We start from the raw sequence: 230686 nt of genomic DNA, 5'->3' as shown, positions 1-230686 counted from the left end.
GTTTCCACCGCACGGCAGCAAAAGGAATGCCTGGCAATTGCGCGTGCACCGGAAGACCTGTCAAAGAAGTTTCGTTACAACCAGCGTCGCGAACTACGCTTGCTGGAAGAGGCAGGCGGACAGGTTCGGCCTGTCAGTGAGTTTACGCCGGCAGAGTTGGCCACTTTTTATGCTGATCTGTTCGAGCGCCGTTGGGCATTCGAAGTACCTGCCAAGTCTCACCTGACCGACGTCTTTTCGCTTTTGCGAGAATTCATGATGGGCTCGGTTATCTTTCTGGAAGATGCGCCAGCCGCTATCCAGGTGCTTTACCGGGTCGAATCACCTCGGTGGATCAGTATCGAGTATGTCAATGGTGGTGTAGCTCCGGAGAGTCGTGATTTCAGTCCTGGGAGCGTGCTGAGCTTTCTTAATACTCAAGCAGCCTGGGAGGAGGCACGTGCACTGGGTAAGGACCTGCGCTTTTCGTTCGGGCGTGCTGACCGTGAATACAAGGATCGCTGGTGCAATCGAGTACCGGTCCATGAGGTGAAGTAATGAGCGCGCGTAAGCAAAGGCTGCTCAAGCAGCACCGGCGTAACAAACGAGTCGCATTAGGTATCGTTGCGCTGTTTCTACTTGCACTGCTTGGCGGGTCGTTTGCACATCTACTGCCGTGGTGGCTGGTGCCGCTAGCAGTTATTGGCGTCTGGGTAATCCATGAGGCCTGGTTTGCCGATCATCTCTTTTATGCACCTCATGATGACTATCGTTACGACTTTCCAGAAGCGTGCATACGTTTACCAGTAGAGATTACAAGTGATGCTTTAAGGCTGAATGGTCATGAGCTTTCAGCCGATATACAAACCTTGATATTGGAGTGTGAGGTCAAGGCAGCCTTTTGGGGCCGCCTGTTTGACCCTTACGTAGTGATCCGTACTGATAGCGGAGAAGATCGTCAGGATTTCGAGCGGGGCGTCAAGGGTCGCCGTTATCTTAACCTGTCAGGTTTTGCCGAGGCTTTGCGTGAGGGAAACCTGCAGGTCCGCGGACGTTTTTGCCGTGTAGTAGGCCCTGCAACACTGTATGGGTTTTCCAATTCAGACTATGCCTCCAAGCGTGTAATGGTTATTGCACCCCATGCAGACGATGCTGAATTGGCTGCATTTGGTCTTTATAGCCGTTGTGCCGAAACATCTATTGTTACCCTGACACAAGGGGAGATCGAGGCCGAGCACTATGAGCGACTGGGCCTCAGTACGGCAGAGGCGGCTCGTCTCAAAGGGCGCTTGCGAATGTGGGATAGCTTGGCTGTACCGCTATGGGGCGGCGTGCCCATGACCCATTGCGTCCAGCTAGGGTATTTTTGTCTGCAACTGCCCGCTATGCATGCTGCGCCAGATCAGGCATTTGGTTCGCGTGATTCAGGCGACATGGATATCCGCCCGGTGCGGCACTTTAATCCGCTGCGCCTTCCTGGCGATATCGATGGGCAACCCTCCTGGAATAACCTGACGGCTGATCTGGTTGCACTGATCGAGCATTTCCAGCCGGACGTGATGGTCTTTCCTCATCCACAGTTGGACCCTCATGCCGACCATGTCCAGGCCGCTGGGGCTGTAGAAGAGGCTATCCGGCAAAGTGCATGGCAGCCACAAACAGCGCTGCTGTACGCGAACCATTTACATGACAATGATCGCTGGCCAATGGGGCCTGCTGGCAGCGGTATTGCTTTGCCCCCAGCTATCGAGCCCCTGCCGGCGTTGCCTGTCTGGAGTCCTGTGCTAAGTACACAAACCCAGATCGATAAGGCTATGGCGCTGGGGATGCAGCATGATTTGTTGATTCCCTTGCCACTCAAGAAGCGCCTGCGTCGTCTGTTACAGTCAGTCCTGACGGGGCGTCGATGGCCCGCGACAGGGGAGGATGAATTCTTCCGCAAGGCGGTTCGCCGCCATGAACTCTTTTTCGTAAAAGATCTGAGGCGTGAGCCGATCAGGGACTGATTTAACCCTGTGCTATCATCGCCGCCGTTTTGACGTTTGGAGTCTTTCCATGAAGCTGACCATGCCCCGTTTTGATCAAGCTCCCGTACTCGTGGTCGGTGATGTCATGCTCGATCGTTATTGGCATGGCGCGACGTCCCGGATCTCGCCTGAGGCACCTGTGCCGGTTGTACGCGTTGACCAGAATGAGGACCGTCCGGGTGGCGCAGCCAACGTGGCGCTCAATATTGCAGCCTTGGGGGCCCCGGCTTACCTTGTGGGCGTAACAGGGCAGGACGAGGCGGCGGATGCGCTGGCTGACAGCCTGAAAGCCGCTAAGGTTGAGGCGCGTTTCCAGCGCATCGCAGGGCAGCCGACTATCGTCAAGCTGCGGATCATGAGCCGTCACCAGCAACTGTTGCGCATCGATTTTGAGGAATCGTTCAAGACCGATACTCAAGCGCTGGCAGCGGATACACGCTCCATGCTGGCGGGTGTAAAGGTACTGGTCCTTTCCGATTATGGTAAAGGTGCGCTCAGAAATCATCAGGACCTGATCCAACTGGCCCGTGCCCGTAATATTCCGGTACTGGCGGACCCCAAAGGTAAGGACTTTTCGATTTACCGAGGCGCAAGCCTGATCACGCCCAACCTTGCCGAATTCGAGGCGATTGTAGGCCCTTGCAGTGACGAAGCGGACTTGGTCGCTAAAGGCTGCAAGTTAATTGCTGACCTGGATCTGGGTGCGCTTCTGGTAACGCGTGGTGAAAATGGAATGACCTTGCTGCGGCCTGATCAGCAGCCATTCCATCTGCCGGCCCGCGCCCGAGAGGTCTTTGACGTGACCGGTGCCGGAGATACCGTTATCTCGACGTTGGCAGCTGCTCTGGCTGCCGGGGAGGAACTGCACAATGCAGTTGCTCTAGCAAACCTTGCCGCGGGTATCGTTGTAGGCAAGTTGGGTACCGCTGCGATCAGTGCCCCAGAGCTTCGGCGGGCAGTACAGCGAGAGGAGGGGTCGGAGCGAGGTGTGTTGGCGCTTGAGCAATTACAGGTCGCCATCGAAGATGCACGGGCTCATGGTGAGAAAATCGTTTTTACCAATGGTTGTTTCGATATTCTCCACGCTGGCCATGTTGCCTACCTTGAGCAGGCGCGAGCGCTAGGGGATCGCTTGATCGTTGCCGTGAACGATGATGCGTCTGTCACTCGCTTGAAAGGACCGGGCCGCCCTATTAATACCGTTGACCGCCGAATGGCTGTATTGGCGGGTTTGGGTGCGGTGGATTGGGTGATCCCTTTTAGCGAGGGTACGCCTGAAGAGTTGCTCAAGCAGGTAAAGCCCGATGTGCTGGTAAAGGGCGGCGACTACAAAAGTGTTGATGAAGTAGTCGGAGCGCCGTTAGTCCAAGCCTATGGTGGCGAGGTCAAGGTGTTGGGCGTCGTGGAAAACAGTTCAACAACAGCGATTGTTGAACGAATTCGCGGAAACTCCTGATAAAAGGGGCGTCCATCAGGACGCCTTTTCCTTGGTTGCGCCCAGGCGATTCAACCAATCCTGCCAGCGTATCCGCTCTTCGTGCACGAGCCAGCCATCCTGTTCAGCAAAGCTTTCTGAGAGCCAAAGTCCCCGCGTGCTTACAGATTGGCGTTGCCCTTCATAAAGAGTAAACAGCTCGCCAGTGGGGCGTCCCTGGTCAACGGCCAGCAGGTAGATGTCCGGGCGGCGTCTATCCAGACGTGCAATCAGCTGTCCATCCTCCACCTTGTCATCTACATGATAAAGGCTAGGCGTCCGAATATCCTTGGGTAGTTCCATCTGCATGTCATAGATCAACTGCAGCGAGGCGGTAGGCGTATGTATGTAGGCGCGTGGCCGCTCGATCAGGGCGAGGCTGCCACAGTGGACGGGACGTGCGGCACCGGTACGAGGGGTCAGCGTAAAATGACCATTTTCCCGGTATTTCAACGCTCCCTCATAGGGTGTAGGCAACCAGGTGTCAGTAAAGCGGCCCTGTAGCCAACCTTCTGAAGTTTCGAACAGGCACTCTTCAGCTACTTCCTGAACGGCCGTGAGAAGTGGAAGATTGAGTTCATGTGCAGGAACATAACCGGATATCAGTTTCAGTACTGTATCACCACGATCGACCCGTTTCTGGCGGACCAGTAGCCAATGGTCATGTCCTTGCCAGTTCAAAGTGATTCTGACCGAAACACCCAGGTTCGCCAGTTCAAGTGAAAAGTGTTGATTATTCTCGACGCTAATAGGGCGGCGGCGCTCCAGCACTTCATTGAAGTTCAGGGGTTGGCCAAGCGCCTGATAGGTCAGCTTTTCCGGGCTGCCTTCGACCAGCAGCGGCAGGGTCTTGAATGCCTTTGGATTCTGACGCGCAATAAGTTGGGGCATGGCAGACTCCTGAAATTATTATCATGGATGCCACGTGTGCTCTAACGCCTGGACTGGATCACGCTAACAGCAACACGGACATTATGCGACAGGTGTAGCGGATTGATGGTTCCGATGATGGCGCTGGCAACCCCGGGGTGACCGAACACCAATTCAAAACTGGCCTGGACGGGATCAACGCCGCTATCCAGACAGACGTGCCCGCTGGCCAGTGCTTTTTTGATCAGGATGGCTTTGCCAAGAGTAGCGGCATGATCGATGACCTGCCGCTCGCTCTGCTCATTCAGGTTGTATGTCACCATGGCACAGTCGCCTTTATCGAGCGCCAGCAGACCACCCTCTACGGTCTTGCCGGAAAGGCCAAAGGCACGAATAGCCCCCTCACGTTTGAGTGCGTCAAGAGTCTCATAGACGCCGGTATCTTTCAGAATCTCGACATCCTGCCCGTCAGAGTGTACTAGCACCAGGTCAATACAGTCTGTGCCTAGCAGCTTCAGGCTGCGCTCGACGGAGAAGCGGGTGTGCTGGGGGCTAAAGTCGTGCCGTGACTGGCCCGACTCAAACTCTTCTCCAACTTTGCTAACGATGATCCAGTTGTCCCGCTGACCTCTAAGCAATTTGCCCAAACGTTCTTCGCTGTGGCCATAGGCGGGAGCAGTATCGATAAGGTTGATTCCAAGCTCCTGTGCCAGTGCCAGCAGATTAGCGGCATCGCGGTCGTCGGGAATCGTAAAGCCGCTCGGGTATTTCACCCCTTGATCACGCCCCAGCTTGACGGTACCAAGCCCGAGGGGTGAAACCATGAGCCCGGTTGCGCCCAGAGGACGGTGGAGATCGTGCAGGGTTTTCATGGTAATAGAGTGTCCCAGACTGGAGTACCCATTAAGGGCTGAGGATGCGGCGGTAGAACGGGATGTATACCGGGACTAACCTTTTCTCGATCAAGGATCGCAAACACCCGATCAGAAAAATCAGGTGCCAAGGCGAGTTTGGTAGGCCAGCCGACTAGAAGATTTCCATGCTCGGCCAGAAAGGCGTTGTCCGGGCGAGCCATGCTGGATTGGGCCGGCTCTGCCCGATCGACCCGTAATGTGGCCCATCGTGCCTGAGAGAGGTCTATCCAGGGCAATAGTTTTTCCAGCTCATGACGAGCCACCGCAATCTGCTCATTCTCTGATCTTGCTACGCCTTCGGCCTCGGCCAATTCTCCTCCCAGGTACCAGACCCACTGACCATCGGCGGAAGGGTGTGTAGTCACGGTGATACGAGGCTTTGGCCCTCCACCCAGGCAGTGCGCGTAGAGCGGCTTGAGCGTCGGCGCCTTGACCAGCACCATATGCAATGGGCGACGCTGCATAGCGGGCTGCTCAAGCCCCAGGTCACGCAATAAGGCCTCGGTGCCTGCGCCTGAACTTAGCACCACGCGCTGGGCGCGGACAGGTTGGCCGTCCACCGCCAAGCCGACCAATTGGCTATTCTCCAGAATGGGTTCCAGGCGCTGACCACTCATTATGCTGTCACCTGCCAGCTCTGCCAGGCGTTTGATAAGGCTTGGCACGTCCAGCACCAGTTCTGCCAGGCGATAGGCCTTGCCTTTGAACGCTCGATCCTGCAAGGCAGGCGGTAGATCCTGGCCTTTGGCAGGCTCAACCCGGCCACGAACGGCCTTGCTTGCGAAAAAGCTGGTGAGGTTGCCAGCCAGGGTCCCAGGAGACCAGAGGTAGTGAGCCTCTGAAAGAATACGAACACCCGTTAGGTCCAGTTCGCCCGTACCTGCCAGGCTATCACGCCAGCGCCGGGGCATTTCTGAGATGGCTTCCGACGCGCCTGTCAGCGAACCGTGCAGCGCATATTTGGCTCCGCCATGAATAATGCCCTGGGATTTCATGCTTTGCCCGCCCCCCAGGGTGCCCGATTCGATCAGGATTGTGGCAAAGCCCGCGCGACGTAGGCGAGCGTTAAGCCACAGGCCGGCAATGCCTCCGCCGACGATCAGAATATCGGTGCTCAGTGCTGGGTTCATGTGCAGGACTCTTTCAGAAACAGGTGTGCAGTATAACGTGAGGCGATTGCAGACGTAGTCCTCAGGTCAATGCCCTGTGCTTTTGGAAAACAGCTGAATGACCACAACGCCCGCGATGATGAGTCCCATACCAAGGATGGCAGCCAGATCAAGCGTCTGTTTGTAAATCACGGCAGCCGCAATGCTGACCAGCACGATGCCCATGCCTGACCAGATGGCATAGGCAATACCGACTGGAATGATCTTGACCACTTGTGAGAGAAGGCCGATGGCGATGGCGTAGCCGACAATAACCAGCACCAGAGGGAGCGGTTTGTTAAATCCATCCAAGGACTTCATTGCTGTTGTAGCAACAATTTCAGCCGCAATGGCGATAACCAGATAGATATAGCCAATCATTCGAAAACATCCTGATTAAAAATGCTTAGTCTAGTGTTTCTTATGATGGGATAAAGTTATTACCTATCTAACAAGGAGATAGGTTGTGCAGTGGAATCTTGATCAGGTCCGTCTGTTTGTGAGTGTGGCCGAGACAGGTTCGTTCTCAGCAGCTGCCCGTCAGCTAGGGCGTGCCCAGTCGGCGGTCAGTAGTGCCATTGCCTTGCTAGAAGCAGACCTTAACGTTTTGTTGTTCGAGCGCAGCAGCGGTCGGCAGCCTCGTTTGACTGATTCGGGCCGTGCATTGCTTGATGAGGCTCGGCAGATATTGCGGCATTGTGAGCGGCTCGAAAGCCGGGCGTTAGGGTTAACCCGAGGCGAAGAGACTCGCTTGCGGCTGGCCCATGACGAAGCGATGCCGTATCAGCCAATCATCGACAGCCTTGAGGCCTTGGCTACGACCTATCCTTTTCTGGATGTGCAGCTTGCCAGTGGCGCCCAGGGAGAGGTTGCGCGAAAGCTGCTAGATCGGCGAGCCGATCTAGGACTCATGTTTCATCACGAGCACATCCCAGATGCCTTGGAGCGCAGGCGGTTAAGCACTGTAGAAATGGTAACCGTCTGCGGTGCCGGTCATTCACTGGTCCACCATGCTCGTATTACACGCCAGCAACTGGCTCAGCACCGTCAAATTCTCATTGCGCCCTATGAAAGTGGTTATCCTGGCGGCGAGCCGATCAGTCCACAAGTCTGGCGTGCTGATAGTTTCTACGTAACAGCCGAACTGGTTATGCGCGATATCGGCTGGGCGTGGTTACCTCGCCATGTGGCTCGTTATCCAACTTACCTGAATCATCTAGTAGAGTTGGTTAGCGATTGGACGCCGCCCCCATTGGTGGTTGAGTTGGTTTGGCGGCGTGCTGAGCCACTGGGGCCGGCAGCGCAGTGGCTGGGTGAGTATTTTGCCGAACAGTTGCAAGCTATTGGTTAGGTACGCTCCAGCGTCGAAGAGGGCGCTTCGCCATCGCCTTTCTAAGCAAAGCGGGCTAAGCTCCGCAGCCATGAACAGAACTCTTTATAGCCTGCTTTTCTATACTGCTCTTCCTTTCATTGCCCTGCGACTGCTGCTGCGCTCGCGTAAGGCGCCGCTCTACCGTCAGCGGATGGCAGAGCGTTTTGCCCTTGGCCTTCCGTCCATGCGGCCTGGCGGTATCTGGATACATGCGGTATCGGTCGGGGAAAGTATCGCTGCGGCGCCGATGGTACGTGCGTTGATTGATCGGCATCCCGGTATGCCAATTACCATGACCTGTATGACGCCTACCGGCTCAGAGCGAATCCGCGCCTTGTTTGGAGATCAGGTCCAGCATTGTTACCTGCCCTATGACACGCCTTACGCGGCCGCCCGGTTTCTTGATCGGGTGCAGCCGAAATTGGCCGTTATCATGGAAACCGAACTCTGGCCCAACTATATCCATCAGTGCTCCCGCCGCGGAATCCCGGTAGCACTGGCCAATGCCCGATTATCCGAGCGCTCGGCAAAAGGATACGGCCGACTGGAAGGCGTGACACGCCCTATGCTGTCGTCCATGGATTGGATAGCCGTTCAGACGGCAGCGGAAGCTGAGCGCTTCATCTCGCTGGGTGCTTGGTCTGATCATGTCACCGTAACAGGGTCCATCAAGTTCGACCTGACTATCGACCCGGCCCTTGTCAGCCGTGCGGAGGCCTTGCGACAGACGTGGGGCACTCGCCCCGTATGGATTGCAGCCAGTACTCATGCCGGCGAGGACGAAATTCTTCTGGCAGCCCATCAGCGGTTGCTGAAACACCTGCCTGATGCGCTGATGATAGTGGTACCGCGCCATCCAGAGCGCTTTGATGACGTATTCAGACATTGCCAGCAGCATCCGTTGATAACTGCGCGCCGCTCAAAAAGCGAACCGGTTAGCCCCGATACGGCCGTTTACCTGGGCGATACGATGGGCGAGCTGCTCTTTTTGTACGCGACTGCAGATGTGGCGTTTGTGGGCGGTAGCCTTATTGAGCGGGGCGGGCATAATCTTCTGGAGCCTGCAGCCTTGGGTAAGCCGGTTATCTCCGGGCCGCATGTATTCAATTTCCTGGATATCGCTGCGCAACTACGGGATGCCCATGCCTTGTTTGATGCGAGTGATGCGGAAGGCATCGCTGAGGCGCTACGGCGCCTACTCACCGATCAGGGTGCCTCCGAGAAGATGCGACAAGGTGGACTGGCTGTGCTCAAAGCCAACCAGGGCGCTTTACAGCGCCTACTGGATGGCTTGGATCGGCTGCTTGAGCAGTCATCAGGGGCGTAGCGACGGCCGCTGCGTCGCGCTGATGGGTTTGGCCAGATCTGGAGGTAGAAAGTCGCGATCCGGATCGTAGTCGGGTTTCAAATAGCGCGACAGCTCAAGCAGGTCGTTCGGGCTCAGAATGCCGGCTGACTGCTTCAGGCGCAGGTTATCCAGGATATAGTCATAGCGAGCATTGTTGTATTCACGAACGGCGTTATAGAGCTGGCGCTGTATATCGAGTACATCGACAATGCTGCGTGTACCCACCTGATAGGCGATCTGGGTAGCCTCCAGGGCGCGTTGACTGGACGCAATGTTTTGCTTGCGTGCAGCAATCTGCTCAACATCAGTGTTAATGGCGCGATGGTAGTTGCGTGTATTTTGTACCGCCTCACGGCGCATACTCTCGCGCTGTTGCTCGCTCTGATCCAGGCGCTGATAGGCCTCGCGTACTTGGGAGCTGGTCAATCCACCGGTATAGATAGGCACATTGATCTGCACACCTATGCTGCGCTGGCTGACGGGGCTGTCAAAAATATCCACGCCCGGATTGGGCAGGTTGAAGGCGTCATTATCGCCGCGCTGGTAGCGTGCCACTGCATCCACCGTTGGCAGGTGTCCGGCCTTGCGCTGGCGCAGGGTTTCCTGAGCGGTGTCTACAGCTGAGTTGGAAGCAAGTAGCTGAAGGTTCTGCGCTACGGCCCGATCGACCCAGGCCTTGGCGTCATTGGGCATGGGCGGCAAAATAGGCAAGTCATGGCGAATGCCTTCAAGCGCGTTGTACTCCCGATTGGTCAGACGGACCAGCCCCTGAAAAGCATCCTGAACATTACGCGAAGCCAGGGAGCTGTTGGCCTTGGCTGTGTCATAACTGGCCTGGGCCTGGAGCACATCCGTCTCATCAGTCAGGCCAACCTTGAAACGTTCGCGGGTCTGGTCAAGCTGGCGGAAGAGGGCTGCTTCCTCAGCCCTGGCTGTTGCCAAGGCATCCTGTGCACGCAAGGCGCTGAAATAGCCTTCTGCCGTTTGTAGAATCAGATTCTGCTGGGCGGCTGAAAACTGATACTCAGCCTGTTCCGTACCGGCCTTGGCCGCCTGGAGCTGAAACCAGCGACCTGCCCGAAAGAGCGGCTGGCTGAGGTTGGCCTGGATCATTTGGCTGCTGCGATCACTCTTATATCGCCCCTCCGCAATCCCTAAGGTGTCGTTCTGTTTCAGCCCAAGACTCATATGGGTGTCATTGACTTGAGCGCCCAGGCTGAGCTGCGGCAACAGGCCTGCGCGGGCCTGCGGAATAGCTTCCCGCTGCGCGGCAAGACCTGCCCGTTCGGCCGCCAGATCGGAGTTGTTGCTAAGGGCTTCCTGATAAACCGCAACCAGACCGTTCTGTGTGGTGACTGGCTCCGCTGGTTGGGCCATGACCAGGCTGCAGGCACAGCTCAGGGTTGAAAAGAGAACGATACGCAGCATGTGATTTCCTGGCATAGCTTTCCATGTCGTACGGCGAGTGTAGCCGTATCGCCCATACGAGAGAAAATATGAGGCGAAGTTTCCTGGCAGGTAACGCATTCTGTGTTTACACTGCAGACGTTCTTGTCGGGGTGCGTCATACGAAGCGCTGAGATCGGGTAGTCCCGGATCCCGTTGAACCTGATCGGGCTAGGCTCGTCGCGTGCGACGTACCAACCCGCGTAGGGAACAAGAGGTCGTGTTCGCTCGAGCAGACCACCTTGCAGGCACCCGCCTGTTCCTGTGTATCAGGTTCTTCCCCGGCACCGTGCCTACCAGGAGAGCCTCGATGAACAAGCAGAACAATGTCACCGATTTTACCCAGGTTGATCGCCAGTCCACCCAGCCATTCCCGAACTCCCGAAAAGTCTACCTGACCGGCTCTCGGCCGGATCTTCGAGTACCCGTTCGTGAGATCAGCCTGGCTGACACACCGACCGCCTTTGGCGGAGAGAAGAATGCGCCGGTATTTGTCTACGACACCTCGGGTCCGTATACGGACCCTGATGTACGCATTGATCTGCGCAAGGGACTGCCGGATGTTCGCTCGCGCTGGATCGATGAGCGTGGTGATACCGAGATTCTACCGGGGCTTTCCTCTGAGTTCGGGCGTGCTCGCCTGGATGACTCTGCGCTCGATACCTTGCGTTTTGCGCATGTCCGAACACCTCGCCGGGCCAAGGCCGGGCATAACGTCAGCCAGATGCATTACGCCAGGAAAGGCATCATCACGCCGGAAATGGAATATATCGCCATTCGCGAGAACATGAAGCTCCAGGAAGCTCGGGAGGCGGGTCTTTTGACGCAGCAACACGGCGGACAAAGCTTTGGTGCTGCTATCCCAAAAGAGATTACTGCAGAGTTCGTCCGGGACGAAGTGGCCCGTGGCCGCGCGATCATTCCAGCGAACATCAACCATATCGAGCTGGAGCCGATGATTATCGGCCGCAACTTCTTGGTGAAGATCAACGGCAACATTGGTAACAGTGCGCTTGGCTCCTCGATCGAGGAGGAAGTGGAAAAATTGACCTGGGGCATCCGCTGGGGCGCCGATACGGTAATGGACCTGTCCACCGGCAAGCATATCCACGAGACGCGCGAGTGGATTCTGCGTAATAGCCCGGTTCCGATCGGGACGGTTCCGATCTATCAGGCGCTGGAAAAGGTTGGCGGCGTAGCCGAGGACCTGACTTGGGAAATCTTCCGCGATACGCTCATCGAGCAGGCCGAGCAGGGCGTGGATTACTTCACCATTCACGCAGGGGTACTGCTGCGCTATGTCCCGCTGACGGCCAAGCGCGTGACTGGTATCGTTTCGCGCGGCGGCTCCATCATGGCCAAGTGGTGCCTGGCGCATCACCAAGAGAATTTCCTGTACACGCATTTCGAAGAAATCTGCGAAATCATGAAGGCCTACGATGTCAGCTTCTCCCTGGGCGATGGCTTGCGCCCAGGCTCTATTGCCGACGCCAACGACGCCGCCCAGTTCGGTGAGCTTGAGACGCTGGGTGAGTTGACCAAGCTGGCCTGGAAGCATGACGTCCAGTGCATGATCGAAGGCCCCGGCCATGTGCCGATGCAATTGATCAAGGAAAATATGGACAAGCAGCTTGAGTGCTGCGACGAGGCGCCCTTCTACACACTCGGGCCATTGACCACCGACATCGCTCCCGGTTACGACCACATCACCTCAGGCATCGGCGCCGCCATGATTGGCTGGTTCGGCTGTGCCATGCTGTGCTACGTCACGCCCAAGGAACACCTGGGCCTGCCCAACAAGGATGATGTCAAAACCGGCATCATCACCTATAAGATCGCTGCCCACGCCGCCGACCTTGCCAAGGGCCATCCCGGCGCGCAGATCCGCGACAATGCCTTGAGCAAGGCGCGCTTTGAATTCCGCTGGGAAGACCAGTTTAACCTGGGCCTGGACCCGGACACGGCGCGTGCTTTCCACGACGAGACTCTGCCCAAGGACTCGGCCAAGGTGGCGCACTTCTGTTCCATGTGCGGACCCAAGTTCTGCTCCATGAAGATCACCCAGGAAGTGCGTGATTACGCCAAGGAGAATGGATTGACCGATGAGCAAAAGGCCATTGAGGCTGGCTTTCAGGAGCAGGCAGCACGGTTCAAGGAAGAGGGCGGTGTGATTTACAAGCAGGTCTAAGGCGACGGTTGTCACTTTAAAGTGTCTGTACTAAAGCCGCGTCCCTGACGCGGCTTCTCCTTATATTTCAGGCGATTGAAAGAAAGCGCCTGTCACCGTTGATTATCCGAGATATCGTTTATCGTGAGTACGACCAGTACCTATTCACCCGACATCGTAGTGCCTGACGCACGCCGTGTATTGGGCGGGCGTGATTTCTTTTCTCTGTGGTTCTCGCTCAGCGTTGGGCTCATGGTGGTCCAGACCGGGGCGCTTCTGGCTCCCGGGCTGGGCCTTGCCCAGGGCTGGCTTACGATTCTATGTGGGTCGGTTGCCGGCTCTCTGCTCCTGGCCATTACCGGGATCATCGGCAGCCGCACCGGCCTTTCAGCCATGTCGGCGCTCAAGCTGAACCTTGGACGTTACGGCGCAGCGCTTCCTGCTGTACTGAACATCTTGCAGCTGGTGGGGTGGGGCAGCTTCGAGCTGGTGGTCATGCGCGATGCAGCCCTTCTGCTAACAGACCGTTACCTGGGGGCGGGTGGCTGGCTGGCCAATCCAGTGTTCTGGACGCTGCTATTCGGTGTGCTGGTAACAATTCTGGCGGTTGCCGGCCCGCTTACCTTCGTTCGTCGCATCCTGCGCCGCTGGGGCATTTGGCTACTCCTGGCAGCCTGCATCTGGCTCACCTGGAATTTCTTCTCCAAGGCAGATCTGGCTGAACTGTGGACTCGTCCTGGTGATGGAACGCTGAATTTTGCAGCTGGATTCGATATCGCTATCGCCATGCCGCTGTCCTGGTTGCCGCTGATTGCCGACTACGCTCGTTTTGGCCGCGGGCAGGCTGGTGTATTTGGCGGTACAGCCATCGGGTATTGCCTGGGTAACTTCTGGCTAATGGGGCTGGGCGTGGCCTACACCTTGGCTTTTGCCGATGCAGGTCAGGCCAATGCACTGTTGTTGGCCTTGGCTGGCGCAGGTATAGGGATACCTTTATTGCTGATCTTGCTGGATGAGTCGGAGAATACATTTGCCGCTATCCACTCGGCGGCTGTGTCTTCCGGCATTCTGGTCCGACTCAAGGTTGAGCATTTGTCGCTGGCGTTCGGTGTCCTGTGTACGCTGATTGCGTGGCAGGTCGCCCTGGCCGAATACGAGCAGTTTCTACTGCTCATTGGTTCGGTATTCGCTCCGCTCTTTGGCGTGGTATTGGTGGATCATTTCGTTCTGCGTACTCAGCATGCCGATCACGTTGCTGTGACAACGCTACGCTGGGATACCTTGATCGCATGGGGCTGCGGTGTGGCGATCTACCATCTGCTAGCTGCATTCTGGCCAGTGTTAGGCGCAACCCTGCCAGCATTGATCATGGCGGGTTTGTTTCAACTGGTGTTAGGAAAGCTGATGTCGCGATAAAGGCTGTTAGCCTGGCGGCCTAAACCGCCAGGCTAACAGAGTTTATTGAGCGCGGCGGCCTGGAAAGTACTCAGGGCGCACAATGCCATTCAGCTGAGGGTAGGGGATCTTGATGAGCGGATGTCCCATGGAATAGGGTGCAATGCTGGTGACATCATATTTTAGCGTGACAGCACCAAAATCCAGCGCGATGTTGGATGTTTTGATGAAGGGCCACTCTTTTTCGAACGCGCTGTCGTCCTTTAGGTTATTGGCAATCAACCAAGCCTGATGGGCTGTCTTGGCCATATCCCAGAAGGCTTTTTCCTGGCCTGGCACCAGAATATCCTGAAGTGTCAGTACTTTCTTCTGCTGACGATCATAGTTAAGAATGCCGCGGCCCGGCTGGCCATGGGCACCACCTGTATCCAGATAGGATGACAGTTCAATGATCACCAGCGCGTCATGCTGCTCGCGCACGTTGGCCTGGAGGTAGCTGCTCCAGCGTGGCTGCGCATTACGCAGGAATTCCTGCTCATAAGCGTTCAGCGAGGATGCTACTGGTGCTCCCGGCTCTGTTTGGGTTTTTTCCAACAGAGCCTGTTCGATGATGGCATTAAGATGTTCATCGCCGAATTTCAACGTGTCGATGTTTACCAACGGACAATCAGCGGCTGAACATCCTGCCGGGCGGTGCTCCCAGGTAATACGCTTGGGCTTGAGCGGCTCGTTCAGGTCAGGTTTGAAAAGGCTTTGGCAGGCGCTCAATAAAATGGCCACGCTGGCGATAACAAGTAGTTTAGGCAGTCGCATGGGGCTCCTTGGTAGGTAGAGGGGCGGTGCTCAGGATGTGCTTCGAGTGTATTCGGTGCAATGAGTTCGGCGTCAAACCGTTTAGTCATCCGCATATCTTCCCGTCTTCCAGGCGGTAGTGCCAAGGGGCTGCATCCTTCAAGCGGGCACGCTAGGATGGCGCGATTGTCCTGACTGAAGTCTAAAGAGGCTTAGATGAGCGAGAACATAAAGCCAGCCCCGGGCGACTTTGAAATTGAGCGTCGCGAAGAGTGTTTCAAAGGGTTTTATCGTGTAGACCGTCTATATTTACGGCATCGGTTATTTTCCGGCGAAATGGGTCGCCAGCTAAACCGTGAGCTGTTTGTGCGACATGATGCAGTCTGCGTACTGCCCTATGATCCCAAGCGGGACAAGGTGGTGCTGGTCGAGCAATTCAGGGTCGGGGCCGTCGATAAAAGTGACAATCCCTGGCTGCTTGAGCCGATAGCCGGGCTGATCGACAAGAGCCATGAGATACCTGAAGAGGTCGCTCATCGCGAAGCGCAAGAAGAGGCCAGTCTGACCTTGCAATCGCTATGGCCCATCTCCACTTACTTCCCCTCCCCTGGTGGTAGTGATGAGCTGGTACATCTCTTTCTGGCCCGTGTGGATAGTGAAGGGGCTGGTGGTGTGCATGGCCTGCCTGAAGAAGGGGAAGACATTCGTGTCCACGTCATGCCTTTCGAGGAGGCGCTGGATGCGGTCAAGAAGGGAAGAATCAATAACGCAGCGGCAATGATTGCCTTGCAATGGCTGGCGCTCAATCGCGCCGAGGTACGTGGTTTATGGGTTTGAAAGGGCGGGATCGCTACCGAGTTGACTTGCCGGGGCTTCAGGCCACGTGCGAGTCCAACTACATGCGACTGATGCAGCTTCTCCCCAAGATGCGCGAGGCATTGATTTCCCGTCGCGTAGCGCTCTCTCAAGGAGAAAAACTGCTGGGGATATTGGCCTTGGAAGTGACTGAGGCATGCCCTTACACAACGACGTTGCAGGTCAGCCAGGAACTGGGCTTTCCTTGGTTACCTGCGCCCAAGCTTGAAGTGCGTGTTTACCATGATGCACGTATGGCGGAGGTCATCAGTGCGGGGCCGACCCGACGATTGCAGGCGATTTATCCCTATCCGAATGAGCTGATGAACCATCCTGATGAGAAAACACAGCTGAATCTGTTTCTAGGCGAATGGTTGAGCCACTGTATGGCATGTGGGCACGAGTCCGAGCCTATTCTGCAACGCTGATTCCCGCTTGTCCTCCGGCGTGCGGGTCTCGCCGCCACAGAAAGACCAGCCACTGGATCGACATGTAAGTGATGGCTTTATGCTAGCCTTTCGTTTGGTGCTGCCTCTGTCGTCTGCCACCGTAAAGCGACCTTTTGTCGCCAGGTGATGTAGTACGTAGTCAATCAGAGGTCTGCATACAGTTCATCGGTTACAAGTGTGAACTGTGCACCATCTGTTAAATGCGCTTACATGCACTCTCTACACTCTGATTTGTTGTAGACGCCGCGATTCAAGGAGATGGCTTTGGCTACGTCGCCAGATTTCCTCGCTGCACCGCTTGTGGTCCAGCTTACCGATAGTCACCTGTTTTCCTCTTCCGAGGGGCGCCTGTTGGGGTTGGACACCCGCTATAGCCTGGACCAGGTCGTAGAGCGCGTACGAGCCGAGCAGCCGACGATAGACCTGATATTAGCCAGCGGAGACCTGGCACAAGAGAGCACACCTGAGGCTTATCAATCCTTCAAGGAGGCTACGGCGTGCCTTGATGCGCCTGCTCGTTGGTTGCCGGGCAACCACGACAAGGTCAGGGTGATGCAGGCCTTCTGTGCCGGAACAGACCTTATGGACCCCGTACTCGATATGGGTGAGTGGCGTCTGATCATGCTGGATTCAACCATCAATGGTGCTGTGCCCGGACGGTTCAATCAGGAACAGCTTGAGCTGCTTGAAAAAGCGTTAAGCGAAGCCCCTGATCGACATGTGCTGGTGTGCTTTCACCATCACCCGGTCCAGGTGGGCTGCCAGTGGATGGAACCGTTAGGTGTTCTTAACCCTGAGGCACTGTTTGAGGTGCTTGACCGGTATTCCCAGGTGCGTGTCATCCTTTGGGGGCATATCCATCAGGAGTTTGACCAGATACGTAATGGTGTACGCCTTCTGGCATCGCCTTCAACGGGGCTGCAGTTCGAGCCGAACAGTATTGATTTCAAGGTAGGCACGCAGGGCCCCGGTTACCGTTGGCTCAGGCTGCTACCCGACGGTACGATTGAGACGGGAATCTCCCGTGTGGACGATGTGGACTTCAATGTGGACTTCCAGGGCAGCGGTTATTAACTGAGAGGTCTTCAAGCGGAGTCCAAAACAGGTTAATATAGCACTGGTTATTTATACAGGTTTAGCCGGTGCCTTCTGTACTGTATATCCATGGATTCAATAGCTCGTCGGCTTCTCTCAAGGCCCGCCAGCTTTCTGCCTGCATGCAGCGGCTTGGCCTGCAGGCGTACATGCGCGTGCCTGATCTGCATCATGACCCTGTCATTGCCATGTCTCAGCTTGAAACATCCCTGGCCGCTTTGGACCAGCCTTTACTGGTCGGCAGTTCATTGGGCGGCTACTATGCCACGGTTCTTGCCGAGCGTTATGGCCTGAAAGCCTTACTGGTCAATCCGGCAGTGCGCCCCTGGCGTCTGATCGACGCTTACCGGGGGCCTCAGAAAAACTACTACAGCGGTGAGGAATGGGTATTGACGGACGCTCATGTTGAAGCGCTAGCGGCGCTTGACGTTGGAGTACCTCAGCATCCTTCCCGCTACCAGGTGTGGCTGCAGACGGCTGACGAGACTCTCGACTATCGCGACGCACAGGCATTTTATCAAGGATGCGCGTTGCGCATCGAGGCGGGTGGAGACCATGGTTTCCAGCATTTCGCCGAAAAGCTGCCTTCGCTGTTGTCCTTTGCCGGTTTCTCGCCCGTCCTGTGGCATGACATCGATTTTTCGACTTTCAAATAGAGATTATGGCCCAGCAAAACGCCTATACCGCAGAAGCTATCGAGGTCCTGTCCGGACTGGATCCGGTGCGCAAGCGCCCGGGCATGTATACCGACACGACTCGTCCCAATCATTTGGCGCAGGAAGTCATCGACAACAGCGTCGACGAAGCGCTAGCTGGCCATGCCCGTAGCGTGCAGGTCATCCTCCATGAGGATAACTCCCTCGAGGTACTTGACGATGGGCGTGGAATGCCTGTTGACATCCACCCGGAAGAGGGCGTGTCAGGCGTCGAGCTGATTCTGACCAAGCTTCACGCTGGCGGTAAATTTTCCAACAAGAATTACCAGTTCTCCGGCGGCTTGCACGGGGTGGGTATTTCGGTAGTGAACGCACTGTCTACCTGTGTTGAAATCAAGGTCAAGCGCGATGGAAACGAATATGCCATGGCATTTGCCGATGGTTTTAAGGCCAGCGAGCTGGCTGTAGTAGGAAGCGTAGGCAAGCGCAATACCGGCACCAGCGTTCACTTTTGGCCGGACCCTAAATACTTCGATTCACCAAAGTTCTCCGTCAGTCGTCTGAAGCATATCCTCAAAGCCAAGGCCGTTCTTTGTCCCGGCCTTGCGGTCAGCTTTGAGGACAAGTCCAGTGGTGAGCGGATCGAGTGGCATTACGAGGATGGCCTTCGCTCCTATTTGATCGATGCGGTGGGCGACACCTTGCGTCTGCCTGAAGCACCATTCTTCGGTAGTCTGGCCTCTGAAAAGGAAGGCGTTGACTGGGCCTTATTGTGGTTGCCAGAGGGTGGAGAGTCGGTTCAGGAGAGCTACGTCAATCTGATTCCTACCGCCCAGGGCGGGACGCACGTCAATGGTTTGCGCCAAGGCCTGCTCGACGCCATCCGTGAATTCTGTGAATTCCGCAACCTGTTGCCCCGAGGCCTTAAGCTTGCGCCCGAAGATATTTGGGATCGTATTGCTTTTGTCCTGTCGATGAAGATGCAGGAGCCTCAGTTTTCTGGTCAGACCAAAGAGCGTCTGTCCTCGCGTGAGGCGTCTGCATTCGTGTCGGGAGTCGTCAAGGATGCCTTTAGCCTTTGGCTCAATGCGAACCCTGAGCTCGGGCTGCAAGTAGCGGAGCTGGCCATCAATAATGCAGGCCGTCGTCTGAAGGCCGGGAAGAAGGTTGAGCGTAAGAAGATTACTCAAGGCCCTGCACTGCCCGGCAAACTTGCTGACTGCGTTGGGCAGGAGCCGCTGCGCTGCGAATTGTTCCTGGTGGAAGGGGACTCGGCAGGCGGCAGCGCCAAGCAGGCGCGTAACAAGGAATTCCAGGCGATCATGCCGTTGCGCGGCAAGATCTTGAATACGTGGGAAGTAGACGGCGGCGAAGTGCTGGGTAGCCAGGAGGTTCACGACATCGCCGTTGCGATTGGCGTTGACCCGGGTGTAGCCGATCTTTCCCAGTTGCGTTACGGAAAAATCTGCATTCTGGCAGATGCCGACTCGGACGGTCTGCACATCGCTACACTGCTTTGCGCCCTGTTTGTTCGTCATTTCCGGCCCTTGGTAGAGGCAGGACATGTCTATGTTGCCATGCCTCCGCTATACCGCGTCGATCTGGGCAAAGAGGTCTACTATGCACTGGATGAGGCTGAGCGAGACGGCATCCTTGATCGTCTTGCTGCAGAGAAAAAACGTGGCAAGCCACAGGTGACTCGATTCAAGGGGTTGGGTGAGATGAACCCGCTACAGCTGCGCGAGACCACGATGGATCCCAATACGCGCCGACTGGTGCAGCTTACCCTGGAGGATGCTCCAGGCACGTTTGAAATGATGGATATGCTGCTGGCGAAAAAGCGTTCCGGTGACCGTAAAAGCTGGCTGGAGAGCAAGGGAAATCTGGCCGAGGTACTTGTTTGAGCAAGCGGTGGCAAGCCTTAGGCCTGCTACTGTTGCTAGGCCTTGGCTTGAGCCAGGTCAAGGCTGCAGAGGAGCTGCGCCTGGAGGCGGAATATCCCGTCGAAGGAATGCGTGGCGGCAATTTATCTGGGCTGGCGCTGTGTAAGGGTGAGTTCTGGACCGTATCGGATCGCGACGATGATCAATATTATCGCCTGGATTCGAGCGACAGCGTTTGGAAAGCCCAGGCTCACCGGATCTCGGCTGGTCCACCGCCTTCTGCAGGCCTGCCTTGGAATCTGCGCCTATTCGTTCGCATTGCAGAATACAAGCGAGGTGGAACGGTCGATTTCGAAGGAATTACCTGTGACGATGCGGGCAACCGTTACCTGGTAAGTGAAGGGTATGCGGCAGTATTGCTCGATCCTGTGCAGGGTTCACAGTCTTGGTTGAAGTTGCCCTGGAATCTGATGGCACAAGCGAACCGTCATGGTTTGCTCACGCAGTTCAATTCCATTTATGAAGGGATTTCCGTAAGCCCCGATGGTCAGCAGATCTGGCTTGCTGCAGAGCGACAGCGTCGTGGAATCCTGACCTTGTTCAAGCAGGGGGATAAATGGGTTTGTCGTAATAACTGTGTCATGTTTGCTGAAGGTGGTACTACGCCGATTCCGCCTGCCCTGGGGAAACGCAGCCCCTTGCCGGTCGACTTTTCCGACATGATCTATTACCACGGAAAACTTTTTACACTGGAGCGTGCCGCACACCAGGTATGCCGTCGCAGTGCACAGTCCGGTATTGCCGAGCGCTGTTGGTCCTTTGCGCAGACGCTGTTGGCGCCTGTCAGGCATTATCGACAGAACTGGGGGTTGGCTGAGGCACTTTGGATAGACGAGCGGGGCGCCTGGATTGGGCTGGATACAGGCGATCTGGCGCGTGAAGATGGCGATAAGCGGCCGTACGTGCTGCATTACGCTACACCTGCTGCTGGATGGGATGCGCCATGAGCAACCAGACGGCAGGCCAGCGCGTCGGGCGCATCATGCTCTTCCTCGCGTGGGGGATAGGGTTATGGCTGCTAGCGCACTGGTTTGGCGACTTCGAAATGCAGCGGCAGAACCCCAATCGGGTTCCTGTTTCCCAACACGGCAATGGTTATATCGAGGTCAGTCTGGCTGGTAACGGTGCAGGTCACTTTGTGGCCAACGGTGCATTAAATAGCAAAGACGTCACTTTCATAGTTGATACAGGTGCAACCGATGTTGCCCTGTCGGCTGAGTTGGCGGCTACGTTAAAGCTGCCCCATGGCGGCCCTGTCTTGTTGAGTACGGCCAATGGTCGTGTCGAAGGCTGGCGTACACGTATTAATGAGCTTCGATTGGGCGATATTGTGCTGCACGACGTACGTGCACTGGTCGCGCCCAATATCGATGGCGATCAGGTGTTGCTCGGTATGAGCGCCCTGCGCCAACTTGAATTCACCCAGCGCGGCGGTACATTGCTGCTGCGCCAGTATATGAAACAAGAGTAATCCGCATGAGCGACTCTCTCGATCTGAGCATGGACGGTGTAGAACGCCGTTCGCTGGCCGACTTTACCGAGCAGGCGTACCTGAACTATTCCATGTACGTCATCATGGACCGAGCACTTCCTCACATCGGTGACGGTTTGAAGCCTGTTCAGCGTCGCATTATCTATGCGATGAGCGAGCTTGGCTTGAGCGCCGATTCCAAGCACAAGAAATCAGCCCGTACGGTGGGTGATGTGCTGGGTAAATATCATCCCCATGGCGACAGTGCCTGTTATGAGGCCATGGTGCTCATGGCGCAGCCGTTCTCCTATCGCTATCCATTGGTCGATGGTCAGGGGAACTGGGGTGCGCCGGACGATCCCAAATCCTTTGCCGCGATGCGTTACACCGAGGCAAGGCTTTCTCGCTACTCCGAAGTCTTATTGACGGAGCTGGGGCAGGGCACTGTGGATTGGGTGCCTAACTTCGATGGTACGTTGGATGAGCCTGCTGTACTGCCGGCGCGCCTGCCTAATCTGTTGCTCAATGGCACAACCGGTATTGCCGTTGGTATGGCTACCGATGTTCCCCCTCATAATCTACGCGAAGTGGCTGCAGCCTGTATTCGCTTGCTGGATGAGCCCCAGGCAACCGTTGTACAGCTAACCGAGCATGTGCCAGGCCCTGATTTTCCGACCGAGGCGGAGATTGTCACCCCGCGGGCTGATCTTCTAAAGCTCTATGAAACAGGGCGCGGCTCCGTGCGTATGCGCGCTGTATACCGTAAAGAAGAGGGCGAGGTGGTCATTACGGCGTTGCCGCATCAGGTATCGGGCGCCAAAGTGTTAGAGCAGATCGCCGCTCAGATGCAGGCTAAAAAGCTGCCTATGGTGGCTGACCTGCGCGATGAGTCTGATCATGAGAACCCGACACGTATTGTCGTTGTGCCACGCTCTAACCGAGTCGACCTCGATGAGCTGATGCAGCACCTGTTTGCCACGACCGACCTTGAATCCAGCTATCGCGTGAACCTCAATGTGATTGGGCTGGATGGCAAGCCTCAGGTTAAAAACCTTCGCCAGGTATTGGGTGAGTGGCTGACGTATCGCATTGGCACCGTACGCCGCCGTCTGCAGTTCCGGCTAGACAAAGTAGAGCGTCGCTTGCATCTGCTTGACGGTTTGATGATTGCTTTCCTGAACCTGGACGAAGTGATTCACATCATTCGTACCGAGGAGCAGCCCAAGGCCGTGCTGATGGCACGCTTCGGGTTAAGCGAGACTCAGGCGGATTACATCCTTGATACCCGGTTGCGTCAGTTGGCGCGTCTGGAAGAGATGAAAATCAAAAGCGAGCAGGATGAACTACTCAAAGAACAGAAGCACCTACAAGGCTTGTTAGGTAACGAGAAAAAGCTGCGCAAGCTCGTGCGTGATGAGCTGATTCAGGATGCTGAGGCTTACGGAGATGATCGCCGATCACCGATTGTCGAGCGTGCCGAAGCTCGTGCGTTATCTGAAACCGAGCTCATGCCAACCGAGCCGGTAACGGTCGTGCTATCTGAAAAAGGTTGGGTACGCAGCGCCAAAGGTCATGACATCGACGCTACCGGACTTTCCTATAAGGCAGGGGATGGCTTCAAGGCGGCTGCACCCGGGCGCTCCAATCAGTTTGCGGTTTTTATCGACTCAACTGGACGTAGCTACTCGCTGGCAGCACATTCGCTGCCCTCTGCACGAGGCCAGGGCGAGCCGTTGACAGGCCGTCTCACTCCGCCGCCTGGCGCAACATTCGAGACAGTGCTCCTGCCGGATGACGGGCAGCTATATGTGATGGCATCCGATGCGGGATATGGGTTTGTCGTTAAGGGTGAAGACCTGCAGGCCAAGAACAAAGCAGGCAAAGCCTTGATTACGTTGCCAGCCGGCGCGCAGGTCATGCTTCCCAAGGTTGTTCGTAATGCGGCGGCGGATCTACTTGCAGCGGTTACGACCGAAGGGCGTCTGCTCGTCTTCAACGTGTCCGACCTGCCGCAGCTGGCCAAGGGCAAGGGCAACAAGATCATCGGTATTGCGGGTGATCGTGTGGCCAGCCGCGAGGAGTACATGGTGGATTTCGCAATCGTACCGCCAGGTGGGCAACTAGTGTTGCAGGCAGGTAAGCGGACGTTGTCACTCAAGGGTGATGATCTGGAACACTACAGGGGCGAGCGCGGTCGTCGTGGTAACAAATTGCCACGAGGTTTCCAGCGCGTTGATGCCTTGGATGTCGAGATTTGATCGGATTGGCTGGAAGACGGCGTAAAATTCTAGGATGATTCGCCGTCTGTTTTCGTCCGACGTAATCGGTAGCAGCCAGGACGTGGCTCGACAGTAGGTATTCGATGAAGCGAATGTGTTTGATGGCATTGCTTGCAGCCTCCATGACCTTGGGTCTGGGGGGGTGCGCTAGCCTATATCCGGCTCATTACTATCAGCTGGACAGCGGGACGGCTTCAGTCCCCAAGACCAAAGCCGGCTCCGCCGTGCAAATTCGCAGCCTGACCATTGCCAATTACCTGCAGCGCAGAACACTGCTGCAGCGGCATTCCGATGGCTCCCTCTCCGAGGGCAAGGCGCGCTGGGCAGGCTCTCTCACCGATGACATGCAGCATGTGCTGCTCCGTCAGATGGCGTGGCGCCTCAACAGTAACAGGGTCGTGATAGGAAGTGCACCTGAGGGGTACAGGCCTGAAGTCATGATTGAGTTGGATATCTCTCGTCTGGACTCCGGCCCACAACAGCCAGCCGTTCTCGATGCGCGCTGGCATTTACTGGATGGCAACGAGAAGCTCCGAGGTAGCCGTATGGTTCACTTGGAGGAAAAACATGACGGAACCGAGGCTGACCAGGTGAGGGCTCAGAGCCTTCTTCTACAGCAACTGGCCAAACAGCTGTCCGGTGCGGTGACCGTTGCTGAACAGGCTGCTAAAAAGTCTGCCAAGTTGTCCTCGAAACAACCCAGGACGCAGGTAGCTCAAGAAATTGACCTGCCAGCAAAGCGTCCCAAAATCATTCCAATCCGTACGGGAGCGGAGGTTTATCGCTTCTGAATATGAAGTTTTTCGGGTCCGCCATTGCACGTGGCGGACTTAAAGGCGTCAATAAGCAATCCTGACGATAGATTGAGACGCCAGTATGAAGCTGCCCCTGTTCCCTTTATCGACCACGCTATTCCCAGGTTGCCCCTTGGATCTACAGCTGTTCGAGCCTCGCTACCTAGATATGATCAGTCGCTGCCTGAAGCAAGATATCGGTTTTGGGGTAGTGACTATTCTTGAGGGCAAGGAGGTGGGCACTGCACCGACGAGCCTTGGAGGGTTCGGTTGCGAAGCTGTTGTCAAGGACTGGCAACAGCAATCCAATGGTTTGCTGGGAGTTAGAGTGGAAGGTATACGGCGGTTCCGCTTGCTGGAGACCGAAGTTCAGAGTGATCAGCTAACCATCGGTACGGTCGAGTGGCTGGACGAGCCGGCCGAACGCCCTTTAACCGATAAACATGATGACTTGGCGGCATTGCTGCAAGCGCTGGCCGAGCACCCTATGGTGGTAGCGCTGGACCTGGATGGGACGGCGGGTGGCCAGCGCGAATTGGGTTATCAGTTAGCCTACTTACTGCCTTTTACACCCGAGCAAAAAAGCGAATTATTGTCTTTTGATGATCCGGGTGAGCGTCTGGATCGCCTCCATGAGTTGTTATCCAGCCTGCAGGAATAAAGCAGGCTGTCATGTGGCAGGCAGATAGCGCTCTATGGCGACGGGTAAGGCCCAGGCTGCTGCAAAGGTAAATACAGCCAGTGCAATCGGGATAAATATCCACCAGAAGCGCAGTGTTAAAGGCTGGAGCCTTGCCTGGCGTTGCACGATGGCCAGGCTCAGCGCGCAGAAACTACCCGCTAGAAGCGCTCCCGCCAGGACATCGGTAGGCCAATGTACGCCCAGGTAAACACGGGTTGTGGCAATGGTTAAGGCGGGTAGGGCGGCAACGACCAGCGTTGTCAGTCTTACCCGAGCAGATTGCCCCCGTGAGGCTAAAATTCCCAGCGTTAAAAAGAAGGCAAACGATGCAGAACTGTGTCCACTAGGCAGGCTATAGGTAGTCAATGGCTCAGCAAGAATGTCTGGGCGCGCCCGTGCAAGCAGATTTTTCAGCGTACCGTTGGCTACTGCCGTTCCTAGCAATGAACCCAAGGCAAAAAACATCCCGCGCCATTGGCGCATCGCTGCCAGCAACACAATCAGGACAACCGCTACGATCAGTTGGGTTCGGAAGTCGCCTAAGCGAGTAATGATGACCGCTACACTGTTCAGGAATGGCTGCCGATGTTCCTGGACAAGCGTCATGATACCTTCGTCCAGCGAGCGTAAGTGTTGCCAGCCCAGCAGCAACGCAAGCAAAAGCGCAAAGGTCAGTGCAGCGCTTATAAACGTTGAGCCACTGCGCCCGCGTAGAGTGGCATGCATGATGAACGCAAGCAAAACGGCCGCTCCACCTGCTACGACGGCGGCCTGCGGCCAGAAGTCGGGCGGCAGGGGAAGGCGAAACGCTGCACCGGTCATCCAGCCTGGTAGCAGGTATACGGCCGACCAACCCGCCGCAGCAATGAGGCTTACAACCGCAAAGCGAATGACTGGCATATCCAGCATTCCGGCAATCATTGGCAGCATAGGCCTTAGCGGACCTATGAAGCGGCCTATCAATAAGCTGGTAATGCCATTGCGTTGAAAAAAACTTTCCGCCGAGGAAATCCACTCTGGATGGGTACGTAATCCAGGAAGGCTGCGGATATTCTGGTGAAACCGCCTTCCAAGATAATAAGACGCAGCATCGCCTAACAGTCCACCCAGATACCCCAGGATAAGCGTTTCGCTAAGGCCCAGCACACCGCTTCCTGCCAATACGCTGATGCCAAACAAGGCAACGGTGCCAGGAACAAGCAAACCTGCCAGCGCCAGGCACTCGAGAAATGCTGTGATGAATAGGACAGTCCCTAGCCAATGGGGATGTGCACCTAGCCAGGCATTCAGGTCGGCAAGAAAAGCGGTCATGAGCGGTATGGTAAGTCCTTGGATATAACGCGTTTTCGACTGGCCAGGCGATGAGCGGTTCAGTACAGCTCGCTCAGAATCAGAGCCGATTTGCCGTCTCGATGATACCTAGGCTCATCTGTCCTGCGTTTCAGGCAGGAGCATTAAAGCTTTTCAATCTATGACGGCTGCATGTGATGACTGTCCGTCTTGGGTTTCCCCCGGTATAATTGTTTAATTTTCAGCCAAACTCATTTTCGCCATGACCGAGTCCGTGCACGACTATATGACCCGTTTAGGCCGTGCGGCCCGTGAAGCCTCACGGCTGTTGGCCAGGGCTTCGACTATGCAGAAGAACAACGCCCTTCTGACGGTTGCAGAGGCGCTGGATCGTGCACGACCGTTACTGATCGAGGCAAATGAAAAAGATTTGGCTGCAGGGCGTGCGTCAGGCCTGGATTCGGCACTGCTGGACCGACTGGCGCTAACCCCAGCCCGTATCGATGGCATGATTACCGGGCTACGTCAGGTTGCTGCACTCCCGGACCCTGTGGGTGCTATCCGCGATATGAGTTACCGTCCTTCAGGTATCCAGATTGGCAAGATGCGTGTCCCGCTGGGTGTTATTGGTATCATTTACGAGTCGCGCCCCAATGTGACTATTGATGCTGCCAGCTTGTGCCTGAAGTCGGGTAACGCCACGATTTTAAGGGGCGGCTCCGAAGCCATTCATTCCAACCGGGCTATTGCGCTGTGTATCCAGGACGGGCTTGCCTCGGCAGGGTTACCGGCAGCAGCAGTTCAGGTGGTCGAAACAACAGATCGTGCTGCAGTTGGCGCCCTGATCACCATGCCTGACTATGTGGATGTGATCGTTCCTCGCGGAGGAAAAGGGCTGATCGAGCGAATCAGCCAGGATGCGCGGGTCCCTGTGATCAAGCATCTGGATGGTATCTGCCACGTTTATGTGGATGATCAAGCTGATCTGGAAAAGGCGCATCGTATTGCGTTTAATGCCAAGTGCTATCGTTATGGTATTTGCGGGGCGATGGAAACGCTTCTGGTACATGCGGGAGTTGCCAGCACCTTTATGCCCGCTATTGCCGCCTCGCTACGCGAAAAAGGCGTGGAGTTAAGAGGGTGCGAACGCACACGTGATATTATCGACGTCACACCTGCTCGCGAAGAAGACTGGAGCACGGAATATCTGGCTCCGATTTTGTCGATCAAGGTAGTCACTGATCTGGATGAGGCCATCGCTCACATCAATCATTATGGCTCGCATCATACGGATGCCATTGTGACAGAGGATTTGGGTCGTTCACGTCAGTTTCTGGCCGAGGTTGATTCGAGCTCTGTGATGGTCAATGCGCCTACCTGTTTTGCTGATGGCTTTGAATACGGGCTTGGCGCTGAAATCGGTATTTCGACTGACAAGTTGCATGCCCGTGGGCCGGTAGGTCTGGAAGGTCTTACCAGTGAAAAATACATCGTCCTTGGCGACGGGCAAGTTCGTTCTTGATGACCACGCGTATCGGGTTATTCGGCGGCACTTTTGATCCGGTTCATATCGGTCATTTGCGCAGTGCGCTAGAAGTGGCCGAGCAACTTGAGCTTGATGAGTTGCGGCTGATTCCTGGCGCGCGTCCACCTCATCGTGGTGCTCCACAGGTCTCTGCTCGGCAGCGCTTGGAGATGGTCAAGCTGGCAGTCGAGAATGTTGAGTATTTGCGTGTTGATGATATCGAGTTTCGACGTGAACGCCCTTCCTATACGATCGAAACGCTTGAAGTGCTGCGGCGGGAGATGGGGCCGCATGTACAGCTTTTACTGATGCTGGGCTGGGATGCCTTTTGTGGATTGCCAGGATGGCATCGATGGAATGAACTCTTGGATCATTGCCACATTCTGGTCCTGCAGCGTCCCGACGCGGACAGCGAGCCTCCCCAAGAGCTGTGCGATCTTATCGCTGCGCGTACGCAGCCTGATCCGCAGGCGCTTTCCGGGCCGGCGGGGCAGATCACTTATATCTGGCAGACGCCTTTGGCGGTATCTGCCACGCAAATAAGAGGTCTGCTTGCAGCAGGAAAGTCGGTGCGCTACCTCGTGCCGGACGCAGTAATGATCTATATCGAAAAGCACGGCCTGTACCGTGCTACGACTTGAATATGAGGTTTATACGTAGTTATGCAAAGTGAACAACTCGTTCAACTGGCGGTTGACGCGCTGGAAGATATGAAGGCCCAGGACATTACCGTTCTGGATGTACGAGACAAGACCAGCGTGACTGATGTCATGGTTATCGCAAGCGGCACCTCAAGCCGTCACGTGAAGTCCCTGGCAGATAACGTGATAGAAAAGGTCAAGAAGAATGGTGTCCGGCCTTTGGGTAGTGAAGGGCTGGAAGCAGGCGAGTGGGCGTTACTGGATCTGGGTGACGTTGTCGTACACGTCATGCTGCCGACTACCCGCGAATTCTATGATCTGGAACGCCTCTGGCGTGGTGCAGAGCAAAGCCGCGCAGCTCATGGTGAGTAAGTAATACCGTGCGTGTGCGATTGATCGCAGTCGGCTCGCGCATGCCGCGTTGGGTTGAAGAAGGTTGGCAAGAGTACGTCAAGCGCCTCCCGCCTGAACTGCCTCTCGAACTGGTGGAGATTCCACTCAATACGCGAGGCAAAAATGCTGATGTGGCCAGGCTTATCCGCCAGGAAGGTGAAGCCATGTTGGCAAAGGTTCAGCCAGGAGAGCGTATAGTAACGCTGGAGGTGGGCGGTCGACCGTGGAGCACGGAGCAACTGGCTGAAACACTTTCCCGCTGGCGACTTGATGCCCGTAACGTCAATCTCATGGTCGGTGGCCCGGAAGGGCTCGCGCCGGAGGTCATGGCGCGTAGTGAGCAGCGTTGGTCATTATCACCCTTGACCTTGCCTCACCCGCTGGTACGTATTCTAGTCGGCGAGCAGATTTATCGAGCCTGGACGCTATTGGCTGGGCACCCTTACCACAAGTAATCTCGTTTCCACTCGTCGATGCCGCAACCGATTCGTCTCAAGGACCACGAAAAAGACGCTCGCCAGGTCCGTTCGCGCGTGTTCATCGGCATGGCCGTGATTGCGTTCTTGTCGTGCCTGCTGGTAGCGCGTATGTACTACCTGCAGGTCATGCAATATGACTATCACTCCACTCTTTCCGAGAACAATCGTGTCCATGTTCAGCCGATTCCGCCAACGCGGGGGCTGATTTATGACCGAAACGGCGTCATTCTCGCAGACAACAGGCCCAGCTTCAGCCTAACCGTTACGCGTGAGCGAGCAGGGGATTGGAAAAAGACACTCGACACGGTTGTCGAAGTTCTTGGATTGCAGCCTGAAGACAAGGAGCTTTTCGAAAAGCGGATGCGACAGGGGCGTCGTCCTTTTGAACCTGTCCCTATTCTATTTGAGCTGACCGAAGACCAGATTGCCCGTATTGCGGTCAATCAGTTTCGGTTGCCTGGCATTGATGTCGCCGCCCAGCTGGTACGGCATTATCCTTTGGGTGAGCACTTTGCGCACTCGGTTGGGTATGTGGGCCGGATTAACGAACAGGAGCTGAAAAAGCTCGACCCGGTCAATTACAGCGGCACTCACCATATTGGTAAAACCGGCATCGAGCGGTTTTACGAGAGCGAGCTTCATGGGCAGGTAGGGTATGAAGAAGTCGAAACCAATGCTCGTGGTCGAGTGTTGCGGGTACTCAATCGTACCGATCCGAAGCCTGGGAAGGATATCGTTCTGACCCTGGATGCGAATCTGCAGGCAGCTGCGGAAAAAGCCTTGGGCGGAAGACGCGGAGCTATCGTAGCCATTCAGCCGCGTACGGGAGAAGTGCTAGCCATGGTCAGCCAGCCTAGTTATAACCCTAATCTGTTCGTTGCGGGTATCAGCTTCAAGGACTACGCAGAGCTTCGCGACTCGATTGACCGGCCACTGTATAACCGTGTCTTGCGCGGCCTATATCCGCCAGGTTCCACAATTAAGCCAGTAGTAGCACTGTCCGGGCTGGATGCTGGCGTGGTGACGCCGAGTACCCGAGTATTCGACCCGGGTTACTACCAACTACCCAATTACGATCACAAGTACCGCAACTGGAATCATAGCGGTGATGGCTGGGTTGATCTGGAAACAGCCATCATGCGTTCCAACGATACTTATTTCTATGATCTTGCCCATAAGATTGGTATCGATCGGTTGCATGACTACCTGAATCGCTTTGGTATCGGGCAACGGGTTTCGCTGGATATGTTCGAAGAGGCCTCGGGTCTGATGCCGTCACGGGAATGGAAGCGGGTCACGCGGCGTCAGGTATGGTTCCCTGGTGAAACGCTGATCCTAGGGATCGGCCAGGGCTATATGCAAACAACGCCTTTGCAGCTGGCCCAGGCTACCAGTCTTATCGCCAGTCATGGCAAATGGATTCGCCCGCATCTGGCTAAAACTATCGAGAATCAGCCTCCGGTGGATTCAAATCCAATGCCCGATATCCTGCTCAAGGATCCCGCAAACTGGGATCGTATTACTCAGGGTATGGAGGCAGTGGTTCATGCACCGCGTGGTACTGCTCATAAGATGGGCGCTACAGCGGCTTACCGGATCGCGGGTAAAAGTGGTACTGCACAGGTAGTCGCGATTCGTCAGAACGAGCGTTACAACTCTGCCGCGCTTAAAGAGCGCCATCGTGACCATGCTTTGTTCGTAGGGTTTGCGCCGGCAGACAACCCACAGATAGCCATCTCCGTTATGGTCGAAAATGGAGAGTCTGGCAGCGGCGTTGCGGCGCCTGTACTCAAGGAAGTCGCTGATGCCTGGCTGTTGGATGAAAATGGCAAGCTCAAGGCTGAATACGCCAAGCCGGTCGTTGCGGAGTCAACCAAGCCATGAATTCTAACTTCGACCGAACGATACCCGAAGGCGACGTCATGCGCCGCCGTTCCACCTTGTTGCAGCGCATGCATATTGACGGCCCTCTACTGTTGATATTGCTCATGCTCGGGGCTGTCGGGTTGTTCGTGTTGTATTCAGCCAGTGGCAAGAGCTGGGATCTGGTAATCAAGCAGGGCACCTCCTTTGGGCTTGGCCTGGTGGCCATGATTGTGATTGCGCAGTTTGAGCCTCGTTTCATGGCTCGTTGGGTACCTTTGGGGTACTTAATCGGCGTTGCGCTGCTGGTGGTCGTTGACGTCATGGGCCATAACGCCATGGGCGCCACACGCTGGATCAATATCCCAGGGGTCATTCGTTTTCAGCCATCCGAGTTCATGAAGCTGCTCATGCCCATGATGGTGGCGTGGTATCTATCCAAGCGCAGTCTTCCGCCCAGCTTCAAGCACATCGTTGTAAGCCTGATTACAATCGGCATACCTTTCGTACTGATTCTTGATCAGCCCGATCTTGGGACGGCCATGCTGATTCTGGCCTCGGGTGGTTTTGTGCTATTCGTCGGAGGAATGCAGTGGCGCTGGCTCATTGGCGCGGTAGCAGCTGCGGCACCGGTTGCCGTCGCAATGTGGTTCTTCGTCATGCACGATTATCAAAAGCGGCGGGTGTTGACCTTTCTTGATCCCGAAATGGACCCCTTGGGGTCTGGATGGAACATCATTCAGTCGAAGGCAGCCATCGGATCCGGTGGTGTATTTGGCAAGGGTTGGCTTTTGGGAACGCAATCTCATCTGGATTTTTTGCCCGAAAGCCATACGGACTTTATCATTGCCGTCCTTGGAGAAGAGTTCGGCATGGTTGGCGTATGTCTGCTGCTGTGCTTGTACCTGCTACTGATAGGGCGAGGGCTTACGATTACCATCCAGGCACAAACATTGTTTGGCAAGCTGTTGGCTGGTAGCGTGACGATGACATTTTTTGTTTATGTCTTCATTAATATTGGCATGGTCAGCGGTTTGCTGCCTGTGGTTGGGGTGCCGTTACCGTTTATCAGCTATGGCGGTACGTCCGTTGTGACGTTGCTGTGCGGTTTTGGAGTTTTGATGGCGATCCATACACACCGGAAGTGGATCGCCCAATCGTGATTTAAGTGAAGGACGCAATGCTGACACCGTTTGGATGGATGGGCCGCTGCCTTCAGTGCTTCGGTCTGCTGGGAGCGATAGGGTTCACAGGCGCCGCAACTGCCGGTGACTATGACGATTCGCCTCAGGTTGCCAGCTTCATCAATGAGATGACGCGTAATTATGGCTTTGCTGGACAGCAGTTAAAGGACCTGTTTGGCGAGGTGGAGCGCAAGCAGAGTATTCTTGATGCTATTTCTCGCCCAGCTGAGCGGGTAAAGCCTTGGAGTGAATATCGGCCTATCTTCGTTACCGACAAGCGTATCGAGCAAGGGGTAGCGTTCTGGAACGAAAATGCCGAAGCCTTGGCGAAAGCCGAGCGTGAGTATGGCGTCCAGCCTCAGTTCATCGTTGCCATCATTGGCGTAGAAACCTTTTATGGCCGAAACAAGGGCAACTATCGGGTGCTGGATGCGCTGTCGACTCTAGCCTTTGATTATCCTCAACGGGCACCGTTCTTTCGGGATCAGCTGCGTGAATTTCTACTCTTGAGTCGTGAGCAGCAGGTTGATCCGCTTAGCTTGACCGGCTCTTATGCAGGCGCCATGGGGCTTCCCCAGTTCATGCCAGGCAGTTTTCGCGCCTATGCCGTGGACTTTGATGGAAGCGGCCATATTGATATCTGGAACGACAAAGCCGATGCGATCGGTAGTGTCGCCAGCTATTTCAAGCGTCACGGCTGGACGGCAGGCGGCACCGTGGCTGTACGTGCTCAAGTGCGTGGCGATAAAGTAGAGCAAGGCGTTGTTCAGGGTATCGAACCCATCAAAAGCGTGGCAGAGTTGCGTGCGCTGGGCTGGAACCCATCCGAGCCCCTGAGGGATGACCTACGTGTAACCTCGTTCCGGTTGGACGGCAATTCAGGCCCGGAGTACTGGATGGGCCTGCCTAATTTTTACGCAATCACGCGCTACAACCGCAGCGTCATGTACGCCATGGCTGTCAACCAGTTGGCGGAGGCTATTGCTGAGCGTCATGCACATGGGGCGTCGCAATGAAACACTTTAATCGTGGACTGACTGTTACTGCCTGCCTCGCCCTGGCAGGGCTGATAGCGAGCTGTTCGAGCCAACCCCCGCAGAAACCTCCCACCTATGGGTCTATAGCAGGGCCTGGCAGTTATTCCCGTCCACACAAGGACGGTGCGCCGTGGTGGGATGTGGATATTTCGCGCATTCCTGATGCTGTTCCAATGCCCAACTACGGGCCGATCAAGAACAACCCTTATACGGTACTGGGCAAGACCTATTTTCCGTTAAACGATGCCACAAGCTATCGTGTAACCGGTACAGCTTCTTGGTACGGTACCAAGTTTCATGGCCAAGCCACAGCGAATGGCGAGACCTATGATCTGTATGGTATGACCGCTGCTCACAAGACATTGCCGTTACCCAGCTACGTTCGTGTAACCAATCTGGATAATGGCAAAAGTGTCATTGTGCGGGTTAATGACCGGGGCCCTTTTTATTCCGATCGTGTGATCGACCTGTCGTTTGCTGCTGCTAAAAAGCTTGGATACGCCGAGACTGGAACGGCTCACGTGCGTGTTGAGGGCATTGATCCGGCGCAGTGGTGGGCCCAGCAGGGCCGTCCCATGCCAATGGTTCTGGCGCAGCCACAGCGTGCGGTTACCGCTCCGGCACCCGTCAAGCCGCAGGCAGTGGCCACCGTTGAAACCTATAATCCGCCTCCGCAACAGCATGCCGCTCCGGTTGTGCCGCTAGAGATTGACTCAAAAAAAAACGCTTCTGCGCAAGCCGGTGGGCTGTATCTCCAGGTGGGCGCCTTCGCCAATCCGGACGCTGCGGAGCTCCTGAAGGACAAGCTCAGCGAGCTGACGGCTGCCCCAGTCTTTATCAGCTCGGTCGTGCGCAACCAGCAGACCCTGCACCGCGTGAGACTGGGACCGATCGGCACGCAGGGTGAAGCCAGCCAGCTGCAAAATACCGTACGTCTTGCCAATTTGGGGCAAGCCTCAGTGGTACGTCCGGATTAGGAGCAAGGACGCTCTGTGTGTATGCCCTCTGGGCTTGTTTAATTAGTCTGCTTAACCATTAGAGAGTCGGATGAACATCACCACCTTAGCTCAACGCGTCTTTTTGCTCGTTCTGCTCATCGCTGCACCGGCCGTCTGGGCGGCCGAGCCGATGATTCCTTCGCCCCCACAGCTTGCTGCCAAGTCCTGGGTCCTGATGGATGCGAGCAGTGGCCAGATCATCACAGAGTATAATTCCGATCAGCGCCTGCCTCCGGCGAGCCTGACCAAGTTGATGACGGCCTATATTGCTACTCTGGAAATTCAGCGTGGCCGTATCAAGGAAGGCGATATGGTCAACGTGAGCGAGCACGCGTGGCGTACTGGCGGCTCCCGGATGTTCATTCAGGTGGGTAATCAGGTTTCGGTTAGCGATTTGCTCCACGGCATCATTATCCAGTCTGGCAATGATGCGAGCGTGGCCATGGCCGAGCATATCGCCGGTAGTGAAGATGCGTTTGCCGACATGATGAACACCACAGCCCAGCGCCTGGGAATGAGCAATACCCACTACATGAACGCTACGGGTCTACCTAACCCGGATCATTACTCGTCTGCTCATGACATTGCCAAGCTGTCTCGTGCGATTATTTACGAAGAGCCGACCCACTATGCCATTTATTCCCAGAAGGAATTCTTCTGGAACAATATCAAGCAGCCAAACCGTAACCTGCTGCTATGGCGTGATAAGACTGTTGACGGCCTGAAGACAGGCCACACTGAGGAAGCAGGCTACTGTCTGGCGGCCTCAGCTGTGCGTGAAGGCATGCGCCTAATTGCAGTAGTCTTCGGCACTAACAGTGAGCAGGCCCGTGCTGCCGAAACCCAGAAGCTTCTGACCTACGGTTTCCGCTTCTTTGAAACTCAGTCTTTCTACAAGAAGGGTGTGGAGCTTGCTCGCGCGCCGGTCTGGAAAGGCACCGAGAAAGAGGTTTCTGCAGGTCTTGCTGACGACCTGACCATGACCTTGCCTCGTGGCCAGTTGAAAAAGCTGAAGGCTGAAATTGTCATGAACCCGCAGATCACTGCACCCATTGCCAAAGGCCAGGCTATTGGCAAGGTTGAAGTAAAACTGGATGACAAGGTCATGCATACTGCTGACCTTGTAGCCCTGCAGCCGGTCGAAGAGGGTGGTTTCTTCCGTAAGTTGTGGGATAGCATTCGTCTATTCTTCTACGGACTGTTCAACTGATCCCAGGACGCCCGCTTTTGCGGGCGTCTTTACCTTCGGGCCCCAGACCCGCGAATGCCATGACTGATACCGACACTCAAGCTCCAAAAATTGAATTTCCTTGCGATAACTACCCGATCAAGGTGATCGGCGATGCCGGAGACGGTTTTGCTGATTTGGTGGTTGAAATCATTCAACGCCATGCGCCGGACCTGGATGTTACGACTCGGGTAACACGTGATAGCCGTAATGGCCGCTTTCTGTCTGTACAGGTGCTGATCCGCGCCACAGGCGTCGAGCAATTACAGTCGATTCACGCCGACCTGCGTAGTACAGGCCGCGTTCACATGGTGCTGTAATGGACAAGACGCTCGGCTTCCGAGAGCTGGGCTTGGCCCCCTATGAGCCGACCTGGCAAGCCATGAAGCGCTTTACCGACAAGCGCAATCCTTCGGCACTGGACGAGGTTTGGCTGTTGCAGCATCCTGCTGTTTTCACTCAGGGGCAAGCAGGCAAGGCCGAGCACCTACTCAATGCGGGTGAAATTCCTGTCATACAGGTCGATAGAGGCGGCCAAGTAACGTACCATGGGCCAGGACAACTGATCGCCTATCTGCTTCTGGATGTCAGGCGATTGGGGTTGGGGGTTCGTGAACTCGTATCCCGGATGGAACAGAGCCTGGTCGGTCTGTTGGCCAGCTACGGAGTTGAGTCCTATGCGAAACCTGACGCCCCTGGTGTTTATGTCAATGGTGCAAAGATCGCATCCCTTGGCCTGCGTATCCGTAACGGACGCTCCTTTCATGGCTTGGCCTTGAATGTCGACATGGATCTGGCGCCGTTCCGTCGAATCAATCCCTGTGGTTATGCCGGCCTGGCCATGACCCAGCTACGCGATCACGCCGGGCCTATCGAATTTGCCGAGGTGACTCAGCGGCTGCGTGAGCAGCTTGTGTCACGGCTTGGCTATGCTGACCAGATCACCCTGGAAAAGAGCTGACATGACAACAGTGCAAGACAGTGTGAACGTTGAGACGCCCATCGCTGAAGCGCCTGTGCGCAAGAAAGTCGAAATGGGCGTCAAATTACGTGGTGCAGAAAAGGTTGCCCGTATTCCGGTCAAGATCATCCCAACCGAAGAGCTGCCGCGTAAACCTGACTGGATTCGTGTGCGAATTCCGGTAACGCCCGAAGTGGAGCGCATCAAGCAGCTGCTTCGCAAGCACAAGCTTCATAGCGTCTGTGAGGAAGCCTCTTGCCCCAACTTGGGTGAGTGCTTCTCGGGCGGCACCGCTACCTTCATGATCATGGGTGACATCTGTACGCGTCGTTGTCCCTTCTGTGATGTGGGGCATGGTCGTCCGAAGCCTTTGGATGTGGACGAGCCAAGAAATCTGGCCGTCGCGATTGCCGATCTTCGTCTGAAATATGTCGTTATTACCTCGGTTGACCGTGATGACTTGCGAGACGGCGGTGCGCAACACTTTGCTGACTGCTTGCGCGAGATCCGCCAGTTGTCCCCAGGTGTTCAACTTGAGACCTTAGTGCCTGATTACCGGGGGCGTATGGATATTGCATTGGATATCACCGCTACCGAACCGCCTGATGTTTTCAATCACAACCTGGAGACGGTCCCGCGCCTGTATAAGTCGTCTCGTCCAGGTTCTGATTTCGAGTGGTCTCTTGATCTTCTGCAGAAGTTCAAGCAGCGCGTACCGCATGTACCTACCAAGTCAGGCCTGATGTTAGGGCTTGGGGAGACGGATGACGAAGTCATCGAGGTCATGAAGCGTATGCGCGAGCATGAGATCGATATGCTGACCTTGGGGCAGTACTTGCAGCCCTCCCGTAATCACCTGCCGGTACAGCGCTTTGTACACCCGGATACCTTCGCTTGGTTTGCTGAGGAAGGTGAAAAGATGGGCTTCAAGAATGTTGCCTCCGGCCCACTGGTTCGTTCGTCCTACCATGCCGATCAGCAAGCTCATGGCAGTAAGATCTCCTGATCGAATGGCAATAAAAAAGGCGCTTTAAGCGCCTTTTTTATTGTTTATTGGGAGCGTAGGCGAGCCAGTAGAGAGGGAGTAGGGTAGCCATCTGCAGGCCAGCCTAGCGTCTGTTGAAATGCTCGTATGGCTTTGCGTGTATTCGCACCTATGATGCCGTCAGCAGTGCCAGGTGTAAAACCCCGGTCCGCCAGGCGCTGCTGAAGTTCGACTCGCTCGCTTCGGCTGAGTGGGACATCCTCAAGCGGCCATGCTGCACTGACTTTTCCCGCGCCTTTGTAGCTGTCTGATAAAAGCCCGACGGCCAATGCATAAGACGAAGAATTATTATAACGAAGAATGGTTCGGAAATTGTTGAAGACTAGGAAGGCTGGGCCTCGATGACCCGCTGGAACGAGCAGAGAGGCTTGTTCCATGGAATACGCGGGAGATAATGGCGCCGCTGCGCCTTGAACACCCATGGCCTGCCAGTCCGATAGAGGCTTGCGGATATCCATGTCTGCCTGGGCGTAATCAAAACCCTGAGGCAGGCGCACTTCAAATCCCCAGGGCTTCCCATCCTGCCAGCCAGAGGCTTTCAAGTAATTGGCTGTTGAGGCCAAGGCATCAGCGTTGGAGCCCCAGATATCCCGGCGACCATCGCCATCGAAGTCGACGGCATGTTCGTTATAGGTCGTCGGAATGAATTGTGTTTGTCCCATGGCGCCGGCCCAAGAGCCAATCATACGCTCAGGCGTAATGTCACCATTTTGAATGATGGTCAGGGCGGCCAGTAGTTGCGCCTGCGCAAAGGCGGGGCGGCGACCTTCATAGGCCAAGGTTGCCAGAGAGCGAACAACGCTTTTGTTACCCATATTGTTGCCGTAATTGCTTTCGATACCCCAAAAAGCTACGAGGCGTTCTGGCTCGATGCCGTAGCGGGCTTCGAGCTGTGCCAGGAGACTGGAGTACTGAACTAGCAATTTCTGGCCGTTTGCGATGCGCTGTTGCGAAACCGCAGAGGACAGATACTCCCAAACGGGCCGGGTAAACTCGGGTTGGCTGCGATCCGCTGCAATCACTGAATCATCAGGGGTTACCCCTGTGAAGGCTCGACTGAATGTTGCTGCGCTAATGCCAGCGGCCTGAGCATCCTGACGAAATCGATCTCGCCACTGCTCGAAGCTTTCCTGAGAAGGCTCGGGCGTCGTATTGACGGAGCGATTCTGCGAGGAAGTATTGGAAGTGTTCGTTGTGATTGGCGCAGCCGTCTCGCTCTGCGTCTGTGTTTGTGCGCAAGCAGCAATGATCCCTGTGATCAAGGTCGCCAGGGTGCCTGCAATAAGACTGCTGTGTTTCAGCCTGCGTTTTTTCCCGTGTTGCATGAATCCCCACCGGGTGCGTCAACAGACTCGTCACCATAACATGCCTGAATCGAGGCGTCTTCGTTTGGAGAAAGAAGTACAGGGAATTATGCCGCTACTAATAAAAAAGCCTTCCCATCGTCAGTTGGGAAGGCTTCGCGGCGGTAGCTGCCTTTGCCTTTTTTAGGCTTTTCCTGTCGACAGCGAAACAGGGGTTGGGCGATGGTTGATTTGGCCTTGTTGGGCCGTCGCTGTTTTTTGGCCATAAGAATGCTCGCTTAGTATGTGTTGTGCATAGGAGGGAGCATCTTACGACTATCGTTGAAAGGTATCCAGAGCAGCAGAGGGCAGTGGAAACCGTTGCCCGGCCAGCATAAGGGTCAGCTGACGTAGGGTTGTCCATACATCACCCTGGGCCTGTCCCTTGATCTGTGCATCCAAATGCTGGGCGTCCAGTAACAGTCGATTCAGTTTAATGACCGAATGCCGTTGTAGGGCACGGCTTACCAATGGCCGTCTTTTCTCCCAGATCGGTGGCTTGGCCTGGGCAAACGCACGATCAAGCGGTATGCCCTGCTCTTGCTGTTGTGCAAGGTTGGCCAGTTGACGTAACTCTCGGGCCAGGGCCCATAAGATCACAGGGGGCTCGACACCTTCCCCGCGAAGACCTTCCAGAATACGTAGCGCATGATTGGCTTCGCCTGCCAGTATTGCATCGATGAGGCCGAACACGTCAAAGCGGGCACTATCGCCAACGCTTGCTTGTACAGTGGCTGCATCAAGCGGGTTTCCGTCGGCCAGGAGCCTGAGCTTTTCGATTTCCTGTGCGGCTGCCAGCAGGTTGCCTTCTACCCGCACGGCAATCAGCTCTACTGCCTCCTGAGAGGCTGCCAAGCCAGCCTGAGAAAGACGCTGGCGGATCCATTGAGGCAGCTGATGGACGTCAATCGGCCAAATTTGGATGAACTGAGCCTCCGGGTGCTCAATGAGCGCCTTGGCCCATTTGGTTTTCTGTGCGCTACCATCAAGCTTGGGTAGAGTAATGAGAAGCAACGTATCTTCAGCGGGGCGTGACAGATAACGTAGTAGCGCCTCTGAACCCTTATCGCCAGGCTTACCGTTCGGAATGCGCAGTTCGATCAGTCGCTTCTGTGCAAACAGTGAAAGGCTTGCGCCTGCTTCGTAAAGCAGACTCCAGTCAAAGTTAGCTTCCACGTTGAACACTTGGCGCTCATCGAATCCCTGGCTTTTCGCTGAGGCTCGAATGGCATCGGCCGCCTCCTGACAAAGCAGGGGCTCGTCACCACTAATGACATAGATTGCGGCCAGTTGCCCTTGTAGGTGCTTGGCGAGTTGAGCTGGATTCAGTTTCATAAGAAGAAAATACGGGGCCGTGAGGCCCCGTAGTCTTTAGCGGGAGGGGATTTCGATCGGAGACTGCTGCGGCGGCATGTTCTGCTGCGCTGCACGTTCTGCTTCAGCTTCGGCGCGTGCACGTGCATCGGCTTCGCTTTGCAGTTTGTCGAGTCGCTGAGGCGTAATGGTCTGCAGGCGGGAGGCCAGTTGGCGGACCAATTCTGCGCGCATCTCTTTTCTCAACTGCTGGGCTTGCTGTTCAGAACCAATAATGTTGTTTTCATCGGTTACGTAGTAGCGCTGCGTTTCCAGCTCGTCATGAAGCAGCACTGCATCGTTGCGACCGTGAATCTCATAGGGCAGCTTGGTAGTCAGCTCAATTTCAGCACTTCGCGCGCCGGCGGTATAGCTCGCTGTGCGTTGTGTCTGCTGCTCACCTGCCAGGTACAGCGTATACGTCGCGCCCGGGTTGACGTTGACATGATTGCTTTCAAGCATGGTTCTTACCTGCTTGACCGTCTCGCCATAGCTGTCACGGGCGGATAGGCTCAGTTCACGCAGCGACAGTTCGGTGTTGCCTGTACCGCGCAGTTGAAAACCACAAGCGCTTAGCAATACGGTCATTCCAATCGCCGCAAGGCAGGGAAGGCTCCGTTTCATCATGATGTTTTTCACTCCGTTCGGCTTCAATTGGCGACGATATTGACCAGCTTGCCTGGAACGACAATGACCTTGCGAATTGTCAGTCCCTCGGTAAAGCGCAGAACATTTTCGTTCGTACGGGCAGCAGCCTCGATGTCTTCACGACTGGCTTGGGCTGCAACCTCTATGTGGCCGCGTAGCTTGCCGTTGACCTGAATGACGATCTGCAGAGTGTCCTGTACCAGAGCGCTTTCATCTACGCTTGGCCAGCGGGCATCGATAACCGCATCGGTATGGCCTAACTCAGCCCACAAGGCATGACAGATATGTGGCGTAATAGGCGCCAGCAGCAATGCTACGGCTTCCAAGCCTTCCTGCATCAAGGCACGATCCTGATCGCTGGCCTGAGGTGCCTTTTCCAGCACGTTCATCAGGGTCATGACCGCTGCGATGGCTGTATTAAACTTGTGATTCTGACCAATGTCCTGGCTGGCCTGTTTGATCGCCAGGTGAATGGCGCGACGGACGTCCTTTTGCTCGTTGGTCAGGGTCGCCACATCCAGTGCAGTGGGAAGCCCCTGGCTGACATGAGCTTGGGCTAGGCGCCATACACGGCGCAGGAAGCGACTGCCGCCCTCTACGCCAGAGTCAGACCATTCAAGGCTCATGTCTGGCGGAGAAGCGAACATCATGAACAGACGGCACGTATCAGCACCGTACTGATCTATCATGGCCTGCGGGTCCACTCCGTTATTCTTGGATTTGGACATCTTCTCAGTGCCACCAATTTCTACCGGCAGGCCGTCCGACTTCAGCCTGGCACCGATAACCTTGGCCTTGGCATCGCGTTCGACTTCTACATCAGCCGGGTTGAACCAGTCCTTACCGCCTTTTTCATTCATGCGGTAATAGGTTTCAGCGATCACCATGCCCTGGGTCAACAGATTCTTGAAGGGCTCATTGGAGGAGAGCAGGCCTTCGTCACGCATCAGCTTGTGGAAAAAGCGTGCATAGAGCAGGTGGAGAATAGCGTGCTCGATACCGCCAATGTACTGATCAGCAGACAGCCAGTAGTTGGCCGCATTTTTGTCGACCATACCACCTTCGAACTGGGGGGAGGCATAGCGAGCAAAGTACCAGGACGACTCGACAAAGGTATCCATGGTGTCGGTTTCGCGCTTGGCTGCGGCGCCGCACTTGGGACAGGTGCACTCGTAGAACTCGGGCATTTTAGCCAGAGGAGAACCTGCGCCGTCCGGGATTACGTCTTCTGGCAGAACGACGGGGAGCTGATCCTCGGGAACAGGAACATCGCCACAACTATCGCAATGGATGATCGGGATTGGGCAGCCCCAGTAGCGCTGGCGGCTGATACCCCAGTCACGCAGGCGGAACTGAGTACGAGCTTCACCCATACCCTTGTTCTTTAAGGTTGCGCCGATGGCCTCAAACGCCGCGCTGAAATCAAGACCGTCATATTCACCGGAGTTGATCAGCGTGCCGTGCTCACCATAAGCGGCTTGCCAAGGCGCAGGCGTTTCGTCACCTGCACTGGTGCGTACGACTGGCTTGATCGGCAAGCTGTATTTGGTTGCGAATTCAAAGTCGCGTTCATCATGTGCTGGTACGGCCATGACTGCGCCTTCGCCATAATGCATCAGGACATAGTTGGCGACCCACACTGGCAGCTTTTCGCCAGTGAGTGGATGCTCGACAAACAGAGGTGTCGGCATGCCTTTCTTTTCCTGAGTGGCAATGTCTGCTTCTGCCACGCCGCCGCGCTTGCATTCGTCAATAAACGCCTGCAATTCGGGATTGTTCTGCGCCGCCTGGGTGGCTAATGGATGCTCGGCCGCAACAGCGACATAGGTAGCACCCATCAGCGTATCAGCGCGAGTCGTGAAAACTTTTAGTGCACCCGCATGACCAATGGAGGCTTGGTCATAGGGGAACTGAACCTCCATGCCGCGGGACTTGCCAATCCAGTTGCGCTGCATGGTCTTGACCTGCTCGGGCCAGCCGGGGAGGTCATCCAGAGAGGCCAGCAGTTCTTCCGCATAGTCGGTAATGCGGAAGTAGTACATCGGGATCTCACGTTTCTCGATCAGCGCGCCGGAGCGCCAACCGCGACCGTCGATGACCTGCTCGTTCGCCAGTACAGTCTGGTCGACCGGGTCCCAGTTTACGGTGCCGTTCTTGCGGTAGATGATGCCCTTTTCGAAGAGACGCGTGAAAAGCCACTGCTCCCAGCGATAATAGTCGGGCTTGCAGGTTGTGACTTCGCGCGACCAGTCAATAGCAAGGCCCAGGCTCTTGAGCTGGTTCTTCATGTATTCGATGTTTTCGTACGTCCACTTGGCAGGAGCGACGTTGTTTTTCATCGCGGCGTTTTCCGCCGGCATACCGAAGGCATCCCACCCCATGGGCTGCAGGACATTTTTACCCTGCATGCGGTGATAGCGGGCAATTACATCACCAATGGTGTAATTGCGGACGTGCCCCATGTGTAGCTTGCCACTCGGGTAGGGAAACATGGACAAGCAATAGTACTTCTCCTTTCCCGGCTGCTCCGTTACAGAGAAGGCATTGTTCTGTTCCCACCAGGATTGGGCGGCGGCTTCTATCTCACGGGGTTGGTAATGTTCGTGCATGGCGTGATCTGCGGCTACGAAAGGCAATTAGATAAGCCGGTAAGCATACATGAACCGTCTCCAAGCAAGGAACCTTTAGCCAGAAAGCCTTTTATTTCATAAAAGTGAAATCCGTCATTTTCTCGGCTCGCGGTTTCACCAATCGCGCACTACGCTTGGGTAACAGCAGGATAGGGCTTTCCGGAGGCTATCTATGAGTTATGACACAGCGCAGCGCCTGGCGAGACATCCGCTGGAGCGTTTGCAACGGCGTCTGGAGCGCGCTCTGGACGAAGCTGCCACGGCGGAGCGGTTGCACCGCAAAACGCAGCAGGAAATAGAAATTTCAGGCCTTCATCTGGAAGATCTGGAAATCATCAGGGCATGGCTGGTCAGAAATGACCAATGGGTTCATGCCTGTCAGGAGCTGATCTATCCGAGACCTTCCTGTCTGGGAAAGCCGTCAGTGGCGGTGCGTTGCCTGCGTTGCGGGCTGCAAGTTAATGATGGTCAGCAGATCGAGCGATGCCCCCTGTGCATGACTCATAAGGTCTGCAGCACGGATACATGTGCCATTTGATCCCACTTTGGATGCCAGTGCATCGGTAATCCGCTTTCTACGCGCTATCATCGCGTCTTGTTTTTCGCTTGACCAGGAATGTGCCTGACGTCATGGATGTCTCGATGTTGATTCGCTACGTTTGCAAGCAGCTACTAATGCCGCCAGGCTTGTTTTTACTGCTTTTACTGGCAGGTCTTGTGTTACGCAAGCGTTGGCCCAAGGCTTCAATGACTTGCCTGGGGTTGGGTGTTGCAGGTTTCTGGCTGATCAGTCTGCCGGTTGCGGTTGAATGGGAGGCCCGCGTGATCGAGCGTGACCCTCCTATTGCCCAAACCGATTGGCCTTCCCTTACACAGCAAGCGGATGCCATTGTTGTATTGGGTGCCTCTCGAGAGCGTAACGATCCAGCGTGGGAAGGCGATGTTTCCAGCGCAATGGGAATCGAGCGTGTTCGCTATGCTGCACGTATTGCCAAGGTCACTCAGCTGCCGATTCTGATTTCAGGAGGCTCACCCTTGTCATCGCCTCCCAGCGAGGCTGAGCTGATGACCGAAGTGATGGAAAAAGACCTTGGGGTATCCGTGAAGTGGCAGGAAAAGAACAGCCGCACCACGTGGGAGAATGCAACGCTTAGCGCGTCCATTCTCAAGCCGGCTGGCGTGAAGCGAATCGTGCTGGTCACCCAGGCTTTTCATATGGCGCGCGCTCGATGGTGCTTCGAGCGTCAGGGATTTGAGGTTATCGCTGCTCCGATGGGCTTTATGGGTACGCCTAGTGGAAAGCCATTAGGTGGGTGGATGCCGGAATCCAAGGCTATTGCCCAAAGCATGATCCTGCTGAATGAAGCGATAGGGCTTGTCGCTTATCCTTTGGCCTATCGTTGAAGAAAGGCAGGCCAGTTATTTCCTGACCCTGCCTCTATGCGATATCAAACAATACGGCGGGAGCGTTCAATGCCCCTTCGGAACAGCGCCCAAAGAGCCAGCAGGCCGCTCAAAATGGCTAGTGGCCAGAGACGCCAGGTCAGGTAGGGCGTAGTGCCCTGCATCGGCACGACCGACCCATGCAGTGTAGCCAGCTCAAATGATGGAATCTGGGTAGTGATGCGGCCGAATGGGTCAATCAGGGCTGTAACTCCGTTGTTCGTCCCTCTGATCATCCAACGACCACTTTCCAGCGCGCGCATGCGGGCCATTTGTAGGTGTTGCTGGGGGCCGAATGACTTACCAAACCACGTATCGTTACTCACAGTTAGCAGCAGGTCGCTGCGGGCGGCCATATCCGCCACAAACTCCGGATAGACCACTTCATAACAAATGAACGGCGCAATCGCATATCCCTTGGCTGTTAGGAGCTGCTGGTCTCTGGGACCCGGCAAGAAGTCGGACATAGGTAAATTGAAAAAGGTGATCAGTCCGCGCAACTGTTCTTGTAGGGGTACATATTCGCCAAACGGAACCAGCTTCTGCTTGAAGTAAGTGTTTGCGCTGTCACCGTTGACCGTTACCGCGTTATAGAAGCGGTCCTGGCCCTTGTCGTCACGCTCGCGTACTGGAATGCCTGTGATAAGCGCCGCGCCTCGCTGACTGGCGATGGCTGTAACCTCCTGGAGGTAGCCATTAGCATATTCCTTAAGCACCGGAATGGCGTTTTCCGGCCAGACGATCAGATCGACCTTGCCTTCCTGGATGGTCATTTGGCGATACAGGGCCAGCGTATTCTGCACATGGCCTGGGTCCCATTTAAGCTCCTGGGCAATATTGCCTTGCATGGCTGCAACCTTTAGGGGCTCACCAGCGGGCTGTGTCCAGACTTGCCCTTTGAAGGCAATGGCGCCAAACCAGGGGGCAATCAGTAAAACAATGCCAGCAACCAGGCTGACTGGTTTACGGATCAGCCAGGGTATGTTGACGAGTAGGGCAGCGATCAGCGCCACGCTGAATGACAGAAGCCAGACACCCCCAACCGGGGCAAGGCTGGCCAGCGGGCCATCCATCTGGCTATAACCTGCAAATAACCAGGGGAATCCGGTCAGGAACCAGCTACGGAATAGCTCCAGGCCAAACCAGAGTGCTGCAAACGCCAACGCGTCCGCCGCCGGAGCATGATTTCGGCGTAGACAAAGCGCCCATAACCACGCAGGTAAAGCAAAAAACAAAGCGATACCGGCGCAAAAGCCAAACGTGAGGCCTGCTGCCAAGGGCATCGATGCCGCACCGTAGTCGTGGATGCTGACGTATACCCAGCTTGTACCGGCCAGGAATGCACCCAGGCCATAGCACCAGCCACGCAGGAATGCCCCGCCAGCGCGCAATTCGCGTAGTGAGAGATAGAAGAGGGCAATCGATACTATTTCTATCGGCCAGAAGTTGAAAGGTGCCAGTGCGAGAGGTGTCAGGGCACCGGCCACTAATGCTAGTAAATTGCCTTTCCAGCCGGGAGTAATCATCCAGCGCATCGGAAATCCTTGGTCTATGCAGCGGTGCGCAAGCTTAATGGATGCCGGGTGCTGCTAGCTACTGAGAGGGTGTAATACAGGACTGTTTAACGGCTTGTCTGGCAGACGACCAGACAAGCCGTTGCGTTTTAACGCTCTGTGACCGGGGTCATGCGGAGCAGATGGATGCGCCGACCGTCAGCGTTGAGAACGCGGAAGCGAAAGTCGTCGATTACCACCTCTTCGTTGCGGCGAGGAAGATGACCGAAGGCACTCATGACAAGACCTCCAACGGTATCGACATCCTGATCGGGGTACTCTGTATCGAAGAAGTCATTGATGGCCTGGACAGGTGTCAGCGCCTTGACGATAAAGTCTCCGCTGGGTAGCGGCTTGATGAAGCTTTCTTCTTCGACATCATGCTCGTCTTCGATATCGCCAACGATTTGCTCAAGCACATCTTCAATAGTGACAAGACCCGCTACGCCGCCATATTCATCGACCACAATAGCCATATGATTGTGTGTGGTCCGAAATTCGCGCAGGAGTACGTTCAGCCGCTTGGATTCTGGAACAAACGTAGCCGGGCGCAGAATGGTCTTGAGGTCGAATGGCTTATCCCCGTTAATGATCAAGGGCAGTAAGTCTTTGGCAAGCAGAACGCCTAGGACATCGTCAGGCGTCTCGCCAATGACCGGATACCGGGAGTGGGCCGCCTCAATGACAGCCGGCAGAAACTCTTGTGGTGTCTGGTTGGCCTTGACGCTGATGATCTGTGAGCGCGGCACCATGATGTCGCGTACTTGCAGATCGGCAACGGAAATAGCGCCCTCGACAATGGATAAAACTTCACTGTCGAGCACCTTGTTTTCGTGAGCTTCACGGAGCAGTTCCAGGAGTTCCTGGCGGCTCTTGGGCTCGTGGGCAAAAGCCTGGACAATCCGTTCCAGCCAGGACCTGTGCCCATTACTCGATCGATCTTCGTTCATGTCAGTTTTGTTCGTCGCCATATGGGTCGGGATGACCTAGTTCTGCCAGCAATTCTCGTTCCAGGCTTTCCATTTCTTCCGCTTCATTGTCCTCGATATGGTCATAGCCCAGCAGATGCAGGCAGCCATGAATAACCATATGAGCCCAATGTGCTTTAAGAAGCTTGCCTTGCTCGGCTGCTTCACGCGCAATAACTGGCGCGCAGATGATGACGTCACCCAGCAGAGGGATGTCCAGCAGCTCATCCGGCACATCGGCCGGAAAGGTAAGCACATTGGTGGCATAGTCCTTATGCCGGTAGGTACGATTGAGTTCACGTCCCTCCGGCTCATCCACCAGGCGGATGGTCAGTTCTGAATCATGAGTACGCTGGCGGAGGGCAACCTCACACCAGCGACGTAACTCAGGTTCCTCAGGTAGATCAGGCGCTTCACTGGCGACTTGCACATCAAGCTCAATCGTCATTCGTGTGTTCCCGCGAGTGACGTTTGTCAGGCTGCTGTTGTTCGAAGCGATCATAAGCTTCAACAATGCGCTGGACCAGAGGATGTCGCACAACATCTTTTGCCAGGAAGTGCGTAAAACCAATGCCGGGCACGTCCTTAAGGACGTTGATGACATGGGCCAGACCCGAGCGGGTGCCGCGCGGCAAGTCTACCTGGGTGATATCACCGGTAATAACGGCCGTAGAGCCAAAGCCAATACGGGTCAGGAACATTTTCATCTGCTCGACAGTGGTGTTCTGACTCTCGTCGAGAATGATGAAGCTATTATTAAGCGTTCGACCCCGCATGTAGGCCAGTGGCGCCACTTCGATAACCTGCCGCTCGATTAGCTTGGCAACTGTTTCAAAGCCAAGCATTTCGTATAGCGCGTCATAGAGCGGACGCAGGTAAGGGTCGATCTTTTGTGCCAGGTCACCCGGTAGGAAGCCGAGCTTTTCGCCTGCTTCTACTGCAGGACGAACCAGTAGGATGCGCCTGATTTGCTCGCGCTCAAGGGCATCGACTGCACAGGCAACCGCCAAGTAGGTCTTGCCTGTACCTGCTGGGCCAATGCCAAAGTTGATGTCGTGGTCGAGAATCGACTTAACATACCGCTGCTGATTGGCACCGCGAGGACGAATCATGCCCTTACGGGTGCGCAGTGAAACATTCAGATCGCTCTGTGGTTCAGAAAGCCCTTCGAGCCCGGACTCTTGCAGAAACAGATGCACCATGTCTGGCGTCAGATCATCTTCGATCTTTGTCTCTCGATACAGGCGTCGCAGCAGATTTTCAGCCGATTGGATACGTTCCGTCGGACCAACCAGTTCGAATTGGTTGCCGCGGTTCCGGATTTCGATCTCGAGCCGTTTTTCGATCTGCCGAAGGTTTTCGTCGAGCTGGCCGCAAAGCTTGGCAAAGCGTTGAGCGTCGAACGGTTCGAGAGTAAAGCGCCGAGGTTCTTGAGAGGTATTCAAGGAAAGAATAATCACCCTGTGGCTAATGATGTTTACTTGAAGCGTAATGGGTTGTGCGCACTTGGCAAAGTGCGCACGTTACCAATAGTCAGACAGTGACTATGGCACCTGAAGTTGCATGAGGTTGTGCAATTTCTTCCAGAAGGGTGCCTCGCAGAGAATGAGGCAGTGCGTCGTCAATATGAACCTGGACGAACTGACCAATCAGCAAGGCATTGCTGGAGCGGAAATTGACAATACGATTGTTTTCCGTACGACCCTGCAGCATGCCAGGATCCTTTTTGGAGAAATCACTGACCAGGATAGTCTGGATCGAGCCAACCATGCGGCGGCTGATCTCGAAACCTTGCTGGTTGATACGGGCCTGCAAGATCTGAAGGCGTTGTTTCTTGACCTCTTCCGGGGTGTCGTCCACTAGGTCGGCGGCAGGTGTGCCGGGGCGCGAGCTGTAAATAAAGGAGTAGGAGAAGTCAAAGCCGACATCTTCAATCAGCTTCATGGTCTGCTCAAAATCCTTCTCGGTTTCACCCGGGAAACCAACGATAAAGTCAGAACTGATGCAGATATCAGGAACTGCCGCCTTGAGCTTGCGAATACGCGACTTGTATTCGATGGCCATGTGGTTGCGCTTCATGGCGGCCAGGATACGATCAGAGCCCGACTGTACCGGCAGGTGCACGAACTTGGCCAGTTCCGGGATCTCGGCGTGTGCCTGGATCAAGGCGTCAGAAAACTCCAGTGGATGCGATGTGGTGTAGCGAATCCGGTCGATGCCATCAACGGCGGCGACTACACGTAGCAACTCGGCAAAGTCGGCGATTCGGCCATCATGGGTCAGGCCGCGGTAACCGTTGACGTTCTGCCCGAGCAGGGTGACTTCGCGAACACCGTTCTCAGCCAGGTGAATCACTTCAGCCAAGACATCATCAAAGGGACGGCTGACCTCTTCACCACGGGTATAAGGTACTACGCAGAATGTGCAGTACTTGCTGCAGCCTTCCATGATCGAAACGAACGCACTGGGTCCATCGACACGGGGGTCGGGCAGGCGGTCGAACTTTTCGATCTCTGGAAAGGAAATGTCGACCTGCGGAGCACGAGTAGTGCGTGCCGCATCAATCATTTCTGGTAGGCGATGCAGTGTCTGGGGGCCAAACACGACATCGACGTAGGGCGCACGATCGCGAATCGCCGCGCCTTCCTGGCTGGCAACGCAGCCGCCCACACCGATAACCAGTTCGGGATTCTGTAGCTTCAGCTCGCGCCAGCGGCCCAGTTGTGAAAAGACCTTTTCCTGGGCTTTTTCACGGATCGAGCAGGTATTGAGTAGGATCACATCAGCTTCTGCCGGATTCGCGGTCAGCTCCAGCGCCTGATGCTCACCGAGGAGGTCGACCATGCGGGACGAGTCGTACTCGTTCATCTGGCAGCCGTGAGTTTCGATGAAAAGCTTCTTGGTCATGCGCGCTTCGTCGGGGAAAAAATTGAGGACCGCACATTATAGGGATGAGTAGCCTTGCTTCCTAGCACTGATCGTCCCCTCACTGCTATTATCCGTCCCCGTTTTCATTCCTGTTACCCATCATCATGAGCAAACCAGCAATCTATAAGGTGATTTTTCATAACCAGGGACAGGTTTACGAGATGTATGCCAAGCAGATCTATCAAAGTGATCTGTGGGGCTTTCTCGAAGTCGAAGAGTTCGTCTTTGGCGAGCGTACCCAAGTCGTCGTAGACCCCAGTGAAGAAAAACTGAAGTCCCAGTTCGAAGGCGTTATCCGCAGCTTTGTTCCGCTGCACTCGGTCATCCGTATCGATGAGGTGGAGCGTCTTGGCCAAGCCAAGATTAGCGAAGCCAAAGGTGGAACCAATGTCATGCCATTCCCGATGCCGATGCCTGAGAAGTGATCCAGCCAGATGCAGCCGTCATGTCTAGCGGCTGCGTCTAGCGTTTTATCATGGAAGCGGCGCGAAGGGATTTCCGGTGCCCGCTGTTTGCAAGTCCTGCAGGTAGTCCCTGAAAATCTGGCCCAGCACTTGGGTTGCAATTTCCAGTTCGTCCCTTCTCATCTGCTCGGCCACCAGATCCGCGCTATCCATGGCATCTTCTGATCCGTTGATGGCTGCCATTTTGAGTACGATATAGGCCTGTACTGTGTTGGCTTGAACACCTTCGCCCCGGAAAAACATGGTGCCCAGTCGGTACTGTGCATCGGCGTGGCCTTTTAGGGACGCCTGCTCGAACCAGATACGAGCCTGATTCAAATCCTTCGGGGTCTGTTTGCCATCGTAGTAAAAGCTACCCATCTCGTATTGCGCCTGCGCATCACCGCCGCGGGCAGTCTGCTGGCACTTGGAAAGGGCTTGCGGAAGTTCTTCCGGCGCGGCGTTCAAGTTGCAACGACTAGTGCTGGGAATAAGCAGGGAATTACCGCCCGCAACGGCGAGCAGTGGGAACAAGAGCAAGCTACTGATGATGAAACGGCCGGCGCGGTGCATGGAACGCCTCCAGGATCGAGGCAGGTTTTTCTGGAAACCCGACCGGCGAAACGCGCCGGCTCGCACATTATGAGTGAAGCCGATACCACCTTACAAAAAATTTACGCAGTTACGATGAACTTTTTTTGCAATTGCCTGATATCGGCCGTTTCAAACTGAGAGGCTTGTAGCAAACGATGGTTCCGCTCCGTTTGCGCGTAAGCGAAACCATCGATAAGCGGTACTCAGCCTTTCAGTGCAGCAAAGGCACGTTCGGCCGCCTTGAACGTGATGTCCAGCTCCGCCTCGCCGTGTGCGATAGAGGTAAAGCCGGCCTCGAAAGCGCTGGGCGCAAGGTAGACGCCGCCTTCCAGCATCAGATGGAAGAAGCGCTTGAAGCGGTCGACATCGCTGGCCATGACGTCATCAAATGTCACAATGTCTTCTGCCGTACTGAAATAAAGACCGAACATACCGCCAGCCTGGGTGGTAACGAAGGGAATACCGGCTGCCTGGGCTCGCTCACGCAGACCATCCAGCAAACGGGTCGTCAATGTGGTCAGCTCATCGTGGAAGCCGGGACGGCTAATAAGCTTCAAGGTTGTCAGGCCTGCTGCCATGGCCAACGGATTGCCGGACAGAGTGCCGGCTTGGTAGACCGGGCCAAGGGGTGCAATCTTTTCCATGATGGCGCGCTTGCCGCCAAAGCAACCGACGGGCATGCCGCCGCCTACAATCTTGCCGAACGTTGTAAGGTCGGGCGTAATGCCGTAATGCGCCTGGGCGCCCCCCAGGGCAACGCGGAAGCCAGTCATGACTTCATCAAAGATCAATACCACGCCGTGTTCATCGCACAGGGTGCGTAACCCTTGGAGGAAACCAGGTGCAGGCGGTACGCAATTCATATTGCCAGCCACAGGCTCGACAATGATGCAGGCGATATCCGCTCCTACTTTCTGCAAGGTTTCCTTGACCGCATTCAGGTCATTGAAGGGCAGCGTCAGGGTGTGCTGAGCAAACGCGGCGGGCACGCCTGGAGAGCTGGGCACACCCAGAGTGAGGGCGCCAGAGCCTGCTTTGACTAGAAGGCTGTCCGAGTGACCATGGTAGCAACCTTCGAACTTGATGATAGTGTCACGGCCGGTATAACCACGCGCCAAGCGAATAGCGCTCATGGTGGCCTCGGTGCCCGAACTGACCATGCGTACCATTTCCATGGAGGGTACAAGCTGACAGATCAGGTTGGCCATCTCGGTTTCCATGGCCGTCGGAGCTCCATAGGAAAGACCATGCTCAAGCTGGCGGCGCACGGCATCCAGGACGTCGGGATGACTATGGCCCAGGATCATTGGCCCCCAGGAGCCAACGTAGTCAACATAACGCTTGTCATCTTCGTCAATAACATAGGCGCCTGCCGCATGCTTGAAGAAAATGGGCGTGCCACCCACGCTTTTGAAGGCGCGAACTGGGGAATTGACGCCACCAGGAATATGCTTCTGGGCGTCAGCAAACAGGGCTTCGGAGCGGGACATGGTGAACTCTCTACAAAATTGGGTTGAACAGTGCACTGAATGCTTGGGCGCGACGCTCTACTTCTTCGGCAGAGGGCGCTGAAAACAGGGCATGAATGACGGCGATCAGGCTCGCGCCACGCTCGATCAGTGAGGCAGCGTTGCCAAGGGTGATACCTCCGATGGCACACACTGGCACAGTAAAGCGGCGCTGAGCCTCGGTCAGCAGCTCAGGCGTGGCAGCCGGTGCGTCGGGTTTGGTGTTTGAATTGAAGAAGCGGCCAAAGGCAATGTAGCTGGCGCCTTCCTGGACTGCGCGCTCCGCCAGCGCCAGTTGGGCATGACAGGTACCCCCTACGATAGCGGCTTGGCCAAGCTGTTTACGCGCTTCGGCTAGAGATCCATCTTCCTGGCCCAGATGCAGGCCTACCCCCAGGCGAACGGCCAGGTCAAGATCATCATTGATGATCAGGTCGGCACCGTGGCGGGTGCATAGCTCAGACAGGGCCTGGGCTTCGTCCCAGCGGCGAGCGCCATCGTGGGACTTGTCCCGATATTGGATCAGACGAGCACCACCCTTCAGTGCAGCGTCTACATAGGGAATAAGTCTGCCTTCTGCCAGCAGAAGGCTATCTGTGATGGCATACAAGCCACGCAGTGAACTCATGAGCAGAAATCCAGGGGAAGACGGCGAGGAATGTATTGGCCACGGCCGGGGCGCTCAGCATCGCGCAGGGTGCGCCAGGTATAGTCCAGGGCTGAACGAACCGCGCTAGGCAGCGCTTCGCCCAAGGCCAGACGGCCAGCCAGCGCGCTTGCCAGCGTACAGCCCGAGCCATGATAGCTTCCGGGGAGACGCTGGCAGATAAAGGTTTCCTGACGTCCGTCACGGCAGTAAAGGCGATTATGCACTTCCTGTTCGTCGCCATGGCCACCGGTAATTAGTAGGTGTTCGCAGTAGGACAGGAGCTTGTCAGCGCATTCGTCTGCGGTCCCTTCCGGTAGCTCGGCCAGAATGCGTGCTTCCGGCAGGTTGGGGGTGGCGATCGTTGCACGAGGTAGTAACCGTTCACGGATGGCATAACCGACTTCATCCTTGCCCAATGCTCCACCACCGCCGGCACGTAGTACCGGGTCGCACACAAGCGGTAATTGCGGATGGTCAGCCAGGATATCCAGCACCGTTTCAACCATTTCAATGGAGCCGAGCATACCCAGCTTAACGGCGGCAACCGGGAGGTCCGTCAGCACAGCATTGGCCTGGGCCATGACCCAGGCGCGATCCAGCACCCGAAAGTCGGACACGTTGATCGTATCCTGAACGGTCAATGCCGTAATAGCAGGCGCTGCATGGCAGCCTTGGGCGATCAGGGCTTCAATGTCTGCCTGCAGGCCAGCGCCGCCGCTGGGGTCATGACCGGAAAGGCAAAGAACGACGGGACGAGCGTTGTGTGTATTCATGGCAAAAAGCTTATCACTAAACAGGCTGAACAAAGGCTCCGGTCGGCAGTGTAGCTGCTGTGCCGGCCTGTGATAGAGTGCTGCACCTAACTCAATGCTTGAAGGGATGCGTCGCACGAGAGGGCAGTTTGTGCATGATGCTGCCTGCGGGCTTTTCTGGCGAAGCCTTTTATATGCGTAACGGGTTCTTTTTCATTCTGCTCGCGTGGCCCTGGTGGGTGCAGGCTGTTGAGTTCGACGAATCGATCGGACGATTGTCCCTTGGGCAATCGCTTGAGGTATTTGAAGATGTGCGTGGCACATCGACTATCGAAGACATTACTTCACCGGCATTGAGTGGCAGCTTTATCCGGCATGGCGAGGATGTGTTCGGTGCAGGTTATTCCCGCTCGGCTTACTGGATCCGCCTGGACCTGACCTATCAGCCTAAAACCGGTATAGGGCCTAAAAGCTGGCTGCTTGAGCTCTCTTATCCGCCACTCGACCGTTACGATATTTACGCACCTGATGCACACGGTGTTTACCGGCTGGCCCAGCGCATGGGCGATACGCTACCGTTCAGTAGTCGTCTTATCCGACACAGCAGTTATCTCTTTCCGTTATCGTTTGCGCCCGGCGAGACGAAACGGCTTTACCTGAGGGTCGAAAGTCAAGGCTCTGTTCAGGCACCGCTGGTGCTTTGGAGTACCAAGGCGTTTATCGAAGCCGAGCCGGCTCGTGTCTACCTGCTGGGGATCATCTATGGCGTCCTGCTGGTGATGATGCTTTATAACCTGCTTATCTTCCTCAGCGTTCGCGACCCAAGTTACCTTTACCATATCTTTTATGTAGGCTCGTTCGGCTGCTATCTGCTGTCCATCAATGGTACGGGCTCCGAGTACCTGTGGCCGGATAGTCCCCGCTGGGCCAATATCGCAACGCCTTTCTTTGTAGGGCTGGCTGGCATCTTTGGCAGCCAGTTTACGCGCTACTTCCTGCAGACCCGCCAATACAGTCGCCGAATCGACCTCTGCATGAAGGGCCTGATTCTGCTGGCCTGCCTGTGCGTCGTGTCGTCACTGACCTGTGATTACGCAATGGCAATGCGATTGGCCACCTTTCTGGCATTGATCTTTATCTTTGTGGTGTTCACCGCTGGCATTCGGGCCTGGCTCGACGGGATGCGGACCGCGCGTTATTTCATCATTGCCTGGTCAATCTTTCTGCTGGGCGGATTGGCCAACATCCTGATGGTGGCCGGTCTGTTGCCCTATAACTTCCTGACGGTCTATGCGAGTCAGATCGGTTCGGCGCTTGAGGTGGCGTTACTCTCATTGGCCCTGGCAGACCGGATTAATGCCATGCGCGAGGAGCGGGCCCGGATTCTTGAGGAGTCTCGCCGCGCGCTGGAGCGACTGAACGAAGAGTTGGCTAACAGTAATCGTCTAAAGGATGAGTTCCTAGCGACTGTGACTCACGAGTTGCGAACGCCCATGAATGGAGTAATCGGCTCGCTGGAGCTGATCCAGACGCAGCCCATGACGGTGGATCTGGAACAGTATCACCAGTCGGCCAGTGAGTCCGCACGGACCATGATGCGCATGGTGGACGATATCCTGACCCTGACCGAGCTGCGGGCGGGCAAGCAGGCTGCCCGACGGGTACCATTCAGTCTGCACGGCTTGTTTGACAGCTTGCGGGCGCGCTACACACCCAGTGCCGAGGTTAAGCGACTGGCATTGCATGTGGAGGTTGACCCTGCGCTGCCCGATACTTTGGAAGGTGATGCGCCAAAGCTGGCCAGAGCGTTAGGTCATCTGATCGAGAATGCCATCAAGTTTACTCATGAAGGATCGGTGACGCTGCGCGTTCAGGCGCATCCAGACGCTCAGGCGGAAGCTAATCGCCAACCGCTGCTGATTGAGGTAGTAGATACCGGTATTGGCTTTACGTCGGAGCAGAGTGATCAGCTGTATCAACGCTTCCATCAGCTTGATGGCTCACTGACACGCCGCTACGGCGGGTTGGGAATCGGCCTTGCCTTAAGCCGTAAATTGATTCATCTGCTGGGCGGGACGCTCAGCCACTCCTCACAAGTAGGCGTTGGAAGCCGTTTTCGCATGGCTATTACCTTGCCGCTGCCGGGGCGGTTGGAGTTGCCGGCACCTGCGCGCCGGTCGTGTGTGCTGAAAACACGGCAACCCGCCAATTGCACGGTGCTGGTTGTGGAGAGCAATGCCCGGGATGAGATGATATTGCGTGGCATGCTGCTCCGGTTGGGTTATCAGGTACGCACCGCAGACACTGGTTCTCTAGCCCTTGAACTTCTGGATCAGGCAACCGTGGATGCCGTCCTGCTGGATTGCCAGATGCCGGTCATGGACGGGTTCGCTATCTGTCGAGCCATTCGGGCTCTTCCTGGTTGTAAGGAGCTTCCTGTCCTGGCGTTGTCATCCCATCCGCACCATGGCGATCGGGAGCGCTGCCTGGCGGCCGGTATGAGCGATTACCTGGCTAAACCGGTCAGACTGGGTGAGTTGCAAATCCTTTTACAGGACTGGCTGCTTTGTCAGGCTCCGGTTGAGACCTCATAGAGGGCTATACTGGGCAGCTACTTATGGTTGGGTATTTCTTTACATGGCGCTTTGGACGTTACTGCGCGATTTTCTTTTTCGCCATCGACTGGCCTACTGCGGGGCGATTACTTGCCTATTAGGCGTAGGCCTGCTGAATCTGACGCTACCCTGGTGGGTAGGCAAGACCATTGATGCACTGCGTGCCGGTGAGCTGGACCAAATGGAGCTGGTAGGGCGTGCCGCCTTACTGGCCCTGGTCGGCTTTGGTCTCTATGTGCTTCGTTATCACTGGCGGGTAAGGTTGTTTGGTACTGCGTACAAGGTTGGCGTAGAGCTGCGCGATGCGTTCTATGCCAAGCTTACGCGCCTTGATCCTGGCTTTTTTCAGGCAAGCCGTACAGGTGATTTGCTGGCACGAGCCACACAGGATATCGATGCCGTGGAAATGGCCGCCGGAGAGGGCGTCCTTTCCAGCTTCGATGGGGCCATGACCCTGTTTCTTGTGTTAGCCGTCATGCTGGTGGGTATTGATACGCCGTTGGCGCTCATGGCCCTGTTGCCGTTTCCCTTCATGGCGTGGGGCTTTTACCACGTGGCGAAGCGCGTCCAGCAGCGCTTCGGACAGACCCTACAGCGATTTTCTGCCCTTAATGACCGAACGCAGGAAGCCCTGAGCGGGCTGCGCATGTTGCGGCAGAATGCCCTGATCGAGGCCGAACTGGATGACTTCGATGAGCGCGCCCGCGCGGCGGCCAAAGCGGATTACGCTGTTCAGCGGACTGAGGCCAAGTACGAGCCGATCATCTTTGTGGCGCTGAGCTGCGCAACCTTGCTGACGTTGGTAGTCGGTACCGGCCGCTACATGCAGGGCGCGATTACGCTGGGTCAGTTGACCAGCTTCAGCCTTTACCTTGCGCAGCTTATCTGGCCGATGTTCGCCATTGGTTGGTGCCTTAATATTCTCCAGCGTGGAGAAGCGGGGGGGCGTCGTCTGCGCGAGTTTTTCGCCTCGACAGAAAATATTCAGGACAGCGGGACCCTTACGCCTGAGCCTGGATCAACCTTGAGCGTTAATATCCCCTCCTTTATCTACCCCCAGGGACAGACACCTGCGCTGCAGGATATTGCCTTCGAGCTTCCGGCGGGCAGTACGTTAGGGATTGTTGGAGCCACCGGCAGCGGCAAAAGTACGTTGCTGCGGCTACTGCTCCGTCAATACCCGATGACGGGTGGAGAGATTCGCCTGGGCGCTCATCCTATCGAGGCGTACTCTCTGGAGGCGTTGCGGGCCCAGTTCGCCTATGTGCCTCAAGACCCCTTTCTATTTGCCCGCAGTCTGGCTGAAAACGTTGCGCTAGGACGACCAGAGGCGACGCCGGAGCAGATTCGAGGCGCGCTGACCGATGCGGCATTTGCGACTGATCTGAATCAGCTTCCCGAGGGGCTTGAAACGCCTGTAGGGGAGCGGGGCGTAACCCTGTCCGGTGGCCAGCGACAGCGAGTGGCCCTGGCTCGTGCGCTGTTGTCAGAAGCGCCTATCCTGCTGCTGGATGATACGCTGTCAGCTGTTGATACCGCGACCGAAACACGTCTGCTCGAGACACTGGGACGCTTGGGTAACCGAACCCGCATCATCGTAAGCCATCGTCTGTCTGCGGTACGGGAGGCTGACCAGCTGATCGTGCTGGAGGAGGGCCGCATCGTCGAGCGAGGCTCACATGCGCAGCTGCTGACGCAGGGTGGCGTCTATTCCCGGCTCTGGCAGTTGCAACAGGCAGGAGGCAAACATGCCTAAGCATCGTGTTATCAAATTGCTGCTGGGCCCCGTGCTGGCCAACCCTCGCCGGTTGATAATCGCCGTGGCTATTCTGATCGGGGCAACGGTCATGGATGTGATGGGTCCCTGGCTGACCAAGCACTACCTGGATACTTATCTGGTGCCCGGGGATCTACGGCCCGAACCACTCATCGTGCTGTTCCTGATTTATGTAGTTACCCAGGCGCTTGCCGCACTCGGCCGTTATCTGCAAAGCCTGCGCTTTGCCGGTATTGCCATGGATACGGTTCTGCTGCTGCGTCGACGACTATTCCGGCATGTTTTGCATCTGCCGCAGAGTTTTCACGACCGTACGGCAACCGGAGAGCTGGTAGCCCGAGTGACCAACGATACGGATGCCTTACGCGAACTCTATGTGGCGTTTCTAGGCACCATCGTTGGCAATGTTGTGTTGCTGATCGGTATCCTGGTTGCCATGGCGCTGATGAATGTTCACCTCATGATGATTGCCATGCTGCTCATCCCGGCAGCAGCCTTTATCGTCTGGCTGTATCAGCGCTTGAGCGGACCGGCTGCCATGCGGGTGAGGGCGCTACGTGCTGAGCAGAGCGCACGTCTCAACGAGGCGATTGGTGGAATGGCCATTATCCAGGCTTTCAACCAGACCGGCCCGTTCCGCAAGCACTTTCATGAGCTTAACCAGCAACAATACGAGGCGCGGATCAGCACTGTGCGGTTCTCGGGGCTGCTGTTGCGCTCGGCGCTCGATCTGGTGAGTGTGGTTGTGCTGGCGGTACTGTTGCTGACCTATGGGCTGAACCATTTGGGCGGCGGTGCTGAGATTGGTGTGATGTATGCCTTTGTAACCTATCTGGGGCGTGTGACCGAGCCGTTGATGGAGATCACCCAGCGGTTCAACCTCTACCAGCAGGCAAGTGTTGCCGGTATGCGATTGCTTAATCTGCTCGATCAGGCCCAGACATTACAAGGTACGGACAGTCGTCCGGTGGATAAGGCCTGTTTTGAGTTCAAGTCGGTTCGCTTCCGTCATGAGGGCGCAGATCATGACACATTGAGCGATATCGATCTGGAGATTGCTCCCGGTACGTTCCTGGCCATCGTCGGACCGACCGGTAGTGGAAAGTCGACCCTGCTCGATCTCCTGGCTGGCTTACAGCCCGTAACAGGTGGGCAGCTATTGCTGGACGGCCGTGAATTGTCGAGCCTGACGCCTGAGGCGTTAGGCGCTGCTATTGCTACCGTGCCGCAGGAGCCTTTCATTCGCTCCAGTACACTGCGCGATAACCTGTTACTGGGAAGTGAGGTCGAGCCGTGGCGTCTCCAGGAGGCGCTAGACAATGCCCACCTTTCCCCGCTGATCGCGCGGTTGCCCGAAGGACTTGAGACGCGCCTGGGCGAACGCGGCTTTACGCTTTCCACCGGTGAGCGGCAGTTGCTGGCCCTGGCGCGGGCCTTGCTGCGTCAACCTAAAGTGCTACTGCTGGATGAGGCTACGGCAAGTATTGATAGCGAGACCGAAACGCTCTTGCAGGAAGCGCTGCATGATCTGCGTGGCAAGGTAACCATGATCGTGGTGGCGCACCGGCTGTCGACGATTCGGGATGCTGATCGCATCATTGTGCTGCGTCAGGGTCGGCTGGTTGAAGAGGGTAATCATGCACAGCTGCTGGCCAATCCAGAAGGGCATTATTATCACCTCTGGAATCAGCGCCAGGATTCTGAGCAATTGTCAGATAACCGTGATCCAACTCAGCTACTCTCTGACTAAATGCTAGCAAGGGGGCTGCCTGGCAGGTTGCTAAGTTGATGCATGAGTCAGGGTGCCCCGTTCATTTTGAGTAAGGAAATCGTGCATGCCTCAGACGTTCGAAGATGGTTTTGTTGCAGCCCATTCGGCTAGCGAGGCGGTAGATCGGCTGGCTGCACTGCATCAGCAGGCAACTCAGGCCTTGAGCGGGGCGCTCAAGCGCTACCTCAAGGATCGCATCGAGCCGACCGAGGCCGAACGACGGCTGTTCCGTTACCCTGAAATCCGGATCTGCTATCGCTCCGCCCAGGCCGTACCGACTACCACGCGGGCCTATGCCAAGGTACAGCTCCCCGGCACTTACCGAGCAACCGTTACGCACCCTGCCGCCTTTCGCAAATATCTGCTCGAACAGCTCGAGCCGCTCATGGCTGAATATGACCTTCTGGTTGAAGTAGGGCCGAGTGAGCAGGACATTCCCTATCCCTATGTAGTGGAACAAGGGGACGAGCTGGCAGGGTCTGGTGTGACAGCAGCCGAGCTGGCGCAGGTGTTTCCCAGTACCGACTTGTCCGCCGCCCACGACGATATTGCCGATGGCCTCTATGACTGGGCGCAGGAGAGTATTCTTCCGCTGTCGCTGTTCGATGCAGCGCGGACCGATTTTTCCCTGCGCCGTATCGTGCACTACACCGGCAGTGACTGGCGCCATGTGCAGCCCTGGATTCTGCTAACCAATTATCACCGCTATGTCGATCAATTCATCCGTCATGGTTTGCAACAGCTACGTGATGATCCGCGATTTGTCCGTATGGTGCTGCCGGGCAATGTCACCATTGAGCGGGGACTGGATGATGGCGAAGCACATGCCATCATTGGCGGTATCGCCTGGCACCGCTTCCAGATGCCTGCCTATCATCTGATCGCTGCAGATGGTCATGGCGTTACCCTCGTGAATATCGGGGTCGGGCCGTCCAACGCCAAGAACATTACGGATCATCTGGCTGTTTTGCGCCCGCATTGCTGGCTGATGATTGGTCACTGTGGCGGACTGCGACAGTCGCAGAATATTGGCGACTATGTACTGGCTCATGCCTACATGCGTCGTGACGGTATTCTTGATCGCGTGTTGCCACCTCATATACCGATCCCGGCGTTGGCAGAGGTGCAGGTGGCTCTGGCTGAGGCGGCTGCCCAAGTCACCGGAGATCGTGGCGAAGCACTCAAGCGTAGGCTGCGTACCGGCACGGTGCTGACCTATGATGACCGTAACTGGGAGCTGCGTTGGGCGCAGGAGCGGCCAGTTATCAATCTGGCCCGAGCCATTGCGGTGGATATGGAAAGCGGTACGATTGCCGCTCAAGGGTATCGTCTACGGGTACCCTACGGCACGTTGCTATGCGTATCGGACAAGCCGCTACACAGTGAAATCAAGCTGCCCGGCTCGGCCAATGCGTTTTACGAGCGAGCGGTAAGCCAGCATTTGGCAATCGGTATCTCCGCGCTGGAGCTACTGCGAGCACAGCTTCATTCGCTGCACTCTCGCAAACTGCGCAGCTTTGACGAGCCGCCTTTCCGCTGATCCCTCAGAAACAAAAAGGCCAGCATCACGCTGGCCTTTTTGTTATCAGCCCAGACTGGCCAGACCGACGTAGGTGGCAGCGCCCCCCAGATAACCCAGAAGCGCCAGCAGGCTGATACGCTTCAGATACCATATGAAGTTGATCTTCTCCATGCCCATCGCGGCTACGCCAGCTGCCGAGCCAATGATCAGGCAACTACCGCCTGTACCGGCGCAATACGCTAGCATTTCCCAGAACCGTCCATCGACCAGAAACTGAGCCAGCCATCCGGCATCAGCTGAGCTTGCAGCCGTCAGTGCTTCAGGGGATACCAACGGGTACATTTTCATGGCGCCTGCCACGAGCGGTACATTATCAACAACCGACGACAGGAGGCCGATAGCGATATTGATGGCGTAGACGTCGCCCAGCCCCTCTTTGAGCCAGGTAGCAACTTGTACCAGGTGGCCTGCTGTAGCCAGGCTGGAAACCGCCAGCAGAATGCCCAGGAAGAACAACACACTTGGCATATCGATCCGGCGCAGCACGCCAATGACCGACAGCGGGTGCTTGTCTTCATCGTTCTTGCCACGGTGGATAATCTCGGTCACGACCCACAAGACGCCAAGGCCCAGTAGCACGCCCATGTAGGGAGGCATATGCGTGACGGTCTTGAAGATGGGTACGAAGAGCAGGGCGCCAATTCCCAGTGCAAAAACAAGGTTGCGCTCGAAAGGCGTTGTTGGGTTTGCATTGACTTCATGCTCATCCACAGCCGGCCGCTCGGTTTCGCCCTTAAGCCTGAAGCTGAGCAGGACCAATGGTACAAGCAGGCAAACCAGACTGGGCAGGAACAGACTCATGACAATACCGCTGGCGGAAATCTGGTTCCCGATCCACAACATGGTGGTTGTTACATCACCAATAGGGGACCAGGCGCCACCTGCATTAGCGGCAATCACTACAATCCCGGCGTAGAACCAACGCTCCTTAACATCGGCAATGAGTTTACGAAGTAGGGAAACCATGACGATGGTGGTCGTCAGGTTATCCAGCGCGGCCGACAAGAAGAAGGTAATCAGGCCGACCAGCCATAGCAGGCTGACGCGCTTGTTGGTGCGAATCCGATCGGTGATGACCGTGAAGCCTTCATGGGCATCGATCAGCTCGACGATGGTCATCGCACCCATCAGGAAGAACAGGATTTCGGATACTTCGCCCAAGTGATGGCGCAGTTCTTCCACCACGATATGAGTATTGTCACTACCCGGTTGCAGGTGCGGCAGGATTTGATCCGCGCCCAGCACAAGCAATGTCCAGCAGATGACTGCCGTTAACAGCGCCGAAGCGGCTTTATCGATTTTGAGAGTGTGCTCACAGGCGATACAGAGGTATCCGAGCACAAAGGTTAAGGCCATGAAGACATACATGAGCGGCTTTCCAGGGCAGGGAGATCAGGTCGAAACCTTTTCCAAACGTTACAAAGAGGGCGCCGAGAATGCCTTATATGTTTCAAAAAATGAAGATAAAGCCGTAAAAAGCAAATTTCCCCTATAAGAAAACCTATCGATACCCCTGGGCCTGCAACTGAAACAGGTGAGCGTACCGGCCACCTTGTGCGACCAGCGTTTCATGGCGGCCTTGCTCAATGATGCGGCCGTGCTCCAACACAACAATCTGCTCAGCGGAGCGAACGGTGGAAAAGCGATGAGAGATTAGAATCGTCATCTTGCCCTTGGCATGCTGGCGAAACTGCTCGAATACTTCAGCCTCAGCACCTGCATCCATGGCCGCAGTCGGCTCGTCGAGTACGAGGATGTCGGCTTGGGTACGCATATAGGAACGCGAGAGCGCAACCTTTTGCCACTGGCCGCCCGATAGCTCCTGTCCACCTTTGAACCACCGGCCCAGTTGGGTCTGGTAACCTTGATCGAGTCGTTCGATGAAATCACTGGCGCGCCCCCGTTCGGCTGCCTCCTGCCAACGCTGTGGGTCATCAAAGGCCTCGACATCACCCACGCCCAGGTTTTCACCTGCGCTGAACTGGTAGCGGATGAAATCCTGAAAAATCACGCCAATGCGTTGCCTTAGGGCATCGGTATTCCACTCTTGAAGATCGCTGCCATCGAGCAGAATGCGGCCCTCGCTGGGCGTATAGAGTCGGGTAAGCAGCTTGATCAATGTGGTCTTGCCTGAGCCGTTCTCGCCCACCAGGGCCAGGCTTTCACTGGGTTGCAAATGTAGATTGATGCCCTCCAACGCTGCGCGCGAGGCACCGGGGTAATGAAAGCCGACCTGTTCGAAGCGGATGCCGTCTCCAGGTGTTTTACCTTGCCTCAAGTCGCCTTGTTCAGCGGCGACAGGCTGTTCAAGGTACTCATAGAGATTGGAAAGATAGAGGTTATCTTCATACATGCCGCTAATGGCGGTAAGGCTGCTACTGACTGCCGTCTGGCCTTGCCTGAAAAGCAGCAGATACATGGTCATTTCACCCAGGCTGATACGCCCGTGTACGGTATCTACCACGATCCAGACATAGGCGGCATAGAAGGCCAGGGTTCCGAGCAGGCCAAGCAGAAAGCCCCAAGTATCGCGCCGAATCGTCAGGGCGCGATCTTCTGCATAAAGCTGGGTGAAGATATCGCGGTAACGTTGGAGCAGGCGTGGTGCAAGGTCAAAAAGCTTGACCTCCTTGATGTGGTCTTCCCGCGCCAGGACTGCCTCAAGATATCCCTGCATGCGGGCTTCTGGGGAGCGGCGGCGAAACAAGCGAAAGGCATCACCGGAAAATTTGGCTTCGGCAAAAAAGACGGGCAGGGCGCCTACTACAAGGATAAGCAGTGCCCAGGGTGAAAAATGAATCAGCAGAATGGCAAAGCTGATCAGCGAAAGGCCATTCTGCATCAGGCTGAACAGCTTGGTGACCAGTGACAGCGGACGAATAGAGGCCTCACGACGAGCGCGGGTGAGCTTGTCGTAGAACTCCGAGTCCTCGAACTGGACCAGTGATAATTGCTGGGCCTTTTCCAAGATCATCACATTGACCTTTTGCCCCAGCAGAACGCGCAAGAGTGACTGTTGGACGGACAGGCCCCGCTGAGCGGCTGCAATCAGGGCCACCACGCCTGCTTCCGTAGCCAGTAGCCAGAGCAATGCTGCCAGCGGTGCGTCGCCCTGTGCCTGATAGAGCTGCATGGAGGCGACGACTGAATCTACGATCTGCTTGCCAATCCAGGCGGCTAACGCTGGCAGCACACCGGCAATGACTGTAGCCAGGGCAAGTCCCAGAGTCAGGGCAGGGGATGTCGACCACACAAGGCCCAGTGCCCGCGCACTATATTGGAAAGGGCTGAGCGCTCGGTGTCGCCAGGGCTGATGGGGCGCAGGGGCTACGGATGTCATGGGGTGTTGGAGTGCATTCCTGACGGGGAAATCCCGTCAGGAATGCTGCCATGATTATGCTTGGATCTGCCAGCCAATCGTAAGAAGCTCATTTAGCCCTGCTTACGAAAATACTCTTTGCAACCAATTAGCTGTCTGTCCTGATGGCAGGTACTATCCAACTCTCGCCAGGCAGCGGTGCTCGAAAGGCCTCTTCCGGCAGGCCTTGCGCCTCGCGTTCCTTAGCAAGGTCCTGAGGAGGCGCAAACTGTGCTTCGTCACTCAGGGGAAAGGTGCCGAAGTGGATGCCCATGCTGGTCTGGGAATGCAGGATCTTATGCGCGGCCACCGCCTCCTGGGGGTTCATATGGCTCGACATCATGAACCAGCGCGGCTCGTAGGCACCGATGGAAAGAGCCGAGAAACGCATGGAGCCAAAGCGGTCGTGAATACGTTGGAAATGCCCGCCCCACGCCGTGTCGCCCGGAAAGTAGACAGGGCCGCTGGCGGATTCAAGTACAAAACCGCCCCATAACGTACGGTTGGTATCGAAGCGGGTGCGGGCTGACCAGTGCTGTGAAGGCACTATATGCAGCGTTACCTCTTGGTTGAGCGGTCGGCTCTGCCACCAGTCCATTTCGGTGACATTGCCAAAACCGGCTTCCTTGCGGATCAACTCGGCGTTACCCAGCAGCGTGACGACTGGCGTAAGCGGATTAATCTCGGCGAGACGGCGAAGCGTCGCCAGGTCCATATGATCGTAGTGGCTATGGCTGACAAAGATCAGGTCAAGAGGTGGAAGCTTTTCCAATGCTACGCCTGGGTCATGGTAGCGCTTGGGACCTATAAAGCTGAACGGGCTGACCCGCTCGGACCAGACCGGATCGGTCAGTATATTCAACCCATGGTATTGAATGAGCAGGGTCGCATGGTTGATGTAGGTAACTCGCAGGTCATCGCCTGTCACGCGTTCGGGCAGTTCCTCCTGACGCGGCGGAAGCGCCTGCCAGACCCACTCAGGGCGCTCGCGGGTCAGCTGCCATTTGATTACGGTCCACAAGCTCTTTTTGGTAAAGGGCTCCTGGTTGTAAAACTGCTGCCCGTCGAAGTGATCAGACGGGGGACCTTTGTATTCAGCGCCGCCACAGCCTGCAAGGGCGAGAAGGTTGACCAGCCAGAGGGAGCGAAAAATTCTCATGAATGACTCACGTTGCCGGTAAGTGGAAATCGAGTGTCTATTTTTCGGTACACTCGCAGGTATTATTTATCGTCGCACAACGTTTTTAACGTGCCCGTGCCTTAAGTGCCAGTTGTTCATCATGCCTCGTTCCTACCGTCCTTCCCAAGCGCAACGTCCTCGTCGTGTTGCCAAGGCCCCGCCAGCCGAACCACGGCTGATCCTCTTGAACAAGCCTTTTGATGTCCTGACCCAGTTTTCTGGTGGGGAAGGGCGCGCGACACTCAAGGACTTTGTCCCCATCCCTGGCATCTATCCGGCAGGACGGCTGGACCGCGACAGCGAAGGGCTACTCCTGCTGACTAATGACGGGCGCTTGCAGTCGCGCATTGCCGACCCCAAGCACAAACTGCCCAAGACCTATTGGGTTCAAGTGGAAGGCACCCCTACAGAAGAACAGATACAAAGGCTGCGAACAGGCGTCGAGCTGAATGACGGACCGACACTTCCCGCAGAGGTGCGCCTGTTGGAGGAGCCGGAACTATGGGAGAGAAACCCTCCCGTGCGCTTTCGCAAGAGTGTTCCAACGGCCTGGCTGGAATTGGTGATTCGTGAGGGCCGTAACCGGCAGGTGCGCCGCATGACGGCAGCCGTCGGCTTACCTACCCTGCGCCTGGTTCGTGTACGGATCGGCTCCTGGACGCTAGAGGGGATGGCACCGGGCGAATGGCGAGAGGTGCCGGCGCGGTTATAGCCGCGCTAGGGATCATCTATATCAGTAATGCGATGTAATGACGGCAATGCCTTCGTTCAGCACTTCCCGCCAGGCTTTAAGCGTATCGTCCGTGCACTGCGGATCATGACTTGAGATAGTCGCAAGCAGAGTATCGACCCAGATCCCGTAGAGCTCAGGACGAATGTCCATCTGATGGCGGCAGTGGGTTTCGCCCAAGGCGCGCAGTTTGGTGTCTGGCATTCCCCGCGCCACCATGACCAGGTTCATGATGCCCTGTCGCAGGAGCTGCTTTTGAGCTTGCATGTTGGTGTTGACGAACTTCTCGCGAATTAGCGGAGAGCTGGCAAGAAAGCGGTTATAAAAGTCATCGAAAAAATCAGCACTGGCGCAGCAGCGGCCGTAGCTCTGCATCACCTGATCGGTGGGTTTCATAGCAAGTCCTTGCAAGTCTTTCGTCCACGTGGTGGGTACAGCGGATGGGGGAAGAAGTGTAAACGGGCGATAAGCCTATCAGGTTAAGACAATAGTCTTAAAGGCCTTTTGATATGGAGGGTTATTAGCCGTGCCCTATCAAAAGACACGGCTAATAAATGCATGTTTACTCGGGATGACGGCGTGTCTCGATCTCTTCGGGGGTCATTTCGCCCCGGGCGTGTCCGAAATGCTCCAGTACGAAATTGGTAACGGCCGCCAACTCCTGATTGGAGTAACCGCGGGCAAAGCCAGGCATGAAGTGATCGCCGTGGGGATTTTCCAGCTTGTCTCCACCCAACAGTACCTGCACCAGGTTGGTAGCCTCTGGATCGTTTACTGTACGCAGGCCGCGAAGCGCAGCAAAGGTGCTCTGGCGGCCTGAGCCATCCCACAGGTGACAGCTGACACAGGCATCGGCAAACACTTTCTGCCCCAACGGGTTATTCCCTTTGGCAGGCGCGTCGGCTGACAGCTCCTTGGGCTCTGGTCGCATCAGCCCATAGGGCTGGCTGGGGACTGACTTCAGGTAAACCACCATGGCCCGGATATCTTCCGGCGTCAGGAAGCGCAGGCTGTGATTGACGGCTTCAGCCATCGGACCCGCCGCAACGCCATACCCTTCAGCATGACCGGTCGACAGGTACGAGGCCAAGGCCTCGTCCGGCCAGGCGCCAATGCCAGTCTTTTGATCACCGCTGATGTTATACGCCTTCCATCCCTGAATCACCGCGCCGCCCAGGTTTCGCGAGCTATCACGCGCCTGGAAGATGTTACGGGGGGTATGGCATTCGCCACAGTGTCCTGCACCTTCCACCAGATACGCGCCGCGGTTCCACTCAGCTGATTTGCTGGGGTCCGGTTCAAACCGCTCGTTCGGATTGAACATCATGTTCCAGAACATCATCCCCCAGCGTTGGTTGAAGGGGAAGCCGATGTCGTTTTCCTTGTTTGGCTGCTTGATGGGCTCCAGGCTGAATAGGTAGGCCTTGATTGCCAGAATGTCGTCCCGCGACATCAACGTATAGGAGGTATAGGGGAAAGCCGGGTAGTAGTGCTTGCCATCCTTGCCGACACCTTCCTGCATGGCGCTGACAAAGTCGTCATCGCTCCAGGTGCCGATCCCGGTTTCCTTGTCCGGTGTGATGTTGGGGGAATACAGCATGCCAAAGGGCAACTTGAAGCCACGGCCGCCGGCGAACGGCCTGCCACCGTTTTCATCAAGGTGGCAGGCCACACAGTCAGCCGCGCGGGCAAGGTATTCGCCGCGCTGAATAGTAGCCTGGTCTGCTGCCTGAGCGGATGATGCCACCAGGGCTAACGCTATAGGGGCCATGCTGCTTAACACCGTACGCGCCACGATGCCCCAGATGGAAGTAAAACGAGTCATAGGAGCTCCTTAAGCCACGTGATAACCGGCGCGAGCCACCGGCAGACGACGAATGCGTTTGCCGGTGGCTGCATACAAGGCGTTGACCAAGGCCGGTGCGATCATGGCCGTACCGGCCTCGCCGATTCCGCCAGGTACTTCGTGGCTTGGAATGATGTGGGTCTCGACCGGAGGAGCATCGCTCATGCGCAGCTGGCGGTAGTCGTGGAAATTGCTTTGCTCTACATGCCCATCTTTGATGGTGATCTCGTTGTAGAGCGCGGCAGACAGGCCAAACATTGTGCCGCCCTCCAGCTGAGAGTGAACAGAGGTCGGGTTGGTCACTTCGCCGCAATCTGCAACACAGATCAGTCGGGTGATGTGAATGCCGTTCTGCGCATCAACCTGCATTTCCACTACGGTAGCGAGGTAGCTGCCAAAGACCTCCTGTACAGCGACTCCGCGACCATGACCCGTTGGCAGTTTCTGGCTCCAATTGGCCTTTTCAGCAGCAAGCTTGAGAACCGCCTGCGCGCGCGGGTGATCGCCGAGCAGCTTCATCCGGTAATCGACCGGGTCCTGCTTGGCCGCGTAGGCCAGTTCATCGATAAAGCTTTCCATCACATAGGCGCCATGCAACGGGCCTACACCACGCCACCAGGAGTTGAGGATGGCCTTGGGTGCTTCAGGCACATAACGGACCTTGAGGTTTGGAAGCTTATAGATAGGCTTGTTGGAAACTTCTACCGCATCGGCATCCAAACCATTGGGCGGAACGGCAGCTGGCGCAAACCGCGCCATGACCGAGGCGCCCACAATGGTATGCGACCAGCCCACCGGCATGCCGTTGGCATCCAGGCCTGCGCTGAAACGGTCGATATAGTGGGGGCGATACAAATCGTGGGCAGTGTCTTCTTCACGCGTCCAGACCAGCTTGATCGGATAGTCGACGTGTTTGGCAATGGCTGCGGCCTGAGCAATGAAGTCTGCCTCAAGACGGCGACCAAAGCCGCCGCCGATAAGCTGGTTGTTTACGATGACTTTTTCGGGCGGCAGGCCAGCAGCCTTCGCTGCTGCCTGCTGTGCCATGACCGGCACCTGGGTGCCCACCCATAGTTCACAGGCATCCTCGCGGACTTGGGCCACGCACGTCATGGGCTCCAAGGTGGCATGGGCAAGGAAAGGCATTTCGTATTCCGCTTCGATCTTGCTGGAGGCACCGGCAATGGCCTTGTTAATGTCGCCAGCCTCCGCGGCAATAGCGCCTTCACGATCAAAGGCTGCATGCAGGGCACGCTCGATCTGGGCGGAGTCGATACCGGCGTTCGGGCCCATATCCCACTGGATTTCCAGTGCTTTCAACCCTTTGAGGGCTGCCCACATGTGATCGCCGATCACAGCGACGGCGTTATCCAGCTTTACTACGTCCCTGACACCCGGTACGGCACGGGCGCGGCTATCATCCACTGAGACGAGCGTGCCACCTACGACCGGGCAGGCGTTGACAGTAGCAATCTTCATACCCGGCAGTTGCAGATCAATAGTGAACTTGGCTGAGCCGTTTACCTTGCCGGGAGTATCAAGACGGCGAAGCGGTTGGCCGATGACTTTGTAGTCTTCTGGCTTTTTAAGCGGGACATTTTCGGGGACCGGCAGCTTGGCCGCAGCGTCTACCAGCGCGCCGTATACCAGTTCACGGTTGCCAGGGCCGATGACCTTGCCGTTTTCGGCCCGGCATTCCTCAGGTGATACACCCCACTGGTTGGCTGCGGCCTGAATCAGCATGAGACGTGCAGCGGCTGCCGCTTCTCGCAGGGGTTGCCAGTTACTACGGGTCGAAGAGGAGCCGCCGGTGGCCTGGAAGCCCAGGAGCTTGTCACCGTACAACTTTTCATCCGGCGGGGCTTCCTGCACCCTGACCTGATCCAGAGTAACGTTCAGCTCTTCGGCCACCATCATGGCAAAACCGGTCTGTACACCCTGGCCCATTTCGATCTTGGGCGAAATAAGCGTGACTTGCCCATCGTGGCCTATACGCAAAAAAGCGCCTAAGGCCGTGGGAGTATCCAGTGGTGCGTCTTCCGGACCTTTATTGACATACTGCTCGGCATAGCTGCGCCGGGAAAAAGGCAGTGCCGTTGCCAGCAGTAGGCCTCCCGCGGCGATACCACTGGCCTGAAGCAGCTTGCGGCGTGACAGGCTCACCGCATGCGCCGATACGTTCTTGGTCATAAAGTGTGCTCCGCTCAGGCCTGGGAAACGCTTTTAATTGCACCGCGGATACGGGTGTAGGTACAGCAGCGGCAGACATTGCCGGACATGCCTGCGTCGATTTCAGCATCGCCTGCATCCGGGTGCTGGGTCAGAAGGGCCACGGCTGACATGATCTGGCCAGACTGGCAGTAGCCGCACTGCACAACTTCATGCTCAAGCCAGGCGTCCTGCACTTTCTTACCCAGGTCGGACTTGCCCACGGCTTCGATGGTTACAATCTTCTGGCCTTGTGCGATGTTGCTAACAGGCAGGACGCAGGCGCGAACCGCCGTACCGTCCAGGTGAACCGTGCAGGCGCCACACTGTGCAATTCCGCAGCCGTACTTGGTACCGGTCATTCCCAGTACGTCACGTAGAACCCAGAGCAGGGGCATGTCGTCGGGCACGTCGACCTGATGGTCGGCCCCGTTGATATTGAGCGTAAGCATTGCAACCTCATCAGCACGGTAGGACAGTCGACTCGTCATCCCTGAGCGCGTCAGGCGAAGTACGCCAACGGGGAGGGCTGCAAGTCGATCTTTGGATGTATTCAGGACAGAATGAGCAATGCTTCATTCCATATGCCTAGAAAAATTTAGATAAATAAATCTGATTTATCCATTTTATGACAAGAAACACCAGCGCGGGCATCAGGTTTGTGCAAACGCAGGATGTCACGCAGGCACCGCAAGGGTGCCTGTCGTTCGGGGCGCTTAGCCGCGCAGGTGCTCAAGCGGTAGTTCGGTGCTCGAAACGACTTGGTTGAGAACGAAACTTGAGCGTACGCTCGAAACGCCTTCTATACGGGTCAGGGTACCCAGCAGCAGCTTTTGGTAGTGGTCCATGTCTGGGACGACCACTTTGAGCTGGTAATCCGCATCCATGCCTGTCACCAGACTGCACTCCAGGACTTCCGGGCACTGTCGAATAATGGATTGGAAGTGCTCGAAGCGCTCTGGAGTGTGGCGGTCCATGCCGATCAATACGAACACCGTCAGGCTAAGACCCAGCTTCTTGCGATCAAGCAGGGCGACCTGACGATTGATATAGCCGTCGTCTTCCAGTTGCTTGACACGTCGGGAACACGGGGAAGGCGAGAGACCGATGCGCTCTGCCAGTTCCTGATTAGAGATGCGGGCATCACGTTGGAGTTCGGCAAGAATGCGCAGGTCGTAGCGGTCTAGTTTGTCCATTTTGAAACCAATCCTTTGGAAAATTGCGTTTAAAGGGTTTTTTTAGTGTTCTGTTGCTTAAACCATAGAAGATATAGCAAAAAACGCAAACTTTAGTCGGCGCAACAGGGCTAAGCTGAACTCATTACTTCGATGGCCCGGACGAACAGTCCAACGGCAAGCTCCAGGAGGGCAAGCCGATAATGCCGCCGACCTATCAGGTCGTGCCGCTCCCGGGCCACTCACCGCCCAAAAGGCTGTGTGATCGCAGCAGTCGCCAAAAGCGGCTCAGAGGACAGAATTCCAGAGGGGGGCGAAAGCCTCCTTTTTTGTGCGCCTAATAAAAGTGTACGCCTGTGCTCCGCCTATCCGTCAATGCTCGCCTCGCGCATACTCCTGGCTTAGATTGAATATTCGACCGCCGCCTCGCCATTTTCAGAGCGCGCTGGCGGAAACCAGGAGATAAGGTCATGAAGCGCCGTAGGCGTTTGAACGGTATCGGTTTGGCTGTCGCATTGAGCGCAGGTCATGTGCTGGCAGGTCCTTTCGAGCCTGGTCAGGCCCAGTTCGGCAGCCCTTCCGGCGATGCGTCCCAACCTCAAATGCAGCAAGGCCGCCCGGGTGGCCACCCGGACTATTCTCCACGTCAGGGGATGGACCCTAATGCAGAGCCTCGTCTGGGAGGTGGTCGTCCTATCGGCCAGGATGGCTCACGCTGGCAGACCGGTAGCGGCCAGGATCTCCCTCACCAGCGTTATGACTTTCCTCGACGGCCGGTCGAACGGGTTGATGAAAATGGAGTGCGGTTCATAACCGCACCTCCGAGGGAAGTTACTGGGCAGGCGAACCACTCCCGTGAAGACGGCTGGAATCGGCCTGATGCCGCTCGGCGGGGTGACGAACGTGCACGCTGGGAGAAGTCCGGGCCTAATGACTTGAATCGGGGTTGGGAGAATCAGCCTCGTGTCATTGATCATCCTGATCATGGCCCTTACGGCAACTGGAATCGGCCCCGCTGGAATAATGATTTCGATCGTCGCGGCTGGGGACCAAATCCTGACTGGCGCCCCGGCTATGTGTTGCGTCGGACGCCCCCGCAGTACACCCGTATCTGGCATCAACGCTATGAGTATTATTACTCCGATGGATACTGGTATCGTCCGCAGGGCTCAAGTTATGTCATCGTGACACCGCCTCGTGGCGTGTACGTCAGCACGTTGCCCAACTATGCGCAAACGCTGGTTATCGGTGGAATGACCTATTACTTTGCGGCAGGTACCTATTATCAGCCACAGCCGGAATACAACCGTTATATCGTCGTGGAACCGCCTGTGCAAAACAGCGGTTATGCCATCGGCAGCAATGCCTACGATGTCGCAGTAGCTCCTGCATATGGTCAGACTCAGGCCCAGATGGAGCAGGATCGCTACGACTGCCAACGCTGGGCGGTAAGCGAGTCAGGGTTCGATCCCTCCCAGGCGACTGCTGCACCACGAACCGAGATGGCTGACCGTTACCGGCGCTCGCTGGGGGCATGCTTAAGTGGCAGGGGCTATAACGTGACCTATTAAGCTTAAGCGGTTTGTCTGACCGCTCTTTGTAGGAGGTCAGAAGACACCGCTTGGGTATTCAGCTCGGCGGCAAGGGGTGCCGATGGGGGACATCGGGCGCGTCCAGTGGGTCGGCATGGACTAGCACTTCGGCCTGCGGGTATTCCGCCATGATGGCCGCCTCCGCCTCATCGCACAGACGATGGGCTTCGGATAGAGTCATTTCCCCAGGCAGCTCCAGGTGCAGCTGCACGAACCAATCGCTTCCCGAAATGCGTGTACGCAGATCATGAGCACCCAGAACCTGGGGCACGCTGCATGCCAGCGTCAACATATGCTCGCTGACCTCATAGGGCAACTCCTGATCCATCAGTACGCTTAGCGAGTCGCGTGCGATTCCAATGGCACTCCAAAGGATATACAGCGCAATACCCAGACCAAAGATGGCATCCAACTGATCCCAGCCGTAGCTGGCAGCAATCAGGGCAATCAGAATGCTGGTGTTGAGCAGGAGATCAGAGCGGTAATGCAGGGAGTCGGCGCGAATCACTGCCGATCCCGTAATTCGAATGACGTGCCGCTGCAGCATCAGCAGGCCGGCAGTCACGATCAATGAAAAGATCATGACTGCAATGCCCAGCAGAGGCGTTCCCAGAGGTTCAGGCTCTTTCAACCGCCCGATAGCCTGTACGCCGATCAGGATGCCGCTGGCCCCAATAAACAGGGCCTGGGTAATGCCCGCCAGCGACTCCGCCTTGCCATGGCCGTAACGGTGGTCGTCGTCGGCGGGCTTTAGGGAATAGCGCACCGCCAGCAGGTTGAACAAGGAGGCCGCGCCATCGAGTACGGAATCGGTCAGCCCGGCCAGCAGACTGACCGACCCGCTGAACCACCAAGCGATGGCCTTCACGGTAATGAGCAGGCCAGCCACCGCGAGTGAGGCGGTGGTGGCCAGGCGCAACAGCCTGGCGTGTTCGGTACGGCTCTTCATCAGGTGTTATGCCGCAGGGCGCAACCCGAAGGCGGCCAGTTGCTCAGGGCTGCCGCTGTGCTGAATCAGTCGGGGATCGGTCAGCGGCAGGGAGCGGCCAGTTTCCTGTTCGATGATGGCCTTGAGGCGCGCCTTGTCCACCTTGCCATCCGCATTGATAGCGTCTTTTAGCTTTTGCGGATCGACCGAGGCGTGCTGGTCGTTGGGTAGGTAGATGGCGCCAGACGTAAAATCCACACCGAACGCAATCAGGCCGGGAATGATATAAAACAACAGACCTACCGCATCAAGGATGGCAATGCCCGGATCAATCTGGCCGGTAATCTGGCCACGACGCTCAGGGTAGAACAACGTACCGCAGGCCGAAATCTGAGTCAGCACTGCTGCGGCTAGGGCGCCGCAGATCAGGCGGGTGCGCATTGGCATAAATACCTCCATAGGTCAGGAAACCGCACTATAACCGGCGCTGCGAGAGGCCGGAAGCGGGCCACTGGAGTCGTTATAATCAGCAGCCACCGTATATGACCACGTGCACAGCAGAATGACGCCATTACCCATCGATACCGTATTGCCTATCCTGCGCGCCGCCTTGGTCGAGCGTGACGAAGCTGTACTGGAGGCACCTCCAGGTGCAGGCAAGACCACACGTGTACCGCTGGCGCTGCTGGATGAGTCCTGGCTGGCGGGTCAGCGAATTCTCATGCTGGAACCACGGCGCCTGGCCGCCCGGGCAGCGGCGGAGCGGCTGGCGGCCGAGTATGGTGAGCCCGTAGGCGAAACGGTAGGCTACCGTATTCGTCTGGAAAGCAAGGTAGGGCCAAAGACGCGTATCGAGGTTGTGACGGAAGGCATCCTTACGCGTCGCCTCCAGGACGATCCTGCCTTGGAAGGAGTAGGCCTGGTCATCTTTGACGAGTTTCACGAGCGTAGCCTGGACGCCGATCTGGCCCTGGCGTTGACCTTGAATGGACGCGAACTCTTGCGCGATACCCCACTCAAGGTGCTGGTTATGTCCGCAACCCTTGAGGGTGAGCGTCTTTCGGCGTTGCTGGGAGGAGCTCCGGTGGTGCGTAGTGAGGGGCGCATGTTCCCTGTGGATATCAAATGGGGGCGACCCTATTCAGCGGATGAACGCCTTGAGCCCAGAGCTGTACAGACCCTCCTTCAGGCGCTGGATGAGCAAAGCGGTAGCTTGCTCGTCTTTTTGCCGGGACAGGCTGAGATACGGCGTGTTCAGGAGCAGTTGGATGATGCAGTCGGCAGCAGGTTAGATATCCGGGTAGCACCGCTTTACGGCGAACTTGATCTGGCTGCTCAGCGAGCTGCCATCGAACCAGCGCCTACCGGTATCCGCAAGATAGTACTGGCAACCAATATTGCTGAAACCAGCCTGACCATCGAAGGGGTTCGGGTGGTGATTGATGCCGGGCTTGCACGAGCGCCTGCGTTCGACCCTGGCAGCGGCATGACGCGGCTGGCTACACGGCGTATCTCCCGCGCATCGGCTACCCAACGAGCAGGGCGGGCGGGGCGCCTGGCGCCCGGTGTGTGCTACCGCCTGTGGTCGGAATCGCAGCACGAACAACTTCCTGCTTATGACTCACCCGAAATCCTGCAGGCTGATCTGGCGGGACTGACTCTCCAGCTGGCACGTTGGGGGGCGACCGCCGATGAGCTGGTCTGGCTGGACATGCCTCCAGCTGCAGCCCAGGCCCAGGCGCAAGATCTGCTGGGGCGTCTGGGCGCTCTCAGCGTAGATCGAGCCGCCTTGACGCCTCACGGGCAAGCCATGAGCACGTTGCCTGCTCATCCGCGTCTGGCCCATCTCCTGTTGCGTGGGCATGCTCTGGGCCTTGCGCCGCTGGCATGCGACCTGGCGGCCATTCTGTCCGAGCGGGATATTGTGCGTGGTGAGGGAGCGGACATACATACCCGGTTGGCGCTGCTCGCAGGCGAGGGCAGAGGGCCGCGTGGTGGTGTAGCTCGTATCCGTCAGCTGGCAAGGCAGTTCAAGGGTCTGCTGCGTGGTGTCGCCGAGGCACCCGTGAGCGATCCCGATCATCCTCGCTGGGTAGGGTGTCTGCTGGCGTTCGCTTACCCGGAGCGGGTTGCACAACAGCGGCGATCAGGCAGCGCCGAATATCGACTGGCTAACGGCCGTGCAGCATTGTTTGCCGAGGTCGATTCACTGATGAAATCGTCCTGGTTGGTGATTGCTGATCTGGGTAGTCGGCAGGGGCAACGTGAGGAGCGTATCTATCTGGCTGCTGAACTGGATCCGCTCCTGTTTGATGGCCCACTGGCCGAACAGGTATCGATTCATGAAGAGGTGGACTGGGACGAGCGAGAGGGTGTATTGCGTGCCGAGCGGCAACAGCGAATCGGCGAGCTGATCCTCTCTCGTGAGCCTTTGACCAATCTGGATGAGATAACCCGCAGCCGAGCACTGCTAGGTCTCGTCAGGCGTAAAGGGTTGGAGCTCCTGCCCTGGACGCCAGAGCTGCGTCAGTGGCAATCACGGATCATGCTCTTGCGGCGGCTGGACCTGAATCAGGGCAGCACCAGCGAATGGCCTGACGTGACCGACACGGCGCTGTTGGCCACACTGGAGGATTGGCTGCTGCCTTATCTGGGACGAGTCACACGCTTGTCACACTTCGCCCAACTTGATTTGGGTGCCATTCTGCAAGGCTTGTTACCCTGGCCGCTGCCCGCGCGTCTGGATGAGCTGGCACCGCGTGCTGTAGAGGTGCCCTCAGGCTCTCGCATTCGATTGGACTACACAGAAGAGCCGCCCGTCCTGGCCGTCAGGTTGCAGGAAATGTTCGGCCTTGCCGATACGCCCCGCATTGCAGGCGGCCGGCTTGCGGTAAAGCTGCATCTGTTATCGCCCGCGCAGCGGCCGGTGCAGGTGACCCAGGATCTGGCCAACTTCTGGCGCAGCACCTATGCGGAGGTAAAAAAGGATTTGAAAGGGCGTTACCCCAAACATTACTGGCCGGATGATCCTCTCGTTGCCGAAGCGACCGCTCGGGCCAAGCCTCGGCGTTAATGCCTGGGCTGTACAGATCAGGCTCGTGCGACTCGTGCGATTTGTTTGGCCAGGAAAGGCCCGGACGCAATTACACCGATCAAGCGCAGGGCCTGCATTGCCAGGACAAGGCCAACGTCTGCATGGCTGTCCACAGCAATAATTGCCATCGAATCCAGGCCGCCGGGGCTGGTCGCCAGGTAGGCGGACAGAAAGTCCTTGTTCATCAGATGTGCCAGGAACAGAGCTGACAGGGCACACATGGCGATCAGCATCAGCGAAGCCATGATCATCTTGGGTAGGGCGCGGGTAACATAGCGTACGGTGGCTTTATCGAACCGCAGGCCCACATAGCACCCCATCGAGCCAAACGCGACGGCCAGCAGCCAGTGGGGGAGGGTAATGGTTACCCAGCCGTTGAGTTGCAGGATAGTACCCAACGCAATAGGCACCATCAGTGCACCGGCTGGTATGCGTTTGCCCAACCATACACCTACCACCACTACGGCCAGTGTCATACCAAAGGAATGCAGGGCGCTCCAGTCGAAGCTGATCGCCGCTGAATGAGATGCGGCCCCGCTGCCCTCTGCTCCCAAGAAGCGGCCCACCAAGGCGCTGATCACGACAACGCACACAACACGCACATACTGCATGGTCGCTACGATGCGGGAGTCAGCCCCATACTCTTCGGCCATGGCTACCATGGCTGAAGCAGCGCCGGGTGTAGTCCCCCAGGCAGCAGTAGACCCTGGTAAACCACCAAAGCGAACCAGTATGACCCCCACCAGAACGCTGAGCAGAACGGTAATGGCCGTGGCCAGAAGCATGACCGGCCAATGGGTGGCCACCATGAGCAGAACGGCCGCGGTCATGGAATGGGCAATTAGACAGCCCACCACGCCCTGGCTTAACTGGAACAGCGGTTTAGGTAGACGAATCGTGGCACCTTTGACGCCAAAGCCGATGGCAACCAGCATTGGCCCTAGAAACAAGGCCGCCGGGATACCGGCACGGTCAAGACAAAAGGAGGCCAGGCTGGAGATAACGATCAAAGCGACCCATTGCAGGGCGGGATGTCGTGATAATGGTGGTTCAGACAAAGCAGGTGCGTGAGGCAATGACGTCATCCTCAAGGGGTGGCAGCCACAGACGGCGTAGCTACGCTAGGAGTCAATTATACGCGCGCTTGCACTAAAAACTGATAGCAAGATAACTAACAGTATGATTGCCTAAGGCAATAAGCAGTCCGAGGACTTGGAGGCTTATTAGGGTATTGGCTCCAGGCCGCCGAATGACGACCTGGAGGAACGCTATCAACGGACCAGATGCAGGAACTGCAAGTGGCGTTCGTACTGGTCGAGCATATCGTTGATGATCTGCTCCTTGGTGTAACCTACCAAGTCATAGTCCTGGCTACCTTCGGCCAGATAGACCTCTGCACGGTAGTAGCGACGATTCTTCAGGTGCAGCCCGCCCATGCCCGCACGGGCAAAGCTGGGCGTAAAATACCCCTGCATGATGACCCGATAGATAAAGGGATGCTGCTCGCCATGACCGACCTCAAGGCTCAGGTTGGCATTGGTGGGATCAAGCTCGGTCTGTACGGCCAATCCTTTTTCCCGGAAGACCTCGGCCACTTCCTCAATCGCCGGGCGAACAATCGTATCCATCACGCGATAGACCTCATCACGCGAAGGGAAGTGAACGGCCTTGGCAAGGCGCTGGCGCCAGCCGCCGCTGCGGCGTGGGTTGGCCTGGGACACCGGGGCCAGGGAATGTGATCGTGCCCGTTGCCGCTGCGATTCAGTGTAGAACGCCTTGTGCAAGCCCCACATCATCAATAGCGTTACCAGCGAGAAGGGAAGGGAGGTCAGCACCACCGCTGATTTCAGCGCATCCATGCTGCCAGCAACCAGTAAGCCACCTGTCACCAGGGCAGTCATTGTTCCCCAGAAAACACGCAGCCACTTGGGACCATCTTCATCCGCTTCGCCTCCCGTCGAGGAGAGGGTCGATAGCACCACTGTGCCCGAATCCGCCGACGTCACAAAGAACACAAAGCTTACGAAAACAGCTACCGCAATGACCACACGGCTAGCGGGGTAGGTCTCCAGCAAACGATAGAGTGCCATAGAGGGCTCGCGAATAGCCGTGTCCGCCAGGCTGGTCAGGTTGTGGTTGAGTACCTGATCGAGTGCGCTGTTACCAAAGATGGACAACCACGCCAGGGTAAAGCCCAGCGGAATGAACAGGACGCCAAAGACAAATTCGCGAATGGTGCGGCCACGGGAAATTCGGGCGATGAACAGCCCTACAAAGGGTGCCCATGCAATCCACCAGGCCCAATAGAACACTGTCCAGCCGCCCAGCCAGTCGGAGGGTTTGTCGTAGGCGTAGAGGTCAAAGCTCTTGGTCGGAACGGCGCCCAAATAGTCACCGATATTCTGGATTAACGTATTGAGCAAGTGTTGAGTCGGACCGGCAAACAGGACAAACAATAACAGCCCGACTGCCAATAGCATGTTGAGGTCGGACATGATGCGTACGCCTTTATCCACACCTGATACGGCGACCAAAATGGCAGCTCCCATCATCACGACAATCAGCAAGGCCTGTACCCACTGGGTGTGAGGTACTCCAAACAGATAATCGAGGCCTGAGTTGAGCTGGAGAACGCCAAAACCCATGTCGGCGCCCAGGCCGAATACCGTCGCGATAATGCCAAAGCAGTCCACAGCATGGCCAATAGGGCCATTGATGCGCTTGCCGATCAGGGGGTAAAGCGCTGAGCGCAAGGCCAGCGGCAGATTATGGCGATAGGCAAAATAGGCCAGTGCCATGGCCACAAGTGCAAAAATGCCCCAGCCATGCAGGCCCCAATGCAGGAAAAGCAGCTGCATGGCTTGCCGGGCAGCTGCTTGCGTGCCGCCTTCGCCTTGAGGTGGGTGCATGAAATGCGTCAGAGGCTCTGAGACGCAGAAAAAGAATAGGGTAATACTGATACCAGCTGCGAATAGCATGCCGGCCCATGAAAGGTAACTGAACTCAGGTTGATCGTGATCGGCGCCAAGCTTGATCTTGCCGTACCCTGAAAGGGCTGTGACGATGACAAAGACTAGATAAAGCGTCATGGCCAGCAGGTAGTACCAACCTACTGTCTGGGAGGCCCATGTCTGGGCTTCCAGCAGCCAGGCACCGGCGCGCTCGGGAAAGGCGATTACCACAAGGGCAAAGAGCAGGATCGCGGTGGCCGCGCTGTAAAAGGCCGGCGGATTGAGTCGTACATTACCGGATGGGGTCGTGCTGCTCATGGAGCATGTTCTCCTATAGGGCAGTTGCCAAAGAATCCGGACAGCTCAGTTCGCGGGTTTCCGGTAACACGCGAAGCCAGTCGGACTCGTAGCTTACGTTCATTCGAAAAGGGGCATTCATTGCCCCATTGCGTGTAGTGTTTTTATTGATTGATCGTTCAATATAAAAAGATAACACAGAAAGGCGTCCAAGCAGAGCTTGAATCGCCTTCATATGTCGTTTTGCTATGATTGGCTTAAGGCAGGAAGGGCAGAAGAGCCCAAGTTGGAGCGAGAAATGCCATCATGGCTGCCATTGAGTATCACTGCCCGACAGTTTTCGATTCAGAAAGTAGGCAGCGCTGATCAGCGCAAGGTGTGTTAGAGCCTGCGGCGTGTTACCCAGGTGACGTCCTCGGGCATCTAGCTCTTCGGCAAAAAGCCCCAGAGGACTTGCGTACTTCATGAGCTTTTCAAATTCCATATGCGCTTCGTCTGTCCGGCCTGCACGTGCCAGGCATTCCACATACCAGAATGAGCAAGCCGCAAACGAGCCTTCTTCACCTGAGAGTCCATCGTTGGTTTCGGACAGGTCATAACGCTTGACCATACCATCACAGACCAGACGTTCCTTGATGGCATCAAGGGTTGCCAGCCATGCGGGGTCCGTGGCGCTGACAAAGCGCAGCAATGGCATCAGGAGCAAAGAGGCATCCAGCGTGTCCTTACCCAGGATAGCGGTGAAATGGCCTTTTTCCTTGTTCCAGAAATTGGTCCAGATATCTTCCTGGATATCTCCCCTGGCCTTGAGCCAGCGTTCATAGGGCATGGCAAGGGAGCGCTTTTGAGCCAGACGGATGGCACGATCGATAGCTACCCAACACATCAGGCGAGAGTGCAGGAAGTGTTTGGGTGAGTCGCGGATTTCCCAGATCCCGGCATCCTTGGACTGCCAGTGGTTGCAGACATAATCGATAATGCCGACAACATGCGTCCAGCCGCGATGCGATATGGCCTGGCCATACTTGTTGGACAGGTAGACAGCATCCATCAGCTCGCCATAGATATCCAGCTGAACCTGCCCGAATGCGTCGTTGCCGATACGTACAGGTTTTGCGCCACCATGGCCGCTCAGGTGGTCAAGTTCCTGTTCGGGTAATTCCCGACCTCCATCGAGGCGGTACATGATTTGAAGCTTTTGCGGCAAGTCACTGCTGCGCTCGATGCAGTCACCTACCCAACTTACGAAATGATTGGCTTCATGGGTGTACCCCAGGCGCATGAAGGCATAAACAGTAAACGAGGCGTCCCTGATCCAAGTAGCACGGTAGTCCCAGTTACGTTCGCCGCCGGGTGTTTCCGGCAGGCTAAAGGTGGCTGCGGCAGCAATGGAGCCGTGTTTTTGCGAAACCAGTAGCTTGAGGACCAGCGCTGAGCGCGAGACCATTTCACGCCAACGCCCGGTATAATTGCTTTGGCGGGCCCAGCGCTGCCAGAAGGTAAGGGTGCGCTTGAGGCAGAGATCAAGGTCTTCTTCCATGACCTGCCGGTCTTCGGCGCAGCCAAAAACAAATGTTGCGCTTTCACCTTCCTTGAGCGTGAACTCTGCTACGGCGGTAGCCCCCTCAAGTGTAAGTGTCTTGGAACCTGTCAGACGCATACTGCGTTGGCCGTCGGCCTGAAACACAATGCTGTTACGTTCCTCCTTGGCTGTTGTTTCGGCACGGGCGTAGTCAAGCCGTGGTGAGCAACTCAGGCAAATACGGGAGTCACCCTTGACGGCGTAAACCCTCCGTACAAGGCGAGGCGCGGTGTTCTCTTCCGTCAGGATCGGCATCCAGTCGGTCAATTCAACGGCACCATCTTCATCCAACCAGCGGGTTTGCAGGACATTACTGTCAGGAAGGTAGATTTGCTGTCGCCGGGCATTGGGTCGCTCAGGCGCAATAGTGAATAGACCGGCTTCGTCCCCATCGAGCAGTGCGGTAAAAACCGAGGGACTGTCGAGGTCAGGCCAGCAAAAATAGTCAATGCTGCCATCATCGGCGACCAGCGCGCAGGTGCGCATATCGCCGATAACACCATGGGCATCGATAGGCCGGATTCCGGCGTTTTGATCAGCCATTGCCTTGGAATCCTGGGTATAGACACATGCCACCGTCAACGAACAGCGTCGTACCTACAACATAGTCAGATAAATCCGATGCCAGCCATACGACGGCATTACCAATATCTTCTACCTCCCCGACACGCTTGTAGGGGATTAGCTTGAGCAGCTCACGGCGGCCCTCTTCATTGCCGGTTACGTCTTCATTAATAGCAGTGGCAATGGCGCCCGGTGCAATGCTGTTGATACGGATACGTTTTTCAGACATTTCCTGGGCTAGGGTTTTCATCATCAGACTGACCCCGCCTTTGGATGCCGCATAATTGACATGGCCTGCCCATGGGATCACTTCGTGTACCGAGCTCATATGGATGATTTTGCCCGCGGCACGGGACAGCTCCGTATTCACGCCTTGCTTTAAAAACTGCTGGATGGCAGCACGTGCACAGAGAAACTGGCCGGTCAGGTTGGTCTGGATGACCATGTTCCAATCCTTGAGGCTCATCTGATCGGATGGCGCATCACGCTGCAGCCCCGAATTGGCAACTAAGATGTCCAGGCGGCCAAAGGCTTCTATTGCTTTGGCGAACAGCTGCTCAACAGCCTGCTCATCACCCACATCAGCTTTTACGGCAATCGCTTGGCCACCCGCCGCTTTGATCTCGTCGACGAGCTTCTCAGCAGGCTCAGCATTGTTATGGTAGTTGATGACAACGGCTGCCCCCACTTGAGCCAACGCCTTGGCTGATGCAGCGCCAATTCCTGAGCTGCCGCCGGTGACCAGGGCAACCTGGCCATCAAGTGAAATTTTCATGGCAAACCCTCGAGTAATTTGGTGAAAAGTCCTTGATACCTGACCGCTGGTGGCTTGGGAGAGTTCAGCTGTGGGGAGGCTGCCCGCCGAGGCGGCAGGCAGGTATGAAAAGACAGGTCAGCGGGGTTTGGCTGTATGTAAATGATCGCGTTGGGCTAGGGTAGGGAAGAGCTTTATCCACAGGCCGGTGACGACTAACGTGCCGACTCCACCAAGGACTACTGCCTGCACAGTGCCTAACCAGGCGGCTGTTACACCGGATTCGAACTCACCTAACTGATTCGAGGCGCCGATGAACAGTCCATTGACGGCACTGACGCGGCCACGCATTTCATCAGGTGTTTCCAGCTGAACGAAGGCACCGCGAATAACCATGCTGATCATGTCGGCTGCGCCCAGTACCGCCAATACCGCCAGGCTAAACCAGAACGAGGTGGATAGGCCAAAAGCAATGGTCGCCACGCCAAAAACGCCTACCGATATAAACATGATGCGTCCAACGTTACGCTCGATAGGAAAGCGCGCCAGCCAGAACGACATGAGCAGGGCGCCAACCGCAGGAGCCGAGCGCAACAGGCCCAGACCCCACGGACCGGTTATCAGGATATCGCGGGCAAAAACGGGGAGCAGTGCCGTGGCCCCACCCAGCAGAACGGCAAAAAGATCCAGTGAGATAGCGCCGAAAACATCGTGGCGGCTCCGAATGAAGCGAATACCGGCCAATAGCGAGTCAAGGCTTGCCTTTTCCTTGCGGGGTTGCTGCTCGCGTGCCGGCAGGCTCAGGACAAGTAATATCGCCACGCCGTACAGGGCTGTAGCCGGTGCATAGACCCAAAAGGCCCCCAGGGCATACAGAAAGCCCCCCAAGGCTGGCGCAATAATGGTTGCGCCCTGCATGGCAGAAGCCGATGCAGCAACCGCCCGGGGAAATAGCGAGGCAGGAACGATATTGGGCAAAAGCGCCTGGGTTGCAGGCATTTCGAATGCTCGGCAGGTACCCAGCATGAATGCCAGAATGAAAATAAGCTCACGGGTAACGTTGTCAGTCAGGCTGCCATAGACCAGAACCAGCGCGGTAAGGGCTTGGCCTGTCTGACAGAGCGCGGCGACCTTGCGGCGGTCGTAGCGATCCGCCACATGCCCTGTATAGAGCATGAAAAGCAGTCGAGGCAGAAACTCCACCAGGCCAACCAGGCCGAGATCGAGTACATCGTGGGTCAATGAGTAGATATGCCAGCCAATGGCAACGGTGAGCATCTGAAAACTGCTGGCGGTGCAGACGCGGGCAAACCAGAACGCCAGAAAAGGTCGGTGATGACGCAAATACAAGGGGGCTGAGGTCATGATGGGGCTCTTCAGGAGGTCTCTCATCATAGCCTTGACGATCATTTTTGCGCATTGACCGAGATATATTCTGAAACAATCCACTGGTAACAAGTTATGTGTGCCACCTTGACGCGCGGCATCTGACCACGGGCCTGGGTGCGTTTTACAGGTCTAGAATGAGTTCAGACGTTGATCTACGTCAGCGCCTTGCGGCTTAAAATGCGATAACCGGACTAACTTTCAAGCGTTCTGTTAGAACGAATTGAGCACGCAGGCGCTCGAAACATTGCCTTGTGATTTGCTTAACGTTATTGACCGCCTGCGTGACACACGCACCGGCTGCCTGAAGAGGACCGCCTATGTTCGGCTTGGAGGCTCTGGATCTTGCGAGAATCCAGTTTGCATTCACCGTCTCGTTCCACATTATCTTCCCTGCCTTGTCTATTGGGATGGCGAGTTTTCTTGCCGTTCTCGAAGGACTGTGGCTCAAAACCAACGACTCTACCTATAAGGACCTTTATCACTTTTGGTTGAAGATCTTTGCGGTCTTCTTCGGAATGGGCGTGGTATCCGGTCTGGTTATGGCGTACGAGTTTGGTACCAACTGGAGCGGCTTTGTCGACTTTGCCGGTGCCGTGACTGGTCCGCTGTTGACCTATGAGGTATTGACCGCCTTCTTTATCGAGGCCGGTTTCCTTGGCGTCATGCTGTTTGGCTGGAACCGGGTAGGGCGCGGGTTGCACTTCCTGTCCACCATCATGGTGGCGATCGGGACCCTGATGTCCACGTTCTGGATTCTCTCCTCAAACAGCTGGATGCACACGCCGGCCGGTTACGAGCTCATTGATGGCCGTGTGGTACCCATACACTGGCTGGAAGTGATCTTTAATCCCTCGTTTCCCTTCCGTTGGGCGCATATGACCATTGCGGCCTACCTGTCGGTGGCCTTCCTGGTGGGTGCATCAGCCGCCTGGCATCTGCTGCGTGGGAACGACAATCCGGCCATTCGCAAGATGTTCTCCATGGCCATGTGGATGGCCCTGTTCGTGGCGCCGATCCAGGCGTTCGTAGGTGATGCCCACGGCTTGAACACGCTTGAGCACCAGCCGGCCAAGATCGCGGCGATCGAAGGCCACTGGGAGAATCCGCCCGGTGAGGCAACACCGCTGATTCTGTTCGGTCTGCCGGATATGGAGCGTGAGGAAACCCGCTTCAAGGTCGAGATTCCGGTGCTGGGCAGCTTGATCCTCACGCACAGCTTTACCGAGCAGATTCCCGCACTCAAGGACTTTCCGAAAGAGGATCGTCCGCCAGCGTATGTGGTGTTCTGGTCATTCCGCATCATGGTGGCCCTGGGTCTACTCATGATTGCTGCCGGTGTGTGGAGCCTTTTCCTGCGCTGGAGACACAAGCTGTATGAAACCAAGGCTTTCCTGCGCCTGATCATGTGCATGGGACCTACCGGCCTGATTGCAATACTGGCAGGCTGGTTTACTACCGAAGTGGGGCGTCAGCCCTGGATCGTGTATGGCCTCTTGCGTACGAAGGATGGCGTCGCCAACCACAGCGTGACGCAGTTAAGCATTACATTGGTCAGCTTTGTAGTCGTGTATTTCGCGGTTTTCGGTATCGGTACAGTCTATGCCCTGCGCATGATTGGCAAAGGGCCGCATACCGGTGAGGGTGACCTGACCACCCAGGGCGGACCGGGACATGATCGTCATCCGAAGCGCCCCCTTTCGGCCTCCGATGAAGGAACCGAAAAGGCTCATTCCCATGATCAACTGACGGGACACTGAACATGGCTTCTGGAATTGTAGGTATTGACCTCTCGCTGATCTGGGCGGTGGTCATCATATTCAGCCTGATGATGTACGTGGTCATGGACGGCTTCGACTTAGGCATCGGCATTCTCTTCCCCTTTGTAAAAGGCAAGGAAGAGCGCGATGTCATGATGAATACCGTAGCCCCCATCTGGGACGGTAACGAAACCTGGCTAGTGTTGGGTGGTGCCGGCTTATACGGTGCCTTCCCGCTGGCATACGGTGTCATTCTGCCGGCGCTTTACCTGCCACTGATCTTTATGTTGATCGGCCTGATCTTTCGTGGCGTGGCCTTTGAGTTCCGCTTCAAGGTACAGGAAGGCAAGGAAGGGATGTGGGACAAGTCCTTTATCTTCGGCTCGCTCCTGGCAACATTCTGCCAGGGTGTAGCACTAGGCGCCTTCATCGACGGGTTTCATGTCGAGAACCGTCAGTATGCGGGCGGCTCGCTAGACTGGCTGACACCGTTCTCAATCTTCTGTGGTTTTGGCCTGATCGCGGCCTATGCCCTGCTGGGCAGTACCTGGTTGATCATGAAGACTGAAGGTCCACTACAGGCGCTCATGCGCCGTATGACCAAGCCGCTGGTGCTGTTGCTGCTGCTGTTTATTGTCGCCGTCAGCCTGTGGACGCCGTTGTCCCATGATGCGATTTCTCAGCGCTGGTTCACCATGCCGAACCTGTTCTGGTTCCTGCCCGTGCCGATTCTCGTGCTGGTAACAGTCGTGTTCCTGCTACGCGCGATCCTGAAGGAGGATGCCCATGTATCCCCCTTCGTCTTGACGCTGATTCTGATCTTCCTGGGCTATAGCGGTCTGGGTATTAGCCTGTGGCCAAATATCATTCCACCGGCGATCTCGATCTGGGAAGCTTCGTCGCCACCGCAGAGCCAGTTGTTCCTGCTCATCGGTACGCTGTTCATCATCCCGATCACACTGATGTATACGGCGTGGGGCTACTACGTATTCCGCGGTAAGGTTCGTACAGGCGAGGGGTATCATTGATCATGGTCGGCAAAGAGCGTGACCGGAAGGCCGGCCCCCCTAATCCCGCTGACAGCCAACCGCTGATCAAGCGTCTTGGCTGGATGGTCCTGATCTGGACCTGCAGTATCGTGGCCCTGGGCATTGTGTCCTACGGGCTGCGGCTGGTCATGACTGCCGCCGGCCTGAAATCCTGATCCACCTAAGACCCCGGCATCTGTGCCGGGGTCTTCTTTTGTCCGCTTCTCTGGGCAAATTGTCCTCTTTCTCAGCCCGCTTTCACCTACGCTATCTGTCTCACCCTCTTGGAGACATACCATGTCGATGGAAAGCAGACCTCCGTTGCCACCTTTCACCCAGGACACTGCCCGGCAAAAGGTCCGCGCGGCGGAGGATGGCTGGAGCGGCCGTGACCCTCATAAGGTTGCGCTGGCCTATAGTGAAGACAGCGTTTGGCGTAATCGATCCGACTTTATCCGTGGGCGCGAGGCCATCGTGGGCTTTCTGACGCGTAAGTGGCAACGTGAACTTGAATACCGGTTGATCAAGGAGCTATGGGCCTATGAAGGCAACCGTATTGCAGTACGCTTCGCCTATGAGTGGCACGATGACTCCGGCAACTGGTTTCGTTCCTATGGCAATGAGAACTGGGCATTCAACGAACTAGGCCTCATGGTCGAGCGGCACGCCAGTATCAACGACTTGCCGATCACTGAGGCCGACCGGTTATTTCACTGGCCCCAGGGGCGGCGGCCGGATGATCACCCAGGACTGAGTGATTTGGGACTTTAACGACAGATCACTAGGCGTTGCGGCCGTCCTTTCTTACACTGGCGGCCCTTTGTAGACAGCGAAGCCGCCCATGCCTGAGACATGCTCACCTGAAGTCCTCCAAGCCTTGCTTGATCGTGTTGCCTATGACGCACAGCAAGACATGGGCGAAGGAAAAGTTGCTGATTACATCCCGGCACTGGCCCAGGTAGAACCCGATCAATTCGGAGTCGCCTTATGCGATGTGGAAGGCCGGGTTTTTCAGGCGGGGGCAGGAGATACTCCGTTTTCCATTCAGTCCATTTCCAAAGTGCTCAACCTGGTCATTGCCATGCAGCGGCTACCGGAAGAGGATATCTGGACACGTGTTGGCCGGGAGCCCTCCGGGCAAGCGTTCAACTCCATCGTGCAATTGGAGGTGGAGCGAGGCGTACCGCGTAATCCCTTCATTAATGCCGGTGCGCTGCTGATCACGGATATTCTGGTTTCGCGGATCATGTCTATCCAGTACCTGTTGCGCGAGCAGACGCGCCGGTTAAGTGCCAATGCAACAGTCAACTTTGACACACGGGTAGCTCGCTCTGAGATGGAGCACAAGGCGCGTAACGCAGCCCTGGCCTATTTGATGAAGGCCTATGGGAACCTGCACAGTGAGGTGGATGAGGTACTGGAAACCTATTTTCACGGTTGTGCCCTGTCCATGAGCTGCGTAGATGTCGCACGTGCATTCGCTTTTCTGGCTCACCGGGGGATCAACCCTCATGACGGCAGCGAGGTGTTATCACCCCAGCAGACGCGTCAACTCAATGCGTTGCTGTTGACCTGCGGCCTGTATGACGCCGCAGGGGATTTCGCCTGGCGTGTCGGGTTGCCAGGCAAGAGTGGAGTAGGCGGTGGAATTGTGGCCATCGTGCCTGGCCGGATGAGTGTTTGTGTCTGGTCGCCCCGGCTGGACAGCTACGGAAACTCCGTAGCTGGCCTGCGTGCCCTGGAGCGACTGGTGGATGGTCTGGGTGTAGCGCCGCTGGGTTAAAGCACCGGCGAGAAAAGCCTTGCTACCCGCATGGCAACCTTGTGCAGGCGGCGGACATTGGCATTATCCTTGGGGGTGAGTTCGACTGACTTGGAGAAGTCGACCTCCAGCATCGAGCGGACCTCCCAGGCAAAGTCTGTATCCACGGTCATAACCATGATTTCAAAGTTCAGCCGGAACGAGCGGTTATCCAGATTGGCGCTGCCAATGGCGGATACTTCTTCATCAATCAGCACGACCTTCTGATGCAAAAAGCCAGGTTGATAGCTGAAGATCCGAATGCCAACGTCTACTGCTCTGAAGGCATACAAGTAAGACGCGGCATACACAACCTTATGATCCGGGCGTGATGGCAGGAGGATACGCACATCGACGCCGCGCAGGGCTGCCAGATGCAAGGCGGCTGAAACGGCCTCGTCCGGGATGAAATAGGGTGTGGTAATCCAGATTCGTCGCTGCGCTGAGTGAATGGCCTCGACAAAAAACAGCGAGCAGGTTTCCTGATCATCTGCCGGACCACTGGCGACCACTTGGCAGAGCATGCCGCCGTCCTCGTAACTTTCGGGCAACACCAGGGTTGGAAGCTTTTTAGTCACCCAGAACCAATCCTGGGCAAAGGTCTCTTGCAGGGTTGCCAAGGCCGGGCCACGAATCTCGATATGGGTATCGCGCCAGGGAGCCAGGGGCGGTTTATGCCCGAGGTACTCTTCGCCCACATTATGGCCGCCCACAAATCCCACCTTACCGTCTACCACGACGATCTTGCGATGATTGCGAAAGTTGACCTGAAAGCGGTTGATCAGCCCCCGGCGATTACTAAACGCCTTCACCTGCACCCCGGCCTTGCGAAGCGTTGCTACATAGCTGCGCGGCAACGCATGGCTGCCGATGGCGTCGTAGAGCAAAAATACCTCAACGCCCGCTTTGGCTCGCTCAATCAGTGTGTTCTGCAACGCCCGGCCAAGTGCGTCGTCATGGATGATGAAGAACTGCACCAATACAACCTGCTGAGCTTCCCGAATGGCACCCAGGATGGCACTGAAGGTTTCCGATCCGTTTATAAGCAGGCGCACCTTGTTACTGGCTACGCAGGGAGTGCGGGTTAGAGCAGTCATGGCTCTGAGCTTGCGGTTCGCTGCGCTGCATTGCTGGGCAGCCAGGGCCTCGGCGATCCACGGACGCCAGTTCAGCTCGGCCGCAACGCGGGCCATTTCTTCATCGGCCTGTCGGCGCGCCTTTACGTAACCATCGAAGCGGCGCCGACCAAACACTAAATAAGGTAGGAGGCTGAGGATCGGCATGAATACCAGCGCAATGGCCCAGGCCATGGCACCCTGCGCTGTACGAACGGTAATGACGGCATGAATAGCCGCCAGAATGCCGCATATTTCTATCAGGATGGCAAAGATATGAAAGTCGAAAGGTAACTCTGGCACGTAAGATCCCGTCCGGTGCGTATATCCGTCCTATCAGTAGGCGAGAGGCAGGCCTTGGGTCTATTTTAAAGCCTCACAAGGCAAGTCCTAGATAAGCAAGCCTACAGGCTATATGTCTTCTTGCCATGCAACCCCAAGCCTGCTCTTTCAGTAAGCCCAGGCTCAGGGCCCAGCATCAAGCTCCGTTAGCTTCGACCGCACGCAGCACCACGAATTTCGGTGTGGCAGCAACCTGCTCTACACGTTTGAACAGCCGCTTGAGTTTGACGTGGTAGCCAAGGTGTCGATTACCCACAATCCAGAGTTCGCCATGAGGATCAAGAGCAGCACGCGCTTGTTGAAACATTCGCCAGGCGAGAAAGTCACCTACGACCTGCTGCTGGTGAAACGGTGGATTGCACAACACCACATCCAGTGAGCGAGCCGGCTGGCTGGCCAACCCATCGTCTGCACGCAAGGTAACAGGACGATCACCCAGGGCGGTGCGCCAATTCTCGCAGGCTGACTGGATGGCCATATGGGACTCGTCTACCAATGTGTACTGCGCCTGGGTATTAATCAAGGCACTGCTGATGGCCAGTACGCCATTGCCGCAACCCAGATCAGCTACGCGTGCATTGCCCAGGTCATTCGGTAGATGTGGAAGAAATGCGCGCGTTCCGATATCGAGCCCTTCACGGCAAAATACGTTGGCATGGTTGATCAGCGTCAGCGCTGGGGTGTCAAGACGGTAACGGGTCGGGTAGGGTGAGGCTATCCGTTCCCTGGGCTCAGGTGTGACAAATAGCAGGCGAGCCTTCTTGACCGCCAGTGAGGCCTGGACGCTGCCGATATGGCGCTCCAGCAGGTCTCCTGCCGCCCGAGGCAGATGCTTGATCATGGCTGCTGCAATAACCTGTGCCCCCGGTGCGAGCTGCCCATGCAGACGGATCAGCTGTTCCTCCAGCAAGGCCAGCGTCTTCGGGATGCGAATCAGCACCCGATCGAAAGCGCCCTCAACCGGTTCGCTAGCAGGCACGAATGTCACACGTCCTTCCCGTCCGTTGCGTTGCAGGTTGGTTTGAAGTGCGAGGGCAGCAAGGTGCGAGTCCCCGCTGGAAACGACTTGAGCGTGATCGGCCAGGCTTGTCGCCAAGGCGCCAAAGCTATCGTTTAGCACAAGGATTCGAGCTTTGTCAGGCAGACCTTGCTCGGCCAGGTAATTGAGCAGGTATTCATCTGCCGCATCGAAGGCTTGTAACGGGTCGTCCTTGCGAGGCGGCTGGCGGCTCAGGTCAAGTTGGGCAAAAGGTGTGGACAGTAGAACCATGTCAGGACAATCGGAGCTGGCAACAAAGGCGTCAGTGTAGGGGAGCAGCGACTCTTATGCTGCTCTTTTCTCTGGATACAGGCTGAACGTGTCCGGTATCTGGCAGGTCGAACAGGCGCTTTGCCGGACCACTGCAGGTCTGGTTGCGCATCAGTATGTTTTATTACGCTTCAGGAGGCATCATGGTGGCTAATCCATTCGATTTGTCAGGCAAGGTCGCAATCATCACCGGCTGTGATGCTGGATTGGGGAAGGGCATGTCTGTAGCGCTTGCCAGCGCTGGTTGCGATATTGTCGGGATTAGCCGGCGCGAGCCACAGGATACCCAGGGTGAGGTAGAAGCCGAAGGCCGCCGATTCGTCAGTATTCGAGCTGATCTGAGCGCTACGGATGCAATTCCCTTTATCGTGGATGAGACGCTACAGGCGTTTGGCCGTATCGATATCCTTGTTAATAATGCTGGCACGATACGCCGCGAAGAAGCGCTTAATTTCACTGAAAAAGACTGGGATGACGTCATGGGCGTCAATCTCAAGACAGTGTTCTTTCTCTCTCAGGCTGTGGCGCGTCAATTCATAGCGCAGCAGAGCGGCGGCAAGATCATTAACATCGCTTCGATGTTGTCGTTCCAGGGCGGCATTCGTGTTCCATCCTATACCTCATCCAAGAGTGGACTGATGGGGCTGACCAAGGCTTTGGCCAACGAGTGGGCCAAGCATGGGATCAATGTCAACGGCATTGCGCCTGGCTATATGGCGACGAACAACACGGCAGCCTTGCGTGCCGATGAGCAGCGCAACGCAGAAATTCTGGGCCGCATCCCGGCAGGTCGCTGGGGCGAGCCAATCGATCTGGCGGGGCCTGTGGTATTTCTGGCATCGTCGGCATCAGATTATGTCCATGGCCATACGCTTGCCGTGGATGGTGGCTGGCTGGCGCGATAGCCTAAGCCTTTACACCTACAGATTGTCCGTTGAAAACCAGTGCCGGGCTTGTTTTCATGAGGGCTGATACCGGCCCGGAAAACGAGGTAGCCCCGCATGACCGCCAGCGACGATAAATACACCCGCCAGACCATTACCGAGGTATGGCCCTGGGCCGATAACCTGTTCAGCCTGCGTACCACCCGTGATCCACGTTTTCGCTTCAGTGCTGGCCAGTTTGCTCGCCTGGGCGTGGAGAAGGCCGATGGTGAAATCGTCTGGCGCGCCTATTCCATGGTCTCGGCGCCCCATGATGAGCACCTGGAATTCTTTTCCATCGTCGTGCCGGGCGGAGCCTTTACCAGTGAATTGAGCCGTTTGAAGCCGGGCGATACGCTCCTGGTGGAAAAGCAGCCCTTTGGCTACCTCACCCTGGAGCGCTTTAGCAGTGGACGAGATCTCTGGCTGCTGGCAACCGGGACTGGCTTGGCTCCGTTCCTGTCAATGCTTCAGGAGCCGGATGTCTGGCAGCGCTACGAGCGTATCGTATTGGTATATAGCGTGCGTGAGGCGAAGGACCTGGCCTATCAGGACATGATCAAAGGGCTTGCAGAACTGGAATACCTTGAGGGCGTAGCGGAAAAGCTGGTTTACCTACCCGTAGTGACACGCGAGCCTTATCCCGGTGCGCTTAATGGTCGCATCACGACGCTGATCGAAAGCGGGGAATTGGAAAAGGCTGCAGGGTTGGCACTTTCACTTGAGCATTCCCGTATTCTGATCTGCGGCAATCCAGAAATGGTCGACGATACCCGCGCGGTACTCAAGGCGCGTGACTTTCAGTTGGCGCTCAGTCGCCGTCCTGGGCAGATTGCAGTGGAAAACTATTGGTAACGGGCCATTAAGCGGGCCTGAAAAAGGCCCGATGTGCTTTAGTGCTTCAGGGAGTCGTTGGCGGATCATTCTTGACTACAGCGGAGTCCGGCTTCTCGCTCTGCTGCTTTAGCAGGTCACGAATTTCAGACAGCAATTGCTGATCTTTTGTAGGGCCTGCAGGGGCTGCCTTCTTTTCTTCATGCAGGCGCAGACGATTGAGTACCTTGATCGCGCTAAAAATGGCAAAGGCGATAATGAGGAAGTCAAAAATCGACTGGAGGAACTTGCCATAGGAGAGCAGAACGGCAGGGTTATCGCCATGCGCAGCTTGCAAGGTAATGGCAAGGCTCGAAAAGTCTACTCCGCCCAGGATAAGCCCAAGGGGCGGGGTAATAACGTCGGCAACAAATGATGAGACGATCTTGCCAAAAGCACCGCCAATGATGATCCCAACGGCTAGATCGACGACGTTACCTCTCATGGCAAATGATTTGAATTCGTTTAGAAAGCTCATAAGCACTCCTTCTGCAATGGAATGGTAGTGACGCCATCGCTAACGTCTTGGGCACTTTGAACCGTAAAACCGCTTCGTTGTTTCGAGAGGTTTCAAGAAAAGTGTACTGCTGCATTAAGGTGCACTTTGCCGGAGCGCTGCGGTCCACCTTATGGATGGGTTGAACGGCCCAGATTATTCAACTTGCCTGAGGAGCTTACCTATGGTTGCCGAGCACAACTTGCACAAGGATTTTCCAAACAAGGTTCAGCAGTTCGAAGAATTGCGTGAAAAGAATCCTGAGTTTGCCAAGCTGGTCGAGCAATACGACGCACTGGACAAGGAAATCCTTGAAATCGAAGGGTTGGTCGAAAACAGTGGCGACGAAGAGCTAAACCGCTGTCGGCGTGAACGGGTTGTAATCAAGGACAAGATTGCACGCGAACTTCAGGGTTAGTGAACGGCTCTAGGTCGCTGCTCTCTTGCAGCGGCCATAACTTAAAATCAGACGCTTTTAATATTGATTCTGCCAATGGTGCAATAACAGGTATTCAATTTAGCGAAGCGACTCGGGTTCCTTACTCTTTGGTGTGCTGAAAGAGCACTTCATTAAAAAAGAGAGGAATCCTTCATGTCCATTCGGACTTTTTCAGGCCATGCTTTGAGTCTGATTGCTGCCAGTGTTTTGGCTTTTTCCGTTGCTCATGCCGATACCCTCACGCGCGATAATGGCGCACCGGTGGGCGATAACCAGAACTCTCAAACCGCAGGCGCAACGGGTCCTGTCATACTGCAGGATGTTCAGCTTATTCAAAAGCTACAACGCTTTGACCGTGAGCGCATTCCGGAGCGCGTTGTGCATGCCCGCGGTACCGGGGCTCATGGTGAGTTCGTTGCACTGACCGATATCTCGGATCTGACCAAGGCCAAAGTTTTCCAGAAAGGTGAAAAAACGCCGGTTTTTGTACGTTTCTCTGCGGTAGTACACGGTAATCATTCGCCAGAAACCCTGCGTGATCCTCGCGGTTTCGCCACTAAGTTCTACACAGCCGACGGCAACTGGGACCTGGTAGGCAACAACTTCCCAACCTTCTTTATCCGTGATGCCATCAAATTCCCGGACATGGTTCACGCCTTTAAGCCGGACCCACGCACTAACCTGGATGACGACTCCCGTCGCTTCGACTTCTTCTCTCATGTACCTGAAGCAACCCGTACGCTGACCGAGCTGTACTCCAATGAGGGCACGCCTGTTGGCTACCGCTTCATGGACGGCAATAGCGTTCACGCTTACAAGTTCGTAAATGCCAAGGGCGACGTTCACTATGTGAAGTTCCACTGGAAGTCGTTGCAGGGCATCAAGAACCTTGATCCTAAGCAGGTCGCTGAAGTGCAGGGCAAAGACTACGCCCACATGACGACTGATCTGGTCGGCGCGATCAAGAAGGGCGACTATCCGAAGTGGGATCTTTACGTTCAGGTGCTCAATCCTGAAGATTTGGCCAAGTTCGACTTCGATCCACTGGACGCTACCAAGATCTGGCCGGACGTGCCAGAGCGTAAGATCGGTCAGATGGTCCTGAATAAGAACGTGGATAACTTCTTCCAGGAAACCGAGCAGGTTGCCATGGCGCCCGCCAATCTTGTGCCCGGTATCGAACCTTCTGAAGACCGTCTGCTTCAAGGCCGTGTGTTTGCCTACTCCGACACCCAGATCTATCGCCTGGGTGCTAACGGTATGACGCTGCCAGTTAACCGCCCCCATGTAGCCGTTAATAATGGTAATCAGGATGGAGCAGCTAACACAGGTCATACCGTGACCGGTGTGAATTATGAGCCAAGCCGCCTGAATCCTCGTCAGGAGAACACGTCGGCTCGTTACAGTCAGTTGCCTTTGAGCGGTACGACTCAGCAGGCGAAAATCCAGCGCGAGCAGAACTTCAAGCAGGCAGGTGATCTGTATCGCTCCTATACCAAAAAAGAGCAGCAGGACCTGATCCAGAGCTTTGGTGAGTCCTTGGCGAATACCGATACAGAAAGCAAAAACATCATGCTGTCTTATCTGTACAAGGCTGACCCTGAGTACGGTACCGGTGTAAGCAAGGTGGCAGGTGGTGACTTGGCTAAGGTCAAGCAGCTGGCCGCCCAGTTGAAAGACTGATCCGCTCTACAAAGTACCTCCAGTGCGGCACTGCCGTGCTGGGGGCACTCTTTCTCAAGAGATGCCGTCATGCGTAGCCTGTTGTTAAGTACCGTGCTCTTGTTCAGCACGGCATGTTGGGCAGGCGAGTCCAGCCCAACCGCTCCATCCAGTGACTCGGCAGCCATTCAGGCCCAGCTGCGCGACTATTTTTTCACTGCGGCCCGTGAGGGGCGCTCTGATATGTTGGCTGAATTTATCAATACCCATTACGACCTTAATGTCCAGGATGAAAAGGGTTACACCGCTCTTATTCTGGCGGCTTATCACGGCCATAAGGAGTTGGTCGAGCAGTTGCTTAAGGCAGGTGCTGACCCGTGTGTACAGGATAAGCGCGGTAACACAGCCCTCATGGGCGCTATTTTCAAGGGTGAAATAGCAATTGCTCACCGGCTGGTTATGGCCGAATGCAGCCCTGATCAGCGCAACAGTTCCGGGCAAACCGCAGCCATGTATGCCGCCTTGTTTCAGCGCAAGGAGGTACTCGATGCGTTAGCGGCCCAGGGTGCAGACCTTAACGCTAAGGATGCTATGGGAAATACGGTGGAAAAACTCGAGCGCGGTGAGTTCAGCCAGGCGCCTGCTCAATGACTGTAAGACTCATCATATTTCACACGATTGCATTGATGTGTACCTGTAAATCCATACAGTGATATATAATCGGGCTTTACCTTTCACAGGAGCCCGGAATGGCCAAGGCCAAGCGTATGTATGGCTGCACCGAATGCGGCGCGACGTTTCCCAAGTGGGCAGGGCAGTGTAGTGAATGTGGTGCCTGGAATACACTCGTCGAGACAGTAGTCGAGTCCGCTCCGGGGCCGGCCGGCCGGGGAAGTTGGACCGGCCAGCAAGCGGTACTCAAGACCCTGGCTGAGGTCAGCGTTGAAGAAACGCCACGCTTTACTACGGACTCTACAGAGCTGGACCGAGTGCTGGGCGGTGGCTTGGTAGACGGCTCGGTTGTGCTGATTGGGGGTGACCCAGGCATTGGCAAGTCCACCATTCTTCTGCAAACCCTCTGCCGTATTGCCGAGCGTATGCCGGCGCTTTATGTCACCGGTGAAGAGTCTCAGCAACAGGTCGCCATGCGAGCCCGTCGTCTGGGTTTACCAGAAGACAAGCTCAAGGTCATGACCGAGACCAGCATTGAGAGCATTATTGCCACGGCGCGGCAGGAAAAGCCGCGTGTCATGGTAGTGGACTCCATCCAGACAATCTTTACCGAGCATCTCCAATCTGCACCGGGCGGCGTTGCGCAGGTACGCGAGAGTGCGGCTTTGCTGGTACGTTTTGCCAAGCAGACCGGCACAGCCATATTTTTGGTCGGACATGTGACAAAAGAAGGTGCGCTGGCGGGGCCGCGGGTGCTGGAGCACATGGTAGATACCGTGCTTTATTTTGAAGGCGAATCGGATGGTAGGCTGCGTCTGCTACGGGCAGTCAAGAATCGCTTCGGCGCAGTAAACGAGCTGGGCGTCTTTGGCATGACGGATAAAGGTCTGAAGGAAGTATCCAACCCTTCAGCCATCTTTCTGACACGTGCGCAGGAAGCCGTGGCAGGTAGTGTGGTCATGGCTACGTGGGAAGGCTCCCGGCCGATGTTGGTTGAGGTGCAGGCGCTGGTTGATACCAGTCATTTGGGTAATCCTCGCCGGGTAACGGTCGGTCTGGATCAAAACCGCCTGGCCATGCTTCTGGCTGTTCTGCATCGACATGGCGGTATTCCTACCTATGACCAGGACGTTTTTATTAACGTAGTGGGCGGTGTAAAGGTGCTGGAAACCGCCGTCGATCTTGCTCTGATGGCCGCAGTCATTTCCAGTCTGCGTGATAGGCCGCTAGCTCATGACCTGCTGGTCTTTGGCGAAATTGGTCTGTCTGGCGAAATTCGCCCTGTGCCCAGCGGCCAGGAGCGCTTGAAAGAAGCTGCCAAACACGGCTTCAAGCGCGCCATTGTTCCAAAAGGCAATGCGCCCAAGGAATCACCGCCTGGCCTGGAGGTGATTGGCGTTACCCGGCTTGATCAGGCGTTGGACGCCTTATTTGAGTGATGCTGGTCAGTCCTTGCCGAGCGCGGATAATTCCCGTTCCAACAAGGACTGATCCCCGAGGTTGAGCTCGATTAGACGACGCAAATGGCTAATCGAGTCGAGATCAATCTTGTGGCAGGCAAAACCCAACTGATCGGCCTCGACGCGTACCAGATCGGCATCCATTTCCACTTTGGTTTCTGCATCCAATGAGATGACGATATGAAAGGGTCCGTCTTGCTGACCTGTCCACTCAGCAGGTTTCTTGGTTAACAGTCCTTTCAGCGAAATGTCGTTGACCTGTTCTGTCCAGGACTGATCGCCCTGCTGAATCCGAGCCGAAGCATCAAATGCAAACCGCTTGAAGCGCCGGCGTTCGGTTGAATCAGTCATTGTCGCTACTCCTGAATGCGATAGAGGTGACTTCACCTCATTCTATCGGCCCAAGGCGCGGCATATAACTGATTGCCGCTTAGCGTTACAGCTTAGTCAATGAACGGCAGGTTGCTCGATAAAAGGCCGAGGCTTCATCATCTAAGGCATCGAGTAACGTCTCGAGACACCCATTGCCAATCATTCACATACTGAATACTCAAAGTGCCATCACAAACCAAACGCTCTAGACCAAGGTCTTATAGCGGAATTGCCAGCTTGGGCTAAGCTTGAGCGGCAGCTTCTTTGTCCGTTTGTCATGGAGCGTTTATGAATAATAACAATAGTGTGTTCCGCCATGTGCCCTGGGCTGTGGTGGCGGCTGTGGGGGCTTGCGCCTTAGGAGTGGTGGCCTTACGCCGGGGAGAAACGATCAATGCGTTATGGATCGTTGTGGCGGCGGTTGCCCTGTATTTAGTTGCCTATCGTTATTACAGTCTCTTCATTGCCACAAAAGTCATGCAGCTGGACCCTACACGGGCTACACCCGCTGTTCTTAACAACGATGGTCTGGATTACGTTCCAACCAACAAGCACATTCTGTTCGGTCACCACTTCGCCGCTATTGCAGGTGCAGGCCCATTAGTTGGCCCGGTGCTGGCTGCGCAAATGGGTTACCTGCCGGGTACGCTCTGGCTGATTGCCGGTGTGGTGCTGGCGGGTGCTGTGCAGGATTTCATGGTCTTATTCATCTCCACTCGCCGCAACGGCCGCTCCCTGGGGGAGATGGTGCGAGAGGAAATGGGGCAGATCCCCGGAACGATTGCCTTGTTTGGCTGCTTCCTGATCATGATCATCATCCTCGCGGTGCTGGCCCTGATTGTCGTGAAGGCCCTGGCACATAGCCCGTGGGGCATGTTCACAGTATTGGCTACGTTGCCCATTGCCGTCTTCATGGGCGTTTATATGCGCTTCATTCGGCCTGGTCGGATCGGTGAGATTTCGGTTGTCGGCCTGGTGCTTCTGCTGGTATCTATCTGGTATGGCGGTGTCATTGCTGCCGATCCTGTCTGGGGTCCGCGCTTTACCTTTACCGGCGAGCAGATCACCTGGATGCTGATCGGTTATGGTTTCGTTGCCTCGGTTTTGCCCGTATGGCTACTGTTGGCACCTCGTGATTACCTGTCAACGTTCCTAAAGATCGGAACCATCGTGGCGCTGGCCATTGGTATCCTGTTCTTGGCACCTGAGCTGAAAATGCCTGCCTTGACGCAGTTCGTTGACGGCACCGGTCCCGTCTGGAAGGGCACGCTGTTCCCGTTCCTCTTTATCACCATCGCTTGTGGGGCCGTGTCTGGCTTTCACTCGCTGATTGCATCAGGCACTACGCCTAAGCTGCTTAGCCGTGAGACCGATGCCCGTTATATCGGCTATGGCGCTATGCTGATGGAGTCTTTTGTGGCCATCATGGCACTTGTGGCGGCTTCCATCATTGAGCCTGGTGTGTACTTTGCCATGAATAGCCCGGCGGCCATTATCGGTGCCGATGTTACCAGTGCAGCCGCGACCATCAGCTCCTGGGGCTTTGCCGTAACACCGGAAATCCTGACCCAGACAGCTCAGGATATTGGTGAAACGACTATTCTTGGCCGCGCGGGCGGCGCACCTACACTGGCAGTCGGGATTGCTCAGATTCTCCATCAGGTGCTGCCCGGTCAGAACACCATGGCGTTCTGGTACCACTTCGCGATTCTGTTCGAGGCTTTGTTTATTCTGACAGCAGTAGATGCCGGTACTCGTGCTGGTCGCTTTATGTTGCAGGATTTGCTGGGTAACTTTGTACCGGCCTTGAAGCGTACCGACTCCTGGATTGCCAACATGATTGGCACTGGCGGGTGTGTCGCACTCTGGGGTTATCTGCTGTATCAAGGTGTTGTCGATCCGTTGGGAGGCATCAATACGCTCTGGCCATTGTTCGGTATCTCTAACCAGATGCTGGCAGGTGTGGCGTTGATGCTGGGAACCGTGGTACTCATCAAGATGAAGCGCGAGCGTTACGTCTGGGTCACTGCTTTGCCAGCCACTTGGCTGTTGGTCTGCACCACCTATGCAAGCCTGATCAAGCTGTTTGATGCTAACCCGGCAGTCGGTTTTCTTGCCCAGGCACATAAGTATCGTGATGCGCTGGCGGCTAATCAGATAATTGCTCCGGCCAAGACGGCTGAGCAAATGCAGCAGATCATGATCAACAGCTATACCAATGCAACCCTGACTGTACTGTTCCTGATCGTAGTAGCCAGTGTGTTGTTCTACACCGTAAAAGTAGGGTATGCCGCCTGGTCCAAGCCGCAGCGGACGGACAAGGAAACTCCATTCCAACCACAGCCAAATGTTTGATGGGAGCCGCGCATGTTTAATGACCTTGCCAACCTTGGAAAATACCTGGGTCAGGCGGCTCGCCTGATGGTGGGTATGCCAGACTACGATACGTACGTCGAACACATGCGCGGTAAACATCCCGACTTGCCTGTCATGACTTATGAAGAGTTCTTTCGGGAACGGCAGGAAGCGCGGTATGGTGGTGGCAAGGGCAAGACCTTCCGCTGCTGTTAAGCACCACGCAGTGTGATTCATCCACGGGCCAGGCTTTTTAGTCTGGCCCGTTTCATTTAGGGCTGCTTATGTCTACAACACCTATTCCTGTAACGGTTCTGACCGGCTTTCTCGGCGCTGGCAAGACAACACTGCTGCGTTATCTGCTGGAGGGCGACCATGGGCTCAAGATTGCTGTTATCGAAAACGAATTCAGCGAGGCCGACATTGACGGGGCCTTGCTGGGTGATAAGGCCGTTCGTATCGTAAAAGTAGCTAATGGCTGCGTCTGCTGCACAGGCAGCAAAGACCTGTCTTATGCACTGACGGTACTGCTTGAGCAACTCGATCAGGGGGAGATCGAGTTTGATCGGCTGGTGATCGAGTGCACGGGATTGGCTGACCCTGGTCCGGTTGCCCAAACCTTTTTCATGGACGAGGACCTGCGTGAGCATTACCTGTTGGACGGTATCATTACCCTCGTGGATGCTGTCCATGCCCAAGAGCAGTTATCCAGGTCAATCGCACAGGCTCAGGTCGGCTTTGCGGATCGGCTGCTGGTCAGTAAGCGTGATCTGGTAGAGGAGGCGGACTTCCTGGCCTTGTGCGAGCGTCTGCAGCGTATCAACCGAAGGGCACCGGTTCACGTAGCTGATCATGGCCGCATCGATTTGAGCGTCCTGTTGGATATTCGCGGCTTTAACCTGAACGATCAATTGGACAGAAAGATGCTTTTCCGTCCGCTAATGGCCGGGCGCACAGAAAAACCAGACAACATTACCTCGCTGGCGCTCAAGGCTGAACGCCCACTTGATATAGACCGTATCAGCCGCTTCATGGAGGGTGTACTTGAGCGACATGGCAGCAATCTGCTGCGTTATAAGGGCATTCTTAATATTGTCGATGAACCCAGGAAGCTCTTGTTTCAGGGTGTTCAGCGCTTGTATGGAGCGGACTGGGATAGAGAGTGGGAAGACAACGAAGTCAGAGAGAGCGTCATTGTCTTTATTGGCATGGACCTGCCAGAGGCAGAACTGCGCGAAGGTTTTGAGTCGGCTCAAGTCTGATACGCATAAAAAAGCCCGGCAAGAGCCGGGCTTTTCGTAAGGCTTAAGCTTACTGACCGTAAACCGGTAGCTTGGCGCAAATAGCCTGGACTTTCTCGCGTACGTTATCGATTACGGACTCGTCGCCCATGTTATCGAGAATGTCGCAGATCCAGCCTGCCAGTTCACGGCACTCGGCTTCTTTGAAGCCACGGGTGGTAACGGCTGGAGTACCGATACGCAGGCCCGATGTTACAAACGGGGAGCGTGGATCATTCGGAACAGAGTTCTTGTTTACGGTGATAAACGCGCGACCCAGAGCAGCGTCGGCATCTTTACCCGTAATGTCCTGCTTGATCAGGGACAACAGGAACAGGTGGTTCTGAGTGCCGCCGGAGACCACATCAAAGCCACGCTGGATGAACACTTCAGCCATGGCTTGGGCGTTCTTGATCACTTGCTCCTGGTAGGTCTTGAACTCCGGGGCCAAGGCTTCCTTGAAGCAGACAGCCTTGCCGGCAATCACATGCATCAGCGGGCCGCCCTGAGCGCCTGGGAAGACGGCGGAATTGAGCTTTTTCTCGATTTCTTCGTTGGCTTTGGCCAGGATCAGACCGCCACGTGGTCCGCGTAGGGTCTTGTGCGTAGTGGTAGTAACCACATCGGCAAACGGAACCGGATTCGGATAGATACCTGCAGCGACCAAGCCGGCAAAGTGAGCCATATCAACAAACAGATAAGCGCCCACTTTGTCTGCAATTTCGCGGAAACGGGCGAAATCCAACACCTGAGAATAGGCGGAGTAACCAGCCACGATCATTTTCGGCTTGTGCTCAACTGCCAGACGCTCGACTTCATCGTAGTCGATCAGGCCATTTTCATTGATGCCATACTGAACTGCGTTATAAATCTTGCCGGAAGAGCTGACGCTGGCACCGTGAGTCAGGTGGCCGCCATGGGCCAGGCTCATACCAAGGATTGTGTCGCCGGGCTGCAGTAGCGCCAGGTAGACAGCAGAGTTAGCCTGGGAGCCGGCATGGGGCTGAACGTTGGCGTAGTCAGCGCCAAACAGCTGCTTGGCACGATCAATGGCCAGCTGCTCGACCTTATCGACGAACTCGCAACCGCCGTAGTAGCGCTTGTTCGGATAGCCTTCGGCGTACTTGTTCGTCAGGACAGAGCCTTGGGCCTCCATGACAGCCGGGCTGGTGTAGTTTTCCGAAGCGATCAGTTCGATGTGATCTTCCTGACGCTGGGCTTCCTGCTCCATAGCGGCATACAGATCGGCGTCGAAGCGGGCGAGGGTTAAGTCACGGCTGAACATGGGGTTCCCCTGAAAAGCGACTGGGCTAAAAGAGGACATATTCTATCCCAATCCTTGGGAGCCTGGGTATGAGCACCTGTCATGCGGCTGCCAAGCTGTGCTCATGCAGACAGCCGCATGTGCTATATGAGGCGTAATCGTGTCTCGATCATTTCAGGCGACAGCGGTTTGTCAAAGAGATACCCCTGAACCTCATCGCACTCGTGGTCACGCAGGAATTTGAGCTGCTCTTCATTTTCTACCCCTTCGGCAATAACCGACAGGTTCAAACTGTGCGCCATGGCGATGATTGCGCGCGCGATCTGGGCATCCTGCTCACCGTAAGGAAGGCCATCAACAAAGCTGCGATCAATCTTGAGAATATCGATAGGTAATTGCTTCAGGTAATTGAGCGAGGAGTAACCGGTTCCAAAGTCATCTACTGAAATGCATACGCCTAACTCTTTCAGGCTCCTGAGCGTATTCAGCGCATCATCCACATTTTGCATGAGGATACTTTCCGTCAGCTCAAGCTCAAGGCAGGCGGGTGGTAAACCTACTTCCTGCAAGATCTTGGCGATATGCTCGCCCAGGTGGTTATCCGCAAACTGACGGGCCGAAAGGTTGACAGAAACCTTCGGAATGCGAACTTTATTATCATGCCAGACGCGAAGCTGGCGACAGGCTTCCTTGATGACCCAATCCCCAACCTGGATGATCAGGCCAGTCTCTTCAAGCACCGGAATAAAGTCCACAGGCGATACGTTGCCTCGGCGTGGATGATTCCAGCGGAGTAGGGCCTCAAGGCCCGTCAATTGGCTATTGGAGCATCGATACTGTGGCTGATAATGCAGGGTAAATTCATTCTGCAATAAGGCATGGCGCAGATCGGCTTCAAGCTCAATGCGTTCCAGTGCCCGAGCGTTCATTTCCGCTTGGTAGAACTGGAAATTGTTCTTGCCCATTTCCTTGGCGTGATACATGGCCGTGTCTGCATTTTTCATCAGCTGGCTAAGTTCGCTACCGTCTTGGGGCGACAGGGCAATCCCGATGCTGGCACTGACGAAAAACTCGCGACTCTCCAGAATGAATGCTTCAGACAGGCTTTCCAGAATGTTCTCGGCTACACGAATAGCACAGGCCATAGCGTCTTCCCGAGTTCCCAGGTTGGCCAGCAGCAGGGTGAACTCGTCACCTCCCATACGGGCCACACTGTCTTCGGTTCCTACGCAAGCTGTCAGGCGTACGGCTACTTCCTTGAGCATCCGATCGCCTGCTGCGTGTCCCAGTGAGTCGTTGATCGGCTTGAAACGGTCCAGGTCGAGAAACATCAACACGACCCAGCTGGCATGATGAGCTGCTTGCTCCAGTGCACTGTGGAGGCGGTCCTGGAACAGCGTACGGTTCGGCAGGAGCGTCAAGGCATCGTAATAGGCCAGACGGTGAATATGCCGCTCGCTGGCCTTACGCTCGCTGATGTCCACAAAGAAACACACGAAGCTGACCAGATCGCCTTCATCGTCGCGCACGCCCGTGATGCCGATCCAGGAGGGGTAGGGCTCACCGTCCTTGCGCTTCTGCCACAGCTCACCTTCCCAGCTGCCCTGTACTGCCATGTGGTTCATGATATGGGAGAGCTGATTGGCTTCCTGCAAGTCCGCACATAGCATGCGAGGCTGCTGATCGATGACTTCCTCTGACTCATAGCCGGTCATGCGAGTGAACATCTGGTTGACGCGTACAATATAGCCGGCCGGGTCGGTCACTAGAATGGCGGCGGCTGAGTGATCGAATACGGTAGCGGCCATGCGCATGTCTTTTTCTGCGCGTCGTTGGGCTGTGATGTTTCGGCAGATGCCGAGCAGGCCTTCGAAGCGGCCATGCTTGTCCCAAAGCGTTTCCAGGCGCATTTCCAGGCTCAACTTGTGCCCATCGGCGTGCAAGCAGTCCAGAATGATGACCTGACTGGCCTCCTGGCGTACCTCTGCCATTCGATGGGAAGAGCCCAGTGAGCGGCGTAGCTTTTTAAGCCAGTGCCTTAATTTCTTAAGTTGCTGGGAATGAGTGGTCAGGTCATAGGGATTGAGCGCGTAAAGCGTTTCGAGCTTATAACCCAGAAGGTTTTCAGCCGACGGGCTTATGTAATTGATAGCCAGCCGCTGATCGGTGCTGAAAATGACGTCGCTGATACTTTCTGCCAGCAGGCGATAACGGCGTTCCTGATCACGTAGCAGGTCATTAGCCTCTACCATCTCGGTTACGTCCAGTGCCAGGCCGATGATCTGACGCATCTGGCCTTCGCTGTCGCGCTGGAACGCCTGCTCACGCAGATCAAACCAGCACCAGTGACCGTTCTTGTGACGCCAACGAATCAGACAGTCGTTTACTTGGCCTTCCTGGATGACTTGGCGCATGGTGCGCAGACGCTCGAATAGCTCAGTGTCATCCGGATGAAGGAGTGTGGTGAGAGCGTCTGCTCCCAGTCTCTCCAGTTCGGCCTCACTGTAGCCAAGCTTAAGCCCCAGCGGATGATTCTGGTAATCAATCGTATGAGTCTTTAGGTCGTACGTATAAAGCGTGTCCGGTGCTGCCTTAACCAGATCGGACCAGAATCGCTCTCGCTCTATCAACGAAAGCTCGGTGCGCTTGCGTTGGGAAACATCCGTAATGCTTAACGGTACCGCTTCGTATCCCGTCTCGGCAGGCGGGAGATGGACCGAGAACCAGAGATAGCGCTCGCCTTGCGCTGTGACTAACCGGCCTTCTACATCAAGAGTCTGTTGCCCTTCGGCCAGCGCGGCGATCATTTTAACGCGCTTACCATTGATGTTGGGCTCATTACGCCCGATTAGGTTAGCCTGTGCCTGATCAATGCTCGTGATGCCCAGTAGGGTTAGCGCCATCTGGTTCATTTCGGTAATACGAATCAGATTTAGTAGCTCATGCCCTTTCGAAGGGTTTACCTTGATCCAATGATAAAACGCACGGGCATTGGAAATATTTTGCTCAAGCAAGGCCTGATGCAAGCGGGAAAAATCCAGCACACAGATTCCGGTATTGATTCCTTCGAAAATACCCTGGTAGCGCTGGCGTGTACTTTCTATCGTCCTGAGAGCCTGTTGCTGTTCGGTAACATCCCGCAGTATCCAGGCATACCCTGTAAAGCCCCCCCGGCTTTCTCCAGTCCCGGTCGAACCTACACCGTAGCGGCTGATGGCAAACAATCGGTTCTGGCCATCATGCTGGCGTAGCTCGACGATATGTTCCTTTTCCGACTCTTGAGGTGTGGGGAGATCTGCTGCGGGAACCAGATCCCTCAAGGTGTGCTGCTCAGCGTCTGACTGCTCGATACCCAGAAGAAGGGATGCTTTTCGGTTGAGGTAAAGCAGGCGGCCCTCTTCATAGGTGACCAGAACGCATTCATCTACAGCATTCAGGGCCTGCATCATCAGGCGCAAACTCTGTCGTGACGAACGCGAGGCCAGATGAAAGCCGGATCTTTCTCTCTGCAGGCAATACACCAGAAGCGAAACGCATAGGGTCAGCAGCACAAATGTAATGATGCGCCACAGGAACAGCGTTTGCCATGAAAGGACTGAGGGACTTAAATGGCTACCGAGTAGCCAATCAGTGCCATCCAGCGTGAGTGTAAAGGTCTGCTTATCTGAGGCAGAAAGTTCTGTAGACGTGTCTTTGGCTAACGTTGCACCGCTTGCCTTGTCTGTAATCGTCCAGATTAACTCATGAGAGTGGCTCTTCACTCTGCTTAGACCCAGGCCAGCCTCTCCCGAAATCAGCCACCAGCCATTGGCCTCTTGCCTAAGCAGAACATAGCCGTCTTCTTCAGGGGCGTAGCCATAATAGAACGGCCGGGTTTCCGTGCGGCGTAGTAGGCTGTCCAGAGATTTCGCATCAAGTCCTGACGGAAAGGTCGAGGGCTCTATAAGCGCTTCAGCTGGAATCCAGTGAAGGTGTCTGGCCTCAGGGTAAATGGCACGTAGATTCGCCGGTAATGCATCGGCGCCTTGCTCTGGCTTGACTGTATGAAGCTCGGTAATCGCCTGATGAGCGAGAAAAGCGAGGGTTTGCTCAATGTGTTCGGCTTTTTGCAGGCTTTGCTCCTGCGCAAAACTGCCAAGCATGGCGTTTCGCTGGTTCAGCTCTTTGTGAAGCTGCCAGGACAGTGCGCCAAGCAATAGCAGAATCAATCCCGCCAACACCCACTTCAGCACACTAAATGCAGGAGAGCGTGTCAGCAGGGTTTGTAATGGCAGGCAAGCAGAAGGTTTCACGTCGGGTTTTCCAAAAGAGTGCGATTACAAAAGAAAACCGCACACGCTATAGACTGTCCTGTCACTGGGTGAGGCGCTCATGGAAGGTATAGTCATCATCCTGTCTGCCAGTACAAAGAGATTTCTGGACATCCCTAGCGTTATCGCCTGCATTGTGCAGATTCTTAAGTGATTATTTGACTATCGCTTGAGTCGAGACCTGCAATCCATCAAATAGTGTATGAGGGACTTCGACAGCTTGGCTCAGTCCCGCCATACTATTCGCCTACTTTTGTATCAGTACCAAGGTTCATCCATGGCTCAATACGTTTACTCCATGCATCGGGTCAGCAAGATCGTGCCCCCGAAGCGAGAGATTTTAAAAGACATTTCCCTGTCCTTCTTTCCTGGCGCCAAGATTGGCGTACTGGGTCTGAATGGTGCGGGTAAGTCTACCCTGTTGCGTATCATGGCTGGGGTCGATACGGAGATCGACGGCGAAGCTCGTCCGATGCCCGGTATCAACGTTGGCTATCTGCCGCAGGAGCCGCAGCTCGATCCGAGCAAGACGGTTCGTGACATCGTCGAAGAGGCCGTTGGTGCGATCAAGGAAGCCCAGGAGCGCCTGAACGAAGTATACGCCGCCTATGCCGAACCCGATGCCGACTTTGATGCGTTGGCTGCCGAGCAGGCGCGCCTGGAAGCCATTATCCAGGCCTCTGATGGTCATAATCTTGAGCGCCAGCTGGAAGTAGCCGCCGATGCTCTGCGCTTGCCCCCGTGGGATGCGAAGATTGAGCATCTTTCCGGTGGTGAAAAACGTCGAGTGGCGCTATGTCGCCTGCTACTGTCTGCCCCTGACATGCTGTTGCTGGACGAGCCGACCAACCACCTGGACGCCGATTCTGTCGCCTGGCTTGAGCATTTCCTGCATGATTTCGCCGGTACCGTCGTAGCGATCACGCACGACCGTTACTTCCTGGATAACGTAGCAGGCTGGATTCTTGAGCTTGACCGTGGGCATGGTATTCCTTTCGAAGGCAATTACTCCGGCTGGCTAGAGTCCAAGGCTAACCGTCTGGCGCAGGAAGCCAAGCAGGAAGCCGCCCATCAAAAGGCCATGAAGGCTGAGCTGGAATGGGTGCGCTCCGGTGCCAAGGCCCGACAGTCCAAGTCCAAGGCTCGTTTGCAGCGGTTCGAGGAGCTTCAATCCCAGGAATTCCAGAAGCGCAGCGAAACCAACGAGATCTATATTCCAGCAGGCCCGCGTCTGGGTGACAAGGTTATCGAGTTTCATAACGTCACCAAGGGTTATGGCGATCGCGTCCTGATCGACAACCTGAGCTTTAGCGTGCCCAAGGGCGCAATTGTCGGTGTAATCGGCGGTAATGGCGCTGGTAAGTCTACGTTGTTCCGTATGATCACAGGCAAAGAGCAACCAGATTCTGGCACCATCGAAATCGGCGAAACCGTTCAGATCGCTAGCGTCGACCAGAGCCGTGACAGCCTGGAAGGTAACAAGACTGTATGGGAGCAGGTCTCTGATGGTCTGGACATGATCCGTGTAGGCAACTATGAAGTGCCTTCCCGTGGTTATGTAGGTCGCTTCAACTTCAAGGGTGCTGATCAACAGAAGTTCGTCAAGGACCTGTCTGGCGGTGAGCGTGGCCGTCTGCACATGGCATTGACGTTGAAGCAGGGCGGCAACGTGCTGCTGCTGGACGAACCGTCCAACGACCTCGACATCGAAACCCTGCGGGCATTGGAAGAAGCGTTGCTGGACTTCCCTGGTACTGCCATCGTGATTTCCCACGATCGCTGGTTCCTTGACCGTATCGCTACTCATATCCTTTCCTACGAAGACAACTCCCAAGTGATGTTCTTCGAAGGTAACTACACTGAGTACGAGGCGGATCGTAAGAAGCGCCTCGGCGACGCTGCTACACAACCCAAGCGTGTGAAGTACAAAAAGCTGAACTGATCAGCTCTTGTGTACTAAAAGGCCGCCGCATTATTGCGGCGGCTTTTTATTGCCTGCGCTCACTGGCCTGAAGGATGACGTCAATAATCTCATCTGGAGACTGACGAACATCAATGAGCAGAGCCTCCTGCTCGCTAGGAGGCTCAAGCGTGTCAATTTGGCTCTGCAGCAGGCGCGGGTCGAAAAAATGGCCGCGACGGTTGAGTATCCGCTCACTGAGCACCTCGGCAGGTCCATTCAAAAAGACGAGAACAATGCCTTCGGTGGCAGTTTGTAAGCGTTCTCGATACTGTTTTTTCAACGCCGAGCAGGCAAATACATGAGTTTGCCGGTTGTGATGAGCCTCCTGCATCGCAGCACGAATGGCATCCAGCCATGGCCAGCGATCATCATCATTAAGAGGAGTGCCCTCGGCCATTTTTTTCCGATTGGCCTCGCTGTGGAATTGGTCGGCATCGGAGAATTGGCAGCCCAGACGCTTAGCCAGACGTTCTCCTATAGTGGTTTTGCCACTGCCTGATACGCCCATGATCAGATAAATCATTCATCCTCCAGGATTGGGGTTCGATGCTTTAAGGGTAGCCCTTTCAGCAGCAAGCGCCTCCTTAGAGTCAGAGTGAGGTGCATCAGAAGATTTCCTGATGGTGAGCGTCGTCCCGATCGAGGCAACTACAATACAGGCCAACGCTATCCATTGACCCAGGGTTAACCTCTCGCCAAGAAAGATAAAGCCTGACAGGGCGCCCAAGGCAGGAGACACGCTCATCAACGTGCCAAATGTCTGTGTAGGCAGTTTTGTCAGTGCCATCATTTCCAGCACATAAGGCAGGGCAGAAGACATGATCGCAATTGCCAGAATAATCGGCAGCGTTTCGACCGCAAACAGGCTGGGTCCTGCTTCATAAAGTCCCAATGGTAAGACTCCCAGCGCCGCAATGCTCGAACCCAGTGCAACGGTGCTGGCACCATAGGCCGCTCCGGCTTTCTTGCCGAACACGATGTAGAGGGCCCAGCAGGCACCTGCCAGCAAGGCGAAAAACGCGCCTAATAGATCTATACCGTCGGCAGCATGCCCGACCGGCAAAAGCAATACCAGCCCTAAAATAGCCAGGATGATCCACACAAAATCGATCAGCCGACGAGAGGCAATTATGGCGACGGCCAGGGGGCCTGTGAATTCAAGGGCGACTGCGATTCCAATGGGAATCCGCTCCATGGCCAGATAAATCGAAACATTCATGATGCCCAAGGCAATGCCATACACGACCAGGGATTTCCATAGCCTCCCTTTGCCAAGGACTTTCCACGGTCGAAGAACAGCTACAAGTAGCAGGGCGGAAAAGAGAAGGCGCAGCGTGGTCACGCCGATCGGACCCAGGACAGGGAAAAGACTTTTGGCCAAGCTGGCGCTGCTTTGAAGAGAGATCATTGCCACCAGTAACAGGCAGACCGGTATGAGAATAGCCAAGGGCCGAGCATTTAGTTGAGACATTCTGCTAGTGCTTATCCGTTTTGATTGAGCAATAGCAGAATGAGGAAAGCAAAGCGAGTAACACTTGGTGGCGTCCCTGAGTCAGCAGCATTTTCTAGAAAGGAGTTTAATTGCTGTCCTTTTGTTCTTTACTATCCCCACGTAAAGCACGAGCCATGCCGCGTCGCTTGCTGCGCTCCCAGTCCTCCTCGTGTTCGCTCCAGCGTTCGTCATAATAACGACGAGTCTGCTCGTTTTGAGCGGTACTGGCACACTGACGGTGGCCATCCTCCCAGCCTTGCGCGTAATAACGTTCCTGGTCATACCGCGGCACATTTTTATGAAGCGCGCCAATGCCATTGACTGCCTGCTTACCGGTTAGGCACCCATCGTGATAACCGTCGGCATAGGGGGGTGGATACCCCTTTGCAACCAGCTGATCACGGTAACTTTCACAGCCGCTTAGGCCTATGACCAGGGTTGTAGCTAATAACGTTCTAATCAACATGATGGTACTCCTGCGCAAACCTCACAGCCGCTGATGCAGCAACAGAAAGCTCTTAGGTCGACTGCGCATAACCCGTTTCTTTTTTTACCCTCTTTTCTTAAGCGTAGCCCCAGACTGGCGAGTCGGTGTTATTTCTGAGGCTAGGCACTTCCATGTCACAAATTCGTCAAAACGGTGTAACCGCTTCGTGTGCCATGATGACCGGGGAGGCATTGCCATGCCTTGCTCTTATCCGGCTTGCAACGCCAGAATGCGGACAGACATGTCCGAACGACACAAGGATTTCCGATGCATGATCCTGTAGCTGCCGGCCTACGCCTGGCGCCTGACGAATTGACCAGTCCCTTTGACCCTGCCCAGCTGTCCTTTAGCACCACTGATGAATTAGAGCCATTTCGAGGCATTCTAGGTCAGGAGCGTGCTGTAGAGGCCTTGCAGTTTGGCGTAGCAATGCCTAGGCCTGGCTATAACGTGTATGTAATGGGTGAGCCCGGAACAGGACGTTTCTCCTTCGTACAGCGCTTTTTGAAAGCGGAAGGCAAGCGCCTGCCTACCCCTTCGGATTGGGCGTATCTGAATAATTTCGATGAGTTGCGTGAGCCTCGTGCCGTCGAGCTGACGCCAGGCAGTGGCGATGACTTTGTCGCAGATATCGAGCAGCTGATCGATAATCTGCTGGCAACTTTTCCTGCTGTTTTTGAGCATCCCGCTTACCAGCAGAAAAAGAGCGCCATCGATCGGGCGTTCAATCAGCGCTACGATCAGGCATTGGATACTGTAGAGCGTGCCGCGCTGGAAAAAAGCGTGGCACTCTATCGCGATAGCACCAATATTGCCTTTACGCCCATGAAGGAGGGCAAGGCGCTGGATGAAGCCGACTTTGCCCAGCTGCCTGAGGAAGAGCGCGAGCGTTTCCATGCCGATATTTCTTCACTAGAGGAGCGACTCAATGAGGAACTGGCCAGCCTCCCTCAATGGCGTCGCGAGTCCAGCAATGAACTGCGTCGGCTGAATGAAGAAACCATTACACTGGCTCTACAGCCGCTGCTGGCTCCCCTGGTTGAGAAGTACAACGATAATTCAGGCGTTTGTGCGTACTTGCAGGCCATGCAGGTAGACCTGCTCAAGACTGTCGTCGACCTGCTAATCGATGATGCGAAAACAGATACACAACGCCGTAAGGATTTAAAAGAGCAGTATCTGCCCAACTTGGTGATCGGCCATCATGCGACCGGTGGCGCACCGGTAATCTTCGAGCCTCATCCCACCTACGACAATCTTTTCGGCCGGATCGAATACAGCTCCGACCAAGGCGCGCTGTACACCAGCTATCGCCAATTAAGGCCGGGTGCATTGCATAAAGCCAATGGCGGCTTTCTGATCGTCGAGGCGGAAAAGCTTCTTACCGAGCCCTTTGTCTGGGAGGCTCTAAAACGTGCTTTGCATTCCCGGCAGCTCAAGATGGAATCGCCGCTGGCAGACCTTGGTCGCTTTGCGACCGTTAGCCTCACGCCGCAGGTGCTCCCGCTACACATCAAAGTCATCATCATTGGTTCACGGCAGATCTATTACACGCTTCAGGAGCTTGATTCAGAGTTCCAGGAAATGTTTCGAGTGCTGGTGGATTTCGATGAGGAGATTCCACTGCGCGATGACAGCCTTGAGCAATTCGCACAGCTTCTCAAAACACGTACCTCTGAAGAGCGGATGGCACCCTTGACCGCAACGGCGGTTGCTCGTCTTGCAACCTATAGTGCCCGCTTGGCGGAACATCAGGGGCGACTGTCAGCTCGGATCGGTGATTTGTTCCAATTAGTCAGCGAGGCTGACTTCATCCGTCAGCTTGCAGGCGATGAGGTAACGGACCGCGGTCATGTAGAGCGTGCCTTGAAGGCCAAGGAAACCCGCACAGGGCGAGTTTCAGCTCGCGTGCTGGATGACATCATGGCGGGCCAGATCCTGATCGATACCGAAGGGGCTGCAGTAGGTAAATGTAATGGCCTGACAGTTCTTGAGGTTGCGGATTCGGCTTTTGGTATGCCTGCCCGTATCTCCGCTACTGTTTATCCTGGCGCCAGTGGCATCCTCGATATCGAACGAGAAGTCAGCCTGGGTCAGCCGATTCACTCCAAGGGTGTAATGATCCTGACGGGTTATCTAGGCAGTCGGTATGCTCAAGAGTTTCCCCTCGCTATCTCTGCCAGTATTGCCCTTGAGCAGTCCTACGGTTATGTAGATGGCGACAGTGCCTCTCTAGGCGAGGCGTGCACGCTCATCTCCGCACTTTCACGCACACCTCTCAAGCAGTGCTTTGCCATAACCGGTTCAATTAACCAGTTTGGCGAAGTGCAACCTGTGGGTGGGGTAAACGAAAAAATCGAAGGCTTCTTCCGCTTATGTGCAGCCCGTGGCTTGACTGGTGAACAAGGGGTCATTATCCCAAGAGCCAATGTCATCAATCTTATGCTTGATGAGCGCGTGGTAGAGGCGGTGCGAGAAGGACGCTTCCATATTTATGCCGTTCGTCAGGCAGACGAAGCCCTGAGTCTCTTGGTAGGTGAACCCGCAGGTGCGCCGGATGCACAGGGCAATTTTCCTGAGGGCAGCGTAAATGCTCGGGTGGTGGAGCGGCTTAAAGACATTGCTGAACTTGAGTTAGAAGATGAACTAGCCGACAAATTGAAAGATAAAAGCAAAAAGGATACGCAGGACGAGAACTGAGTATGTGCGGCTAGGTCGGAAGAGTGAGAGATGCGCTATGGCCGATAGGTCATGGCGCTCCGCAGCTGGCTTGCGCTGCTGATGTTCGTTATCGCTCCTCGATAACTCCTCGGGCACGACAGGCTTATTAGAAAAATAGATCGAGGAAGATGCCATGCCCCGCAGCATCACTCTAGTCCGTCCTTGCCTGGGTCTTGTTACCCGCATTGAGTGCGAAGTTAAACCACTGGCTCATCGGCCGGGTATGTGGACATTGCTCTGCGCTGCTGGCCTGTCAGGTCAACACCCTACAGCTATCAAGGCGCAAGGGCCTTTTCATGGTCCGGTTGTCGCTGAGGCAGTAATGGCGGCGATTGCTGACAATCTGAAAGAGCAGGGTTACGTTCCATCATCCGACCCCCAAATCTGGCGCTTGCATATCCAGGGTGAACTTCGCCGAATGAATGGAGAACGTGCACAACCTGTGATGAATTACCAAGCTCATCCGGAGCGCTAAGTATTTTTCTTAGAAAGAGCCGCTCTTCATGATTTGCCACGAATTGTACCGTTCCGGGCGTTTGTAGGGGCGGTACTCGCCGGTATACTCGCGTGATCATCTGTCATGAGCGAGTTACATGGAACGCTTTTTCGAAAATGCTATGTATGCCGCCCGCTGGTTACTAGCGCCTATCTATTTTGGCCTCTCGCTAGCCTTGGTTATGCTGGCCATTAAGTTCTTTCAAGAAATCTTTCACCTTCTCCCGCATATACTCGAGCAGACCGAAGCTGACCTCATCCTGTTGGTTTTGTCATTGATCGACATGGCTTTAGTGGGCGGTTTGCTGGTTATGGTTATGCTGTCAGGTTACGAGAACTTTGTTTCTCAACTTGAGCTGGGGGATGACAAGGAAAAGCTCAGTTGGCTCGGGAAAATGGACTCCAGCTCACTAAAAAACAAGGTGGCTGCATCCATTGTTGCTATTTCATCCATTCATTTACTGCGAATCTTCATGGATGCAAGAAATATCGACACTACCTATCTGAAGTGGTACGTGATTATTCACCTGACCTTCGTAGTTTCGGCATTTGCCATGGGATATCTGGATAAACTGACCAAGCACGATCATTAAGTATTCGCGGTATCAAGGCAGTTATTGGACGGACTGATAAATGCTCTCTTGGAGGCACTATGAGACTCGATGAACTCAGGGCGTTAGCCCAGGCAGGTCGCATTCAGGAGCTCAACCTTCTCTCGTTAGAGGGAGGTTTCTACATACTCGATATACTGGGTGTAGACGTACGAAGCCGTCTTCAGGAGAGTGATGGTAAAACCATGCATCTACGCTCTCCAGGCCATGCACAGCATGTGCTTAGAGACCTGCCAGAGCTGCCATTTTATCTCGTTCAGTATTCTCCGTATGACGAAATGGTAGGTGCTGCGCCACGTAGCGAGGCACCTTTGAAGACGCGACTTAGTTTCAAGGGTAATGGTGAGGCAAGCGTCTGAGCCTTAGCTGATAGTGTTTTGGGTGATGGCATCGTCTGTATTACCTACCGCTTACAAGCCAAGCCTAACTACCGTCTGTGTTAGGCTGGCTGTTTTTCAATCGAGGTGAGTAATGAGCGAACTCAATCTGGACACCCATGAGACTCGTGTGAGCTACGGCATTGGCCGTCAGTTGGGCGATCAGCTTCGTCAGAATCCAGTGCCAGGTATGTCTCTCGAGGCTGTCTTGGCAGGCCTGTCGGATGCCTATGCCGAACAGGAAAGTCGTCTATCAGTTGATGATTTGAACGAAAGCTTCAAGTACATCCGTGAGCGTATGCAGGCCGAAGCGCAAGCAAAGGCTGCAGCTGCGGCAGAAACGGGTGCTGCTTACCTACTGGAAAACGCCAAACGCGAAGGTGTTGTTCTTCTGCCCTCCGGACTTCAGTATGAAGTACTGGTTGAAGGGCAGGGCGACAAGCCAAGTCGCCAGAGTCATGTGCGTACCCATTATCATGGCACTCTGATTGATGGCAGCGTATTTGATAGCTCTTATGAGCGCGGTCAGCCTGCTGAGTTTCCTGTCGGTGGTGTTATTGCAGGCTGGACCGAAGCGCTGCAGCTAATGGGCGTAGGCAGCAAGTGGCGCCTTACTGTGCCGAGCGAGCTGGCTTATGGCGCTCAAGGCGTTGGCAGTATCCCGCCTCACAGCGTATTGGTTTTTGACGTAGAGCTGCTCGAAATTCTTTAAGTCTGCAAGCAGGCTGGCCGCAGGGTCAGCTTAGCTAAAACTCTGCTGGCTGCCATCTTCCGGCCGCAAGGCACGTGCATAGCAGAATAGAAAGAGTTGGCGAACCTGTTCCTTCTGACGAGCGGGTTCGCTGCTGCTTAAGCTCTGCACATCGAGCTCTCCCATCTCCCGTAATTCGTCTAATGCCTCTTCGTCCAGCACAACGCAGACTTGCCCTGTCTCGCGGTTGAGTATGCGCAGATAAGGGTGTGGACGATCCAGCCAGGCATCAATCAAATAAGTCATAACGAATCTCTCCATAACGGATATATGGATGAGAATAATTCTTATTATTGGTTAATCAAGCTTTGATTGAAGTTTTTTTGTCCAAGGCGACCATTCGCACAAAAGGAACATAAAAAAACGCCACGTGCCTAGCGGCAGATGGCGCTCTTTTATGAGTCGCGTATCAGTGGGTACGTGCTACCGCAAACTGGCTCAGCTCAATGAGTGCATCGCGATGGACGCTGTCAGGCAGGCTTTCCAGGCAGGCAATCGCTTGCTCGGCATAGTCGCGTGCCAGGTTAGCCGTGTAGTCCAGAGCACCTGCGGCCTCGACTGCATTGCGAATACCTTCCAGGTCTTTGCTGCCGCCTTGCTGAATAGCCTTGCGGACCAGGGCAGCCTGCTCTTCGGTGCCTTCGCGCATGGTGACGATCAAGGGAAGGGTAGGCTTGCCTTCTGCCAAGTCATCACCCACGTTCTTGCCAAGCGTGGTGGCATCGCCACGGTAGTCAAGCAGATCATCGACCAATTGGAAGGCAATGCCAAGATAGTCGCCAAACTGGCGTAGTGACTCTGACTGTTCGCTAGAGGCTCCACACAAGGCCGCTGCGCTATGCGTTGATGCTTCGAATAACATGGCGGTTTTGCCGCGAATAACCTCCATGTAAATTTCTTCAGTCGTACTGGCATCACGCACCTTGGAAAGCTGCAGCACCTCACCTTCGGCAATAACCCGCGTTGCCTGAGAGATAATGCGCATAACCTCCATCGAGCCTAGTTCGACCATCATCTCGAAGGAGCGCGCATAGAGGAAGTCACCAACGAGTACGCTAGGCGCGTTACCCCACAGGGCGTTAGCCGTAGAACGTCCTCGGCGTAAGCCTGAAGCATCGACAACATCGTCGTGCAGCAAGGTTGATGTATGCAGAAACTCGATGGTAGCTGCAAGTAGCCGAGTCGGGTAGTCGCTATGGCCCAGTGCATTTCCAGTCAGCAGGACCAAAAGGGGACGTAGGCGTTTCCCGCCAGCCGAGACGATGTAATCTCCGATTTTTTCGACCAGGGGCACGCGGGAGGTGAGTTGTCGGCGAATGATGCCATCGACTGCGGCGAAATCATCAGCCACCACGCGATAAAAGGCCTGGGGTTGCGTCATGTAGGGCGTATCCAAGTGCGGTGCGTTGTTACAGCACGGTGCTCGCCGGGGCGGAGCGCTGGGCGCATAACCTGCCGGGGCTCCAATAGGGTTGCGCGGCATGCTAGGGGGGAGGGGTGGCACTGTCAAGGCAGAGTAGTGCAGCCCTTGCCACATAAACCCTTCTTGCGTAGAATTGTTGGCCCTGAAATCCCAAGGGTTAACCCCCTGTCTTACGCAATTGCCTGGGCGTCTATCCACCCCATGCAGCCATGCCGGTCAATCACTCTTTTTATAAAGCGCCGGGTGAGCAGGTTAAACGGAGAAATTCCATGTACGCAGTAATCGTTACCGGTGGCAAGCAACACAAAGTCATCGAAGGTGAATTCCTGAAGGTCGAGAAGCTCGACATCGCAACTGGCGAAACCGTGACATTTGATCGCGTTCTGCTGGTTGGCAATGGCGATGACGTCAAGATCGGTCTGCCGGTAGTTGATGGCGCTAAAGTAACTGCGGAAGTAGTTGCTCAAGGCCGTCACGACAAGGTAAGCATCATCAAATTCCGTCGTCGCAAGCATCACATGAAGCGTCAGGGCCACCGTCAGTGGTTCACTGAAATCAAAATCACCGGCATTCAGGCCTGATTGCCTTTTCGGAGAATTGACTCATGGCACACAAAAAAGCTGGCGGTTCCACCCGCAACGGTCGCGATTCAGAATCTAAACGCCTTGGCGTGAAGCTGTTCGGCGGCCAGGTTGTTAAAGCAGGTAACATCATCGTGCGTCAGCGCGGTACTCAGTTCCACCCCGGTTACGGCGTTGGTCTGGGCAAGGATCACACTCTGTTCGCTAAAGTCGACGGCGTGATCAAGTTTGAAGTGAAGGGTGTCTTCGGTCGTCGCTATGTAAGCGTCGTTGCTGCCTAAGCGCTGATTCACCGAAAAAGCCCTGTCTTAACGACGGGGCTTTTTTGTTTCTGTATTCTATTCTTTTCCAGTTATTTTCAGTCGGCCCGCTCCGGCGGGAGGTTTTAATGAAATTTGTCGACGAAGTTTCCATTCACGTGCAAGCCGGCGATGGCGGTAATGGCATGATGAGTTTCCGCCGGGAAAAGTTCATCGAGAAAGGTGGGCCGAACGGTGGCGACGGTGGTGACGGCGGCTCTGTGTGGCTAGAGGCCAATGTCAACCTCAATACCTTGGTGGATTATCGCTATACCCGCCGTTTCCAGGCGCAGCGTGGTGAGAATGGCGGCAGTACTGATTGCACTGGTGCCAAGGGTGAAGACCTGGTTCTTCAAGTACCTGTGGGTACGACCGTAATCGATGCGGGTACTCAAGAAGTAATTGGTGACCTGACTCAGCCAGGACAGCGTTTGCGTGTCGCTCAGGGTGGCTGGCATGGGTTGGGTAACACACGCTTCAAGTCCAGTACCAATCGTGCTCCACGGCAGACTACCAAGGGTAAGCCAGGTGAGGCGCGTGATCTCAAGCTTGAATTGAAAGTATTGGCAGACGTAGGTTTGCTGGGGCTGCCCAATGCAGGCAAGAGCACCTTTATTCGAGCTGTGTCGGCGGCCAAACCCAAGGTTGCGGATTACCCTTTCACCACATTAGTCCCTAACCTGGGTGTGGTGAGTGTGGGTCGTCTCAAGAGCTTTGTCGTGGCCGACATTCCTGGCCTGATCGAAGGGGCTTCCGAGGGTGCAGGTCTGGGGATTCGCTTCCTCAAGCACTTGGCGCGTACGCGTCTCTTACTGCATCTGGTCGATATGGCTCCGTTGGACGAAAGTGATCCGGCAGATGCTGCCGAGGTTATTCTCAATGAATTGGGCAAGTTCAGCCCTGCATTGATGGAGCGTGACCGCTGGTTGGTTCTGAACAAGGCTGACCAGATCTTGGATGAGGAAGAGCGTGATGCTCGGGTCAAGGCTGTCGTCGAGCGCCTGGATTGGCAGGGGCCTGTCTTTGTGATCTCGGCTCTCGAGCGCAATGGTACTGAGGCGTTGTGTCAGGCCATCATGCGTTATCTGGATGAGCGTGCCGAGCGTATTGCTGAGGACCCGGCGTTTGCCGAGGCGGTGCAGGAGTTGGATCAGCAGATTGAAGACGAAGCGCGGGCTCGTCTGCAGGCATTAGACGATGCGCGTGCGCTGCGTCGTGCCGGCATAAAGAGCGTCGATGATGCAGATCTCGACGATGACTTCGATGATGATGACGAAGACGATGGCGAAGGACCAGAGATCATCTATGTCAGATAAAGAGCTTTCGATGCGCGATCGGGTGACGGGCTCCGAGCGTTGGGTGGTAAAGATTGGCAGTGCCTTGCTAACCGACGACGGACGGTGCCTGGATAGTCGTTCCATGTCGGGATGGGTTGAGCAGATGGTTGCTCTGCATCGTGCGGGTGTTGAGCTTGTCCTTGTGTCTTCTGGCGCAGTGGCAGCAGGCATGAGTCGATTGGGCTGGGCTTCTCGGCCCAGCGCCATCCACGAGTTGCAGGCTGCTGCGGCTGTTGGTCAGATGGGACTGGTCCGGGCGTGGGAGTCCAGTTTTGCTGATCATGATTTGCAAACAGCGCAGGTCTTGCTCACGCATGATGATTTGTCCGACCGAAAGCGTTATCTGAATGCTCGAAGCACCCTTCGAACACTGGTTGAGTTGGGAGTGGTGCCTGTCATCAATGAAAACGACACGGTCGTTACGGATGAAATTCGTTTTGGTGACAACGATACGCTGGCGGCTCTGGTGGCTAACCTGGTTGAGGCGGATCTGTTGGTTATCCTGACGGATCGTGACGGCATGTTTGATGCGGACCCTCGGCATAACCCTGACGCAGCCCTGATCAGCGAGGCTCGTGCAGACGATCCTGTATTGGATACGGTGGCTGGTGGCTCTGCTGGGGCGTTAGGGCGTGGCGGTATGCAGACGAAGCTACGGGCGGCGCGTTTGGCGGCACGCTCTGGCGCTTGCACTGTAATCGTCGGTGGGCGTATTGAGCGCGTATTAAGCCGATTGCGTGGGGGAGAGCGGCTGGGCACGTTGCTCTCGCCTGAGCGTGGTTTGGTCGCGGCTCGCAAGCAATGGCTGGCGGGGCATCTGCAGATGCGTGGCACGCTGGTGCTGGATCATGGCGCTGTGAAAGCGCTTACCGAGGATCATAAGAGCCTTCTGCCTGTTGGTGTCAAGACGATAGAAGGCAGCTTCCGGCGTGGTGAGATGGTAGCTTGTGTTGGGCCTGACGGAAGTGAAGTTGCGCGTGGGTTGGTGAACTATAGCGCTGCTGAGGCGCAGAAGATCATAGGCCAGTCATCAGAGTCTATTGGTCAGGCGTTGGGTTATGTTTATGAGCCCGAGCTTGTTCATCGAGATAACCTGGTGCTTGTGTAATCTGTTGAGGAGCGGCGTCGATTGGCGCCGCTTTTTGCTCTTCAGAAACGCAGGCAATAAAAAACCGGCTTTCGCCGGTTTTTTATTGCAAGCTAAGCCTTAAGCGGCAGCAGCTTGGCTCATAGCCTTGATGTGGGCATTCAGGCGGCCTTTGTGACGAGCTGCCTTATTCTTATGAATGATGCCCTTGTCAGCCATGCGATCAATCACTGGCACGGCAGCGGTGTAGGCGGCTTGTGCTTTTTCCAGATCTTTAGCGTCGATCGCTTTGACTACGTTCTTGATATAAGTACGGACCATAGAACGCAGGCTGGCATTGTGGCTGCGACGCTTCTCAGCCTGTTTGGCGCGTTTTTTGGCGGAAGGTGTGTTTGCCACCGTCGAGCTCCTCGAAAAACTGGGGGGGTACTACGCAAATAAGGCCGCGAATCATGCCCATGTGTTTGTGAGTTGTCAAGGTCATCAGGACAGCTGGACAAGTGGTTAGTCACAAGAACATCTCCACGTGCTTTATCTGTCTTATCGTCCTACACTCGCGGGCTTGCCCGGTGGGCATAGTCTTCAAGGACTGACTGAAACTCAGCCCTACTCATCAGCATGTAAAGAATTCAAACGCATGAACCTTCTTAAGTCGCTAGCTGCGGTTAGCTCAATGACGCTTGTTTCCCGGGTGTTGGGCTTTATTCGTGATACGATCGTAGCACGTATCTTTGGCGCTGGGATCGCCACCGATGCGTTCTTTGTGGCGTTCAAGCTGCCAAATTTATTACGGCGCATTTTTGCTGAAGGGGCGTTTTCCCAGGCATTTGTTCCAATTTTGGCGGAATATAAGAGCCAGCGGGGGGAGGAGGCGACCAAAACCTTCATAGCCTATGTATCCGGCCTGTTAACGCTTGTTCTAGCGGTCGTGACGGTATTGGGTATGCTGGCTGCCCCTTGGGTTATCTGGGTCACTGCACCAGGCTTTAGCGATACACCTGAAAAATTTGCGCTGACCACTTCGCTTCTTCGGGTAACCTTCCCCTATATCCTGCTAATTTCGTTGTCCTCCCTTGCAGGTGCAGTGCTCAATACATGGAATCGTTTTTCCGTGCCGGCATTTGTGCCTACGCTACTAAACGTCAGCATGATCTTCTTTGCTGTGTTCCTGACGCCGTATTTCGATCCACCGGTCATGGTGCTTGGATGGGCAGTGCTGGCGGGTGGCTTCTTGCAGCTGATCTATCAGCTACCTCACCTAAAGAAGATCGGCATGCTGGTAATGCCTCGTATCAATTTGCGGGACAGTGGTGTCTGGCGGGTTCTAAGGCAGATGATTCCGGCCATCATAGGTGTTTCGGTTAGTCAGATTTCTCTAATCATCAACACGATATTCGCCTCTTTCCTGGCGGCAGGCTCTGTCTCGTGGATGTATTACGCCGATCGCTTGATGGAGCTGCCTTCCGGTGTTCTAGGTGTTGCGCTAGGGACGATTCTTCTGCCTGCCCTGGCCAAGACTTATGCCAAGGATGATCGGCACGAGTACTCGCGTCTCCTGGACTGGGGGTTGCGGCTTTGCTTTCTCCTCGTGTTGCCGTGCTCGCTGGCATTAGCCATTCTGTCTGAACCGCTGACGATTTCGCTGTTCCAGTACGGCCGCTTCACTGCGCATGATGCACAGATGACCCAGCATGCCTTGATTGCCTACTCGGTTGGTCTGGTCGGCATCATTCTGGTTAAGGTTTTGGCGCCAGGCTTTTACGCACGGCAGAACATCAAGACGCCTGTTCGGATCGCTATCTTTACGTTAGTAATAACCCAGCTCATGAATCTGGTCTTTATTGGTCCACTTCAGCACGTCGGCCTGGCTCTGGCGATTGGACTGGCTGCTTGCATCAACGCAGGCCTTCTCTATTGGCAGTTAAGAAAGCACAAACTTTTTGAGCCGCAGCCTGGCTGGCCGCTATTCTTGGTCAAATTGGTGATTGCAGTGTTGGTCATGTCCGCCGTGCTTGTAGGGCTGCTATATGTCATGCCTGCTTGGGAGCAAGGCAATATGCTGGCACGCTTCACGCGGCTGGGGCTGGTCGTTATTGCAGGGGTAATCGCTTATTTTGGCGTGCTAGCCGCGTTCGGATTTCGGATCAAGGATTTCACAAAAAAAGCGCTGGCATGACCAATGGTCTGATCTTCATGGGCAAGCTTGTCAGAGACTGCCTGTTGTCAACGGGCAAGCGTGCGTATAATCGTAGAATTTGCAAATAGAACGCGTGCTATGCAGCTGGTTCGAGGCCTTCATAATCTCAGTCCCCTGCCGCAGGGCTGTGTTGCCACCATAGGCAATTTCGACGGAGTACACCTGGGACATCAGGCGATCCTGGCTCGTCTGCATGAACGGGCTATTGAGCTCAAGGTGCCCAGCTGTGTGGTTATATTCGAGCCGCAGCCGCGGGAGTACTTTACGCCTGAACAGGCGCCTGTACGGTTGACGCGGCTTCGCGAAAAGCTGGAGCTGCTCGCCAAGGCCGGTGTGGACCGGGTCGTATGTTTAGCCTTTAACCGGCGATTACGCGAACTCTCAGCCCAGGCCTTTATCGATCAGGTTCTTATCCAGGGCTTGGGTATCAAGCATCTCGAAGTAGGAGATGACTTCCGCTTTGGCTGCGATCGGGCGGGCGACTTTGATTTCCTGGTTGATGCAGGGCGGATCAACGGTTTTACGGTTGAAGCAGCCAAAACGGTTGAGCTGGATGGTATGAGGATCAGCAGTACGCGTATCCGCGAAGCGTTGGCCTCTGGCGATCTGGCCTTGGCAAACCGAATGCTGGGGTGCCCCTATGCCTTATCGGGGCGCGTGCTTCATGGACAGAAGCTTGCTCGCCAACTGGGCTGGCCTACTGCTAATGTTCAGCTCAAGCGACACCTGCCGCCCATGAAAGGCGTTTATCTGGTTAAAGTGGATATCCACGGCCAGACCCTGGGAGGCGTTGCAAATATTGGTCTTCGCCCCACTGTAAAAGGTGATGGCCGCCCCCATCTTGAAGTACATCTTCTCGAATATGCTGGCGATCTGTATGGTCAGCATCTGACTGTTGTTTTTCACCGCAAGCTGCGAGACGAGCAGCGTTTCGCCTCTCTGGAGGCATTGAAGGCGGCGATTGATGCCGATGTCGCCGCCGCCCGAGCTTATTGGCTGGGCCAACCGCTTGATGAGATCTGAAGAGCCCGAAATGACCGATTACAAAGCCACGCTTAACCTTCCAGCTACCGATTTCCCTATGAAAGCCGGCTTGCCACAACGCGAGCCTGAAACCCTCAAGTACTGGAATGATATTGGTCTTTACCAAAAACTGCGTGAGATTGGCAAAGGGCGTCCTACCTTCATTCTTCATGATGGCCCGCCCTATGCAAATGGCAACATTCACATTGGTCATGCCGTCAACAAGATCATCAAGGACATCATTGTTCGTTCCAAAACATTGTCAGGCTATGACGCTCCTTACGTGCCTGGCTGGGATTGCCATGGCCTGCCTATCGAGCACAAGGTTGAAATTACCCACGGTAAAAACCTACCAGCAGACAAGACCCGGGAGCTATGCCGTGCCTATGCCGCTGAGCAGGTAGAAGGGCAGAAAGCCGACTTTATCCGCCTGGGCGTCTTGGGTGAGTGGGATAATCCTTACAAAACCATGGACTATGCCAACGAAGCGGGTGAAATCCGCGCGCTGGCTGAAATGGTTCGCAAGGGCTTCGTCTTCAAGGGGCTGAAGCCGGTCAACTGGTGCTTCGATTGTGGTTCCGCCTTGGCCGAGGCGGAGGTGGAGTATGCTGACAAGCAATCCATGACCATTGACGTCGCGTTCCCCAGCGCTGAGGACGACAAGCTTGCTGCAGCCTTCGGTTTGCAAGCGTTGCCTAAAAAGGCTTATGTCGTCATCTGGACGACCACGCCCTGGACCATTCCGGCCAACCAGGCGCTGAACGTCCACCCCGAGTTTGATTACGCGTTGGTGGATGTGGGAGACAAATTGCTTCTGCTGGCTGAGGAGTTAGTCGAAAGCTGCCTGAAGCGTTATTCGCTGGAAGGACAAGTGATCGCGACTGCCAAGGGTGAGGCGCTGGAGCTGATCGCTTTCAACCACCCGTTTTACGACCGCCGCTCGCCCATCTACTTGGCTGATTACGTTGAGCTGGGTGCCGGTACGGGTATCGTGCACAGTGCGCCTGCTTATGGTGAGGACGACTTCCGCTCGTGCAAGCGTTATGGCATGAGTAATGATGACATCCTGAGCCCTGTGCAAAGTAACGGTGTTTATGTTGAGTCGCTGCCATTCTTTGGTGGCCAGTTCATCTGGAAGGCCAACCCAGCTATTGTCGAGAAGCTGCGTGAAGTTGGCTGCCTGATGGCTGATGAAAACATTACCCACAGCTATATGCATTGTTGGCGCCATAAGACACCGCTGATCTATCGTGCTACGGCTCAGTGGTTCGTCGGCATGGACAAGCAACCCGTTGAGGGCGGTACTCTTCGTGAGCGTGCTCTGGCAGGGATCGAACAGACTCAGTTTGTGCCTGCATGGGGGCAGGCGCGCTTGCACGGCATGATCGCTGGGCGGCCTGACTGGTGTATTTCTCGGCAGCGAACCTGGGGTGTTCCAATCCCGTTCTTCCTGCACAAGGAAACCGGCGAGCTACATCCTCGTACAGTAGAGTTGATGGAAGAGGTCGCTCAGCGTGTAGAGCAGGCAGGTATCGAAGCCTGGTTCAAGCTGGATGCTGCTGAGCTACTGGGCAAGGAGGCCGCCCAGTATGAAAAGATTGCCGATACACTGGACGTCTGGTTCGATTCGGGTACTACGCACTGGCACGTACTGCGCGGTTCGCATCAGCTAAGCCATGCTCAGGGGCCGGCTGCTGATTTGTATCTGGAAGGCTCTGACCAGCATCGCGGTTGGTTCCATTCTTCGCTACTGACCGGTTGTGCCATCGACGATCATCCGCCCTATAAGGCATTGCTCACTCACGGTTTTACCGTAGACGAGAGCGGCCGCAAGATGTCCAAGTCTCTAGGCAATGTTATCGCCCCGCAAAAGGTTACCGACACGCTGGGTGCGGACATCCTGCGTCTATGGGTCTCGGCAACTGACTACTCGGGTGAAATGGCGGTTTCGCAGCAAATTTTGCAGCGTGCAGCTGACTCGTATCGCCGTATCCGTAATACCGCACGCTTCCTGCTCTCCAACCTGAACGGCTTTGATCCCGAACAGCATCTGCTGGCAGCGGACGAGATGATTGCTATTGACCGTTGGGCTATGGATCGCGCCTTATTGCTGCAGCGTGAGCTTGAAGAGGCCTATAGCGAGTATCGTTTCTGGAACGTGTACCAGAAAGTCCATAACTTCTGTGTGCATGAGCTGGGCGGTTTCTATCTCGACATCATCAAGGATCGCCAATACACCACTGGCGCAAATAGTCGCGCTCGCCGCTCCTGCCAGACAGCCATGTTCCATATCGCTGAAGCACTGGTTCGTTGGATTGCTCCTATCCTGGCCTTTACTGCTGAGGAGATCTGGCAGTATTTGCCAGGCAAGCGCAACGAGTCTGTCATGCTGAACACTTGGTATGACCAGCTGACAGAGCTGCCGGCTGATAGCGAACTTGATCGTGCGTTCTGGGAGCAGGTAATGGCAGTCAAGGCTGCTGTTAACAAAGAACTGGAAAATCAGCGTACCGCCAAGACCATTGGTGGCAACCTGCAGGCTGAGATCACCTTGTTCGTGGATGGCGAGCTGAGCACCGTCCTTAAAAAGCTCGGTGAAGACCTGCGCTTTATTCTCATCACTTCGCGTGTGGAGGTGGCAGCACTTGGCGAAGCGCCTGCTGAGGCCGTAGACAGTGAAGTGGCAGGTCTTAAGCTTCTGGTTCGTAAGTCAGCCAGTACTAAATGCTCTCGCTGCTGGCACCACCGTGATGATGTAGGGATCGATCCTAACCATCCTGAAATCTGCGGTCGTTGTGTAAGTAACGTATTCGGCAATGGCGAGGTGCGCCGCTATGCCTGAGTCAGGCCGCTTTGGCCGTCTGGCCTGGTTATGGTTGAGCGTACTGGTCGTTGTGCTGGATCAGCTCAGCAAGGCTTATTTTGAAGGCCAGCTCAGCTTGTATGAGCGAATTGAAGTAATCCCAGACCTGTTCAGCTGGACGCTCGCCTACAATACCGGCGCAGCGTTCAGTTTCCTGGCGGATCACTCTGGTTGGCAGCGTTGGCTTTTTGCTGCGATTGCCACTGCAGTCAGCATTACCTTGGTGGTCTGGCTCAAGCGGCTGGGGCGCGACGATACCTGGATTGCTATTGCTCTGGCACTGATCCTGGGCGGAGCGATTGGTAATCTGTACGACCGTATCGTTTTAGGGCACGTCATCGACTTTGTCCTTGTGCACTGGAAAGAGCATCTGTTTCCCGCTTTCAATCTGGCAGACAGCGCCATCACTGTAGGCGCCGTCATGCTTGCCCTGGATATGTTCCGTACCAAAAAGACGGGAGAAGCCCATGTCTGAGATAACAGTTGGTCCGGATACGCGTGTAACGCTCAATTTTGCGATCAAGCTTGAGAACGGCGACATTGTCGATACGACCTTCGACAAGGCGCCCGCAACGTTTAGGGTAGGGGACGGTAATCTTCTGCCTGGCTTCGAGCAGGCGTTGTTTGGCCTGCCTGAGGGGGCTCGTAGCAGCCTGACGATTCTGCCGGAGCAAGGGTTTGGTCAGCCAAACCCTCAAAACCTGCAGCAGATGTCTCGGGGCGAGTTCGAGAGCATGGATCTGTCCGAAGGACTGCTGATTATTTTTACCGATGCTGCGGGAGGTGAAATGCCCGGCATCGTCAAATCCTTCGATGACCACGTTGTGATTATCGACTTCAATCACCCGCTCGCTGGACGCACATTAACGTTTGAAGTTGAAATCATTGCCATCGAGCCGGTTGTTGCCCACTGAGGCTGTTCAGACACATGCTCTGAGCAAAAGGAATTCAACATGCAAATCAAACTTGCCAACCCCCGCGGATTTTGTGCGGGGGTAGATCGCGCCATTGATATCGTCAACCGCGCGCTTGATGTATTCGGCCCGCCCATTTATGTGCGGCACGAAGTTGTACATAACAAGTTCGTAGTGGAAAACCTGCGTAACCGAGGCGCCGTTTTTGTAGAAGAGCTGGATCAGGTGCCCGATGACGTTATCGTGATCTTTAGCGCACATGGTGTCTCTCAGGCTGTTCGTAAGGAAGCTGAAAATCGAGGGCTTAAAGTCTTCGACGCTACTTGCCCGCTTGTGACCAAGGTGCATATGGAAGTGGCTAAATATAGCCGCGACGGCCGGGAATGCATTCTGATTGGCCATGAAGGCCATCCAGAAGTAGAAGGCACCATGGGGCAGTACGATACACGTAATGGCGGATCGATCTACCTTGTAGAAGACGAGGAAGACGTTGCAGCGCTTCAGGTTCGTAATCCTGACTCGCTAGCCTTTGTTACTCAGACCACCTTGTCCATGGATGACACCAGCAAAGTCATTGATGCTTTGCGCGGTAAGTTTCCAAACATTGGCGGTCCACGTAAAGACGACATTTGCTATGCCACTCAGAACCGCCAGGACGCGGTCAAGACGCTGGCCAGCGAGTCGGATATTGTCTTGGTGGTTGGTAGCCCCAACAGCTCCAACTCTAATCGCTTACGCGAGCTGTCTGAGCGCATGGGCACGCCTGCCTACCTTATTGATGGCGCTGAAGACCTTAACCGGGAATGGTTCAATGGGGTAGGGCGGATCGGTATCACCGCAGGCGCCTCGGCTCCCGAGGTACTGGTGAAAGGTGTTATTGATCAGCTAAAAGCCTGGGGAGCAAGCGAGGGGCTGGAGCTTGAAGGCCAGCCGGAGAACATTACGTTCTCGCTGCCGAAGGAGTTGAGGGTAAAGGCAATATAATAAGGTTGTGTGCCGCCCTTGACTCATGAAGGGCGGTTTCAGTTTCCAGTCTTCTGCTTTTATCGCCGCCAGCACTCAGTTGATGAGGCTGTGGCAGCCTGCCCTCTAACCCCTGTGTTCGTAATTGTTAGCGTTCCACAGCGGTCATTAGCCATAGCTTTTCCAGCGATTGGTACTGCTTGTAGTGTAAAGCCACTCTTGGATACCGCGCTTAGTCCAAGAGTATAAACAGCATTTCCATCGCTAGGAGACGCTGTAAATGGCAGGCTCGGCGCTGTTCCATTTGAATTAGTGTAGGTCCCAGTAGAGGTATAGTGTCGTTCCATAAACTGCACAAGCTCCATTAAGGAAGCTTGTGCAGTTGTTCTGTTTGCTTTGCGAATATGCTCGGTATAAGACGGATAAGCTATTGCCGCAAGTATCCCAATGATGGCAACTACTACCATTACCTCAATTAAAGTAAAACCATATTGAATAGTGCGGCGAGGGACAGCTTTGTCGAATCGCATCTTGCTCATATCCTTTATCACCTGATTTCTCGCCATGAAACTCTGTCAGATGTTCTTGATCCTGGAGGCGCAGGACTGCAGACAGGCTGATCTGCGTTCGCGGACCCCGCAAAACAGATGAGATCAGTACTACCTTCATTAGTAGCATTGCCATTGAAATAGCTAGGTGTATCTATAGCACCTAAATCAGGATTGGAGATTCCAGAAAAAGGAATCTTATTTCCATTAGAGTCGGTGAAATAGTCCTTATCATTGATAAGCCCATCGCCGTTGAAATCAAAATAATTGTACGCCAACCGAGCACCAGTAAACACGTCTAGAGACATTACCCAGCTAGTGGCCCCGCCTGAACAGGGGTCATCAGAGGGTGTTAATGTGCTGAATGTGATGGTGCCATTTCTTAAAACACCTGCCGAGACGACTCGCTCACCTGTAAGGGTATCCGAGCCTCCTTCAGAAGCCTTCCATAATAGATCAAGTACCCAGCCGGATGTGTTTTTCATATCATCCTTGGAGGGCTTACTTAAAACACGGCCTTTCAAGCCATTTACACTGACCTCTTGAGAAATTTTACGCTCTGTTAAGTCCGCTCGGTTTACTGGGTTCCCACGATCAATAATTCCGTAATAAGACTCAATGCGCTGATTCTGCAAGAGATCAGTATCGACGGTTTGGTAGAAACTACCTGTGCCAAATAGAATAATGGGTTTGCCGTCAGTATTAAGAGCGGCTGTAAGAGGTCCTGTAATAGGTTGGACTCTACCTGAGCTGTCTCGTGCTGAGAAAATGGGAGCGATGTTTTGGCTATTATTCTTAAAGCCATCCCACTTGCTTACATCATCTCCTGTTATATCGAATCGCCAAAGGTTGCCTTGGGTATCGCCTACGTAAATACGATCCGCTACTCGGTCATTATTAATATCGATTGCTAAGGGTTGTGCCATTCCTCCAGTAGTGTTAACCGTGAATTTTTTTAGTACATTTCCATCGGCTGCATCAAGAATCCAAACATGACCTTTAGTAACGGATGAGTTTGTAAATCCACTACTAACGATAACGCCGAATTTTCCGTTTGCTAATGCAACTACTGAGGGCTTCTGGACTGGATAAGACATGTCAGGTGCGGTGAATTCCCACATTACACTCCTGGCAGACATAGTGTCCGGATTGGTAGCGTCTAAAGCGAAAACGCTTTTGCCTCCAGCGCCGGTTGTGCCTACAACAATAGTTTTCCAGCTACCGTTTATCCATGCGTCAGAGCTCGTCGGCGAGCCATCTACATAATACTGGTGGGAGTAATTTGGGTCGGTAAGCTTATATAAGTCACCTGTTATGCTTCGAGGTATATAGGCAAAAAGCTCACTACCTCCAGTTGACGAGACGGTCGCGTCAAATCCGTGCAGCATTCCATCATTTGTACCTACCACCACCATGGGCTTACGATTGACATAGTCAGTGCTACGACGAAAGTTCAAATAGCTGCTGCCTGCACCGCCCCAGACTGAAGCAGTCAGCAAGTTGTAGCCATAATCTTGATTAGAAACATATTGGGGATCTGAGTTGATAATATCGCCCAATCGGCTGCCCCTTGAGCGGAATGGGTTAGAAGGAGTCGTTTTGGTTTTTTCTAGGTTTCGCTCGCCACGTAAGTAGTTTAAGCGATTCTGGCCGGTATCACCTTCTACCGTAACGCCATTCGCTCTAGGTGTCTGAAGAGCGGTTTTGGCGTCATTGTCCAGATTATTATTCCAGAAAAAGTCTATACCTCCGATGGAAGTAGAGTAGATCCCTTGCTCTCTGCTGGTAAATCTGTTTGATAGGAATATTTTTCGTGTACTGAGATTAGTTAACGCATCTAATTTGGATGCAGCGCTCCAGGTTGGCGTTGCCGCAACTGAGCCAGAACCGCTGACAGTTTTTGCGAGAAGGTCTCCGCTCCAGTTGGAGCTATTATAGAGAGTCTGAAAAACAGCGCTTTCTGTATTAAGCTGAGTTGAGTTGGTAGCAAGAGATGTAGATGTGCTTCTGACTTCTTGAACAATCTGAGAGAAAGCTGTTTTTAAGCTAGCCGTCATGTTGGCTGCATCGCTTGCTACGAAAAAGTTGTCAGGCCGCTTATCTCCAGTGGACAGTTTTTCACCATTTGTCCACCAAAGATCATCTGTAATGGTGGCGCTGGTGGTCTCATTTGAATAAGGAGAAAAGTTAGAAGGTACTTTAAAACCGCCATATTTAGCGGCAAGCCAGTATTGGTTCGATGCACGCCCTGCCAAACTCTGGTTTTCTCTTACGTCTACCCAATATGTAGAAAGAGTTTGCTTGCCACTCATGTTGGGCCTAAGGTCAACAGTATGAGAGTCATATGCTAAACCTGCTATGTAAGCCGAGTTGGATCTGCCTGTATAGCTACTTGATGTCTCTCTAAGATTAACGCCTTCAAGGCTCCCAACTTTTGCTGTGGCAGTAACTACGTTAACTGTTGTATCTGCTACAACTTCTGGCGGCTTAGGACTAACTTCATCTACTGAGCTGGTGGGGCCAGGGAGATTTTTATCTCTATGAGTGTTTGTGTCACCAATGCCTAGGATGACATTTTTCTGGCAAGAGTAATTAATTGGATCTTGCCAGTTAGTAATAACGGGAAAGCCATCCGCTTGAGCATAGCGATCAGCTTGAGTGCTGCCGGTAAGGTTGCTATATGCAGGAACATTACCCTGGTTTTTAAAATATCTTATAGCTGCGTAATAGAGTTCGCTAACAGGATCCAAACTCTTGATGGTCTTATAGGCAACAGGGTTTGTTTGATAAGGCATGGAAGCGAATTTATTTAAATAATTTATTACGCCACTATCAGCAACACCGTTGCCTGTACTAGCTGCATCGGCAGGGTTAGGGTTTTTTACCAAAATACCAGTGGTAGCATTCCATTCTGCATATGGGTTCGTTGATCCGTCAGTATCTTTCGGGCCTATGCTCTTTTGGTTTGCCCGTAAAACGCCTCCATCGCGTCCTTCGCTGGAGTCGTTAAGGTAGCCAAATACGCTGTAGCGTAGCGTATCCGCATATTGCTGAAGCAGGCCTTCTGGTTTGTAATTAGTTGATGAATAACGCTTACAGTTACTTTCCAGACCGCCTGCCGCAGAGCTTGGATCGCATACTTTTACCTGAACTCTTAAGCGATAAACACTTTTAACTTGTGATCCTCCGTTCTCATTGACGCGATACGAAGGTATGAGCCTGCTATTGTTAAACTGTGCACTATTGTTTGGGTCATAATCGATCCATTCACTCCTTGATGTTGGGTCATCTCCGAGCTTGTCCGACCAATTTGAAAATACCATATCGGTATTTAGGCCCCTTAGACGGATATGCATGTTATTCCAGCCAGAGGAGACTGGGGTGGCGCCCGAGAACTCGGCGGATGGAATCATTCCTTGACTTGAGGTGATTCTATCGCCTGTACTATTTTGGCCACTGTGACGCGCCTTTTGCAAAATAGTAAGGTTTTCTTGGTCAACAGCTCTTAAGCCTCCCGTTAGCGCGCTGCGGAAAGGATCAATAGTCGGCGTTGCGGCCCAATTTAAGAAGTTTCCGCTCCACTTGCCATTACATTTATGATTAGTGGCTAAGCCATTTGGATAGAACCAGCCATCATTGCTAGTCTTGTTATATAGATAGCACTTATCAGAATCGAAGTAACCAGAGTACTCATTGGCTGAATTATAATTGCCTAGGTTTGCAACGGACAAAACAGTAGGCCATTCCACGGAAGGTACCAATGCCAAGCTTCCAGGTACGTTTCCACTGCCTAATAACAACGGTGTCTGGGAAACCTCTGCATGAACGCTTGGTGCTGTAAAGGAAGCAAAAGTTACTAAGGCAAGGCTTTTAAAGATTGAGTAACTATTTTTTAAGGGAGTCATTATGGCGATAATTTCCTTATGCGTTAGCATCTTTAGCGCCTGATAAAAGTTGATTGGAGTAATACGTTTGAGCTTGCAGTAGATTCGTTAGTATCGACCGCAGCGCCGTAGCCTTCTGCTTCTACTCTTACTAGAGCAACCTCAATTGCCTTGCCTGCTTCAAGGCTATCGCCAGGCTTTATAATAGTGACACCAGGGATGGGTGTGATTCGGAATCGTGGCTTGCTTACGCCGACAAGATTCTCGACGCTTTGCCAGCTTCTTTCTGTAGAGGTGTTCTGCCAAAAGTTGACTTCTTTACTCAGAACGAACGCTTCAGCCTGGCGCATGGCCGTTTCGGCGCCTTGAAATGCCAGATTTTGATCGCGCATGTTGCCTGCCATTCGTTCTTGTAACGATGTGCCGCGCATACTGCTTATGCCAATAATGGTCATCAGCAGGAGCACGATAAGAGCGACAAGAAGAACAGCACCCTTTTCTCTATTAGGAAAACTTTCTGTTCTCATGGTAGGCGATTCCGTATTCCTACAGTAGTAGAGAAAACCTGGCCTATACGGCCATCTTCAATGGCCTTAAAAGCGCTGTTAAGTTGTGGTTCTTGGCCGGGGGGTACAATATTTTTTTCATGACTAATAGAAACTAAATTAACCCTTACAGCAACTACTCTGGACCAGTCTAAATCATCTTTTGCATCTACATAATCTTCAGTAATTTTTCCAGTGTCATCACCTAGGGCATATTTTATCTGCATGTCCTGCACGCCCTGTACTAATTCTTCAGGTTCAAATGATGATGCATCAGGGTTGCTGTAATCTATTCGCCAGAGTGACGGAATACCATTATTGCTATTGCTGATGTAATATAAGGAGCTATTATATTTAAGTACTTCAGATTTTAGACTGTAATTATAGCGAAATGACTCCGATGTGCTTAAGGATGCTGTCGCAGGTGCACTGTTGTTTTGAAATATGTCACATCCAACTGGCTCGGATATTAATAGAAGTTCCCCAGTGAGAATGTTTGTTGCTGCAGATGTTTTAATTGTTTTTATTTCGGGTGTAGGAGGATGTGTTATTTTGATCTCTGTTGGTCTAGCTGCATGTTTAAGTAATATAATGTCTGTGCCAGGTAGCCTTTTTTGGGTAAACCAATCAGGTAATTCGTTATCTTTTTTTGTGCTATCCCATCCTTTAAGCCCTGGCGCTAGCTGATACCTATCGTCTTCATTGAGCTTAATTTTCTTCTTAAGAGATGTATCAGGTAACTCGTTTAAGCTCCCAACACACTCACCTCTATACGACGCATTACGTATATCAAATGTTAAGAACTCCATCGCAAACCTACCGGCCTCTTGAACTTCGGAGAGCGCTAGATTGGTCTTGTAAGTCTTGTTGCTGGATAAGAATATTTGTAGCACGCCACCAATAAGCAGTAAGCCCAACACTATGGCAACCATTAACTCTACTAGCGACAAGCCGCGTTGTCTTGATGGATGCAAAATTTTCATAGCTGGGTCCGATACGTAAATATTAATTCTTGATCTGTATTTTCATTAGAAGAGCTTCTAATCTGCGCACGGCTATCATTCCACTTTATGGAAATTGTAAATATCTTGTTGTTATATTCTATTTTTCCAGTGCCATTAGGTAGCAAGTTTGCGAGAGAGTTTAACCACTCGGCTTTGTCCTTTTCAGCGCGGACCGTACTGGCTGTGCTGTTAGCTATAGAGGAGGAAGGGAAAGATGCTATGTTGTAATTCCCCGCTAAGGCGGCTGTACGATTGGCTCGCATGCGATCTGCTATATCTGCAGCTAAAAGTGTTGCTTGTGACCGATAGTAAGCGCCTTGATTAGTTTTAATGCTGGTTGACTGCAAACCAGCAAGGCCTAAAAGGCCTACTGCAAGAATGAAGACTGTAACTAGCACTTCTATCAGTGTAGCGCCCCTTTGATGTTTTTTTTCTGTAATCATGTTTTAGACTTTGGGCATATGATTATTGAGCCCATCTTTGAGACTTTAAGAGAAGAGGTACTTTCGGCGTCACAGTTGTCTGGCGTTACACTTATAGTGCTTTCAGCAGTACTAGCACCGTTAGGCAAAAACATAATACCCTCTCCAGGGCCTTTAATATTGTCATTAGTTTGCTTCTCCCAAATGCGAATTATGTCGCCGCTTACCTGACGAACCAACCAGCCGCTGGACCAGTCTGCTCCACTATCACAATCAGTACCTGTGTCATTACGAGGACAGACAATCACATTTTTACGCCGCTTTAACGCCTCCGATCGAGCTATCTGAAGCGCGCCATTGAGCTCGCTAACCAAGGCTCTCGCGCGAGAGCTTTGAATTAAGTTGTTGAATGATGGCACTGCAATAGTAAGAACAATCGCAAGGACTGCTACAGTCACCATAAGCTCGATTAGCGTAAAGCCGCGTGCGGAACGCATCCTTGATTCCTTGCAGAGAAATAATCGGCATGATGCCTTTGCAGATCAGGTTGCTCAAAAACACAGGTGACGTCTGGTCAATTGTTTTATCTGTGTGGTCGCCAATCCATTTTCACTAGCACCGGCTACTGGTTGGAGCAGGCTGTATCCGTACTCTCCCTGCTTTATTAATCACTACCTGTTTTAAGGCCTCGTTATTTCGACAGAGAGTAAAGGTGCCATTCTGATAATCAGTAGCGCCGTTAGGCTTGAAGGTCAGGAAGGGGCGTGCGCGAAAACCGGACCAGTGCCAACTGTAGCCAGTTGGTATGTTTTCGCTTGATACAATACTGAGTATCTCATCAGTCTGCTCGCCTTGGTTTGCAGTCTGAAAAACTAGCATCGCTCCTTGCCATATGAAAGAGCCACTGCAACTGCCCTGGCTTTCGTGACAGACCGTTGTGCTTCGATTTTGCGTTATAGCCTGAAAGCGGGCGCGGTAAAGCGTCTGAGCTAATCGGTTAGTCGCTTCGTACTGTGTTATTCGGTCTGTAAGCGCGCTAAAGGAAGGTATGGCGATGCCAATGGTGATGCTAAGAACAACGATAGTTGTGAGTAGTTCGATAAGGCTAAAGCCTTGTTGGTATAGTTTCATTAACAGCATCCATGCATCGTTATCTAAAAATTAGCCATCCTGGCGTAGTGGCTTTTTGCCTTCGTGCGATTTTGTTGTCAATTAAGTAGTTATTGAGGTGTGACGTGGTTTTTGACGTGGCGATAATCGGCGGAGGCGTTATTGGTCTGCTTTCGACTCTGCAGCTTGCATTGGCAGGACAAAGGGTTTTGCTTCTGGATAAAGCTGAGCTTGGTCAGGAAGCCTCTTGGGCGGGTGGCGGTATCGTTTCCCCGCTTTATCCGTGGCGTTATAGTCCTGCTGTTACTGCCTTGGCACACTGGTCGCAAGACTTCTATCCCATGCTTGGTAGCCAGCTTTTAGAGAAAACCGGCCTTGATCCTGAAGTCCATGTAACAGGGTTGTATTGGCTGGACCTTGAGGATGAAGCGGAAGCTCTTTCTTGGGCTGAAAGCAGGCAGCGCCCTCTGGCCTCAGTGCCTATAGGTGAGGTCTACTCACATATTCCGGTATTGGGGGCAGAGTTCAAAAAAGCTATCTACATGCCGGATGTAGCCAACGTAAGAAATCCGCGTTTGGTTAAGTCCCTTCAGGCAGCTTTGGCTGCTATGCCTAACGTAACCTTAAAAACTGGAAGTGAGGTACAGGCGTTTCTTCAGGAAGGAGACGCCATCACCGGCGTTTACGTTGATGGCATTGCTATCCAGGCTGAGCGCGTTGTGGTCTCAGCTGGGGCATGGAGCGGCTCGCTGTTAGCCAGCGTCGGAATCCATTTGCCTGTTGAGCCGGTAAAAGGGCAGATGATGCTTTTCAAGTGTGCCGACGACTTTCTTTCCAGCATGGTGCTGGCGAAAGGGCGTTATGCCATCCCTCGGCGAGATGGTCATATTCTTGTTGGCAGCACATTGGAGCATGTGGGATTTGATAAAAAACCTACAAAGGCTGCCCATGAAAGCCTTTTGAGTTCAGCTGTTGAGCTATTGCCCGCGCTGGAAAATAGTCAAGTGGTGGCTCAATGGGCAGGGCTCAGACCAGGATCACCCGAAGGTATTCCTTATATTGGACCCGTATCGGCCAAACCCGGTTTATGGCTTAACTGCGGGCATTATCGCAACGGCTTGGTGTTAGCACCTGCCTCCTGTCGATTGCTTGCTGATTTAATGACAGGGGAGGTGCCTATTATTAATCCGGCGCCGTACTTGCCGGATTCACGCCTGGAAATCGGTTACCTATAGATCAATCGATACCCAGCTTCTTTAGGCGATAGCGCATCGAACGGAAGGAGAGGCCGAGCCGTTCAGCGGCCGCTGTGCGGTTCCAGCGAGTCTCTTCAAGCGCCTGCATAATCAGCTTTCGCTCGATTTCTTCCAGGTAATCTTCAAGATTGCTGATATTGGCCAGGCTGGTTTCGCCAGTGCTGGATGACTGGGGCGTATCTGCAAGGCGAAGATCGCTGGGTTTGATCAGGTTGTCCTCGCAAAGCGTATAGGCTCGCTCAAGCATGTTTTCCAGTTCACGAACATTGCCTGGGAAGCGGTAGCTCTTGAGTTTGGCTAGAGCATCATCGGTTAACTGAGCAAGATCGTGTTGTGACTCCTTTGCGAGGCGCTTCAGGATGGTCGCGCACAGTTCCGCGATATCTTCGCGCCGCTCCCGTAAGGGGGGAACGCGAAGCTCGATAACGTTGAGACGATAGAACAAGTCCTGCCGGAAGCGATCAGAGGCCACTTCAGCGGCCAAATCTTTATGTGTAGCACTCAGTATTCGTACATCCAGGGCTATTTCCTGCTGCCCCCCTACCGGCCGCACGGCCTTTTCCTGAATGGCTCGAAGAAGTTTTACCTGCATGGCTAGCGGTAAATCGGCGACTTCGTCCAGAAATAATGTACCGCCTTGTGCGGCCTGAAATAAGCCCTGCTTATCCTCAATGGCGCCTGTAAAGCTACCTTTTTTATGGCCAAAAAATTCACTTTCCATCAGTTCGGAAGGAATGGCGCCACAGTTGACGGGAATGAAAGGACTGTCTGCACGAGGGCCTTGCTCGTGAATCAGTCGGGCAACCAGCTCCTTACCGCTGCCCGACTCACCGCTGATATAGACCGGGGCCTGGCTGCGAGCGAGCTTGCCAATTTGAGCTCTTAGTGTCCGCATAGGGGGCGAGTCACCTAAGAGCCTGTGATCAGCCACCTTGATAGGAGCGGGAGCTGATGTGCTTAGGCGTAAGGCGGTGCTGACAAGCTCGCGAAGCCGAGGAAGGTCGACAGGCTTGGTGAGGTAGTCGAACGCACCGGCTTTAAGTGCCTGGATAGCGGTATCCAGACTTCCGAATGCCGTAATCATGGCGACTGGAACGTTTGGATGTCTCTGTTGGATATGCTGGACCAGTTCCATGCCGGAGCCGTCTGGCAGGCGCATGTCGGTCAAACAAAGGTCGAAAGATTCTCGGGCCAGTAGATCCTTTGCATCTTTCACATTCTTTGCGCTAAAGGTGTCGAGCTTCATGCGACCCAATGTGATCTCTAAAAGCTCTCGGATATCGGGTTCGTCATCAACGATCAGGACTTTCTGTCGATTCATGTTCAGCTCAACTTGCGCGGATGGGCAAAGGTAACGCGGAAGCAACCGCCTTGTTCCTGCTGGCGGTAGTCGAGGCGGGCCTGGTTACTCTCGCATAACTCACGAGAAATATAGAGGCCGAGCCCCGTTCCTTTGCTCTCAGTGGTAAAGAAGGGTTCAAAAAGATTAGTGATCTGGTCTTCAGGTACGCCTGGCCCATCATCGATGACATCCAGTATGGGAAGGTCTGAATCGGGATCACGAAAAAGATCCAGCCATACTTGTCCTTTACCATGTACCTTGCTGCTATGACGCAAGCCATTTTGCACAAGGTTGGTCAGGACCTGAGTCAGCTGGCTGGGATCCATTCGGGTTTGTATCGTACCTGATGTAGTTTGCACATAGACAAACTGTTGCTCTCGCAGGGTTGTTCTGAACTCACCGGCAAAACGGTGTACCCAATACTTGAGGTCCAGAAGTTGGGGCTCAGCCTGGCGGCGTCTGGAGAGTTGCAGCACGTTTTCGATGATGATGTTCATACGCCGCGAGTGATCCTGAATGATCTGGGCCAGGCGTAGATCATTCTGATCGAGCGCTTCCGATTCCTGTAAGAGCTGCGCTGCATGGCTTATGGCTCCTAGCGGGTTGCGGATTTCGTGGGCGATGCCAGCTGTAAGGCGTCCTAGTGATGCAAGCTTCAACTGCTGTGCTTGCTGAGCAATGCGAGAAATGTTTTCCAGGAAAATCAAAGTATGCTGTTTGCCGCTTCGCTGTATAGGCACGAAGCTGGGCTGGATCAGTGGGCCTTCGCTAAAGGCCTGTATAGGCGCAGGGCGAAGCGTCCGATTCCTTTCCCATTGGTTTAGTCGCTCCATCAAGTCAGGGCACTGGTCATTTAAATTCCCTGTGTCTAACTCCGGATGGCCGAGCAATTCTCGGGCAGCAGGGTTGGCCAGAATAGGCGCTAGCCTTGCGTCCAAAACCAGAATGCCTGTCCGCATACGGTCGAGGATCAGAGCATTCAGGTTTTCCAGGTCTGCTACAACATGTGCCCTTTCTTCAGCCAACGTCTGGCTTTTAGAGAGGCGGCTGACTAGGCTCTGTACTAGAAATGCCGCTGCAAAGCATAGGGCGCCCAGCCCCCCCGCCTGAACGTACTGGTTGGCTTCCGTAGGAAGGCTAAGGCTTCTGTAGGCAGTTGCATAAATGAGCGCGAGAGTAGCCAGGGCAGCCAGCAGAATTCCAATGCGACCAACAAGAAGAATATTGGCGATCGATACAGTAATGATGATCAGATTGCCAATACCGCTCGGCGTGCCGCCTGCGCTATACATGAGGTATGTAAGCAGCCCGATATCGATCAGCGCTAGTGTGAATATCTGCTTTTGCTTATTTAATGGCGGTAGAAAAATCGCCAGGATATTACTGGCTAAGTAAATCCAGCTGCTGATAACAAAATTTTTGCCTTCAGTTACTTTCAGGAGGTTGTCATCCAGATTGGTAGAAATCAGAAGGATGAAAACCAGCCCAACAATAACCCGGTAATAGTGGTACAGCCTCAGGATGCGATTGTCCTGCAAATTATGGTGAAGAAAATCAGCGCTCACTGTTCAGGCTTTTTTGTAAATGGTCTTGGCAACAGAACCAGCGCTCACCATGGGGTAAGGCTTTCTCTTGGGGAATGTGTACGCCACAGTGGACGCAGCGAACCATTGGTTGTGGTTTTGTCAGGTGTTTTTTCTGTCGCTTCTTTGGCTTTGCCTGCAATAGACGGCGGCACAACCATACAACGGCAATGATCAGGGCTAACCAGAAAAGCAGGCGAAACAAACCCATAATATTCTCTAGGTAATGGCGCTACCGTATTAATACCTGTTTTTAGGTGTTACAGCGCATTAGACGACTTGAAAAAGAAACTATACCGCAGCTTTTGATGACGATTGGAGCCTTATACATCATCACGGTTTTCTTATGAATGCGGCCGTGTTCTGGTAGTGCATGGCTGTCAAATAAAAAAGGAGGCTTAAAGCCTCCTTTTCGCTCAGTCTTAATCAATCGAAAAGACCAAATGTCAGGCGACTGAACCACGAGCGATGTGGCGTCTGTGAGTCTTCAGACGCTCCACCAGCAGGCTGATTCTCTGGGAGCAGCTCTGGCGGAATTTCACGCTTGGCATCTTCGTACTGGCGCTGTACATCCTGAGCTGCGCGTGTCTCGCCCGGAGGAAGAGGCTCGCTGGGGCGATCAACCAGCCCCAGCGTTGCACGAGCAAGCCAGGAGCGCTCATCTTCGTCACGCTGCTTTAGCTTGAACTCGCCGTTATCCAGGCTTGGATTGTCCGGGTAGTTCATTTTCAATGTTTCAAGGCTTGTTGCCGCCAGCTCATTGAGGCCAAGGTGCTGATACGCCTCTGTCATGACAGCCAGACCATCACCTACCGATGGTGTGCCCTGGAAGTTCTCGACAACGTAACGGCCACGGTTTGCTGCAGCGACATAGGCCTTACGACGCAAGTAATATTCGGCAACGTGGACTTCATAGGCCGCCAAAAGATTGCGTAGGTAGGTCATGCGCGCCTTGGCGTCAGGTGCGTACCGGCTGTTTGGAAAACGGCTGGTGAACTGAGCAAAGTCATTGAACGAGTCGCGCGCAGCGCCCGGATCGCGCTTGGTCATATCCAGTGGAAGGAAGCGAGCCAACAGACTGCGATCCTGCTCAAAGGATGCTACACCTTTCATGTAATAGGCATAGTCGACGTTAGGATGCTGCGGGTGCAGACGAATGAAGCGGTCTGCCGACGTACGGGCAGCTTCAGGCTCTCCGTTCTTGTAATTTGCATAGATAAGCTCAAGTTGAGACTGATCTGCATAACGGCCAAACGGATAGCGGGACTCAAGAGCCTTGAGTTTGCTGGCAGCCTGGTTGTAGTTGTTGTTATTCAAATCTTCCTGAGCTTGCTTATAGAGCTCGGTTTCGCTCAGGTTTTCTGCCACTTCAGGTGCTTTGGAGGAACAGGCAGCGGTGAGGGCGAGGCTGGCGATCAGCAGCAGGTGCTTCAATTGCATGGCGGCTTTGCGTTCCCTGAAACGGTCGGCTGACGGAGCCGGAACCGTCCTGTTATGATGAACAACCCGGCATGAATATCACGCCAGGGCAAAAAGTTTTCGTATTTAACCACAGCGTGTGGCTGAAACCAAAAGCTACACGCCTTTGTTGGCAGCTATGTCCGATATTATCCAACTCAACGCCGAAGTGCCTACAGAACTCGGCGGTCAGCGCCTCGACCAGGTAGCGGCTCAGCTGTTCTCTGAATATTCCCGTTCTCGCCTGTCATCCTGGATCAAAGATGGCAGTCTAACTGTTGACGGCGCGGTCCTGCGCCCACGTGACATGGTGCATGGCGGCGCCTTACTGGCTTTACGCGCAGAGCGAGAAGCACAGGGTGACTGGGTAGCGCAGGACATCGAGCTCAATATCGTCTATGAAGATGACCATTTGCTTGTGCTGGACAAGCCCGCCGGGCTAGTCGTTCACCCGGCGGCAGGTCATGCGGACGGTACATTGCTCAACGCGTTACTTCACCACGTACCATCATTAGCAAATGTCCCTCGTGCCGGCATCGTCCATCGCCTGGATAAAGATACAACCGGCCTGATGGTTGTTGCCAAGACCTTGGAGGCGCAGACCAATCTGGTGGCCCAGCTTCAAGCGCGCTCGGTCAGTCGCATTTATGAAGCGGTTGTAGCCGGTGTGGTGGTCTCTGGCGGTACTGTGGATGCACCGATAGGGCGTCATTCCCAGCGGCGCCAGCAAATGGCTGTTGTCACCGGAGGAAAGCCAGCTGTAAGCCACTACCGCGTTCTGGATCGATTTCGTGCCTATACGCATGTGCGCGTCAAGCTGGAGACAGGCCGGACCCACCAGATACGGGTTCATATGACCCATATAGGTTTTCCTCTGGTAGGTGATCCGGTTTATAGCGGGCGCTTTCGTATTCCGCCTGCTACCAACCCGACACTGATAAAAACGCTCCGAGAGTTTCCTCGGCAGGCGTTGCATGCTCGCTTTCTGGAGCTTGATCATCCCATTACCGGGGAGCGTCTGAGCTGGGAGTCTCCCTTGCCTGAAGACCTGGTTTGGCTGCTTAGCCTCTTGCGTCAGGATCGAGAGGCCTTTACCGGATGACTGATTGGCTGATTCCCGACTGGCCTGCGCCTGCCAACGTTAGAGGCTGCGTTACTACTCGGTCAGGGGGTATCAGCTCTGGTCCTTACGAGAGCCTCAATCTGGGCGATCATGTACAAGATGATCCGGCCGCGGTAGCCGAAAATCGGCAGCGGCTGATCGACTCGCTAGGGTGTCGACCCGCTTGGCTGAAACAAGTACATGGGGTTTGCGTCGTTGAGGCGGACCCTGAACAAGTACTTGAGGCTGATGCCTCCTGGACATCAACGCCGGGTATTGCTGCAACGATCATGACGGCCGATTGCTTGCCCGTCCTTTTTTGTAATCGACAAGGTGCGCGCGTAGCTGCTGCTCATGCAGGGTGGCGAGGCTTGGCGAACGGCGTGCTTGAGGCGGCAGCTGCATCGCTTGAGGCCAGTCCTCAGGATGTATTGGTCTGGTTTGGGCCCGCAATTGGCCCCAATGCCTTTGAGGTTGGAGCTGAGGTGCGCGAAGCATTCCTTTCACAGCAGTCACATGCACAGATAGCCTTCAAACCTAGCCACAACGCCGGGCGATTTATGGCTGATATCTATCAGCTGGCGCGGTTGCGGCTGGAAGCTATAGGCATTGACGCTGTATATGGTGGCGGCCTGTGTACTTACACGGATACGGAGCGGTTCTACTCCTATCGGCGCTCTTCCCAGACAGGGCGTCTGGCCAGCCTGGTCTGGCTGATCTAACCCTTAAATCAGGCGTGACTTAGCTGATCTGCATCAAATGGCCAGCGCTTGAATCGAGCAGAATTGTCCTTATGTAAGAGGCATCTCGGCGGGTAATCGTTGTGACGCTTTTTATGGTGCGTCCCTGACCCGCGCTCATATAAAGGACATAGTCATGCGAATTGACCGTTTAACCAGTAAATTGCAACTTGCGTTGGCCGATGCCCAATCCTTGGCGGTTGGGCATGACCATCCGGCGATCGAGCCGGTGCATCTCTTTTCGGCCCTGCTGGATCAGCAGGGGGGCTCAATTCTTCCGCTGCTTCGTCAGGTTGGCTTTGATATTCAATCGCTTCGCCAGGCCTTGACCAAGGAGCTGGATAGTCTGCCCAAGATTCAGAACCCTACCGGGGATGTCAGTCTGTCCCAGGATCTGGCGCGTCTGCTAAACCAGGCTGATCGTTTGGCCCAGCAGAAGGGGGACCAGTTCATTTCAAGTGAATTGGTGCTTCTGTCTGCCATGGACGAGAACACCAAACTAGGCAAGATGTTAGTAGGTCAGGGTGTTTCCCGTAAGGCTCTGGAGAATGCTGTCAATAATCTGCGTGGCGGTGACGCGGTTAATGATCCTAATATTGAAGAGTCCCGTCAGGCATTGGATAAGTTTACGGTTGACCTTACCAAGCGTGCAGAAGAGGGCAAGCTTGATCCTGTGATTGGTCGAGACGATGAAATTCGTCGGACTATCCAGGTCCTGCAGCGCCGTACCAAAAATAACCCGGTACTGATTGGTGAGCCGGGTGTGGGTAAGACCGCCATCGTTGAAGGGCTGGCTCAGCGGATCGTCAACGGGGAAGTGCCCGATGGCCTGAAAGATAAGCGTTTGCTTGCCTTGGATATGGGCTCGCTAATTGCGGGCGCCAAGTTTCGAGGTGAGTTTGAAGAGCGTCTCAAGGGTGTGTTAAACGAGCTTTCCAAACAGGAAGGGCGCGTAATACTTTTTGTTGATGAACTCCATACCATGGTTGGCGCCGGTAAGGCAGAAGGTGCCATGGATGCGGGCAACATGCTCAAGCCCGCATTGGCACGGGGTGAGCTGCATTGTGTGGGCGCCACGACTTTGGACGAGTACCGTCAGTACATCGAAAAGGACGCCGCGCTGGAGCGTCGCTTTCAGAAAGTCCTGGTTGATGAGCCGAGCGAGGAAGACACCATTGCTATCCTGCGCGGCCTGAAGGAGCGGTATGAAGTACACCATAAGGTGGCCATTACTGATGGGGCCATCATTGCAGCAGCCAAGCTCTCGCATCGCTACATTACGGATCGGCAACTGCCTGACAAGGCTATCGATCTGATCGACGAAGCCGCCAGCCGTATTCGGATGGAAATCGACTCCAAGCCCGAGGCGCTTGATCGTCTTGAGCGTCGTTTGATCCAGCTAAAGGTTGAGCGGGAAGCGCTCAAGAAGGAAAGCGACGAGGGCGCTTTGAAGCGTCTCGGTAAACTCCGGGAAGACATTGCTCGGCTTGAGCAGGAATACGCCGATCTGGAAGAGGTCTGGAAGGCCGAGAAAGCCGAAGTTCAAGGCTCAGCGCAGCTGCAGCAAAGGATTGAACAGGCCAAGCAGGAGCTTGAGCTGGCGCGCCGTAAAGGCGACCTTAACCGTATGGCGGAACTGCAATACGGCGTTATTCCAGACCTTGAGCGTAGCCTGCAGATGGTTGACCAGCACGAAAAGCCGGCCAATCAGCTCTTGCGTAATAAAGTGACCGAGGACGAGATTGCTGAGGTTGTTTCCAAGTGGACAGGTATCCCGGTCAGCAAGATGCTTGAAGGCGAGCGTGACAAGCTGTTGCGTATGGAAGATGCGCTTCATCAGCGTGTTATTGGCCAGCATGAGGCTGTAACGGCGGTAGCCAATGCTGTCAGACGTTCTCGTGCAGGGCTGGCTGATCCAAACCGACCCAGCGGGTCATTCTTGTTCCTGGGCCCAACAGGTGTTGGTAAGACCGAACTCTGCAAGTCATTGGCTGAGTTCTTGTTTGATACGGAAGACGCCATGGTCCGTATCGATATGTCCGAGTTTATGGAGAAGCACTCTGTCGCCCGCCTGATTGGTGCGCCACCAGGGTATGTCGGTTATGAAGAGGGTGGCTATCTCACCGAGGCGGTGCGTCGTAAGCCGTACTCCGTTGTTCTGCTGGATGAGGTAGAAAAGGCGCATCCGGATGTATTCAATATCCTGTTGCAAGTACTGGATGATGGACGTCTGACAGATAGCCAGGGACGTACCGTTGACTTCCGTAATGCCGTCATCGTCATGACTTCGAATTTGGGATCGGCGCAGATTCAGGAGCTGGTAGGTGACTCAGAGGCACAAAGGGCTGCCGTCATGGATGCGGTCTCGGCTCACTTCCGGCCGGAGTTTATTAACCGAATCGATGAGGTTGTTGTTTTCGAGCCTCTTGGCCGCGATCAGATTGCAGGCATTGCTGATATTCAGCTGAACCGCTTGCGCCAGCGTCTGGCTGAGCGAGAGTTGGATCTGACGCTTTCGGCTGAGGCGATGAGTAAGCTGGTAGCAATAGGGTATGATCCCGTCTATGGGGCGCGTCCCTTGAAGCGTGCGATCCAGCGTTGGATCGAAAACCCACTGGCGCAGCAGATCCTTTCTGGACAGTTTGTTCCAGGCAGCAAAATAGAGGCGCGAGTAGAGGGCGACCAAATCGTATTTGCTTAACCTGGTAAAAGGCGCCTAAAGGCGCCTTTTACGTTTTCAGGAGGGGGCTATCTTAAGTACATGAATTTTTTGCAATAAAATTTGCTAAAGGGTGTTGACACAGAATCCAATACCCGTAAAATGGCGCACCTCAGCTGATGCAGCGCAGCTTAACGCTGAAGAGCAAAGGTTGAGATTGGAGGGTTTGAAGTTCCGCGATAGCTCAGTCGGTAGAGCAAATGACTGTTAATCATTGGGTCCCTGGTTCGAGTCCAGGTCGCGGAGCCAATTAACTTCCTAGTCGGGGTATAGCGCAGCCCGGTAGCGCGCCTGCTTTGGGAGCAGGATGTCGGGAGTTCGAATCCCCCTACCCCGACCATTAAGTGGGTCGTTAGCTCAGTCGGTAGAGCAGTTGGCTTTTAACCAATTGGTCGTAGGTTCGAATCCTACACGACCCACCACTTTCTTCTCTAAGCTTAAATTCTTAAGCTTATCTGTAAAGCACAGCGGTGTTATTCTCGCTGTATTTTTCTTTCTAAATTTTCTTTATTTTGGATTCTTAATCCAAGCTACTGCTTTGCGTGTTTGGCTCGCTTGTATTGGTACGCCCTGCCTGCGTACTGCAAGCAGGGCGTTTGTCGATTAATGCAGCTTTAGTCTTGGCTTTAACGTATGGCCTAGATGATCACTGATGATTAGCAGCAGTGTCCTAAAGTTGCCATAGAGTGCTCGCTGGTGCAGCCGATAAAGCGACACGTAAAACATGCGCGCCAACCAGCCTTCCAGCATAACGTTCCCTGTTAAGTTACCCATGAGGTTACCTACGGCTGAATAACGCGAAAGCGAGATCAGGGAGCCGTAATCCTTGTAATGGTATTCAGGTAATGCTTCACCCTTCAAACGAGCCATGACAGATTTCACCAGCAATGATGCCTGTTGGTGTGCGGCCTGCGCCCGAGGTGGAACATTTCGGCTGTCTTCTCCCGACATAGGGCAAGCCGCGCAATCACCAAATGCAAAGATATTGTCATCCAGCGTGGTCTGAAGGGTAGGGCGTACAACCAATTGGTTGATGCGGTTGCTTTCCAGCCCGTCTAGGTTGGCAAGAAACTCCGGTGCCCGGATGCCTGCGGCCCATACTTTCAGTTTGGCGGGGATGAACTCCCCGTTCTTGGTTGTCAGCCCTTCTTCTGTAATAGAGCTTACGGCTGCGCCTGTCATAAGGCGGACTCCCAGCTTTTGCAGTTGTTGGGCAACAGGTTCCCCAATGCGCTCGGGTAGCACAGGGAGGACGCGGTTGCTAGCCTCGATGATTGTAATGCGAAGATCTTCTGGTCGAATGCGATTCAGACCATAGGAGACCAATTGCTGAGCTGTATTGCAAAGCTCTGCTGCCAGCTCCACCCCGGTTGCGCCAGCGCCAACGATAGCAATATCAATCGGTGCGGCCGTTTCGCTGCTTGCTTGAGCATACAGGTATTGGTTAAGCAGTTGCTGATGAAAACGTTCTGCTTGGGCGCGGGTATCAAGAAACAGGCAATGCTCTGCCGCGCCTGGCGTACCAAAGTCGTTTGTCTTGCTGCCGATGGAAATGACCAGCGTGTCATAAGGCATGGTCCGCTCGGCAAGAATCTCTTTACCGTGCTCATCGGTAATAGCCGCCAGACGGATATGCTTATTTTCCCGATCCAAACCAACCAGACGGCCAAGTTGAAACTCGAAGTGATTCCATTTGGCTTGAGCGACATAGTTGAGCTCATCGGCCGAGGAGTTCAGGGAGCCGGCTGCAATCTCATGCATGAGCGGCTTCCAGATATGGGTCAGGTTAGCGTCTACCAGGGTAACGTGAGCTTGCTTGCGCTTTCCGAGCTTCCTACCCAGGCGGGTAGCCAGCTCCAGACCTCCTGCGCCGCCGCCGACGATTACAATTCGATGTGTCATGGTGTTTCATACTCATAGTGTTGAAATTCGGTAGCGCGCAGGCAGCTAAGGTGCCCGCGTCGATACGAGCTGCTGATACTCCGGCTCGTACAAGAAATTCGTTGGGTTAATCATCGATGACGCTTACGGTGTCGCCGACCCTGATGATGCCACCGCTCAGGATGCGGGCAGTAATACCGCCGTGGCCTCGCATCGCTTGAAAAGTGCCGGGTCCAAGGCGATCTTCCAGGCGGGCACATGGTTGGCACCAGCCGGTTGTTTCAAAGATGGCTTGGCCTATTTGAAAGCGGCGGTTTTTAAGGCTGAACAGGTTGATTCCGCTGACTGCTATATTGCGGCGCAGATCCTTGGGTTCAAGCGACTTTCCGATAAGCGCACTGACGACCGCCAAATGTTCCCACTGAATCAGCGTCACCTGGCGTGCATTGCGTGGGCTGGGTCGGGTATGGTCACCCGTAAGGCCTGCCTCGCGGCGAGCTTCAACCGTGTCAACAATGATCATCTCTGTTCGAGCCGCTGGGCGGACGCCAATCCAGTGCACCTTTCCTTCTTGAGGGACGGCTGCCAAAAGCTCTTTTAGCGGTATCATCAATTAGCGCCCATTGCGGAAGTAGGGTGGAGGCGTATAAGAACTATTGCCTAAGGGAGGCTTGTGGACCTCTCGACAAGGTGCCCCGCCTGTACGAGACGAAAGGGCTATCTTGAATATTTTTACAGTGATGACGGTGAAATACCAGTCACTACAGGTCCGCCCACTGATACGATTTCCATTATTTGAACCCTGTATTTGGAGGCTCCATGCGCGTCTTGCGCTCTGCACTACTGCTGATGGCTTTACTGCCTGGATTGACGTGGGCGTTAGAGCCCGGAGAGCGTCTTGCACCCTGGACGCTACTGGATCAAAACGACCAGCCTTATACCTTAAGCGATGATCTACAGGTTCTGCTGGTGGCGCGTAGCATGACTGGCGCGAATCTCGTCAAGGCCGCTCTAAAAGAACAGCCCAAGGGCTATTTAGAGGCTAATAAAGTGGCCTTCTTGGCTGACATCAGCCAGATGCCCAAGGTGATATCAACACTATTCGCTATTCCAGCCATGCGTGACTATAACTACCGTGTGTTGTTGGACTATGAGGGGCGAGTAGCCCCTCGTTACCCAGGCGATAAGGATAAAGTGCTTTGGCTTATGCTGGATCATGGCCGTTTTGTAGGGCAGCGAGCATTTGAGTCTGCTGAAGCGCTGAAGGATGCATTAAAGGCTAAAGCCAAATAAGGATGGTGCTGGCTGAAACGTTAGATAGCGTTTCAGCTTGAGGCGAGAGGGTGGCGAAAAGCGTCAGTATGGGACGCCAAGGAGCAGCGGCTTAATGGTCTCGGCGCGGCGGCATGTCTTCTGAGAACAAGTCATCTTCCAGCTCATTGCCAGGAATGGCATGGTCTTCTGCTGCCCAGGCACCAAGATCGATCAGCTTGCAACGGTCTGAGCAAAAAGGGCGGTTGGGGCTGTTCTCGCTCCACTCTACGGGTGCGCTACACGTAGGGCATTCTACAGTTAAAGGTGGCTTAGGCATGCTTGCCTCCTTGTAAGGTCAGATAAAAATGATGCAGACGCTCGACGTGCTCGTGTAACTGCGTGAGTGTCCCGTCATTAATGAGGACATCATCCGCCTGTTTCAAGCGTTCGTCTCGCTTGATTTGCGCCTGAAGAATGGCTTTTATTTGTGTCTCGTCCGCATGATCACGCCGCATTGCTCGTTCGAGCTGCAGGGTTTCCGGTACGTCTATCACAAGTACCCGCTGAGTAAGCTTCGTCTGGCCTGACTCAATAAGCAAGGGAGATACAAGGATGGCATAGGGCGATGTTGCTTCGCTTAAGGCTCGGATGATCTCTTGACGAATCAAGGGGTGCAGTAATGATTCAAGCCAGCGCCTTTCCTCAGGGGCAGTGAATATACGGTTGCGTAGGCTAGGGCGGTTCAGGCTTCCATCAGGGAGCAAGATATCGCCCCCAAAATGAGTGGCAATCTGCTCTAGAGCCGGTTGGCCGGGCTCTACTACCCAGCGGGCCGCATGGTCGGCATCTACCGTGTGAACGCCCAGCGAGCCGAAATGTTCAGCAGCGGCGCTTTTACCGCTGCCAATCCCGCCCGTAAGGCCGAGAATCCAAGGGTTGCTCATCAAAAACCGGCAAAGTGAAGGTACATGCCTGTTATTTGATCACCCCAAAGCAAAGCAATCCACCCCGCAATCGCCAAATAAGGCCCAAACGGTATCGGTGTACTGTTTTCGGCATTTTTGAGGCGAAGCAGAATGATGCCAAGGATTGCGCCTACCAAAGAGGACAGCAGTATCGTAAGCGGCAATATTTGCCAGCCGCCCCAGGCGCCAAGCATGGCCAGTAGCTTGAAGTCACCAAAGCCCATACCTTCCTTGCCGGTGATCAGCCTGAAGAGTTGAAAAACCAGCCACAAACTCATGTAGCCTGCTGCTGCGCCCCAAACGGCATCAGAAAGGCTGGAAAACAGCTCAAACTGATTAACCAGTAAGCCAACCCATAGCAGTGGAAGAACAATGGCATCCGGCAGGATCTGATGGTCGGCGTCAATCAGGCTTGCAGCAAGCAGGCTCCAGGTCAGCAGCAGTGCGCTACCTGCCTGCCAGGTAAAGCCAAAATGCCAGACAACAAACAGGGAAAGCAGGCCGCACGCCATTTCAACCAGCGGATAACGAATAGTGATAGGCGCTTTACAGCTGGAACACTTACCGCGAAGCATTACATAGCTGATAACAGGGATGTTTCCCCACGCGCGAATGCGATGTTGGCAGTGAGGGCAATGGGAGTGAGGCTTGGCAAGGTTATACGTCTCTGCCTCGCCTTCAGTGGGCAGCTCCAGCATTTGGCGTGACTGGGCAATCCAGTCACGCTCAAGCATTTTAGGTAGCCGGTGTACGACTACATTAAGAAAGCTGCCAACCAATAAACCTAATACCAGCGCACAGCTCAGGTACGCGGCGGGGTAGGTCGCTAAAAGCTGAATAACCTCCATTAAACAACCGAGCCCAGCTGGAAGATCGGAAGGTACATGGCAATAATCAAACCGCCTACCAGTACACCCAGAACCGCCATGATCATGGGCTCCATCAAAGCGGTAAGGCTGTCGACCATGTTGTCCACTTCTTCTTCATAAAAAGTGGCAACTTTATCCAGCATCTCATCCAGCGCGCCCGATTCTTCACCAATCGCCGTCATTTGCACGGCCATGGACGTGAACACTGCGGTTGTACGCATGGAGAAGTTCAGCTGCATACCGGTTGAAACGTCTTGCTTGATCTTATCGACTGCATTACGGAAAACAACATTACCCGTGGCTCCAGAAACCGAATCCAGTGCATCTACCAGTGGTACGCCTGCGGCAAAAGTTGTGGATAGCGTACGCGCATAACGTGCTATTGCTGATTTATAGAGAATGGAGCCAACAACAGGTACTTTAAGTAATAGCCGATCAATTGAGTCACGAAACTTTTCAGATCGCTTGTGAGCCATTTGAAAAGCAAGACCTAAACCGAAAAGTATAAGTAAAACGATAAACCACCACTCTTGCAAAACTTCTGAGATGCCAATAACCATTAAGGTAAAAGCTGGCAGTTCCGCACCAAATCCTTGAAATACTGATTGAAATTGCGGAACAACTTTAACCAGCAGAATGACCGATACAATAATTGCGACTACAACCACGGCCGCGGGATAGGTCATTGCTTTTTTGATTTTTTTCTTTAACTGTTCTGTTTTTTCTTTATAGGTTGCTACACGATCCAGCAGAGTTTCCAGAGCACCAGACTGTTCACCAGCATCAACGAGGTTGCAGTAGAGGTCATCGAAATACTGAGGTTTTTTACGCAACGAACTGGAAAGGCTATTACCTGCCGCGACATCTTGTTTTACATCATCAACTAGCTTGCGCATGTTCGGGTTGTCAAAGCCTTCGCTGATAATGTCGAACGATTGAAGCAGGGGAACGCCAGCGCCCAGCATGGTAGCGAGCTGGCGGGTAAATAGGGCAATGTCCAGCGGCTTGATCTTTTTACCGCGGCTGAAAATCGAGACAGACTTTTTACGAACGCGTGTGGGGTTAATCCCCTGCTTACGCAGTTGGGCCTTGACCAGGGCGGGGTTTAGTCCCGTCATTTCGCCTTTGATCTTGACGCCTTTACGGTCCGTTCCCTCCCAGGTAAAAGCGCTCATTTTTAATGCTTTGTCGGCCATGCAATCCGCTCTTCAGGTGCTGGAGTGCGTCTTGTCAATGTGCAGCCTTGCTGTTTGACGACGTCCACTCTTGTTCATGTGACTGACCAGCCCTTCATGGGCATTGAGTGGACACGCAAAGTTCGCGCCAATCAGTCTTTAGTGACGCGGTTTATTTCTTCCAGGCTGGTTACGCCTTGCATCGCTTTGGCTAGGCCAGAAGTTCTTAAATCATTAAAGCCTTCCTCGCGCGCTTTGCGAGCAATCTCAATGGAATTGCCTTCTTCCATGATCAGGTTTTGCAGCGCAGCGGTAATCTTGACCACTTCATAAATACCCAGGCGGCCACGATACCCATTGTTGCACTCTTCACAGCCAACGGGCGCGTATAGCGTAAATTTGCCGATTTGGCTCTCAGGGAAGCCTTCGCTCAGTAAAGTCTCTCTTGGAACGTCGTACTGCTTTTTACATTTGGGGCACAGCTTGCGTGCCAGCCGCTGAGCAATAATCAAGTTGACTGAGGTGGCGATGTTGAAGGCAGGCACGCCCATGTTCCGCAGGCGCGTCAATGTTTCTGCAGCGCTATTGGTATGGAGGGTGGACATCACCATGTGGCCTGTTTGAGCCGCCTTGATTGCAATCTCTGCCGTTTCCAGGTCACGAATTTCCCCTACCATGATGACGTCAGGATCTTGACGGAGGAAAGCCCGGAGTGCCTGAGCAAAGTCCATTCCTTGACGCGGGTTGACGTTAACCTGGTTAATACCCTCAAGGTTTATCTCAACTGGGTCTTCTGCCGTCGAGATATTAATGTCAACCGTATTAAGAATATTTAAGCCTGTATAGAGCGATACGGTTTTACCGGAGCCCGTGGGGCCAGTAACCAAAATCATACCTTGTGGTTGGCTAAGCGCCTCCATATACAACTCTTTCTGGCGCTCCTCATAGCCCAAGGCATCAATGCCCATCTGCGCGCTGGAAGGGTCAAGAATACGCATTACAATCTTCTCGCCCCATAGGGTAGGCAGCGTATTCACACGAAAGTCGATGGACTTGTTCTTGGAGACCTTAAGCTTTACCCGGCCATCCTGAGGCTTGCGGCGCTCAGAGATATCCATGCTGGCCATGACCTTCAAGCGGGCCGAAATGCGAGGGGCTAGCTGGATAGGTGGGCGCGCCATTTCGTGCATAACGCCATCGGTACGAAAGCGTACGCGATACATCTTTTCATAAGGCTCAAAGTGAAGGTCAGACGAGCCGCGTTTGATAGCGTCCAGCAGCATTTTGTTGACGAAGCGAACCACCGGCGCATCGTCAGCATCTGTCGCCTCTGGCTTCTTGTCATCATCGGTACTGATCTCGATATCAAGGTCAATATCGCCAAGGTCCAGGCCGCCTGCACCATTGTCCAAGTATTGATCAATCGCACTGTGGAGTTTGTCATCCTCAACCAGAATAGGCTCAGCCGTAAGGCCGGTACTGAACTGAATGTCGTTGATGGCTTGCTGGTTGGTCGGGTCGGATATGCCGATAAAAAGCTTGTTACCCCGCTTGGCGAGCGGCAGAAAGTGATGCTGCTGCATCAGCTTGTCGCTCACAACTTCCTTAGGTAAGGACTCTTTATCAACCGCGCTAAGGTCTAAAAACGCCAAGCCGAACTGTTCGGCTGACAGCTCCGCAATCGCACGGCTTTTAACAAGGCGGTTTTGGACTAAGTGGGTTACTAATGGGATTTTACTGACCTTGCTCTGCGCAACCGCGTTTTGAGCTGTTTTTTCATCCAGTAGCTCCGCCAAAACAAGCTGACGAGCAAGACCTGAGAGAGGCGCTAAATCATTCATAAGGCTGGCCGATAAGGATAAGCAATGCCTGCCTTATAGCAGCCGTAGGCAGTCCTATCAAATACGCTTTTTGGCGTGACAATTATTGTCAGTACTTGCCATGCAGGCGAAGCGGTAAGGAGTCTATTTCACACAAATAATGTGACCTAAGTGGTTGGCACGCGGAATGCTTAAGAAGAGTCAGGCATGTTGAGCCTACTTCTTCTAATGGAGACAAGCATGAAAGCTCAAAAAGGTTTTACGTTGATTGAATTGATGATCGTGGTTGCGATCATTGGTATTTTGGCTGCAATTGCTATTCCGGCATACAGTAACTATCAAGCAAGAGCAAAACTTTCTGCCGCTTTAGCAGAAGTTTCTGCTGGGAAGACTGCTTTTGAAACTAAGGTTAATGATGGCGAAGCAATAAATGCACAGACCGATATAGGTCTGCAAGCGACTACGGCAAACTGTGCTATTACTGCTAGTGCTACTGCGGGAGCAGGTAGTATTTCGTGTGCTGTAAGAAATGCACCTTCTCAAGTTAGCGCTGCTACTGTAGCTTGGACGCGCACTGCTGCAGGCGAGTGGACTTGTGCTACAACTGGTGCAGCTGATGCAACTCTAGCTCCAAAATCTTGCCCTCAAGCTGCTGGAAATGAGGGCGACTAAATAGTTTTTAATGCTCCGTAAATAGCATTTTGCGTTATAAAAAGGTAAAGGAGCCGGCGTAGCTCAGTTGGTAGAGCAGCGCATTCGTAATGCGAAGGTCGTAGGTTCGACTCCTATCTCCGGCACCATAAAAAAGCCCAGCTAACTAGCTGGGCTTTTTGTTTTTAAATAGAAAATATGAAGATCTAGTAGTCGTAAGGAATATTTAAATCTAATGAGTTTAGGGTTAATCAGGAAATTTTTTAGTTAATTAGGTGCTCTTGAAGGGATTTACTTATTCAGAACAGGCTTTGCAGTAGTTATATTTGCTTAGGTAGCCAAAAGATTATTTAAGGAGGCAGTAAAGTTTGGTTTCCCCACTCTGAATGCTGTCAAGTTATCCCTCAAAAAAGTCAGGCCGAAGGACTTTTTAGCAATATTCTAGCCAGCTTTGCCTAAGCTAGGCGCAGCGCTAGTGGCAAGCCTTTTCTTAATGCGTTTCTGTGAAGTCTCCAGACCAATCAGCGTTTGGCTAGCGATTAGTCGAAATCTTGATGGTTAGCTCCCGCTTCTCAGGGTACGATTGGCGGGTGAAGGCAACTTTATGGATGGACGCTGTTCAGATTTCCACATCTGAGGTAGGAGTCGCCGTAACTCAGCCATAAACATGATCAAGGTCATACTTATGCGATGGTCTCGGTTGGCTATTAGGGCTACTGTATAATGATCAGCGCAACGTTCACTTATCAACGCTATGGGATCAACGTTGTTCAAGGCTCGTAACGTGGTATGCAGGCAGGCTGGTCATAACGGTACGCTGCAGGAGGCGGGCAATGCAGAACGACGCTAACGTGGTTCATTTCAAAACGCTCAGTGATGCGGCGTTGCGGATTCCTGCTGCCCTCGTTCTGGTACGCGACAAAGCCGCCCAGCGGCTAAATGCAGCGCTCCAGCAATTGTTCGATAACGCGGATGATGCGCTGTTCGAAATGGCTGACCGCGCGACCAGCAATAACGAGCAGAATCTCTTCTTTGAAGCGATGCGCGACTTGCGCCTGAAGCGCAAGACGATCGAGCGCAATTTCTTGCAGCGCTACTTTGAGCGTTTTGCCGGTTTGAATCACACAGATACGGCAAAAAATACTGCGCAGCTTGATGCTATTTCGTTCGAGGATCTGAGTCTGGTCCAGAATGACCAGCTCGAAGAGTCTGTCGCGCTCGATACAATGGTGACCAAAGCTGTCACTCGCAATGCCTTGGCCCTGGGCCATTTAAGTATTCGTTTCAATACTCAACTAAGCCGTACGCTGGATGAGAATTCCAATCCGTTAGCGCCTCGCCCTTTGTGTGAAGCCTTTCTGGATGCATGCCGTGGCTTGGGTGTTGAGATCAAGGTCAAACTGATCATCCTCAAGCTGTTCGAGCGTTTTGTGCTGAACGGTTTGGACCGTGTGTATGCCGAGGCGAATCAGCAGCTGATCGATGCCGGGATTCTCCCGCATCTCAAGGTGGCGCCACCGCGCAATACGGGCCGCAGTGCATCGGGGTATACCGGTCGCACGGCGTCCACGACCCCAGACAGTGAGCAGGATCAGGAAGTGTTCAGCGCGCTACAGGGGCTGCTTGCACAAGTGCGCCGAAGTGGCTCCGGCTCAATGGGCGTGTCCGGTGGTGAGCCTGCGGGTGCGACTGACCTTCATCCTATTACCAGCTATGACCTGATGCGGCTGCTGTCGCATCTGCAGCAGCATGTGCCTTCGCAGGTTGAGAATGGTCATGACCTGCGTGGCATGCTGGACGATGCGCTGGGACGTATCAGTGCGCGTAGCGGTCGAAAGCGCGTAGTGGGGCAAGTTGATGATGATGTTATCAATCTGGTGTCCATGCTGTTTGAGTTCATCCTTGATGACCTGACGCTACCTGATTCCTTAAAAGCCCTGATTGCCCGCCTGCAGATTCCTATGCTCAAGGTAGCGGTGCTGGATAAGGCGTTTTTCAGCCGGCCTAATCATCCTGCCCGTAAGCTCCTGAATGAGATTGCAGCGGCCTCGCTAGGCTGGGAAGAGCAGAACGAGCTGCAGCGTGATGGGCTTTACCTGAAGATCGAGCAGATCGTTCAGCGGCTACTCAATGATTTTGTAGATGACCCGGATATCTTCAATGAGCTATTGAATGACTTCCTGGCGTACATGAGTGATGAGCGTCGCCGCAGTGAGTTGCTTGAACAGCGCACGCGGGATGCGGAAGAAGGGCGTGCACGCGCCGAGCAGGCGCGTCAGCAGGTAGAAGCTGCACTGAACGAGCGTTTGGTTGGGCGCACACTACCTGAGGTTGTGGTTCGGGTTATTCGCGAGGCATGGAGCCAGGTGCTCCTGTTGACTTGCCTCAAGCAGGGCCACGGTTCTGCCGAATGGCTCGCAGCGCTTCAGACGATGGATGATCTGATCTGGAGTGTTGAGCCGCACGAAGATGCCGGCGCGCGGCAAAAGCTGTTGGGTATGGTGCCAGGGCTGCTTAAGGCGTTGCGCGAGGGGCTTGCCAGCGCCGCCTTTGATCCGTTCTCTACAAGTGAGTTTTTTACTCAGCTTGAGGCCTTGCATGTACAGACGTTCCAACAGACCAAGCGTGCCGAGCAGGGCGCTGCTACGGTAGCCAGTGAGCCGTTGGCACAGATGGTTGAGGTGGCTGATGAAATCGTGCTTCAGCCGCAGGTAAAGCCGCTTGAGGCTGAGCTCCAGCCGGATGAGGAGTCGCTCAGGACAATTGACGCCATCCATGTCGGTAGCTGGATTGAGCTGACCGAGGCCGATGATCACAAGGTTCGTTGTAAACTGGCAGCGGTGATCAAATCTGCTGGGCGTTATATCTTTGTGAACCGTGCGGGTATGAAGGTGATGGAAAAGTCACGTGAAAGCCTGGCGGTCGACTTGAGTCATGGAAAGCTGCGTATTCTGGACGATGCCTTGCTGTTTGACAGGGCGCTAGAGTCTGTAATTGGTAACCTCCGCACGCTCAAACGCACCTGATCACCTTCCTTTGCGTGCATAACACCGATCACGGGTTTGGTTTGGGTCGGTGTTCTTGGCCCTTCTGCCGCTCTGTTTTACATTAAGTGCTCACAGGAGTTCTTATGTACCCAGATTTTCAAGCAGGGTGGTGGGCTCATGCTCAGCGTTGCCTTTCCCCCAATTATAACGAGCGCCTTTTAGGCGAGCAGATCTCACTATTGGTTATCCACAATATCAGCCTGCCGCCCGGGCAGTTTGGCACGGGCAAGGTACAGCCTTTTTTCCAGAATACGCTGGATTGTAGTGAGCACCCTTTCTTTCAGGAAATCGCCTCGTTAAGGGTTTCGGCCCACTTTCTGATTGAGCGTACGGGAGCGGTGACGCAGTTTGTGTCTTGTGATGATCGCGCCTGGCATGCAGGTGTGTCCTGCTTTGCTGGAAGGGAAGGCTGTAACGACTTCTCGATCGGTATTGAGTTAGAGGGCACCGATACCGAACCTTACACAGACACACAGTACCGTGTGCTAGAGAAACTCACCCGCGATTTGTTTCGGCATTATCCGGCCATAACACCTGACCGCATCTGTGGGCACAGCGATATTGCTCCAGGTCGCAAGACTGATCCCGGTCCGGCCTTTGACTGGCAGCGGTATCGATCATCTTTGACAGGAGGAGGTAAATGACCTTTCTGAGCCTATTGCTCCTATTAGGCATCATATGGACTACCCACTGGCGGTTGCGTCTGCAGCCCGATGGTTGGTGGCATGCGTTTTTGGCTGAGGTGGAGTTGCATCTCGGCCGTCAGACCTCCCTTGCGCTGATAGTGGCTGTCGGCGTGCCTTTGCTCATATTGGCGCTGGTGTTGGCGGTGCTCAAGCCGGTCGCCTATGGCTGGCTGTTGTTACCTGTTCATGTGCTGATGCTGCTCTATAGCCTGGGGCGACATGACCCTAGACAGGCGCTGGCAGGTTTCAGGGATGCCTGGCGACGGGAGGATCTGGAGGTGGCCGCCTTACGCGCAGAGCAGGATCTGGGTATTCGCGCGGAAACGCCTGAGGCGTTGCTGATGCGCGTGCAGGAGCAGCTCCTATGGCGAGGTCATGAGGGCTTTTTTGCCGTCATTTTCTGGTATGTCTTGCTAGGGCCATTGATGGCTCTGGCTTATCGGCTGGTTGCGTTGACGGCCTCTCATGCGCGCAGTCCTGCCTTGCGTGCTCATGCCGAGCAGCTGTGCCATGCACTTGATTGGCTTCCCGCGCGCTTGCTTACTGCCAGCTTTGCGTTAGTGGGCGATTTTCTGTGTGCCAGCCGCGCAACGCTGTCGGAGTGGCTGAATTGGGATATTGCAACATCGAAGCTCCTGGCTGATGCCGGACGCGCTGCGGCTGATCTGCCGGTAGGCTTGAGTGCTGAGGCAGGTGTCCAAGGCCTTGATACATTATGGCAGCTGCTCGTCAGGGCGGCGGTGCTCTGGTATGTATTGCTGGCCCTGTGGACGTTGGTGGGACGCTAGCTTTCTAGAGTGCCTGGATATCCCAGCCAAATAAGTCGCATGCATTGGCTGTACTGGCTTGGGCAAGCTCTTGCGAGGTGATGTTGAGTAGCTCGGCCAGTGCGGCGCAGATATCGGGCAAATGGACAGGGCTGTTTCGAATACCTGGGTACATGGCGGGCGCTATGTCAGGTGCATCGGTCTCTAATACGATTCCGTCCAGAGGCAACCGGGGTACAACCTTTCTCAGCCTATTGGCTTGTGGCCATGTGGGCGCGCCGCCTAACCCCAGCTTGAATCCTAGCTTTAAATATTCCCGCGCTTCTTCATAGCTGCCTGCAAAAGCATGAACAATGCCGCCTTTTGGAGGCTTGTAGCGCTTTAGTGTGGCGATGACGTCGGCATGTGCTTTTCGAACATGTAATAAACTTGGCAGCTCGTACTCGATAGCAAGCTCAAGGTGCGACTCAAAAAGGGCCTGCTGACGTGGTTTGTCAGGCTGATCGATGTAATAGTCCAGTCCAAACTCGCCCAGTGCGCACAGTTTGGGATGACCAGCCCATTGATCCAGCCATGCCCTAAGTTTCTCGATATCGTCTTCTCGGTGTACATCCAGATAACAAGGGTGCAGGGCCAGGGCCGCATAGAGTGGCTCATGGGCCAGAGCAGTAGACCACAACCGTGACCATAAGGACTCCTCGACACCAATCAATACCTGGCGCTGTACGCCAAGTGACTGGCAATGTTGCAGCAGGGCTTCCCGATCATCATCGAAACTGGGAAAGTCCAGATGGTTGTGGGTATCGATCAACATGGTGAGGGCGAGTTATTCCTTGTGGCGCGTCTTGAGTTGTCGAGGAATGGCATGGACACCGGGCGTGTAATGCTGGGATTCAATAGCATCCAGCATAAGGCTCAGAGCCTGTTCTGCAATCAGTTCATGTTGCTGATAGAGACCGTTTACCTTGATGGGCACGAAATCGAGCAATTGGGCGTCACCAAAGGTGGCAAGACGCAGGTGGGAAGGCCATCCTTCGGGCTGCTCTTGAAATACATCGAAAACGCCCTCCAGAAGCACATATGCCGTCGTGATAATCGCATCCGGCATATGACCTAGCTCACTCATCAGCTCTAGCATCAGGTCTCGTCCGCAGGTACGGCTGAACTGCTCGCCATAGAGGATCAATTTTTTGCCTTCAAAGTCTTTCAGGGCTGCTTCGAAGCCAGCCGCGCGCTCACGACTGATAACAAGATCGGGGCGAGCTGCGATCAGTGCGATTTCTCGTGGCGGCGTACCAAGTAATGTCTTTGTCAGAAGCGTGCTGGCGGTGCGGTCATCACTGACGACAGAGCAGAACTGACTTGGGTCGAGCTGACGGTCCACGGCTACGACAGGTAACCCTTCAGCTTGCAGGCGGCGATAGGGCGTGTCGTCATCGGCCAGGCAGCTGGCGGTAATGAGTCCATCACAGCGGCGTGCGCGAAATAGCGAAAGCAGTTGTCGCTCAGTGTCTGGTTCGTCATCGGTACAGGCGATCAGCAGTTGGTAGCCGCGTAGCCGGGCCCTGATTTCCAATTGCTTGGCCAGCCGTGCATAGCTGGGGTTTTCCAGATCGGGCAGGATGAACCCAAGGGTCAGGGTTTGCCCGCGGCGTAGGCCCGCAGCGCGCTGATCCGGTTGGTAGCCATATTGTTCAACCACTTGTTGCACGCGCGTTACGGTGGCTGGACTAATACGCCGCTGGTCGGCTTTTCCGTTGATAACGTAGCTGGCCGTAGTGACGGAGACGCCTGCCAGTCGGGCTATATCACTAAGTTTCAAAACGATTCCTCTTGTGGCCATGCGGTCTGGCATGCCTGTTTTACATCTATGACCGCAATACCTTGCCTTTTATTGATGTCAATCCATGTTTGAAAACTGATAGTCCGTTATCAAAAGCAATGGGTTGGCCTTTATTGTGTGCGGTGCTTCAAGGATCAACGATTATCGAGTAACGTGCCACTCTGTTTTGGTGAAACGTTTCAGCACACTATTGTCTCATCGCTGTTATGTCTGTATCGCCCAGTGTCGATGTTCAACATGCGATTAGGCTAAAACAATCATTACAAGAAAGGCACAGTGCTCTTCGGTTGCTCGTAGTGCCATGGAGGATTTCAATGTTCGAACTCGATGCGCAGCATATTCGTATGGGGCAGCATGCCGCCGACAAGGATAGCGCGCTCGCCCTGTTGGGTGAGGCCCTTGTAGCGGACGGGCTTGTTGCTCCTGGTTATATCAATGGATTGCGTGCTCGTGAAGCCCAGGGCTCCACTTACCTTGGACAGGGTATTGCCATTCCCCATGGTACACCTCAGACCCGTGATCAGGTATTTACAACGGGCGTACGAATCATGCAATTCCCCAATGGTGTAAGTTGGGGAGAAGGGCAGACCGCCTATCTGGCCATTGCAATTGCGGCCAAGTCAGATGAGCACCTCCGTATTCTTCAGCTTCTGACACGGGCTTTAGGTGAAAACTCGCTAGATGAGGCTATTCGCCGTGCCGAGAGTGCTGAGGCGATCGTTCAATTGTTGCATGGTGCCCCTCAAGAACTGGAGCTGGATGATCAACTGGTACGTTTGCAGGTAGAAGCAGACGACTTGGAGGAGCTGGCTTGGGAAGGGGCTCGTCTTCTAAAGAAAACACAATGCGTTGAGCCTGGATTTGCAGGTGTACTCCAGACGGAGGTTCCTCTGCCTTTAGGCGAAGGGCTCTGGTGGTTGCATAGCGATCATGCTGTAAGCCGGCCCGGCCTTGCTTTTGTTACGCCAGCGCAGCCATTAGTGCTGGACGGGCAACCGGTAAAAGGACTGTTTTGTTTGGCCAGCCTTGGCGAGGCCCATCGTGATTTGCTGGAGCGCTTGTGCGATCTGTTGATTGCGGGTCGTGCCCGGGAGCTTAGTCAGGCAACATCCAGCCGGGCTGTGCTTGAAGCTCTCGGGGGTGAAGTTGCACCAGACTGGCCCAGCGCCAGTGTGGTATTGGCCAATGCTCATGGCTTGCACGCGCGTCCAGCCAAGGAGCTGGCGCGCGTGGCGAAGGCTTCAGCAGGTGATATTCGCGTTCGGGTTGATGGCGGCGCGGCTGTTTCGGCCAAAAGTCTGTCCCGTCTGCTGGCACTGGGCGCGCGTCGTGGCCAAGTGCTGGAGTTTCTGGCTGAGCCGGGGACCGATGCCGAAGCGTCACTCACAGACCTTGTCGCTGCGGTTAAGGCTGGGTTGGGTGAAGAGGTTGAGCCTATCAATACGTCTACCCGGCAGGCACGTACGACGGCGCCAGTGGAAACCAACATTCTGGCCCGAGCGGAAGATACCTCCCCACTAAAGCCGGGCGATACCTTACAGGCGATTGCTGCGGCTCCAGGGCTGGCTGTCGGTCCGGCTTATGTTGTTGCTCAGCAGCACTTTGATTTTCCCGCCGAGGGCGAAGGGATTGCGGCTGAAACTGAACGGCTTGAGGCCGCGCTGGCGGCGGTTAGAGCGGAAATCGATGCATTGATTGCACGCAGTGAAGCCGGGGCTATCCGAGACATCTTCCTGACCCACCTGGAGATGCTTGATGATCCTGATCTACGTGAGGGCGTACAGATACGTCTAAAGCGTAATGCCAGTGCTGCCGCTGCGTGGAATGCTCAGATCGAGGAGGCTGCCGCTCAACAAGAGGCGCTAAAGGATGCGCTTCTGGCGGAGCGTGCCGCTGACTTGCGCGATGTGGGACGGCGTGTCCTGGGGCATCTATGCGGTGTTGGCTTGGCCAGTGAGCCGAGCGAGCCTTATGTTTTGGTCATGGATGAGGTTGGCCCAGGTGATGTGGCTCGTCTGGACCGTGCCCGTGTGGCCGGTATCCTGACGGCACGCGGTGGTGCCAGTTCACACAGCGCTATTGTCTCGCGGGCATTGGGCATTCCTGCAGTGGTAGGTGCTGGCGCACGGGTGCTGGCGCTCGCGCCGCAAGCTGTTCTGCTGCTTGATGGTGATCATGGTTTGGTTGAAGTAGAGCCGGATTCCGCGCGCATTGAACAGGTGCGTATAGAGCGCGAGGCGCGCGAACGTCGCCGACAGGAGGCGGAGACCAAGCGCTTTGAGCCTGCTGTTACCCGAGACGGACACCGTATCGAGGTGGCTGCCAACCTGGGCAATACGGCGGATGCGGCCGCTGTTGTAGAACAGGGCGCAGAGGCAGTGGGCCTGCTACGTACTGAACTTGTTTTCATGAGTCATGATTCGGCGCCTGATGAGGCGACTCAGGAAAAGGACTACCGGCGCGTATTGGATGCGTTGGATGGGCGTCCGCTGGTGGTGCGCACACTGGATGTAGGCGGCGATAAGCCTTTGCCATATATGCCGATCCCTGCCGAAGAGAATCCCTTCCTGGGTATCCGCGGCATACGCCTGACCTTGAGGTGCCCAGAGGTTCTGGAAACCCAGCTAAGGGCATTGCTCCGCGCCGCCGAAGGACGTCCGCTCAGAATCATGTTTCCTATGGTAGGGCGGGTCGAGGAGTGGCGTCAGGCGCGGGATATTCTCAATCGTCTGCGGCTGGAGATCCCTGCGGTCAACCTGCAGGTGGGCATCATGATCGAGGTGCCTTCTGCCGCGTTGCTGGCACCTGTGCTGGCGCAGGAAGTGGACTTCTTTAGCGTAGGAACGAATGACCTGACTCAATATGCATTGGCGATCGACCGTGGCCATCCCTTGCTGTCAGGCGAGGCTGATGGTTTACATCCCAGTGTGCTCCGCCTGATCGATATGACGGTCCAGGCCGCCCATGCTCATGGCAAGTGGGTAGGCGTGTGCGGAGAGTTGGCTGCTGACCCACTGGCGGTTCCGCTTCTCTTGGGGTTGGGTGTGGATGAGTTAAGCGTTTCGGCACGTAGCATTCCACTGGTTAAAGCGCGTGTGCGTGAGCTGGATTTTGTGGCTGCACAGGCGTGCGCACAGCGAGCCTTGCAGTTGGCTACGGCAGATGAAGTACGCACGAGCGTGGAGGCCATGCAATGAGCCGGGTTCTGACCATTACCTTGAATCCCGCATTGGACCTAACCGTACAACTGCCCGAGTTGCATCTGGGAGAGGTAAACCGTAGCGAAGCGGTGGTCATGCATGCAGCGGGAAAGGGATTGAACGTTGCCCAGGTGCTGGCTGATCTCGGTCATTCGCTGACCGTGACGGGCTTTTTAGGCGCTGATAATGCCAAGCCTTTCGAGGAATTGTTTGCCACGCGTGGTTTTAAAGACGCCTTTGTTCGGGTGGACGGTGAGACGCGCAGCAATATCAAGCTGGCCGAAACGACAGGGCGAATCACAGACATCAACGGACCAGGCCCACGGGTCACCGAGGCTGCGCAAGCTCAGCTGCTGCGTACGTTGGACGAGGTGGCACCAGGTCATGATCTGGCCGTAGTTGCCGGTAGTCTGCCGCGTGGCATTACCGCTGACTGGCTCGCTGAATTGATTCAGCGGCTGAAAGGGTTGGGCCTGCGGGTGGCGTTGGATACCAGTGGCGCTGCGCTGCGGGCTGGTCTCAAGGCTGGCCCCTGGCTGGTCAAACCCAATACCGAGGAGTTGTCCGACGCTTGCGCGGCACCTGCCGATTCGGCCGAGGAGCAATCTGCGTTGGCGGCTCAGCTGGCCAGTCAGGGCGTTGAGCATGTAGTGATCTCCCAGGGGAGCGAAGGCGTTCGGTGGTTTACGCCGGGTAGCGCCTTGCAGGCTATCCCGCCCAAGGTGAAGGTAGCCAGTACCGTAGGCGCAGGTGACTCGCTCCTGGCCGGTATGGCGCACGGGTTGCTCACCGGACTTCAGCCGCAGGACGCCTTACGCAACGCCACCGCTATTGCAGCCATGGCCGTCACCCAGATCGGCTTTGGCATCAATGATCCTGCCCGTTTGGCAGAGCTGGCGAACGGCGTCAGCATTCACGTCATGACAAAACAATAAGCAGGGATATCTCATGAATATCGCAATTGTTACAACCTGCCCAACGGGTATGGTTACCAGCGTGCTTAGTGCACGACTCTTGGATGCTGCCGCGCAGCGCCGAGGCTGGAAAACCAGTGTTGAAATCCACGACGGCCCTGAGGCAACCCTGCTAACGGACGATCAGATTGCTCGGGCCGAGCTGGTTGTCGTTGTGCATACCGGTGCAGTAGACCTGCGCCGTTTCGTGGGTAAGCGTGTATACCGGGCAACCCCGGCCGAAGCCTTGCGGGACGTAGACGCTTTCTTGCAGCGTGCCGAGCGTGAGGCCAAGGTGTACGAAGCCAGTGCCGAGCCTGAACGTACCAATGCAGCGACCATACCGGCCAAGCAGCCCAGGCTGGTGGCAATCACAGCGTGCCCAACCGGCGTTGCACATACCTTTATGGCGGCTGAAGCATTGATTCAGACGGCCAAGAAGTTGGGCTATAAACTGGATTTGGAAACACAAGGGTCTGTAGGCGCACGTAACCCACTCAGCGCCGAAGCGATTGCGGAGGCCGATGCGGTTCTTCTGGCAACGGATATTGAAGTCAACACAGATCGTTTTGTAGGCAAGAAAGTATTTCGTTGCGGCACGGGTGTTGCTCTCAAACAACCTGAAGCCACGCTCAAGCGTGCGCTGGCAGAGGGTGAGGTTCTAGGCGGCGCTGCCGCAGCTTCGTCTTCCGGACAGGCGAAGGCAGGCGCAAAGAAAGAGAAGACTGGCGTCTACAAGCATTTGCTGACCGGTGTGTCTTACATGCTACCCATGGTGGTGGCGGGTGGACTGCTGATTGCCCTGTCGTTCGTCTTTGGTATCGAAGCGTTCAAAGAGCAGGGCACGTTGGCGGCCGCCTTGATGCAGATTGGTGGCGAGGCTGCGTTCAAACTCATGGTGCCAGTATTGGCCGGTTACATTGCCTATTCCATTGCCGACCGCCCGGGTCTTGCACCGGGGATGATTGGCGGGTTGTTGGCCAGTAACCTGGGGGCGGGTTTTATTGGCGGTATCGTGGCGGGCTTTTTAGCTGGCTATGTTGCGAAAGCCATTGCCCGTTGGGTGAATCTGCCGGCCAGTGTAGAGGCGCTCAAGCCTATTTTGATCATTCCGCTGCTGGCAAGTCTGATCACTGGCCTTGTGATGATTTATGTCGTAGGTACGCCAGTCGCTCAGGCACTGACTGCCTTGACGGGCTTTTTGGAAAACATGGGTACGTCCAATGCAGTCCTGCTAGGTATCATTCTGGGTGCCATGATGTGCGTGGATTTGGGTGGGCCGATCAACAAGGCGGCCTATGCATTTACGGTGGGCCTGTTGGCGTCCAAGACCTATGGCCCGATGGCCGCTACGATGGCAGCCGGTATGGTGCCAGCCATAGGCATGGGGCTGGCGACTGTCTTGGCTCGGCGCAAATTTGCCCAAAGCGAACGCGAGGCTGGCAAGGCAGCTTTTGTACTGGGGCTGTGCTTTATTTCAGAAGGGGCGATTCCCTTCGCGGCTAAAGATCCGCTACGGGTGATTCCTGCCTGTATTGCAGGCGGTGCGCTGACCGGTGCGCTCGTCATGCTGTTCAGTTGCAAGTTGATGGCACCCCATGGCGGTCTTTTCGTACTGCTGATCCCCAATGCCATTAATCATGCCTGGTTATATCTGGCGGCCATTGCAGCCGGTAGTGCGTTGACCGGTATAGTCTATGCCATGCTCAAGCGCCATGAGGCGGAGGAGGAGTTGGTCCCTGCCGCGTGATGCAAGGAAGGGCTCCTGGGAGCCCTTCCTTTTGCCCTGTAATGGGGCGTTACTGATCAGGTCAGGATACCTGGACGACGTACTTGCGTGTTCTTGCAGCAGACTTCAAGTCATTCAGGGCCCGGGGCAGTTGATCGAACGGAACCACCTCAAGAGTGGGCATGGCCAGTTGATTGTTCTTGATCTGGTCCATCAGCTTAGCGCCTGCGGTGGTCAGCTCCATCCAGTCCAGGACGGTGCCATGCTGATGGATCGATGCCAGGGCCTCCTCGTGATAGGAGATGGCTGTGGTAAAGGCAGGCAGAGGGGGTTGCTCAACCCGGTCCTGGATACAGACAAGATGACCATTAAGGCCCAGGAGGCCTGCCAGCGAGGCGGCATGTGTGCCGGAAACCGTGTCGAACGCGGCATAGAATTTACGGCCTTGCAGCTTCTCCAGCAGTAGGTCCCGCCAGCCCTCTTGATGGTAATCCACCACCTCAGTAACACCACGTGAGAGCAGTTTTTCACGATGCTGCTCACCTGCCGTTACCCAAACACGCCAACCTCTTTGCAGCGCCAGTTGAGCCACGAGCGAGCCAACCGAGCCACCGGCGCCGGTTACCAGGACGTCTTTATTGACTGCATCTGGCACTTTCATGATCGATTGCCAGGCGGTCAGGGTCGGGCAGGGAAAGGCGGCTGCAAATGTGTCGCTGAGCCCCTCCGGCACGGGCATTACCATGTGGGCGGCGATCTTGATGTGCGTGGCATAGCTGCCGGCGTGATACAGGTTCTGGTGATAGGCTACCCGCGTTCCAGCACGCAAGTGCACGTCACGACCGGTAGCGATGACAACACCCATGCCATCCACCCCTGGAACATGACCGGGCTGCCACACCTTTTCAGCCTGGGCAATGAATTTCCAATCGACCGGGTTGATGCCGATGACCTTGTTGGCGATCAGGATTTCATTAGGCGCTAGCTCCTCGCTCACGGCATGGGTTTCCAATACCAGATCCGTAGGCTCGTTACCGTGGCGCCAGGTCCAGGCGTGTGTATCCAGCATGAGTATCTCCTGTTCAAGGTGTGATGTTTCTTGCTTTATGGGGGTAGAGGACGGCTTGTAAAAGCCTGGTGGAGAAGAAACATGAGCAGAAGACGGTATTAATCGAAGGAAGACGCGGGTGAGGTGAGGTATGGGCCGGTCGCTGTATTCACTGGCGACCAGCCCCTATTCAGGATAGCGTTAAAACGTCTTCATGAACGCTCTGAGGCGTTCCTGGCGATCGCCTTTGCGTTGACCTTCCCATATCAGGTGCCAATGCTCTTCATCTACTTTGATCGGATGGCGGCGTTGATCGAGCAGCATCTGTATCCGGCAGGTAGCCTGCTCTGGCGTGGCTACCATGACGGGCTTGATACCGGTGTAGTAATGCAGCATTGAGCGTTCGGACTCACCCATGTTGACTGTGTTCAGGCAATCGAATTGTGCCGGAAGCGATTGCTCGAACGCCTTGAGCGGTTCGGCATAGCTACGCCCCAGATCTACCCAGGGAAGCCATAGCGTGTTGGCGAGCCCCCAGAACAGGGTGATACCGGCAAACCATACATGTGCCGCCTCAAGTCGCTTGCGCCAGGTGATAGTGATCACCCATAGAGCGGTCAGTATTAGCGCTGCAATAAACCAGGCCGGGCTGGGCGATAGCTCGATCTCTACAGGGACCAGGCGACGAAGGCCGGATACGATCAAGCCTGTATGGCCGCTCCGGATTGCCCACCAGCCAAACCACAGGTATGCCCCCACTACGCTGAACAGGATAATGGCAAACAGGCGGCCGGCACGGTTGAGTCGGTCCGGGATTTTCAGGCCTGCGACCAATATTGCCAGTGCTGGAAACAGGGGAAGCACATAGACGCTACGGAAGACGGCCGAGGTCATGATGACGACTAGAAATACTGCGACGTAAAGCCAAACCATGAAGTGGCCCGGCGCTTCACGCAGTGCAATCCAGTCAGCTTTGAGGCGCTGTTGGCGTAGACTACGCCAGCATCCGGCCACGAAGGCGCCTAGCAAAATCCAACCGACAGGAAAGGACAAGGCCAGCAATTCCTTGAGGTTGCTGCCTGCTCCAGCGCTGATACTGTTCCGTTGGGAAAGACCAAAGAAACGGCCAAAGTTGTTTACCCAAAACCAGTCCAGAAACAGCGTTTTGTCTGCCATCCATAGCAGGGCAGGCCAAACGATCAACCAGGGCGACGCCGCCAACAATGCCCAACCAAGCCAGGCAAAGCCGGGGCGTGTCAGATAGCGGCGCGGTTGAAGCAGAACGGCAGCGCAAACGGTAAGGCCAAGTACGCCAGGTATCAGCAAACCCTTGCTCATCAGGGCAATACCGAAACCTGTCCCGAAGAGGAGTCCTTCGCGGCGGCGATGTGCAGGGTCCACCGAGAAGCCCACAAGGCCTGCCAATGCCAGCATGGCCCCGGTTAGTTGGGGGATATCAGCAATGAGCAGATGGGCATGCTGTACCATGCCCATGGTTCCCAGCATCAGCAGGCAGGCAACCAGTCCTCTACCCGGGGTGAGGCGTTCTGTCAGGCGATACAGCGTCCAAAGCGTGAGCAGCATCCAACCCAGAACGGCCATACGGGAACCGTCTGGAGGCGAGAGCCAGGGGAGGAAAAGGTAGGCAGTGATCGCCCCTGTCCAATACATCAGGGGCGGTTTTTCCATGAAGGGGTCTGCGCCTACCCGAGGCACAATCCAGTCGTTACTTGTCAGGAAGTTCCAGGTCATGCCGAACGAGTAAGGCTCGTCAGCCTTCCAGAGTCCACGACCGATCAGACCTGTTACCAGGTAAAAGGCCAACAGCAGTCCGCACCAGATGAAAAACTTCGCTTTAGGCGAGAGCGTGCGGGAAGCTCCCTGGCTCATGAAGCCTCCCGCTGATCAGTATTGTGTATGTATGTAGACGTTAAGCTCGCGCGGCGAACAGATTGCCCACGACCGATGGCGTAGTATTGGATGCCCCGACGCTCCAGACGCGCAGGATCGTACAGGTTACGGCCGTCGAAAATTAACGGTTCCTTGAGCTTGTCCTGGATGAGGTCAAAGTCCGGCGCCTTGAACATTTGCCATTCGGTGCAAATGACCAGCGCGTCTGCGCCGTTGAGTGCGGCCTCTGGCGTACCCATCAGCAGCAGACGCTCGTCATGCCCATACAGTTTTTGCGCCTCCTGCATGGCTTCAGGGTCAAACGCGCGCACCTGAGCGCCATGTGCCCATAGGGCTTCCAGCAGTATCCGGCTGGGTGCATCGCGCATGTCGTCGGTGTTGGGTTTGAATGCAAGACCCCACACGGCAAAGGTCTTGCCCTGCAAGTCGCCCTTAAAGTGCTGGTGGATCAGGTTGAAGAGCTTGCTTTTCTGCTGCTCGTTCACTTCTTCAACTGCTCGTAGCAGGCTGGTCTGGCAGTTTTCCTGCTCAGCGGTGTGGATCAGGGCTTTCAAGTCCTTGGGAAAGCACGAGCCGCCGTAGCCGCAACCCGGGTAGATGAAGTGATAACCGATACGGGGATCTGCCCCGATACCTTTGCGAACCGATTCGATGTCTGCACCCAGGTGCTCGGCTAGCTCGGCAATCTGGTTGATAAAGCTGATTTTGGTCGCCAGCATGCCATTGGCGGCATATTTGGTCAGTTCGGAGCTGCGTCGATCCATGAACAGGATTCGATCATGGTTACGGTTGAATGGCGCATAGAGTTCACGCATGACCTCGCGACTTTCTTCCCGCTCGGTGCCGATGACGATGCGGTCAGGACGGCGGCAGTCTGTGACAGCCGCGCCTTCCTTTAGAAACTCAGGATTGGACACTACGTCAAAGTCCAGCGTTTTGCCCATCTCATCCAGCGTGTCCTGGATTCGCGCGGTAAGGCGATCGCCTGTACCTACGGGCACTGTGGATTTTTCCACGATCACGACTGGTTGCGTGCGTTGACGTGCAATGGTTTCTGCAACGGCAAAGACGCCTGAAAGATCAGCCGAGCCATCTTCCAGCGGTGGCGTGCCGACGGCAATGAACTGTACGCGGCCATGCTGTACTGCCAGCGCGGCCTCATGGGTAAAACGCAGGCGGCCCGCTTCCATATTTTCACGAACGAGCCCTTCGAGTCCTGGCTCGTACAGGCTGACAACGCCTTGTTGAAGCAGCTCGATCTTGTGTCGATCAATATCCATGCACAAAACATCATGACCGACCTCAGCCAGCACGGCTGCCTGAACCAAGCCTACGTAGCCAATACCGAACACACTGATTTTCACTTACAACTCCTCTTGCGCCAGCGGACGCGAAGCATCCGGACGTCTTGAATGAATGGTGAATACGCCCAGCATGACGAGGGCGATACCGACCGATTTGAGCAAGGTGATGGATTCGCCAAAGACCATGACGGCAGCGAGGTAAACGAGGGGGTAGCTGAGGCTGAGCAGGGCATAGGCACGCCCTAAGGGCAGTACCGATAGCGCAACGATCCAGCACAGCATGGAAAGGCCATAGCAGGCGATGCCAACAAACAGCCCGACCAGTGCTCCGGTGTGCTGCCTGAGCAGACTGGAAAAGGCGAAAGCCTCTGCCAGTGAAGGAAGCCCTGCCATGCCCCAGCGCATCGAGAGCTGAGCAATGCTCACCAGGCATACACTGGCAATTGCGAGCAGAAGTCCACGGTGCTGGCTCATCGTTGCGTACTCAGCAGCACAATGCCCGTCATGATGAGGGCTACTCCGACCCAGTGACGGCCGTCGACATGTTCACGGAACAGTCGATGGGCTGCCAATGTGATCCATACAAAATTCAGGCTAAGCATGGGGTACGCGATACCGACTTCAAGCTGCTGCAGTACCAACAGCCAGAGGAGCAGGCCAGCGCCCAGACTGGCAAGCCCAAGCATTAGCCAGGGTGAGGTCAACTTGCGCCAGAGATTGACGGGGTGCCCCCGCCAGCGCTCCACGGCAACCTTCTGGGCCACCTGCCCGAGGCCGCTCAGCAGGCTGACCACCAATACCAGGACGAATGTCATGCCTGCACGCCCAGCCAGCCTTCGCGGCCCACCAGATCGCCCCGCGTGACCTTGCCAAGGGGAAGGCTGGAAGGATCAGAGGGCAGGCACTCCCCGAGCGGCTTGAAGTGAACATCCAGCCGCTTTGCCAGCGCGAGCAGCCGTTGGAACTGGTCAGCCAGTGCGATCCCCTCTACCTCTGCGTGAGCGGTATAGATATTCAGGTCGGTTGGCACGATGTGCTGCATCAGATAGCTGTTGAAGCCTGCGGCTGACAGGTCAGGACCAATCGCTTCGTCATAGGTGGGCAGGGTGACTGGAATCTGCGGTGTGCCAGCATCGCCATTGGCCAGCGCAGGACGAAACAGCGAACGCCCCCGGCAATCGCTGTTATAGCGAAAACCAAAGGCTTCCTTGGCTTCAATGACGCGCTCATCCGCCCGCCATCCGGCAGCGGCGGAGCAGGTCACTGGTTGCCCCAGAATGTCGCTGAGCGTATCCACGCCGTAGCGAATCTGCTGCGTCAGCTGGTCCATGCCCCAGCGCCCGGCATTCGCCTGCCAGCCATGATGGTCCCAGGCATGCAGGCCTACTTCATGGCCTGCTGCCTGGGTCTGCCGCATCAGATGGCCCAGTTGCTGCCCGATAGGCTTGCCAGGCCACGCCGTGCCGGCCAGGAGAATGTCCCAGCCGTACAGGCTGGCTGCATTGGAGCGCAGCATCTTCCACAGGAACTGCGGCCGAATGAGACGCCAGAGATGGCGTCCCATGTTGTCCGGTCCGACTGAGAAGAAGAATGTTGCCTTGACCTGCGCCTCATCCAACAGCTCAAGCAGGCGCGGAATACCCTCGCGTGTGCCGCGAAACGTATCCACGTCGATCCGCAATCCCACGTCGATCATTACGCCTCTTCCGCCTGGCTGGTCAGTGCTTCGCGCAGGAAGAAGTCCAGGGTCTTGCCAATGGTTTCGCTCATCTCGATGGTGGGCTGCCAATCCAGGAGCTTGCGGGCATTGGCGATGCTGGGCTTGCGATGGGAGACGTCCTGATAGCCTTCGCCATAAAACGACCGGCTCTCAACTTCGCGGAAGCCTGCAAACGGCGGGAAATTGTGCCGTAGCGGGTGTGCCTCAAACTGGGCCAGAAGGGTTTCGGCCAGCTCGCGGATGCTCGCTTCGTTGTCTGGATTGCCAATATTGATGATCTGCTGGTCGCTGCTACCGCCCCGGTTTTCGATGATACGGAACAGCGCCTCGATACCATCGTCCACATCGGTAAAGCAGCGCTTCTGGGCACCGCCGTCCACCAGCTTGATGGGTGTACCTTCAACCAGATTCAGGATCAGTTGGGTGATGGCGCGGGAGCTGCCAATGCGGGCAGAGTCCAGGCGATCCAGGCGTGGGCCCATCCAGTTGAAAGGGCGGAACAGCGTAAACTTGAGACCGTCCTGTTTGCCATGCGCCCAGATCACGCGGTCCAGCAATTGCTTGGAGACGGAGTAGATCCACCGCTGCTTGTTGATCGGCCCAACAATGAGTCGAGACGTATCTTCGTCGAACTCTGGGTCGTCACACATGCCGTAAACTTCCGACGTGGACGGAAAAATCACCCGCTTGTTGTACTTCACGCAGTAGCGGACGATCTTGAGGTTTTCCTCGAAGTCCAGCTCGAATACACGCAGCGGGTTACGGGTGTATTCGATCGGCGTAGCGATGGCCACGAGTGGCAGGATCACGTCGCACTTCTTGATGTGGTACTCGATCCATTCGGTATGGATGCTGATGTCGCCCTCCACAAAGTGGAAGTTAGGATCGCCCTTCAAACGGTCGATGGCGTCGGAGCCAATGTCCAGGCCGTAGACTTCATAGTTGCCGTCACGCAGCAGGCGTTCAGACAGGTGATTACCAATGAAGCCATTCACGCCAAGGATCAGTACACGTGTGCGACGCTTGGCCTTGAAGGCATCGCTGCGGCGCAGACGAAGCCCTTCGACCAGTCCCATCTCCCGCGCTAGTTGCGGCCCGGACAGATAAAGCCCGGCGTCACCTTGCTGGCCCGCTTTAATCTCCAGTACGCTGTCACCGCAGGCGATACGCAGCGGGTCAAGGCTCACTACGGCTCCAGGCTTTTGGTCGTGGCTGACCTGTACGGCCTGAGCTTGCCAGACGATAAGCTTTCGGTCGCCTACAAAGCTGAAGGCGCCAGGGTAGGGCTGGGTCACAGCACGGACGAGGTTGTAAAGCTCGCTGGCTGGGCGTGTCCAGTCCAGCTCGCCATCGGCAGGTGTACGGCGACCAAAGTAGGAGGCCTTGCTATCGTCTTGCGCAACTTCCTGCACATCACCGTGAGCCAGACGCGGGAGGATTTCGTCCAGGAGCTGGCTTGATGCTTCGCGCAGCTTGGCATGCAGGGTGTGCGCCGTATCATCCGGCGCGATCGCTACCCGAGATTGACTGACAATCGGACCTGCATCGGGGCGACGTTCCATGCGATGCAGGGTAACGCCGGTTTCAGTTTCGCCATTGACCAATACCCAGTTAGCTGGCGCTCGGCCTCTATAGCGAGGCAGCAGAGAGCCGTGCAGGTTGTAGGCACCGTTCTTGGCTGTGGCGAGAATGTCCTCGCTCAGCAGGTGGCGGTAGTAGAACGAGAAGATGAAATCTGGCTCAAGCTGGCGGATACGCTCGATCCAGAGCGGGTGATTAACATCTTCTGGCGCATGTACAGGAATACCGTGGCGGGCGCATAGCTGGGCTACAGATGCAAAGAAGCGGTTTTCTTTCGGATCGTCAGCGTGGGTAAAGACCGCGGCGATTTCATACTGGGCCGCGATCAGTGCCTCGATTCCGGCACATCCAATATCGTGATAAGCGAATACAACAGTCTTGGTCATGAGTAAGTCAGTTTGCAGAAGGAATGGAATCGAGCGAGGTGGGCGCGGGTGAACAGGACTCTTCACCACGAACAATGTGCTCAATGAAATAGCGGGGGCGGGCGCGGACGTCGTGGTACATGCGGCCCAGGTATTCACCCAACAGCCCCATGCCAACGAACTGAGCACCGGTAAATATGAATAGAATGGCGAAGAGAACAAACACGCCGTCAGCCGCCCAATCGGCACCCATGAGCAGGCGTAGTATCAGAAGCAGCATTCCGAAGCAGATACCAGCCATTGCCATAACGCCGCCGATAATGCTCAGTAGCCTTAGCGGCGTTGTGGTCATGCAGGTCACCAGATCGAACATCAGGTTGATCAGGCGCATGGGGGTGTACTTCGATTCCCCATGTTCCCGCTCGGCGTGTCCCACATTGATCTCGGTGGTATGGCGGGCGAAGCTATTGGCCAGGATCGGAATAAACGTACTGCGCTCATGGCAGGCCAGCATGGCCTCGATGATGGTGTGGCGATACGCCCGCAGCATGCAGCCATAATCGCTCATGGCTACGCCCGTAGAGCGTTGCACGGCAAGGTTGATCAGCCTGGACGGCAGGCGGCGGAAGGCAGAGTCCTGACGATTTTCGCGTACGGTACCGACCACATCGAAACCTAGGGCAGCCTGCTCGACGAGGCGCGGAATTTCCTCCGGCGGGTTTTGCAGGTCCGCATCAAGCGTGATGACCAGATCGCCAATGCACTGTTCGAATCCCGCCATGATGGCAGCATGCTGACCGTAGTTGCGATTCAGAATAACCGCGACCACATGGCTGCCTTCGGCCTCGGCAGCAGCCTGGATAATGCTGGCTGAGCTGTCCCGGCTGCCGTCGTCGATGAGGACGATTTCATAGTCGCATCCTAACTTCTGGCAGGCGGTATCGGTTCTCAGCAGAAGTTCAGGCAGGCTGGCTTCTTCATTGAAAACCGGGATAACTACCGATACGCGATTGATTGGATAAGGCTTCATGATGCGGTCTCCAACGTGGAGCGGATCGCCTTTACGACACGCTCCAGATCTTCCGTGGTCATGTCAGGAAACAGCGGTATCGAGCACAGCCGTGCTGAGTTCCATTCGGTATTTGGCAGGCTTACCTCTGGAAAGCGGTCCCGGTAATAACGCTGCACGTGCGTTGCAATGAAATGGATGCCGGTGCCGATATGCTGGGCCTGCAATGCTTGCATGAACGCATCGCGGTCCAGGCCGCACTGCGTGGGATCGATGCGCAGGATAAAGAGATGCCAGGCATGATCCTGAGGATAAGACGGCAGACCCAGCGGCTGGACTGGCAGGTCGCTCAGGCGCGTACGGTACGCTTCGGCCAATTGCTTGCGCTTGGCGTTGATTTCCTCGATGCGATCCAGCTGGGTTAGCGCAATGGCCGCATTGATATCGGTCAGGTTGTATTTAAAGCCCGGTTCGATGACCTGCGCCTGAGGCTTTCGGCCGTGGGTCATACGGTCATAGGCATCGACGCCCAAGCCGTGAAACTTCAATGTGCGGATGCGGTTAGCCAATGCTTCGTCATCCGTTACAAAAAGTCCGCCTTCTGCACATGTCAGATTCTTGATGGCATGAAAGGAGAAGATGGCGGTGTTCCGAGCGCCAATCAGGCGGCCCCGGTAGCGTGTGCCTATTGCATGGGCAGCATCTTCAATGACGGGGATGCCGTAGCGCTCAGCCACTGCATAGAGCGGGTCCAGATCGAAGGCTGCTCCGGCGTAATGCACGGGAATGATTGCTTTCGTTCGTGGGGTGATGGCGGCTTCAATGTGCTCAGCATCGGTCATCAAGGTATCGCGGTCGATATCCACAAACACAGGGGTTGCGCCCAGCAGGCAGATCAGGTTTGCGGTGGATACCCAGGTTTGTGATGGGGTAATGACTTCATCGCCCGGGCCAATACCCAATGCCATCAAGGCCAAATGCATGCCGGCCGTTGCTGAGGACAGCGCGACAGCATGACGGCAACCCAGGTACTCACAGAAGCGCTGCTCCAATTCCTGGTTTCGGGGGCCTGTGGTGATCCAGCCGGAGCGGAGCACGGCATTGACGGCCGCAATTTCCTCATCGCCTATGCTTGGGCGTGAGAAAGGAAGAAAGGCAGTTGACATGTCTGTATCCCGTAACGGTCATGACACTACCTGCGCAAGACATAGGCCTTGCGAGCAGGTAGAAACCGCTAAATTTTGGGATGGCAAGCTTGCGTGGCTTTGCAGGTTATATGGAGAAATGATGGAGACTATGGATGACCCGGCTTCTGGAATGCTTAAACCCACCGGTCTTTAGGCGGTCGCACTACCCATTTTATTCTTTAATACTTTGTTACAATTGCTGAATCAACCTATTTCATTTGCCTATGAGCGACTTAAGCGATCCTGCTACCCCTGGCCGCAGGGAACCGTCTACACGCCGCACCGCGGCGCCTCAAGCACCTCAACAGCGCCATCAACGGTTTCGCTCCATTCGGCAACGTCTGGCGTTCTGGGTGGGTGCACTGCTGGTGGGTTTACTGGCGCTGGCCTTCGCCTGGCTGGCTGATCATGCCTTCCATCTCTTTCAGCGCCTGTTGAATCACAGCTACTTATGGCCGTGGTTGGTGACACCAGCAGGATTTGCCCTGTTGGTCTGGCTGACGCAGGGATGGCTACGTAATGCCAGGGGAAGCGGCATTCCACAAGTGATTGCAGCGCTGGAAAAGCCCTCTGGTCAGTTCAGGGCGGCGGTGTTGGCCTGGCCGATCGCACTCGCAAAGATGATGCTGACATTGTTCGCCCTGCTAGTAGGGGCGTCGGTTGGCCGCGAGGGGCCGACCGTGCATTTGGGCGCCTCGGTACTGTATGGTTTTGGTCGGCGGCTGGGCCTGTATGAGCGAAAGACGGTTTCTGGCCTGATTCTCGCTGGCGGTGCCGCAGGCATTGCTGCGGCGTTCAACACGCCGCTGGCGGGCGTGGTGTTTGCCATTGAAGAGTTGAGCCACACCTTTGAACAGCGCTTCAGCGGTCTGGTACTGACGGCTGTGGTGATTGGCGGCATGGTCACGCTGGGCCTGGTCGGGCCGTATACCTATTTTGGCGTCATCAGCGCCAGTCTGCCCTGGGGCGATGCCTGGGTGGCGGTGGTCATATGTGGGTTGGCAGGCGGGCTATTGGGGGGCGGCTATGCACGGCTGGTCATTCCAACGTCCCGCGGCTGGCTTGGAAGGCTGGGCGCTATCCGCTCACGCTTCCCGGTTCGGTTTGCCGCTGTTTGTGGATTACTGGTTGCTTGTTTAGGGGCACTGTCCGGACAGCATGTCTTTGGTACCGGCTACGAGGAAACACGTGCCATTCTGGAGGGGCAGCCCATAACCGATCAGGGCTTTCTCATCTGGAAGTTTCTGGCCAACGTGGTTTCGTATCTGGCGGGCATTCCCGGCGGGCTCTTTTCGCCTTCGCTCACAGTAGGCGCCAGCTTTGCGCCCTGGCTGGTCGATTGGCTCCCTGATGTCACCTTGCAGACCGGTGCGCTTCTGGGAATGGCGGCCTACCTGACGGGTGTTACCCGGACACCACTTACCTCAACCGTCATTACCCTGGAGCTGGCCCACAGCCCCGACATGGCGATCCCCGTGCTGGCGACATGCCTGCTGGCAAATGGTGTGTCTGGCTGGCTTTCTCCCACCTCGCTTTATCATGCGTTGGCCCAGCAGATCCTGCATGCGGTGGAGCCTGAAGCGCCTAAGCCTACCAAGTGTGATTGAGATCACGCTGCGACAGCTGTTCTCCAGACTGTCATAGGGCTGTCAGGCGTTTTCGTTAAACCCATTCGCTCCAATAGCCGTGGGAGCGCATGATGAGCACATTCGATAATGGAAGACGCCGCCTGATCCAGGGCCTGGGCGTTGGATTGCTGTTGCCGGGAGTAGCGCCTGCCGTTATCGCAGGTGCCAGGCAACGACCGTTGATGCTTGAGGGTGTCCAGTCAGGTGATGTGCAGGGCAACCGGGCGATTGTCTGGAGCCGTTGCGACCGGCCGGCACGCATGATCGTTGAGTGGGATACCAAAGAGAGTTTCCGCCATCTGCGCCGAATGGTTTCGCCTGTGGTAACGGCTGAAACGGACTACACCATGCGCATGGACCTGCGCGGCCTCCCGGCGGATCAATCCATCTTTTATCGGGTTCGCTTTGAAGACATCTACTCTGGTGCACAGAGTGAGCCAGCGTTTGGACACCTGCGCAGCACACCTGGGCATCGTACCGATATCCGCTTTGTCTGGAGCGGCGATACAGTAGGCCAGGGATTTGGTATCAATCCTGACATTGGCGGCATGCGCATCTATGAGGCCATGCGGCGCCGGCAGCCGGACTTCTTTCTGCACAGTGGCGACACTATCTATGCTGATGGCCCGCTGGAAGCGAAGACCACTACTGTCGAAGGAAAAGTCTGGCGCAACATTACGACCGAAGCGAAAAGCAAGGTTGCCGAGACAGTTGATGAGTACCGTGGCAACTACCGCTACAACCTGATGGATGAAAACGTCCGTCGATTCAACGCTGAAGTCCCTCAGATCTGGCAGTGGGACGATCACGAGACCACCAACAACTGGTCTTCTACCAAGGTGCTGGATGATCGCTATACCGTAAAAGACATCGACGTGCTGGCCAAGCGTTCGCGTCAGGCCTATCTCGAATATGCCCCCATGCGGCTGCAACAGCGGGATGATGCCGGACGCATCTATCGCAAGATTAGCTATGGCCCGCGTCTGGATATCTTTGTTCTGGACATGCGAACCTATCGCGGCGGGAACAGTGCAAACCTGCAACCCGAGGCAGGCCCTGATACGGCCTTCATGGGGCGTGCCCAGCTTGAATGGCTCAAGCAGGGACTCACCGAGTCTACGGCTACCTGGAAGGTCATTGCGGCAGACATGCCTATTGGGCTGGAAGTGCCTGACGGAACCGATGCGTCAGGAACGCCTCGTTGGGAGGCCATTGCCAATGGCGATGATGGCGCACCTCTGGGGCGCGAGCTGGAAATTGCAGAACTTCTGCGTTACATCCGTCGGTGGAATATCCACAACACGGTCTGGCTGACCGCAGACGTGCATTACTGCGCGGCTCACCACTATCACCCTAATCGGGCGGCTTTTCAGGATTTCGAACCCTTCTGGGAGTTCGTGGCAGGCCCGCTCAACGCCGGTGCGTTCGGACCAAACAAGCTGGATAACACCTTTGGTCCGGAGGCTGTGTTCGTGAAGGCGCCACCGGTAGCCAACAGCTCACCGCTGTCGGGCTTTCAGTTCTTTGGTGAGGTCAATATTGAGGGGCACAGCGGTGATCTGACGGTGACCCTGCGAGACTTGAATGGAAAGGCTGTATTCGAGAAGACGCTACAAGCGGTTTGATCAGGCTGTAAAAACAAAGGGCTGAATGGTCAGCCCTTTGTTTTATGCTTAGTGATGTTCCCGCGTCGCGCGGAATTTTATATCAGGCCAGCGCTCTTCCATCAGGCTCAGGTTGACGCGAGTCGGGGCAAGATAGGTCAAGTGGCCACCGCCATCCACAGACAGGTTCTCCATGGCTTTGTTCTTGAATTCTTCAAGTTTCTTCTTGTCACCGCACTCGATCCAGCGGGCAGACCAGACATTGATCGGCTCGTAGACGCATTCCACCTTGTATTCTTCTTTCAGGCGGCTGGCAACAACATCGAACTGCAGCACACCAACAGCGCCGAGAATGATGTCGTTGTTACGCTCAGGGAAGAACACCTGGGTCGCGCCTTCTTCTGCCAGCTCCTGCAGGCCCTGGCGTAGCTGCTTGGACTTGAGTGGGTCCTTCAGGCGTACGCGGCGGAACAGCTCAGGGGCAAAGTGGGGAATACCGGTGAAACCCAGGCTTTCGCCTTCAGTGAAGGTATCACCGATCTGGATGGTCCCGTGGTTATGCAGGCCGATAATGTCACCGGCAAAAGCCTCTTCCAGTTGCTCACGTTCGGAGGAGAAGAACGTCAGGGCATCGGCAATCTTGATGTCCTTGCCAATTCGTACATGACGTAGCTTCATGCCTTTCTCGTATTTGCCAGAGCAGATACGCATGAAAGCAATACGGTCACGGTGCTTGGGATCCATGTTTGCCTGGATCTTGAACACAAAACCGCTGAATTTTTCTTCGACGGGCTGTACATCGCGCTCGTTGCTGGCACGGGAAAGCGGCTGTGGGGCCCAGTCCACTACGGCATTCAGTACGTGGTCAACACCAAAGTTGCCCAAGGCTGTACCAAAGAAGACCGGGGTCATCTGGCCTTTCAGAAACTCATCCGCATTGAATTCATGGCACGCGCCCTGAACCAGTTCAAGCTGCTCGACGAAATCATCGTACAGGTCACCCAGGTGTGCACGGGCCTCGTCAGAGTCCAGGCTCTCGATAATGCGTGTTTCGGTACGCTCATGGCCATGGCCAGGGGTATAGACGAAAATCTTGTCTTCAGAGAGGTGGTACACCCCCTTGAAGTCGCGGTAGGAGCCAATCGGCCAGGTAATCGGAGCCGCTTTGATCTTCAGGACGGCTTCGATCTCGTCAAGCAACTCGATCGGATCGCGAATGTCACGGTCCAGCTTGTTCACAAAGCTGACGATGGGCGTGTCGCGCAGGCGGCAAACGTCCATCAGGGCAATCGTGCGGGGCTCAACGCCTTTACCGCCGTCGAGCACCATCAGAGCCGAGTCTACCGCTGTAAGTGTGCGGTAGGTGTCTTCCGAGAAGTCTTCGTGACCCGGGGTATCGAGCAGGTTGATCATGTGTTCACGGTAGGGGAACTGCATGACCGACGTGGTAATGGAGATACCACGCTGCTTTTCCATCTCCATCCAGTCGGAGGTGGCATGGCGATCGGATTTACGTGATTTGACGGTCCCGGCCACGGCAATGGCTTGCCCCATCAGGAGGAGCTTCTCGGTGATGGTGGTCTTACCGGCGTCCGGGTGGGAAATGATGGCGAAAGTGCGCCGTTTGGCGACTTCGGCGGCCTGCTTGGTCATGGAGGCTGATGTCCGGTGGATACTTAAACCGGCGATTATAGCAAGCCGCGAGGTCTGTAGGTTCAGGCCTTTTGGCTTTTCAGACGAGTCTTGTTCAGCAGGGCGACCCTGATGTAGTGGGCCACCCTGGCATCGGCTTATTTAGGCCCTATTTCCGAGCAGCCCGAGTGTTTCACATACTTCTTGAGAATTGCCCACTGCGGACGCTCCTTGTTATCCCGGGGTTCGATGGAAAGGGAATAGTCGCCCCAGCCCGGACCTGCTGCCCAGTAGGTAGCCGGGATACACTCCTTCTGAAGATGCGAGAGCATGTTATCCATGACCTTCATCCAGCGGGGATCATCCCCTGGTGCACCAAACTCACCAATGTGGCCTTTCTTGTTATTGGCCTTGAGCCAGTCAATAAACGGTTGAACACGTTTGACGCCAATCATGGGGTCAAGCTGACTCGTGTCCTTGGATTCGTAACGACCACCGGCATCAGCGTCGAAATACACATGAGCCGAGAAAATCAGGTTGTCCGCCGGATCCTTGAGGTTTAGCAGGCCTTTGTTTACATCAGGCCAGCGCGCACTGCTTGACCAGAAGTTGCCCTCGATCACGATCGGACGGCTCTTGTCGACGGAGCGAATACCGTCAATACCGTACTGGGCAGCAGTGTCCCAGTGATCTTCCACATCATGCGGCTCGTTCATGATGTCATAACCAAGCAGGGCAGGGTGTTTGCTCCAGGTCTTGGCAATACGTTGCATTACATCCTGGTAAGCCTCGTAGGGCACACTTTCCGAACCAATGATCTGGTCGCGGTAACGCCCATAGTTATGCAGGTCCAGAATGATTTGCATCTTGTAGCGCTTGGCGGAGTCCAGCGTCTGACTGATCAGCTCGGCATACTGGGCATCCAGCTCACCGTTGAGCTTGGGCTGCAGACGCTCCCAGGTAATGGGGAAACGTACGACACGAATGCCTCGGTAGCCCCAGCGTCTGAAGTACGAGTCATCGGGGAAAAAGTAGTTGGTGCCGTTCACGCCCGGAAGCACCTGGGCAGCAAAACCGGCACCTGAAAAGTTCAGGCCGATCATCTCGGCTGGGTAGTCGGCCGCCGAAGCGGTATGGCTCATTAGCAGGGGAGCGAATGCTAGAAAGGCATATCGCTTGAGGTTGCGCGTGATTAACCCGGTTCTGTTCATCGAAATAAGTGCCATAAGCGTAAGGGGGCAGGCCAAAACAATGCCTGCGGGGGATTAACGTGGACAGGCTTGATAGCAAAACCCATCAAACGTGCTCTTTGAGCAGGGCGATTGGCAAGAGGTGCTGGTGCGGTTTGAGGTGAAAATGTGATTGCCTATGGCTTTATCGAAAAGACGTACAGCGATAGGAGCTAGAAATGAATTCAATCAGCGGAGCAAACAATTGAAGCTGAAAGCCTGAGCCGGACGATGGCACAGGCTTTCAAGCCTAGCACTTAGCAGGCATCCAGACGGAAGCAGACTCCTGTCCAGCGCTCAGCCTCTTCACGCGCATCCCGCTCGTTATCAAACTCGGCAATGATTCCGCCATGGGCGTAGATCACTGCCCAGGTTTCCTTCAAGGCTACCTGCAACGAGTTGATGAATGATAGAGGCTCTACCGAGCCGTCGACTTCGATGCCAATCATTTTGATTTCCCTATGAAATGAAGCAAAACATATTGTTGGAATAAGGCCATATCCTTCCGTGACGTAAGGCACTGCATGGCGACACACCAAGACCAGTGCGCCTTAATAAAGTTTACGCCTTGCAATATTTCTTTCATCTTTTTGGTGAGCGGCAGTCTCCAAATCTGGTTAGTACTCTCTCGCAAAATTCGATCTTTGCCAGAAACATCCGTCTGGCCAGACCAAGATCTTCCATTCAGGGGGAATCCTGACGGATTTTGGAACATCGGTTCGCCTTGCCGGTCGGTTTTACGAGGAGGGTTCGTACCGGATCTAGGCAAACCAGACAGCCGCATGGGATTTTTGGTTGATCTTGAGGGCTTCTAGTCCTAAAGTTCGCGCCCGAACGTCCATGCTGGAAACGATCCATCCGGCTCAAGTACTGACGACGAGACAGCAAGGTCAACGCCCTGGGCATGTTGACCTTTTTGCTTTCGGCGACATGCCTTGGGAAGTAGGCGAACCAAAGTGGGGAAACGGATTAGGCGTTCAGCAATACCCCTACGAATCCATTTGTTCTGCCATCGGGAGTCCGACGCATGTCTATCAAGGTCGAAGATTACTACTCGCGCGAGACCTTCCAGCGAATGAAGTCCTTCGCTGACCAGCATGAAACGCCTTTTGTCGTGATTGATAAAGCTACCATTTCCAGAGCGTATGACGATCTGGTGGGTAACTTTCCGTTTGCCAAAATCTATTACGCAGTCAAGGCAAATCCGGCGATAGAGATCACTGAACTCCTACGTGACAAGGGTTCGAATTTCGACATCGCGTCCATCTATGAGCTGGACAAGGTGCTAAGCACGGGCGTAAGTCCTGATCGCATCAGCTATGGCAACACGATCAAGAAAGCCAAGGACATTCGCTACTTCTATGAGAAGGGCGTGCGGATGTTTGCTACCGACTCTGAAGCGGATTTGCGTAACATCGCCAAAGCTGCGCCGGGATCGAAGATTTATGTACGCATTCTGACCGAAGGCTCCAATACAGCGGATTGGCCCCTTTCACGCAAGTTCGGCTGCCAGACTGACCTTGCACTGGATCTCCTGATCCTGGCTCGCCAGCTGGGTCTTGTGCCCTATGGCGTTTCCTTCCACGTGGGCTCGCAGCAGCGTGATATCGACGTGTGGGACGCTGCCATTGCCAAGGTCAAGGTCATATTCGAACGCTTACGCGAAGAGGACGGCATTGTCCTGAAAATGATCAACATGGGGGGTGGTTTTCCGGCAAATTACATTGCCAAGACCAATAACCTTGAAACCTATGCTGACGAGATCATCCGCTTCCTGAAAGAGGACTTTGGTGACGAGCTTCCGGAAATCATTTTGGAGCCCGGTCGTTCACTGATTGCCAATGCCGGTATTCTGGTTAGCGAAGTCGTACTGGTATCGCGCAAGTCGCGCACAGCCGTCGAGCGTTGGGTGTATACCGATGTAGGCAAATTCTCCGGTCTGATTGAAACCATGGACGAGTCCATCAAATTCCCGATCTGGGTCGAGAAGAAAGGGGAGATGGAGGAAGTCGTGATCGCCGGGCCTACCTGCGACAGTGCCGACATTATGTATGAGCATTACAAATACGGCCTGCCCCTGAACCTTGCCAGCGGTGACCGCCTGTACTGGTTATCCACAGGAGCCTATACCACCAGCTACAGTGCTGTGGAATTCAATGGCTTCCCGCCGCTAAAGGCCTATTACGTTTAAATAGCGCCAATAAAAAACCCGCTTCGGCGGGTTTTTTAGTATTCATGCGAGGAGCGGCTGATGATTAAGCGTTCTCTGGGCACTGATATAAGCTTTATGATCAATTTCATCACCCATTTCAGCCGCTCGTTCGAAATAGGCTAATCCGATCATACGCAGGGTTTCATGCTCGGACTCCAGCAGTCCCTGCCGACTGGCTCTGAAAAAATTGAGGTTTCCTGTCTTGAGTGCTTCCTTCAGCCAGTGCTGGGCTTCTTCAAGCCGGCCGCCTGTTGCGAGGACAGCGGCATAACTGTATTGACCGCGAAAGTCGCCTGCTTCGGCTGAGCGTTTGTACCAGTCCAGCGCCACAAGGGTATCCCGGGTGACCACAATTCCTTCTTCGTAGAAACGTCCGACCAGGTTCATGGACTTGGCATGACCCAGTTCAGCTGCACGTCGGTAGAGTAAGAAGGCGTTGTACTCATCTCGAGTAACGCCACGGCCTGTGGCAAGCAGATTGGCGTAGTTGTACATGCCCCAGTCCAGGCCCTGTTCGGCAGCCTGACGATAGGCCTCGGCTGCTGCATGGGCATCCTGCTCGCAGCCCCAGCCATGTTCGCGGCAACGTCCTACCATGTTGAGCGCCATCGTGTGGCCTTGGTCGGCAGCGATAGTGAACCAGGTCAATGCGAGCCTGGCGTCCTGTGCAATGCCGCGGCCCTCCAGCAGGATCTGGCCCAACATGGCCTGGGCGTCTGGTGAGCCCGCCTTGGCAGCGGTCAGGATTACACGCGCAGCCTCTCTGGGGTTGTCAGACGCCAGTGCCTGTCCCAAGGCCTGACTTTCGAGAACTTCCTGTCGCTTAAGGACGTATGCCATGGTTATACGTCTACCCAGCGGCGTAACAGGTTGTGATAGGTTCCGGTCAGTTGAACCAGTGAGGGATGGTCGGGAACGTCACGGGTCAGATTTTGAATGGCCGTATCCATTTCAAACAGCAGGGCTCGCTGGCTGTCCTCGCGTACAAGGCTCTGGGTCCAGAAAAACGCGGCATAACGAGCACCTCGTGTAACGGGCTCGACCTTGTGCAAACTGGTCGCCGGGTAAAGGACAGCATCGCCAGCGTTCAGCTTTACGCGCTGCGTACCGTAGGTATCCTGAATCACCAGCTCTCCGCCGTCATAGCTGTCTGGGTCGCTAAAAAACACGGTTGTCGAGATGTCGGTTCTGACGCGCTCGGCACTGTTTTTCACATTGCGCACGGCATTATCAATATGGAAATCGAATGAGCCGCCGCCTGTGTAGCAATTGATCAAGGGTGGAAAGATTTTGTGGGGCAACGCAGCTGACATGAACAGAGGGTGTTGCCAAAGGCGATGAACAATGGCCTCACCAATCTCACGCGTTAGCGGATGGTCTTCGGGAAGCTGAAGGTTGCGCTTGGCCTTGGCAGACTGATGCCCTGCCGTGATCCTGCCGTCACTCCACTGGGTGTGCTTAAGCGCCTCACGGATACGTGTTGTTTCTTCAGCAGTAAAGACCTGGGGTATGGCTAGCAGCATGACATGCTCCGATGAGCATAAAAAAGCGATTAATGATAGTTATTCTCACGATTTATGCAAAATGTGCTCTGCAAGAATGCCATCTGGTTTTGAGAATAAATAATACTTTAAAATACTATTGATACTAATTCGTATTTGCGTATATTTTCCGCGGCTTCGTTCGTGGGGAATAATTAGAAATGACGCGTCAAACCGAATCCGGCGTTGCGCCTAAGCTTTTAGTTTCAGCAGTAGGTATGGCCATAACGGCTTTTTCCGGCAGTGCGCTTGCTCAGCAGACCCCTGAAAAGGAAGGTAATACTAAAAGTTCTAATGTTTTAGATCTGAACAGTACAACTGTCCTGGGGGATGAAGAGGGCAGTTATAACGTTCAGGAATCGGCATCCTCCAAGTACACAGCTCCGCTTCGGGATACGCCTAAGTCTGTGACAGTAGTGCCAACCCAGGTAATCCGCGATACGGGTGCGCTTTCATTGACCGATGCGCTACGTACTGTGCCTGGTATTACCTTCGGTGCTGGCGAGGGGGGGAACCCTCAAGGCGATCGACCGTTCATTCGCGGTTTCAGTGCTGAAAGCGACACCTTTGTCGATGGCATGCGTGATGTAGCATCTCAGACGCGCGAGATCTTCAACCTGGAGCAGATTGAAGTCAGCAAAGGCCCCGGTTCGGCCTATACCGGTGCGGGTTCTACAGGCGGTAGCCTGAACCTGATTACCAAAACGCCCAAACTGCAAAACTTCGTCAACGGTGGCTTTACCTACGGCTCCGACCAGACGCGTCGTACCACACTCGACGTAAACCAGATGATTACAGACAACGCCGCTTTCCGTCTGAATCTGATGAAGCATGACGCCAACGTCGCAGGGCGTGATGGCCCAGATGTCAGCCGCTGGGGTGTAGCGCCTTCAATCAGTTTTGGCCTGGGTACGCCAACGCGTGCGACCTTTTCTTACTATCACCTGGACACAGACGATACGCCTGATTACGGCATACCCCTGACCAACGTTGATCGCAGCAAAGCGAATCCGAGCCGCCCGGCTCATGTGGACAAAGACAACTGGTACGGCTCCAGCCGTGATTATCGCAAGAGCACTACGGACAGTGGTACGTTCCGCATAGAGCATGACCTGAACGATAACCTGACGCTCTCCAACAACTTCCGCATGGTCCGCACCACGTTGGACTATGTTGCGTCCAACCCGGACGACAGTCGGGGTAACGTAGTCAATGGTTATGTCTACCGTTCACCCAAGAGCCGTAACTCCGTATCCGAGGGTTGGGTCAATCAGACCGAGCTCAAATCCCTGTTTAATACGGCAGGCGTTGAGCACACGCTGGTGACCGGTATGGAGTTCAGTTATGAGGACGTGCACAACCGTCCTTACACCTTTACTTCCAGCGTATCGGGATCGACTTGTAACGCTGCATTATTGGCGAGTGGCGACTGTACCAGTCTGTATAGCCCTACGCCGAAAGACGGGTGGGCAGGTACTTATGCCGAAGGTGCGTCTTACACCGATACCGATACCAAAACAGCAGCCGGTTATGTGTTTGACACACTCAAGCTCAATGAGCAGTGGTCAGTCAATTTAGGCTTGCGTTACGACGATTTTGAAACACGCTCCAGTGGCTATACAACCGGCGGACGCGGAGCGGTCGCAGGTGATTTCAAGCGCGAGAACAAGTCACATTTCTGGAATTATCAGGCTGGCGTCGTCTATAAACCAGCGCCTAATGGCAGCATTTATGTAGCTTGGTCCACCTCCAGCAACCCTTCCGGTGAAACATCGGGGGAAGGGCTTTCGGAGCTGAGTAGTTCCAACACAAGTCTTGAGCCGGAACGCAACCGTAATTATGAGATTGGCACAAAGTGGGACTTCTTCAACGAAGCGCTCTCGCTTAATGCTGCTTTGTTCCGTACGGACAAGACCAACGCCCGAGTGGCTAGTCCCGAGAGTACCAGTCTCCAGGTGCTTGATGGCGAACAACGCGTTCAAGGTGTTGAGTTGGGCTTCAGTGGCAAGCTGACCCCTCAGTGGAAGGTCTTTGGTGGCTATACCTACCTGGACAGCGAGATTCGTAAGTCAACGACGGCTTCTGATGAGGGTAACAAGATGCCTCAGACGCCAGAGAACAACTTTACCCTGTGGACAACCTATGATGTTACCCAGGACTTCACGATCGGTGGTGGCGCTACCTATGTAGATCGTCAGTTCGGCAACACTGCCAACTCAACCTACATTCCGTCTTACACTCGGTATGATGCTATGGCAGCTTACCGTGTGACGAAGAACCTGGACCTGCAGTTGAACGTGCAGAATCTGACGGACAAGCGTTACTTCGATCAGGTGTATTCAACCCACATGGCGCACGTGGCGGCAGGGCGTACAGCGCTCTTGAGTGCCAACTTCCATTTCTAATGGAATGAGTGCATGGCCCGGCTCCTATGAGTCGGGCTTTTTGTATGAATGCTTCTTTTTCGCCAGGCGCAGATGGCTCAGGCGCATTGGCTTTTGAACGACTCGTGGATCGAGTGACTAAATGAAAAGACTTCTCTTCCAGCTGCATTGGTTTATGGGCATTACGGCAGGGCTGGTGCTGGTCATCATTGGCGTGACTGGCGCTGCCTATTCGTTCGAGTCCGAGATATCGAGCCTGCTCAATCGCTCTGCGGTGGTAGAGGAGCGAATGCCTGGAAGCGCGCTGGCGCCTGCCGAGCTTATCAAGCGTGCCGAAGCGTATGAAGGCAAAAAGGTCACTGGCCTGTGGGCCGACCTAGTGCTCAACAGCAACGTCCGTGTGTTTTTTGAGCCTCCGCCCGGAGAGCGACGTGGGCCTATGCGTTTTGTCGATGCGTATACCGGCGAAGTATTGAGTGAACCTGTTGGGGCTGGTTTCTTCGAACTTATGCTGCGTTTGCATCGCTTTCTTGCCGTGGGTGAAACCGGCAAGGCGATTGTTGGTGCCTGCACGCTAATGCTCGTATTTTTCTGCCTGTCGGGTTTGTATCTTCGCTGGCCCAAGCAGATTGCCAGCTGGCGAGCCTGGTTGGCCCTGGATTGGACCCGCAAAGGACGTAGTTTCAATTGGGATCTGCATGCAGTCGCAGGCACCTGGTGTCTTGCGCTTTATCTGCTGGCCGCGCTGACAGGGCTCTTCTGGTCCTACGAGTGGTATCGCAACGGGTTGATTCGGTTGCTGGATGATGCACCTGCCGAGCAGCGGAGTGAGCGTAAAGGCGGCAGACCAGAGCGTCCTCAACCCAATGCAGTACCGCCCGTCATTAATCATGAAGCCCTGTGGGCAAGCGTGCAGCAGGCTGCGGGCCCAACGCTGGAAGGCTATACCCTGCGCTTGCCTTCAGCAGCCGGTCAGCCGGCAACCATATTTTATCGTCTTCAGGACGCCGACCATCTCAGAGCGCTTAATAAGCTGGAGCTGGATCCGCAAACCGGCGTGGTTCGCAGTCATGAGCGTTATGCTGAGAAAAGCTTAAGGGGCCAGCTGTTAAGCAGCATCTATGCGCTGCATACAGGCGAATATTTTGGGCTTGCAGGGCGGCTGTTGATGTTTCTGGCCAGCCTTGCCATGCCATTATTCTTTATCACGGGCTGGCTGCTCTATCTGGATCGCCGACGTAAGAAGAAAGGTATTCGCCAAGCCCGTCGTGAGGTGGCAGGTACTGCAACAGGAGGAGATCCCTGGTTAATCGGATTTGCCAGCCAAAGTGGCTTGGCAGAGCAAATGGCTTGGCAAACGGCTGGCCAACTACAGGCTGCAGGCCAGCCAGCCACTGTAAAACCGCTCGCCCAGCTCAATTCCGAGGCGTTGGCAGCGGCTCACAAGGCGCTGTTTATCGTCAGCACATTTGGTGATGGCGAGGCCCCAGACAATGCCCGCAAGTTTGAGCGAGCCGTGTTACGGCAGGCAGTGTCTTTGAAGCAGCTTTCCTATGGTGTGCTGGCATTGGGGGATCGCCAATATCCGGATTTCTGTGCATTCGGCAGGCGACTGCAAAATTGGTTGGCCGGGCAGGGCGCCCATAGCTTGTTCGACCCGGTTGAAGTAAACCGGGATGATCAGGTCGCGCTAGGCATATGGCAGTCGCGTTTGAGTGAGCTGGGTGCAGTAGCCAGTAGCCAGCCTGTAACCGCTCCTTTTCAGGATTATCACTTGACTGCCCGACAATGCCTGAATCCCGGAAGCCAAGGCTGGCCGGTTTTCAAGGTTGATCTTGAAGTGCCGGTAGGTTGTTACTGGGACGCAGGTGACCTTATCGAGATTCTGCCACGCTATCCCATGTCCTTTGTGCATGAATGGTTGAGTCCATTAGGGCTTACGCCAGACTGCCCTGTGCTATTGGAAGAAATCGAGTTGCCATTGGATCAGGCATTAGCAACCCGCTTTCTGCCTGAGGACGTTCACCATCTTGTGGGAATGCGCGCACAGGGTCTGGTAGAGGCTTTGCTGCCTTTGGCTGTCAGGCAGTATTCGATTGCTTCTCTGCCGGATGAGGGTGTGATGACGCTGATCATTCGTCAGGAACGCAAGCGAAGCGGTCAGTTGGGAATAGCGTCTGGCTGGTTGACTGCCCATGCGCCAGAGGGTGGGCATCTTATGGCACGCTTACGGCCAAACCCTGCCTTCCATACATCTCATGATGGTCGTCCTGCTATTTTCATCGGCAATGGCACAGGGATCGCGGGACTGCGATCCCTCCTCAAGGCCCGTATCGATGCGGGGCATAGCCAGAACTGGCTGCTCTTTGGTGAGCGGAATCAAGCTCATGATTTCTTCTACCGGAATGAGCTGGAGCATTGGCTGGCGCACCGTCAGCTTGCCCGTCTTGACCTTGCTTTTTCCCGCGACCAAGAGCGTAAGGTCTATGTGCAGGGCCGGCTGACCGAGGCGGCGGCAGACGTTCGTGAGTGGGTCGAACAGGGCGCGACCCTCTATGTCTGCGGCAGTTTGCAAGGCATGGCGCAGGGCGTAGATGCCGCTCTGATCGAAATCCTGGGTGAGCCATGCTTAGAACGGTTACAGGAAGACGGACGTTACAAGCGAGACGTTTATTGACGTTATCCATTGGCCGTTTCCCTTTGTGTGAAAGGGAAGCGGCTAGTTGCGCTTTGTCGATAACTCGATAAGCTCTCCAGCCACTCTTGGAAGGCGCTGCATGAGACCGCTCTTGTGCTGGGCGTCGTTAAAAAAATAGCCTCCCACGCTGTCTGCCAGGGGCCGTCCCATGGCACTCGCTTAAAAGGAATGTGTATGCCGGATGTGCGCCACGGGTCCTCCCAGCTTCATACCTTTGATGAGGCGGGTACTTACCGCATTGTCATCTGGCGGCTCATTCCTTTTCTCTGTTTCTGTTATCTGGCGGCCTACCTGGACCGTATCAACATCGGCTTTGCAAAATTGCAAATGCTTGACCAACTGCACCTCTCCGAGACCGCCTATGGTTTGGGGGCAGGGCTGTTCTTTGTGGGTTATATCCTCTTCGAGGTACCCAGCAATCTGGTGCTGGAACGTGTCGGAGCTCGAATCTGGATTGCCCGGATCATGATCACCTGGGGGTTGCTGTCAGGTGCCACAATGCTTGTGACCGAGGCGTGGCAGTTCTATGTTCTGCGTTTTTTCCTGGGCGCTGCCGAGGCGGGCTTTCTGCCGGGTGTCCTGTTTTATCTCACCCAATGGTTTCCTACGTACCGTCGAAGTCGGGTCATTGCGCTGTTCATGATTGGCTTGCCGCTGTCGAGCGTGATTGGTGCACCAGTATCGGGCTGGATCATGAGTCACTTCCATCAGGTCAATGGCTTGCAGGGCTGGCAATGGCTGTTTCTGCTAGAGGCCGTGCCTACAGTTGTTTTGGGTATTCTGACCTTCTGGATGCTGCCTAATAATATTGGCGAGGCGGCATGGCTAAGCACTGAGCAGAAGCATGGACTTGTGCAGAAGCTGGCAGAGGACGAGGCCGATCGGCCGAATACGCCTTACCGTTTTCGTGACGGCTTCTGGGATATCAAGGTATGGATGCTGGGCGGGATCGACTTTTCGATACTGCTCTGCGCCTACGCCATGGGGTTCTGGCTGCCAACTTTCATCAAAGGGGCCGGCGTTACCGATACAGTACAGATTGGATTGCTCACTGCCATTCCAAGCCTCATGGGGCTGGTCGGGATGTTGGTCATCGGTGCGAGTTCGGACCGCTTTCGGGAGCGCCGTTGGCACATTATCGTGCCCTTTGTCATAGGGGCTGCTGCACTCTTCATGAGCACTTTTTTCGCCAAGGATGTGACCATGCTGGTGCTGCTGTTCGGGGTCGCTTCGGCCGCTATCATTGGGGCTGTTCCGGTGTTTTTCAGTCTGCCGGCAACCTTTCTCAAAGGCACCGCTGCGGCGACCGGGTTTGCACTGGCTTGCTCCTTGGCCAATATTGCGGGGTTGGTCAGTAATTCCCTGATGGGAATTGTACTGGACCTGACCCATAGCAGTGCCGTAGCGCTCTGGTGCTTTGCCGGCTCGCTGCTGCTGAGCTGCCTGCTGGTGCTGGCGCTGCCTGCCAAGGTCGTGAACCGCTGAGAGCAGTTGCCTGCTAGGCTGAAAAGAATTCTTCTGGTGGAGGCACCCATGTTCAGTCACATCCAAATCGGCATCCATGACCTGCCCCGCATGACGGCTTTTTATAATGCCGTATTGAGTGAGCTAGGCATGATTCGTATGGCAGACGAAGAGGATGGTGGCCCTGAAGGGGCTGGTTGGCAGTATCCCGGACAGCGATGGCCGCAATTCTGGGTCCAGTTCCCTTTTAACGGACAGCCCGCTTCGGCAGGTAATGGGACGCAGGTAAGTTTTGCGGCGCCGTCACAGGCAGCCGTGGATGCTGCATGGCGCCAGGCATTGCTCCAGGGTGGCTCCGATGAAGGCGCTCCCGGGTTGCGGGCACAGTACGCACCGGACTATTACGGCGCGTACTGCCGTGACCCTGAGGGCAACAAGCTGTGCTTTGTATGCGCTGAGGGACTGCCTTTAGCGCACCACCAGTAACGCGCCCCCGGCAGTCCGCAACATATTGCCAGTGTTGCTACCCATGAAGAAGTGCCGTAACCGAGAGTGTCCGTAAGCACCCATGACGGTCAGGCCAATCTCCTGCTGCTTACGGTATTTTTCCAATGCAAGCTCTACGTCGCCCTCGACGATAGCGGTCACGACATTCAAGCCAATGGAGCGCAGGATAGTAGCTGCATCTTCCTGTGGCTGACGGTTTTCGGCGTTATCCTTTCCAACGGTTACGATGTGGCATTCCAGATCTTGGAAGAGCGGGCTTTCTGCCATCATTTCCAGAGCCTTTCGCGCGCTGTTGCTGTTATCAAAGGCCAGCATTGCACGCTGAGGGATTTCGAATGCTACCGGTGTGACAAGGATCGGGCGTGTCAGGGCGCGAAGGGCGCTTTCCAGGTGGCTACCGATAAGTCGCTCCGGCGGTGTTTCCTCGCCCAGTCGGCCCATGACAAGAAGTGCGCTTTGCGCCTGCATGTCCTGAAGTGTGTCCAGGAAGTCGCCATGCCTTTGCAGCGTATCGGTCTTTTGGGCGCCTAGCTTGGTGACATGTTCCTGAGCCGCCTCAAGCAGGAGCTGCCCCTGCTTAAGTCCCAACCCTCTGCGCTTCTCATCCAGCTTGGCCAGCTCGTCCAGCAGGTGTTCCCGACTGCCCAGCCCGATAGTGCCGCTCAGGTCCGAATCGGCAGGGTAGTGTTTGCGGTCCAGCACATGCAGCAGGCTGATAGGGGTATCCAGTTTCAGGCTGGCCCAGGCAGCATAATCACAAACACCTCGTGTAGCAGGAGAGCCATCGATGCAGGCGATGATCCTGTTCATTACCGTTCCTCGATCAGTAGCATTCAGATGCATGATGCCTAGTGGCCCGTCAGTTTGTCAGCTGCGTCCGGTTTGTCATGAACGCCAAAACGGTCAACCAGCGTAGCGCTGGCCTGATTCAGGCCAATCACATCCACATGCGCACCTTCCCGGCGGAATTTGAGAACTACGGCATCCAGTGCCGAGACGGCTGTGATATCCCAGAAGTGAGCATGGGTTAAATCAATCAAGACATGAGAAACTGCTTCTTTCAGATCGAATGCTGCATTGAAGCGGGTAGTCGATGCGAAGAAAACCTGTCCTTTTACGTTGTAGATTCGTTTTTGCCCTTTCTCCAAGCGACTCTCTACCTGCAGATAAAACGCCACCTTATTGGCAAAAAACAGAGAAGCCAGCAGCACGCCGGTGAGTACACCAAAGGCAAGGTTGTGTGTGAAAACCACCACAGCCACGGTGACCAGCATCACTATGTTGGTAGAGAGCGGGTATTTTTTCAGATTACGGATCGAGTCCCAGCTAAAGGTGCCGATAGAGACCATGATCATGACGGCAACCAGTGCAGCCATGGGAATACGAGAGACCCAGTCTCCAAGGAAAACCACCAGGATAAGCAGGAATACACCCGCTACCAGAGTAGACAGCCGCGAACGGCCACCGGATTTCACATTGATGACGGACTGACCGATCATTGCGCAGCCAGCCATGCCTCCAAGCAAGCCTGAAACGATATTGGCCAGCCCTTGGCCCTTGCACTCACGGTTCTTGTCGCTGGAGGTGTCAGTCAGATCATCCACAATGGTTGCGGTCATCATGGATTCCAACAGTCCTACCACTGCAATGGCGGCAGAGTAGGGAAGGATGATCATCAAGGTATCCAGATTAAGCGGTACATCTGGTAGCAGGAAAACCGGAAGGCTGTTCGGCAGTTCGCCCATGTCACCTACGGTCCTTACTTCCAGGCCCAAGTACATCGAGAGGGCCGTCAGCAGCAGGATGCAGACAAGTGGAGAAGGAATAATCCTGCCTATCTTGGGTACGTAGGGAAACAGATAAATGATGCCAAGGCCTGCAATTGTCAGGGCGTATACGTGCCAGGTGACATGGGTCAGCTCAGGTAACTGCGCCATGAAAATCAGAATGGCCAGCGCATTCACGAACCCGGTCACTACGGAGCGTGAGACAAAGCGCATCAGCGAGCCTAGCTTCAAATAGCCAACAACGATTTGGATAACGCCCGTAAGGAGCGTAGCCGCTAGCAGATATTGCAACCCGTGGTCGCGTACCAGCGTTGTCATCAGCAGGGCAGTAGCACCGGTTGCAGCAGAAATCATGCCGGGGCGGCCGCCTGCAAACGCAATGGTCACGGCGATACAGAAAGACGCATACAGGCCGATCTTGGGGTCGACGCCTGCGATGATGGAAAAAGCGATGGCTTCCGGAATGAGTGCCAGAGCAACGACCAAGCCGGCAAGAATGTCGCCTCGCAGGTTGTAGAGCCAGTGATTCTTGAGGGTATGCAACATTGCAGTTACCAAAGCAAATAGCCATAACCTGCCTGCCGAGCAAACGGCAAAGGTTATTGACACGTTGAACAGGAAAAGTGAGGGGCCTGAAAGGCGCGCAACAAATACCGTACTGACGGGGGCTTCCAGCGTCAGTGGCACAGGCGGAGGGGGAGAACGCTATGGCGGCGTGGGCAGCCAATGATGAGGGTTAAGCAGTGTCATTAGACCTGTCTTCAGCCTTCGAAATAAACGAGGGGGAAACCTTAACACAAAATGTAAAAAGGTGCAGACAGCATTAAAGACATGCTGTATTAGGCCGATAACAAAATCAGAGGTTTCGGAGCGCGCCTAGGACAGAGGTGTACTGCGAAAGTTCCCAAAAGAGCAAAATAACTGGATAAATGGCTAGTTGCCATCGCTTCGATTGGTTATATTTTGCTCAGGGGTGCGGCGAAGAATCGCACTTCACTTCTGATGAGGAGTCAAGACGTGGATATGAACCGTCGGCAATTCTTCAAGGTCGCGGGTATCGGCCTTGCAGGATCTAGCCTGGCGGCACTAGGCATGGCACCAACGCCAGCTTTTGCCGAACAGGTGCGCCATTTCAAACTGGCGCGCACCATCGAAACGCGTAACACCTGCCCTTATTGCTCTGTAGGTTGTGGCTTGGTTATGTACAGCCATGGCGATAAGGCCAAAAACGTTGCGCAAAACATCATTCATATCGAAGGCGATGCGGATCATCCGGTGAACCGCGGTACGCTGTGTCCGAAAGGCGCCGGTCTGCTGGACTTCATCCACAGTCCGAATCGACTGAAATACCCTGAAGTGCGTGAAGCAGGCTCCAATGAGTGGAAGCGCATTTCCTGGGAAGAGGCGATGGAGCGCATCGTCAAACTGGTCAAGGAAGAGCGTGACGCCAACTTTATCTCCAAGAATGACCAGGGCCAAACGGTTAACCGTTGGACGTCCGTTGGCTTCCTGGCGGCGTCTGCTGCTTCTAACGAAGCCGGTTATCTGACTCAGAAAGTCGTTCGTAACCTTGGTCTAGTCGGTTTCGATAACCAAGCTCGCGTTTGACACGGCCCGACGGTGGCAAGTCTTGCCCCGACATATGGCCGTGGCGCCATGACGAATACCTGGACAGATATTCGTAATGCCAACCTGATTCTGGTGATGGGCGGAAACGCCGCTGAAGCGCACCCGTGCGGTTTCAAGTGGGTGACCGAAGCGAAGGCCCATAACAAGGCACGCCTGATCGTAGTCGATCCGCGTTATACCCGTACGGCTTCCGTATCGGATTACTACGCGCCGATTCGTACCGGCTCGGACATTGCGTTCCTGGGCGGTTTGATCAATTACCTGATCACAAACGACAAGATTCAGCACGAATACGTTCGTAACTACACTGACGTCTCCTTTATCGTGAACGAAGGTTTCACGTTCGAAGACGGCCTGTTCAGTGGTTACAACGCTGAGAAGCGCACCTATAGCGACAAGTCCACCTGGAGCTATGAAAAGGGCGCGGACGGTTTTGCCAAGGTCGATCCGACTCTAGAGCACCCGCGTTGCGTCTTCCAGCTGATGAAGAAGCACTACAGCCGTTACACACCGGACGTTGCCAGCAATATCTGCGGTATGCCGCAGGACCGTATGCTAAAGATCTGGGCGGAAATCGCTGAGACCTCGCAGCCTGGCAAGACCATGACCATTCTGTACGCCCTGGGTTGGACGCAGCACTCTGTGGGTGCGCAGATCATCCGTACGGCGGCGATGGTCCAGCTGCTGCTGGGTAACGTTGGGCTGCCGGGTGGCGGCGTGAACGCACTGCGCGGTCACTCCAATATTCAGGGCCTGACCGATCTGGGTCTGCTGTCGAACCTTCTGCCGGGTTACATGACCCTTGGCAATGATGGTGAGCAGGACTTCAATGCCTATATCACCAAGCGTGCCCTAAAGCCGCTTCGTCCTGGCCAGATGTCCTATTGGCAGAACTACGGCAAGTTCCATGTCAGCCTGATGAAGGCTTGGTATGGCGATGCGGCGACGGCTGAAAACAACTGGTGCTACGACTATCTGCCCAAGCTGGATGTACCGGGCGCCGGTTATGACGTGATGAAGATGTTCGACATGATGTCTCGTGGCGAAGTCCGTGGCTATTTCTGCCAAGGCTTCAACCCGATCGCATCGTTGCCAGACAAGAATCGCGTAGTAGCTGCGCTTGCCAAGTTGAAGTGGCTGGTCATCATGGATCCGCTGGCAACCGAAACCTCCGAGTTCTGGCGTAATGCCGGCGAGTACAACAACGTTGATACTGCCAGCATCAAGACCGCGGTGTTCCGTCTGCCAACGACGTGCTTCGCTGAAGAAGATGGCTCCCTGGTCAACAGTAGCCGTTGGTTGCAGTGGCACTGGAAAGGCGCTGAAGCACCCGGTGAGGCGCGTACTGACGTGACCATCATGTCGGAAATCTTCCTCAAGCTGCGCGAGATGTATCGCTCGGAAGGTGGTGCCTACCCGGATCCGATCCTGAACCTGAACTGGCCGTACAAGATTCCACATGAGCCGTCTCCTGAGGAGCTGGCCAAGGAGTTCAACGGGTATGCCGTCAAGGACGTGACCGATGCCACTGGCGCTGTGGTTGCCAAGGCTGGTCAGCAGCTGTCTGGCTTTGCACAGCTCAAGGATGATGGTACGACCGCGTCGGGCTGCTGGATCTTCTGTGGTAGCTGGACCGAGCAAGGCAACCAGATGGCACGCCGTGACAACAGCGATCCCTATGGTGTCGGACAGAGTCTGGGTTGGGCGTGGGCCTGGCCGATGAACCGCCGGATTCTGTACAACCGTGCCTCGGCTGACCCAAGTGGCAAGCCATGGGGACCGGACAAGAAGCTGGTCTGGTGGAACGGTAAAAACTGGGGTGGTGCAGACGTTCCGGACTTCAAGCCGGACAGCGCACCGGAAGCCGGTATGAATCCGTTCATCATGAACCCGGAAGGTGTAGCGCGCTTCTTCGCTGTCGACAAGATGGCCGAAGGTCCGTTCCCTGAGCACTATGAACCCTTCGAGACGCCGATCGGGGTTAACCCGATGCATCCGAAGAACAACAAGGTGATCAGTAACCCGGCCGCCCGTGTGCTGCCTTCCGTATGGGAATCGTTCGGCAAGGCCGACAAGTTCCCATATGCGGCGACCACGTACCGTTTGACGGAGCACTTCCACTTCTGGACCAAGCATTGCCGTTTGAATGCGATCGCCCAGCCTGAGCAGTTCGTCGAGATCGGCGAAGTTTTGGCGAAGGAGAAGGGTATTGCGGCAGGCGACAAGGTTCGGGTGAGCTCCAAGCGTGGCTACATCGTAGCCGTTGCGGTGGTGACCAAGCGGATCAAACCTTTGGAAGTGAACGGCCAGACCGTGCACCAGATTGGTATTCCGCTGCACTGGGGCTTCTCGGGTCTGACGCGCCATGGCTACCTGACCAACACACTGGTTCCGTTCGTCGGCGATGGCAACTCGCAAACGCCCGAATCGAAATCGTTCCTCGTCAACGTGGAGAAGGCATAAATGGCACTTCAACAAATCATTGCCCAATCCGCGACGACGACTACGCCTTCCTCTATCCGCCAGGTAGATGAGGTCGCCAAGCTGATCGACGTTTCCAAGTGCATTGGCTGCAAGGCCTGCCAGGTGGCGTGTTCAGAGTGGAACGAGCTGCGTGACGAAGTGGGGCATAACCATGGTACGTACGACAACCCGGCCGATCTGACCTCCGATACCTGGACGCTCATGCGCTTTACCGAGCATGAGAACCAGGTAGGTGATCTGGAGTGGCTGATTCGTAAGGACGGCTGTATGCATTGCGCCGAGCCGGGCTGCCTCAAGGCGTGCCCGAGCCCGGGAGCGATCGTCCAGCATGCCAACGGTATCGTTGACTTCAACCAGGACCATTGCATTGGCTGCGGCTACTGCATTACCGGTTGTCCGTTCAACATTCCACGGATCTCGCAGAAGGATCACAAGGCGTACAAGTGCACCCTGTGTTCCGACCGTGTATCGGTAGGGCTTGAGCCGGCCTGTGTGAAGACCTGTCCGACGGGTGCCATTACGTTCGGCACCAAGGAAGACATGAAGCACCATGCCGAGGAGCGCATCGTCGATCTGAAGAGCCGTGGTTACGAGAACGCTGGTCTGTACGACCCGGCGGGTGTAGGCGGTACGCACGTCATGTACGTGTTGCACCACGCCGACCAGCCTGCGTTGTACAACAACCTGCCTAACGATCCGGCCATCAGTCCGATGGTAAGCCTGTGGAAAGGCATCACCAAGCCCTTGTCGCTGCTTGCCATGGGCGCTGCGGTGGTGGCGGGCTTCTTCCACTACGTACGCATCGGACCAAACCGTGCGGACGAAGAGGATGAGGCTCATCACGATGCTGCCGCCGAGCAGGTGGAGAAAAAGTCCCAGGACACGTCGGTGAAGACGTTCGATCCGACCAAACGCTGAGATAACGTCTCCCTCGCAGGCGGGGGAGACGCTCCAGGAGCCTTCAAATGAAAAAAGAGATCGTTCGTTATGGTGCCAGTGAGCGCACCAATCACTGGGCGGTGGCTATACTGTTCTTCATGGCAGGCCTGTCGGGGCTGGCGCTGTTCCATCCAGCGCTGTTCTGGCTGACCAACCTGTTCGGCGGCGGGCCGTGGACACGGATTCTTCACCCCTTTATGGGCGTGGCGATGTTTCTGTTCTTCATGGGACTCGTGATCCGCTTCTGGCACCACAATATCCTGGAAAAGCGGGATATGCAGTGGGTCAAGCAGATCGGTGACGTGCTGAACAACCGTGAGGACAAATTGCCTGAGATCGGTAAGTACAATCCGGGACAGAAGGTGTTGTTCTGGGTACTGCTAACTTCCATGCTGGTACTGATGCTTAGCGGGATCGTGATCTGGCGTGAGTACTTCAGCCATTTCTTCCCGATTGGCGGCATCCGTCTGGCGGCACTGGCCCATGCGGCCGCAGCGTTCCTGCTGATCCTGTCGATCATCGTGCATATCTATGCCGGTATCTGGATCAAGGGTTCGATTGGTGCCATGCTGCACGGTAAGGTCAGCCTCCTGTGGGCCAAGAAGCATCACTCGCTCTGGTACAAGGACATCACGCGAGACAAGAAGTAAAAGCCCTTTCATGGCCTGCCTCGACAGGCCATGAACAGGCGTCAAACGTGTAGCCATGCCCTGGCATGGTTGTCGCCGCCATGGACCTGGAGGTCTGTGGCGGCTCTCATCACAGAAGAGGTTTCCTGCGTGTCAGGTCAGATTCTCGAACCGGGGCAGATCGAAGCCTCAGCCGTAACGCCTCCCTTTATTAACCTGCCACCGAAAAATGCTTTCAGCTACCGTGCCGAGCGTTTGGAAAAGCTGGCGGACGGTAACCCGCTACGTGATTACCTGCTGCTTGTCAGTGGTATCTGCCGTGCTCAGCAGCAGGTTTTCGACAACTTGGAAAATCTTCCGCTGGAGGCTAAGCGCATTGAGCAAAGCCAGCATCACGGCCTGCCTCCGCTGAGCTGCGATACGCTGGTCCGCGAAGAGGCTTGGCTAGCTGTTCTGGACGCCCTACTGAAGGCGTATCAGGTGCCTGAAGGCAATACTGCCGTACAAGAAGCGCTTGAGCAGATTCGCACAGCGGACGCCGGACAGCGTAAGGTATGGGCCATTGCACTGGTTAGCGGGCAGTACGACCAGGTTCCAGCGGCACTGGTGCCTTTCCTGGGTGCAGCGCTACAGGTTGCCTGGACAAATTGGCTGTTTCAGATCGAGACGGACAAGTTTCGTGAATCCAAAAGCCAGACTCATTGTCCAGCCTGTGGCTCGCTTCCGGTAGCCGGTGTGATTCGCCACCGCGGCAAGCTCAATGGTCTTCGCTACCTGAGCTGCTCGCTGTGCTCCTGTGAGTGGCACTACGTACGGGTAAAATGTACTCAGTGCGAAAACAGCAAGGAGCTGGGTTATTTCTCGTTAGAGAACGATGCGGTTCTTGCCGATAAGGCGCCACTACGGGCGGAAGCCTGTCCCAGCTGCGAAACCTACCTCAAGCTCCTGTATCTGGAGCACGACACAGAGGCAGAAGCGGTGTCGACCGACCTGGCCAGCCTGGCGCTGGATATGCGGCTTGATCAGGAAGGCTACCACCGTCAGGCCCCTAATCTGCTGCTGGCTCCCGGCGGCTGATACCTGATAAACAGAGCCTGTTTCGCTTACAGCGGCGGGCTCTGCCAGCCTTTCTTTTATAGGGCCGAAGTGCTGGTCTTGTTACGTACGCATGCGCGATGCTGCATCCGGTTGTAAACTCCAGGCTCATGTTTTTGTTATGAGGCCTGCATGACCGCCGTCCGTCTGCCTTCTGTTGATCGTCTGTTACGTCATCCTGCTGCTGTACCGCTTATTGATCGCTATGGCCGTGAAGCATTGCTCAAGGCTTTTCGCGAGTTGCTCGATGAGCTGCGTGAGTCTTTTCGACAGGGACAAATCAGTGAGGCAGAAATCGAGGAGGCCATTCTGGCTGGACGAGCCGGAGAGCGTCTGGCTGCGAGAAACCAGCGCCAGGTCCGGCGTGTGTTCAACCTGACCGGAACTGTGTTGCATACCAACCTGGGGCGTGCGTTGCTGCCCGAAGAGGCAATCGAGGCAATGGCGCTTGCTGCACGCTATCCCCTCAATCTCGAATTTGATCTTGCCACGGGCAAGCGGGGTGACCGCGATGATCTGATTGCTGGTCTGATCCGTGAGTTGACTGGCGCTGAAGCGGTTACGGTAGTCAATAACAATGCAGCCGCCGTATTGCTTGCGCTCAACAGCCTGGGCGCTCGCAAGGAGGGAATCATCTCACGTGGCGAGCTGATCGAGATTGGCGGAGCCTTTCGTATTCCTGACATCATGGCACGTGCCAACGTCAAGCTGGTCGAGGTAGGCACAACCAACCGCACTCATGCCAAGGATTATGAGGCTGCTATTACCGAGCGTACCGGTCTGCTCATGCGCGTACATACCAGCAATTATACGGTTCAAGGGTTTACCAGCAGTGTGGCGACTCCCGAGCTATCTACCATCGCCCGTGCTCATGACGTGCCCTTGCTGGAAGACTTGGGTAGCGGCTCGCTTGTAGACCTGACGCGCTGGGGATTGCCCAAGGAACCAACGGTTCAGGAAGCGCTGCGCGACGGGGCTGATATCGTGACCTTTAGCGGAGACAAGCTGCTCGGTGGCCCACAATGCGGAATCATTGTCGGACATAAAGACTTGATTGCCCGTATCAAAAAGAACCCGCTCAAACGAGCTTTACGTGTCGATAAAATTACATTGGCTGCGCTTGAGGCCGTCCTGGCGCTTTATCGAGACCCGAATCGTCTCGGTGAACGGTTGACCAGTCTCAGACTGCTCTCCCGTGCTCAAGCAGATATCCAGGCTCAGGTGCAGCGCGTTATGGGCGCTCTGTCCCGTACGCTGGGCGAGCGTTGGCAGGTATCGAATGAGTCTACGCTAGGCATGATCGGCAGTGGTACGCAGCCTGTTGCCCGTTTACCCAGCGCAGCGTTATGCATGCGGCCGAACAGCTCCAAGCGTTTGCGAGGTCGTGCATTGCGCCTTTTGGAAGAAGCCCTGCGACAGCTACCTGTCCCGGTGATAGGCCGCATCGATGACGATGCGCTCTGGTTAGATCTGCGTCAGCTTGATGATGAGGCTGGCTTTCTGGAGCAGTTAGGAGTGCTTTCAGTAGAAGGGTGGGACGTATGATCGTCGGAACGGCAGGCCATATCGATCATGGCAAGACTTCCCTGATCCGCGCTCTGACAGGTGTAGAGGGTGATCGCCGCCGTGAAGAAAAGGAACGAGGCATTACCATTGACCTTGGGTATGTGTATGCCGACCTGGGCAATGGCGAGCTGACCGGCTTTATTGATGTCCCGGGGCACGAGCGGTTTGTCCACAACATGCTGGCCGGTGCCAGTGGGATCGATCTTGTGCTGTTGGTAGTAGCAGCTGATGACGGGGTGATGCCGCAGACGCGTGAGCATCTGGCCATTGTCGAGTTGCTGGGCATAAAGCGCGCCTTGGTCGCCATGACCAAGACGGATCGCGTTGATGCCGAGCGTATCGAGCTGGTACAGGAGGAAATCGATGCGTTGCTAGCGGGTGGACCACTTGCAGGCGCTCCGGTGTTTCCTGTCTCAAGCCAGACGGGAATGGGCATTGAGGCGCTACGTGCTGCGTTGCTGAATCAGGCTGAGCAGGCTCTGACCCGCAGTGATCAGGGGTATTTCAGACTGGCAGTTGACCGTGTCTTTAGTGTTTCAGGCGCGGGCGTGGTAGTGACAGGAACCGCCTTTGATGGCCGTGTGGCGGTTGGGGACGAGTTGCTGTTGGGCGCGCTGGGGCGCCGCGTACGCGTGCGAGGATTGCATGCCCAGAATCAGGAGGCCCAGGCTGCCCATGCCGGGCAGCGTGTGGCCGTAAACCTGGCGGGTGACCGGCTCAATGTCGAGCAGATCCGGCGAGGCGACTGGCTGCTTGATGAAGCGCTTCACGCACCCTCTACACGCGTCGATATCGATCTGCACCTGCTTGGTAGCGAGGCTAAGGCGCTGGCGCATTGGACTCCCGTACATGTGCATCTGGGTGCCCAGAATCTGACCGGGCGGATAGCGCTTTTGGAAGATGAGGGCGTCTTGGCACCCGGCGGCCGTACCTTGGCGCAGCTGGTACTCAACTCACCGTTACAGGCTGCCCATGGGGATCATTTGGTTCTGCGGGACCAGTCTGCGCAGCGCACCATTGGCGGTGGGCGTGTATTGGACCCGTTCGGGCCTGCCCGTAATCGACGTACCCCGGCGCGCCTGGCGCAACTTGAGGCGTTACGTCAGGGTACGTTCGAGGAGGCCTTGCCGGAATTGCTCAAACGGGCCGACAACGGTGTAATGCCTGCGGTGCTGGAGCGTCAGTTCAATCGGCCAAGGGCGCGTTGGCAGCTGCCGGTGCAGGTCATGGAGGTTTCCACCCGGCAAGGTATTCGTCTATTCGATACGGCTCGCTGGCAGCAGTTGCAAGCGGTTTTGCTTGAGCGGCTTGAAGCCTTCCATGCCGAACAGCCTGATGAGTTGGGGCCGGATCGTGATCGGCTGCGGCGCTTTGCCTTGCCGCAACTGGAGCGACCTGTGTTTATCGCGCTGCTGGAAAGCCTTATGGCGTCCAGTCAGATTGAATCCAGTGGACCGTGGCTGCACCTTCCAGGCCATCGGGTTCGCTTGACCGAGGCGGAAGAGGCCCTTAAAGGAAAGCTCTGGCCCCTCCTTGAGACAGGCCGTTTTGATCCTCCCTGGGTGCGCGATCTGGCGCGTGAAGCCGGAGAGGATGAAGCCTCGGTACGTCACTTGTTACGTAAGCTGGCCCGGCTGGGTCAGCTGCAGCAAATCGTCAAAGATTTGTTTTATCCTGAGGTTACGATAAACCATTTGGTACAATTGACGTTGCGTCTTGAGCGCGAAGAGGGGATCATTCGCGCAGCAGCGTTTAGGGATGGTCTCGGGATCGGACGTAAACGCACAATCCAGATACTCGAATTCTTCGATCGGATCGGCCTGACTCGCCGAATTGGCGATGAACGCAAGATCCGTCCAGACAGTGCGCTGGTCACTGAGGTCGAGCATTCGAGTTAATTGATGGAAGGCAATCGTGCCCGGTGGCGCGGCCGGGCTTCAAACCCGGTTGGGGACGGCAGCCGTTCCCGGGTGAGTTCGACTCTCACTGCCTTCCGCCATTTCTTTCAGCCTGAACGTACGTACAGGCGGCTTTCCTTTTCTGAATCTTATCTATACTGAGTATTACAAGGCAGCGCGTGACGCCCTTTGTTCTGCTGGCGCCAAGTTGCCCGTATGTGCAGTGGAGGTGACGTATGAAGATGAGAGCCAGCTCGGCCTTTCTTTTTCTGATCTTGTTAGCGGTCTTGGGTGGGCTTGGCCTATACCTGCCTTCAGCCCCGCCTGTTGAGGCCGTGACGTCTGTTTCAACAGACTGCGCCTATGGATACGAGCCCTACGGATGCACGGCACCTATGCAGGTGGGTGGCGATTTCGCTGTGCTTGCTCGCATGTAATGAGCGCTTATGGCTTCAGAGGCGTTTGCGTAGATGTATCAATACTGTCCGTTGCCCGAATGGATTGCAGCGCTCCTCTATGGAAACTGGCAGATACCCTAGGCGCGTATAGAGCAGCAAGCCAGGTGTGTTGGTACTGAAACAGGCCGCATGCTCGGCTTGCAACGGAAGAAGTTTGCATAGGCAGCCAGTCGATTCTCCAGCAATACAACCGTGCTGCCTTTACGGCTGGCATACGCCTCGGCTAATTGCTCGGCAGTTAGCGGCCATGAAGCGCTCGGATAACTATAAAACAGCTCCTCGGGACTTTGCAGAAATTGGCAAATCTCCTGCAAATCATCATACGTGGCCGGGCGGTGCGTCAGTGCCGTACTCATTAGCGGGGCGGATACTGCGCCAGAATCTTGCTAATTGCCGTATTAATAGCCGTCGTACGTTGTGCAGGTGTATCAGCGGTTTGATCAGAGGAAAGCTCGGTGCTGCCACGCCATACCAGTTTTCCGTCACGCCTATCGAGCAGGTCGATTTGCAGGGTAGTCACCTGGTAGGTAAACGTTTGGGTTTGGGTATAGCCACCGCTGCCCCAGGGACCCCAGTAGCCCCAGGGACTGCCCCAGTAAGGGTCGGTACGCATCGTTTGGCCATGGCGCTCGTCAGTGATCAGATAAGCGCGAACCTGCAGATCCGCCGGTCCGTTAACTGTGGCAGGACGTAGGCCGCGCTGGTCCAACTGGCCGCTCACGGCATCCTTGATACGCTGGTCGGTCAGGTCGCTTTTCAGACGAGGGTCTTCAGGTTTATAGGAGACGGCGGGCTGAGCCCACGTCCAGTTCCGATAGGCGGCATAATCGCGGCCAGGATCGTAGTCTCGGTTAACGGTATTGGTTTCGCACGCCGTCAGGGCAAGCGTAAACGCGATAACAAGCAAACGACGGATCATGGTCACTCTCCGACTAAACGATAATGACTATAAGACCGGACCCTGCACGCTTTATCTTCAGTGTGGAGGATACTGCTCAAGTGCGCGACGAGCGGCTTCGCGGATCGATTGGGCACGGGCGCTTTGGCTATTGCCACCCCGTTCCTCGGCGCTGCCGCTCCATATTCGCTTACGGCTTTGCGCGTCGACCAATTCAATGCCCAGCACCTCAACTAGATAATACCGAGGGCGGGTCTGGCTGTAGCCGGTCCCGCCGTATGTGCCCCAGCGGTCATAGCCGTAAGGATGGCCACCGTAACCGACACCGCCCCCGTAATAATCGGTGTCGTAGACGACGCGCTGCTCTTGCCGAATGGTTGCGCTTACGTAGACATCAGGCCGGGTGCCGGCAGGCGCTGGACGCAGGCCGCGCTGGTCAAGCTGCGCGCTGATAGCGTCCTGAAGGGTACTGCTATCCATCGGCTGGGATGAGTTGCCAGCTATGCGGACGCCCTCGGTTGCCCATGCCCAACTACGATAGCGACTGTAGTCGAGCGGCGCCGCCGGATAGCTGCTTGGGTCTATGCGGTCTGGAGCAGCAAGCGTCGGTGCAGCCAGTTCAGGCAGCGCGCTGGCGGTATAGGGATTCTGGCTCTGACAGGCAGTCAGCCCCAAGGTGATAACGACGCAAGCAAACAGGCGACGCATAGGTCACTCCTCTAGAACGCGAGGTTGGCAAATCCAGTGCAGATAACGGCCAAGCCCTGCAAAGGTAGGATGCCGTCGATGGGCTAACTCCATTTCGATCAGATCGGCTTCGTTGACCTTACCCTGAAAATCAACTGGCATGTAGTCATGGAAAACACGAACACCACTGCGGCTCATGATCTGCCAGCTGCTGCTCATTGCACTTTCCAGCTCACGGGGATCAAGTGGTTGTTGAGGTGTCAGACCTTTGCCTTCACCGGCATAGTCCTGTCGTTTGAGCTTTTTGAAATGGCCTTTTAGAAGGTTTCGGTAAATGAGCGCATCCCGGTTGTAGAAAGCCAGCGAGAGGTAGCCATCCGGGGCCGTAAGACGTAAGAGCGCTGGCAGAATAGTATGCGGCTGGGCCAGCCACTCCAACACAGCATGACAGAGCACCAAGTCAAAGCGGCTATCGACAAGCCCGGGTAATTCCTGCCAGGGTGCCTCGATAAACGTGGCCTCAAGGCCTGATTCATCGAAGCGATGGCGAGCACCTTGCAGCATGGGCGGTGAGGGCTCAGCCAGCGTAATGGTGTGGCCCTGCTCCGCCAGCCAGAGTGCCATGTGCCCCAGCCCCGCGCCGATATCCAGTACCCGCAAGGGGCGATCAGGCAAGGTCTCTTTTAAATCGGCCTGGAGCACGGCCAGCCGGATGGCGCCCTTGGCATTGCCGTAGATTTTCTCTGCAAAGCGGATGGCGCGGTCATCGAAAAAAGTATCGGTCATGGGAGGAAGCGCCGTTCATTATCGGCCAGTTTGGCGCGGACAACTGTTTCCATATCGAGCCCGAGTTCTGTACAAAGTTGAAGGAGATAAAGCATAACGTCTGCGATTTCCTGGCCAGCATGTTCGAGTTGCTCGGCCGGTAGATGATGAGATTCTTCCTCAGTCTTCCACTGAAAGATTTCAGTCAGTTCTGCCATTTCAACGCTGGCGGCCATGACCAGATTCTTGGGGCTGTGATAGCGGCGCCACTGATTAGCATCGCGAATGGCATGCAGGCGGGCGGTCAGTTCGGAAAGGTCCATGCAAGGCTCCATATGGCCGCATGGCTTGAACAGAAAGCAATGCGGCGCTCGATAAGCGCCGCATTTTTCCATGGACTGACACGAAAGCGTAGCGGCTTAACGTGTCATCAGCAGCCAGGGCGTGCCAATACCCAACCATGTAGCCAGGAACAGGAAGCCAAAGATTGCACCCAGACGCCACCACATGGGGCCCGGCAGGTAACCACTGCCGTAATAAACCGGGCTAGGGCCGGTTCCATAAGGTGTAATGATGCCCATAATCCCGATGGTGGGTAAAAGCAGCAGTACGAAGGTATGCATATCGATACCTGGAATGCTCGCCGCCGCCGCTACCATGACAGGCAGCAATGCGGTGGTATGGGCTGTGGCGCTGGCAAAGAAGTAGTGCAGCAGGTAGAAGACTACTGTGAGCAGGACCATCGCTACGGTGGGGTCGAAATGGCCAAGATAGTTGGCCATCAACATACCGAACCATTTTACGAAGCCGACCATGTTCAAGCCGTCTGCCAGGGCAACCAGCGTGGCGAACCAGGCAAAGGTGTTCCAGGCAGCTTTATTACTGAGGATATCGTTCCAGGTCACGATGCCGATAATCAGCATGAGACTGATCACGAGCATGCCAACCAGTGCGGGTGAAATGACGGCAGTCCCAAAGATCCACATGGCCAGGGCCAAGACAACCAGGACCAGCAGGATGACTTCATTGCGCGTCAGGCTACCCATCTTGGACAGCTCTTCTGCTGCCCATTTTGGTACGACATCGCCGGACTTCAACTCCGGTGGACATAGCCAATAGCTCAGAAGCGGCAACAAGGCGAGCAGCAAAATGCCAACTGGCGCGGTGGCCATGAACCACTCACCCCAGGTGATGCGAATGCCTGTAGAGCTTTCTACCAACGCGACAGCGAGCAGGTTTGGCGCAATGCCTGTTAGAAACAGCGTACTCGTCACGCAGGCCGATGCGATCGCTACCCACATCAGGTAGGTGCCTATACGGTGCATGCTTGGGTCGTTTGGGTGCGAGTCATACAACGGCGGCAGGTTACGCAGGATAGGGTAGAGCGTACCGGCGCTGCGTGCCGTATTGGAGGGCGTGAAAGGCGCCAGTACGGTGTCGGCCAGCATGATGGCGTAACCCAGTGTCAGGGTTCGCTTGCCCATGGTTTTCACCAGCCACAAGGCTATCCGGCGGCCCAGTCCGGTCTTGTCATAGCCTAGGGCAAACATGAAGGCACCAAAGATCAGCCATACCGTTGAATTGGTAAAGCCGGAAACCGCCCAGGTAAAGGCTTTGTCGGCTACCTTGAAGTCGGGCTGCGCCAGTTGTTCGGGCGAGAACAGGGCCCAGGGTGCCAGCACCGCAGCCACCACCACACCAATCAGGCCTATGACAGCGCCCGGTAAGGGTTCAAAGATCAGACCGATCACACAGCCCAAGAAAATTGCGAAGAAATGCCATGCGTGCGGTGCCAGTCCCTCGGGAACGGGCAAGGCTGCAATGACGATCGCCACAATCAGTGGCGCCATCAGCTTGGCCAGCGATTTCATTTTAACTCCCATGCTTTAAAGAGTTTGCGATCTTAACGCCAAAGTGAGACGGCTCAATCGTTTAGTTCAACCAAGGGCTAATTGACTTGATTGTTTTTATTGATTAGCAGTTCAGTAAGACCAAGACAAACGGCGGCCATCCGACAACAGGGTGGCCATTAGCGATGGGAGTTAGTAAACGCCAGACTGAAAAGTCTGGCGCTGTCCTGGATCAAAGAAAGTTTTCAGCGTAGTGGCAGGCAACCTGACGGTTGTCTACGTCACGGAGGACGGGAACCTCCGTCTTGCAGCGCTCGGTTGCATACGGGCAGCGGCGATGGAACACACAGCCAGGTGGCGGATCCAGCGGGTTAGGCAGCTCGCCCTGAACCTTGATGCGTGGCTTGCTGGTATCGGGTTGAAGGCTCGGTGTTGCCGAGAGCAGCATCTGCGTATAGGGATGCAGAGGCTTTTCAAACAGCGCGTCACGCGGGCCTTTTTCTGCGGTACAGCCTAGATACATCACCATTACATCATCGGCGATATGACGCACCACCGACAGGTTGTGGGAGATGAAGACGTATGCCGTCTGAAATTCCTGCTGCAGGTCCATGAACAGGTTGAGTACCTGTGCCTGGATGGAAACGTCCAAGGCTGACGTTGGCTCGTCCGCTACCAGTACCTTGGGATTGAGCATCATCGCACGGGCCACGGCAATCCGCTGGCGTTGGCCACCAGAGAACATGTGCGGATAGCGCTGGTAGTGCTCTGGACGCAGGCCTACCTGTTGCATCATGGCCTGAACCCTGTCGCGACGCTCACTGCGGGACAGATTGGTATTGATAACCAGCGGTTCTGCCAGTTGGTCACCAATCTTTTGCCGTGGGTTGAGTGAGGCATAAGGGTTCTGGAACACCATCTGCACGTCACGGCGCAATTGTTTGCGTACCGCTGCACTGGCGCCACTGACCTCATGGCCACCAATGCTGAGCGAGCCGGAAGACGGTTCTTCAATCAGTGTCAGGGCTCGTGCCAGTGTGGACTTGCCACAGCCGGATTCGCCTACGACAGCCAGTGTTTTGCCAGGCACAAGATCGAACGAAACACCATTCAAGGCGCGTACAGTCGCCTGGCCCTTAAACATGCCGCGTGATACATGGTAGTGACGTGTCAGCGCACGGGCGGTGAGTACGCTGTCCGCAGGTTTGGCGGCGTTGGTATTCAAATCAGGCGCGGCCATGGGCTTCTCCAGGTAGATGACTAGGACGCTGGGACTCCGGCAACACTTCCGGCCACTGCTCAGGGTTCAGGTTGCGAGGGAAGAAGCAGCGGACCGAGCCGCTGATACCATTATGGGTATAGGGCTCAAGGGCGGGGCGCTCCAGGCAGCGTGGCTGCGCGTAAGGGCAGCGTGGTGAAAGCAGGCAGCCCTTGGGGCGGTCGTACCGGCCAGGCACGATGCCCGGCAGCGTGGAGAGTCGCTCTCCGAGGCTATGCTCGGGAATAGCGGCCAGTAACGCTTCCGTATAAGGGTGCTTGGGCGCCTGGAAGATATCCGGCACGACGCCGGTTTCCACTGCTTGCCCGGCATACATCACGCAGACCCGTTGGGCTGTTTCAGCTACGACTGCAAGGTCGTGGGTAATCAGGATCAATGCCATGCCTTCGTCACGCTGAAGGTTGAGCAAAAGATCCATGATCTGCGCCTGGATAGTAACGTCCAGCGCCGTCGTTGGTTCATCGGCAATCAGCAGCTTGGGTTCTGCCGCAATGGCCATGGCAATGGCTACACGCTGGCTCATGCCGCCAGAGAGCTGATGGGGATAGGCAGAAAGGCGGCTGGCGGCACCTGGGATTTCCACCCGTTCAAGCAACTGGAGTGCTCGTTGCCGGGCTTCGCGGCCTCTCAGGCCAAGGTGCTGGTGAATCACTTCCTCAATCTGGTAGCCCACGGTGTAACTAGGGTTCAGGGCGGTCATCGGGTCTTGAAAGACCATCGACAAGTCCTTGCCGATCAGCTGGCGCCGGGCACGACCTTTGAGCTTTAGCAGGTCCTGACCAGCAAAGTTCAGGCGATTAGCCGTAACCTCACCAGGGGCCTCGATTAAGCCCATTACGGACATCATGGTCACGGACTTGCCGGAGCCGGACTCGCCGACAATGGCCAGGACTTCGCCCTGGTCAATTGTCAGGTCAAGGCCTTCCACGACCGGGATGGCATCTTTACCGCCGAAGCGGACATTCAGATTCTGGATTTCCAGGAGGCTCATGGCTGCTCCTTGATCAATAAATAGGCGTCGAGGGGCAGTGTGCGGCTCGCTCGAAACAAACGGACAACAGTTGGCAAGCGGATCATGACTGCACCTTCAAGCGCGGATCGAGAGCGTCACGCAGACCATCACCCATCAGGTTGATAGCCAGTACGCTCAGCAGAATGGTCAGGCCGGGCAGGGTAACTACCCACCAGGCTCGCTCGATATAGTCACGGGCCGACGCCAGCATGGTGCCCCATTCAGGGGTTGGCGGCTGTACGCCGAGTCCAAGGAAGCCCAGGGCCGCCGCGTCCAGGATGGCCGAGGAGAAGCTCAAGGTGGCTTGAACGATCAGGGGCGCCATGCAGTTGGGCAGAACGGTCACGAACATCAGGCGCAGGGGGCCGGCGCCTGCCAATCGAGCAGCGGTCACGTAGTCCCGATTCACTTCACCCATGACGGCTGCGCGGGTTAGTCGTACATAGGACGGCAGTGAAACAATGGCAATCGCGATGACAGTATTGGACAGGCCTGGGCCAAGAATCGCTACGATGGCTACAGCCAGCAGCAGCGATGGCAGGGCCAGCATGATATCCATCAGGCGCATGATAAAAGGGCCGGCCCGCGTAGGTGAAAAGCCTGCAATCAAGCCCAGCAGAATGCCGGGAATCAGCGAGCAGATCACCGAGGCCAGACCGATCATCAGCGACAGGCGCGCGCCATGAATCAAGCGGGACAGCAGGTCACGGCCCAGCTCGTCGGTCCCCAGCAGGAACTGCGTTGTGCCGCCCTCCAGCCAGGAAGGTGGCGTCAGCAGGAAATCGCGAAACTGCTCGCTGGGATCATGTGGCGCAACCCAAGGCGCGAACAGGGCACAGACCACGATAATGGTCATGAATAGCAAGCCGCCCACGGCACCCTTGTTATGAGAAAACGCTTTCCAGAACTCCTTGTAGGGAGACGGATACAAGATGACCTGGTCTTCGACCTGAGCGCCTTGTGGCAAAGTACGTTCCATGAGGCCTCCTTAGCGCTGATGGCGGATGCGGGGATTGGCGAAGCCGTAGAGGATGTCCACGACAAAATTCACCACAATGACAAGGGTGGCGATCAACAGGATGCCGTTCTGCACGACGGGATAGTCGCGCCGGGAAATGGCATCGATCAGCCATTTGCCTACGCCAGGCCAGGAGAAGATCGTTTCGGTCAGTACGGCACCGGCAAGCAGGCTGCCGACTTGCAGACCTAACACGGTCAAAACCGGAATCAGCGCGTTACGCAGAGCATGGATGAAGACGACACGGGCCGGTGACAGGCCTTTAGCCTTAGCAGTACGCACATAGTCTTCACGCAGCACTTCCAGCATGGCTGAGCGTGTCATCCGGGCGATCACCGCCAGCGGAATCGTACCTAGCACAATAGAGGGCAGGATCAGGTGATGCAGAGCATCCATGAATGCGCCTTCTTCATCAGACAACAGGCTGTCGATCAGCATGAAGCCCGTTTTAGGCTCAATGTCATAAAGCAGGTCGATCCGACCCGATACAGGGGTCCAGCCGAGCTGTACCGAAAAGAACATGATGAGGATCAGGCCCCACCAGAAGATCGGCATGGAAAAGCCCGTCAGGGATATGCCCATTACGCCATGGTCAAACAGCGAACCGCGGCGAAGCGCTGCAATTACACCGGCGAGAAGGCCCAGTACAGTGGCAAAGATCATGGCGCAGAGGGCCAGTTCCAGGGTGGCCGGGAACAGAGTGGTGAACTCGTGCCAGACGTTGTCACGGGTAATCAGAGACTCTCCCAGGTTGCCGTGGGCAAGGTTGCTGAGATAGTCGAAATATTGCTGGTAAAGCGGCTTATCGAGCCCAAGGCGATGCAGCGCTTCGGCGTGCATTTGTGGGTCGACACGGCGCTCACCCATCATGACCTCTACCGGATCGCCAGGAATCATGCGAATCAGGGAAAAAGTCAGTAGCGTGACACCGAAAAACGTCGGTATCAGCAAGCCCAGGCGGCGGGCAATAAAACTGAACATGGGGTTGAATACTCCTCATCGGAGGCAAGGGAAGGATATCCCTTGCCTGCTTCCGTCTTCTTATTTTGCGTGCGTTGTTGCGAAGTTGTTATTGGTCAGTGGACTCAGGTGGAAGCCTTCGACATTGCTGCGCATGACATTGAACAGCTTGGGGTAGGCTAATGGAATCCAGGGTGCATCGTTATGGAAAATCACCTGAGCCTGCTTGTAGAGCTCAGCTCGCTCGCTTTCATCCTGACTAGCACGTGCCTTATCCAACAAGGCGTTAAAGTCCTTGTTGCACCAGCGTGCGCTATTTTCGCCAGACTTTGCAGCATCGCATGACAGGTTGGGTGTCAGGAAGTTATCCGGATCACCGTTGTCACCCGCCCAGCCAAAAAAGAGCAGGTCGTGCTCACCCTGCTTGGCGCGGCGAATCAGCTCGCCCCACTCCAGATTACGGATCTCCAATTGCACGCCGACTTTTGCAAGGTCAGCCTGGAGCATCTGGGCACCCAGCGCAGGGTTCGGGTTGGTAGGGCCACCACCTGAGCGCGTAAACACAGTCAGCTTGAGGCCTTTCTCCATGCCAGCCTCTTTCAGGAGCGCCCGTGCCTTTTCAGGATCGTAGGGCCAGTCCTGAATATCACGGTTATACCCTAGTAGGGTAGAGGGGTAAGGATTGACGGCAGGTACAGCGTTGCCCTCACCAAACAGGGTTTTGATATAGGCGTTTTTGTCGAAGGCCAGGTTGAGCGCTTGCCGGATACGAACGTCGTTCAGCGGTTTGTGCTCGGTATTCATGGCAACATAGGCGATTAGCAGTGCTTCGCCTTCAGCAAGCTTAAGGTTCGGGTCCTTGCGGATGGCTGGAATATCGTCCGGTTTGGGATATAGGGCGACCTGGCATTCACCAGCTCTAACCCGCTGCAGGCGTACATTGCTGTCGAGGGTGATGGCAAGGACTAGGCCATCAGCGGGCGGCTTGCCTCCAAAGTACTCAGGGTTGGCCTTGAAGCGTACCTGGGCATCCTTGGTGTAGCGCGAGAAGATGAACGGGCCGGTGCCAACCGGCTTGAAGTTGAGCTGTTCGAACTGGCCGGCTTTTTCCAGTTGGGCTGCATATTCAGCTGAGTAAATAGAGGCAAAGCCCATCGCCATGTCACGCAGGAAAGGCGCCTCTGGTCGATTGAGTACAAAACGGACTGTATGGTCGTCGACCTTGTCGATCGATTTGATCAGGTTTTGCAGCCCCATGGCTTCGAAATAGGGAAAGCCATGCTGTGCCTTGTCATGCCATACATGCTTGGCATCGTATTGCCGCATAAAGCTCCACATCACGTCGTCAGCATTGAACTCGCGTGTAGGCTTGAAGTAATCGGTCGTCTGAAATTTCACCCCTTTGCGCAGGTGGAAGGTGTACGTCATGCCGTCTTCGCTGACCTCCCAACGCTCCGCCAGGCCAGGCTCGATGTCAGTAGTGCCAGGCTTGAAGTCTACCAGCCGATCAAACAGTGTCTCTGACGAGGCATCGGCTGTAGTAGCTGCAGTGTACTGGGCAATGTCGAAGCCCTCGGGGCTGGCTTCTGTACATACCACCAGAGGTTTGGCTTGAGTCATGGCGGCGGCGCCAAGCAGACTCACGGCAAGCGCGATTCGTGTTAATGCATGCATAGGGATGCTCCTAGGTCTGTAACCGGTCTACGGCATAGAGCAAGCCTCGATCAGCCTGATCGGGCTCGTCTTCTTTTGGGAAAAGCGCTTAATCCAGGCGCACAGTTGAAAAATCGTTTTTACCCAGAGGGCTCATGACAAAGCCGCTGACGTTGCTGCGTGTCACAACGTTCCTCACGGGTTGTGAGGTGGGAATCCAGGGAATTTCGTTGTGAAAGATCTCCTGGGCCTTGCGGTAGAGCTCAGCGCGCTTGTCCAAATCGCTGGTGCGGCGAGCCTGTTCTACCAGCGAATCGAATTCAGCATTGCACCAGCGTGCACGGTTCTCGCCGTTTTTGGCCGCAGAGCAGGTGAGGTTGGGCGACAGGAAGTTATCTGGATCAGCATTATCGCTGACCCAGCTCATACTGAGGATATCGTGCTCACCCTGCTTGCCACGGCGTACGAATTCGCCCCATTCATATTGGCGAATATTGACCTTGATACCAATCTTGGCCATGTCCCCCTGAAATAGCTGAGCGACCCGAAGGGTGTTTCCCGAAGGGCCAGAGCCAGTAGAACTCATGTAGGTCAGTTCTAGGCCGTTGGGGTAGCCCGCTTCGGTCAGCAGCTGCTTGGCCTTTTCCAGATCATAAGGCCAGAGTTTGATAGCAGAGTTATAGCCCAACATGGCAGGAGGGTAGGGTCCCCAGACTGCCTTGGCAGCGCCTTCGCCATAAAGGGCCTTGATAGTACCCTCCTGATCGGTCGCCATGGCAATGGCCTGGCGTACACGTAAGTCATTGAGTGGCTTGTGCGTTACGTTCAGCGCATTGAAGCCTATGGTAAGCTCCTCGACGCTAAGCACCTTCAGGTTGGGGTCTTTTTTTAGCGCCGGAACGTCTGACGGTTTGGGTGTCAGTGAAATCTGGCATTCGCCTCGTTTCAGGCGTTGCAGACGCACGCTGGAGTCCAGTGTGATGGCTTGTACCAGATCGATGGCTGGCGCACCCTTCCAATAGTCAGGGTTGGCCTTGTAGCGCACCTGTGAGTCACGGCTGTAGCGCTCGAAAATGAAAGGCCCTGTACCGACGGGCTTGAATCCCAGGTCATCGGTTTTCCCGCTCTTGAGCAGCTGGTCTGCGTATTCGGCAGAGAGAATCGACGTGAATCCCATGGCCAGATCAGCCAGGAAGGGGGACTCTTCATGCTGAAGCACAAAACGCACCGTATGGTCGTCGACCTTTTCAATATGGTCGATGATGTTGCGCATCTCCATCGAGTCGGAGAAGGGGAAGCCCTTGCTGGCCAGCTCATGCCAGGGGTGCTTGGGATCGATCTGGCGTTCAAAACTCCAGATCACATCATCAGCCGTCAGCTCGCGGGTGGGCTTGAAAGAGCTGGTGCTATGAAATTTCACGCCCTTGCGCAGATAGAATGTGTACTGGAGCCCGTCTGGGCTGATCTCCCATCGCTCGGCAAGCGACGGCTGAAGCTCCGTCGTACCGGGTTTGAATTCCACCAACCGGTTGTAAAGAGGCTCGTCTGCCGCATCGGCTGTATAGCGCGAGGAATGGACCGCCGGGTCAAACGTCTCCGGACTTGCCTCGGTACATGCCACTAACGTTTTGGCTTGCGCCTGTACAGCCGTTGTCAATGCAACAGCCAACAGGCAGGTATTCAGCCCGAATGCAGCTTTCATCTTTCGTTAGGCTCCCTGGTGAGGCGGTAACAGTCGGGTTGCGACCGCTGCCGCGTGGAATCCCGTCGATGGGTATCGGCGGAAAGTATCCCTGCCAGGTCTCGCGGGCATCGCTCGGGTGGAGCGTTGCGCCAGGGGAGACCAGGCTAGCCGGCTGCTTGCGTGCTGATCGAGCACGCCACCGGCGGCAATACAGAACAGCCTGCTCATCATTGAGCAAGGCTGACGCCATAGAACGCGCTAAGCCCGAACGGGCTGATCTTGAAGTCCTGAACTTCTTTGCGCATCGGCTGATAAACGATCGAATGGGCGATCGGCGTGATCGGTACGGCGTCTTTCAAAACATGCTGCGCCTGCTTGTACAAACGAGTACGTTCTTCACGATCATTACTGATCTTGGCCTGTTTGATGAGCTTGTCATAGGCCGGGCTGCACCATTTGGAATAGTTGCTGCCGTTGATCGCATCGCAGCTATAGAGCACGCCCAGCCAGTTGTCTGGATCACCATTATCGCCGGTCCAGCCATAGATCATCACATCATGCTCACCTTGGCGGGCACGCTTGATGTACTCACCCCATTCGTAGCTAACAATATTGGCCTTGATGCCGACCTTGGCCCAGTCCGCCTGCACCATCTGTGCAGACAGGCGCGCATTAGGGTTGGAGGCGCGGACGACCGGCATTGCCCACAGGTTGAGCTGAGTGCCTTCCTTGATGCCCGCTTGTTTAAGTAGCGCCTTGGCTTTTTCCGGATCGTAGGGTGCATCCTTGATCGTGTCGTCATAGGACCACTGCGCTGGCGGCATGGGGTTGGTGGCGAGCTTTCCATTGCCCTGGTAGACGGCTTCGATAATGGCTTTTTTGTTGATTGCCATGTCCAGCGCCTGACGAACTTCCAGTTTGTCCAGTGGCGGATGCTGCACGTTATAAGCGAAATAGCCCAGGTTGAAACCAGGTTGTTGAAGCACTTTCAGCGCAGCGTCTTTCCTGACGTCAGCAATGTCTGCCGGGCGTGGATAACCGCTGACCTGACACTCACCCGCCTTGAGCTTTTGAAGGCGGGTCGCGGCATCTGGCGTAATGGCAAAGATCAGGTTATCGAGCTTGACGTCCTCAGGCTTCCAGTAGTCTTTGTTACCCTTGTAACGAATGACAGCATCTTTCTGGTAACGACTAAATACAAAAGGTCCGGTACCAATCGGGTACTGGTTGATGTCGGCCGTCTTGCCCTGCTTTAGCAGTTGATTGGCATATTCAGCTGACTGGATAGAGGCAAAACTCATTGCCAGGTCCGAGGCAAAGGCGGCATCGGTCTGATTCAGCATAAAGACAACGGTGTAATCGTCTCGCTTTTCGATACTAGCGATGTTCTTGTCCAGGCCCATGTCGCTGAAATAGGGGAATTCACTAGGGTAGGCCTTACGGAACGGGTGCTCTTTATCGAGCATACGCTGAAACGTGAATACGACATCGTCGGCATTGAACTCACGTGTCGGCTTGAAATAGTCAGTCGTGTGAAATTTCACGCCTTTGCGCAGATGGAAGGTATAAACCTTTCCGTCTGGAGAAACCTCCCAGCTCTCAGCCAATCCAGGGATCAGAGTGGTACCGCCACGCTCAAATTGAACCAGTCGATTGAATACCGTCTCGGCAGACGCATCGAATTCGGTCCCAGACGTGTATTGGGCGGGGTCGAAACCAGCCGGGCTGGCTTCGGAGCAATACACCAGATTACTCGCCGCTTGGGCGAGTGGCGTGGCTGCAAGCAGACTTGCAGTAAGTAAGGAGAGGGCGAAGGACGTACGCATGGATGAGTTCCCGTCAGTCAAGTAAGGCGGAGCGCCCGAGGTTTTACCCTACGAACGCTCCGCCGCCAATCACTTGCTGACGCTGACACCATAGAACTCGTTCAATCCAAAGGGACTGATCTTGAAGCCCTGGACCTCCTTGCGCATGGGTTGATATACCGTCGAGTGAGCGATCGGTGATATCGGTACCTGCTGTTTCAGGATCTGCTGTGCCTGCATATACAGCTTGGTACGCTCGTCCAGATCGGTGGTGCGTTTGGCTGCCTTGATCAGCTTGTCGTAGTCCGGCTGGCACCAGCGAGAGTAGTTGTTACCCCCGATGGCATCGCAGCCATAAAGTGTTCCCAACCAGTTATCCGGGTCACCATTGTCACCGGACCAGCCAATCAGCAGGGTGTCATGCTCGCCTGCCTTGGCGCGCTTGTTGTACTCGCCCCACTCATAGCTGACGATCTTGGCCTTGATACCCACCTTGGCCCAGTCCTGCTGGATCATCTCAGCCATCTGGCGTGCATTCGGGTTATAGGGACGCTGCACCGGCATCGCCCAGAGGGTGATTTCCGTTCCTTCCTTTATGCCTGCCTGCTTAAGTAACGCCTTGGCTTTTTCCGGGTCATAAGAAGCATCTTTGAGGCTGTTATCGTAGGACCACTGTGTCGGCGGCATACCATTGACGGCCCGCTGGCCAGCACCTTGGTAAATGGCATCAATGATGGACTGTTTGTTAATGGCCATGTCCAATGCCTGGCGAACTTCCAGCTTTTCCAGGGGTGGATGCTGAGTGTTGTAAGCTAAGTAGCCAACATTGAAGCCGGGTTGCGAAGGCACCTCCAGGTTGGGATCGTTCTTGAGCCCTTCCAGGTCGGCTGGGCGCGGATACACCGTAATCTGGCATTCACCTGCCTTGAGCTTTTGCATCCGGACCGAGGCATCGGAGCTGATCGAGAAGATCAGGTTATCCACCTTGGCACCTTCTTCCGGATCCCAATAGTCCTTGTTGGCCTTAAAGCGAATCACAGCGTCTTTCTGATAGCGACTGAAGATGAAAGGGCCAGTGCCTACCGGCTTTTGATTGATATCGCTTGGTTTTCCCGACTTGAGCAACTGATTGGCATATTCAGAGGACTGAATACCGGCAAAGGGCATAGCCAGGTTTTGAATGAAAGCAGCATCGACTTCCTTCAGTGTCATGCGCACTATGTGGTCATCTACTTTTTCAATCTTGGTGATATTTTCATCGAGGCCCATATCGGTGAAGTAGGGAAACTCGGTGGGGTAGGCCTTACGGAACGCATTGTTTTTGTCCAGCATGCGCTCAAAGGTAAACAGCACATCATCCGCGTTGAATTCGCGAGTCGGCTTGAAATAATCCGTTGTATGGAATTTCACACCCTGGCGCAGATGAAACGTGTAGGTCTTGCCGTCTTCACTGACATCCCAGCTGGTCGCGAGACCAGGCTGTACCTTGGTGCCGCCCCGCTCGAACTCGCTCAAACCGTTAAACATGGTTTCGGCAGAGGCATCGAAGTCTGTACCAGTGGTGTATTGCGCAGGATCAAAGCCCGCCGGGCTGCCCTCAGAGCAGAAAACCAGGTTGCTGGCTGCCTGAGCCAATGGAGTTCCGGCCAATAAACCAGCCGCAATGAGAGATGAAAGTAATTTCTTATGCATGCAGACCTCGGATGGCTGATGTCGACTCAGGCGATCGGTGCGCTTGGGTCATACAGAAACAGTTGAGACTTTTTGGGTCATTGGGCGGACCCTATGCAGAAGATATGCCTGTAATAGGATGACTGATGAGTCAGGTCCACTTGATGGATTAACGCTGAAACTTTGTGTCGCAAAAATATAAAAACGAGCGTGCTAGAGCGGAATAACTGAAAAGTCCTTGCGGTAACAGCACCAAATTGTGTTACCGCAAGTATAAGGTGCACCAAGGCGGGGCAATGTTAGGTAAGTGTCTGCACCTTTTTAGGGCGTCTGTACTTCTATAACTCCGTCGGCTGTTATAGAAACAGCGCTAGTACCTGCCTCGATCTCCTGACTGGGAGCGCTTTCGGCGTAGGCCATGGCTTTCATTCGCATCATGGGCATGGGGCCCGAGACGTTATTGGTAATCAGGTTAAGGTTTACCAATTTGTAGCCAGAACCGCCCAGTGCCTCGGTTGCCAGCTGAGCACGTGCTTTAAAGGCATTAACGGCTTCTTTAAGCAACGTGTCTTCACTTTTCTTACGTGTTTCATCCGAGACGGTAAATGTCATGCCGCCCATTTTCAGCGTGCCTAACAGGTCGGCGGTAAGGCGCGAAAGGCTTGCAAAATCACTGCTCTGTAAATGAAGTTCACCCCGTTCGCGCCATGCTGTAATGCTCTGGCGCTTGTCATCATATAGCGGGAAGCTGTTACGTCCGCCCTGGCTGATTTCGACACCGCTGACCTTGCGCGCAGCCTCTACGCCTTCGTTGAGCGCCTTGGTGATTTCTGCCGCCAATTTGGCAGGGTCAGTGCCTTGTTGTTCGGTATACAGCGTTACCTGCATGCGGTCGCGCTGAACGTCCTGGCTGACTTCGGCACGCAGGCTGATCTGGTTGTACCGAGGCTCTTCGGCTTGCGCCAGTTGGGAAACGCTCAGCAGAGCACCGGCTGCCATGATCGATGTCACGCCTTTGGCCAAGTGTTTTGCCAGGGCGTGTGACGTGGCGAGACGGGAAAAGACAGGCATTATGGAACTCCTTTCGTTCATTAACGGTGACTTCCGTTCTATCCTAGGGGTTTGTGCGGCGCTATGTCGCGCCTTGCGGACAGAAATGGGCCAGAGCCACCGTTATACTCGTCGCCCCTGGATAAATACATGTTTGAATCTCCCGTGCAGTGGTTATCCGCTAGTCGTCAAAACCTGGGTCGTCTCGTTCTCATTCGTGTACTGGTACTGGCGGCACAGGCCGGCTCGGTAGGTGCTGCCTGGCTCTCTAATATTGTTGAGCTGCCATGGCTCGCCATCAGTGCTACGCTGGGGTTGTCCGCATTGCTCTGTGGTATCACGGCGCTACGGCTGCGTCGGGACTGGCCTGTAACCGAGCAGGAATATGCAGCGCATCTTGCCTTCGATCTGCTTATTCACAGTGTGCTGCTCTATTACGCGGGTGGGGCGACCAACCCCTTCGTGTCTTATTATCTGGTGCCGTTGACCATTGCGGCAGCAACGCTGCCCTGGCTGTATACGCTACTGCTGGCAGGCCTTGCGCTGGTTAGCTTTACGCTAATGCTGATCTGGTTTCGGCCGCTGCAACTTTTGGTCAATCCGGGTGGCGAGATACTCAGTTACGGCATGTGGTTGAGCTTTGCGCTCTCGGCATCACTGATCACCTTTTTCGTAGCCAAGATGGCTGAAGCGCTCCGCCACCAGGAACTCTTGCAGGCTCAGCGCCGTGAACAAGGCATGCGTGATCAGCAATTGCTGGCAGTTGCTACGCAGGCGGCAGGCGCTGCCCATGAGCTGGGAACGCCACTGTCGACCATGAGCGTACTGCTCAAGGAGCTGCGTCAGGAGTATACCGACAAGCCGGAATTGCAAGAGGACCTGACGCTTCTGCAGGATCAGGTACAACTGTGCAAGGAAACCTTGCAGCAGCTTGTGCGGGCTGCGGAGGCGGATCGTCGCCAGACCATTCATGAGCAGACCGCACTCGAATGGCTGGAGGCCGTCCTGAGTCGCTGGCACCTGATGCGTCCTGAGGTCAGTTATCGTTTTGAATGCCCCAGTGTGGGGGCGGCGCCTCGCTTGATCCCGCCTACGGATCTGACCCAGGCCTTACTGAATCTCCTGAACAATGCTGCCGATGCTTGCCCGGATAACCTGCTGATAACCCTGTCGTGGAATGCCATGGAAATTTGCCTGTCCATCAGAGACCGTGGGCCGGGCGTACCTCTGGCCATTGCCGAGCAGATCGGAAAACCATTCTTTACGACCAAGGGCAAGGGCTTTGGTCTAGGGTTATTCTTGAGTCAGGCAAGTGTGACCCGTGTCGGTGGTACAGTGAAGCTGTACAACCATGAAGAAGGCGGCACGCTGACCGAGCTGCGTTTACCACGCCAGTATCCATTGGTCTGAACTGCTGTCGCGAGGATTGCAATGAGCGAAAATATTCAACATGACGACGAGCAGCCCCATCTGCTGCTGGTTGATGACGATGCCACCTTTACCCGCGTTCTGGCGCGCGCCATGGACCGTCGCGGCTTGCGCGTATCGGTAGCTGGCTCTGCGGAAGAAGGGTATGAGCTGGCCAGGCAGGACCTGCCGGATTACGCCGTGCTGGATCTGAAAATGGAAGGCGATTCCGGTCTTGTCCTGCTGCCCAAGCTGCTTGAGCTGCATCCCGACATGCGTGTCGTGATTCTGACCGGTTATTCGAGCATTGCCACTGCCGTCGAGGCGATCAAGCGCGGGGCTACAAATTACCTGTGCAAGCCCGCTGATGCAGATGATGTCTTGACCGCGCTTCTTTCTCAGCATGCCGACGTGGACAGTCTCGTGCCGGAAAACCCGATGTCGGTAGATCGGTTGCAGTGGGAGCATATTCAGCGTGTATTAAACGAGCACGATGGCAATATTTCAGCAACGGCACGTGCACTTGGCATGCATCGCCGTACGCTGCAGCGCAAATTGCAAAAGCGTCCGGTTCGTCGCTGATCGACTGATCTCTTTCTGCCTAGAAAGGGATCAGTAAAATTTTCAGCTGAAATCTTTTGTTACGTTTGTTGTGACAGAAACCATTCAGCTCGGCTGCCCTATGATTACGTTTTGTTACGTTGTTACATGCTTGCCGAGCTGGGATGATGACTGAGAACGATACCGCTGTACCGCCTGTATATGCCTCGACTGAAGGCCCTTTACTGTCTCGCGTATGGGCGCTGACGGTCCCTTACTGGCGCAGTGAAGACAAAAAGAAAGCGTGGTTGCTGCTGATTGCCGTAATCATCCTGTCTCTGGCAGGCGTTGGCCTTTCAGTGATATTCAATACCTGGAACCGGTATTTCTATGATGCCTTGCAGACTCATGATCTGCAGGCGTTCACGCGGCTTATCTTGTATTTCTGCGGCTTGGCAGGCTTGTTTATTCTGCTGGCCGTATACCGGCTTTACCTGACGCAGATGCTGACCATTCGCTGGCGCCGCTGGCTAACCGAGCAGCATTTCTCGTTGTGGCTTCGGCACCGCAATTACTACCACCTAGAACAGAAGGGTGGGGCAGATAATCCGGATCAACGTATTGCCGAGGACTTGAACAGCTTTACAGGGATGACGTTGTCCCTGGGCCTGGGGCTCATGCGTACGGTTGTCAGTCTGGTTTCCTTTTCCGTTATCTTGATCAGCATGTCGGGCAGTATCGAGCTGTTTGGCATTACCATTCCCTATTACATGTTTTGGGCTGCCGTGCTGTATGCCCTGATTGGTACGGTTCTGACTCACTATATTGGTCGGCGGTTGATTGGCTTGAGCAATCAACAGCAGCGCTATGAGGCGGACCTACGCTTTGGGCTGATCCGCATTCGGGAAAATGCTGAAAGCATTGCGCTTTATGGCGGAGAGCAAAGCGAGCAGCAACGGTTGCAGGAGCGATTCAGGCACGTCTGGAGCAACTTCTGGATGCTGATGCGTTATCAGAAACGCTTGACCTTCTTCACTTCGGGCTACTCACAAATTGCAGTCATCATTGGCTCTGTACTTTCGGCGCCTCGGTATTTCAGCGGCAAGATTCAGCTCGGCGATATGATGCAGATCAGCGACTCGTTCAGTAATGTTCAGGGAAGCCTGAGCTGGTTCATTGAGGCTTACATGCAGCTGGCGAATTGGCGTGCAGTGACAGATCGTATTCTGAGCTTTCGCGAAGCCATGCACGAGCATGAAGCTCAGTCCGCTTCTATCGCGCGGGTGCGTGATAGCGATGCGTTGGTGTTCGATCATCTGCAGGTTTCGCTGGCCAATCAGGAGCGCTCACTTATTGACCCTGTCAGTGGTCGCATTGAGGCAGGTGAAAATGTCCTTATTAGCGGTCCGTCTGGCGGAGGTAAAAGCACGTTGCTAAGGGTCATGGCAGGACTATGGACTTATGGCAGCGGGTCAATAAGTCTTCCGGCAGGTCGATGTCTGTTTCTGCCGCAACGGCCCTATCTGCCCATTGGCACATTGAGGGCTGCATTGAGTTATCCAAATGGAGAGTGGCATGCGAAGGAGCGTGTCGAGGCGGTACTCAGGCATTGCCGTCTGGCCCACTTGATCGCTGGCCTGGACGATGCCCATCACTGGGAGCGGCGTCTTTCTCCAGGAGAGCAGCAGCGCCTGGCTATTGCGAGAGCCATTCTTTATCAGCCGGACTGGCTGTTTCTGGATGAAGCGACGTCTGCTCTGGATGACCGAGATCAAGCCACCTTGTACAACTTGTTACGAGAGTATTTGCCTCATACGACCTTGGTAAGTGTGGGGCATCGGAGCAGCCTGCAACGCTTCCATCAACGTATCCTGCGCCTGGAAGACGGCACGCTCAAGGACGTTACCATCTATGAAGGTGCCTAACTTTAGATTAATAAGGTCATCCTACAACGCTGTTACGCTATTATGGAGCATATTTCCAAGACACCCTGAATGAACCCTTATGCAAAACAGTAACGTGACGCCTCGCCCACGTAAAAAGTCTCGCAGTCTGGCCGAAAACGTTGTTGAGGTCATGAAGACTCGTATTCTTGATGGCGATTTGAAGCCTGGCGACAAATTGCCTACTGAGTCGGCCATCATGCAGGAGCAGGGCGTCAGCCGAACGGTGGTTCGCGAAGCGATTTCGCGCTTGCAGGCTGCCGGTCATGTAGAAACCCGCCATGGTATCGGCACGTTTGTGCTGGAGCGTCCGGCTGAAGGCCCCTTGTTCATTGATCCGGCTACTATCACGACCTTGCGTGACGTATTGGCTATGCTTGAGTTGCGCATCAGTCTGGAAGTCGAGGCCGCCGGCCTGGCTGCACAGCGTCGCAGCGACGAGCAGCTACAGGAAATGCGCCGCCTGCTGGATCAGATGAAGGCCCGTACCGAGCAGCCTGCTGAAGCAGTCAGTTTCGACCTGCAGTTTCACCTGCAAATTGCCCTGTCCACAGGCAACCGTTATTTCAACGATATCATGACGTACCTCAGTAGCGTTCTGATCCCGCGTACTCGCTTAAACTCGGCTTATCTGGCCCATGACGACCAAGAGCGCTATCAGCTTCGTCTGGATGGTGAGCATGAGGACATCTATAACGCTATCGCTCGGCAAGACACTGATGCTGCACGTGCGGCAATGCGTCTTCACCTGACCAACAGTCGTGAACGGCTACGCCGGGCTAATGAAGAAGTCGGTGCTGGCCAACCCTCACGCTGATTAAAAAATCTGTGTGAGGGGAGTTGTACCCTGGAATGTATAGTTGTACGATGACTGACAACGGGTAGTATCCCGTCTCATTAACTTCTGTACGCCGTCAGGCCAGGGTGCAACAAAAATGAATCCACAAGAACTTAAGCACACCCTTTCATCCGGATTGCTGTCCTTTCCAGTGACCGATTTTGATGTACAAGGCGAATTCCGCCGCGATACTTACATCAAGCGCCTGGAATGGCTGGCTCCTTATGGCGCCAGCGCCCTGTTTGCTGCGGGCGGCACCGGTGAGTTCTTCTCGCTGGACCAGAAGGAATACTCCGACATCATCAAAACGGCGGTGGATACCTGCAAAGGCATGGTTCCGATCCTCGCCGGTGCCGGTGGCCCGACTCGCGTCGCTATCCAGCAAGCTCAGGAAGCCGAGCGCCTGGGCGCCCAGGGTATTCTGCTACTGCCGCACTACCTGACTGAAGCCAGCCCCGAAGGCGTAGCGGCTCACGTAGAAGCCGTGTGCAAGTCCGTCAACTTTGGCGTGGTGGTC

The 230686-nt window shown here is 55.1% G+C and carries 199 protein-coding genes, 5 tRNA genes and 1 riboswitch (1 of these 205 running past the window's edge); of the genes, 105 read left to right on the top strand and 99 right to left on the bottom strand.

All coding sequences use genetic code 11. The features are described from left to right. The 3 genes in view from IEX86_RS02870 to hldE are tightly spaced (at most 49 nt apart) and all read left to right on the top strand, a layout consistent with a single transcriptional unit that may run on beyond the window. Window positions 1-537: the 3' portion of a GNAT family N-acetyltransferase gene (locus IEX86_RS02870; RefSeq protein ID WP_188864542.1), read on the top strand. 363 nt of this gene lie to the left of the window's left edge; the window shows 537 of its 900 coding nt (coding positions 364-900); its start codon lies beyond the left edge, outside the window; its stop codon occupies window positions 535-537. Then, on the top strand, window positions 537-1985 hold the full coding sequence (locus IEX86_RS02865; protein WP_188864541.1) for a PIG-L deacetylase family protein: 1449 nt from the start codon (window positions 537-539) through the stop codon (window positions 1983-1985). Before IEX86_RS02870 ends, IEX86_RS02865 begins: the two co-directional genes overlap by 1 nt. A 49-nt stretch (window positions 1986-2034) precedes the next feature. Continuing rightward, window positions 2035-3462, top strand: coding sequence for a bifunctional D-glycero-beta-D-manno-heptose-7-phosphate kinase/D-glycero-beta-D-manno-heptose 1-phosphate adenylyltransferase HldE (gene hldE, locus IEX86_RS02860; RefSeq protein ID WP_188864540.1), 1428 nt, complete (start codon window positions 2035-2037; stop codon window positions 3460-3462). Between the two features lie 15 nt (window positions 3463-3477). Here hldE and IEX86_RS02855 read toward each other — a convergent pair whose 3' ends face one another. The 4 genes from IEX86_RS02855 to IEX86_RS02840 form a co-directional block, all read right to left on the bottom strand. Beyond that, a complete protein-coding gene (locus IEX86_RS02855; RefSeq protein WP_188864539.1) occupies window positions 3478-4371 on the bottom strand; it encodes a metal ABC transporter ATPase in 894 nt (297 codons plus the stop codon). 41 nt (window positions 4372-4412) lie between these two features. Beyond that, window positions 4413-5228 (bottom strand): aldo/keto reductase, encoded by an 816-nt coding sequence (locus IEX86_RS02850; RefSeq protein ID WP_188864777.1) that lies wholly within the window; start codon window positions 5226-5228, stop codon window positions 4413-4415. Then, window positions 5219-6394 carry an NAD(P)/FAD-dependent oxidoreductase gene (locus IEX86_RS02845; RefSeq protein WP_188864538.1) on the bottom strand — a complete coding sequence of 392 codons (1176 nt, stop codon included), beginning with the start codon at window positions 6392-6394 and terminating at the stop codon, window positions 5219-5221. Before IEX86_RS02845 ends, IEX86_RS02850 begins: the two co-directional genes overlap by 10 nt. Window positions 6395-6460: 66 nt before the next feature. Continuing rightward, the gene (locus IEX86_RS02840; RefSeq protein ID WP_188864537.1) at window positions 6461-6793 is read right to left on the bottom strand and encodes a DMT family transporter; all 333 of its coding nucleotides are present in this window, start codon (window positions 6791-6793) and stop codon (window positions 6461-6463) included. 85 nt (window positions 6794-6878) lie between these two features. Between IEX86_RS02840 and IEX86_RS02835 the strand changes: the two genes are divergently transcribed. After that, window positions 6879-7763 (top strand): LysR family transcriptional regulator, encoded by an 885-nt coding sequence (locus IEX86_RS02835; RefSeq protein ID WP_188864536.1) that lies wholly within the window; start codon window positions 6879-6881, stop codon window positions 7761-7763. A 70-nt stretch (window positions 7764-7833) separates the two neighbouring features. Beyond that, on the top strand, window positions 7834-9111 hold the full coding sequence (waaA, locus tag IEX86_RS02830; RefSeq protein WP_188864535.1) for a lipid IV(A) 3-deoxy-D-manno-octulosonic acid transferase: 1278 nt from the start codon (window positions 7834-7836) through the stop codon (window positions 9109-9111). Here waaA and IEX86_RS02825 read toward each other — a convergent pair. Continuing rightward, the gene (locus IEX86_RS02825; RefSeq protein WP_188864534.1) at window positions 9100-10560 is read right to left on the bottom strand and encodes a TolC family outer membrane protein; all 1461 of its coding nucleotides are present in this window, start codon (window positions 10558-10560) and stop codon (window positions 9100-9102) included. The two genes, waaA and IEX86_RS02825, sit on opposite strands and share 12 nt — an antisense overlap. A gap of 117 nt (window positions 10561-10677) precedes the next feature. Next, a riboswitch (TPP riboswitch) is annotated at window positions 10678-10805 on the top strand. 83 nt (window positions 10806-10888) lie between these two features. Between IEX86_RS02825 and thiC the strand changes: the two genes are divergently transcribed. Beyond that, window positions 10889-12766, top strand: a complete 1878-nt coding sequence (gene thiC, locus IEX86_RS02820) for a phosphomethylpyrimidine synthase ThiC (protein WP_188864533.1) — start codon at window positions 10889-10891, stop codon at window positions 12764-12766. 123 nt (window positions 12767-12889) lie between these two features. Next, window positions 12890-14161 carry a putative hydroxymethylpyrimidine transporter CytX gene (gene cytX / locus IEX86_RS02815; protein WP_188864532.1) on the top strand — a complete coding sequence of 424 codons (1272 nt, stop codon included), beginning with the start codon at window positions 12890-12892 and terminating at the stop codon, window positions 14159-14161. A 42-nt stretch (window positions 14162-14203) separates the two neighbouring features. Here the strand turns inward: cytX and IEX86_RS02810 are convergent, their stop codons facing one another. Next, a complete protein-coding gene (locus IEX86_RS02810) occupies window positions 14204-14953 on the bottom strand; it encodes an RsiV family protein (RefSeq protein ID WP_188864531.1) in 750 nt (249 codons plus the stop codon). A gap of 195 nt (window positions 14954-15148) precedes the next feature. On the opposite strand from IEX86_RS02810, the gene IEX86_RS02805 reads away from it, so the two are divergent. The 10 genes from IEX86_RS02805 to IEX86_RS02760 all read left to right on the top strand — a co-directional run bounded on the left by IEX86_RS02805 (window position 15149) and on the right by IEX86_RS02760 (window position 25135). Beyond that, a complete protein-coding gene (locus IEX86_RS02805) occupies window positions 15149-15769 on the top strand; it encodes an NUDIX domain-containing protein (RefSeq protein ID WP_188864530.1) in 621 nt (206 codons plus the stop codon). Then, complete coding sequence (locus tag IEX86_RS02800; protein ID WP_188864529.1) at window positions 15760-16215, top strand: DUF1249 domain-containing protein; 456 nt, start codon at window positions 15760-15762, stop codon at window positions 16213-16215. The genes IEX86_RS02805 and IEX86_RS02800 overlap by 10 nt, the downstream gene beginning before the upstream one ends. Before the next feature lie 279 nt (window positions 16216-16494). Continuing rightward, window positions 16495-17310 (top strand): 3',5'-cyclic-AMP phosphodiesterase, encoded by an 816-nt coding sequence (gene cpdA / locus IEX86_RS02795; protein ID WP_188864528.1) that lies wholly within the window; start codon window positions 16495-16497, stop codon window positions 17308-17310. Between the two features lie 68 nt (window positions 17311-17378). After that, window positions 17379-17987, top strand: coding sequence for a YqiA/YcfP family alpha/beta fold hydrolase (locus IEX86_RS02790; protein ID WP_188864527.1), 609 nt, complete (start codon window positions 17379-17381; stop codon window positions 17985-17987). A gap of 5 nt (window positions 17988-17992) precedes the next feature. Continuing rightward, window positions 17993-19891 (top strand): DNA topoisomerase IV subunit B, encoded by a 1899-nt coding sequence (parE, locus tag IEX86_RS02785; RefSeq protein WP_188864526.1) that lies wholly within the window; start codon window positions 17993-17995, stop codon window positions 19889-19891. Beyond that, window positions 19888-20877, top strand: a complete 990-nt coding sequence (locus tag IEX86_RS02780) for an esterase-like activity of phytase family protein (protein ID WP_188864525.1) — start codon at window positions 19888-19890, stop codon at window positions 20875-20877. Before parE ends, IEX86_RS02780 begins: the two co-directional genes overlap by 4 nt. Next, complete coding sequence (locus IEX86_RS02775; protein WP_188864524.1) at window positions 20874-21401, top strand: retropepsin-like aspartic protease family protein; 528 nt, start codon at window positions 20874-20876, stop codon at window positions 21399-21401. The genes IEX86_RS02780 and IEX86_RS02775 overlap by 4 nt, the downstream gene beginning before the upstream one ends. Window positions 21402-21406: 5 nt before the next feature. Beyond that, window positions 21407-23659 (top strand): DNA topoisomerase IV subunit A, encoded by a 2253-nt coding sequence (gene parC, locus IEX86_RS02770; protein WP_188864523.1) that lies wholly within the window; start codon window positions 21407-21409, stop codon window positions 23657-23659. Between the two features lie 104 nt (window positions 23660-23763). Further along, window positions 23764-24471 (top strand): PqiC family protein, encoded by a 708-nt coding sequence (locus IEX86_RS02765; RefSeq protein WP_188864522.1) that lies wholly within the window; start codon window positions 23764-23766, stop codon window positions 24469-24471. A gap of 85 nt (window positions 24472-24556) precedes the next feature. Further along, a complete protein-coding gene (locus tag IEX86_RS02760) occupies window positions 24557-25135 on the top strand; it encodes an LON peptidase substrate-binding domain-containing protein (RefSeq protein WP_188864521.1) in 579 nt (192 codons plus the stop codon). Between the two features lie 9 nt (window positions 25136-25144). On the opposite strand, the gene IEX86_RS02755 is transcribed toward IEX86_RS02760, so the two are convergent. Further along, the gene (locus IEX86_RS02755) at window positions 25145-26467 is read right to left on the bottom strand and encodes a bifunctional DedA family/phosphatase PAP2 family protein (RefSeq protein ID WP_188864520.1); all 1323 of its coding nucleotides are present in this window, start codon (window positions 26465-26467) and stop codon (window positions 25145-25147) included. Window positions 26468-26708: 241 nt separating this feature from the next. On the opposite strand from IEX86_RS02755, the gene IEX86_RS02750 reads away from it, so the two are divergent. The 12 genes from IEX86_RS02750 to lipA all read left to right on the top strand — a co-directional run bounded on the left by IEX86_RS02750 (window position 26709) and on the right by lipA (window position 37761). Beyond that, entirely contained in the window at window positions 26709-27968 is a 1260-nt protein-coding gene (locus IEX86_RS02750; protein ID WP_188864519.1) for a glutamate-5-semialdehyde dehydrogenase, read from the top strand. Beyond that, window positions 27968-28612, top strand: coding sequence for a nicotinate-nucleotide adenylyltransferase (nadD, locus tag IEX86_RS02745; RefSeq protein WP_188864518.1), 645 nt, complete (start codon window positions 27968-27970; stop codon window positions 28610-28612). The genes IEX86_RS02750 and nadD overlap by 1 nt, the downstream gene beginning before the upstream one ends. A gap of 21 nt (window positions 28613-28633) precedes the next feature. Beyond that, on the top strand, window positions 28634-28984 hold the full coding sequence (gene rsfS, locus IEX86_RS02740) for a ribosome silencing factor (RefSeq protein WP_188864517.1): 351 nt from the start codon (window positions 28634-28636) through the stop codon (window positions 28982-28984). A gap of 8 nt (window positions 28985-28992) precedes the next feature. Beyond that, on the top strand, window positions 28993-29460 hold the full coding sequence (gene rlmH / locus IEX86_RS02735; RefSeq protein ID WP_010797094.1) for a 23S rRNA (pseudouridine(1915)-N(3))-methyltransferase RlmH: 468 nt from the start codon (window positions 28993-28995) through the stop codon (window positions 29458-29460). Window positions 29461-29478: 18 nt separating this feature from the next. Continuing rightward, window positions 29479-31368, top strand: coding sequence for a penicillin-binding protein 2 (mrdA, locus tag IEX86_RS02730; protein WP_188864516.1), 1890 nt, complete (start codon window positions 29479-29481; stop codon window positions 31366-31368). Between the two features lie 38 nt (window positions 31369-31406). Continuing rightward, window positions 31407-32510, top strand: coding sequence for a rod shape-determining protein RodA (gene rodA, locus IEX86_RS02725; protein WP_162493721.1), 1104 nt, complete (start codon window positions 31407-31409; stop codon window positions 32508-32510). 17 nt (window positions 32511-32527) lie between these two features. Further along, entirely contained in the window at window positions 32528-33547 is a 1020-nt protein-coding gene (mltB, locus tag IEX86_RS02720) for a lytic murein transglycosylase B (protein ID WP_373290380.1), read from the top strand. Continuing rightward, window positions 33544-34545 carry a septal ring lytic transglycosylase RlpA family protein gene (locus tag IEX86_RS02715; RefSeq protein WP_188864515.1) on the top strand — a complete coding sequence of 334 codons (1002 nt, stop codon included), beginning with the start codon at window positions 33544-33546 and terminating at the stop codon, window positions 34543-34545. Before mltB ends, IEX86_RS02715 begins: the two co-directional genes overlap by 4 nt. Before the next feature lie 70 nt (window positions 34546-34615). Next, entirely contained in the window at window positions 34616-35776 is a 1161-nt protein-coding gene (locus IEX86_RS02710; RefSeq protein ID WP_188864514.1) for a D-alanyl-D-alanine carboxypeptidase family protein, read from the top strand. A 59-nt stretch (window positions 35777-35835) separates the two neighbouring features. Next, window positions 35836-36114: a DUF493 domain-containing protein gene (locus tag IEX86_RS02705; protein ID WP_188864513.1), complete on the top strand. Its 279-nt coding sequence runs from the start codon at window positions 35836-35838 to the stop codon at window positions 36112-36114. After that, entirely contained in the window at window positions 36114-36755 is a 642-nt protein-coding gene (lipB, locus tag IEX86_RS02700; protein WP_188864512.1) for a lipoyl(octanoyl) transferase LipB, read from the top strand. Before IEX86_RS02705 ends, lipB begins: the two co-directional genes overlap by 1 nt. A gap of 73 nt (window positions 36756-36828) precedes the next feature. Then, on the top strand, window positions 36829-37761 hold the full coding sequence (lipA, locus tag IEX86_RS02695) for a lipoyl synthase (RefSeq protein ID WP_188864775.1): 933 nt from the start codon (window positions 36829-36831) through the stop codon (window positions 37759-37761). Between the two features lie 44 nt (window positions 37762-37805). Here the strand turns inward: lipA and IEX86_RS02690 are convergent, their stop codons facing one another. The 5 genes from IEX86_RS02690 to leuS all read right to left on the bottom strand — a co-directional run bounded on the left by IEX86_RS02690 (window position 37806) and on the right by leuS (window position 43753). Beyond that, complete coding sequence (locus IEX86_RS02690; protein ID WP_188864511.1) at window positions 37806-39125, bottom strand: lytic murein transglycosylase; 1320 nt, start codon at window positions 39123-39125, stop codon at window positions 37806-37808. An 86-nt stretch (window positions 39126-39211) separates the two neighbouring features. Next, the gene (gene arfA / locus IEX86_RS02685; RefSeq protein WP_188864510.1) at window positions 39212-39370 is read right to left on the bottom strand and encodes an alternative ribosome rescue factor ArfA; all 159 of its coding nucleotides are present in this window, start codon (window positions 39368-39370) and stop codon (window positions 39212-39214) included. Window positions 39371-39419: 49 nt separating this feature from the next. Beyond that, window positions 39420-40478 (bottom strand): DNA polymerase III subunit delta, encoded by a 1059-nt coding sequence (gene holA / locus IEX86_RS02680; protein ID WP_188864509.1) that lies wholly within the window; start codon window positions 40476-40478, stop codon window positions 39420-39422. Window positions 40479-40514: 36 nt separating this feature from the next. Next, window positions 40515-41123, bottom strand: coding sequence for an LPS-assembly lipoprotein LptE (locus tag IEX86_RS02675; protein WP_188864508.1), 609 nt, complete (start codon window positions 41121-41123; stop codon window positions 40515-40517). 23 nt (window positions 41124-41146) lie between these two features. Next, entirely contained in the window at window positions 41147-43753 is a 2607-nt protein-coding gene (leuS, locus tag IEX86_RS02670) for a leucine--tRNA ligase (protein ID WP_188864507.1), read from the bottom strand. Between the two features lie 193 nt (window positions 43754-43946). Here leuS and IEX86_RS02665 point away from each other — a divergent pair, with 193 nt between their 5' ends. Both IEX86_RS02665 and IEX86_RS02660 read left to right on the top strand, forming a co-directional pair. Beyond that, on the top strand, window positions 43947-44312 hold the full coding sequence (locus IEX86_RS02665; RefSeq protein WP_188864506.1) for a hypothetical protein: 366 nt from the start codon (window positions 43947-43949) through the stop codon (window positions 44310-44312). Window positions 44313-44416: 104 nt separating this feature from the next. After that, entirely contained in the window at window positions 44417-45178 is a 762-nt protein-coding gene (locus IEX86_RS02660) for a YdcF family protein (protein WP_188864505.1), read from the top strand. Between the two features lie 44 nt (window positions 45179-45222). On the opposite strand, the gene lnt is transcribed toward IEX86_RS02660, so the two are convergent. The 5 genes from lnt to miaB all read right to left on the bottom strand — a co-directional run bounded on the left by lnt (window position 45223) and on the right by miaB (window position 50645). Continuing rightward, window positions 45223-46752, bottom strand: a complete 1530-nt coding sequence (gene lnt / locus IEX86_RS02655; RefSeq protein WP_188864504.1) for an apolipoprotein N-acyltransferase — start codon at window positions 46750-46752, stop codon at window positions 45223-45225. 128 nt (window positions 46753-46880) lie between these two features. Beyond that, window positions 46881-47720, bottom strand: a complete 840-nt coding sequence (locus tag IEX86_RS02650) for a CorC family transporter (protein ID WP_188864503.1) — start codon at window positions 47718-47720, stop codon at window positions 46881-46883. Window position 47721: 1 nt separating this feature from the next. Then, entirely contained in the window at window positions 47722-48186 is a 465-nt protein-coding gene (gene ybeY, locus IEX86_RS02645; protein ID WP_188864502.1) for an rRNA maturation RNase YbeY, read from the bottom strand. After that, the gene (locus tag IEX86_RS02640) at window positions 48176-49183 is read right to left on the bottom strand and encodes a PhoH family protein (protein WP_188864501.1); all 1008 of its coding nucleotides are present in this window, start codon (window positions 49181-49183) and stop codon (window positions 48176-48178) included. The genes ybeY and IEX86_RS02640 overlap by 11 nt, the downstream gene beginning before the upstream one ends. Before the next feature lie 88 nt (window positions 49184-49271). Continuing rightward, window positions 49272-50645, bottom strand: a complete 1374-nt coding sequence (gene miaB, locus IEX86_RS02635; protein ID WP_188864500.1) for a tRNA (N6-isopentenyl adenosine(37)-C2)-methylthiotransferase MiaB — start codon at window positions 50643-50645, stop codon at window positions 49272-49274. Window positions 50646-50770: 125 nt separating this feature from the next. Between miaB and IEX86_RS02630 the strand changes: the two genes are divergently transcribed. Further along, on the top strand, window positions 50771-51091 hold the full coding sequence (locus IEX86_RS02630; RefSeq protein WP_188864499.1) for a DUF1820 family protein: 321 nt from the start codon (window positions 50771-50773) through the stop codon (window positions 51089-51091). 48 nt (window positions 51092-51139) lie between these two features. Here the strand turns inward: IEX86_RS02630 and IEX86_RS02625 are convergent, their stop codons facing one another. The 4 genes from IEX86_RS02625 to IEX86_RS02610 form a co-directional block, all read right to left on the bottom strand. Further along, window positions 51140-51682 (bottom strand): tetratricopeptide repeat protein, encoded by a 543-nt coding sequence (locus IEX86_RS02625; RefSeq protein ID WP_188864498.1) that lies wholly within the window; start codon window positions 51680-51682, stop codon window positions 51140-51142. Between the two features lie 224 nt (window positions 51683-51906). Further along, window positions 51907-53193 carry a glutamate-1-semialdehyde 2,1-aminomutase gene (hemL, locus tag IEX86_RS02620; protein ID WP_188864497.1) on the bottom strand — a complete coding sequence of 429 codons (1287 nt, stop codon included), beginning with the start codon at window positions 53191-53193 and terminating at the stop codon, window positions 51907-51909. Between the two features lie 10 nt (window positions 53194-53203). Then, the gene (gene thiE / locus IEX86_RS02615; RefSeq protein WP_188864496.1) at window positions 53204-53839 is read right to left on the bottom strand and encodes a thiamine phosphate synthase; all 636 of its coding nucleotides are present in this window, start codon (window positions 53837-53839) and stop codon (window positions 53204-53206) included. After that, window positions 53836-54633 carry a hydroxymethylpyrimidine/phosphomethylpyrimidine kinase gene (locus tag IEX86_RS02610; RefSeq protein ID WP_188864495.1) on the bottom strand — a complete coding sequence of 266 codons (798 nt, stop codon included), beginning with the start codon at window positions 54631-54633 and terminating at the stop codon, window positions 53836-53838. Before IEX86_RS02610 ends, thiE begins: the two co-directional genes overlap by 4 nt. A 173-nt stretch (window positions 54634-54806) precedes the next feature. Here IEX86_RS02610 and IEX86_RS02605 point away from each other — a divergent pair, with 173 nt between their 5' ends. The 4 genes from IEX86_RS02605 (at window position 54807) to amn (ending at window position 62315) form a co-directional block, all read left to right on the top strand. Further along, the gene (locus tag IEX86_RS02605) at window positions 54807-57206 is read left to right on the top strand and encodes a hybrid sensor histidine kinase/response regulator (RefSeq protein WP_188864774.1); all 2400 of its coding nucleotides are present in this window, start codon (window positions 54807-54809) and stop codon (window positions 57204-57206) included. A gap of 43 nt (window positions 57207-57249) precedes the next feature. Further along, window positions 57250-58983 (top strand): ABC transporter ATP-binding protein, encoded by a 1734-nt coding sequence (locus IEX86_RS02600; RefSeq protein WP_188864494.1) that lies wholly within the window; start codon window positions 57250-57252, stop codon window positions 58981-58983. Continuing rightward, a complete protein-coding gene (locus IEX86_RS02595) occupies window positions 58976-60754 on the top strand; it encodes an ABC transporter ATP-binding protein (RefSeq protein WP_188864493.1) in 1779 nt (592 codons plus the stop codon). Before IEX86_RS02600 ends, IEX86_RS02595 begins: the two co-directional genes overlap by 8 nt. An 85-nt stretch (window positions 60755-60839) precedes the next feature. Continuing rightward, complete coding sequence (gene amn, locus IEX86_RS02590) at window positions 60840-62315, top strand: AMP nucleosidase (protein ID WP_188864492.1); 1476 nt, start codon at window positions 60840-60842, stop codon at window positions 62313-62315. 45 nt (window positions 62316-62360) lie between these two features. On the opposite strand, the gene nhaD is transcribed toward amn, so the two are convergent. The 3 genes from nhaD to IEX86_RS02575 form a co-directional block, all read right to left on the bottom strand. Continuing rightward, on the bottom strand, window positions 62361-63725 hold the full coding sequence (nhaD, locus tag IEX86_RS02585) for a sodium:proton antiporter NhaD (RefSeq protein WP_188864491.1): 1365 nt from the start codon (window positions 63723-63725) through the stop codon (window positions 62361-62363). 133 nt (window positions 63726-63858) lie between these two features. After that, window positions 63859-65697, bottom strand: coding sequence for an ABC transporter ATP-binding protein (locus IEX86_RS02580; protein ID WP_229685233.1), 1839 nt, complete (start codon window positions 65695-65697; stop codon window positions 63859-63861). 127 nt (window positions 65698-65824) lie between these two features. Next, window positions 65825-66874 carry an MBL fold metallo-hydrolase gene (locus tag IEX86_RS02575; RefSeq protein WP_188864490.1) on the bottom strand — a complete coding sequence of 350 codons (1050 nt, stop codon included), beginning with the start codon at window positions 66872-66874 and terminating at the stop codon, window positions 65825-65827. A gap of 121 nt (window positions 66875-66995) precedes the next feature. Here IEX86_RS02575 and IEX86_RS02570 point away from each other — a divergent pair, with 121 nt between their 5' ends. Next, window positions 66996-67607 (top strand): pseudouridine synthase, encoded by a 612-nt coding sequence (locus IEX86_RS02570; protein WP_188864489.1) that lies wholly within the window; start codon window positions 66996-66998, stop codon window positions 67605-67607. Between the two features lie 21 nt (window positions 67608-67628). Here the strand turns inward: IEX86_RS02570 and IEX86_RS02565 are convergent, their stop codons facing one another. The 5 genes from IEX86_RS02565 to IEX86_RS02545 all read right to left on the bottom strand — a co-directional run bounded on the left by IEX86_RS02565 (window position 67629) and on the right by IEX86_RS02545 (window position 72875). Further along, window positions 67629-68021 carry a globin gene (locus IEX86_RS02565; protein WP_188864488.1) on the bottom strand — a complete coding sequence of 131 codons (393 nt, stop codon included), beginning with the start codon at window positions 68019-68021 and terminating at the stop codon, window positions 67629-67631. A gap of 166 nt (window positions 68022-68187) precedes the next feature. After that, window positions 68188-69450 (bottom strand): cytochrome c, encoded by a 1263-nt coding sequence (locus tag IEX86_RS02560; protein ID WP_373290379.1) that lies wholly within the window; start codon window positions 69448-69450, stop codon window positions 68188-68190. A 9-nt stretch (window positions 69451-69459) separates the two neighbouring features. Further along, entirely contained in the window at window positions 69460-71661 is a 2202-nt protein-coding gene (locus tag IEX86_RS02555) for a xanthine dehydrogenase family protein molybdopterin-binding subunit (protein WP_188864487.1), read from the bottom strand. A gap of 14 nt (window positions 71662-71675) precedes the next feature. Continuing rightward, entirely contained in the window at window positions 71676-72131 is a 456-nt protein-coding gene (locus IEX86_RS02550; protein ID WP_188864771.1) for a (2Fe-2S)-binding protein, read from the bottom strand. A 264-nt stretch (window positions 72132-72395) separates the two neighbouring features. Next, complete coding sequence (locus IEX86_RS02545) at window positions 72396-72875, bottom strand: Lrp/AsnC family transcriptional regulator (protein WP_188864486.1); 480 nt, start codon at window positions 72873-72875, stop codon at window positions 72396-72398. A 449-nt stretch (window positions 72876-73324) separates the two neighbouring features. Here IEX86_RS02545 and IEX86_RS02540 point away from each other — a divergent pair, with 449 nt between their 5' ends. Beyond that, window positions 73325-74425, top strand: a complete 1101-nt coding sequence (locus tag IEX86_RS02540; RefSeq protein WP_188864485.1) for a DUF6515 family protein — start codon at window positions 73325-73327, stop codon at window positions 74423-74425. Between the two features lie 58 nt (window positions 74426-74483). Here the strand turns inward: IEX86_RS02540 and IEX86_RS02535 are convergent, their stop codons facing one another. Continuing rightward, entirely contained in the window at window positions 74484-75395 is a 912-nt protein-coding gene (locus tag IEX86_RS02535; protein ID WP_188864484.1) for a cation diffusion facilitator family transporter, read from the bottom strand. A gap of 6 nt (window positions 75396-75401) precedes the next feature. Continuing rightward, on the bottom strand, window positions 75402-75821 hold the full coding sequence (gene pmcY, locus IEX86_RS02530; RefSeq protein WP_188864483.1) for a periplasmic Zn2+ metallochaperone PmcY: 420 nt from the start codon (window positions 75819-75821) through the stop codon (window positions 75402-75404). Between the two features lie 115 nt (window positions 75822-75936). Here pmcY and hrpB point away from each other — a divergent pair, with 115 nt between their 5' ends. Then, a complete protein-coding gene (gene hrpB, locus IEX86_RS02525; protein WP_188864482.1) occupies window positions 75937-78447 on the top strand; it encodes an ATP-dependent helicase HrpB in 2511 nt (836 codons plus the stop codon). Window positions 78448-78464: 17 nt separating this feature from the next. Here hrpB and IEX86_RS02520 read toward each other — a convergent pair whose 3' ends face one another. The 5 genes from IEX86_RS02520 to IEX86_RS02500 all read right to left on the bottom strand — a co-directional run bounded on the left by IEX86_RS02520 (window position 78465) and on the right by IEX86_RS02500 (window position 85981). Next, complete coding sequence (locus tag IEX86_RS02520) at window positions 78465-79544, bottom strand: AbrB family transcriptional regulator (protein ID WP_373290378.1); 1080 nt, start codon at window positions 79542-79544, stop codon at window positions 78465-78467. A gap of 195 nt (window positions 79545-79739) precedes the next feature. Further along, complete coding sequence (gene betT / locus IEX86_RS02515; protein ID WP_188864480.1) at window positions 79740-81737, bottom strand: choline BCCT transporter BetT; 1998 nt, start codon at window positions 81735-81737, stop codon at window positions 79740-79742. 283 nt (window positions 81738-82020) lie between these two features. Further along, a complete protein-coding gene (locus tag IEX86_RS02510; protein WP_188864479.1) occupies window positions 82021-83841 on the bottom strand; it encodes a glycoside hydrolase family 15 protein in 1821 nt (606 codons plus the stop codon). Further along, window positions 83834-84637 carry an SDR family oxidoreductase gene (locus tag IEX86_RS02505; RefSeq protein WP_188864478.1) on the bottom strand — a complete coding sequence of 268 codons (804 nt, stop codon included), beginning with the start codon at window positions 84635-84637 and terminating at the stop codon, window positions 83834-83836. Before IEX86_RS02505 ends, IEX86_RS02510 begins: the two co-directional genes overlap by 8 nt. A 117-nt stretch (window positions 84638-84754) precedes the next feature. After that, entirely contained in the window at window positions 84755-85981 is a 1227-nt protein-coding gene (locus IEX86_RS02500; RefSeq protein WP_188864477.1) for an MFS transporter, read from the bottom strand. 341 nt (window positions 85982-86322) lie between these two features. Between IEX86_RS02500 and IEX86_RS02495 the strand changes: the two genes are divergently transcribed. The 5 genes from IEX86_RS02495 to glsB all read left to right on the top strand — a co-directional run bounded on the left by IEX86_RS02495 (window position 86323) and on the right by glsB (window position 90573). Next, window positions 86323-87762 carry a cytochrome ubiquinol oxidase subunit I gene (locus IEX86_RS02495; RefSeq protein WP_188864476.1) on the top strand — a complete coding sequence of 480 codons (1440 nt, stop codon included), beginning with the start codon at window positions 86323-86325 and terminating at the stop codon, window positions 87760-87762. 2 nt (window positions 87763-87764) lie between these two features. Beyond that, entirely contained in the window at window positions 87765-88790 is a 1026-nt protein-coding gene (gene cydB, locus IEX86_RS02490) for a cytochrome d ubiquinol oxidase subunit II (protein WP_188864475.1), read from the top strand. Window positions 88791-88792: 2 nt separating this feature from the next. After that, the gene (locus IEX86_RS02485; RefSeq protein WP_188864770.1) at window positions 88793-88966 is read left to right on the top strand and encodes a DUF2474 domain-containing protein; all 174 of its coding nucleotides are present in this window, start codon (window positions 88793-88795) and stop codon (window positions 88964-88966) included. 127 nt (window positions 88967-89093) lie between these two features. Continuing rightward, window positions 89094-89561, top strand: a complete 468-nt coding sequence (locus tag IEX86_RS02480) for a nuclear transport factor 2 family protein (RefSeq protein WP_188864769.1) — start codon at window positions 89094-89096, stop codon at window positions 89559-89561. A gap of 70 nt (window positions 89562-89631) precedes the next feature. Further along, window positions 89632-90573, top strand: a complete 942-nt coding sequence (glsB, locus tag IEX86_RS02475; protein ID WP_188864474.1) for a glutaminase B — start codon at window positions 89632-89634, stop codon at window positions 90571-90573. On the opposite strand, the gene cls is transcribed toward glsB, so the two are convergent. Then, window positions 90570-92009: a cardiolipin synthase gene (cls, locus tag IEX86_RS02470; protein WP_188864473.1), complete on the bottom strand. Its 1440-nt coding sequence runs from the start codon at window positions 92007-92009 to the stop codon at window positions 90570-90572. The genes glsB and cls overlap by 4 nt on opposite strands. Before the next feature lie 175 nt (window positions 92010-92184). After that, a complete protein-coding gene (locus IEX86_RS02465; RefSeq protein WP_188864472.1) occupies window positions 92185-93318 on the bottom strand; it encodes a methyltransferase in 1134 nt (377 codons plus the stop codon). A gap of 182 nt (window positions 93319-93500) precedes the next feature. Between IEX86_RS02465 and kduD the strand changes: the two genes are divergently transcribed. Together kduD and IEX86_RS02455 are read left to right on the top strand one after the other, a co-directional pair. Then, window positions 93501-94262 carry a 2-dehydro-3-deoxy-D-gluconate 5-dehydrogenase KduD gene (kduD, locus tag IEX86_RS02460; protein WP_188864471.1) on the top strand — a complete coding sequence of 254 codons (762 nt, stop codon included), beginning with the start codon at window positions 93501-93503 and terminating at the stop codon, window positions 94260-94262. 96 nt (window positions 94263-94358) lie between these two features. Further along, window positions 94359-95135 (top strand): ferredoxin--NADP reductase, encoded by a 777-nt coding sequence (locus tag IEX86_RS02455; protein WP_188864470.1) that lies wholly within the window; start codon window positions 94359-94361, stop codon window positions 95133-95135. Window positions 95136-95181: 46 nt separating this feature from the next. Here IEX86_RS02455 and mscL read toward each other — a convergent pair whose 3' ends face one another. Continuing rightward, entirely contained in the window at window positions 95182-95631 is a 450-nt protein-coding gene (gene mscL, locus IEX86_RS02450; protein WP_188864469.1) for a large-conductance mechanosensitive channel protein MscL, read from the bottom strand. 202 nt (window positions 95632-95833) lie between these two features. On the opposite strand from mscL, the gene IEX86_RS02445 reads away from it, so the two are divergent. The 4 genes from IEX86_RS02445 (at window position 95834) to radA (ending at window position 99861) form a co-directional block, all read left to right on the top strand. Further along, window positions 95834-96067, top strand: coding sequence for an HP1242/YdcH family protein (locus IEX86_RS02445; RefSeq protein ID WP_188864468.1), 234 nt, complete (start codon window positions 95834-95836; stop codon window positions 96065-96067). A 174-nt stretch (window positions 96068-96241) separates the two neighbouring features. Next, on the top strand, window positions 96242-97771 hold the full coding sequence (gene katB / locus IEX86_RS02440) for a catalase KatB (protein ID WP_188864467.1): 1530 nt from the start codon (window positions 96242-96244) through the stop codon (window positions 97769-97771). A gap of 69 nt (window positions 97772-97840) precedes the next feature. Beyond that, complete coding sequence (locus tag IEX86_RS02435; RefSeq protein ID WP_188864466.1) at window positions 97841-98401, top strand: ankyrin repeat domain-containing protein; 561 nt, start codon at window positions 97841-97843, stop codon at window positions 98399-98401. Between the two features lie 98 nt (window positions 98402-98499). After that, a complete protein-coding gene (gene radA, locus IEX86_RS02430) occupies window positions 98500-99861 on the top strand; it encodes a DNA repair protein RadA (protein WP_188864465.1) in 1362 nt (453 codons plus the stop codon). Window positions 99862-99867: 6 nt separating this feature from the next. Here radA and IEX86_RS02425 read toward each other — a convergent pair whose 3' ends face one another. Further along, entirely contained in the window at window positions 99868-100233 is a 366-nt protein-coding gene (locus IEX86_RS02425) for a PilZ domain-containing protein (RefSeq protein WP_188864464.1), read from the bottom strand. A gap of 309 nt (window positions 100234-100542) precedes the next feature. Between IEX86_RS02425 and IEX86_RS02420 the strand changes: the two genes are divergently transcribed. From IEX86_RS02420 to yjiA, 3 genes are all read left to right on the top strand, one after another. After that, a complete protein-coding gene (locus IEX86_RS02420) occupies window positions 100543-102609 on the top strand; it encodes a carbon starvation CstA family protein (protein WP_188864463.1) in 2067 nt (688 codons plus the stop codon). A gap of 12 nt (window positions 102610-102621) precedes the next feature. Then, window positions 102622-102825, top strand: coding sequence for a YbdD/YjiX family protein (locus tag IEX86_RS02415; protein WP_010797159.1), 204 nt, complete (start codon window positions 102622-102624; stop codon window positions 102823-102825). 68 nt (window positions 102826-102893) lie between these two features. Beyond that, entirely contained in the window at window positions 102894-103871 is a 978-nt protein-coding gene (gene yjiA, locus IEX86_RS02410) for a GTPase (RefSeq protein WP_188864462.1), read from the top strand. A 49-nt stretch (window positions 103872-103920) separates the two neighbouring features. Here yjiA and glyA read toward each other — a convergent pair whose 3' ends face one another. Together glyA and IEX86_RS02400 are read right to left on the bottom strand one after the other, a co-directional pair. Further along, on the bottom strand, window positions 103921-105174 hold the full coding sequence (gene glyA / locus IEX86_RS02405) for a serine hydroxymethyltransferase (protein ID WP_188864461.1): 1254 nt from the start codon (window positions 105172-105174) through the stop codon (window positions 103921-103923). A 122-nt stretch (window positions 105175-105296) separates the two neighbouring features. Continuing rightward, window positions 105297-109445 (bottom strand): sensor domain-containing protein, encoded by a 4149-nt coding sequence (locus IEX86_RS02400; protein ID WP_188864460.1) that lies wholly within the window; start codon window positions 109443-109445, stop codon window positions 105297-105299. Window positions 109446-109740: 295 nt separating this feature from the next. On the opposite strand from IEX86_RS02400, the gene ettA reads away from it, so the two are divergent. Next, entirely contained in the window at window positions 109741-111405 is a 1665-nt protein-coding gene (gene ettA, locus IEX86_RS02395; RefSeq protein ID WP_188864459.1) for an energy-dependent translational throttle protein EttA, read from the top strand. A 46-nt stretch (window positions 111406-111451) separates the two neighbouring features. On the opposite strand, the gene IEX86_RS02390 is transcribed toward ettA, so the two are convergent. The 3 genes from IEX86_RS02390 to IEX86_RS02380 all read right to left on the bottom strand — a co-directional run bounded on the left by IEX86_RS02390 (window position 111452) and on the right by IEX86_RS02380 (window position 113384). Beyond that, window positions 111452-111949: a gluconokinase gene (locus tag IEX86_RS02390; protein ID WP_188864458.1), complete on the bottom strand. Its 498-nt coding sequence runs from the start codon at window positions 111947-111949 to the stop codon at window positions 111452-111454. Then, the gene (rhtA, locus tag IEX86_RS02385) at window positions 111950-112897 is read right to left on the bottom strand and encodes a threonine/homoserine exporter RhtA (RefSeq protein ID WP_229685232.1); all 948 of its coding nucleotides are present in this window, start codon (window positions 112895-112897) and stop codon (window positions 111950-111952) included. It abuts the gene before it with no gap. A 106-nt stretch (window positions 112898-113003) separates the two neighbouring features. Beyond that, window positions 113004-113384, bottom strand: coding sequence for a hypothetical protein (locus IEX86_RS02380; RefSeq protein WP_188864457.1), 381 nt, complete (start codon window positions 113382-113384; stop codon window positions 113004-113006). A 288-nt stretch (window positions 113385-113672) separates the two neighbouring features. On the opposite strand from IEX86_RS02380, the gene IEX86_RS02375 reads away from it, so the two are divergent. The 5 genes from IEX86_RS02375 (at window position 113673) to bamJ (ending at window position 118321) form a co-directional block, all read left to right on the top strand. Further along, window positions 113673-116105 (top strand): Lon protease family protein, encoded by a 2433-nt coding sequence (locus IEX86_RS02375; RefSeq protein ID WP_188864456.1) that lies wholly within the window; start codon window positions 113673-113675, stop codon window positions 116103-116105. Window positions 116106-116259: 154 nt separating this feature from the next. Further along, on the top strand, window positions 116260-116601 hold the full coding sequence (locus IEX86_RS02370; RefSeq protein ID WP_188864455.1) for a PA4575 family protein: 342 nt from the start codon (window positions 116260-116262) through the stop codon (window positions 116599-116601). A gap of 118 nt (window positions 116602-116719) precedes the next feature. Then, a complete protein-coding gene (locus IEX86_RS02365; RefSeq protein ID WP_188864454.1) occupies window positions 116720-117214 on the top strand; it encodes a TIGR00645 family protein in 495 nt (164 codons plus the stop codon). Between the two features lie 59 nt (window positions 117215-117273). Further along, a complete protein-coding gene (locus IEX86_RS02360) occupies window positions 117274-117591 on the top strand; it encodes a DUF6482 family protein (protein WP_188864453.1) in 318 nt (105 codons plus the stop codon). Window positions 117592-117703: 112 nt separating this feature from the next. Then, on the top strand, window positions 117704-118321 hold the full coding sequence (gene bamJ, locus IEX86_RS02355) for a BamJ family beta-barrel-assembly machinery protein (RefSeq protein WP_188864452.1): 618 nt from the start codon (window positions 117704-117706) through the stop codon (window positions 118319-118321). 30 nt (window positions 118322-118351) lie between these two features. Here bamJ and IEX86_RS02350 read toward each other — a convergent pair whose 3' ends face one another. Further along, complete coding sequence (locus IEX86_RS02350; protein WP_188864451.1) at window positions 118352-118606, bottom strand: PA4570 family protein; 255 nt, start codon at window positions 118604-118606, stop codon at window positions 118352-118354. Window positions 118607-118769: 163 nt separating this feature from the next. Beyond that, window positions 118770-119741, bottom strand: a complete 972-nt coding sequence (locus IEX86_RS02345) for a polyprenyl synthetase family protein (protein ID WP_188864450.1) — start codon at window positions 119739-119741, stop codon at window positions 118770-118772. 311 nt (window positions 119742-120052) lie between these two features. Between IEX86_RS02345 and rplU the strand changes: the two genes are divergently transcribed. From rplU to proB, 4 genes are all read left to right on the top strand, one after another. Further along, a complete protein-coding gene (rplU, locus tag IEX86_RS02340; RefSeq protein ID WP_188864449.1) occupies window positions 120053-120364 on the top strand; it encodes a 50S ribosomal protein L21 in 312 nt (103 codons plus the stop codon). 23 nt (window positions 120365-120387) lie between these two features. Further along, entirely contained in the window at window positions 120388-120645 is a 258-nt protein-coding gene (rpmA, locus tag IEX86_RS02335; RefSeq protein ID WP_188864448.1) for a 50S ribosomal protein L27, read from the top strand. Window positions 120646-120752: 107 nt separating this feature from the next. Continuing rightward, window positions 120753-121979: an Obg family GTPase CgtA gene (gene cgtA, locus IEX86_RS02330; RefSeq protein WP_188864447.1), complete on the top strand. Its 1227-nt coding sequence runs from the start codon at window positions 120753-120755 to the stop codon at window positions 121977-121979. Between the two features lie 10 nt (window positions 121980-121989). Continuing rightward, window positions 121990-123108: a glutamate 5-kinase gene (gene proB, locus IEX86_RS02325; protein WP_188864446.1), complete on the top strand. Its 1119-nt coding sequence runs from the start codon at window positions 121990-121992 to the stop codon at window positions 123106-123108. Window positions 123109-123207: 99 nt separating this feature from the next. Here proB and rpsT read toward each other — a convergent pair whose 3' ends face one another. Then, entirely contained in the window at window positions 123208-123486 is a 279-nt protein-coding gene (gene rpsT / locus IEX86_RS02320) for a 30S ribosomal protein S20 (RefSeq protein WP_145141737.1), read from the bottom strand. A 238-nt stretch (window positions 123487-123724) separates the two neighbouring features. Here rpsT and murJ point away from each other — a divergent pair, with 238 nt between their 5' ends. From murJ to ispH, 6 genes are all read left to right on the top strand, one after another. After that, on the top strand, window positions 123725-125263 hold the full coding sequence (gene murJ / locus IEX86_RS02315) for a murein biosynthesis integral membrane protein MurJ (protein WP_188864445.1): 1539 nt from the start codon (window positions 123725-123727) through the stop codon (window positions 125261-125263). A 99-nt stretch (window positions 125264-125362) separates the two neighbouring features. Beyond that, window positions 125363-126307 (top strand): bifunctional riboflavin kinase/FAD synthetase, encoded by a 945-nt coding sequence (ribF, locus tag IEX86_RS02310; protein ID WP_188864444.1) that lies wholly within the window; start codon window positions 125363-125365, stop codon window positions 126305-126307. Window positions 126308-126317: 10 nt separating this feature from the next. Next, the gene (gene ileS / locus IEX86_RS02305; RefSeq protein WP_188864443.1) at window positions 126318-129149 is read left to right on the top strand and encodes an isoleucine--tRNA ligase; all 2832 of its coding nucleotides are present in this window, start codon (window positions 126318-126320) and stop codon (window positions 129147-129149) included. Continuing rightward, window positions 129142-129645, top strand: a complete 504-nt coding sequence (gene lspA / locus IEX86_RS02300; protein WP_188864442.1) for a signal peptidase II — start codon at window positions 129142-129144, stop codon at window positions 129643-129645. Before ileS ends, lspA begins: the two co-directional genes overlap by 8 nt. Next, a complete protein-coding gene (locus IEX86_RS02295; protein WP_188864441.1) occupies window positions 129638-130084 on the top strand; it encodes an FKBP-type peptidyl-prolyl cis-trans isomerase in 447 nt (148 codons plus the stop codon). The genes lspA and IEX86_RS02295 overlap by 8 nt, the downstream gene beginning before the upstream one ends. Before the next feature lie 39 nt (window positions 130085-130123). Next, window positions 130124-131068 (top strand): 4-hydroxy-3-methylbut-2-enyl diphosphate reductase, encoded by a 945-nt coding sequence (gene ispH / locus IEX86_RS02290; protein ID WP_188864440.1) that lies wholly within the window; start codon window positions 130124-130126, stop codon window positions 131066-131068. A 59-nt stretch (window positions 131069-131127) separates the two neighbouring features. Here the strand turns inward: ispH and IEX86_RS02285 are convergent, their stop codons facing one another. The 7 genes from IEX86_RS02285 to IEX86_RS25555 all read right to left on the bottom strand — a co-directional run bounded on the left by IEX86_RS02285 (window position 131128) and on the right by IEX86_RS25555 (window position 138581). Then, on the bottom strand, window positions 131128-131586 hold the full coding sequence (locus tag IEX86_RS02285) for a type IV pilin protein (RefSeq protein WP_308423874.1): 459 nt from the start codon (window positions 131584-131586) through the stop codon (window positions 131128-131130). An 8-nt stretch (window positions 131587-131594) separates the two neighbouring features. Then, a complete protein-coding gene (locus tag IEX86_RS02280) occupies window positions 131595-135530 on the bottom strand; it encodes a pilus assembly protein (RefSeq protein ID WP_188864439.1) in 3936 nt (1311 codons plus the stop codon). Window positions 135531-135532: 2 nt separating this feature from the next. Continuing rightward, complete coding sequence (locus IEX86_RS02275; protein WP_188864438.1) at window positions 135533-136006, bottom strand: pilus assembly PilX family protein; 474 nt, start codon at window positions 136004-136006, stop codon at window positions 135533-135535. Continuing rightward, a complete protein-coding gene (locus tag IEX86_RS02270) occupies window positions 136003-137007 on the bottom strand; it encodes a PilW family protein (protein ID WP_188864437.1) in 1005 nt (334 codons plus the stop codon). The genes IEX86_RS02275 and IEX86_RS02270 overlap by 4 nt, the downstream gene beginning before the upstream one ends. Beyond that, on the bottom strand, window positions 137004-137471 hold the full coding sequence (pilV, locus tag IEX86_RS02265) for a type IV pilus modification protein PilV (protein WP_188864436.1): 468 nt from the start codon (window positions 137469-137471) through the stop codon (window positions 137004-137006). Before pilV ends, IEX86_RS02270 begins: the two co-directional genes overlap by 4 nt. After that, on the bottom strand, window positions 137468-137947 hold the full coding sequence (locus IEX86_RS02260; RefSeq protein ID WP_188864435.1) for a GspH/FimT family pseudopilin: 480 nt from the start codon (window positions 137945-137947) through the stop codon (window positions 137468-137470). The genes pilV and IEX86_RS02260 overlap by 4 nt, the downstream gene beginning before the upstream one ends. Window positions 137948-138062: 115 nt before the next feature. Further along, on the bottom strand, window positions 138063-138581 hold the full coding sequence (locus IEX86_RS25555) for a GspH/FimT family pseudopilin (protein WP_188864434.1): 519 nt from the start codon (window positions 138579-138581) through the stop codon (window positions 138063-138065). A gap of 104 nt (window positions 138582-138685) precedes the next feature. Between IEX86_RS25555 and thiO the strand changes: the two genes are divergently transcribed. After that, complete coding sequence (thiO, locus tag IEX86_RS02250; RefSeq protein ID WP_188864433.1) at window positions 138686-139795, top strand: glycine oxidase ThiO; 1110 nt, start codon at window positions 138686-138688, stop codon at window positions 139793-139795. Window position 139796: 1 nt separating this feature from the next. Here thiO and IEX86_RS02245 read toward each other — a convergent pair whose 3' ends face one another. From IEX86_RS02245 to IEX86_RS02235, 4 genes are all read right to left on the bottom strand, one after another. Then, entirely contained in the window at window positions 139797-141137 is a 1341-nt protein-coding gene (locus tag IEX86_RS02245; protein ID WP_188864432.1) for a sigma-54-dependent transcriptional regulator, read from the bottom strand. Window positions 141138-141139: 2 nt separating this feature from the next. Beyond that, complete coding sequence (locus IEX86_RS02240; protein ID WP_188864431.1) at window positions 141140-142723, bottom strand: sensor histidine kinase; 1584 nt, start codon at window positions 142721-142723, stop codon at window positions 141140-141142. After that, window positions 142713-142952: a PP0621 family protein gene (locus IEX86_RS24930; protein ID WP_229685231.1), complete on the bottom strand. Its 240-nt coding sequence runs from the start codon at window positions 142950-142952 to the stop codon at window positions 142713-142715. Before IEX86_RS24930 ends, IEX86_RS02240 begins: the two co-directional genes overlap by 11 nt. Before the next feature lie 215 nt (window positions 142953-143167). Next, entirely contained in the window at window positions 143168-144181 is a 1014-nt protein-coding gene (locus IEX86_RS02235) for an outer membrane protein assembly factor BamD (protein ID WP_188864430.1), read from the bottom strand. Window positions 144182-144338: 157 nt separating this feature from the next. On the opposite strand from IEX86_RS02235, the gene rluD reads away from it, so the two are divergent. The 6 genes from rluD to IEX86_RS02205 all read left to right on the top strand — a co-directional run bounded on the left by rluD (window position 144339) and on the right by IEX86_RS02205 (window position 149182). Beyond that, the gene (gene rluD, locus IEX86_RS02230) at window positions 144339-145301 is read left to right on the top strand and encodes a 23S rRNA pseudouridine(1911/1915/1917) synthase RluD (RefSeq protein ID WP_188864429.1); all 963 of its coding nucleotides are present in this window, start codon (window positions 144339-144341) and stop codon (window positions 145299-145301) included. Further along, window positions 145298-146023 carry a peptidoglycan editing factor PgeF gene (gene pgeF / locus IEX86_RS02225; protein ID WP_188864428.1) on the top strand — a complete coding sequence of 242 codons (726 nt, stop codon included), beginning with the start codon at window positions 145298-145300 and terminating at the stop codon, window positions 146021-146023. The genes rluD and pgeF overlap by 4 nt, the downstream gene beginning before the upstream one ends. Window positions 146024-146177: 154 nt before the next feature. Beyond that, complete coding sequence (gene clpB, locus IEX86_RS02220; RefSeq protein WP_188864427.1) at window positions 146178-148742, top strand: ATP-dependent chaperone ClpB; 2565 nt, start codon at window positions 146178-146180, stop codon at window positions 148740-148742. Window positions 148743-148933: 191 nt separating this feature from the next. After that, window positions 148934-149009 (top strand) — tRNA-Asn (locus IEX86_RS02215). 14 nt (window positions 149010-149023) lie between these two features. After that, window positions 149024-149100 (top strand) — tRNA-Pro (locus IEX86_RS02210). A 6-nt stretch (window positions 149101-149106) separates the two neighbouring features. Beyond that, window positions 149107-149182 (top strand) — tRNA-Lys (locus IEX86_RS02205). Window positions 149183-149363: 181 nt separating this feature from the next. Here IEX86_RS02205 and IEX86_RS02200 read toward each other — a convergent pair. Further along, entirely contained in the window at window positions 149364-150662 is a 1299-nt protein-coding gene (locus tag IEX86_RS02200; protein WP_188864426.1) for an NAD(P)/FAD-dependent oxidoreductase, read from the bottom strand. A gap of 106 nt (window positions 150663-150768) precedes the next feature. Next, complete coding sequence (locus IEX86_RS02195; RefSeq protein WP_188864425.1) at window positions 150769-151251, bottom strand: MOSC domain-containing protein; 483 nt, start codon at window positions 151249-151251, stop codon at window positions 150769-150771. A gap of 209 nt (window positions 151252-151460) precedes the next feature. Between IEX86_RS02195 and IEX86_RS02190 the strand changes: the two genes are divergently transcribed. Further along, complete coding sequence (locus IEX86_RS02190; protein WP_188864424.1) at window positions 151461-151934, top strand: FAD/FMN-containing dehydrogenase; 474 nt, start codon at window positions 151461-151463, stop codon at window positions 151932-151934. A gap of 91 nt (window positions 151935-152025) precedes the next feature. On the opposite strand, the gene yacG is transcribed toward IEX86_RS02190, so the two are convergent. The 5 genes from yacG to pilB all read right to left on the bottom strand — a co-directional run bounded on the left by yacG (window position 152026) and on the right by pilB (window position 156745). Further along, a complete protein-coding gene (gene yacG, locus IEX86_RS02185; protein WP_188864423.1) occupies window positions 152026-152232 on the bottom strand; it encodes a DNA gyrase inhibitor YacG in 207 nt (68 codons plus the stop codon). After that, window positions 152225-152839 (bottom strand): dephospho-CoA kinase, encoded by a 615-nt coding sequence (coaE, locus tag IEX86_RS02180; RefSeq protein ID WP_188864422.1) that lies wholly within the window; start codon window positions 152837-152839, stop codon window positions 152225-152227. The genes yacG and coaE overlap by 8 nt, the downstream gene beginning before the upstream one ends. After that, the gene (locus IEX86_RS02175) at window positions 152839-153708 is read right to left on the bottom strand and encodes a prepilin peptidase (protein WP_188864421.1); all 870 of its coding nucleotides are present in this window, start codon (window positions 153706-153708) and stop codon (window positions 152839-152841) included. The genes coaE and IEX86_RS02175 overlap by 1 nt, the downstream gene beginning before the upstream one ends. Further along, on the bottom strand, window positions 153708-154925 hold the full coding sequence (locus IEX86_RS02170; RefSeq protein WP_188864420.1) for a type II secretion system F family protein: 1218 nt from the start codon (window positions 154923-154925) through the stop codon (window positions 153708-153710). Before IEX86_RS02170 ends, IEX86_RS02175 begins: the two co-directional genes overlap by 1 nt. Before the next feature lie 131 nt (window positions 154926-155056). Continuing rightward, window positions 155057-156745, bottom strand: coding sequence for a type IV-A pilus assembly ATPase PilB (gene pilB, locus IEX86_RS02165; protein ID WP_188864419.1), 1689 nt, complete (start codon window positions 156743-156745; stop codon window positions 155057-155059). Between the two features lie 219 nt (window positions 156746-156964). Here pilB and IEX86_RS02160 point away from each other — a divergent pair, with 219 nt between their 5' ends. The 5 genes from IEX86_RS02160 (at window position 156965) to ampE (ending at window position 161896) form a co-directional block, all read left to right on the top strand. Further along, entirely contained in the window at window positions 156965-157396 is a 432-nt protein-coding gene (locus IEX86_RS02160; protein WP_188864418.1) for a pilin, read from the top strand. Between the two features lie 52 nt (window positions 157397-157448). After that, window positions 157449-157524 (top strand) — tRNA-Thr (locus IEX86_RS02155). A 684-nt stretch (window positions 157525-158208) separates the two neighbouring features. Continuing rightward, complete coding sequence (locus IEX86_RS02150; protein WP_188864417.1) at window positions 158209-160401, top strand: DUF1631 domain-containing protein; 2193 nt, start codon at window positions 158209-158211, stop codon at window positions 160399-160401. A 104-nt stretch (window positions 160402-160505) separates the two neighbouring features. Beyond that, entirely contained in the window at window positions 160506-161066 is a 561-nt protein-coding gene (gene ampD, locus IEX86_RS02145) for a 1,6-anhydro-N-acetylmuramyl-L-alanine amidase AmpD (RefSeq protein WP_188864416.1), read from the top strand. Further along, a complete protein-coding gene (ampE, locus tag IEX86_RS02140; RefSeq protein WP_188864415.1) occupies window positions 161063-161896 on the top strand; it encodes a regulatory signaling modulator protein AmpE in 834 nt (277 codons plus the stop codon). Before ampD ends, ampE begins: the two co-directional genes overlap by 4 nt. Window positions 161897-161900: 4 nt before the next feature. Here ampE and IEX86_RS02135 read toward each other — a convergent pair whose 3' ends face one another. Together IEX86_RS02135 and cra are read right to left on the bottom strand one after the other, a co-directional pair. After that, entirely contained in the window at window positions 161901-162689 is a 789-nt protein-coding gene (locus tag IEX86_RS02135; RefSeq protein ID WP_188864414.1) for a TatD family hydrolase, read from the bottom strand. A gap of 12 nt (window positions 162690-162701) precedes the next feature. Then, on the bottom strand, window positions 162702-163697 hold the full coding sequence (cra, locus tag IEX86_RS02130; protein ID WP_188864413.1) for a catabolite repressor/activator: 996 nt from the start codon (window positions 163695-163697) through the stop codon (window positions 162702-162704). Window positions 163698-164032: 335 nt separating this feature from the next. On the opposite strand from cra, the gene ptsP reads away from it, so the two are divergent. Genes ptsP through IEX86_RS02115 form a run of 3 tightly spaced genes read left to right on the top strand, consistent with a single transcriptional unit; the run spans window position 164033 to window position 169621 of the window. Then, on the top strand, window positions 164033-166915 hold the full coding sequence (gene ptsP, locus IEX86_RS02125; protein WP_188864412.1) for a phosphoenolpyruvate--protein phosphotransferase: 2883 nt from the start codon (window positions 164033-164035) through the stop codon (window positions 166913-166915). Further along, window positions 166912-167853 (top strand): 1-phosphofructokinase, encoded by a 942-nt coding sequence (pfkB, locus tag IEX86_RS02120; RefSeq protein ID WP_188864411.1) that lies wholly within the window; start codon window positions 166912-166914, stop codon window positions 167851-167853. The genes ptsP and pfkB overlap by 4 nt, the downstream gene beginning before the upstream one ends. Window positions 167854-167866: 13 nt before the next feature. Continuing rightward, window positions 167867-169621, top strand: coding sequence for a PTS fructose-like transporter subunit IIB (locus IEX86_RS02115; RefSeq protein ID WP_188864410.1), 1755 nt, complete (start codon window positions 167867-167869; stop codon window positions 169619-169621). A 61-nt stretch (window positions 169622-169682) separates the two neighbouring features. On the opposite strand, the gene IEX86_RS02110 is transcribed toward IEX86_RS02115, so the two are convergent. From IEX86_RS02110 to arnB, 9 genes are all read right to left on the bottom strand, one after another. Then, a complete protein-coding gene (locus tag IEX86_RS02110; RefSeq protein WP_188864409.1) occupies window positions 169683-170669 on the bottom strand; it encodes a zinc-binding dehydrogenase in 987 nt (328 codons plus the stop codon). A 180-nt stretch (window positions 170670-170849) separates the two neighbouring features. Then, window positions 170850-172538: an ArnT family glycosyltransferase gene (locus IEX86_RS02105; RefSeq protein WP_188864408.1), complete on the bottom strand. Its 1689-nt coding sequence runs from the start codon at window positions 172536-172538 to the stop codon at window positions 170850-170852. After that, window positions 172535-173923, bottom strand: a complete 1389-nt coding sequence (locus IEX86_RS02100; protein ID WP_188864407.1) for a UDP-glucose dehydrogenase family protein — start codon at window positions 173921-173923, stop codon at window positions 172535-172537. The genes IEX86_RS02105 and IEX86_RS02100 overlap by 4 nt, the downstream gene beginning before the upstream one ends. Beyond that, window positions 173924-174337, bottom strand: coding sequence for a 4-amino-4-deoxy-L-arabinose-phosphoundecaprenol flippase subunit ArnF (gene arnF / locus IEX86_RS02095; RefSeq protein WP_188864406.1), 414 nt, complete (start codon window positions 174335-174337; stop codon window positions 173924-173926). After that, a complete protein-coding gene (gene arnE, locus IEX86_RS02090; RefSeq protein WP_188864405.1) occupies window positions 174334-174678 on the bottom strand; it encodes a 4-amino-4-deoxy-L-arabinose-phosphoundecaprenol flippase subunit ArnE in 345 nt (114 codons plus the stop codon). The genes arnF and arnE overlap by 4 nt, the downstream gene beginning before the upstream one ends. Continuing rightward, window positions 174675-175556 (bottom strand): 4-deoxy-4-formamido-L-arabinose-phosphoundecaprenol deformylase, encoded by an 882-nt coding sequence (gene arnD, locus IEX86_RS02085; RefSeq protein WP_188864766.1) that lies wholly within the window; start codon window positions 175554-175556, stop codon window positions 174675-174677. Before arnD ends, arnE begins: the two co-directional genes overlap by 4 nt. A gap of 2 nt (window positions 175557-175558) precedes the next feature. Then, the gene (gene arnA / locus IEX86_RS02080) at window positions 175559-177550 is read right to left on the bottom strand and encodes a bifunctional UDP-4-amino-4-deoxy-L-arabinose formyltransferase/UDP-glucuronic acid oxidase ArnA (protein WP_188864404.1); all 1992 of its coding nucleotides are present in this window, start codon (window positions 177548-177550) and stop codon (window positions 175559-175561) included. 7 nt (window positions 177551-177557) lie between these two features. Continuing rightward, window positions 177558-178559, bottom strand: coding sequence for an undecaprenyl-phosphate 4-deoxy-4-formamido-L-arabinose transferase (gene arnC, locus IEX86_RS02075; RefSeq protein ID WP_188864403.1), 1002 nt, complete (start codon window positions 178557-178559; stop codon window positions 177558-177560). Further along, complete coding sequence (arnB, locus tag IEX86_RS02070; RefSeq protein ID WP_188864402.1) at window positions 178556-179704, bottom strand: UDP-4-amino-4-deoxy-L-arabinose aminotransferase; 1149 nt, start codon at window positions 179702-179704, stop codon at window positions 178556-178558. The genes arnC and arnB overlap by 4 nt, the downstream gene beginning before the upstream one ends. A 245-nt stretch (window positions 179705-179949) precedes the next feature. Here arnB and IEX86_RS02065 point away from each other — a divergent pair, with 245 nt between their 5' ends. Both IEX86_RS02065 and IEX86_RS02060 read left to right on the top strand, forming a co-directional pair. Further along, window positions 179950-181332 (top strand): chloride channel protein, encoded by a 1383-nt coding sequence (locus tag IEX86_RS02065; RefSeq protein WP_188864401.1) that lies wholly within the window; start codon window positions 179950-179952, stop codon window positions 181330-181332. A 92-nt stretch (window positions 181333-181424) separates the two neighbouring features. Further along, the gene (locus IEX86_RS02060; protein ID WP_188864400.1) at window positions 181425-182978 is read left to right on the top strand and encodes an alkaline phosphatase D family protein; all 1554 of its coding nucleotides are present in this window, start codon (window positions 181425-181427) and stop codon (window positions 182976-182978) included. A 48-nt stretch (window positions 182979-183026) separates the two neighbouring features. Here the strand turns inward: IEX86_RS02060 and IEX86_RS02055 are convergent, their stop codons facing one another. The 3 genes from IEX86_RS02055 to IEX86_RS02045 form a co-directional block, all read right to left on the bottom strand. After that, a complete protein-coding gene (locus IEX86_RS02055) occupies window positions 183027-184610 on the bottom strand; it encodes a peptide chain release factor 3 (protein ID WP_188864399.1) in 1584 nt (527 codons plus the stop codon). Window positions 184611-184747: 137 nt separating this feature from the next. After that, on the bottom strand, window positions 184748-185800 hold the full coding sequence (locus IEX86_RS02050) for a glycoside hydrolase family 5 protein (protein ID WP_188864398.1): 1053 nt from the start codon (window positions 185798-185800) through the stop codon (window positions 184748-184750). A 275-nt stretch (window positions 185801-186075) separates the two neighbouring features. Then, window positions 186076-186267: a hypothetical protein gene (locus IEX86_RS02045; protein WP_188864397.1), complete on the bottom strand. Its 192-nt coding sequence runs from the start codon at window positions 186265-186267 to the stop codon at window positions 186076-186078. 578 nt (window positions 186268-186845) lie between these two features. Between IEX86_RS02045 and IEX86_RS02040 the strand changes: the two genes are divergently transcribed. Then, window positions 186846-188009: a type III PLP-dependent enzyme gene (locus IEX86_RS02040; protein ID WP_188864396.1), complete on the top strand. Its 1164-nt coding sequence runs from the start codon at window positions 186846-186848 to the stop codon at window positions 188007-188009. Between the two features lie 42 nt (window positions 188010-188051). Here IEX86_RS02040 and IEX86_RS02035 read toward each other — a convergent pair whose 3' ends face one another. Both IEX86_RS02035 and IEX86_RS02030 read right to left on the bottom strand, forming a co-directional pair. After that, a complete protein-coding gene (locus IEX86_RS02035) occupies window positions 188052-188870 on the bottom strand; it encodes a tetratricopeptide repeat protein (RefSeq protein WP_188864395.1) in 819 nt (272 codons plus the stop codon). 2 nt (window positions 188871-188872) lie between these two features. Continuing rightward, window positions 188873-189553: a Fe2+-dependent dioxygenase gene (locus tag IEX86_RS02030; RefSeq protein ID WP_188864394.1), complete on the bottom strand. Its 681-nt coding sequence runs from the start codon at window positions 189551-189553 to the stop codon at window positions 188873-188875. Between the two features lie 179 nt (window positions 189554-189732). Here IEX86_RS02030 and IEX86_RS02025 point away from each other — a divergent pair, with 179 nt between their 5' ends. From IEX86_RS02025 to IEX86_RS02010, 4 genes are all read left to right on the top strand, one after another. Continuing rightward, entirely contained in the window at window positions 189733-191976 is a 2244-nt protein-coding gene (locus tag IEX86_RS02025) for a TonB-dependent receptor (RefSeq protein WP_188864393.1), read from the top strand. Between the two features lie 121 nt (window positions 191977-192097). After that, window positions 192098-194632: a PepSY domain-containing protein gene (locus IEX86_RS02020; RefSeq protein ID WP_188864392.1), complete on the top strand. Its 2535-nt coding sequence runs from the start codon at window positions 192098-192100 to the stop codon at window positions 194630-194632. 195 nt (window positions 194633-194827) lie between these two features. Beyond that, window positions 194828-196138 (top strand): MFS transporter, encoded by a 1311-nt coding sequence (locus IEX86_RS02015; RefSeq protein ID WP_188864391.1) that lies wholly within the window; start codon window positions 194828-194830, stop codon window positions 196136-196138. Between the two features lie 48 nt (window positions 196139-196186). Continuing rightward, window positions 196187-196603, top strand: a complete 417-nt coding sequence (locus IEX86_RS02010; RefSeq protein WP_188864390.1) for a VOC family protein — start codon at window positions 196187-196189, stop codon at window positions 196601-196603. Here IEX86_RS02010 and IEX86_RS02005 read toward each other — a convergent pair. Together IEX86_RS02005 and IEX86_RS02000 are read right to left on the bottom strand one after the other, a co-directional pair. After that, the gene (locus IEX86_RS02005; protein ID WP_188864389.1) at window positions 196586-197434 is read right to left on the bottom strand and encodes a universal stress protein; all 849 of its coding nucleotides are present in this window, start codon (window positions 197432-197434) and stop codon (window positions 196586-196588) included. The two genes, IEX86_RS02010 and IEX86_RS02005, sit on opposite strands and share 18 nt — an antisense overlap. 38 nt (window positions 197435-197472) lie before the next feature. After that, a complete protein-coding gene (locus IEX86_RS02000) occupies window positions 197473-198957 on the bottom strand; it encodes a SulP family inorganic anion transporter (protein ID WP_188864388.1) in 1485 nt (494 codons plus the stop codon). A 471-nt stretch (window positions 198958-199428) separates the two neighbouring features. Between IEX86_RS02000 and fdnG the strand changes: the two genes are divergently transcribed. The 8 genes from fdnG to IEX86_RS01960 all read left to right on the top strand — a co-directional run bounded on the left by fdnG (window position 199429) and on the right by IEX86_RS01960 (window position 209088). Beyond that, the gene (gene fdnG / locus IEX86_RS01995; protein WP_188864387.1) at window positions 199429-202503 is read left to right on the top strand and encodes a formate dehydrogenase-N subunit alpha; all 3075 of its coding nucleotides are present in this window, start codon (window positions 199429-199431) and stop codon (window positions 202501-202503) included. Next, window positions 202504-203442, top strand: a complete 939-nt coding sequence (fdxH, locus tag IEX86_RS01990; RefSeq protein ID WP_188864386.1) for a formate dehydrogenase subunit beta — start codon at window positions 202504-202506, stop codon at window positions 203440-203442. 47 nt (window positions 203443-203489) lie between these two features. Then, entirely contained in the window at window positions 203490-204113 is a 624-nt protein-coding gene (locus IEX86_RS01985) for a formate dehydrogenase subunit gamma (protein ID WP_188864385.1), read from the top strand. Between the two features lie 129 nt (window positions 204114-204242). Next, entirely contained in the window at window positions 204243-205169 is a 927-nt protein-coding gene (fdhE, locus tag IEX86_RS01980; RefSeq protein ID WP_188864765.1) for a formate dehydrogenase accessory protein FdhE, read from the top strand. A gap of 150 nt (window positions 205170-205319) precedes the next feature. Further along, window positions 205320-206732: an L-seryl-tRNA(Sec) selenium transferase gene (gene selA, locus IEX86_RS01975; RefSeq protein ID WP_188864384.1), complete on the top strand. Its 1413-nt coding sequence runs from the start codon at window positions 205320-205322 to the stop codon at window positions 206730-206732. After that, window positions 206729-208651 carry a selenocysteine-specific translation elongation factor gene (gene selB / locus IEX86_RS01970; protein WP_188864383.1) on the top strand — a complete coding sequence of 641 codons (1923 nt, stop codon included), beginning with the start codon at window positions 206729-206731 and terminating at the stop codon, window positions 208649-208651. The genes selA and selB overlap by 4 nt, the downstream gene beginning before the upstream one ends. 5 nt (window positions 208652-208656) lie before the next feature. Further along, a tRNA-Sec gene (locus IEX86_RS01965) sits at window positions 208657-208752 on the top strand. Window positions 208753-208887: 135 nt separating this feature from the next. Next, window positions 208888-209088, top strand: a complete 201-nt coding sequence (locus tag IEX86_RS01960; RefSeq protein ID WP_188864382.1) for a hypothetical protein — start codon at window positions 208888-208890, stop codon at window positions 209086-209088. 98 nt (window positions 209089-209186) lie between these two features. Here the strand turns inward: IEX86_RS01960 and IEX86_RS24925 are convergent, their stop codons facing one another. The 15 genes from IEX86_RS24925 to IEX86_RS01885 form a co-directional block, all read right to left on the bottom strand. Then, window positions 209187-209465 carry a GNAT family protein gene (locus tag IEX86_RS24925; protein WP_373290377.1) on the bottom strand — a complete coding sequence of 93 codons (279 nt, stop codon included), beginning with the start codon at window positions 209463-209465 and terminating at the stop codon, window positions 209187-209189. Continuing rightward, window positions 209465-210028, bottom strand: coding sequence for a DUF4136 domain-containing protein (locus IEX86_RS01950; protein ID WP_188864381.1), 564 nt, complete (start codon window positions 210026-210028; stop codon window positions 209465-209467). The genes IEX86_RS24925 and IEX86_RS01950 overlap by 1 nt, the downstream gene beginning before the upstream one ends. 57 nt (window positions 210029-210085) lie before the next feature. Next, window positions 210086-210715 (bottom strand): DUF4136 domain-containing protein, encoded by a 630-nt coding sequence (locus IEX86_RS01945; RefSeq protein ID WP_188864380.1) that lies wholly within the window; start codon window positions 210713-210715, stop codon window positions 210086-210088. 3 nt (window positions 210716-210718) lie between these two features. Then, entirely contained in the window at window positions 210719-211480 is a 762-nt protein-coding gene (locus tag IEX86_RS01940; protein WP_188864379.1) for a methyltransferase domain-containing protein, read from the bottom strand. Then, complete coding sequence (locus tag IEX86_RS01935; RefSeq protein WP_188864378.1) at window positions 211477-211782, bottom strand: nucleotide pyrophosphohydrolase; 306 nt, start codon at window positions 211780-211782, stop codon at window positions 211477-211479. Before IEX86_RS01935 ends, IEX86_RS01940 begins: the two co-directional genes overlap by 4 nt. Before the next feature lie 96 nt (window positions 211783-211878). Further along, a complete protein-coding gene (locus tag IEX86_RS01930) occupies window positions 211879-213330 on the bottom strand; it encodes an anion permease (protein ID WP_188864377.1) in 1452 nt (483 codons plus the stop codon). 211 nt (window positions 213331-213541) lie between these two features. Continuing rightward, window positions 213542-214549, bottom strand: coding sequence for a peptide ABC transporter ATP-binding protein (locus IEX86_RS01925; protein WP_188864376.1), 1008 nt, complete (start codon window positions 214547-214549; stop codon window positions 213542-213544). Next, window positions 214536-215579, bottom strand: coding sequence for an ABC transporter ATP-binding protein (locus IEX86_RS01920; RefSeq protein ID WP_188864375.1), 1044 nt, complete (start codon window positions 215577-215579; stop codon window positions 214536-214538). The genes IEX86_RS01925 and IEX86_RS01920 overlap by 14 nt, the downstream gene beginning before the upstream one ends. Before the next feature lie 82 nt (window positions 215580-215661). After that, complete coding sequence (locus IEX86_RS01915) at window positions 215662-216579, bottom strand: ABC transporter permease subunit (RefSeq protein ID WP_188864374.1); 918 nt, start codon at window positions 216577-216579, stop codon at window positions 215662-215664. A gap of 9 nt (window positions 216580-216588) precedes the next feature. Then, window positions 216589-217599, bottom strand: coding sequence for an ABC transporter permease subunit (locus IEX86_RS01910; RefSeq protein ID WP_188864373.1), 1011 nt, complete (start codon window positions 217597-217599; stop codon window positions 216589-216591). Between the two features lie 60 nt (window positions 217600-217659). Beyond that, window positions 217660-219252 carry an ABC transporter substrate-binding protein gene (locus tag IEX86_RS01905; RefSeq protein ID WP_188864372.1) on the bottom strand — a complete coding sequence of 531 codons (1593 nt, stop codon included), beginning with the start codon at window positions 219250-219252 and terminating at the stop codon, window positions 217660-217662. An 88-nt stretch (window positions 219253-219340) separates the two neighbouring features. Next, on the bottom strand, window positions 219341-220933 hold the full coding sequence (locus tag IEX86_RS01900) for an ABC transporter substrate-binding protein (protein WP_188864371.1): 1593 nt from the start codon (window positions 220931-220933) through the stop codon (window positions 219341-219343). Between the two features lie 209 nt (window positions 220934-221142). Continuing rightward, complete coding sequence (locus tag IEX86_RS01895) at window positions 221143-222741, bottom strand: ABC transporter substrate-binding protein (RefSeq protein ID WP_188864370.1); 1599 nt, start codon at window positions 222739-222741, stop codon at window positions 221143-221145. Between the two features lie 69 nt (window positions 222742-222810). Then, window positions 222811-224412 (bottom strand): ABC transporter substrate-binding protein, encoded by a 1602-nt coding sequence (locus IEX86_RS01890; RefSeq protein WP_188864369.1) that lies wholly within the window; start codon window positions 224410-224412, stop codon window positions 222811-222813. A 300-nt stretch (window positions 224413-224712) separates the two neighbouring features. Next, the gene (locus IEX86_RS01885; RefSeq protein ID WP_373290376.1) at window positions 224713-225462 is read right to left on the bottom strand and encodes an SIMPL domain-containing protein; all 750 of its coding nucleotides are present in this window, start codon (window positions 225460-225462) and stop codon (window positions 224713-224715) included. A gap of 129 nt (window positions 225463-225591) precedes the next feature. Between IEX86_RS01885 and IEX86_RS01880 the strand changes: the two genes are divergently transcribed. The 5 genes from IEX86_RS01880 to IEX86_RS01860 all read left to right on the top strand — a co-directional run. Further along, window positions 225592-226851 carry an ATP-binding protein gene (locus IEX86_RS01880; protein ID WP_188864368.1) on the top strand — a complete coding sequence of 420 codons (1260 nt, stop codon included), beginning with the start codon at window positions 225592-225594 and terminating at the stop codon, window positions 226849-226851. Between the two features lie 21 nt (window positions 226852-226872). Beyond that, entirely contained in the window at window positions 226873-227430 is a 558-nt protein-coding gene (locus tag IEX86_RS01875; RefSeq protein WP_188864367.1) for a response regulator transcription factor, read from the top strand. Window positions 227431-227576: 146 nt separating this feature from the next. Beyond that, complete coding sequence (locus IEX86_RS01870; RefSeq protein WP_188864763.1) at window positions 227577-229313, top strand: ABC transporter ATP-binding protein/permease; 1737 nt, start codon at window positions 227577-227579, stop codon at window positions 229311-229313. 79 nt (window positions 229314-229392) lie between these two features. Beyond that, window positions 229393-230148, top strand: a complete 756-nt coding sequence (locus tag IEX86_RS01865) for a FadR/GntR family transcriptional regulator (RefSeq protein ID WP_188864366.1) — start codon at window positions 229393-229395, stop codon at window positions 230146-230148. Between the two features lie 118 nt (window positions 230149-230266). Then, a partial coding sequence (locus IEX86_RS01860; protein ID WP_188864365.1) for a dihydrodipicolinate synthase family protein occupies window positions 230267-230686 on the top strand: 420 nt, incomplete at its 3' end.

The sequence above is a fragment of the Pseudomonas asuensis genome (assembly GCF_014646755.1).
Lineage (GTDB): Bacteria > Pseudomonadota > Gammaproteobacteria > Pseudomonadales > Pseudomonadaceae > Chryseomonas > Chryseomonas asuensis.
This window is presented reverse-complemented; position numbering and strand designations above follow the sequence as displayed.

Coding starts and splice junctions, on each gene's coding strand:
- arnB (WP_188864402.1), bottom strand. CDS start 179,704: ATGTCAACTGCCTTTCTTCCTTTCTCACGCCCAAGCATAGGCGATGAG.
- hemL (WP_188864497.1), bottom strand. CDS start 53,193: ATGTCCCGCTCCGAAGCCCTGTTTGCTGACGCCCAGAAGCATATTCCT.
- IEX86_RS01985 (WP_188864385.1), top strand. CDS start 203,490: ATGAAAAAAGAGATCGTTCGTTATGGTGCCAGTGAGCGCACCAATCAC.
- pgeF (WP_188864428.1), top strand. CDS start 145,298: ATGACTGATTGGCTGATTCCCGACTGGCCTGCGCCTGCCAACGTTAGA.
- kduD (WP_188864471.1), top strand. CDS start 93,501: ATGGTGGCTAATCCATTCGATTTGTCAGGCAAGGTCGCAATCATCACC.
- glyA (WP_188864461.1), bottom strand. CDS start 105,174: ATGTTCAGCCGTGACTTAACCCTCGCCCGCTTCGACGCCGATCTGTAT.
- nadD (WP_188864518.1), top strand. CDS start 27,968: ATGACCACGCGTATCGGGTTATTCGGCGGCACTTTTGATCCGGTTCAT.
- IEX86_RS02040 (WP_188864396.1), top strand. CDS start 186,846: ATGTCTATCAAGGTCGAAGATTACTACTCGCGCGAGACCTTCCAGCGA.
- IEX86_RS01960 (WP_188864382.1), top strand. CDS start 208,888: ATGAAGATGAGAGCCAGCTCGGCCTTTCTTTTTCTGATCTTGTTAGCG.
- ispH (WP_188864440.1), top strand. CDS start 130,124: ATGCAAATCAAACTTGCCAACCCCCGCGGATTTTGTGCGGGGGTAGAT.
- selB (WP_188864383.1), top strand. CDS start 206,729: ATGATCGTCGGAACGGCAGGCCATATCGATCATGGCAAGACTTCCCTG.
- IEX86_RS01890 (WP_188864369.1), bottom strand. CDS start 224,412: ATGCATAAGAAATTACTTTCATCTCTCATTGCGGCTGGTTTATTGGCC.
- thiC (WP_188864533.1), top strand. CDS start 10,889: ATGAACAAGCAGAACAATGTCACCGATTTTACCCAGGTTGATCGCCAG.
- holA (WP_188864509.1), bottom strand. CDS start 40,478: ATGAAACTGAATCCAGCTCAACTCGCCAAGCACCTACAAGGGCAACTG.
- hrpB (WP_188864482.1), top strand. CDS start 75,937: ATGACGCCATTACCCATCGATACCGTATTGCCTATCCTGCGCGCCGCC.
- IEX86_RS02390 (WP_188864458.1), bottom strand. CDS start 111,949: ATGATTTATCTGATCATGGGCGTATCAGGCAGTGGCAAAACCACTATA.
- IEX86_RS02175 (WP_188864421.1), bottom strand. CDS start 153,708: ATGGAGGTTATTCAGCTTTTAGCGACCTACCCCGCCGCGTACCTGAGC.
- IEX86_RS02650 (WP_188864503.1), bottom strand. CDS start 47,720: ATGAACGAAGATCGATCGAGTAATGGGCACAGGTCCTGGCTGGAACGG.
- IEX86_RS02445 (WP_188864468.1), top strand. CDS start 95,834: ATGGTTGCCGAGCACAACTTGCACAAGGATTTTCCAAACAAGGTTCAG.
- IEX86_RS02570 (WP_188864489.1), top strand. CDS start 66,996: ATGCCTCGTTCCTACCGTCCTTCCCAAGCGCAACGTCCTCGTCGTGTT.
- IEX86_RS02060 (WP_188864400.1), top strand. CDS start 181,425: ATGAGCACATTCGATAATGGAAGACGCCGCCTGATCCAGGGCCTGGGC.
- IEX86_RS02035 (WP_188864395.1), bottom strand. CDS start 188,870: ATGGCATACGTCCTTAAGCGACAGGAAGTTCTCGAAAGTCAGGCCTTG.
- IEX86_RS02000 (WP_188864388.1), bottom strand. CDS start 198,957: ATGTTGCATACCCTCAAGAATCACTGGCTCTACAACCTGCGAGGCGAC.
- glsB (WP_188864474.1), top strand. CDS start 89,632: ATGCCTGAGACATGCTCACCTGAAGTCCTCCAAGCCTTGCTTGATCGT.
- IEX86_RS02865 (WP_188864541.1), top strand. CDS start 537: ATGAGCGCGCGTAAGCAAAGGCTGCTCAAGCAGCACCGGCGTAACAAA.
- arnE (WP_188864405.1), bottom strand. CDS start 174,678: ATGACATTCGTCCTGGTATTGGTGGTCAGCCTGCTGAGCGGCCTCGGG.
- IEX86_RS02190 (WP_188864424.1), top strand. CDS start 151,461: ATGCGCGTCTTGCGCTCTGCACTACTGCTGATGGCTTTACTGCCTGGA.
- IEX86_RS02610 (WP_188864495.1), bottom strand. CDS start 54,633: ATGAATACACACAACGCTCGTCCCGTCGTTCTTTGCCTTTCCGGTCAT.
- IEX86_RS02510 (WP_188864479.1), bottom strand. CDS start 83,841: ATGGCTGATCAAAACGCCGGAATCCGGCCTATCGATGCCCATGGTGTT.
- IEX86_RS02550 (WP_188864771.1), bottom strand. CDS start 72,131: ATGCTTACGCTCAATATCAACGGGGCCGACCATCAGGTCGACGTGCCC.
- IEX86_RS02545 (WP_188864486.1), bottom strand. CDS start 72,875: ATGGACAAACTAGACCGCTACGACCTGCGCATTCTTGCCGAACTCCAA.
- IEX86_RS02275 (WP_188864438.1), bottom strand. CDS start 136,006: ATGAGAACAGAAAGTTTTCCTAATAGAGAAAAGGGTGCTGTTCTTCTT.
- IEX86_RS02345 (WP_188864450.1), bottom strand. CDS start 119,741: ATGACGCAACCCCAGGCCTTTTATCGCGTGGTGGCTGATGATTTCGCC.
- nhaD (WP_188864491.1), bottom strand. CDS start 63,725: ATGTATGTCTTCATGGCCTTAACCTTTGTGCTCGGATACCTCTGTATC.
- IEX86_RS02555 (WP_188864487.1), bottom strand. CDS start 71,661: ATGACCAAGAACGTATCGGCGCATGCGGTGAGCCTGTCACGCCGCAAG.
- arfA (WP_188864510.1), bottom strand. CDS start 39,370: ATGGCCAAAAAACAGCGACGGCCCAACAAGGCCAAATCAACCATCGCC.
- IEX86_RS02495 (WP_188864476.1), top strand. CDS start 86,323: ATGTTCGGCTTGGAGGCTCTGGATCTTGCGAGAATCCAGTTTGCATTC.
- IEX86_RS02285 (WP_308423874.1), bottom strand. CDS start 131,586: ATGAGCAAGATGCGATTCGACAAAGCTGTCCCTCGCCGCACTATTCAA.
- IEX86_RS01885 (WP_373290376.1), bottom strand. CDS start 225,462: ATGCCTGTCTTTTCCCGTCTCGCCACGTCACACGCCCTGGCAAAACAC.
- IEX86_RS01875 (WP_188864367.1), top strand. CDS start 226,873: ATGAGCGAAAATATTCAACATGACGACGAGCAGCCCCATCTGCTGCTG.
- IEX86_RS01865 (WP_188864366.1), top strand. CDS start 229,393: ATGCAAAACAGTAACGTGACGCCTCGCCCACGTAAAAAGTCTCGCAGT.
- IEX86_RS02260 (WP_188864435.1), bottom strand. CDS start 137,947: ATGCGTTCCGCACGCGGCTTTACGCTAATCGAGCTTATGGTGACTGTA.
- IEX86_RS02050 (WP_188864398.1), bottom strand. CDS start 185,800: ATGAACAGAACCGGGTTAATCACGCGCAACCTCAAGCGATATGCCTTT.
- selA (WP_188864384.1), top strand. CDS start 205,320: ATGACCGCCGTCCGTCTGCCTTCTGTTGATCGTCTGTTACGTCATCCT.
- clpB (WP_188864427.1), top strand. CDS start 146,178: ATGCGAATTGACCGTTTAACCAGTAAATTGCAACTTGCGTTGGCCGAT.
- IEX86_RS02810 (WP_188864531.1), bottom strand. CDS start 14,953: ATGCGACTGCCTAAACTACTTGTTATCGCCAGCGTGGCCATTTTATTG.
- ribF (WP_188864444.1), top strand. CDS start 125,363: ATGCAGCTGGTTCGAGGCCTTCATAATCTCAGTCCCCTGCCGCAGGGC.
- ettA (WP_188864459.1), top strand. CDS start 109,741: ATGGCTCAATACGTTTACTCCATGCATCGGGTCAGCAAGATCGTGCCC.
- rhtA (WP_229685232.1), bottom strand. CDS start 112,897: ATGTCTCAACTAAATGCTCGGCCCTTGGCTATTCTCATACCGGTCTGC.
- IEX86_RS02065 (WP_188864401.1), top strand. CDS start 179,950: ATGAGCGACTTAAGCGATCCTGCTACCCCTGGCCGCAGGGAACCGTCT.
- yacG (WP_188864423.1), bottom strand. CDS start 152,232: ATGCCTAAGCCACCTTTAACTGTAGAATGCCCTACGTGTAGCGCACCC.
- IEX86_RS02855 (WP_188864539.1), bottom strand. CDS start 4,371: ATGCCCCAACTTATTGCGCGTCAGAATCCAAAGGCATTCAAGACCCTG.
- IEX86_RS02045 (WP_188864397.1), bottom strand. CDS start 186,267: ATGATTGGCATCGAAGTCGACGGCTCGGTAGAGCCTCTATCATTCATC.
- lnt (WP_188864504.1), bottom strand. CDS start 46,752: ATGCGCTGGATGATTACTCCCGGCTGGAAAGGCAATTTACTAGCATTA.
- IEX86_RS02630 (WP_188864499.1), top strand. CDS start 50,771: ATGAGCAAACCAGCAATCTATAAGGTGATTTTTCATAACCAGGGACAG.
- IEX86_RS02020 (WP_188864392.1), top strand. CDS start 192,098: ATGAAAAGACTTCTCTTCCAGCTGCATTGGTTTATGGGCATTACGGCA.
- arnC (WP_188864403.1), bottom strand. CDS start 178,559: ATGAAGCCTTATCCAATCAATCGCGTATCGGTAGTTATCCCGGTTTTC.
- IEX86_RS01880 (WP_188864368.1), top strand. CDS start 225,592: ATGTTTGAATCTCCCGTGCAGTGGTTATCCGCTAGTCGTCAAAACCTG.
- IEX86_RS02485 (WP_188864770.1), top strand. CDS start 88,793: ATGGTCGGCAAAGAGCGTGACCGGAAGGCCGGCCCCCCTAATCCCGCT.
- IEX86_RS01935 (WP_188864378.1), bottom strand. CDS start 211,782: ATGGACCTTTCCGAACTGACCGCCCGCCTGCATGCCATTCGCGATGCT.
- ptsP (WP_188864412.1), top strand. CDS start 164,033: ATGTTCGAACTCGATGCGCAGCATATTCGTATGGGGCAGCATGCCGCC.
- IEX86_RS02800 (WP_188864529.1), top strand. CDS start 15,760: ATGGGTTTGAAAGGGCGGGATCGCTACCGAGTTGACTTGCCGGGGCTT.
- mscL (WP_188864469.1), bottom strand. CDS start 95,631: ATGAGCTTTCTAAACGAATTCAAATCATTTGCCATGAGAGGTAACGTC.
- coaE (WP_188864422.1), bottom strand. CDS start 152,839: ATGAGCAACCCTTGGATTCTCGGCCTTACGGGCGGGATTGGCAGCGGT.
- IEX86_RS02195 (WP_188864425.1), bottom strand. CDS start 151,251: ATGATACCGCTAAAAGAGCTTTTGGCAGCCGTCCCTCAAGAAGGAAAG.
- IEX86_RS02025 (WP_188864393.1), top strand. CDS start 189,733: ATGACGCGTCAAACCGAATCCGGCGTTGCGCCTAAGCTTTTAGTTTCA.
- arnA (WP_188864404.1), bottom strand. CDS start 177,550: ATGACCAAGACTGTTGTATTCGCTTATCACGATATTGGATGTGCCGGA.
- IEX86_RS01910 (WP_188864373.1), bottom strand. CDS start 217,599: ATGTTCAGTTTTATTGCCCGCCGCCTGGGCTTGCTGATACCGACGTTT.
- IEX86_RS02675 (WP_188864508.1), bottom strand. CDS start 41,123: ATGATGAAACGGAGCCTTCCCTGCCTTGCGGCGATTGGAATGACCGTA.
- IEX86_RS02150 (WP_188864417.1), top strand. CDS start 158,209: ATGCAGAACGACGCTAACGTGGTTCATTTCAAAACGCTCAGTGATGCG.
- IEX86_RS02690 (WP_188864511.1), bottom strand. CDS start 39,125: ATGCAACACGGGAAAAAACGCAGGCTGAAACACAGCAGTCTTATTGCA.
- IEX86_RS02055 (WP_188864399.1), bottom strand. CDS start 184,610: ATGACCAAGCAGGCCGCCGAAGTCGCCAAACGGCGCACTTTCGCCATC.
- IEX86_RS01950 (WP_188864381.1), bottom strand. CDS start 210,028: ATGATCCGTCGTTTGCTTGTTATCGCGTTTACGCTTGCCCTGACGGCG.
- IEX86_RS02415 (WP_010797159.1), top strand. CDS start 102,622: ATGTTTAATGACCTTGCCAACCTTGGAAAATACCTGGGTCAGGCGGCT.
- pfkB (WP_188864411.1), top strand. CDS start 166,912: ATGAGCCGGGTTCTGACCATTACCTTGAATCCCGCATTGGACCTAACC.
- IEX86_RS02500 (WP_188864477.1), bottom strand. CDS start 85,981: ATGACCTCAGCCCCCTTGTATTTGCGTCATCACCGACCTTTTCTGGCG.
- IEX86_RS01945 (WP_188864380.1), bottom strand. CDS start 210,715: ATGCGTCGCCTGTTTGCTTGCGTCGTTATCACCTTGGGGCTGACTGCC.
- miaB (WP_188864500.1), bottom strand. CDS start 50,645: ATGACCAAGAAGCTTTTCATCGAAACTCACGGCTGCCAGATGAACGAG.
- rsfS (WP_188864517.1), top strand. CDS start 28,634: ATGCAAAGTGAACAACTCGTTCAACTGGCGGTTGACGCGCTGGAAGAT.
- IEX86_RS02455 (WP_188864470.1), top strand. CDS start 94,359: ATGACCGCCAGCGACGATAAATACACCCGCCAGACCATTACCGAGGTA.
- IEX86_RS02200 (WP_188864426.1), bottom strand. CDS start 150,662: ATGACACATCGAATTGTAATCGTCGGCGGCGGCGCAGGAGGTCTGGAG.
- pilV (WP_188864436.1), bottom strand. CDS start 137,471: ATGATTACAGAAAAAAAACATCAAAGGGGCGCTACACTGATAGAAGTG.
- lspA (WP_188864442.1), top strand. CDS start 129,142: ATGCCTGAGTCAGGCCGCTTTGGCCGTCTGGCCTGGTTATGGTTGAGC.
- IEX86_RS02015 (WP_188864391.1), top strand. CDS start 194,828: ATGCCGGATGTGCGCCACGGGTCCTCCCAGCTTCATACCTTTGATGAG.
- amn (WP_188864492.1), top strand. CDS start 60,840: ATGCCTCAGACGTTCGAAGATGGTTTTGTTGCAGCCCATTCGGCTAGC.
- IEX86_RS02805 (WP_188864530.1), top strand. CDS start 15,149: ATGAGCGAGAACATAAAGCCAGCCCCGGGCGACTTTGAAATTGAGCGT.
- IEX86_RS02270 (WP_188864437.1), bottom strand. CDS start 137,007: ATGAAAATTTTGCATCCATCAAGACAACGCGGCTTGTCGCTAGTAGAG.
- lipB (WP_188864512.1), top strand. CDS start 36,114: ATGGACAAGACGCTCGGCTTCCGAGAGCTGGGCTTGGCCCCCTATGAG.
- rodA (WP_162493721.1), top strand. CDS start 31,407: ATGCGCCGCCGTTCCACCTTGTTGCAGCGCATGCATATTGACGGCCCT.
- IEX86_RS02030 (WP_188864394.1), bottom strand. CDS start 189,553: ATGCTGCTAGCCATACCCCAGGTCTTTACTGCTGAAGAAACAACACGT.
- IEX86_RS02840 (WP_188864537.1), bottom strand. CDS start 6,793: ATGATTGGCTATATCTATCTGGTTATCGCCATTGCGGCTGAAATTGTT.
- murJ (WP_188864445.1), top strand. CDS start 123,725: ATGAACCTTCTTAAGTCGCTAGCTGCGGTTAGCTCAATGACGCTTGTT.
- IEX86_RS02010 (WP_188864390.1), top strand. CDS start 196,187: ATGTTCAGTCACATCCAAATCGGCATCCATGACCTGCCCCGCATGACG.
- IEX86_RS02540 (WP_188864485.1), top strand. CDS start 73,325: ATGAAGCGCCGTAGGCGTTTGAACGGTATCGGTTTGGCTGTCGCATTG.
- IEX86_RS01870 (WP_188864763.1), top strand. CDS start 227,577: ATGACTGAGAACGATACCGCTGTACCGCCTGTATATGCCTCGACTGAA.
- rluD (WP_188864429.1), top strand. CDS start 144,339: ATGTCCGATATTATCCAACTCAACGCCGAAGTGCCTACAGAACTCGGC.
- arnF (WP_188864406.1), bottom strand. CDS start 174,337: ATGAGCCAGCACCGTGGACTTCTGCTCGCAATTGCCAGTGTATGCCTG.
- rpmA (WP_188864448.1), top strand. CDS start 120,388: ATGGCACACAAAAAAGCTGGCGGTTCCACCCGCAACGGTCGCGATTCA.
- IEX86_RS02625 (WP_188864498.1), bottom strand. CDS start 51,682: ATGCACCGCGCCGGCCGTTTCATCATCAGTAGCTTGCTCTTGTTCCCA.
- bamJ (WP_188864452.1), top strand. CDS start 117,704: ATGAGCGAACTCAATCTGGACACCCATGAGACTCGTGTGAGCTACGGC.
- IEX86_RS02505 (WP_188864478.1), bottom strand. CDS start 84,637: ATGAAAATTTCACTTGATGGCCAGGTTGCCCTGGTCACCGGCGGCAGC.
- waaA (WP_188864535.1), top strand. CDS start 7,834: ATGAACAGAACTCTTTATAGCCTGCTTTTCTATACTGCTCTTCCTTTC.
- IEX86_RS02710 (WP_188864514.1), top strand. CDS start 34,616: ATGAACATCACCACCTTAGCTCAACGCGTCTTTTTGCTCGTTCTGCTC.
- IEX86_RS01915 (WP_188864374.1), bottom strand. CDS start 216,579: ATGGAACGTACTTTGCCACAAGGCGCTCAGGTCGAAGACCAGGTCATC.
- IEX86_RS01895 (WP_188864370.1), bottom strand. CDS start 222,741: ATGCGTACGTCCTTCGCCCTCTCCTTACTTACTGCAAGTCTGCTTGCA.
- IEX86_RS02435 (WP_188864466.1), top strand. CDS start 97,841: ATGCGTAGCCTGTTGTTAAGTACCGTGCTCTTGTTCAGCACGGCATGT.
- proB (WP_188864446.1), top strand. CDS start 121,990: ATGCGCGATCGGGTGACGGGCTCCGAGCGTTGGGTGGTAAAGATTGGC.
- IEX86_RS02280 (WP_188864439.1), bottom strand. CDS start 135,530: ATGCTAACGCATAAGGAAATTATCGCCATAATGACTCCCTTAAAAAAT.
- IEX86_RS01930 (WP_188864377.1), bottom strand. CDS start 213,330: ATGAAATCGCTGGCCAAGCTGATGGCGCCACTGATTGTGGCGATCGTC.
- lipA (WP_188864775.1), top strand. CDS start 36,829: ATGGGCGTCAAATTACGTGGTGCAGAAAAGGTTGCCCGTATTCCGGTC.
- mltB (WP_373290380.1), top strand. CDS start 32,528: ATGCTGACACCGTTTGGATGGATGGGCCGCTGCCTTCAGTGCTTCGGT.
- IEX86_RS02160 (WP_188864418.1), top strand. CDS start 156,965: ATGAAAGCTCAAAAAGGTTTTACGTTGATTGAATTGATGATCGTGGTT.
- pmcY (WP_188864483.1), bottom strand. CDS start 75,821: ATGCCAATGCGCACCCGCCTGATCTGCGGCGCCCTAGCCGCAGCAGTG.
- IEX86_RS02560 (WP_373290379.1), bottom strand. CDS start 69,450: ATGACTCGTTTTACTTCCATCTGGGGCATCGTGGCGCGTACGGTGTTA.
- IEX86_RS02170 (WP_188864420.1), bottom strand. CDS start 154,925: ATGGCCGACAAAGCATTAAAAATGAGCGCTTTTACCTGGGAGGGAACG.
- IEX86_RS02135 (WP_188864414.1), bottom strand. CDS start 162,689: ATGTTGATCGATACCCACAACCATCTGGACTTTCCCAGTTTCGATGAT.
- mrdA (WP_188864516.1), top strand. CDS start 29,479: ATGCCGCAACCGATTCGTCTCAAGGACCACGAAAAAGACGCTCGCCAG.
- IEX86_RS02465 (WP_188864472.1), bottom strand. CDS start 93,318: ATGGTTCTACTGTCCACACCTTTTGCCCAACTTGACCTGAGCCGCCAG.
- IEX86_RS02375 (WP_188864456.1), top strand. CDS start 113,673: ATGCATGATCCTGTAGCTGCCGGCCTACGCCTGGCGCCTGACGAATTG.
- yjiA (WP_188864462.1), top strand. CDS start 102,894: ATGTCTACAACACCTATTCCTGTAACGGTTCTGACCGGCTTTCTCGGC.
- radA (WP_188864465.1), top strand. CDS start 98,500: ATGGCCAAGGCCAAGCGTATGTATGGCTGCACCGAATGCGGCGCGACG.
- IEX86_RS02110 (WP_188864409.1), bottom strand. CDS start 170,669: ATGCTGGATACACACGCCTGGACCTGGCGCCACGGTAACGAGCCTACG.
- IEX86_RS02425 (WP_188864464.1), bottom strand. CDS start 100,233: ATGACTGATTCAACCGAACGCCGGCGCTTCAAGCGGTTTGCATTTGAT.
- IEX86_RS02235 (WP_188864430.1), bottom strand. CDS start 144,181: ATGCAATTGAAGCACCTGCTGCTGATCGCCAGCCTCGCCCTCACCGCT.
- ileS (WP_188864443.1), top strand. CDS start 126,318: ATGACCGATTACAAAGCCACGCTTAACCTTCCAGCTACCGATTTCCCT.
- ampE (WP_188864415.1), top strand. CDS start 161,063: ATGACCTTTCTGAGCCTATTGCTCCTATTAGGCATCATATGGACTACC.
- ybeY (WP_188864502.1), bottom strand. CDS start 48,186: ATGACGATTGAGCTTGATGTGCAAGTCGCCAGTGAAGCGCCTGATCTA.
- IEX86_RS01905 (WP_188864372.1), bottom strand. CDS start 219,252: ATGCATGCATTAACACGAATCGCGCTTGCCGTGAGTCTGCTTGGCGCC.
- IEX86_RS01925 (WP_188864376.1), bottom strand. CDS start 214,549: ATGGCCGCGCCTGATTTGAATACCAACGCCGCCAAACCTGCGGACAGC.
- IEX86_RS02105 (WP_188864408.1), bottom strand. CDS start 172,538: ATGAGCCAGGGAGCTTCCCGCACGCTCTCGCCTAAAGCGAAGTTTTTC.
- leuS (WP_188864507.1), bottom strand. CDS start 43,753: ATGCACGAACATTACCAACCCCGTGAGATAGAAGCCGCCGCCCAATCC.
- IEX86_RS02705 (WP_188864513.1), top strand. CDS start 35,836: ATGACTGATACCGACACTCAAGCTCCAAAAATTGAATTTCCTTGCGAT.
- IEX86_RS02380 (WP_188864457.1), bottom strand. CDS start 113,384: ATGTTGATTAGAACGTTATTAGCTACAACCCTGGTCATAGGCCTAAGC.
- IEX86_RS01900 (WP_188864371.1), bottom strand. CDS start 220,933: ATGAAAGCTGCATTCGGGCTGAATACCTGCCTGTTGGCTGTTGCATTG.
- IEX86_RS01920 (WP_188864375.1), bottom strand. CDS start 215,579: ATGAGCCTCCTGGAAATCCAGAATCTGAATGTCCGCTTCGGCGGTAAA.
- cgtA (WP_188864447.1), top strand. CDS start 120,753: ATGAAATTTGTCGACGAAGTTTCCATTCACGTGCAAGCCGGCGATGGC.
- IEX86_RS24930 (WP_229685231.1), bottom strand. CDS start 142,952: ATGGGTTTGTTTCGCCTGCTTTTCTGGTTAGCCCTGATCATTGCCGTT.
- IEX86_RS02565 (WP_188864488.1), bottom strand. CDS start 68,021: ATGAAACCCACCGATCAGGTGATGCAGAGCTACGGCCGCTGCTGCGCC.
- IEX86_RS02245 (WP_188864432.1), bottom strand. CDS start 141,137: ATGAATCGACAGAAAGTCCTGATCGTTGATGACGAACCCGATATCCGA.
- parE (WP_188864526.1), top strand. CDS start 17,993: ATGGCCCAGCAAAACGCCTATACCGCAGAAGCTATCGAGGTCCTGTCC.
- IEX86_RS24925 (WP_373290377.1), bottom strand. CDS start 209,465: ATGAGTACGGCACTGACGCACCGCCCGGCCACGTATGATGATTTGCAG.
- IEX86_RS01940 (WP_188864379.1), bottom strand. CDS start 211,480: ATGACCGATACTTTTTTCGATGACCGCGCCATCCGCTTTGCAGAGAAA.
- IEX86_RS02535 (WP_188864484.1), bottom strand. CDS start 75,395: ATGAAGAGCCGTACCGAACACGCCAGGCTGTTGCGCCTGGCCACCACC.
- cydB (WP_188864475.1), top strand. CDS start 87,765: ATGGCTTCTGGAATTGTAGGTATTGACCTCTCGCTGATCTGGGCGGTG.
- IEX86_RS02660 (WP_188864505.1), top strand. CDS start 44,417: ATGTTGATTCGCTACGTTTGCAAGCAGCTACTAATGCCGCCAGGCTTG.
- IEX86_RS02825 (WP_188864534.1), bottom strand. CDS start 10,560: ATGCTGCGTATCGTTCTCTTTTCAACCCTGAGCTGTGCCTGCAGCCTG.
- IEX86_RS02295 (WP_188864441.1), top strand. CDS start 129,638: ATGTCTGAGATAACAGTTGGTCCGGATACGCGTGTAACGCTCAATTTT.
- rplU (WP_188864449.1), top strand. CDS start 120,053: ATGTACGCAGTAATCGTTACCGGTGGCAAGCAACACAAAGTCATCGAA.
- IEX86_RS02600 (WP_188864494.1), top strand. CDS start 57,250: ATGGCGCTTTGGACGTTACTGCGCGATTTTCTTTTTCGCCATCGACTG.
- IEX86_RS25555 (WP_188864434.1), bottom strand. CDS start 138,581: ATGAAACTATACCAACAAGGCTTTAGCCTTATCGAACTACTCACAACT.
- IEX86_RS02480 (WP_188864769.1), top strand. CDS start 89,094: ATGGAAAGCAGACCTCCGTTGCCACCTTTCACCCAGGACACTGCCCGG.
- IEX86_RS02420 (WP_188864463.1), top strand. CDS start 100,543: ATGAATAATAACAATAGTGTGTTCCGCCATGTGCCCTGGGCTGTGGTG.
- IEX86_RS02665 (WP_188864506.1), top strand. CDS start 43,947: ATGAGTTATGACACAGCGCAGCGCCTGGCGAGACATCCGCTGGAGCGT.
- hldE (WP_188864540.1), top strand. CDS start 2,035: ATGAAGCTGACCATGCCCCGTTTTGATCAAGCTCCCGTACTCGTGGTC.
- IEX86_RS02115 (WP_188864410.1), top strand. CDS start 167,867: ATGAATATCGCAATTGTTACAACCTGCCCAACGGGTATGGTTACCAGC.
- IEX86_RS02370 (WP_188864455.1), top strand. CDS start 116,260: ATGCCCCGCAGCATCACTCTAGTCCGTCCTTGCCTGGGTCTTGTTACC.
- parC (WP_188864523.1), top strand. CDS start 21,407: ATGAGCGACTCTCTCGATCTGAGCATGGACGGTGTAGAACGCCGTTCG.
- IEX86_RS02760 (WP_188864521.1), top strand. CDS start 24,557: ATGAAGCTGCCCCTGTTCCCTTTATCGACCACGCTATTCCCAGGTTGC.
- IEX86_RS02715 (WP_188864515.1), top strand. CDS start 33,544: ATGAAACACTTTAATCGTGGACTGACTGTTACTGCCTGCCTCGCCCTG.
- IEX86_RS02580 (WP_229685233.1), bottom strand. CDS start 65,697: ATGACATCCGTAGCCCCTGCGCCCCATCAGCCCTGGCGACACCGAGCG.
- IEX86_RS02845 (WP_188864538.1), bottom strand. CDS start 6,394: ATGAACCCAGCACTGAGCACCGATATTCTGATCGTCGGCGGAGGCATT.
- thiE (WP_188864496.1), bottom strand. CDS start 53,839: ATGAGTTCACTGCGTGGCTTGTATGCCATCACAGATAGCCTTCTGCTG.
- IEX86_RS02575 (WP_188864490.1), bottom strand. CDS start 66,874: ATGAGAATTTTTCGCTCCCTCTGGCTGGTCAACCTTCTCGCCCTTGCA.
- cpdA (WP_188864528.1), top strand. CDS start 16,495: ATGGCTTTGGCTACGTCGCCAGATTTCCTCGCTGCACCGCTTGTGGTC.
- IEX86_RS02750 (WP_188864519.1), top strand. CDS start 26,709: ATGACCGAGTCCGTGCACGACTATATGACCCGTTTAGGCCGTGCGGCC.
- fdxH (WP_188864386.1), top strand. CDS start 202,504: ATGGCACTTCAACAAATCATTGCCCAATCCGCGACGACGACTACGCCT.
- betT (WP_188864480.1), bottom strand. CDS start 81,737: ATGAGCAGCACGACCCCATCCGGTAATGTACGACTCAATCCGCCGGCC.
- katB (WP_188864467.1), top strand. CDS start 96,242: ATGTCCATTCGGACTTTTTCAGGCCATGCTTTGAGTCTGATTGCTGCC.
- IEX86_RS02605 (WP_188864774.1), top strand. CDS start 54,807: ATGCGTAACGGGTTCTTTTTCATTCTGCTCGCGTGGCCCTGGTGGGTG.
- IEX86_RS02755 (WP_188864520.1), bottom strand. CDS start 26,467: ATGACCGCTTTTCTTGCCGACCTGAATGCCTGGCTAGGTGCACATCCC.
- ampD (WP_188864416.1), top strand. CDS start 160,506: ATGTACCCAGATTTTCAAGCAGGGTGGTGGGCTCATGCTCAGCGTTGC.
- IEX86_RS02360 (WP_188864453.1), top strand. CDS start 117,274: ATGAGACTCGATGAACTCAGGGCGTTAGCCCAGGCAGGTCGCATTCAG.
- IEX86_RS02595 (WP_188864493.1), top strand. CDS start 58,976: ATGCCTAAGCATCGTGTTATCAAATTGCTGCTGGGCCCCGTGCTGGCC.
- IEX86_RS02365 (WP_188864454.1), top strand. CDS start 116,720: ATGGAACGCTTTTTCGAAAATGCTATGTATGCCGCCCGCTGGTTACTA.
- pilB (WP_188864419.1), bottom strand. CDS start 156,745: ATGAATGATTTAGCGCCTCTCTCAGGTCTTGCTCGTCAGCTTGTTTTG.
- IEX86_RS02350 (WP_188864451.1), bottom strand. CDS start 118,606: ATGACTTATTTGATTGATGCCTGGCTGGATCGTCCACACCCTTATCTG.
- IEX86_RS02765 (WP_188864522.1), top strand. CDS start 23,764: ATGAAGCGAATGTGTTTGATGGCATTGCTTGCAGCCTCCATGACCTTG.
- IEX86_RS02775 (WP_188864524.1), top strand. CDS start 20,874: ATGAGCAACCAGACGGCAGGCCAGCGCGTCGGGCGCATCATGCTCTTC.
- IEX86_RS02005 (WP_188864389.1), bottom strand. CDS start 197,434: ATGAACAGGATCATCGCCTGCATCGATGGCTCTCCTGCTACACGAGGT.